A 230686-nucleotide genomic window follows, 5' to 3' on the forward strand; every position below is an offset into this window, starting at 1 on the left:
CAGGAGTTTGCGTACTTAGACCCTGCCCCATGGGCATTTCTGAACCAGGTGCTTGATCTACAGGAGTTTGCGTACTTAGACCCTGCCCCATGGGCATTTCTGAACCAGGTGCTTGATCTACAGGAGTTTGCGTACTTGCACCTTGCTCCATCGAAACCTCTGAGCCCTGTATCTTTTCTGGCTGTTTTCTTACGGAGATATCTTTGTTTGATAACTGCTCAGACACTGAAGAATCATCTCTACTTGATATTTCCGGTTCAATAACACGTCCTGAACCACCCATCATATTATAATTCAAATGAGAAATAGCCCACCAAGTTCCCCCAATAATAACAAAAACGCAAATAGCAGCAAACCACAACGCGCTTAAATTCCACTTGGCGTCTGGACCAGAATTCAAGTGCAAAAAGAAAACAATTTGTACTATAATCTGAATAATCGCCATCCCAATAAGATACGCAACCTTTGTACTAACTGCCCAACTTTCCATCATTCCATACATCACAGGAATAAAAGAACCCAAAGTGAAAAATACAGCTAGAATAAAACCAACCAAATAGGAACCAGTACTGGGACCATGTGTTTCATTTTGCACGCTCATCACAACGCTCCTAATAGATAAACCATGGTGAAAACACCAATCCATACAATATCAAGTAAATGCCAAAAAATGGAAAGACATGCTAAACGTGTTTTATTGTTCTGATCCAAGCCATTACGACGAAGATGAAAAAACATCACAACCATCCAAAGAAGGCCAACACTTACGTGAAGTCCATGGGTGCCAACCAAAGCAAAAAATGCTGACCAATAAGCAGAGAGAATTTCCCGTCCAAAAAGCTGTAAACCTGTTGCAGGATCAATACCCGCATAAGCATTTGGATCAAAATAAAAAACCTCACTCAAAAGTTCATGAAATTCGTAAAGTTCCATACCAATGAAGCAACACCCCAATACAAAGGTAATAGCCATCCATAAACGCACACCACTGATGTTATTTTTATGTGCTTGTACCATTGCAAAGCCATAAGTGACGGATGAAAACAACAAGAAAGCAGTCTCAACCAAAACAAACTTTAAATCTATAAACTCACTGCCCGCTTTACCACCACCATAAGAAGCAGAAAAAACAGCAAAACTTGAAAACAGTGTCGAAAACAGGATTAAGTCTGAAAGAATATAGACCCAAAAACCAAACGTCATTACCGAGCTACTATCGTGGTGAAGTTCATCTATAGTACTCGCGTTATTCATTGTTACAGCACTCATACTGTCACTCCTTGTTCTTTAAGAACAGCTGTAAAGGCATCTTCAGTTTTTTGCACTTCTTCAGCTGGAATATAGTAACCATGATGATCACCTGTTAATGAATGACACACAAGCGTTGCAATAAAACCAATCAGTCCAACAGCAGCAAGCCACCAAATATGCCAAACAAGTGCAAAACCAACAACTAATAAGAAGAATCCCGCAATAATTCCAGCCGATGTATTCGACGGCATATGAATTTTTGTGAATCCACTTGTCGGACGTTGATAACCACTTTTCTTCATATTCCAATAAGCATCATCAGACTGTATCTTTGGAAGGAGGGCAAAATTGTAGGCAGGAGGCGGTGAAGAGGTAAACCATTCAAGTGTACGTGCATCACCCCAAGAATCATTCAACGTTACCGGTAGGTGACCTTTATGCTTAATACCATACCAAATCGCCAAAACAACCTGTAACACAAAACAAAGGATACCAAGCAAGATAATAAAAGCACCTAGAGCAGCAATAATAAACATCGGCTGCCAACTAGGTTCCATGTAATGCTGGAGACGACGTGTTGCACCCATTAAACCAAGCGCATAAACAGGGAAAAACGCAAGGTAAAAACCAATAAACCAACACCAGAAAGATGCAATACCTAATATGCGATTTGGTTTATAACCAAAAACTTTTGGAAACCAAAAAGCAAGCCCTGCTAAATAAGCAAAAACCACACCTCCAATAATTGTATGATGGAAATGCGCTATCAAAAAGAGCGAATTATGAAACTGCCAATCTGCAGGAACAATAGATAATAAAACACCAGTTAACCCACCACCAACAAACGTAAAGATCATTCCCATGCACCAAAGCATTGGAGGCTCAAAGCGAATCCGACCTTTATACATCGTGAGCAGCCAATTAAAGACTTTTACACCTGTTGGAACTGCGATGATCATCGTAGCAATACTAAAGAAGGTATTTACAGCTTCACCACCACCCATTGTAAAGAAATGATGTCCCCAAACAAGAAGCGAAAGAATCAAAATAACCACCATGGCCCATATCATGGAAGTATAACCAAAGAGGCGTTTTGAAGAAAAAGTTGAGACAACTTCAGACACAATGCCAAAAGCAGGAACAACCAAAACATACACTTCAGGGTGACCAAAAACCCAAACATAATTAATCCACACCATTGGATTTCCACCACCAACGTTAGTAAAGAAATTCATGTTCAAATAACGATCACATGCCAAGAGCGCAAAAGCAACAGTTAAGACAGGATAAATAACTACAATAAGAACATTGCTGACAAAAGCGCTCCAACAAAAAATAGGCATTTTCATCATTGTCATTCCAGGAGCACGCATTTTAATCATCGTTGCAATAAAATTCACTGATCCCATTGTTGTTGCAATACCAGAAAGCTGAAGAGACCATAAATAATAATCTACCCCTGTATCTGGACTCGTTTGTAATTCTGTAAAAGGTGGATACATCAACCAACCACCCCGACCAAAATTACCAACACCTAGGGATATATTAATCAAAATCGCCCCAGCTGCCGTAATCCAAAAACCCAGATTATTTGCAAAGGGAAAAGCAACATCACGCGCACCAATTTGAAGCGGTATCAGATAATTAAAAAGACCAAATAAAATAGGCGTAGCCATGAAAAAAATCATGATCGTACCATGCGCCGAAAAAATTTGATCAAAATGCTCAGGAGGTAAATAACCTGCTGTTTCACTCCCAAGAGCTAAAGCTTGATGCGTTCGCATCATAAGTGCATCCGCAAAACCGCGAACAAGCATAATAATTCCAAGAACGATGTACATTATGCCTATGCGCTTATGGTCAACAGTTGTAATCCAATTTCGCCATAAAATTCCCCACCACCCAAGCGCTGTCAGAGCAACGACAGCAATTAAACCAACCAAAACAATCGCAATACATGTATACAAAACGATCGGTTCATGTGCAAGCGCATGAAAAGCACCTGCCGTAGGATCTGTAAGTCTTCCAAACATTTCTCAACCCATTTCAAATGAAATTTAAGTTTAAAAGAAACCTTATATTAAAAATATTAAAAGGGCTCTTTCTCTATTGACCCTTTAAATAACATCAGGATCAAATACTGAACACAGTGCACCCCATAGCGTCTGAGCAGCAGCACGTTTCATTAAATCTTCATTACACACCGTCTTTTCATCGACACATCGATTAACAACACGATAGTAAAGCCGCTTCTCAACAGGTGCAAAATAACGAACTTCAGCATCTTTTTCCTTCGCAGCAATATCACCCATACGAGGCGCAATAGAAAGTTGACGATAAGATGTACGATCAAGTAATCGACCATTAGCCCGAGCTTTTACAATCCAATCCTCAAAATCCCGCGAAGACACAGAATGCCACTTAAACCGCATACCCGAAAAACCATCACCACTGTAATTTGCTGAGGTCCCTTTGAATACTCCTTGCTCTTCAGCGACCAAATGCAACTTAGCATTCATCTGCGGCATAGCGTAAAGAACTGTACCCAATTTGGGAACCCAAAAAGCATTGACAGAATTCTCTGACGTCAATTGCAATAAAACTTGACGTCCTTCAGGCGCATAAATCTCATTAATCGATGCAACACCGTATTCAGGATAAATAAAAAGCCATTTCCAATCAAGAGCAATAGCATCAATCTGTAATGGCTTTCCTTCACCTACAACTTCCACTGGAAGAGGATTTGTAGGTTCAAGCTTATAGGTATAATAAGCTGTTAATGAACCTAAAACCATTACAATTACAACTGGAATACCCCACATCAATGCTTCAATTTTATTTGAATGTGCCCAATCAGGAGAATAGTCCGCTTTCATATTCGATGCACGATATTTTATAGCTAAAAATACCACACTTACCATAACTGGGATAACAATACAAAGCATCACCACCACACAAACAACGATCAAAATGAGCTGTTGACGTGCAACATAACCTGATGGCTGCATAACATCAATTTTACAACCAGACAAAAGCAGTGCTCCCCCTAAAATCACAAGCATTTCTAATTGTCTAACAAAGCTTTTCATCTCTATTTACCCCCGTCATACGCACTAAAAACTGTCATAAATATATACCTCACATTGTACAGATTTGAAAATAATTATCAAGAGAATTAAATGCCTATATTACTCTTATTAAACGCTTACTCTTTACCTATCACAATTTAATTGTTTTGCTTAATTGTTTTGCAATATACTCAAGTGCAAACCGATATCCATCACCTCCACACCCAGTTATGATAGCGTCTACACCTGCAGATGTATAAGAATGGTGACGAAAAGCTTCACGCTGATAAATATGAGATAAATGAACTTCTACTTTCGGCCCTGAAAACATTTTTAGGGCATCAAGAAGTGCAACAGATGTATGACTGTAAGCCGCTGGGTTAATGATCAATCCAGAACTTGCCTCTATTGCTTCTTGTATCCATGCCACTAATTGCCCTTCATAGTTACTTTGATAAAAATTTATTATAATATCATTTTTTTTTGCCCATTCTCTGCATCTTTTTTCAATATCTTCTAGAGTTTCAGTTCCATAAATTTCTGGCTCACGTTGACCTAGAAAATTTAAATTAGGACCATTTAAAATCGTTATTATCTCTGACATAGCAAGCCTTTTCTTTCAGACCTATCACTTATTAAAAAAATATTTAGCATGTTTTTACGGCAATAAAGCTCCATCCTTAATCTCAAAGAATTCTGCGCGTCCTTTTAAGGCATCAAATAAAAGACGATCTGTTCCTGTCATAAATGTTTGTACAGCTAAATCATCAAGAATATCAAATAGAGCAGCACGTCGATGCGAATCAAGATGGGCAGCCATTTCATCAAGAAGAAGAATGGGAGATCTTTCCGACATCATACCTGTTAGACGTGCATGACACAAAACTAAACCTGTTAGCAGCGCTTTTTGTTCACCTGTTGAACAAGATGTTGCTGCTCTATTTTTATCAGCATAAAAAACCTGCAAATCTGCACGATGTGGTCCTTCTAACGTCCGACCAGCAGCACGATCCATTGCGCGATTATGCCGCAATCGATCACAAAATTGTTCTTCAACTTCAGTTGCTGATATTTCACTAAGAGCTGTTTCTAAAAAACCATCAATTTGCAAAAAAGCTCGTGGAAAAGGTATCTGTGAAGGCATTTGTGTAAACATGTCATTTAAAAGACGAATAACATCAACACGCGCCGCAGAAATAGCTGTCGCCAATTCTGCCATTTGCTTTTCTAAAGCATCAAACCAAGCACAATCTTCATTTCCATCTAAAAACAAACGATTACGTGCGCGCATAGCTCTATCATAATCGGCTATGCGGCGCCTATGCAAGGGATCAATCGCCAAAACCATACGGTCCAAAAAACTACGGCGCTCAAGTGAAGGACCTGTAAAAAGACCATCCATAGACGGTGTTAGGACACTAATATGACAATAATCTGTTAGGCAATCACTCGACTCATTCACACCATTAATATGGACCTTTCGACTGTTATCGCTAACCTCAAAAGCTGTACCAATCTTTACTTCACCATAAAGAGCGCATTCAAGACGCGCAAATACAACAAATCCTCCACCACCACCATCTACAAAACTAACGTCAGAATAAACAGCACGCCGCAAACCACGACCAGGAGAAAGAAAAGATAACGCCTCTAAAAGATTCGTCTTACCAGCACCATTATGCCCAGTAAAAACCACATGCTGACCAGAAAAATGAATATTGAAAAAAGAATAATTGCGATAACGTAAAAGCTTCAGCTGTCTCACTGCCACTTTGTGCACATGACTGGCTATGCATTGCAAAACAACTGCCCCTAAACGCGAATAGGCATCAGTACATAGAGCACATCCGCATCATCATTATCACGAATCAGAGCTGGTGCTCCAGCCTCAGCCAACATAAAAACCATCTCATCACTTGAAAGCTGCCCAGCAATATCCAAAAGATAACGTGAATTAAATCCTATCTCAAGCGGTTCAGATGCATAAGTTACTGATAATTGATCTTCTGCACTGCCCGAATCTGGGCTATTAACAACAAGCCTTAACTGTCCATGCTCAATCGTTAATTTAACTGCACGCCCCCGATCACTTGAAATCGTTGAAACACGATCAACTGCAGAAGAAAAGTCCTGCCTATTAACAATTAATTCTTTATCATTTCCAAGAGGGATAACACGTTGATAATCTGGAAATGTTCCATCAATTAATTTTGATGTAAAAATCACAGAGCCTATAGAAAAACGAATTTTTGTCTCCGAAAGCTCTATACATACATCGCTATCATTTTCTTCTGAAAGAAGTTTTTGCAATTCTCCTACAGCTTTACGGGGAACAATAACACCAGGCATTCCCTCAACTCCCGAAGGAGCTTCCATCTCAACTTGTGCCAAACGATGACCATCAGTTGCAACCAAACGCAATTTCAAAACACCATCATTAATAATATGGAAATAAATACCATTAAGATAATAACGGGTTTCTTCAGTAGAAATAGCAAATTGTGTACAATCAAGTAAATGTTTTAAGCCTGATGCCGATAGAGAAAAACGATAACCAAATTGCCCAGGAAGAGACTCTGGAAAGTCTGCCCTCGGAAGACATTGAAGCTGAAAATGTGCACAACCCGAAACAATGGACATTGTACCTGCTTGATTCTCATCGAGGGATAATACAACTTCATTGCTATCAGGAAGTTTTCGAATGATATCATAGAGCAAATGTGCCGGAACAGTTGTTGCTCCAGCTTGTTTAACATTAACTGCAAAAGATTCCATAACCTCTAAATCAAGGTCTGTTGCTTTTAACTGTACACGGCCATTTTCTGCATCAATCAACACATTCGATAAAATAGGAACAGTATTACGGCGCTCTACCACACGGTGAACCCGACCAAGAGACTTGAGAAATTGACTGCGATCAACTGTAATACGCATAAAAGCCCCGTATGATTTACTAAAAACTATAAGAATTCCTTAGAATTAAAGAATAGATCCCTTTAGAGAATCGCCTGCTAGAGTTTATTAAACCTCTCTTAAAATGACAAGTCACTCCTGCATAAGAAAAAATAAATCTTTTCATTAAATTCTTTAAAGTCTCTCCAAAGAAAGAAACGATAAACACTATACCGCCTGTTCTCCAATCAACCGCTTAAGCAACTCAAGTTCCTTAGCCAAGGTCTGATCACCACAAACCAAATCTTCAATTTTACGCACAGCGTGTAAAACTGTTGTATGATCTCGCCCACCAAAACGGCGCCCAATTTCTGGTAATGAGCGAGGAGTTAATACTTTTGCTAAATACATTGCAACTTGCCGTGGCTTCACAACCGTACGTGTTCGACGATTAGATAACAAGTCCTGTTTAGAAACATTATAATGGCGTGCTACCGTACGCTGAATTTCTTCAATCCGAATACGCTTAGGTTCACCAGGACGTGTCAAATGACCTAATAATTCATCAATCCGCTCTAAAGATAAATCAGACTCAAAAGATTGACGAAACAAGAGCTGATTAAACGCACCTTCAATATCACGCCCCGACCCTAAAACCGTTTTCGCAATATATTCCAAGATATCATCAGAAATTGATACCATGCCATCATCTTGTTGTGCCACCTTCAACCGCTGGCGCAACATTTGCAAACGCATTTCATAATCTGGTGCTTCAATTTCAAGAGCTACCCCTCCCTGAAGACGAGAGCGAACGCGAAGATCAAGCGATTCTAATTCTGCTGGTGGACGATCTGCAGCGACAACAACCTGTTTTGCACTATCAAGTAACATATTAAGCAAATGGCAAAACTCATGTTGTATCGACTTACCCTGCAAAAACTGCATATCATCAATAATCAAAAGATCGATATCACGAAGCTGTTCTTTAAAAGAAAGAGCATCATTATCACGAATAGCTGTTGCAAAACGCCACATAAAATATTCAGCAGTTAAATAAATAACGCGCACAGACGTTAAACGCTTCAATGCAGAAGCAGCAATCGCTTGAAGCAAATGTGTTTTTCCTAAGCCAACAGATGCGTGAATAAAAAGAGGATTAAAACGTAAGGCACTTTTATGCCCCTCTGCAATGGAACGCGCAGCTGCTAAAGCAACACGATTAGAAGCCCCCTCAACAAAACTTTCAAAAGTATAGCGAGAATCAAGTGGAGATCCAAAAACTCCCGTTTGAGAATTCTTAACTGAATGCTCTGCGCAACTTTCAACAAACGATGAAGTCGCCTGCTCCTCTAGCACAACAGGAGGAACACTTCTTTTACAAACGACATCTCTTGAAACGCGTTCCATACCACGAACAATAACTTCAACACGAAGAATTGCTGAATTCTCTTGTTTCCATAAATGAGTCAAAAGAGAACCATAGTGATTATTAATCCATGAACGTAAAAAAGCAGTAGGAACAGAAAGCTTTACAAGAGTATGACTATATTCAGCAAGCTTCACACGTCCAAACCAACTGGTATAAGCCTCAACACCAACCTGCACCTTTAATTGCGCCATAACACGTATAAAAGCCGCCGCACTTTCCTCCTCTGAAACAATAGAATGCCCTATAGAAGCATTTCTACAAACGTTCTCATCACTTTCCGTCATCCTATTCTTTATTATGTTCTCTGCCGACAGGATATTTACCGAAACCCTTTTAAAGGAACTAGCTTTAGAGTTCAATTTATCCACCATCTTCCATCCTGATAAAAATAAAATTTTGTCCTGCCAAACAACTAAAATAAATCTAGCGAAGGCAAAACGCCCTACCCCAAATAAGATTACTCACCCTCCCCTAGGATAGCCTCATCACAACCCCACTAACAAAGATGACCAATAAGATTTATTTGCACTCATGATATGACCCACCCTTCTAAAATGGTAAACATATCCATTAAGAAAACTAAAAAACCGTCAGAAAACCTCTCCAACACAAAAGTTTCGAAAAGCCTAAATCAAAACATCTTGTATTCAACAAAATACAGAATAATGCGCTGATGTGACCCCTTCATGCTTCTTAGTCTTCATAAGAACCATACAAAACAGCAGAGGTAAAATGCAAGAGGTCAAAATAAAATCAAAAAACCCAAAAAAAATGCTTATATTAATGAGGACTGAAAAAAATATTGATTCAATTCATTTTTTTTCTCTAAATTTACCAATAATTAAAGAATCTCTTCAGATTTAAAAAAAAAAATAAAATGCTTGACAAAAAAGACTCTGTACAAATCCACAAAGCTTGTGGATAACCATACCTCCCCCTATAAACTTTCTCTCCTTTTTCAAGTGGAGAATCATTATCGATTCTTATTTTCAATAGAAACTTTTTGAAATAATAAACAAAAAGCCAGCATCCTCATGGATACTGGCTTTGTTCTCAATTAAAGGAGAAAAGCTTAAACGCTGAGAGCCTTCAAACGTTTAGCTAAACGTGATACTTTCCTCGCAGCAGCATTTTTATGAAAAATCCCTTTAGAAACTGCACGCATAATTTCAGGCTCAAAATTCTTAAATGCAATCTCTGCAGATGCCTTATCCCCACCCGCTAAAGCGTCATCAAACTTACGTATAAAAGTACGAACGCGTGAACGGCGGGCCTTATTAACCTGTGTGCGCGCCGCAACCTTGCGCACCGCTTTTCGAGCAGAAGGTGTATTCGCCATAAATATAATCTCTCTTTCAACACCTTGGTAAAATGAGTCTCAATAACAACTCTACCAATATAAATAAATCCAACCCAAGCAAAACTATAAAGCTGCCTATAACCGTGTGGATTATAGCGCAATCCTAAAGCTAACGTCAATTAGATTTTCAAAGATAGCCATAAAAAAACGAAGCTAAACTCTTTGATCCGCAACTTTATAGCTTAATAATAGATATTCCTTAACAAACAAAAGAATTTAAACGGCTAACTTACGCAAGACATATTGCAAAATTCCACCATGATGCAAATAATCTAGCTCATCTTCAGTATCAACACGGCATAATAATGGAACGGTTTTTACCGTACCATCAGAAAAAGTAATTTTCGCTACAGTCTTTTGACGAGGTTTCAAGTTATGAATCCCTTCAATTGTCACCTTTTCATCTCCCTTTAAGCCTAAAGATTTCCAACTTAGCCCCTCCTCAAAGACAAAAGGGACAATGCCCATACCAACAAGATTAGAGCGATGAATCCTTTCAAAAGACTGCACAATCACTGCTTTGACACCAAGAAGATTGGTTCCCTTGGCAGCCCAATCGCGGGATGATCCATTACCATATTCAATACCTGCAAAAACAACGAGTGGAATACCTTCTTGTTTATACGCCATTGCTGCATCGTAAATAGTTTGTTCTACCGCTGACGGATAATGAACCGTATAACCTCCTTCTCGACCATTTTCCCCTAACATGAAATTACGAATGCGAATATTGGCAAAGGTCCCACGCACCATAACTTCATGATTCCCACGACGCGTTCCATACTGATTAAAATCAGCCACTTTAACACCATGATCCATTAAATATTTTCCGGCAGGAGAAGCTGCTTTAATAGAACCAGCAGGAGAAATATGATCCGTCGTGATTTTATCACCAAATAAACCTAAAATCCGTGCATCTTTAATATCTGGTAAGATATCAGGTGTTTTCTGCATATCATCGAAATAAGGTGGATTGCGTACATAAGTGGATTGCTCATCCCAAGAATAGGTAGAACCCGTAGGAATCTGAACTTTTTGCCAATTTTTATCTCCCTTAAAAACATCTGCGTACTTTTCGGCAAAAACCTTCCGCGTGACATTTTTTTCGATAAACTCCTGTATTTCTTGAGAAGTTGGCCAAATATCTCTCAAATAAATGGGGTGGCCATTTGAATCTTCACCTAGAGGCTCCTTGGTTAAATCTTTACACACCGTCCCGATGAGCGCATGTGCAACAACTAACGGTGGTGAAGCTAAATAATTCGCTTGCACATCAGGGGAAACACGCCCTTCAAAATTACGATTTCCTGAAAGAACCGCAGATGCAATTATACCATTGTCATTAATCGTTTTGGAAATAGCTGGATGCAAAGGACCAGAATTCCCAATACATGTTGTGCACCCAAATCCTACTAAGTTAAATCCTAATGCATCTAAATCTTTTTGCAGACCCGAATTTTGAAGGTAAGCTTCAACGACTTGTGAACCAGGTGCAAGAGAAGTTTTTACCCATGGTTTACTCCTAAGACCCTTTGCCACAGCATTTCGTGCCAAAAGACCCGCAGCAATAAGAACACTTGGATTCGATGTATTCGTACACGACGTAATCGCAGCGATCACCACATCACCGTGACCAAGCGTATATTCTTCACCTTCAACCTGATAACGCTTATCTTGTCCAGAAGTCTTCTTATAGTCTTCGACCAATGCCTTCTCAAAACCCTGCCCAACATTTTCCAATGCAATACGTCCTTCAGGACGTTTAGGACCAGCCATAGAAGAGACAACGGTTCCCATATCTAATTCAATTGTATCACTAAAAATGGGATGAGCCACCATTTCATCATGCCACATCCCTTGTGCTTTGGTGTAAGCCTCCACTAAGGCAATCCGACTTTCATCACGCCCTGTCATATTGAGATAACGCACTGTCTCCTTATCAATTGGGAAAAAACCACACGTTGCTCCATATTCAGGTGCCATATTTCCAATCGTTGCCCGATCAGCAAGCGTCATATGCTCCAAACCAGGACCAAAAAACTCAACAAATTTACCGACAACACCCTTCCGACGTAGCATTTGGGTCACCGTTAATACGAGATCGGTGGCTGTTACACCTTCCTTAAGTTTACCTGTTAGACGAAAACCAATCACTTCAGGTAACAACATAGAAACAGGTTGGCCTAACATTGCTGCTTCTGCTTCAATACCACCAACACCCCAACCTAAAACCCCTAAACCATTTACCATAGTCGTATGCGAATCAGTTCCCACACAGGTGTCAGGATAAATCGTCTCACAGCCCTCTTCATTCTTCATCCATACACATTGTGCTAAATATTCTAAGTTAACCTGATGACAAATCCCTGTTCCTGGAGGAACAACGCGAAAATTTTGAAAGGCTTGTTGCCCCCATTTAAGGAAACGGTAGCGTTCACCATTGCGTTCATATTCATGCTCAACGTTTTCCTTAAAAGCCATGGAATTGCCAAAAGCATCAACAATAACTGAGTGATCAATGATGAGATCAACGGGAATGAGAGGATTGATTTTTTCAGCGTTACCACCAAGTTTAACCATAGCATCACGCATTGCAGAAAGATCAACAACTGCTGGAACACCTGTAAAATCCTGCATAAGAACACGTGCAGGACGGTAAGCAATTTCTGCCCCAGCGCTCCCTTTGTCGTTTAACCACTTAGCAACATTGAAGATATCCTCTTTTTTAACTGTGCGACCATCTTCGAATCGCAATAAATTTTCGAGAATAACTTTCATCGAAAACGGTAAACGAGAAACACCTTCAAGTCCGTTCTTCTCCGCTTCAATCAAGCTATAATAAGTATATTCTTTGCCACCAACATTTAATACTCTACGACAATTAAAGCTATCAATTTGAGTCATGACTGTCCACCCTCATACTATAACCACCCAATTTCCAGGAATGAACAACACAAACTACGAGTCAAGGTCGCAGCTTGAGCGCAGACGCAATTACCTCCGCCATCCATTTCCCCTCCACCCTCTAGGCATAATGCGGAAATCAGCGCCAGAAACCATTTTACACCAGATATTGATGCAAGGTATCCCTTATAGAACTATTTCTAGAACTATTCTAGGTACAATTGCATAAAAAATGTGTTTTTTATTCTATAATGCAATAAAGAATATGAAAATAAAAACAAAATAGGCAATCACATGGTGTTATCAGGCAAAGATTTAGCCGCTTACAGAAACGAGGAAATTCTGTTTCAAGGTCTTTCTTTTTGTTTATTTTCACAGCAACTTATGACAATCACCGGTCCTAATGGTATCGGAAAGTCTACATTACTCCGAATCATTGTCGGTCTTCTTGAAGCTGCTGAAGGTCATATAATACTTAAAGACCATGATCAAATATACCCTGTTGCAACTGCTTGTCATTATCTTGGTCCTCAAAATGCTATGAAACCTCTCTTATCTGTCATTGATAATTTGCAATTTTGGGCAGATTTTTACGGTCAACATTTACGTTTTGCGCATGAAGCTCTTGCCGATATTGGTCTTTCTAACCTTGAACATTTACCCTTTAACGCTCTGTCAACTGGACAACAAAGACGCGTAGCTATTGCTCGCCTTTTGCTCTCCTATCGTCCTCTTTGGATTTTAGATGAACCAATATCTGGGCTTGATAACCATGCTCAAAAACTCCTTGCTCGTATTTTCCAGCGTCATCTCAATCAAGGTGGTATGATTATCGCTGCAACTCATAATTCCATAGGCATTCCAGAAAACCATAAAATCGCTCTGGAAAAATTTTTACCTCTCTAGGAGAGAATAAAATGAAAGCACTGTTCTGGCGTGATCTTAAACTATTATTAGCGCTACAAGCCACTTCACTAACAGGATTATTGTTTTTTATCGCTGTTGTTGTCATAACCCCCTTTGCCATTGGACCAGATCCCAAAACTCTTGCACAAATAGGACCAGGTATATTGTGGTTTGGGGCCCTTCTTGCAGGACTCCTCAATCTGAACAAACTTTTCCAAATCGATCGCGATGATGGTAATCTCGACCAATTTATCCTTTCAGGAAAAAGACAAAGTTTTACACTAATTGTCTTTACAAAATGTCTTGCCCATTGGGTAGGAACAATGCTTCCTCTTATTTTTGCCACACCTATTTTAGCCCTCATGCTCCATTTAGATGTAGTAATAACTTTTACAACAATACTTACCCTTTTATGCGGAACACCAGCTATTATTTTTATTGGTGCTATAGGCGCTGCACTCGCAACCTCATTGTTGCACAGTACTTTGCTTATTTTTATCATTATCTTGCCGTGGATCATTCCAATTATGATTTTTGGTGTTTCCGCTGCTACAGCCCCAATAAACCCAAATACCTCTTTTCTCACTTCTCTAGCTCTTCTCAGCGCTTTTTCACTTCTTTTGAGTCTCTTTAGCTCTTTTGTTGCTGCGATAACGCTTAAACTTTTATCAGAATAATAAAAGATGATTGCCGCATAGCAAAACTCTGCCTATTATGAATTTTATGAATAAACTATCTCGTACATATAAAATCAGGTTACTCCCTGCAAGTTTCACCCTTTTCATGAAAATAAGCAGAGTCGTCTTACCTTGGTTGGCCGGCATAACATTGTGTTTCCTTATCTTAGGGCTTATTCTAGTGATGCATTCCCCTGATGACTATCAACAAGGCATTACTGTTAAGATTATGTACCTTCATGTACCCTTTGCGTGGTTGTCTACATTCTGCTATGTAACGATGAGTGCAGCGGCTTTAGGAAACCTGATTTGGAAATATCATCTTGCTGATGTAGCACTTAAATGTGGAGCGCCTATTGGGGCAATTTTTACCGCCTTGGCTCTCATGACAGGAGCGCTTTGGGGGCGACCTACATGGGGAACATGGTGGGTTTGGGATGCACGATTAACATCAGTTTTAATTCTGCTTTTTATCTATCTCTCCATTATCCTGCTTGGGCGTGCTTTTGACAACCAAGTAAAAGCCGCTCGTGCTACTGCAATTCTTACACTTGTTGGATTTGTTAATATCCCTGTTATTAAATTTTCCGTTAATTGGTGGAATACATTGCATCAACCAGCATCATTGTTACGTGCTGGAGGATCAACAATCGACAATGCTATGTTATGGCCCCTTATAACAATGCTCTTTTGTTTCATCTTTATGTTTATTGCTCTTTATTTGATGGCTATGCGAAATGAAATCAATCGTCATTATATCCGAATACTTCAGATTAAAAAATCCCGTCGTGCACAACAACAGGACGCTTCATCATGCTCGACCTAAATGGCATCCACGGCGGACTTTTAGGAAATCTATCTCAGAAAATTGATTTTTTCCTGAGCACCCTTAAACACGAGCAAATTGTTGTTTTAAGCTATGTGCTTTCTGCAATATCCCTCTTATGTCTTATTGGATATATTCTTTGCAAAGCCCTATACCAAAAAAAAATTCTCCAACAGCTAAACAAAAAAGAGCTGTCCCAAAAAGAAAAGTATAATGAAAAACATCCCTCTAAAACTTAAAAAAAATATATCTTTACCTGTTCTGCTTGTTTTTTTTGGACCATTTGTGCTTTTTCTTCTTCTCATGATGTTTTTTTTCAACTTTATGGATAAAAAACACCTTCAAGATTCTTCTCTTCTCCCAAACGCATTGGCTGAAAAACCTGCTCCCAATATTCATCTTCCTCTTCTTGATAAAGAAAGTTATCTCAATTCAAAACAGTTTAAAGGACGTGTTACATTGGTCAATTTTTGGGGCTCTTGGTGTTTGCCCTGTCGCGAAGAGCATCCTATTCTTATGCAAATTGCACAAGATAAACGTTTTGATCTGATTGGTATTAATTACAAAGACAATAAAACAAACGCCCTGCGCTTTTTAAACAGTTTTGGTAATCCTTTTAAATTTATTGGCTTTGATGTTTCAGGATATACAGCTATTGACTGGGGGGTGTATGGACCACCAGAAACCTTTCTCTTGAATAAAGAGAGTATTATTATTGCCAAACATGCTGGTCCCTTAACATGGCAAATTTATCAAAAAAAAATTCTACCAAAAATTGAACAAGCGATTATGACAGAAGACAAATAAAATATCGACATATTGATTTTAAATAATTTTTACCATTTTTATCTATTAAATGAAAACACCGAATACTATGAGATTTTTTCAAATTTCTTTATGTTGAATTAAAAAAATGTTTAAGAAAAGGCTAAAAATACTTTTTATGAATCATCTAAATATGAAAATAATTGGCAATATTTTAAGTTGAAAAATATAATAATGCAGACTTGTAAGTAAAAACATCCAGTTTTACCACGCTATGTATGCCGTTTTATAGAGCACCACCATTTTTACGCTTAATATAAATAGCAAGCTATTATCACCACACATTTTGCCAGCTCTTGGGTATTACGACATAGCCTTGGCACTTGAGACGATTCAGAAGGATTTTTACACCTTTTTTCGTGTTTTACCCCCACGCCAGCTCTGCTTGTAACGTGCAAGCAAGTGATTTTAATTGATGCAATATAAAAGAGATTTGCCATGAGAGAACTTTACAATATTCTGGACTCTCATTCAACATGCAAAACGATAAATTACTATTATAAATCAATATATTGAAGGTACTGTATGATATTAATACTGATTGCAAAAGAAAGATCATTGGCATACATCGAAAAAAGCTAAAGAAAGAAATATTCTAGAAGTTCATATGAGCTTATGCGTAAACTTTTATGACGCAAATAAAATAGGCTTTTGTTGCAATCATCATTTTTTAATGAAAAATGTTTGATTATGTTTTTTCTTCCAAAAATTCTTGCGCTGTAAAACGATACATTTTTGAGCAAAATTCACATGTAACTGAAATATATTTATTTTGAACCATTTTATTGCGTTCATCAATAGAAAAGCCTTCTAGGATTCCTTTAATTTTTTCGTGTGAACAAGAACATTGATCAACAAGAGAAAAAGGGTTAAAAACTCTAACACCTTGTTCATGAAAAAGACGGAACAAGAGCTGTTTACTACCGACCTGGGGATCTGTTAATTCTGAACTTTCAATCGTTTTCATGAGTATTTTAGCTTCTTGCCATTGGTTATCCAATTGGATATGAGTTTTCGTTTCTTCTCGCTTGTGATGAGACGATGATTGGGGCAAAAGTTGGGTCAAAATACCTCCAGCTCGCCAGCTTTTCTGCGGTTTTCCTTGTTGGTCACGATTAATTAATATAGCAACAGCCAAACGGATATCGGTAGGAATTTGTTCTGATTGATCAAAATAAATACGAGAAGCTTCTTGTAAATTTGATCCATCTAATGCAACTATCCCTTGATAGGGTTGCATATGGGGACCTTGATCAATTGTGAAAGCTAAAGTGCCTTTTCCTAAAAGTATTTCTGAAGAGATTTGATTATTGTCTATGGCTTGTTTAAGCTGTTCTTTATCAAAACGAGCGTATCCACGTAAACTGGAAGGAGGCGAAAAATCGCACACCAACATATTAACTGGTCCATCGGAATGAGTTTGTAAAATAAATTTTCCCGTAAGTTTTAGAGAAGTTCCAAGCAGAACCGTTAAAAGTAAAGCTTCTGCTAGAAGATAAGAAACCGGTTCAGGGTATTGATGTCTTGTGAGAATAGAATTTAAAGTTTCCCCAAGTTGTACGGCACGTCCACGGATATCAAGTTCTTCAACTTGAAAGGGAATAACACTATCATCTTCATGCAAGAAGTTGTTGTTGAGAGAGGCTTCATCTTTAGCTTGTTCACTCATAGCTTTGCCTTTTTTATATAATTTGTTGTAGGGAGGCTATTGTGGAGAGAAAAACGCATTTTGTAAACACCAAGAAAGAATTGCTTTTTGAGCATGAAGACGATTTTCAGCCTCATCGAAAACAACGGAGTGCGGTCCATCAATCACAGAATCAACCACTTCTTCACCACGATGAGCAGGAAGACAATGCATAAAAAGAGCATCAGGTTTTGCTAATTTCATGAGAGATTCATTGACTTGATAAGGCTGAAAAATAGAACGACTGCGAGCACGAAATTCTTGTCCCATGGAGACCCATGTGTCGGTCATAATACAATCAGCATCTTGAGCTGCTTTTTGGGGATCATGGGTTAGCATAAGATGTGCTCCTCGCTCACGTGCCCAATGTATAAATTTTTCCTGTGGTTCACTGCCCTTTGGAGTAGCAATACGCAAATGAAAACCAAAAAGAGCTGCGGCTTCAATTAAGGAATGGAGCACATTATTACCATCCCCCATCCACGCAAATATTTTACCAGAAATAGGCCCCCGATGCTCCTCATAGGTTAAGATATCTGCTAGAATTTGGCAAGGATGTGTATCATCTGTAAGGGCATTAATGACAGGAATTTGTGCATATTGTGCCAATTCAAGCATACGTTGGTGTTTCGTTGTTCGCAATATCACAATATCCACAAAACGGGATAAAACGCGCGCCGTATCAGCTATGGTTTCACTATGACCAAGTTGCATCTCTGAACCCGTGAGCATGATCGTATCTCCGCCAAGCTGGCGCATACTGATATCGAATGAAATACGGGTTCGTGTGGATGGTTTTTCAAAAATCATCGCGAGTGTTTTACCTATAAAAGGTTTTGAACCTTTTCCTGCCTTAAAAGATGCTTTAAGAATTTTTGCATAATCAATCAGTGCACGTGCCATTGCTGGCGTTAAAATGGATAAATCCGTGAAATGACGAAGAGCATTTGTCATATGTGTGATATTTGTCTTTCTTTATTTATTTGCGAAAGATAGGAAATTGCTTTTTCAATACGATGCAAACTTTCATCTATTTCTTCTTCCCTAATGATAAGAGGAGGCAATAAGCGCACAACATTGTTGTTGGCTGCAACGCTTAAGAGATATTCATTTTCCAAAGCATTAACGACAAGATTTGAAGGCACAACACATTGAAGACCCAACATAAGCCCCATCCCCTGAACTGCGCAGATAATATCAGGATAGATATTGAGAATGTGCAAAAGCCCATTTTTTAGTTTATCACCCATGCGCTGAACATGGATGAGAAAACTTGGCTCTAACAAAACATCAAGAACACTATTTCCTACAGCCATTCCAAGCAAATTTCCTCCAAAGGTTGATCCATGCGTTCCAAGTATCATACTTTTTGCAACTTTATCCGTTGCAAGGCAAGCGCCCAATGGAAATCCACCTCCTAGTCCTTTTGCGAGGGTAAGAATATCAGGCGTGACATCACTCCATTCATAAGCAAAAAGCTTTCCTGTTCGTCCCATGCCCGTTTGCACTTCATCCAAAATCAACAACAGACCATTATCATCGCATATTTTACGCAAAAATCTTAAATATTCATGAGAAACCGTTCGTATTCCTCCTTCTCCTTGAATAGGTTCAATAAGAATAGCGGCGGTATTTTTATTAATAGCGTTACGCAAAGCGATTTCATCACAAAAAGGTACTTGAATAAATCCACCAGCTTTAGGTCCAAAGCCTTCAAGATACTTTTCATGCCCAGTCGCAGCAAGTGCAGCAAGTGTACGTCCATGAAATGCCCCTTCAAAAGTAATTATTTCAATGCGTTCTGAATGACCAGCAGCATAGTAATAATGGCGTGCCGTTTTGAATGCGCACTCCAATGCTTCAGTGCCTGAATTGCAGAAAAAAACCTTATCCGCAAAACTATTTGCACAAAGCCGCGTGGCAAAAGATGCTTGTTCAGGAGATTGAAAAATATTAGAAACATGCCAAAGTTTTTCAGCTTGTATCTTGAGCGTATCAACCAATTTTGGATGTGAATATCCTAATGCATTAACAGCAATGCCAGATGTGAAATCAAGATAATGGTCTCCTTTATCGGAAATAAGCCATACACCATGCCCCTGTTCAAAATGCAAATTTCGTCTTGCGAAGCATTCATAAAGTGGTTGTATAGAGACGGCATCCATCATAATTCCCTTTATATTTTAGTCTTTTCAATATATATATAAAGCAACACTACAAATAAAACAGCATGGTATATTTCGTTACGGTGCTTTCAACATTTCATTACGATTAGTGATTACACCTATAGAATAGATCATTACACCAATTGAAAAAAAGTCAATGAAGGTTCTACAAATAAGCATTTTGGGAAAAAGCCTTAAACAAAAGTGAAAGTTTAACCTATGATTGATTTGCAAGTTGGGGAAAACATTCTAAATAAACTCTTCAAGAGGTAAAGACTCTTGTCATAGAGTGAGTGCATATTGTAATTTACAATATAATAAGCAAGATGATGTGTTTTGATTTGTAAATCCACAGGTTGGATGATTTTTTTATGCTCACGTAGAGTGTAAAGTTCTTTCATTCAGCGTAATGAAAACATTATTTAAACATTTGAAGATGCAACGGGGGAGAGCATCTTAGTGACGTAATCGGAATGGAGTGCTGGTATGGGTTGGACATGTGAACGCGTTGAGCTTCTTAAAAAGCTTTGGAGTGAAGGGTTAAGTGCAAGTCAAATTGCTGCTCAATTAGGTGGGGTCAGCAGAAATGCAGTCATCGGCAAAGTACATCGATTAAAGTTACCAGGACGTGGTAAGACAGCACAAGGAAGCACGCGTGCGCAAAAAACTCCCGTGGGAAGTAGCAGCCCATCATCTCCACGTGTGCGTCGCAACACATCCACGGTATCGCCAATAAACACATCATCTGTAAGTATTGAAGAAACCGCTTTAAAGACAGAATTTGTAGTGGAAGATGTAAAAGAAGTTGATATGTCCACAAAATCCAATGTAGTTGTGCCTATATCACGTCAACTTAATCTTCTACAATTGAGTGAAAATACATGTAGATGGCCGGTTGGCGATCCATTATCAGCAGATTTTCATTTTTGTGGTGCAGATTCTGATGAAAATAGCCCCTATTGTGCCTTTCATGCTAAGCTAGCATTTCAACCAATATCTGAAAGACGTCGGATAAGAGTGTAATATCCTCAATTGAATCTCGTATTCTACGCCTTCTGCGCTTCGCTATTAAATTTTAATTATCGAATTATTATGAGAAAGAAATTTAATGGAGCTTTTAATAAATGAAAAAATTTCTTCATGAAACTATTCAACGAAACTGTATCTTTTGGTGCTATTGCGCAGCTGTGTGTTGTAAAGTTATATTCCTGTTTATTTTCACAGTTTTCTTTAATTTAGTTGTACTGCTTTTAACACTATCCATAGTGACATCTTTTGAATAAGCTAGTTTCTCAATTTCTCATGTTTTTATTCTTCGTGTATTTATATAGAGTAATGCTGTGGTTTATAAAAATAATTTATCGCTTTGCAACCTGAATGAGATCCATTTATATCTCTCTCATTTTAAGTCCTCTTATATTGAATCAATCAAAATCTTTTGTTTGGGCGTCACGAGCGAGATGAGAACTGTGGAGAGTTAAAAACACTTAAAGAAAAGCATGCCTCTTATAAATGCTTTCAAGTGCCAAGGACTTAAAGGGTTGTTGCAACATTGGGAGATGGCAAAGTGTGTGATGATGCCAGATTGCCCTTTTATTAAGTATAAAGATAGGGTGTGCTTCATGGATTTATCATTATACTCTTCATGGATGCCGTCGCAAAATAGGCTTGGGAGCGTTGAGAGATGTTTCTTTAAAACAAGCCTGTGAATATATGCAATTCAATATCATTCTGTTTTGCGTGAGGGATGTGCCCCGTTAAAGAATGCGATAAACAAAAGCGTGAAGCAATACGTAGAATGTAAAATAATATCTTTATAATTTTTTATAAAAAATTATAAAGAAGGGAATATTGTATTCAAGGCTCTTACGAAATATACAAAAACAATAAATTATAAGTATAAATAAATATAAAATCTAGAGCGACCACAATAACATCACTTTCCTTCTCCCGACACAAAACGGCGCAACCAAACATAAAGCGCACCTTCTCCGCCATGCTGACGCGCTGCTTGCTCAAACGCGTGGACATAGTATCGAAAAGCTGGTGTTGATAACCAATACGGAACAAATCTATACAAAGCTCCATCGCTCCCAACGGATCGTCCTTTTCCTGTAATCACAAGGACATAACGCAATCCTCTCTGCTGAGAGGACTGTAGAAATTTTTTTAAGAAAAAATAAGCTTCTTCCTGCATATAACCATGGAGATCAAGACGCGCCTCAAGAGGACAACGACCTTGGGAAATTTTACGATATGCAACATGATCAAAGAAATGAATCTTTTGTGCTTGTGTAACTGACCTCTTTTCTCTTTTAATAATTGTCGAGGGTTGTTGATTTTCCTGAGACAATGAGGAGATTTGAGTTACAGGCTGTTTTTTATCATTAATATTTGCAATAGTTTCTGAAGCAGAAGAGAGCATCTTACCGTGAAGCGGTGTTATCGTACGACAAACCATCTCCCATAAAAGACGATCTTGTGAAGCCAATAAATCTCTTTTTTGTCTCCATTTACTTGAGGACATTTTAATTTCTCATAAATCATTGAATGCTTATGGAAGAAAAACAAAAAGTATTTTAATTTTCATTTTCTGTAGCAAAAAGCTTCCAGTTGGGATCTGACGATAAACTATTGCGAACAAAAGTCCAAATATCCCTGATTTCTATAATAGCATCAGGATCACCGTCTATACGCTCGCCCTGTTCATTATAAGTAACAGAAATCATCTCACTGACAATACGTATCGTTAAAAGTTCATCTTTTTCTTGTATTGCCGCCGCAACAAATTCGGCCTTATTAATTCCAACAAAAGTGAATTCTATTCTTTCTTTATTTTTTTCTCGTTGCTCAATAGCCATACAAAAGCTCTCAAAAACATCCTGACAAAGCAAGCTTTTAAGTTGATTGCGATCACCTTTGGCAAAAGCTGTTACAATCATTTCATACGCAATTTGTGCACCTTTTATAAAAAGTTGAGGAGAAAAATGAGGATCAATTCTATGCAATTCCCGCAAATTTTTATTCAAAACACTCCCCTCCGGTGAAATTTTATCAATTTCACTAAAGTCGTCTTTTTGTGAATTTTTCTGATGAGGGAACGAAACAATATTATCAGCCGTTTCTGCTTCAACTTGTTTTTTAGAACGTCGTGAATAAGGATCAAAGGGTGGCTTTTCAAACCCAATTCGTTTCCCTAATACATTACGGAGTTGCACAAAAATAACAACCATAACAACAAGAGCGATGACAAGTATAACGTCAAATTCCATAGGCGCTGTCAATCTCCAAAGCTTAAGTCTCTAATAAACATTGCAGTCAATACCATTTATCAATAAATATGTAAAATAAGGAATCTTATCATTCAAATATTTTTATAGATTTTGTATTTAAACGGAGTTCTCTTAAGAATTTCTCCCCCCTACTCATCTAGAAGGAAACTTTCATGTGATAAAACTTTATTCTATAAATCCTCGTTTTTTTGTTGTTATCTTTCTTTGCATTCTTTTAATCGAGATTGCTGGTTTTATCTTTGTTGGTCAAGAAATTGGTATTTTGGCAACCTTGAGCTTGGTTATTCTCACAACCATAGTTGGGGTTGTTTTATTGCGAATTCAAGGGATTAGCCTCTTAAAAAATATACAAAATGAACTTATCCAAGGACGCACATTAGAAAATAATATTATTAATGATGCTTTCATCATGTTTAGTGCAATTTTACTTATTCTTCCCGGCTTTGTAACTGACCTCTTGGGAATATTACTTCTTATTAAACCAATTCGCTCTGTTGCTTGGCATTTCTTTGCATCATTAAAAAACAAAATGAATCCCAATACTAAAAGAAAAAATGACTCTGAAAAAATAATTGATCTAAAAGCAGAAGATTACACAATTCATGATACGACAGAATCTCCATGGCGCAAAAATGATGATAACCATTGAAATGCCTAAAAAATCTGTAACAAACTAAAAAAATATTCAAGATAAAGAGCGCATTTCTTGCAACCTTTTGCAAGGCGTGATAACCAATCTGGTCTTTAGATCTAAAATAAATATACATATTATAATGGAAGAGGTTTGTCGTATGGCCGAAGATGAAATGAATAACAGTGGTGGAGAGCCGGTTTTTGCTGTATTAACTCAATATTTAAAAGATTTATCATTCGAAAACCCTGGTGCTCCTCGTTCATTACGTGCACGTGAAAAATCACCACAAATTGATATCAATATTAACGTCAATGCTAACCCAATTGGTGATGACAATTATGATGTCGTTTTGTCTCTCTCCGTCAAAGCCAATGATGAAACTGAAACCTTATTTCATGTAGAACTTATTTACGGTGGTGTTTTTCACCTTAAAAACATTCCACAAGAACATGTTATGCCACTGGTCTTTATTGAATGTCCCCGTCTTTTATTTCCATTTGCTCGCCAAATTATATCTGATGCTACTCAAAGTGGTGGTTTTCCACCTTTGTGGATTGATCCTATCGATTTTGCAGCACTCTTCCAAAAGCGTCTTTCTGAAGAGCAAAAAGACAATCAAATACAGCCCTCTTAAAAAATTTATTTTTTTTTGCTATCAAAAAGCCCCTTGATATATTATTGGTATATTAGGGGCTTTTTTCCTTTAGACGACTTTTGCGGCATGATAAGCCGCAAGCATTGCAATATTGACAACATCTGTATCGCTTCCACTAAACGGTACAATTTGGACAGATTTTTCCAATCCAATTAAAATAGGACCAATGATAGTTGCTTCACCGAGTTCTTGTAACATTTTGCTTGCAATGGAAGATGCGTGATATCCAGGCATAACCAAAATGTTAGCAGGCTCCGTTAATCCCATAAATGGATATTGCTGCATCAATTTGGAATTGAGTGCCACATCAGCACTCATTTCTCCATCAAACTCAAAATCAACTTTGCGTTCATGCAAAATATTAATCGCATCCTGAATTTGCTGCGTCGTCTTCCCTTTCATATAACTAAATGTAGAAAATGCTAAAAATGCTACCCGTGGTTGATATCCAAATCCTCGCACAAATGAAGCTGCTTGTTCAGCTATATCTGCAAGTTCTTCAGCATTAGGATTTTCATAAACGGCTGTATCCGTAATAAACACAATTCGTCCACGGCAAATAGCCATTGAAATACCAATCAATCGTTCTTTTGGTTTTTCATCAATTGCACGACGTATATCGATCAACGCTGTTTCATAATTGCGTGTCACCCCTGTAACCATTGCATCAGCATCTCCTAGTGCCACCATACACGCAGCAAAATAATTGCGATCATTATTGATACGACGATGACAATCACGCAACAGCCAACCTTGACGCTGCATTTTTTTATAAAGATAATTCGCATAAGCATCTGTACGGCAAGAAAGCTTAGCATTCATAATAGAAATACCTTCACGCTCCAGATCAATTCCAGCGATAACAGCCGCTTCTCTTACTTGCTCTTCACGACCAACCAAAATTGCTTGTCCCAATTTTTGATGAACATAGGAAACGGCTGCCCGCATAACTTGCTCTTCTTCACCTTCTGCAAATACAATTTGTTTTGGCGCTTGACGAACATGGTTATAAACCCTACGCATCATCGAGGAAGTAGGATCACGTCTCGCATTCAAATCGCGCTCATAGGCCTCTAAATCATCTATGTTCTTTTGCGCAACACCGCTTTCCATTGCTGCTTTTGCTACCGCTATTGAAACAACCGTAAATAAACGCGGATCAAAAGGAACAGGGATGATATAGTTAGGACCAAACTTTAATCGCTTTCCATAATAAGCTTCTGCAACGCTGTCAGGCACTTCTTCATGCGCTAAATTAGCAAGAGCCTTTGCCGCAGCAATCTTCATGGCTTCATTAATAACTCTTGCACGCACATCAAGCGCACCACGAAATATATAAGGAAAACAAAGAACATTATTAATCTGATTTGGATAATCGGAACGCCCTGTTGCGACAATGGCATCATGACGCACTTGCATAACCTCTTCCGGCGTAATTTCTGGATCGGGATTAGCCATAGCAAAAATGATCGGCTGGGGTGCCATGGATCTTACCATTTCAGGAGTAAGAGCACCTTTAGCAGAAACCCCAAAAAATATATCTGCACCTTCCATTGCTTCCATAAGCGTACGTTTATCTGTTTGAATAGCATGCGCAGATTTCCACTGATTCATTCCCTCTTTGCGGCCTTCATAGACCACACCCTTTGTGTCACATAATATGATATTTTCGGAACGAAAGCCCATCGCTTTAATCAGTTCAATACAAGCAATCCCTGCAGAACCAGCACCATTACAGACTAACCGCGTATTTTGCATATCGCGCCCTGTTAAAGTCAAAGCATTGAGAACACCCGCAGCAACAATAATCGCTGTACCGTGTTGATCATCGTGAAAAACAGGTATATTCATCACCTCGCGTAGGCGGCTTTCAATCATAAAGCACTCTGGCGCCTTAATGTCTTCAAGATTAATTCCACCAAAAGAAGGTTCTAAATGACGCACTAAATTGATAAAACTTTCTGTATCGTTTATATCAATTTCTAAATCAATGGAATCAATATCCGCAAAACGCTTAAACAGCACTGCTTTGCCTTCCATGACCGGCTTAGAGGCAAGTGCACCTAAATTGCCTAACCCTAAAATAGCTGTACCATTTGAAATAACAGCAACAAGATTGCCTTTTGCTGTATAATCATAAGCTAGCGCTGGATTTTGAGCAATTGCCTTAACTGGAACGGCAACACCTGGTGAATAAGCAAGTGCTAAATCATGCTGTGTTGCCATAGACTTTGTTGCAACAATCTCAAGCTTTCCTGGTCGACCACGACTATGAAAATCTAGAGCTTCTCTTTCGCTCGCACTGTAAACAGTTTGAGACATTTTCTGATCTTGCTCGCTCTTTTTCATCTCACTTTATTTTCTCCAAAAACAGTGTAAATTTTGCTTGATAATGCGTATAGTCATTAAATTTGATTCATATATTAGAAATCGCTATTCTTGCCTTAGCAAATCTGATGATGCGTTGCAATTTAGAGATAAATAGATATTGAAGTAAACAAAAAAGAGTAAAAACTTCACTTAAAGGAAACAGGCCTCGTACAAATGGATAAAAAAAACAATCATAAAAATAATTTAATTCCACAGCCTGCCTCCCCATCTGCTTCCTCTCAAGAACGTCTTACACCTATGATGGAGCAGTACATAGAAATCAAAGCCGTCCATCATGATTCCCTTCTCTTTTACCGAATGGGGGATTTTTATGAATTATTTTTTAATGATGCGATTGAAGCTGCTCAGGCCTTAGGAATTACACTCACAGCACGTGGAAAACATTTAGGACAAGATATTCCTATGTGTGGTGTTCCCGTTCATACTGCTGATGATTATTTACAAAAACTGATTGCTTGTGGTTACCGAGTTGCTGTTTGTGAACAAATAGAAGATCCTGCTGAAGCAAAAAAACGTGGCTCAAAATCTGTTGTTCGGCGTGATGTTGTTCGCCTTGTAACACCAGGAACAATAACAGAAGAAAAACTCCTTGATCCAACACGCGCAAATTATTTGATGACACTTTCCCGTATAAAAACTAGCGATGGAGAGGAATTTGCTCTTTCTTGGATTGATATCTCAACAGGCATATTTCGTGTAACAGAAAGCCGCCAAGAAAAACTTTTAGCAGATATTATGCGTGTTGATCCACAAGAAATCATTGTTGCTGATTCATTTTTTCATGATAAATTTCACAAGTCACTTTTTAGTGTTCTTGATCGTATCGTTTCACCTCAACCTGCTTGTCTCTTTGATGCACTCACCGCTGAACGCGATATTTGCAATTATTTTAAACTCTCAACTCTTGAAGGCGTTGCCGATTATTCACGCTGTGAACTCTCTGCAATTGTAGCTGCTATTCGTTATATCGAAAAAACACAAATCACACATCGCCCTCCCCTCATGCAGCCTGAGCGCCAAAATGAAAGTGCGACTCTTTTTATTGATGCCGCAACCAGATTAAGCCTTGAACTTATTCGTACGACATCAGGTCAACGGGATGGAAGTTTATTAAAAGCTATTGATCGCACTGTAACAGGAGGAGGATCACGCCTTCTTATTGACCGCCTTATTGCTCCCCTCACCACTCCTTCAGCTATTGATACGCGTTTGGATTCTATCGATTTTTTTCTACGTAATCCTTCTCTTGCAGAAGCGATAAAGCTTATTTTAAAGGGGGGACCAGATATGCCCCGCGCCGTTTCACGTTTGGCTCTTGGACGAGGAGGTCCCCGTGATATGGCGACAATCCAGCGTGGCTTTGAAATCATTCGTGAATTGCATCAACTTCTTGATAATGAGCTTCTGCCTCAAGAAATAAGTGATGTACAACAGGTGTTCTCAAAATTACCCACAGCGTTATACTTTCATTTAGAACAGGCATTAGCTGATGATCTCCCACTCCTTAAACGTGATGGTGGTTTTATTCGTTCTAATTATCATAAAGAGCTCGATGAAATGCGTGCTTTACGTGATGAATCTCGCCGTGTCATTGCTGAACTTCAAGCGCAATATGCCCAAGAAACAGATATTAAGACGCTTAAAATAAAGCATAATAATATTCTAGGTTATTTCATTGAAGTAACCAGCACACAAGCATCTTCCCTTACAAATAATCCACAAGCTAAAGCACGTTTTATTCATCGGCAAACAATGGCAAACGCTATGCGTTTTACGACAACAGAGCTCGCTGACCTTGAAAGCCGTATTGCCCATGCTGCCAATCACGCATTGACACTTGAACTAGAGATTTTTGATATTCTCGTTCATGAAATTACCGAACAAGTTGATTTTATTCGTAAAGCCTCTGAAGCACTTGCTATTTTAGATGTCTCTGTCGCTTTAGCATATCTTGCTGAAGAACAAGGATATTGCCGCCCTAAAATTGATCTTTCACTTACCTTTCGCATTACAGCAGGACGCCATCCTGTCGTCGAGCAAGCACTCCGCAAACAAGCAGCAGAACCTTTTATTGCCAATAATTGTGATCTCTCTGTGCAAGAAAATCAGCAATATGCAGCAATCTGGCTGTTGACAGGGCCTAATATGGGAGGAAAATCAACTTTTTTGCGGCAAAATGCTCTTATTGCTATTATGGCGCAAATGGGGTCCTTCGTTCCAGCAACTTCAGCACATATTGGTGTCGTAGATCGCCTATTTAGTCGCGTTGGAGCTTCCGATGATCTTGCACGAGGGCGCTCAACCTTTATGATGGAAATGGTTGAAACAGCAACGATTCTCAATCATGCTAGCCACCATTCCCTTGTTATTCTTGATGAAATAGGACGTGGAACATCAACCTTTGATGGACTTTCTATTGCTTGGGCTGCTGTTGAATATCTCCATGAAGTTAACCATTGTCGTGCTATTCTCGCTACCCATTTTCATGAAATGACCGCACTTACCGAAAAACTTGACAGACTGCATAATGTAACCATGAAAGTCAAAAACTGGGATGGTGATGTAGTTTTTCTTCATGAGGTCACACCAGGAGCGGCTGACCGCTCCTATGGTGTACAAGTCGCAAAGCTTGCTGGACTTCCCCCAGCCGTTATTACACGAGCAACAGATGTACTCCATCAATTAGAACAAGGCGAAATGGCTGGAAAAGGACATAAACTCATTGATGATTTACCACTCTTTTCTCTTAAAGCAACATCTCCCGTCAATGAAGCAAAAAACAAACATTGTATACTTCACGAAGCTTTAAAAAATATTCATCCCGATGAACTCTCTCCTAAACAAGCTTTAGAAGCAATTTACCACCTCAAACAGCTTGAAAAGAGTAACCCTTTATAGAAAACAGATGTTATTTTTTATTAAAAAACCTTCTTAATAGGAGATAACGTAACCATTTTTGATATACCACAGCATAAACAGTTATTTATCGTATTCCCATCGCTTTTCTACATAATATATTTTGATAAGTGTAATTGCCTATAGGCAAAACCCTATGCATTATATTTCATATTCCCTTAGATTAATATTGGCTCTTATACAAAAAATTGGTCAAGATCGACTATTTTTACAAGATAGTCGTTTTTTGTAAAGATTGTCATGAAATCTCCTCCACGTTGCAAATACGCCATATTTAATGAATTATGCTTTTTCACGATCAATATTATTGTTATCATAGCAATATTTTTAGTTTAAAACTGTCAGTGTTGGAATACCATCCCATTTTGCATAATAAATTCATGGATAATGGGTCTCGTATTTTCTTCACATTTTAAGTTATTATTCACATTTTAAGTTATAAAGAGCTCTTTTACTGTTTTCATATGAAACATATAATCAGATATATCACAGCTGTACTTTATTTTCATAAACATCCTTTAACTCCTTCCCACACCTTAATGGATAAGGATTTTCATTCGAATCAAGTCTGCAAATAGTCCAACTTCTAACGGATTTTCCTTGACTTCCTAATCATGCGCTTCTCTTAAACTCAAAGCTTTACAAACAAGTCTAAGAATATTCACCACACACTAAAAACACACTTAATATTTAAGGAAGATGCCGTATATCACAGTCCTAAATGACAGTGTTTTACGGTACAACAAGATAATGCCACCAGTACAATAAATATCTTTCATAAATATGAGTAATAAGAAATCATAATCTCATATAAGATTGGAATATGATATGAAAAGTAATTATACTGTATCTGTTTTACATAGCTGCTAAAATAAGCAATCTACCGCAGTTTTTAGTTGTATTGATAGCTTTTTAATCATACTCATCATGACTCGAAATATTCTGATAAGTTCATAAACTCATAAAATAATTAGCTTAGAATATCGTGCAAAAGATGCAAAAAATCAGAGCACTATCTCTATTCAACTCATCAAATATTACGTACTGCACCCTTTGCAGCAGATGTGGTCATCGCTGCATAGGCTTTGAGAGCCTTTGAAACTTTACGCTGACGCTTCTCAATCGGTTGCCAAGCGCCTTTTCCTTTTGCTTCCATCTTAGAACGGCGCTGCTTCATCTCAACGTCATCCACCAACATATGAATTCTACGATTTGGAATATCAATTTCTATGATATCCCCCTCTTCCACCAACGCAATTGCTCCTCCTTCAGCAGCTTCTGGTGAAATATGTCCTATTGAGAGCCCTGAACTTCCACCTGAAAAACGTCCATCTGTAACAAGTGCACAAACCTTGCCTAATCCTTTAGATTTGAGATAACTCGTTGGATAAAGCATTTCTTGCATTCCAGGTCCACCACGTGGGCCTTCATAACGGATTAAAACAATTTCACCTGTTTTAATCTTATCAGTTAATATAGCTGAAACAGCTGAATCTTGGCTTTCAAAAATTCTTGCCGGACCTTTAAAAGTTAAAATTGATTGATCAACGCCTGCTGTTTTTACAATGCAGCCATCTTTTGCAAGATTTCCATAAAGAACTGCCAATCCTCCATCTTGTGAATATGCGTGTTCCCTATCGCGAATCACACCTTTTTCACGATCAAGGTCAAGGGTCTCATAGCGACAAGATTGACTAAAAGCTGTCTGTGTTGGAATACCACCTGGAGCGGCACGATAAAATGCATGAACTGTTGGCTCATTAGTTTGCTTTACATCCCAGCGGTAAAGAGCTTCTTTCATTGTTTTTGCGTGAACCGTATAAGTTGATGTATCAATGAGTCCTGCCGCATCCAGTTCACCTAAAAGCCCCATAATACCACCAGCGCGATGAACATCTTCCATATGTACATTTGCAACAGCAGGAGCAACCTTACATAAAACAGGAACACAACGTGAAAGATGATCAATATCCGTCATGGTAAAATCCACCTCACCTTCTTGCGCTGCAGCTAAAAGATGCAGTACTGTATTGGTTGATCCCCCCATGGCAATATCAACGGTCATTGCATTTTCAAAAGCCTTGCGTGAAGCAATAGAGCGCGGCAAAACTGTTTCATCATCTTCTTCATAATAACGTTTAACCAATGCAACAATCTGTTTTCCAGCTTCTTCAAAAAGCATTCGTCGATCTGCATGTGTTGCTAACATTGATCCATTTCCGGGAAGAGAAAGCCCCAATGCTTCCGTTAAGCAATTCATAGAATTGGCCGTAAACATTCCTGAACAAGAACCACATGTAGGACAAGCAGCACGCTCCATTTCAGCAACTTCTTCTTCTGAATTTTGTTCTGAAGCTGCTGCAACCATGGCATCGACCAAATCAACCGTTAGATCTTGATCCTTCCATTTAATCTTACCTGCTTCCATAGGACCGCCTGAAACAAAGATTGTCGGAATATTCAACCGTAAAGCAGCCATTAACATACCAGGCGTAATTTTGTCACAATTAGAAATACAAACAAGTGCATCTGCACAATGTGCATTAACCATATACTCTACAGAATCAGCAATGATTTCACGTGAGGGCAACGAATAGAGCATTCCATCGTGCCCCATCGCAATTCCATCATCTACAGCAATGGTATTAAATTCTTTCGCAACACCACCGGCAACTGCTATCTGTTGTGCGACTAATTGCCCAAGATCTTTTAAATGGACATGCCCTGGTACAAATTGTGTAAAAGAATTCGCAATCGCAATAATGGGTTTACCAAAATCAGTATCTTTCATCCCTGTTGCACGCCAAAGTCCGCGGGCTCCTGCCATATTACGCCCGTGGGTCGATATCCTTGAACGGTAAGAAGGCATTATTTTTTTCCCCTCAAATAATTCCATTTTGCTTGTTGTGCTGTAACTTCATTATAAAAACAAGAGCTTTAATATTCAAAAGAGAAAAATACCTTGTACTGCGGCATTTGAAGCACAAAATTAAAAGCTCTGCATAAACTTTTTCATAAAGCCTTTGTTTTTTATTACCTGTTAATCAACATCTAATCCCTGTGCGAGTCCACGTTTGAGACAAATATCAAAACGCTTCAGTATGACACGAACTGTTCCAGATTTTTGTATGCCAGATTTGGTTAGTATATTGCATCTATCTGTTTGCGTAATTTCTGGAATTGGAAAGAATATAAAGAAATCGTGATAAAAATCTATCATCTCCTTATAATTCAGCTTTACACCTTTCAAACGCATTCATAAAAATATCTTTTAAATAATAATGACGCATTATCTCATGCTTTTGTTTTTACACTCTTCAATAGAGCTACTCCCCTCAGGAAGAACAAAACACACCAAACAAAATACACTTGTATAGCCTTTATACTCATTGCACTCGAGCCCATTTCACGATAGCGCCTATGAATGGTATAACAGCCCCCGTGAATAATATAAATCTATAAGGGACATCTTCACACTTATGAAGAAGAAAACTGACACCATCATACATTTTTTTATCCCCATATCGTGAACGTCCTTGGTAATTGAGACAATTAAAAAGAGATATTTTTATTCCTTTCTTCAAGTGTTTTTATCCACATGGCTCTCCCTGCTTATGACATCAAGCAAGTGACTTTAATTGTTTCAATATAAGAAGATCTCAAATGAGAGAACCTTATGATATTTGGGACTCTCATTCCAGTTGTAAAAAATTAATTATGAATATAAATCAATACTTAATCTAATTATAACTCACATTACACCCTTTACGAAAAAACAGATAGAATTTATAAAGAGTACAGCTTTTTCTCGTAAGGTAATCTAGTGCAGAGTTACAATTTGTAGTTCATGCTCATTGGCTCCAGCAAGGGCGATAGAACGCTCATCGGATAAAATGATAGGATAACCTGTTTCACCAAAGAGAGCCCATATGGTAATGCCTGGAGTCATAGGGGGAAGATCTGGAAAGTTTTTAGCCAGATCATCTGTACAAACTTTTTTTAAATAGGCAATCTGTCCCGCATCAGAGTAGGATGTGTTCTGAAACGACAAGTTTTGTTTGTGTTCTCCCATTTCACTGTTCCTTTACGCCTTAACTTTTATGACTCACCACTACTGACTTTAATTGGAATCTGTTTTATTTCTTTTTTTAATTTTGGTTGATACAGATTAATTGATAAAAGACCATTTTTCAACTCTGCATTTGTAACATGCATCCCTTCCGCGAGAACAAAGGTTCGCTGGAATTGTCGCGCAGCTATACCGCGATATAAATATTGATGATTTTGGTTGTCTGTTTGTTTACCATGAATAACCAATTGATTATCATCGAGTAAAATATTAAGATGGTTAATCTTAAATCCAGCAACAGCCAAAGTTATCCGGATATGATTTGCATCATCACTTTTATGCAAACGTTCAATATTATAGGCTGGGTAAGCCTCATCAGCTTTACCGATACGTTGCAATATTTTTTCTACGGTTTCAAACCCTAAAAGAAAAGGATTGGAGAAAGGCGTCACATGTGTCATTCATGAGTATCCTCTTTAAAACGGCTTTACTGGACCAAACTCTATAAAAGTGTTCGCTGCACTCCTCTCATATGGCGAGCATGAATGATAACTTCAAGAGAGAAGATTTAAGAGAGTTCAATGCCTCAAAGTAACATAAAATTATCAAAGGTGCGAAATTTATCTAGTATATTGTATAATAAAGATGAAATTGCGGAAATATTTCGCCGTTTTTCTGTGCAACGCCCAACACCTAAGAGTGATCTTAACTATATAAATACTTTTACACTTTTAGTTGCCGTTGTGCTTTCGGCTCAAGCGACAGATGTAAGCGTTAATAAAGCGACAAAAGAATTATTTTTCCTTGCTGATCAACCGGAAAAAATGGTTGCATTAGGGGAAGAAGAAATAGCAAATCATATCCGTTCAATTGGCCTTTGGCGTGCAAAAGCACGTAATGTTTATGCGCTTTGCAACTGTTTAATTAATCAATATGGTGGTCAAGTACCCGATACGCGTGAAGCACTCATGGCCCTTCCTGGAGTTGGGCGCAAAACGGCTAATGTGGTCTTGAATGTTGCTTTTGGTCAGCCTACATTGGCAGTAGATACACATATTTTTCGCTTAAGCAACCGTCTTGGTTTGGCGCCTGGAAAAACACCAGAAATTGTTGAGAAAAAATTATTAAAGATTATACCGGTTCATTATATTCGCCATGCGCATCATTGGCTGATTTTACATGGTCGCTATATTTGTCAAGCCCGTAAACCACAATGTACGCAATGCATTATTGCCGATTTATGTAAAGCAGCCATCAAAACAAATGCAATTCCAGCACCTTTGGTTGAGCTTCAAGACAATGGAGCGCCGATTTTTTTGTAATACGGTCTTGCTATTTTGTGTATATTAGCTTATGAAAACGTCTTTAAGAGCCGCCCGGCAGGGCATGCCGTGGCTGTTTAAATGCTTGTTCAAGCGTTGGTCCGCTTGAGTGAATAAAATGTTTGATTGAATAAATTAATGTACGGAGTAGCAAAATGCCCAAGATGAAGACCAAATCATCCGCTAAAAAGCGGTTTAAAATCACTGCGTCAGGCAAAATTAAAGTAGCAGCTGCCGGTAAGCGCCACGGCATGATTAAGCGTTCGAATAAATTTATTCGCGATGCACGTGGAACAATGGTTTTGTGTGAACAAGATGCTAAAAAAGTCATTCAGCATTATTTGCCGAATGGTATTTAAACCTTACGCTTTTGATTTTGAGGAGATTATAATATGGCTCGTGTGAAAAGAGGTGTGACAGCACACGCTAAGCACAAAAAAGTTCTTAAACAGGCTGAAGGTTTTTACGGTCGTCGTAAAAATACCATTCGTGCAGCTAAAGCAGCGGTTGATCGTTCAAAGCAATACGCTTATCGTGATCGCAAAAATAGGAAACGTACTTTCCGTGCTTTGTGGATTCAGAGAATTAATGCGGCTGTTCGCGCAGAAGGTTTAACTTATGGACGTTTTATTGATGGCTTATCAAAAGCCGGTATTGAGGTTGATCGTAAGGTTCTTTCAGATATAGCAATCCATGAGGCAGAAGCATTTTCTGCTTTAGTAGCTTCGGCAAAAAAAGCTTTAGAATATTTAAAAGATACGACACCTAATGCTTTCGAAGGCGCTGTCAAATAAGCCAGTCGTGTTCTCTTAAAGCATTCATTTATTCGAGGTCCCGTGCTGGCTATTGCGAGTGCGGGTTTTTCTTTATTAAAAAATAGGCAAAAATATGAATGATATTGAGCGTCTGGAACAAGAAATTTGTTTAGCCTTAGAGGCAGCAGGTGATGAACAAGCACTTGAAGAAGTGCGTATTGCAGCATTGGGTAAAAAAGGTAGTATCTCTGAAAAATTAAAAGAATTAGGAAAAATGGATGCTGGCGAGCGCCATAAAGTTGGACCAGTTCTTAATGGATTAAAAAATCGCATTTTAGAATTATGGGCACAAAAGCGTGATCTTCTGAAAAGACAGGCAATGGATGCCCGTCTTTCTCGTGAAAAAGTTGATGTTACCTTGCCTGTTCGCTCTTCACCTATAGAACGGGGACGCATTCATCCTATTTCACAAGTGATTGAGGAAATTATTGCCATTTATACAAAGTTGGGTTTTTCTCTTGCAGAGGGACCTGATATTGAAACAGATTATTATAATTTTACAGCATTGAATTTTCCTGAAGGGCATCCAGCGCGTGAAATGCATGATACCTTCTTTTTTGATGTTGATAAAATGGGAGAACGAAAATTATTGCGAACCCATACATCACCCGTACAAATTCGTACACTAGAAAAACAAAAAGCACCGATACGGATCATTATTCCTGGAAAAACTTACCGCATGGATTCGGATGCAACACATTCTCCCATGTTCCATCAGGTAGAAGGTCTTGTCATCGATAAAACCTCCACCATAGCCCATATGATGTGGCTACATGAAACCTTTTGTAAAGCATTTTTTGAAGTTCCCTCTGTAAAAATGCGTTTTCGTCCCTCTTTTTTTCCTTTTACCGAACCATCTATGGAGGTAGATATTCAATGTGATCGTTCTGGTTCAGAAGTAAAGTTCGGAGAAGGACAGGATTGGTTGGAAATTTTAGGATGCGGAATGGTGCATCCCCAGGTGTTGAAAAATGTTGGTTTAAATCCAGATGAATATCAAGGTTTTGCATGGGGCATGGGCATTGATCGTATTGCCATGTTGAAATACGGTATGCCTGATTTGCGGGCTTTTTTTGATGCTGACCTGCGTTGGTTAGACCATTATGGCTTTCGTTGCTTTGATATGCCTGCTTTTTTTCCTAATAGAAATGTGTGATCTTAGTCATCGCTTTCATGTGAGGTTTTAAAATGAAGTTTACATTGTCCTGGTTAAAAGATCACTTAGAAACAAATGCATCTTTGAATGAAATTTGTGAAAAATTAACCGCTATAGGTCTTGAAGTTGATTACGTTGATGATCGGTCTTCTTTAAAAGGTTTTGTGATTGCAAAAGTTTTAACAGCAATAAAGCATCCTGATGCAGATAAACTTCAAATTTTATCAGTCGATACAGGGACTTCCACACCTGTTCAAGTTGTCTGTGGAGCACCAAATGCACGCGCAGGTCTTGTTGGTGTTCTGGCACTACCAGGCACTTATATTCCAGGACTTGATGTAACATTATCTGTAGGAAAAATCCGAGGTGTTGAAAGTTTTGGGATGATGTGTTCACAAGCGGAGCTTGAATTATCAAATGAGCATGATGGGATTATTGAACTTCCAGAAGATAGTCCTATTGGAGGTTCATTTGCAGCTTATGCTGGTTTAGATGATCCGGTTATTGATATTGGTTTGACCCCTAATCGTTCCGATTGCACAGGTGTTCGTGGTATTGCACGTGATCTTGCTGCCGCTGGAATGGGAAAATTAAAAGAATTATCCCTGTCAAAATTTGATCCTTCCTTTGAAACACCTCTCGATGTTTCATTAGATTTTTTGCAAGATTCATCATTATGTTTAGGTTTTGCTTGGCGTGAAGTGCGCAATGTTCAAAATGGTGCATCACCACAGTGGATGCAACAGCGTTTGAATGCAATTGGTCTGAGACCGATTAATGCGCTTGTTGATATGACCAATTACATCAGTTTTGACCTTGGTCGTCCACTCCATGTTTTTGATGCAGATAAAATTAAAGGTAATTTGTGTGTACGTTGCGCGCGTGAAGGAGAGCAACTTCAAGCACTGAACGGAAAAATCTATCATCTGGGCCCTAAAAATTGTGTCATTGCAGATGACGAGGGGGTTGTTTCGATTGCCGGTATCATGGGCGGTGAAAGAACGAGTTGTGATGAAACAACACATCGCATTATTATTGAATCGGCGCTTTGGGATGCGCGAAGCATTGCACAAACAGGAAGAGCATTAGGTCTTATCAGTGATGCACGTTATCGATTTGAACGAGGTGTTGACCCGGCTTTTATAGAAACAGGACTTGAGATTGCAACAGAATTGGTCTTACGTCTTTGTGGTGGTGAAGTATCTAAAAAGAAGATCGTTGGCTATCAGCAACAAGAAATCAAACAGATCGCTTTTCCTTTTTCTGAAATTAAACGTTTAACAAATTTGGAAATAGAACCTGAAAAAGTCATCTCTATTTTAACAAAACTTGGATTTTTTGTTGAAGGAAAAGGAGAAGTCGTTACGGTAAAAGTACCATCATGGCGCCCTGATATTATGGGTAAAGCCGATTTGGTGGAAGAGGTTATGAGAATTTATGGGTTAGATAAAATTAAACCTATTCCTTTGGAAAACTTTGCAGAAGGAAAAGATCAAATTTTAACATGCGCACAAATTCGTTCACGTGCTACACGTTTGGCTCTAGTGCAACGTGGTATGAAAGAAGCGGTGACATGGTCTTTTATTTCTGAAAATCAAGCTCTTGCTTTTGGAGGAGGTCAAGAAGAGCTTAAATTAGTTAATCCTATTGCTGCTGATATGTCAATGATGCGTCCTTCCCTTTTACCTGGCTTGATTATGGCGGCACAAAGAAATGCTGATCGTGGTTTTTCCGATCTTGCTTTGTTTGAAGTTTCAAGTATTTATGAGGGCGACACCCCTGATAAACAACACCGTGTTGTTAGTGGAATTCGTCGCGGAACAGAGCAATTTAAAGGGGCTGGGCGTTTTTGGAATGGAAATGCAACCGTCGTTGATGTTTTTGATGCCAAAGCAGATGCTTTAGCTATTTTAGAAGCATGCGATATGGATGTTGGGAAAGTGCAGATTGAAGTTGGAGCACCGGATTGGTATCATCCTGGTCGTTCAGGTGTCATAAAACTTGGATCAAAGATTATTCTTGGTTTTTTTGGTGTTTTTCATCCTGCTACATTAGAAAAGTTAGATGTCAGTGGCCCTTTATGCGGCTTTGAAATTTTTCTAGATCGAATTCCAGAATCAAAGAAAAAAACGACCAAAAGCCGTCCTCCTTTGAAACTCTCACCTTTTCAAATGGTGCGGCGTGATTTTGCCTTTATAGCGGATAAAACTGTTGCCTCTTCTCTTATTATTCGGGCGGCAAGTGGAGCCGATAAAAAACTTATTCATTCAGTGCAGGTTTTTGATATTTTTGAAGATTTAAGCTTTGGTGAAGATAAAAAATCTGTTGCAATTGAAGTAACTATTCAGCCCATAGAACGGACTTTAACAGATGAAGATTTAGAAAAGCTTGCCTCAAAGATCGTGGATAATGTTACCAAAATGACAGGTGCATATTTACGCTACTGAGTATTCTCATTTTTTATGAGATATTTTACATGAAGTGGGAGCTTGTTTGAGTACTCCCTTTTTGTTTAGCACTCAAGAGCTATAGAACTTCTTGAAAGGGGACCTCCTTACCAAAACAAGCTGCTTAAATCATCAATTTTTTCAATATGAAAAAACTGTTTTTAAACATCTTGAAAAGTTATTTTTTCTCTTAATCCTTCATTGCAAATGTAAAAGATAACTGCTATTGCTAAATGATAATGCAAATTATTTGCAATAAAAAGAAGGCATATAAAGGAAAGAGAGAATCAATGAACGTAAGAACGTTTTTCACCATAGTTTTTGGAAGTGTTATTTTTTTTACACCCAATTTTGCTTTGTGTGCTGGTAAATTTAAAGCTGTTACGACATTCACTATCATTGCTGATATGGCACGCAATGTAGCAGGTGATGCCGCTGATGTTGAATCCATTACAAAACCAGGTGCGGAAATTCATGAATACCAACCCACCCCACGCGATCTTATGCGTGCTCAGGGAGCTAACCTTGTATTGTGGAATGGTTTAGAGTTAGAGCTTTGGTTTGAAAAGTTTTTTCAAAATATCAAGGATGTTCCAAGTGTTGTTGTTTCAAAAGGTATTGTACCCATTAAAATTGGTGAGGGCCCCTTTAGCGGTAAACCCAATCCTCATGCGTGGATGTCACCGACCTCTGCTTTGATTTACGTTGATAATATTCGCGATGCTTTTGTAAAATATGATCCTGAACATGCTGAAATTTATAAACAGAATGCTGAAATTTATAAACAGAAAATTCGTGCAACGATTGATCCAATTAGGGCTGAATTAGAAGCTGTACCGCAAGATAAACGTTGGCTTGTGACCAGTGAGGGGGCTTTTAGCTATTTGGCGCGTGATTTTGATCTAAAAGAACTTTATTTATGGCCCATCAATGCTGACCAACAAGGAACACCACAGCAGGTCAAGCATGTTATTGATATGGTTCGCAAATACAATATTCATGCAGTTTTTTCTGAAAGCACTATTTCCCCTGCGCCTGCTAAGCAGGTTGCCAGAGAAACAGGAGCTAAATACGGTGGTGTTCTTTATGTTGATTCTTTAAGTGAGAAAAATGGTGAGGTACCCACTTATATTGATTTATTACGTGTCACGAGTGGGCGTATTAGCAATGCTTTAGTAGAGGGAGTAAAAAACCAATGACGGAATGTGGAATTTTTGCCCAAGGAGTAACGGTAACATATCGTAATGGACATACAGCTTTACGCGAAGTGAATTTTGAAAGTCCAAAGGGTTCTATTACGGCATTGGTTGGTGTTAATGGATCCGGTAAGTCAACGTTATTTAAAGCGATTATGGGGTTTGTACGCCCCTCAAAGGGAAAAATTCGCATGTTTGATTTGCCCGTTGATGTAGCTTTGAAAAAAAATCTTATTGCTTATGTTCCTCAAAGTGAAGATGTTGATTGGAATTTTCCTGTCTTGGTTGAAGATGTTGTATTGATGGGGCGGTACGGTCATATGAATTTCTTTCGCTATGCCCGTACACAAGATTATGAAGCCGTTCGTATTGCCTTAGAACGTGTTGATATGCTGGCTTTTGCCAAGCGCCAAATTGGAGAACTTTCTGGTGGACAGAAAAAGCGTGTTTTTCTAGCGCGCGCTCTTGCACAGAAAGCAAAAGCTATTTTATTAGATGAGCCGTTTACAGGGGTTGACGTTACAACAGAAGATAAAATCATTGCTTTGCTACAAGATCTTCGTAAAGAAGGAGCAGTGATCTTGGTTTCAACTCACAATTTGGGTTCTGTTCGCGAATTTTGTGATCATACAGTTTTAATAAAAGGTACTGTTTTAGCTTCTGGGTTAACAGAAAAAATCTTTACAAAGGAAAATCTGGAGAAAACTTTTGGAGGGTCTTTGCATCACCATATTTTTGATCTTCAAACCACAAAAAAAAATGATGTTTTCATGGGAAGAAAGCAGTCTGCAGTTTGTGAAGATATTGAAAGAGTGGAGCACGTTGCATGATTTCTTGGTTGCTTGAGCCACTGAGCTATCAATATATGGTGAATGCAATGTGGGTTTCTGGGTTAGTTGGGTGTGTTTGTGCCTTTCTTTCAGCTTTTTTGATGTTAAAAGGTTGGTCATTGATTGGTGATGCACTTTCCCATTCGATTGTTCCTGGTGTAGCAGGAGCTTACCTTTTAGGGTTACCTTTTTCACTCGGCGCTTTTTTTTCTGGTGGTCTTGCAGCAGCAGCAATGCTCTTTTTTAACCACCGGACAAAGCTTAAAGAAGATACCATTATTGGGCTCATTTTTTCTTCCTTTTTTGCCTTTGGGTTGTTTCTCAAATCATTAAAACCAATGGCCGTTAATATTGATACGATTGTTTTGGGAAATATTTTAGCAGTGAGTTCAACAGATATTCTACAATTGGCTTTTATCGGCTTTGTTTCGTTGCTTATATTGCTTTTGAAATGGAAAGATCTTCTTGTTTCGTTATTTGATGAAACGCATGCGCATGCCATTGGATTAAACGTAAAATTTTTAAAGATTCTCTTTTTCACATTGCTTGCCGCTTGTACCGTTGCTGCGATGCAAACCGTTGGAGCGTTCTTAGTCATTTGTCTTGTTGTGACACCTGGGGCAACGGCCTATCTTTTAAGTGATCGTTTCGTAAACATCTTGGTTATTGCAGTTGTAATTGGAACCTTCACAAGTGTCTTGGGTGTTTATGTGAGTTATTTTTTGAATGCACAAACGGGGGGGGTTGTAGTGCTTTTTCAAGCATCTTTATTTGTTTTGGCTTTTATTTTTGCTCCTAAACATGGGTTTATTGCTGCGCGCTTACGCATAAATGCGGCAAAAAAGGGTGTAATATTATCATGATCGATCAATTACTGCTTCCGTTTCAGTTTTCTTTTATGCTTAAGGGTATGCTTATTGTCATGATTCTTTCTATTCCCATGGCGATGCTTTCCTGTTTTCTTATTTTGAAAGGATGGGCGCTGTTAGGCGATGCCATTTCTCATGCAGTTTTTCCAGGTGTTGTTGTTGGTTATATGACAACACCATGGGTAATCGCATTTTTAACTTCTTTGCCATTTGCTTGGTTTCAGCATATGCGTCCAGAGAATATTACAATGACTTTGATTACTTGCGGTGCTTTTGTTGCAGGAATGGTGTGTGCACTATTAACGGGTTTTTTAGGGAGCAATAGCCGTATCAAACAGGACACGGTGATGGGTGTGGTCTTTTCTTCAATGTTTGGTTTGGGGCTTGTTTTAGCCACGTCTATTTATAGTAGCTTAGATTTGAATCATATTCTATTTGGTAATCTCTTGGGTGTTAACTGGCTTGATATAACGCAGACGGCAATCATTTCCGCTGTTGTCACTTTTATTTTAGCAGCAAAATGGCGCGACTTTATGCTGTATATTTTTGACACAGTTCAAGGACGTGCAATGGGGTTACCAATATCTCTACTCCACTATACCCTGTTAACGATGATTTCTCTTACAATTGTTGCAGCTTTGAAAGCTGTAGGGATCGTACTCGTTATTTCTTTACTGATAGCACCAGGAGCAATTGCCTATCTTGTCACAAAGCGGTTTTCTTTTATGTTAATGATCGCGATACTTGTTGCAGCTTTTTCTGGTTTTTTAGGGATTTATCTCAGCTTATTTATCGGCTCTGATTCTGCTTCCACAATTGTGTTGATCTTGACGTTGATTTTTATGGCTATTTTCATGATGATTTTCTTTCGTCGAAACACAGTTCAAGAGACTTGAAAGTGTTAAAATTCATGCATATCAGCCATGCATTTTTATATATTGTTTCTCATTTTTATTTTAATTAGAGTCCCGAGTGCTAGATTATTTTTCCTCCTAATATCTAGCAGGTGAATGCAGTAAATTTTCTCCCCCCCCCCCAACACTGCATTCTTAATTAAGAGGCTGCATTGATTTCTTCTGCAGCCTTTTTATTTTTTTGTTTTTCTAAAATCTCTCCTCTTTTCTTGAAATCATTTAAAATGATTATAATATTGTGTAAGCTATTCGGTATTTTCAAGGAACTTATAACAGCAAAGACACTTACGCATGAAGGGGTAGAGCGTAATTGTGCACTCAGACATGTAAACAGAAAAAAACAGATACAATGTTTTTGTATAGGGTTTTGCGTAGAGGAAAATAGTACGAGAAAATGAAAAAAGATTTGAAGATATCGCACCCTTTACGTATCTGCTATTATATAGCAGGGTGGGCGATGGTTATATTAGGTATTATCGGTGTCGTATTACCTATTATGCCAACTGTGCCTTTTTTATTGGTTGCCTCATGGTGTTTTACGCGTTCTTCTCCACGTTTTCATCAATGGTTGAATAATCATCGTATTTTTGGTCCCCCTATTAAGCGATGGGAAGAAAAAAAAGCAATCTCTCCATTCGTTAAAGTTTTTGCAATGATGAGTATGACAGGAGGATTTTTATCCTTTTTTGTAATGCTACACCCTCCTTTGTGGATTTCTTTACTTGTTGCGGTTATATTATTGCTGATTGCCATTTATATTGTAACACGTCCATCTTCCTAATGATAAAAAAGGCTTTATGGGATACTCTTTTTAGCTTCAACTTATTTGTAAAAACTATGAGAACTTTTAAGTTTTGAATATAAGCTCTCCATTTCCAAAATGCATATGAAATAGCAAGCTTTTTGAACGCAATTAATTAATAATATGTTTGTGAAATAATTTTTATGAACACTCAAAATGTTCTCACTTGGTAAACAATGATAAATCACATTCATGGAAGAGAGTCATTATTTTTGTAAAGCATGTTTGTATGAATCTCTACATATACATCATTAAAAAGTCATTGATATGATAGTCATTTCTTTCTAAAAGACATTTCGTTTGTTTTCATATCTCTTAATGAGGATATAATACAAAGCTTACTAAACACCATCATTTTTATACTTATACAGTTAAGAAGCCGGTCTATTATATCAATCTTTAATGTTACATCTGTTATTAACTTAAGAATAATTCATAAGAAACAACAGAGTTTTTCAAATGGTTTTATATATACACGCATTCTTATTATAATATGCGAATAAATAATTTCTCTGTCTTTGTATAAAGCTTATTCGAAATAAAAATATTATTGCATTCTCTGTTTTTTAATAAAGTCATGCCCCTCACGTAAAACAAAAGGTCTCCCAAATCATGTTATTTACACATTTATTTTAATGAAACATCTCTCAACGCTTTACTCATTTCATAATAGCAGACCATACATGGATAAAGTAAAATCTCATTGTAACGTGTATAAAATCTATTTGAGCACCATCATCCTTGCCTTTCAAAATGCACACCAATAGTCACCATGCTATTTGTCATCCTCCAATGTTGCCTTAGTAATTCCTAATGCTACAATTATAGCTTGTCATCTGGTTTTGTATATTTTGACACTAGATTTTGTACCAATTTATTTTTTCAAAGAGTTTAAAGATGTTCTCAAAGGGTTTTGAAAGCCTTTTCTCATTTTTACTTATGGAAACGCACTTTTTTCTGATTTTCGGTAATTTTTGCAATTTTAGGTGTCAAAATCTATTTTGATAAAACGCGCATTGAATGGTCAAAATTGTACATAAAAACAACAAATTACCACGTATTCCTACTTAATCCAACCTCTTCCCACTTAGTATAAAACCTACTGTCAAACTACAACAATAACCCTTAGAACTTGAAAACCTTCATACATGCAAGGAGATGAGTGTGCTTGATTTAACAGGGTTAAAATGAGAAAATCTCCTTGGCTAAACTTCCTTGGCCCGTTAAGTATTTTTTAATGCGTCGTAAATATTTTTAAGTCTTATCTATCGCGCCTTATGTAAGTGAAGCGTATACGTGGTAGGCCAAGTAGAATCTGCTCAAAAACAGCCGAACTGTTTACAGACCAGCAAAGGTTAAGAATCCTCGTCCTTAGGGTAGGACAAAAATCAATCTTATAAACAATATGATGGATCAATATACTTGTTTTAAAGAACCGGAAACTATGTCTTTATAGGTCTAGCAATTCGCTTTTTATTACCAAAAAAATTGAGATAACGTTGTACTTCTTTTGAATCACCGATCGTTTTTTCAGGATTATCTGAAAGTTTTACGGCTGGTCGACCATTGGCATAGGTCACCTTACAAACAAGGGAAAGAGCATCAAGAGTTTCGATTTCCTGAGGTGCACAGCCTGTAAAATCATTGGTAAGATCCGTGCCCCATCCAAAACTCATGCGCACTTTACCATGGAAATGATGATAGGTTTTTTCAATTGTATTGACATCAAGAGCATCAGAAAAAATTAAAAGTTTTTTGCGTGGATCTTTTCCTTTTTCTTTCCACCATTGAATAATACGTTCACCACCTTCAATAGGAGGCGCACTATCGGGTCTGAAACCCGTCCAATCAGCGACCCAATCTGGTGCATTGCGTAAAAATTCTTCTGTACCAAAGGTATCAGGTAATACAATGAGAAGATTTCCACCATAATAACGATTCCAATCTTGCAAGACTTGATACGGAGCTCTGCGTAATTCATCATCATTGTTGCTGAGAGCCGCAATAACCATAGGCAATTCGTGTGCATTGGTTCCAAGAGCTTCTAAATCCGTATCCATGGCAAGAAGAACATTAGAAGTTCCAGTAAAAGAATGACCAATGCCTTCTTTTAATGCTTCCACACACCAGCGCTGCCATAAAAAAGAATGGCGACGCCTTGTCCCAAAGTCAGATATTTTAATATCAGGCAATTTTTTGAGACGTTCAACTTTACTCCACATTTTTGCTTTAGCACGCGCATAAAGTACATCAAGAGCAAAACGATCTAGTTTTTTGAGAGCAGCACGTGAACGTAATTCACTAATAATAGCAAGGGCAGGAATTTCCCACATGGAACTATGGGCCCAGGGTCCATGAAAATGAAGGATATATTGGCCATCTTTGCGGGTGAGTTCATATTCTGGAAGTTGAAAATTCTCAAGCCACTGAAGAAAATCCGGTTCAAAAATTTGTTTGCGTCCATAAAATGTATTACCAGCAAGCCAAATCATTTCTTTTTTTGTAAAGCGCAAACTAAGAGCATGATCAAGTTGGGCACGCAATTCACTCTCATCAATATCATCGGCAAGACGTATTGTTTTAGAGCGATTTATGAGGGAAAAAGTAACATTAACATTAGGATATAACCCCCAAATCATCTGCACCATAAGAAGCTTATAAAAATCCGTATCAAGAAGTGACCGAATAATGGGATCAAGTTTCCAAGTGTGATTGTAAACACGTCTAGCAATATCCGGATGATTCATAACCTTTTTCTTTCATTTTCATAAAATCTAAAATATTATGCACCAACACGGCTAATATAGGCGGTGCAATATAACAACTCTACAGTTTTGGACAAGAATAAAAAGTCTGCTCTCTTTTTTCATCTTTAATCTTTAAGATTTGACAATACGTATAATTTCATGCTGACCTGTTTTTTGTAACTTTATCCCTGTATGAACTTCGGTATATTCTTTGCTATTAATATAGAGCATATTTTTAGGTCCCCATTTTACTTTAATGCGATAAATGGCATCATAAAACTTCATTGTTGCTTCATATTTTGGCCAAATAGAGGGTAAATGTGGCTGCAAAAACAATAGGTCTCCCTGACGCTGTATTCCAAGAATAGCTTGTGTTGCGGCGCGATAAAACCAACCGGCTGAACCTGTATACCAAGTCCAACCGCCTTGACCACATCGTGGTTCAACAGCATAAATATCTGCGACCATTACATAAGGTTCAACACGATAAATTTCAGGATCTTGTCCATGGGTAATTGGGTTTATCATAGAAAATAAAGCATAAGCTTTATCGTTTTGTTCCATTTCAGCCAACGCAAAAATACTCCAAATGGCACCATGCGTGTATTGACCACCATTTTCTCGAATTCCTGGAGGATAACCTTTTATATAACCAGGCTCGAGCGTACTTTTATCAAAAGGCGGCCAAAAAAGGCGAATGAGTCCGCCTTTTTTATCATAGAGATGTTCCAACATTGATGTCATTGCTTGTTTTTGACGTTCAGGCGATGCCATTTGAGAAATGACAGCCCAAGATTGAGCAATGGTATCAATTTGACATTCATCATTGATTTTAGAGCCAAGAGGTGTTCCATCATCAAAATAACCACGTCGATACCAAGCACCATCCCAACCATTTTTCTCTAGGGATTTTGTTAAATGTTCAAGGTACGTACTCCATATTTGCATATGGCTATTGTCACCACGTTTTTTGGCTAAAGAGATAAATGCTTGTAATGTGTACCCAAGAAACCATCCTAACCAAATGCTTTCGCCTTTTCCTTCCACACCGACCAAATTCATGCCATCATTCCAATCCCCACCTAAAATAAGAGGGAGACCATGTGATCCGCAGCGTTTAATGGCAAGGTCTAAAGCTACAACACAATGTTCATAAACTGTTGCAACCTTTGGGGATTGGGTGGGTTGAAAATAAGCATCCTGTTGCCCACTTTTGAGAACATCACCTTCAATAAAAGGAATGAGCGTATCAAGAAAAGCGTCATCACCAGTGGTAGTGACATAAAGAGCTGTTGCATATGCAAGCCAAACGATATCATCAGAAATGTATGTACGAACACCAGCATTTGTGTCAGGCAACCACCAATGTTGCACATCACCTTCAAGAAATTGGTGCGCTGCTGCATTTAACAATTGTTCACGTGCTAATTGTGGTTCCAGCAATAACAAAGACAAGCTATCTTGTAACTGGTCACGAAAACCAAATGCACCACTCGCTTGGTAAAAGCCTGCGCGTGCCATGATGCGGCATGCGTAGATTTGATAAGGAAGCCAATGGTTGACCATAAGATTAAAAGAAGCATCAGGTGTTTTGACTTGGAAAGGAGAAACAAAATCACTCCATTGCTGTTTTTGTTTTGTGAGCTGAATTTCAAAATCACTTGCACGTACTTGATTGAGTAATTTTTCAGCTTCTTGCCTATTTTCAGCACTGCCAAGATAGAAGATGATTTCTTTTGTTTGCCCTGGTTGAAGATCAATATCATAGGCGAATGCTGAACAAGGATCACATCCTGCTTCAATGGTATTCGAAAGAGCAGCGGCTTTACGGATCGCATTTGGACGTGTTACGGTTCCCGTTGCACCAATAAATTCAGCGCGATTGGTCGTCGTGCTGGTTGGCATTTCGGACGCTGATAAAAATGTAACTTGTTGAGATTTTTCGATGTGATAGGGATTTTGAATAAAATGTGCACCCCATCTGGTCTCATAAGAGGAAACAATAAAGGGGGCATATTTTGTACGGACATTTCCTAAAACCCATTCAACATAATTATAAAGGCGTAAACTGCGTGGTTTTTTCCCTTCATTCGTAAGAATAAGACGTGAAAAGCGAATAGGCTTTTCGGGATCAAGTGTATGGGTCAGCTCCAATGCGATTTCTGAATGTGTCGATTTAAAAGTTGAGAATCCAAACCCATGACAAGCCTCATAGACAATATTTTCATCACATTCAACAGTAGAAACAGGTGAAAAACGTTTTAAAGACTGGCGATCAACCAGATAAAGTGCTTCTCCTGGTCGGTTAGACGTTGGATCATTCGCCCAAGGAGTTAGTTGATAATCGCGGCTATTGTTAGCCCAAGTAAAAATTGCACCTTCAGCAGAGACATGAAAACCAAATCTGTGATTAGCAATAACATTAATCCACGGATGCGGTGTGGTGGTACGTCCACGAAGACGTATTACATAATGATTATGCTGATTAAAACCACCATAACTATTCCAATATCTGAGATCTTCTCCATTTGGGAGAAAAGAGGAGGGTTTTTGTTGGCTAATAAGACCAATAGAAGAAAAAAGATTCTGTTCAGTTTGTGTTGTAAATTGCTTTCCTTCGTTATATCTCGGCAAGTCTAATTGATTATAAGATTCTTGATAATTTTTACGAATTGTGAGATTAAAATCATTCTCATCAAGTCGTTTAAGTTGTTCAGATAAAGAACCATTTTGGGCATCAAGAACGATACGCGCTGATGCAAGAAGCGTTTTAAAACTCTGTTCACTCATTTGATCGCGTCGAAGCATAAAAATATGTTGGCGTTCATCTGTTTTTTGCGTGTGGTGATAATAAGATTCACAGACCCACTCAAGAGCGCGTTGTGTACTTTGTATATAGGAAAATGTTTGTTCATTAAGAATGACCAAATCAACAATGAGTCCACGCATACGCCAATATTCGTGTGCTTTAAGGAGCTCGCGCAGTACAGCTATATTTCCCTCGTTATTTAACCTAAGAAGACAGAGTGGATTGTCTCCTGAGATAGACATGGGCCAAAGATTAGACTGTTTTCCTAGCGTTTTTGCTAATATTTCAGAAGGAAGACGCCACGTTCGTTCTGGATAGATAAGCGGTGTTGCATATTTTTGATAGATAATAGCTTCTTTAAGCTGGGTTCCACTCTGATACAGTGCGACTTGTGAGCGCATCCATGCCATTGAAAGTTCTTTTTGAAACATATCAGGTTGTCGATAATGTTTAATATGATTATTTAGCGCTTCTTTTGTATGAGCAGCAAAAGTCCAAAAAATAAGTTCTGCTTTTTCATGGGCTGAAATTTTTATACGGCATCGCAATGACATAACAGGGTCAAGAACACAACCTTGACTGTTACTGAAACGAGCATTTTGGTCAAATGCAGCGGGTCGATGAATGGATCGCCCCCGACCAATAAACAGAGAGCGATCTGTTTCAGCTTCTGTCTCTTGGAGAATATCTGTTGTACTAGAAACAAAATGGGTAACATAGATTTCAGGATCACTAGGCGAGCGTTTGCGCCTTTTGGCAAAAATTGTTTTACCTTCTTCAGTAATTTCTGTCTCTATAAACATACGGGAAAAAACAGGATGAACTTGGTCTGTATCCATCGTGGCAAGCGCTAATTCACCATAAGAAGTCACTTCAATGAGTCGGTCTTTATTTGTCGTATTCATCAGTTGAATACGTCTCCCTTCGCCACATCCTTCAGATGTAATAAGACATTCAAGTGTTGATTTAATACCATCAACCATTTTTGTATATTCAGCCTTTTCATCTGTAAAAATGCTGACAGCTTCTTCTTCAATAACACGTGTTGGCTCACCAGTAACAGACCACCACCGTCCACTATGCGTATCACGTAAGAAGAATAAAGTACCTTGTTGATCTTCTGTTGCATCAGGAATAAAGCGCGTAATCGCATAATCGTGCCAACGGCTGTAACCAGAACCGTTCGCTGTTAACATGGTAGAATAAAAGCCATTAGACAAAAGTAAAGTTGCTCGTGGTTTGAGTAACGGGTTTGTAATAATGCGCAAAGGGGCTGCGTCAAATGCTTGAGACTTATTGCGCATACGATTAACAGCTTTGGTATGAATAATAGGAATGAGATGAGGCGCTCTTTCCTGTAAGAGCAATTGTGTTGCTTCAATAACGGGATCACGGTGAAAACGATCACGCATTCGCCCTTGAAAAATAACATTGTTAAGAGCAAGGATAGACATGCCATGATGGTGCGCATAATAATTGCGTACAATGGCGTATTTTTCCCCTGTTTTCACGCGTGTTGGAGTAAAATCAACAGAGTCATAATAACCATATGTTCCTAAAGCTCCAAGATCACGGAGTCGTTTTAAATTAGCGACAGCGTAAGCAGGAACATATTGTGCCGCTAGAAGGCTGGCATAGGGAGCAATGACAGCATTGCGTGAAAGACCACGTTGGAGTCCGAGGTTTGGAACACCAAAATGAGCGTATTGGTAATTCATTAAATGATCGCGAGCATTAAATGCGGCTTCTGAAATACCCCATGGCAATTCCCGTTTATGGGCATATTGTATTTGACAACGAATAATCAATCGATTTGTTTGATCTAGGAGAGACCCTAAAGGTTCATGCATTACGAGAGATGGCATAAGATATTCGAACATTGATCCAGACCATGATAGGAGTGCACTTTTCCCACCTATGGGTACGAGAAGTCGACCAAGACGAAACCAATGTTTAAGTTTTATATCTCCTTTTGCGATGGCAAAAAAGCTTGCAAGACGTGCTTCTGAAGCAAGCAGGTCATAACAATTTTCATCGAGTTTGTTTTCTTGAACACGATATCCAATGGATAAGAGATGCCGTTTAGGCTGTTCTAAAAAGTCAAATTTCATATCAAAGGCTATTTGCCTTGCCGCTATAGCCAGCCTGTTTAGTTTTTTACGTAATTTTTCAGTATCACAATGAGCAGTCGCATCATTATGATGAGCGTTACAGGTGTCGATAAGGCATTTAGCCCAAGAAAGCGCACGAGCAGATTCTATCGTTTGAATTTTGTGGTCAAGTTCACCGACTAAGTGCACAATATCATGGGCTGCAAGTGAAAGATCTATGATGTGAGAAGGAATCGTATTTTCTTGTTCTATAAAAATGAAGATAGAATCATGAAAACGAGTGATGTTTTCTTCGATTTTTTGGCGTAAAGAGCGTAAACTGGGTTGATGATCTGGAATTTTTCTGACAGTTTCTTCAAGAATAGCAAGAACATCCGATAAGCCTTCTCGATCACTTTGAAAAAAAACATGAGGTTTTTCAGCCCATTCACTTAAGGCAGAAGAGAGTGTTACCAAATGACCGGCAAGATTTCCTGAATCAACGGTTGATACATAAGTAGGCAAAAGAGGACTGAGTGTATCCGTTTCATACCAATTATAGAGATGACCGCGGAACTTTTCCATTTTTGCAAGAGAGCGTAATGTACATTCAATACGGGTAATGGTCTCTTCAAAACCAATCCAACCAAAATCACGTGCAGCAATAATAGAAAGGAGATAAACCCCAATATTCGTAGGCGATGTACGTTGAGCAACAAGAGGTTCAGGATCTTCTTGAAAATTATCGGGAGGCAAATGGTTGTTTTGTGCATTGACAAAGGTTGCATAATAAAGCCATGTCCGCCGTGCAATAGAACGGAGTTTTTTTTCATCTTTTGAAGAAAGATAAAGGCTATCTTGAAAGGTTGAAGGTTGACTCACAATCCAAGCAATGAAGGGTGAAAAAAACCATGCTATCCCAAAAGGCAAAGCAACCAAGCTTGCAAAACTATCAGAAAAAAGAGGGAGTGCTATAGTAAGAATACCAATAAGCGATGCTGGTGCCATTGTAAAAACATAGAAACGCAAACTATTGGGTATTGATTTTGTTGCGGCAGAAGTTTTCCATTCAAGAAGATGCTGTTTTGAAATCGTCATACGATAGAGTGTACGAATAATCGCATCGGTCATAAAATACGCCGAATGAGCAAGAAACGTCGTTTTAAGAAATATATCAGCGCTTGTAAGAGCAATTTTGTTCCAAATTAATTGAAAATGTCCACGCAAAGAATGATCTATATTGGATGAGACAAGCGTTTTTAATACACATAGAATGGGTGAAATGAAGGAGCTAAACAACAAGAATAGTTGCCAGACGATTGCACTCTTTAAAGACAAAAAAGCCCATCCTGCAAATGCTGCGATTAACCACATAAGTGGAGTGAGAGAACGACGTAAATTATCCTGCATTTTCCAACGCGTCACGGAACTTATTTGACGGTGGGGAAAAAGATAAGGCAAAAGCTGCCAATCACCGCGGACCCAACGATGATAACGCATAACATCAATATTATAAGCAGTTGGATAGTCTTCAATGACTTCTATGCTACTTACCAGAGCAGTACGAGCATAACCTCCCTCTAAGAGATCATGGCTAAGAATAGTATTTTCTTTAATTTTGCCATCAAGCGCTTGTTCAAATGCATCAATATTATAAAGACCTTTACCGATAAAGGTGCCTTCTCCTAAAAGATCTTGATAAGTATCAGAAACAGCAAAAACATAAGGATCAATGCCACGGTTTATAGAAAAAACCCGTTGGAGAATTGATGTTTTTTTTCCTGTTGTAAGAGAAGGAATAATGCGTGGTTGTAAAATGCTATAGCCCTTTACAACCTTTCCACTTTGTGGATCAAAAACGGGATAATTGAGTGGATGGTTAAGCTTTCCAACAAGTTTCGCGACGCTCTCTGGAGTAAGACGTGTATCACAATCCAGCGTCATAACAAAACGGCAATCCATAGGAAGATGTGGATTGGGAGGATAAAAGCTTGTATTTTTATCGCCTCTTAAGAGCCGATTAAGTTCATGAAGTTTTCCTCGCTTTCGTTCCCATCCCATCCAACATTTTTCGCTTGTATTATAAAGGCGTCGGCGATGTAAAAGGAAAAAAAGCGGAAGTTCATCACGATGATAACGACTATTGAGTTTATCAATACTCTTTTGCGCATAGTGCAATAAATCAAGATCATCTTGCGTTTCTCTCAATGGAGCATCCACCCAATCTGTAATGAGTGCAAAATGAATGGCACCTTTAGGATTGGAAAGATAGTGCACTTCAAGATTGCACACTTGTTCATCAATATCATCGCGTGATGTCATCAAAGTAGGTACAATAACCATTGTCCGTGCATGTTTTGGAATACCTTCTTTATATTCATAACCAATGAGTTCTTTTGATGGGACAAACCACGAAACAACAGTGTTAAATAAAGCAAAAGCAGCATCCATAGCAGGAAAAAGCGCCAATACAGTAAAGCAAAAAGATATCCATTGTGTCATGCCAGATATTTGTAAAAGGGCGTAAATTACCAGCAAAAGAGCAAGCGTCAGAAAAGAGACAGGAACGGCGATGACTCTCAATTTTGAGCAACAGGAAGCGCGTGTCCATTTTATGAAAAAGGGCGGAATATACCCACAAGCCTTTTCAAATATGCCACGACCATCATCAACAAGGTACCACCCCACACAAGAATGATGAGGCATATCTTTAGAAGTGGAATTTGCCATTTCTACAACTTTATGTGCAACTTCCAGTTCACTAAGAGGCGAAAAGCGAGAAACTTTTTCAATGACTTGTCGATAAATATTGCGTGAGTGAGCATCAATTTCAGAAAAATCACTATTTTTACGCAAAATAGAATCAACACAACTCACTGTTTCAAACCATGCTGTCCAATCAACATCATCTATAGCTTTAAGAGCACGGATAATATTTCCCATGGTCACACCATCTGCTGCTTGTCGGGTATGTTCATCAGCTGTTGCAATCTCTAAGCTACTACCTTGGCTTTTCAATTGCTTTTCAAGCCAAGTTAATGCTACGGTTGAATCGACAGATGCACTGCGCAGGCGATAGAATAAATGTGCTGAAAAAGTTGGATCAACAGTAAATGGTTTATACTGCGTAAAAAGAGAGTGTGGATTTGTTTTATTTTCTACAAGAGAAATTTTATCAGCTACTTGACTAGCAAGATGGCGCATATGTCGCGCTTTTTCGATACGTACTGAAAGACGACGGACATTTTCAATGAGCAGCATTTGCATAACTGAAGGAAGAGCCCACAATTCACCAATTGTGAGCGCACAAACTTCTTGAAATCCGTTGGTCATAGCAGTGAGTGTTTCTTGTGAAAAGCTGCTATCGGTATGCGCAATATAAAGCCAAGTTAAAGCAAAAATTCGTGGTATGCCGGCTTTGTGTGTAGAAAGAGGAAGTTGCTTTATGAAGGACTTGGGTAGATTACGACGTAGCTTTTGTATGGTTTTATCAATGGTGTAATGATTATCAATGAGCCATTGAGCAGATGGTGCGATGGTTTCATCATTTCGGGCAGCAAAATCACTGGTATGAAAGGCATGAAGAATAAGTTTAGCATTTTCATTCAATCTCTTGCGAAAATCTCCTACTCCTTCATATTCAGGGAGTAAAATTTCTTTACCAGAAGCCATATCATGCCCTAAGTTATAAAGATCTTCCTGTACCTTATAGATTGCACGAAGAGGAAAATCCGTATTAATAAAATGATCTTTTTTCTCTTTTTGAGAAAAAAGTATTTTATGAAGGGTATTATGCACGCCATGTCCCATTGTTATTTAATTACATCGTTTTTTATTTAAATTGTAAGCATTTTATCTGAATAGTGAACCGTTGTTAGACAAAAAACAAACTTTTTGTTTTTATTTGCAAGCATTTATAATTTTTGTTTCAATAATTTAAAAATAAGCAGACAATTTTTTTTAGAAAATAAAAAGGTCACTCCTAATGAGTGACCTTAATAATAACACCAACTTTAATGATTGATGATTAATCTTGTTCTTGTTTTTTCAAAGCTGCACCCAGAATATCACCAAGAGAAGCACCTGAATCTGTAGAACCATATTGTGCAACAGCTTCTTTTTCCTCTGCAATTTCTAAAGCTTTAATCGATACTGAAATTTTACGTGTTTTTTTATCAAATGCTGTGATGCGAGCATCAACCTTTTGCCCAATTGCGAAACGCTCAGGACGTTGCTCATCACGATCACGCGCAAGATCAGCACGCCGAATGGTTGTCTCAAGGTTGTGGTCAATCAATTTCACACCAATGTCATTGTCGTTAACAGCAATCACTTCGCATGTTACAACTGCACCTTTTCGCAATTCGCCAGAAGCAGCTGCTTCTCCAACTTTATCACTGGAAAGCTGCTTAATTCCAAGAGAAATGCGCTCTTTTTCAATGTCAACATCAAGGACCACAGCTTTAACGATATCGCCTTTATTGTAAGTATCAATAACTTGTTCACCAGGACGGTTCCAATCAAGATCAGACAAATGAACCATACCGTCAACATCGCCTTCAAGCCCAATAAACAGACCAAATTCTGTTTTATTTTTAACCTCTCCTTCAATTTGCGAATTGACAGGAAATTTATTAGCAAAAGCTTCCCATGGATTTTCAAATGTTTGTTTTAAGCCAAGAGAAATACGCCGTTTAGAAGGATCAATCTCAAGAACAACCACTTCTACTTCTTGTGATGTAGACAGAATTTTTCCAGGATGAACATTTTTCTTTGTCCAGCTCATTTCAGAAACATGGATCAGCCCTTCGATTCCTGGTTCAATTTCAACAAAACCACCGTAATCAGTAATGTTGGTAACAGCACCCGTAATTTTTTTACCAATCGGATACCGGACACTGATGCTTTCCCAAGGATCACTTTCAAGCTGTTTCATTCCAAGAGAAATACGGTGCGTATCTTGATTAATGCGAATAATCTGCACTTTAATCGTTTGGCCAATTGTGAGCACTTCAGATGGGTGATTAACACGCCGCCATGCCATATCTGTAACGTGCAAGAGACCATCAATCCCACCAAGATCAACAAAGGCACCATAATCTGTAATATTTTTCACCACACCTTCAACGATTTGGTTTTCTTCAAGATTTTGTACGATTTCTGAACGTTGCTCAGCGCGACTTTCTTCTAAAACAGTGCGGCGTGAGACCACAATATTGCCACGACGACGATCCATCTTCAAAATTTCAAAGGACTGTGAATTATGCATGAGGGGTGAAACATCACGAATGGGACGAATATCAACTTGGCTGCGAGGCAAGAAAGCAACGGCACCATCAAGATCAACTGTAAAACCACCTTTTACTTGGCTAAAGATCACTCCATCAACGCGTGCACCAGCATTGAATTTTTCCTCCAAACGGACCCAACTTTCTTCGCGCCGTGCTTTTTCACGCGATAAAACAGCTTCACCCATCGCATTTTCAATGCGTTCAATGTAAACCTCAACTTCATCGCCAACTTGCAAAGAACCATCTTTTGCTTTAGCTCCAAATTCTTTGAGAGGAATACGTCCTTCGACTTTAAGACCAGCATCAATAATGGCCATGTCTTTTTCGATTGCAATAACACGACCTTTAACAACAGATCCTTCATTAAGATCATTAGTTTGAAAAGATTCTGTTAAAAGGGCTTCAAAATCCGCTGTTGTGGGATTGTATTGTGACATAAGAACTCCTAATATATACCTTGTATTATAAGGTATGAGCGCTAGGTTAGTGTTAACATAAGCAACTCCCTAGCCTTTTCCCTTGAATAAGGGAAAAAAGTTAGCGCTAGGCTGGAAGTTACCTTAACGAATTTATCCAATTATATGCATTTTTATGATTGGATCAACAAAACTGCATGCAATTTCAAATGTTGCTTCTATACTCAATTCTGACGTATCAAGCAAGTGGGCGTTTTTTGCTGGTTTTAGTGGACTTTGTTTGCGCGTTATATCGCGACTGTCGCGCTGTTCAAGTTGAGCTAGGATTTCATGATAATTTGCTTGAACACCTTTTTTTAAAATCTCTTGGTAGCGGCGTTTGGCGCGTGTTTGAACATTGGCTAGAATATAAAACTTGATATCGGCATCAGGACAAACAATCGTTCCGATATCACGCCCATCAAGCACACAGCCGGGTAAAACTTTAGCAAAGTTGCGTTGTTTTTCGACAAGAATTTTGCGTACAGCAGGGTTAATTGCTATTTTTGAAGCCGCTTCACCAAGTTCATGAGAAGAAAGAAGAGAAGGATTTAAGGTATTAAAATCAAGTTCTGTAGCATAAATAATAGCATTTTTTTCATCATTAAGAGCTAAATTTTGTTGTAAAAGCGTATGAGCAACACTACGATAAGTAAGACCAGTATCGAGATGACGAAGGCGATAATGTGCAGCAATTTTGCGTGCTAAGGTTCCTTTGCCTGAGGCTGCAGGTCCATCAATGGCAATAACAAAAGGCTTCAAGCGATTTTCCCCCCAAGTTTTTTTATAAAAGGAATAAACTCTGGAAAGCTCGTAGCGATCATTCGTTTATCATCAATGGTAACAGGTTTTTCTGACACAAGCCCAAAAATGAGAAAACACATAGCAATTCGATGATCAAGATGTGTGGCAACATACCCCCCCCCCAAACCTTTGGCAGAACCTTTTCCATAAACAATAAGAAAATCTTGACCTTCTTCACAGTCTACACAATTAATTTTTAATCCTTGAGCAACAGCAGACAATCGATCTGATTCTTTTACACGCAATTCTTCAATTCCTAGCATAACTGTTTTGCCTTCTGCAAAGGCTGCTGCTACTGCCAAAGCAGGATATTCATCTATCATCGATGGAGCACGTTCTTTGGGCACCGTAACGCCTCTAAGGACCGATGATTTTATCCGTAGATCAGCAACATTCTCTCCACCTGTTTGACGTCGGTTCAAAAATTCAATTTGAGCACCCATTTCCCACAATGTTTCGATAAGTCCTATTCGAGAGTTATTTATCAAAACATTTTCAATGGTGATATCAGAGTCTTCTACAAGAAGGGCTGCGATAATTGGAAAAGCAGCAGAAGAAGGATCACCCGGAATATGAATCGTTTGTCCAGTAAGATGGGGTTGACCATTAAGATGAATCAAACGCGCACCTTTGTTATCTTTTTCTATTTCAAGTTGCGCACCGAATGCTTTTAACATTTTTTCCGTATGATCTCGTGTCAGAACTGGTTCAATAACAGTTGTAGTGCCGGCGGTATTGAGTCCAGCAAGCAGGATTGCTGATTTAATTTGGGAGGAAGCTATTGGAACACGGTAACGAATCGGATTAGCCATTTTCGGACCATAAAGCGTTAAAGGAAGGTAATCGTCGCGCGTTGCCTCAATTTCAACCCCCATGAGACGCAGTGGATCAAGGATACGCCCCATTGGACGTTTAGAGAGAGAAGCATCACCAATAAAGGTTGTTTTCATATGATACGGACCAACCATTCCCATAACCAAACGAGCACCTGTTCCAGCGTTTCCAAAGTCTAAAGGTTTTTGTGCAGCTAAAAGGCAACCATTCCCTGTTCCTCGTATGATCCAGAAGTCTCCTTTTTTAATAATACAGGCACCCATAGCTTGCATAGCAGCAGCTGTATTGAGTACATCAGCGCTTTCAAGTAATCCATGAATATATGTCTCACCACTTGCTAATCCTCCCAATATAAGAGAGCGATGAGAGATTGATTTATCTCCTGGTATTTGAATTTTTCCAGAGAGACTACTCGATTTATAGGTGGTTATAGGGATTGCTTTTTGCATGGAAATTCTATTTAATTCTATCTAACTTTTATGAAATTGTGCATCCTTTAGCACATGCTTTAAAAGACGTCATGAAAAAATCACTGTGGAACAGTGTATTTATCTTTGACAAAGGTATTATTTTTCGATTAAGCACCATAAAATTTATCTTTTAATGGAATAATAGTTAATCAAAGAGGCACGGTTTATGGCAAAACAAGAACTTGGAACTAAACGTGTTGATCCAGAAACAGGAAAAAAATTTTACGATCTAAATCGCGATCCTATTGTGTCGCCCTATACAGGAATTTCTTATCCGCGTTCTTACTTTGAAGTTGCAGCAGCTGAAGCAAATAATGAAGAAGAAGTTGATACTGAGGAGCTTGATACAGCACTTGAAAAATCTGCTTTTATGCTTCTTGAAGATGATGATGTGGATTCTAAAGATGACGATCTTCCTGATTTAGAAGATAGTGATGTAGATCTTGGTGATGATGATGATACATTTTTGTCTCATGATGGTGACGATGAAGATGATGACGTTACTGATATTCTCGGAGGCGGTGTTTCTAATGATGACGATGCTTAAAAGAAGTAAAAGAGGACATCTTTTCTATTGAATGTAAATTCTTCTTGATCTTCAATTTTGATCGTTCTAGAAAAGTTGGAATTGTATACTGTCTTTTTGGGACAATTTGTTTTTATAGGGGCTATAGCTCAGCTGGGAGAGCGCTTGCATGGCATGCAAGAGGTCAGCGGTTCGATCCCGCTTAGCTCCACCAAAAGGACCAACTGTTCTATCAAGGGAATCAATCATAATAAAAGATGTGTGCATCAATTTAAAAGGTTTATGTGCTATTTAATTATCATTCCAATAGCGCCTGTTCCTTGCATTTTAATGATATTATAATACATTTTTAATCATTTGTTGGATTATAAAATTTACTGTCGCAACCATGAAAGTAGATAATTTTTTTATGCTTTGCACAGAAATAGAAAATGATCTGTTTAATCTGCGCCTTGTCTTAAAGGACAAAATCTGAATTTCCTTTACCACAATATTTCCACAAATATCATAATATGTTGGTTACTGGTATCTTTTTAAAAGATATGAAGTACTTAAACAAAGAGTAGAGAATAAAATATTAAAATATACTTCTCAATTATTGCGAATCAGAACTTTTTTCGAGTATTTTTAGCCTGATCAGATGTTCTGCCAATTAAAAAATACCTACCTTGAGTAGCGTATACCTGCTCAATACTAAGGTATATTAACGCTTAAATAATATATTGAATCAATTATTTTTTTTCCTTGCACGTCACAAACAAGGTCGAGGTGTGAGAGCAAAGTGGTGCCATCATTATATGTGCTAATTCCCAATGTTACCGATAATTCTTACATTTGAAAATGTATGTTCATAAAAAAATATTTTTAGTCTTTTCTTTCACAGTTTTTATCCACATACCCATTGTGCTTGTTATCTGCAAGCCAATGGTTTTATTGATTCAACCTCAAGAGATCTGAAACGATAAAACCCTACGCCATTCGAGATTCTTACTTTAATATAAATAACGATATATTATCTTTATAAATCAATATGCTTAAACCATTTAAGAAAAAGAATAAAAATGCTTCTCATAAATATTCTCAAATGCAAAAGCTATCACAACATTGGAGACTGACTTGTTACTTCATAGGCGTTACAAATCTTTCTCTGAATATTCCCTACCCTGAATATTCATTGTGTGTAAAGTTGCATATACCTTATCATCCTATAAACGGGAGTGTTTTTACAATACAATAAGATAACTTTTTTCAATTAAGATGGACTGGATGGACGAATATGTTTTATTTCATACAATACTAAATACACCTAGTTCTTTTGAAGACTGTAGCGCCCTCTTTATACAAAATAACGTTTTTTCGTTTAATGCATTTCTCGTTTTTTTATATTGAATATTTTACCCTTTTTATGATGCCCGAATTGCATTTGTTTTAATTGCTATTTTATACGCTTAACAAAGAAAATATTCATATAATAATCAGCCAGTAATACGCATAATGAAAATAAAAAATGATATTATATTTTAAAATTTTTCTTCAATAATCTCTGGCACTTAGCCCAATGCGAAATGCCAGCGCTAAATAGAAGATAGTTTCTATTATAAATTTTTTTAACAAAGGAGGTAAAAATGTCGAGAGTATCTTCAAATATATTGTGTATTGCAAAAACTTTCTGTTGCTTGAGTTTATTCTAAAAAAATAACAATTTATTTCATTGAACGATCGGAAAAACGACACTATTTTATCATATCATGCGGAATTTTGCTTTCGAATAATTTTATCCCATCAATTCCCTGATTGAGATTTTCAAAAATCTTCCCTAATGCCATCCACATCTTTTTAATTGCTGTTCATAGAGCCTCGATATCCTTGCCATGCGCTGTGCTGTCTGTGAAAGCGCAGCACTGACATGCCCACCACTACGTGCATAAGCACCATGCCCCATATGATAATTTAAATAAAGGCTATATGCATCATCAAACCTCACCCCATTGCGTTGAACACTTTGGCGATGATACCAAGCAACAAAATCAGCAGCATCTGCGAAATTCGTACGCCATGCAAAAGACTTTCCTGTAGAGCGAAGATACATTGCCCATGTACTATCAAGCGCTTGAGCATAACCATAAGCTGTCGACCGACGCTTCCATGGAATAAAACCAAGTAGTTTTTTGCGTGGAGGACGTGCATTGTGACGAAAGCTCGATTCCATCTTAATGGTTGCAAGAATAATAGGCATAGGAATCCCATAGCGCATTTCTGCTCTTTGAGACGCCTTTCTCCAATTATCAAAAAAACCATTTTTTTGTGCTAAAATAACGCAAGCATTGTTTGTGTGAATGGGAGTGGTTGTTGCGCATCCCTCTAGCAAAAACACCAGTGCCCCTAAAAACAAAAGGTGTCGCATATTCCTATTCCTCTCGTTTAAGAAATAAAACAAGATAGAGATACTAAAAAATGATTACCAATCAATAAAGAACATGATCTAACTTGTAATATTTAAGAAGCTTGCTTTGCTTTATTCCTCATCAGCAAAACGCAATGTTTGCGACTGAGCCAATGTTGTCATTTTTGTTGGTTCAGAGTAATTTTCTTTTAATTCGACAGTTTCAATGCGATTTGCCCGTTTCATGATTTTGGAAGACGATATCAAAATTCCCTCTATATCTTCACCTGCTTTATGAAAGTGCTTCTGTAGTGCGCGAACACGCGTATCCATTCGTCCAAAATCTTCCATCAATTTTGCTACTTCTGATTGAATTAAATGCGCTTGTTCACGCATCCGCGCATCTTTCATAATGGTTTGTACCACTTGGACAGAGAGCATCAACAAAGATGGTGAAACAATAATCACATGGGCTCTATTGGATTTTTGTACCAATGCCTCAAAATCCTCATAAATTGTTGCGAAAATCGATTCAGATGGCACAAAAAGGAAAGCAGTGTCATGGGTTTCTCCAGGAATCAAATATTTTTGTGCAATATCACGAATATGAACTTCCATATCGGTACGAAATTGGCGTTCTGCCTCTTGACGCTCTTGCGCTGATTCTGCCTTACGCATAGCATTCCAAGCTTCCAGAGGAAATTTAGCATCAACAACAAGAGAAGGAGCTTTATTGGGCATATGAATGAGACAATCTGGGCGCTTTCCATTGGAAAGAACAGCCTGAAAAGCATAAGCGTTTGTTGGTAAGGCATCGGCAATAATTGCTTCCATCCGCCCTTGACCGAAAGTACCACGCGTCTGCTTATTACTTAAAATGGACTGCAACTGAACAACTTGTCCCGTAAGCGATTGAATATTATTTTGTGCTGCATCAATCACTGCTAAACGCTCTTGCAAACGATTCAAATTTTCATAAGTGGATTTGGTTTGTACCTGAAGTGTTTGGCCTAAGCTTGTTGTCATCCCATTGAGTTGCTCACTGAGTGATTTATTCAATTCAGCCTGCCGTTGACCAAAAATTTCCGCCATCGTTTGCATTCGTCCTTGCATTTCAGCTTGTGTTTTCAACAAGGTAGCCATCTGCATTTGTGCCTCACGTGCGCGTTCAGCAATTTCATTTTCCAAAAATGCTTTTTTTCGATGAGAATGTATCAACATAAAAAATGCCAAACAGACAAGTATAAATAAAAGCAAAAGCATTAGTTTAGAAAAAAAATCACCAGCGAATATGGAAAAAAACGAATCAAACATAAATTGTAATATAACGCTCTTATTGTAAAAAAACGCAAGAATCCGTTATTCAATATTGACCAATAACAAACCATTGATTAATCTCTACTTATGCCAATGAGATCTTTAGTTACTTTACCTGATCCAATTTTACGGGAAGTGTCCAAACCTGTTGAGCAGGTCGATTCAGCTCTCCAAAAACTTGCGGATGACATGTTGGAAACCATGTATAATTCTAAGGGCGTTGGTCTTGCTGCTATTCAAATTGGTATACCGCTACGTATGTTGGTTATAGATGTCTCTGGAAATTCTGAAGATGAGCAAAAAAAACCACTTGTTATTATCAACCCTGAAATTTTATGGCTTTCAGATGAGCGTAATATTTACAAAGAAGGCTGTCTTTCTATTCCTGATTATTTTGCAGAGGTTGAACGTCCTAAACGCCTTCGTGTTCGCTATCAGAACCGTGAAGGAAAACGAACAGAAATTGAAGCAGACGATCTCTTAGCAACTTGCTTACAGCATGAAATTGATCATTTAGATGGGCGCCTTTTTATTGATTACATTTCAAAGATCAAACGCGATATGGTGATACGAAAATTTAAAAAACGTGCAAAAGAAAAAAACATGCAGGAAGCAGTTTTGTAATGGCTTTACGATTAAGTTTTATGGGAACACCAGATTTTTCTGTTCCTATTTTACATGCTTTATTGGATGCAGGTCATGATGTTGTTGCTGTTTATAGTCAACCCCCTCGTCCAGCAGGACGTCGAGGGCTGAAATTAATCCCCTCCGCTGTTCACACCGTAGCAAAAGAGAAATCTATTCCCATCTTTACGCCTCAAACACTCAAAACAATCGAACAACAGGAGCAATTTGCAGCACTTTCTGTTGATGCTGCTATTGTGGTGGCTTATGGACTCCTTTTACCTAAAGCTATTCTCGAAACGCCACGTTTTGGTTGTTTTAATGCCCACGCTTCACTCTTACCACGTTGGCGTGGTGCTGCGCCTATTCAACGAGCAATTATGGCTGGTGATAAAGAAACAGGTATCATGATCATGAAAATGGATGAAGGACTTGATACGGGGCCTATCGCTCTTTCTCGCTCCATCCCCATTACTGATAACACCACCACTGCTGAGCTTTCAAACAGACTTTCACATATTGGCGCAGAACTTATGGTAGAGACTTTATCAACTCTTGAAAAAGGACAACTTAAACTGACCCCACAATCAGAAGAAGGCATCACCTATGCCGCCAAAATTAGAAAAGAAGAGACCCGCATTGATTGGACAAAACCTGCAGAGTTTATTCATAGGCATATTCGCGCGCTCTCTCCCTCTCCTAGTTGCTGGTGCAATATGAATATCGGTGGACGAGAAGAACGTGTAAAAATTCTTGATAGTCGTTTAACAACAGGTCCTTCTCTTGAAATTGGACGGATAGAACCAGATTCTTTGATTATCCATTGTGGGCAAGGACGGATAGAAATAACCTCTCTCCAAAGATCTGGCGGTAAAATTCTTGAGTGCGCCACCTTTTTGCGAGGTGCTCATATTTCTGCTGTTTTTTAAGATGCCACGTTTTAAACTCACTCTTGAATATGATGGTTCAAATTATGCTGGTTGGCAGCGTCAAGCAAAACTTCACACGATACAAGGAGCTCTTGAACAAGCAATTTTTTGCTTTAGTGGACAACAATTGACCATAACAACAGCAGGAAGAACCGATGCGGGCGTACATGCTACGGGACAAGTTGCGCATGTTGATTTTGAAAAAAACTGGCTCTCCCATACTGTGCGTGACGCGCTCAATGCTCTTTTACGTAAACAGGGAGAGGCGATTTCAATCTTAAATGTAGAAAATGTCCCTGATGACTTTGATGCACGATTTTCCGCTGTAAAACGCCATTATCTTTTTAAAATACTTAATCGTCGCTCTCCACCAGCTTTAAATGCCAAACGCGTGTGGTGGATACCAAAACCTCTTCATGCTGAAGCCATGCATGAAGCTGCGCAAAAGCTTGTAGGACAACATGATTTTACAACTTTCCGTTCAGCACATTGCCAAGCCAAAAGCCCTATTCGCACCCTTGAACGCCTCGATATTCAAAGAGAAGGTGAAGAAATTTTCCTTTATGCACAAGCTCGTTCTTTTCTTCATCATCAAATCCGTTCATTCGCAGGAAGCCTCATGGAAGTGGGTATTGGACGTTGGACAGCTCAAGATATCGAAACAGCTCTTCATGCTAAAGATCGTAAACGTTGTGGTGTTGTTGCCCCCCCCTCAGGACTTTATTTAACCAAAGTAGAGTATTAATGATCCTTCAAGAGTGAGCATCTCAAAAGTCGTTAAGGCAGTTTATAAAAAGAACGAATTTCTTCAAAAGCTTCTGCTGCTGTATTAACAAATTTCACAAAATTAATATCAGTAGGAGAAATTGTACCTTGTGCAGACAGATACTCAAAATTGACAGTATTGCTCCAAAATTCTTTGCCAAACAATAAAATTGGTACCTGTTTCATACGCCCCGTCTGTACTAAAGTTAACGTCTCAAACAGTTCATCCAGAGTTCCAAATCCGCCAGGGAAAATGGCTAGGGCTTTCGCTCGTACTAAAAAATGCATTTTGCGCATCCCCAAATAATGAAAATTGAAACATAAATGCGGCGACACATACGAATTAGGCTCTTGCTCATGTGGTAAAATAATATTCAAGCCAATCGTTGGGGCACCAACATCACAAGCACCACGATTTCCCGCCTCCATGATTCCTGGTCCGCCCCCCGTAACAACCACAAATTCACGATATTGTGTCGTAGCAGAATAGAGTGAGCACAAACGCGCAAACTCTCTTGCTTCATCGTAATAATGTGACATAGCATGCAAATTTTTCTTTTGTATTTCATTTTTTGCAGCCCACGCTGCTTGCCCAGGTTCAGGAATACGCGCACCACCAAACAAAACAACTGTTGATTGAATATCATATTCTTTAAGGGTTATTTCCGGCTTTAAAAATTCAAGACTAATACGTTGTGAGCGCAGCTCTGGACGCATCATAAAATCTTGATCGATATAGGCTAAACGATAAGTAGACGAACGCATTTGTGCTGAATTAGAGATTTTATGGATCTGTTGTAGAGCATCCTTCGTATGGAGAAGTGGTGTCCAGTTTTCTTGCTCCCTTTTTCTTTTTTCTTTACAGCTTTTTTTCATGCACCTGTCCTACTTCCTCATCGTTTTATTGACTGAACACATTTCTTCGCGTAGTTCATAGAGAATAAATCTTGAAGCTTTCAACTTGTTTAACGGAACTCTCGTCATGACTCATATCACACAACTTGAAATTATTATCGAAAAAGCTTTTGACGACCGCGATTCTATCGATACTACCACAAAAGGCGAAATACGTGAGAGTGTTGAACATGCATTGAACCTTCTTGATAAAGGTGAAATCCGTGTTGCAGAACGACAAAAAAATGGACAATGGCATGTTCATCAATGGTTGAAAAAAGCGGTTTTACTCTCTTTTCGGCTTAATCCTATGCAAATTATTACTGGTGGAATCAATGGGACACATTGGTGGGATAAAGTTCCTTCAAAATTCTCTGGTTGGCAAGAGGCAGATTTTAAAAGTGCTGATTTCCGTTCCGTTCCTGGAGCCATTGTACGTCATTCTGCTTACATTGCACCCAATGTTATATTGATGCCATCCTTTGTCAATCTTGGTGCTTTTATCGATGAGGGCACAATGGTTGATACATGGACCACCGTTGGTTCTTGTGCACAAATTGGTAAACATGTCCATCTTTCTGGCGGTGTTGGTATTGGAGGTGTTTTAGAACCACTGCAAGCAAATCCAACAATCATTGAAGATCATTGCTTTATCGGTGCTCGCTCTGAAATTGTTGAAGGCTGTATTATCCGTGAAGGTGCTGTTTTGGGAATGGGAGTCTTTATTGGAAAATCAACAAAGATTATTGATCGTACAACAGGTGAAATTTTTATTGGTGAAGTACCAGCCTATTCAGTGGTTGTACCAGGTTCTCTCCCCGGAAAACCTTTACCAAATGGTGAAGCAGGCCCAAACCTTTATTGTGCTGTTATTGTAAAACGCGTTGATCAAAAAACACGAGAAAAAACATCTATTAATGATCTTTTACGTTCTTAGACACAAGATTAATTCATAAGAATATTTCATCGTTTTTTAACTTGAATAATAACCTCGAATACAAGGATTCTCTCATTTCAAATCCTTTCATAGTGAATCAATCACTATCATTTCCTTGCACGTTATAAACGCAGTTGGTGTGTGGGTAAGAAACACTTCAAGAAAAGAGTGAAATACCTTTAATGAATTCTCTCAAGTGATAAGGACTGTCATAATATTTTGAGCTGAAAAAAAGTATGATGGGTGCGCTTTGCACCTTTCTGACGCGTAAAAGCGGTAATGCCAAATGGATTTTATATCATTCACAGTGTATTTTACGTTATATTTTTCATAGCCCCCGTTGTGAAATGGAGTTTGATGTATTGAGTGATGATTTACGAAAACGAGCACGCCAATATGCAACATAAATGTATTTTGTTTAAAGCATTCTGTTTTACGTGAGGAAGTGATACCATTATGCAATACACAAGAACATGAAGCACGACGCAATTCTATTTAAAAGTGTTCTTTAAACACCTGAACCAATCGACAAAAGCAAAAGCGCAATCAATGAGAGAAAATACCCCTTTTTTCATTATTTGTTCATTTTGAGCGCTTGAATAAATGCCGATTGTGGAATTTCTACTTTTCCAAATTGACGCATCCGCTTTTTGCCTTCTTTTTGCTTTTCCAAAAGTTTGCGCTTACGCGTAACATCACCCCCGTAACATTTCGCTGTTACATCTTTACGCAAAGCACGAATCGTTTCGCGCGCTATAACTTTACCACCAATAGCCGCTTGAACTGGAATCTGAAACATATGCTGAGGAATAAGATCTTTCAGTTTTTCGCACATTGAACGCCCACGCTTTTCTGCAATCGTGCGGTGAACAAGCATCGATAATGCATCAATAGGCTCTCCATTCACCAAAATAGACATTTTAACTAAATCACCTTCTGCATAATCTGTCATTTGATAATCAAAAGAAGCATAACCCTTTGAAATCGATTTTAGCCGATCATAAAAATCAAAAACAACTTCATTCAGTGGTAAATCATACGTTACCATAGCACGGGTTCCAACATAGGATAAACCAACCTGTACCCCACGCCGCTCTTGGCATAGCTCTAAAATTGACCCAAGATAATTATCAGGAGTCATGATTGTTGCCCGAATCCATGGTTCTTCTATGGAAGAAATTTTAACCACATCAGGCATATCCGCTGGATTATGTAACTCTTTAACAGAACCATCATTCATATTCATGCGATAAACAACTGAAGGTGCTGTCGCAATTAAATCCAAATTAAACTCACGCTCTAATCGCTCTTGAATAATTTCAAGATGCAGAAGTCCCAAAAAGCCACAGCGAAAACCAAACCCCAAAGCCGCAGATGTTTCCATTTCAAAAGAAAAACTCGCATCATTTAAGCGTAATTTGCCCATGGCTGCACGCAAATCATCAAAATCAGCAGCATCAATTGGAAAAAGCCCACAAAAAACAACCGGTTGCGCCGGCTTAAAACCAGGCAAAGCATTTTCACAAGGACGACGCTCTTCAGTAATCGTATCCCCAACCCGTGTATCTGCTACCTCTTTGATAGAAGCAGTGATAAAACCAATCTCGCCTGGTCCTAATTCATCAACCTGTACCATTTTAGGTGTAAAAACCCCAACGCGCTCAACTGGATATTTTGCACCTGTACCCATCATACGAATGGTTTGGCCTTTTTTTAAAATACCGTCTATCACCCGTACCAAAACAATGACACCAAGATATGCGTCATACCAGCTATCAACCAACATTGCTTTCAAGGGATTTGCAACATCGCCTGTATGTGGAGGTGGTAATTGTGCAACAATTGCCTCCAAAACATCAGGAACACCCAAACCTGTTTTTGCTGATATTTCTACTGCTTGAGATGTATCAATGCCTATCACATCTTCAATTTGTTCTTTAACTCGCTCAGGTTCTGCTGCTGGAAGATCAACTTTATTGAGAACAACAACCAACTCATGGGAATTATCAATGGCTTGATAAACATTTGCTAACGTCTGCGCCTCTACGCCTTGGCTTGCATCCACCACCAACAGAGAACCCTCACAAGCTGCCAATGAACGCGAAACCTCATAAGCAAAATCCACATGACCTGGTGTATCCATAAGATTTAAAATATAGGTTTCACCATTCTTTGCCTTATAGTGTAAACGTACCGTCTGTGCTTTAATAGTAATTCCACGTTCACGCTCAATATCCATGGAATCGAGTACTTGTTCTTTCATCTCACGTGTATCAAGCCCACCTGTTATTTGAATCAAACGATCAGCTAAAGTGGATTTGCCGTGATCAATATGCGCCACTATGGAAAAATTACGAATATAATTACGATCTATTGTCATATAAGGCGATTTAGCAAAGAATAATACAAAACGCAAAGACCAATTATGCTCCAGCTCCTTACAAAAGAATATAAACCTAAAAAGCCTCTCAAAACACAACTTTTTATAGCCTAAAAAATGAGGCTTTTATTTGCTAAATTAAATCCAAGGCTGCTAAAATGATCTTTTCGCATCTTATTTGATAACTCATATGCTGTAGTAAGCTGGCACCATCACACACTTTGCCAATCTTCAATATTGCGACGATCCTTTACATTTGAAAAATTTTATAAGAGATATGCTTTTCTTTTACAGTTTTTACCCACATGGCCCCACCCACTCACTTGTGACGTGTAAGAAAGTGATTTGGATTGATTTAACATGAAAATGATTTGACGTGAGAAAATTTTACGGTATTCAGGGTCATAATTGAATGTGAATAATGCTATATTATAATTATAAATCAATGTATTATCATATTTATATGATGGGCGTGTATATCACTTAGGCTTGCAATAAAATTCGCAAGAAATGCTTTTTATTTGTACGCAATAATCTGCTTTTTTAGCAATCTTATATAAAATAACATGAATATCGAGAGAGTTTCTTCTCAATTTTTAAAACTTTAGAAATACGCTCTATTGAGTGATGTTTTTATATAACTCCTTCCTTCCTCCATTAAATATAAAACACACCAATCCTCTTCGATTCATTGGATAACGCATTGATTTATAATGATCGTTTATTGTTTTGCAATTTAAATTAAAGCTCTGAATATCGCGAGCTTCTCTCATTTTAAATCTTCTCATAATGAATCAATAAATTTTTTGCTCACCCATTATAAAACAGAGCTAGTGTATGGATAAAAACGTTTAAGAAATGAGTAAAAATACCTCTCTCTTTCAAATGCCAAAAGCTATCGTAATATTGAGAACAGATAAAGAAAATGCTCGTGCCTTTTATTTTAAGTAAAATGATGATGCTCTGTGGTTTTTCTATACTTCATGCAAACCGTCAATGAATATGATGTATATTGAGAAAATTATCTTTTAAAAAACGCTTTAATGTACAACGTTATGGGGATACTTTGGGCGTTCTATTTTGCGTGAGAAGCGTAACTCTATTAAGGGACAAAAGAAATAACGTGCGACAGTGCGTAATTTTCATTATTCAAAAACATTACCGTAGATGTTTTTGAAAGTTGTTAAAGCCGAATTTAAAGATGAGCGTTAATTTTTACCTTTATATCACCTCATGTTTTGGCTCAATGAAGGTTGTCTGCCCGGTTCAGAAATCTGACAAACAGAGAGAAGCATACTATTTCTCCAATTTGGTATGCAAAAACTGGAATAATTTATAGAACTTCTTAATCATCTGAATATTAAAAAAGCTCCAAAAATGAAAACTCTATAAGCAAAAAGCTCATGCAATAAAATCATAATAAAAAAATGTATAGCTAATCAATTTTTTTAATTGCTTTATTTTTTTTACGCCATTGTGAAGGTTGTAATTCAGCCACAATGATCCCAATCAGAATAAGCAAACCGCCCAATAAAGCTAAGGGAGATAAATGTTCTCCAGCCAAACGCCCAACAATACCAGCCCATACCGGTTCACCTGCGTAAATGAGTGTCGCACGCGTAGGGGAAATAGACTTTTGTGCCCAATTCATAGCTAATTGAATGATGGCACTCATTAATGCCAATCCTATACCAATATTAAACCAAACCCACGAAAATTCAGGAATGCTTTCTCCCATCAAAGGCATACAAGCAAATGAAAAAAAACCACTAAAAAATAACTGAATAATGGTTACACGCCGACTATCAACCTTGTTCGCAAAAATTCCGATGAGTATGACTTCTCCAGCAATCGCTAAAGCGCCTAACAAAGTTAAAATTTCGCCTTTTGAAAAATCAAAATTTCCCGGCTTTTGTCCTGAAATAAATACAAGCCCAATAAAAGCGAAAATAATGCCAATCCAACAAGCTAAACGGGGAGGTTTTTTAAAAACAATCCATTGCAAGATTGGAACCATCGGTACATAAAGCGCTGTGATAAAAGCTGACTGACTACTAATAATTGTTTGAAGTCCAGCTGCTTGAAAAGCATAACCAAAAAACATGGCTAAACCTATTGCCATCCCAGCGAAAACTTCATAAACAGTTATACCTTTTATAGAACGCCAAAAAATTACCCCACATATAAGAGATGCAACAATAAAACGAAATCCAACAAAAAACAGAGGACCACTATAGCGTACCGCAATGTGAATGACTAAAAATGTAATGCCCCACAATATTGTCGCAGTAAATATTGCCAATTCTGGCTTACTTAATAAAGGATATTTAAACTGTTTTAGATTCACCATGAAAAACTTTCTCTTCCAATTTTCCCCACAATTTATGAAACAATAAGCGTTCCAACTCCCTGTTCGGTAAACAGCTCTAGTAAAACAGAATGAGGAGTTTTACCATTTAAAATGACAACACCTTCCACACCATTTTGAAGGGCTTTTATGCAAGTCTCTACTTTTGGAATCATGCCTCCTGAAATTGTCCCATTTTTAATAAATTTCTCAGCTTCAGAAACTGTCAATTCTTTTAAAAGTTTACCTTGTTTATCCAAAACACCAGGAACATCAGTGAGAAATAAAAGGCGTTTAGCCTCTAATGCACCAGCAATAGCTCCAGCAAAAATATCAGCATTGATATTATAAGTTTTACCATCGCGTCCTGGAGCTACAGGAGCAAGAACTGGTATCATTTCAGAAGATGCTAAAAGATCTAGCAATGTGCGGTCAACTTCAACAGGCTCACCAACAAACCCCAAATCTAAAACACGTTCAATATGCGAATCAGGATCAATGACAGTTTTATAAGCCTTTTCGGCAAAAACCATATTGCCATCCTTGCCGCATAATCCTATTGCCCATTCACCCTCAGCATTGATGAGAGCAACAATTTCTTTATTTATGGAACCCGCTAAAACCATTTCAACCACTTCAACGATCCGCTCATCGGTTACCCGTAGTCCGTTTTCAAATCGTGATTCAATCCCCATTTTCATTAAAATTTCAGCAATTTGAGGCCCACCACCATGAACAACAACAGGATTGATCCCCGATTGCTTTAATAGAGCAATATCACGCGCAAATGCTCGCCCCAAAGCAGGATCACCCATAGCATGGCCGCCATATTTTACCACGACCGTTTCATTTTCATATTTTTGCATATAAGGTAAAGCAGACGATAAAAATGCTGCTTGTTTTTCCAAAACATCTACATCACCGTTTTTAGCATCATCCATCAATAGAGCCTCCTCATCACTTTTTACCATCTCTTAATGAAATTTAGGAAAAGTGAAAACAATAAAACCAAACTTTACTCTATCCACCCCCTCCCCTGAAAATCGTCAATTTTCCTCTAAATTACGAAAAAGGAATAGCAAAATGAAATACAAAAAACTTCCTTTAAAAATTGACAGCGAAAAATTAAACAAAATAGACGTAAAAAAATGTCATTATTTTATGACCTTATATATAAAATTGAAAAGCAAAATTTTGAAGCTAAGCCGTACATTCAACTCATTAGTTTATCCCTATGGATACTTAACAATGAATAGGAATATATACAACCATTGATTTTGTAAGATAAAAATAAAGTTTCTTATAATAATAAAATTAACATATTCCCAAGATAAGAAATCACTCAACTGCTTTATAGCTTATCCCAATAAACTATAACTTTGGTTTTAAAAATTTGACTTTTTCTCAATCATTAAACATGAGGAAATGTCAATTGAACGCTCCTCATGGAGAATCATAATAAGTTGATTTATAATCATAATTTATCTTTTTATATCGTAAAATCGAAAAAAGGCTTTGCAAAATTATCATATATTGTGACTTTATTTCGATAACTCTTCAGAAGCATCTTCGTAAAAGCATTTAATTGTTTAGATTACTCTCTTCGTAAGGTTTTATAAAACTTCTCATTTTTCATGATCGGTCATTAAGTTTTTCTTTCTGCATAGCGATACATGCTTGAATTATTCAATGTTTTGTAGAATTTTTAATTCTTTTAATTATGTTATTTTATGAAAAAAGATTCATTTCGTAAATTTCTCTTTCCATATCACCAATCAATTTCAACAATATATCGTGCTGTTTTCTAAGCATATTGTGCTATTTTTTATTGTATTTATTTTTTCTTTTTAAAGGTAACTTCCTCTATCTTCCCACCAACTTTTTATTATGCCAATAAATTCAATTAAGTGAATTCCATCGAATCTGTTTCCCCACAAGAGAGATATATCGAAAAGTGTTTTGTTATGTCTTCTTTAGCATTCAACACACATTATCTCATTCCACAATTTCTTTGGAACAAAATAAACTTGATTATAGCGTTTTTATTATCTGGAAAAACTATTTATGACATCAGAAATACAAAACTAAATCCGCATCTAAAAAGACATGATTACTGCTAAAAGCTAAGATGAGGCATGTAAAAGCTATTCCGAACAAAATAACCCTTATTTTAAAGGAAGCAGTGATTAAAACTATGAAAAATGCCAAAAATAAAATCGGTTATAAGAAGTTGATACTTTATTTGAAAAAGATGGATTGCCTAACAGCTTATTTAGCGTTTCTTGGCAAGCCGCTACCTATTTTATAGTTTTATTATAGAGCCTTTAAAAAGAAATTTTGAGTGAAAAAATAAACACCAAAAATACTGAATGCATAAAGGCAGTTATCATGACACTGGCAATATTTATTATCAATCACTCAATTGCGTTCTTATATGGATAAGCCCTTTTTAAAATGTCATAGACACTCAAAAATAAGACTTATCCATAAAACTCATGAAATATAAAAACTATCAGCAGCAGGAGTTTATCCTAAATTAGCTGTCTCTCTCTTTTCTTTTCAAGAAAAAATGCTTTTCAAAGATAATGAGACAATAGAAAGCTTAATGAAAATAACTTTCCCACAGTTCTCTCTAATTATTCTGAGAACATTCACATAATTTTAACCAGAAATATTTTCAAAAAATTCTTTCATACGTGAAAAAAAACCATGTGATTGCGGTGAATTTTCATGATTTGAGAGTTTCTCAAATTTTTGCAACAATTCACGTTGTTCTTGCGTTAATTTCTGCGGCGTCTCAATCGTGATATGGATGTAAAGATCACCCCTTGCTTGCTGACGGCGCAACATGGGCATACCTTTGCCTCTAAGGCGGAATTGACGTCCATTTTGTGTCCCTTCTGGAATCTTAACGCGTGCTTTAACACCATCAAGGTCGGAAACTTCAAACTCTCCTCCTAAAGCAGCTGTTACCATTGAAATAGGAACGCGACAGTGAAGATCTGCTCCTTCTCGCTGAAAAAACTCATGCGGTTTAATGGAAAGGAAAATATAAAGATCACCATTGGGGCCACCACGAATACCAGCATCACCCTCACCAGAAAGGCGAATACGCGTTCCATCTTCAATACCAGCTGGAACATCTACGCTTAATGAACGTTTTTTCTCTATACGCCGTGTCCCCTGACATTTGGGGCATGGATCCGTAATAGTTTCACCACGTCCATGACATGTAGGACATGTCCGCTCAATAGAAAAGAACCCCTGTGCAGCACGCACACGACCAGATCCATGACATGTTCCACAAACTTGCGGCTTAGAGCCTTTTCTTGCTCCTGATCCTTCACAAACATCACACGTAACGGAACTGGGAATATTAATTTCTGCAGTTTTTCCTGAAAATGCCTCTTCTAAAGTCACTTCCATATTATAACTCAAATCTGCGCCACGTTCGCGACTATCACCACGCTTACGGTGTGTCCCTCCCATAATCTCACCAAAAAAGTCTTCGAAAATATCCGCAAATCCACCACCAGCAGCAAAACCACCAAAGGGATTTGCTCCCCCTTGACCACCGCTATTTTCAAAGGCCGCATGGCCAAATCGATCATAAGCAGCACGCTTCTGGGGATCTTTAAGAACTTCATAGGCTTCGCCAATTTCTTTGAATTTTCGCTCTGCCTCTTTATCCCCCGCGTTGCGATCAGGATGATATTGCATTGCCAACTTACGAAAAGCAGATTTCAACTTTTTATCATCACATTCGCGAGTCACGCCAAGAATTTCATAATAGTCAACCTTCATCATGTATTCCTGATAATTTTTCTGTCATCCATCTTTATGGATAATATTGCTTTTAATTTATATTTTTAGCAACAAAGTTGCAACTTATCTCAAATAATAAAGCCCAGCCTTATATTTCAAAGGCCGGGTTTATCAATTAATCAACACATATGCTGACACTATTTCTTCTTATCATTAACTTCTTCAAAATCAGCATCAACAACATCATCATTCTTTGCCTCTGTTTCAGTGTCAGCGCTCGCTGCTTGTGAGGCTTCGTACATAGCCTGTCCAAGCTTCATACTGACTTCTGCTAATTTTTGCATCTTTGTTGTTACTTCTTCCGTATCACTGCCTTCAAGCGCAGATTTCAAATCAGATATTGCTGTTTCAATCTGTCCCTTTTCTTCAGCTGATACTTTATCGCCATATTCATTGAGCGACTTTTCAGTTGAATGAATAAGAGCCTCCGCTTGATTTCTAGCTTCAACACCTTCACGGCGTTTTTTATCCTCAGCCGCGTGCTCTTCTGCATCCTTTACCATTTTTTCAATATCAGCATCACTTAAACCACCTGATGCCTGAATACGAATTTGATGCTCTTTACCTGTTCCCTTATCTTTGGCCGAAACATTAACAATACCATTCGCATCGATATCAAAAGTAACTTCAATTTGAGGTATACCACGTGGAGCTGGAGGAATACCAACAAGATCAAATTGAGCCAATAACTTATTATCACTTGCCATTTCCCGTTCACCTTGAAAAACACGAATCGTCACAGCACTCTGGTTATCATCAGCTGTCGAAAAAACTTGCGATTTTTTCGTCGGGATAGTGGTATTGCGCTCAATAAGGCGTGTGAAAACCCCACCCAAGGTTTCAATACCCAAAGATAAAGGTGTTACATCTAGCAACAATACATCTTTGACATCGCCTTGCAATACACCTCCTTGGATGGCAGCACCCATTGCGACCACTTCATCAGGATTAACGCCTTTGTGTGGATCCTTACCAAAGAAGCTCTGCACAACTTGCTGAATCTTGGGCATACGCGTCATTCCACCCACTAAAACAACTTCGTCAATCTCACCGGCCTTTAATCCAGCATCTTTCAACGCAGCTTTACAAGGTTCAATGGTACGCTGCACTAAATCGTCAACGAGAGATTCAAATTTTGCCCGAGTCAATTTCATTGTTAAGTGCTTAGGACCTGATTGATCTGCTGTGATAAATGGTAAATTGATTTCTGTTTGCTGTGACGAAGAAAGCTCAATTTTTGCTTTTTCTGCCGCTTCTTTTAAGCGCTGTAAAGCGAGTTTATCATTTTTCAGATCAATTCCTTGTTCTTTTTTGAATTCATCGGCAAAATAACCGACCAAGCGCATGTCAAAGTCTTCACCCCCTAAAAACGTATCCCCATTGGTTGACTTAACTTCAAAAACGCCATCTCCAATTTCAAGGACTGAAATATCAAATGTACCACCACCAAGATCGTAAACTGCTATTGTTTTTCCGTCCTTTTTGTCCAAACCATAAGCTAAAGCAGCAGCAGTTGGCTCATTAATAATCCGTAAAACTTCAAGTCCAGCAATTTTACCTGCGTCTTTCGTGGCTTGACGTTGCGCATCATTAAAATAAGCAGGAACCGTAATAACGGCTTGTTCAACTTTTTCACCAAGATAAGATTCTGCTGTTTCCTTCATCTTTTGCAAAATCATAGCTGAAATTTGTGACGGAGAATATTTCTTTCCCGCCTCTTCAACCCATGCATCACCATTGTCACCTTTAACAATTTTATAAGGAACAAGCGCTTTATCTTTTTCAACCATAGGGTCATCAAAACGGCGCCCTATCAAACGTTTAACTGCAAAAACTGTCCCTTCAGGATTTGTCACCGCCTGCCGTTTAGCAGGCTGCCCAACAAGCCGCTCCCCCCCATCAGTAAAGGCAACAACGGAAGGTGTTGTTCGCGCTCCTTCTGAGTTTTCAATAACTTTTGCGTTTTTGCCATCCATAACAGCCACACAAGAGTTCGTTGTCCCCAAATCAATACCAATTACTTTTGCCATATTATAATCTCCATTCAGCAAGCTACCTCAACCTTCATAAAGCATCTTTTTAAGATAGCTCCTCATAACACCTAAAGCCCGTATATTGCTTCAAGCAATATAAATAATGATAAACTGCAAGTCGCAACAAGCCTTGCTGCCTCGTATATAAGAACAGGCTTTTATTGCTACAAGAGAATAATGAGAGAAACATCTCTAAAATAAAAAATTTATTTTAAAATAGGCACTCTAATGACCCATAAATACCATATTTATGAGAGACTTGAGAGGATAATATATTTTTCTTGCAATTCTCAAAAAATATATCTTTCTATAAAAACTAAAAAATAAAAGAATGATTGCACTCTCGCTCTTGATCTTCTCATCATTGATAAAATCATACTCACGTAAAAGCTTTTTAAAAGGCGAATAATTTATATCACAAATATTATAAATTTTCCTTGGACTAAAATAGTCATCATATCTAATGCTCATATCAGTAAAGGTATTATCTATCTATCTCCTTTCAAAAATTCTCCTTCTAACGGTCTCATTGTTTGCGGCTATTTGAAATCTGTGCTTTAAATTCACCTAAAGCGTTTTTTCTTAACTGTATAATTTTGAACTTTGAAAATATATAAAAATACCTCTGTATAAACGCTTTAAAATGCCAAGAGCTGTCATAATATTAAAAATTGGTAAAGTGGTTGATGATTGTTCTGTATTATATCTTCATTAAGTAAAACAGTAGTGCATCATAGATTTTATACCATTTGCAAATACTATTTATGAGATGAACACGGAAGCGTTAAGAGGTGTGTTGTCATTGTAAATCTTACTGTCTTCTTTTAAATTTCAAGAATTCTATGATTTTTATATTAAAATCAATTTCATTTTAGCATTTCTTTCTTTTATTTTAAATAAAAGCTCTGCTAAAATAAAAATATTCAAAGTGTGAATCTTATGAAGGAGGGTAAATCAATGATGACATCTATTATTAAGAAAATAACAAATCTCATCTTTAAGAATATAATACATACACAATATCCATACAAAAAGGTTATCATAAATATCGTGTGTGCTCTTCTCTTTGCTGGTATAACCCTGCCAGCAGGTGCTCAGCAATATAAACTTGGCGACATAGAAATTCTCAATCCTTGGACACGCGAAACACCTAGAGGTATAAGAGTTGGTAGCGGTTATCTCTACATTATCAATCACAGTAATACCCCAGACCGTTTGGTTTCTATTTCCACAAACGGAGTAAAAACAACGGAGATACACTCTATGGCTGTCGTTAATGATATTATGAAAATGGAAAAAATGCACAATGGCATTGAAATTCCGGGAAATGGCGAAATCACGCTTAAGCCTGGCGGTGATCATATTATGTTCATGGGGCTTTCACAACCATTTAAGTTAGGTGATAAAATTAGCGCAAAATTAACATTTGAGAAAGCAGGAACCATTGATGTTGATTTCTCTGTAAACGCTATGAAAGTACCATCACCTTCTAAATCCTCTCCTGTTCACTAAGCTCCTTTTATTATAAATACACACTTTATAAAATGAAGAAGCGTGAAATTTTTTACGCTTCTTTATTTTTTGTTTTATGCCATCAGTAAAAAATTATCCCCTTTGATGAATTAACTATGGTCAATTTCAGGAATACGTAAAACTTGTCCAAGATAAATTTTATCGGGAGATTTTAGCATTGGCTTATTGGCTTCAAAAATAAATGTGTTTTTATTACCTTGCCCTTTTCCATAAACCTCTTCAGCAATTTTCCAAAGATTATCACCAGATTTAACCTCATAAAAGCGAGAAGTTTTTCTAGGCGTTGTATCTATAACCTTTAATTGATCAACATCTACAGAAGAGATACCTTGTGAATTGCCAACAACCAGCAGTGCTTTTTCAAGTGTTTCCCTATCTGGAACTTCACCGCTTAAAATAGCTTTACCGTCTTCAACTTGAATATTGACTTTTTCTGTACCGAGTTGAAAATGATCAAATGCTCTCTTAAAATCCTTTTCTTTTGGTTCATGGTCCCCAATACCTAACTTTTCCCCTACAGTTTTAATAAAATTAAAAAATCCCATTACGACCTCCTTTCGTGTAGCAGAAACAAATTTTTGTGCATATATTGCCACATTCTTTTCTTTGCTCTTAAAACACATAGGCAGATTTTCTAAACTTCAACAATCAAAACTACATCTGTTCAATTATGAGACAAATACAATAATAAACTTTGTAATAAACCTTGATAAAAAAAGCCTTTATGAAAATTTTCTCTCAAATGAAGGGATCTTAATAGACGTAGAAACATTATAAATTATGAAAGCAAAACAAGATTTTACAGTAATGACAAAAGGTTTTTTACTTTGCTACAATTTGTATCATATTTGTTTTGCAAAAAAAATATGAACTCCCATATAAATAAGTGTGGGTAATTTGCTACCACAGCAATAGAAAGGTCTAAGAAACCATGAAAGATACACCAACAATCACACAAACGATTGTACTTGTTGATGATGATCGCAATATTTTGACATCTTTATCTTTTGCGCTTGAGACAGAAGGATATCGGGTTGAAAGCTATACAGATGGAGCATCTGCACTCAAGGGTCTCACACTTCACCCTCCACACTTAGCTATTTTTGATATTAAAATGCCCCGAATGGATGGGATGGAACTTTTGCGTCGTTTGCGTCAAAAATCTGATCTTCCAGTTATTTTTCTTACCTCTAAAGATGATGAAATTGATGAATTATTTGGTCTCAAAATGGGAGCTGATGATTTTATTACTAAACCTTTCTCCCAACGTCTTCTTATTGAACGCGTGAAAGCTATTTTACGCCGTTCTAATGCACGTAACCAACCGCTTTCTACAGGAACTTCTTCCACCTCTTCTCTCAAACGTGGAGATCTTGTGATGGATCAAGAACGCCACACCTGTACATGGAAAGATAAACCTGTTATTTTAACCGTTACGGAATTTTTGATTCTGCAAACCTTAGCACAAAGACCAGGAGTTGTAAAAAGTCGTGATGCTTTAATGGATGCTGCTTATAGTGATCAAGTCTACGTAGATGATCGCACCATTGATAGTCACATTAAACGTCTGCGTAAAAAGTTTAAACAAGTGGATGATGATTTTGCAATGATTGAAACACTTTATGGTGTAGGTTATCGTTTCCACGAGGTATAAAACTACTTTGTCGCAAAAATTTGAATGGCAATCAAATCGATGACAGACAATTCTCAACTGGAAACTTTACAAAAAACAACCGTTAATGGTACATCCTCAACGCCATTTCTTATGTTCGCTCGTTTGCATCTTCGAACACAACGTCTCTTTAGACAATTGCTTTTTTCCAGCCTCACACGTCGCATTGTTATATTAAACATTGCTGCTCTTGCCGTTTTAGTTACAGGCATTTTATACCTTAACCAATTTCGCGATGGTTTAATTGAAGCAAAAATCAAAAGTTTATGTACCCAAGGAAAAATTATTGCTGGGGCTATTGCTGCTTCTGCAACAGTAGATACAAATTCTATCCTCATTGACCCTCAAAAACTCTTAGAGTTACAGACTGGTGAAAGCGTTACACCCGCTCCTCAATCAACCGATTCTTGGGATTTTCCTATTAACCCTGAGCAAGTTGCCCCTCTTTTACGGCGTCTTATTACACCTAAAACGACAAGAGCACGTATCTATGATCGTGATGCTACTCTCCTTCTTGATTCGCGCGTTCTTTATTCTAGTGGAGAAGTTTTTAGTTATGATTTACCCCCACTTAAAACAGAACAAAACATGTGGGATCGCCTTACTTCATGGTATTCAAACGCATTTTATGGCAAAGGTATTGCTCTTGACAGAGAACAAACAAAAACCAGTGGTATTGCTTATCCAGAAGTGTACCGCGCATTAAACGGATCTCTTGCTACGGCTAAAAGACGCAACAGACAAGGGCAATTAATTGTTTCTGTTGCCGTTCCTGTTCAACGCTATCGCGCAGTGGTTGGAGCTCTTCTTCTTTCAACCACTGGTTCCGATATTGATAACATTGTAAAAGGCGAAAGACTGGTTATCTTTAAAGTTTTTGCCGTTGTAGGTAGCGTACTTTTGGTTCTTTCTCTCTTTTTGGCCCATACGATTGCCCATCCATTAAGTAAATTATCTGCCTCGGCTAATCGAGTGCGTAATGGCAATAATCAGCGTGTAGAAATTCCTGATTTTTCAATGCGTGAAGATGAAATTGGTCACCTTTCAACTTCTATTCGTGATATGACCAATGCCCTTTATATGCGTATTGAAGCCATTGAACGTTTTGCTGCTGATGTAAGCCACGAATTAAAAAATCCTCTCACCTCCCTACGCAGTGCTGTTGAAACGCTCCCTCTGGCTAAAAATGAAGAAGCACAAGAAAAATTGCTGGAAATTATTCAACATGATGTGCGCCGCCTTGATCGGTTGATTACAGATATTTCTGATGCATCGCGACTCGATGCAGAGCTTGCACGAGAAACCGCAGAGATTGTTGATATGACACCGCTTTTGGAAAGTCTTGTTCATGCTGTTCAGGAAGTGTATCGTAATACGCAAACTATTGATATAAGCCTTAATATTGTCCCACGTCCTCATGGAAAAGCTTATCTTGTATTGGGACATGAACTTCGTTTAGGACAAGTGATTTCAAATCTTCTTGAAAATGCGCGTTCTTTTATTCCTCGGAATCGTGGCAAAATTTGCATTACTATGAAAAGCCATGCTTCAACCCTTATTTTAACCATTGAAGATAATGGCCCAGGTATTCGTTCAGAAAATATTGAACGAATTTTTGAACGTTTTTACACAGATCGACCAAATGAAGATGCTTTTGGACAAAACTCTGGACTTGGCCTTTCTATTAGTCGGCAAATCATCGAGGCTCATAATGGGACAATTACAGCCGAAAATATTATTGATCCTACACTTGGGAAGTGTAAAACTGGTGCACGTTTTACTATCATGCTTCCGCTTGCTAAATAAATCTTTTATCCAAAGTAAAAGACATGAAAACAAAATGTGAAATACTCCACGCAAATTGCCTTCAACTAGGCGGCAAGGGGCTGTTAATTATAGGTCCATCCGGATCAGGAAAATCAACCATCACCCTTTCTTTGCTTGACCGCGCTGAGTGGTCAAAACGTGAAGCGAAGCTTATCAGTGATGATTATACAATGTTGCGTGCGGAAAATGGAAAGCTTCACGGATACACTCCTGATAATTTAGAGGGCGGCATCGAGATTCGTGGCGTTGGTCTTTATATGATAGAATTTGAAAAGCACACAACTATCGATTGTGTTATTTTTCTCGGTCCGGAATATGAACGTTTTTCCACAAATAAAACTTTTCAATTTGAAAATTTGCACATTCCTCTTTTAAAACTTCCCTCTCTTCGTGAAGCCGATTGTACAGCCATTTGTCAAGCTATTGAAGCATTTTTGTTTAGAAAAGTATGGCAAAAATCTGTCTAATTTTTTTCTAAAGATAAAAAAATCACAATTTTTGCCTTTTTTTTGCAAATTTTTCTTGGCAGCAAGATAAAGCCTTGTACAATGTCTTTCCTACCAACTATGGTTGGGTCTTATTAGTTAACAGGAGTTTGCGTAAATGATTGGACTCGTGCTTGTAACGCACGGTGAGCTGGCTGTCGAATTTTTACATGCCGTGGAACATGTTGTTGGAGTACAAGAAAAGTTCGCAACAATATGCGTTTATCCCGATGACGATATAGATCAGCGCCGAGGTGATATTATAGCCGCAGTAACCGATACAGATACGGATCATGGCGTCATCATATTAACAGATGTGTTCGGTGGAACACCATCAAATATAGCTATTCCTGCTATTGAAAAAGGACGCGTTGAAATGATTGCGGGTGTTAATTTGCCCATGCTTATTAAACTGATTTCTATTCGCAAATGTCCTGATATTTCATTATCAGACGCGTTAAGAATAGCACAAGAAGCAGGGCGTAAATATATTAATGTACCAAGTATGATTTTATAGCGGATAATAAAATACCAATGTTTTCCAAAGATACCCTCCCATGTATAAGTCGTCATTTCAATATCTGTAATAAACGTGGGTTACATGCACGTGCTTCTGCAAAATTTGTACAAACTGTTGACAATTTTAATGTTACTGTTGAAGTTGAAAAGGACGGGAAAATTGTTGGCGGATCATCAATTATGGGACTTATGATGCTAGCGGCTTCATCCGGTTGCAACCTCACCATTCGTGTTTCAGGACCAGAAGCAACAGATGCTCTTAATGCTCTTGAAAAGCTCATCAATAACAACTTTGGAGAGGAAAACTAGTGCTTTTTCATCATAAACAAAGATGATAATTCTTAGAAAATAGGAACTTTCCATCATTATTTTGAATTTTAATTTCTCTTCCCGCTTTTATACAAATATTCATATCCATTATAGATTGGCATAATTATCATAAATGTAAAAGCTTATAGTAATTTTGTTATGCTCGATTTTTTTCTTCCTTTCCTAACATTATTTGACCAATTTGAATAGTTTTGCGTATTATGGCTATTCCCCGACTTAATCATATAATTAAATTTTTACAGAAAAGAGAACTCTTTACCTTGTATTAAAGTATGCTTTATTTTAGGCTAAAGATAAATGTCAAAATAATTTCGCACATCAAAAATCTATCAACTTTTCTTATTTTCTGCTAACTTTGTAGCCTTTATAATACACAAGTAATCTTCCATTGCACATCATTGTGATACAGATCCTGAAAACGCAATTCTTATCAATATCATAACCATTTTCTTAAAACAAATAAGCTGTGTATATTCATAATTATGGTAAGCATTTTTTAAACATTATTTTTCTATACTATTGCCTTATGTTCTTTGGTAGACAACTCACTCTCGTTATCTATCATTGTGCTTGGAGTGGCATCTTTTCATTGTAAAGAGGTAATATTGTGGGTCGTCTATTTAGTGCCCTTCAAATTCCTCAACAAACAACACAACAACTTGTGTCGTTGCAAAGTGGCTTACCAAATACGCAGTGGATTAATTCGCAAAATTTTCATGTCTCCTTATCTTTTTTTGGCAAAGTTGAAAGTTCTACCGCAGATATACTTATGCACGCCTTTGACACAATAAAGCTCTCTCCTTTTATGCTACAAATAGATGGTTTTGATATTTTTGGTTCAGAAAATACTGCCCCCTCTCTTGTTATTCGCATTAAACCTTGTAAAGCTCTCAATCTTCTACACGAAAAGATGCAATCTATCCGTAGCCATTTAGGTCTAACACCTGATGAAAGAGAATTTACTCCACATATTACTATTGCGCGACTGCTTGATACTAAACCTGAAGACCTTGTTCCTTATCTGTTCTTTCGAAGGAATTTTTCATTTCCTCCTTTTGAGGTTGATCATTTTGTTTTATTTTCATCGCCATTTCCCTCAAGCGATGCCGTGTATGTTGTAAAAGGAAATTGGCCACTTCAAAAATAAAAGGGTGTTTGTCACACCCTTTAAAAACTCTTTGAGAAAAGACCCTATATATATGAAACTGCAGGGAATACTGCATTTTACGATAGAGGTTTGTTATTGATGTGTTTTAAGCCGAATCATCTTCAACAGAAGTTTCTTTTGCTCCTCCTTTGGCTACACCCACTATAGCTGGACGTAACACCCTTTCCCCGATAATATAACCTGCCTGAACCACTTGTTGAACAGTATTATCTGGAACATCAGCATTGGGAATTTCAAACATCGCTTGATGAAAGTGAGGATCAAATTTTTGCCCCTCTGGATGAATTTTTTGCACCCCATGACGTTCTAATGCTGCCATCATGGCACGTTCAGTCATTTCAACGCCTTCTGCCAATGATTTCAAACCAGCATCACTCTCCCGTGCACCTTCTGGAATAGCTTCCAAAGCACGATTGAGATTGTCAGAAACCGATAACATATCCCGTGCAAAATTAGCAATGGAATAAGCTCTTGCATCCGCCACATCTCGCATAGTACGGCGTCGAAGATTTTCCATATCTGCAACAAGACGTAAAAGCTGATCTTTCAGTTCTTTATTTTCATCCTGCAAAGACGCTAAAAGATCACTAACCTCATTGCTTTCTGTTTCAACGACTTCGTGTTCCTCTGTTTTATGTGTTTTTAAAAATTCATCGGCTGCCTGTTTAAGTGTATTACGATCAGCTGGATTTTTTAAATCACAATTTTCAAATGAAGCGTCAGTAAATTTGTTTTTTTCATCAGACATAAAAATTTTATTCCTTCATAAGATTCGTTATTCTCGATATCGAAATTCTACAGACAAAAATCAAGGGGTATCGATGTATATAATACAATGAGCTTTTATAGTACAAATACTTACTTGCATCGTTTTAACGCAATAACTGTGACACAAGTTGAGCTGTATAATCAACCATGGGCACGATCCTTGCATAATTAAGCCGTGTAGGACCAATAACACCTAAAGCACCAATGACTCTTTGTTGTGAATCACGATAAGGTGCTACAACTAAAGAAGAACCAGAAAGTGAAAATAACTTATTTTCTGAACCAATAAAAATTCTAACCCCAGAACCTTCATCCGTTAAATCGAGAAGTTGTGCCATACTTTCACGCGTTTCAAGATCATCAAACAAATGGCGTAATCGTTCTAAATCTTCTTCTGCTTTCACATCTTCAAGTAAATTGCTACGCCCGCGAACAATGAGGTGTATTTTATGATCAGCACCTTCTCCTCCCCAAAGAGCTAATCCCGTTTCAACAAGATGATGCGATAAATCATCAAGTGCAGCCCGTGTTTCTGCGCATAAGCGGGCAATTTCTCCTTTAGCTTCACTCAATGTACGCCCTTGGATATGGGCATTGAGAAAATTCGTTGCTTCCGTCAATTGTGCATGAGTAACCCCTTCCGGTAAATGAACAATACGATTTTCAACTTCACCTTGTTGAGTCACCAAAACGGCAAGAGCATGCTCCCTATCAAGGCGCACAAATTCAATATGTTTCAATGTTCCTTCTTGTTTTGTTGCTAAAACAAGCCCTGCCCCACGTGAAAGATCTGAAAGAACTCGGCTTGCTTGAACAAGAAAATGTTCAACCGATTGTGCATGACCAGCCTCTTTGACTTGCATTTCAATATTTTCTCGCTCTTCGTTTGGCAAATCACCCGCTTCCATAAATGCATCAACAAAAAAGCGTAAACCTGATTGTGTTGGCATTCGACCCGCAGAAACATGTGGTGCATAAATCAAACCGAGATGTTCAAGATCACTCATCACATTGCGAATCGTCGCAGGCGATAATGTCTGTTGTAAAAGCCGCGAAAGATTACGTGATCCTACAGGTTCACCATCATTAAGATAAGCTTCAACAATATGGCGAAAAATATCACGCGAACGTTCATCAAGATATTTTAGTTCATTATCAATAGTTTTGTGCTTCATCACAACTGTTTCACTACTTTTAAAATCCTCATCTCTTATATAAGTTTTGCCAAGGTTTGGTCAAATAGTCTAAAGTAGTATAAAAACATATTATCCTATTGAGCTGTAAAATGCTACCTTTCAGAGTGATGCTTGATAAATTACGCAGGAAATATTTTTGTTAGAGTGTGTGAGAAATATTTAAGATTAAGAATTGATCTGTAAAGTGGTCTGCTGTAGGGACTTGTCAAGAGAATCTAGATTGATTAAAAATCGCTGTAAATAGAAAATTTCACCCTTTAGAGCAAGCAGAAAATTGGAAGTTTACCATAAAATGCTATCATAAAAAAGACATGTCTTCCCTATCTTTGCAAGGTTATCTTCGTGCAAGATAAAAAATTTTATTGGAATAAAATATCATAAAACGTGTAAAATAATCATATTATGTGAAATCAAGCAGAATGTGTGTATACGAGCATTTAAACCGTTTTTTAGCACAAAAATAATTCCCCTTTCATTTTTGGAGAAATCTATATGAGAAGCATAGCAGATAAAAAACTTGTCATTGCTACACATAACACTGGAAAATTGCATGAAATCACTACTTTAATTACGCCTTTCGGTTTAATAATACAATCGGCAAAAGAACTAGGCTTGCCAGAACCAAAAGAAACGGGAAAAACATTTGAAGAAAATGCTTATATTAAAGCTTTTTCAGCAGCAAAAAAAACAGGACTTCCTGCCCTCTCTGATGATTCAGGCTTAGAGGTAGATGCATTGGAGGGTGCGCCAGGCGTTTATACCGCTGATTGGGCAATTCAAGCCGATGGTACACGTAATTTTCCAAAAGCTATGAAAAAAATAGAAAATGAACTCCAAAAAGTCGGAGCACGAGAAAAAAGTCAACGGAAATGCCGTTTTATATCCGTCATTTGCATTGCATGGCCTGATGCTCATGCAGATTACTTCCGTGGATGCGTTGAAGGAACGTTCATTTGGCCTCCACGGGGAGATAAAGGCTTTGGTTTTGATCCTATTTTTTTACCAGATGGATGTGAAAATACCTTTGGAGAAATGTCAACAGAACAAAAACACAACTGGAAACGCAATGATCTTCCCCCTCTTTCACATCGCGCACGTGCTTTCAAACTTTTAGCAGAAAACCTTTTAGCATTCTCATGAATGAACCTTTCGGCATTTACATTCATTGGCCCTTTTGTGCAGCTAAATGTCCTTATTGTGACTTTAATTCGCATGTTCGCATCCATGGTGTTGATCAACCACGTTTTGTCACCGCCTTTAAGCGCGAAATAGAAACGCAATACCACAAAATAGGACCACGCCATATTACAAGTATTTTTATTGGTGGAGGAACCCCCTCTCTTATGGAGCCACAAACTGTCGATGCCCTATTGCAAGCACTTGCAAAAAAATGGGTAGTCGATGATAAAGTTGAAATTACATTAGAAGCTAATCCATCCAGTGTGGAAGCAGAGCGCTTTCGTGGATACCGTGCGGCAGGTGTTAATCGCTTATCTCTAGGAATACAAGCGCTCAATGATAAAGCATTGCGCAAACTTGGCCGACTCCATAATGTGGAACAAGCTCTTTGTGCCATTGCTTTAGCACGACAAATTTTTCCACGTTTATCCTTTGATCTCATTTATGCCCGCCCCGAACAAACCCTCGAAGAATGGAAATCTGAAATTTCCCAAGCAATTGATTTGGCAGCAGACCATCTTTCTCTTTATCAATTGACGATCGAAGAAGGAACCGCCTTTAAACGCCTTCATGATGCAGGAAAACTTATCCTTCCCCCATCAGAGCTAGCAGCAGATCTGTATCATCTTACTCAAGAAATAACGGCACTACATGGACTTCCTGCCTATGAAATCTCAAACCATGCAATGCCCGGTGCCGAATCAGCACACAATCTTCTTTATTGGCGTTATCACCAATATGCAGGCTTTGGTCCAGGAGCACATGGACGTTTCATTGAGCATACACCGAATCATTCCTCTTTCTGTTCAAAAACATTGTCATCACACCTTGAAAACCGCGAACGTTATGTCACAATAAATGAAAAGCATCCCGAACAGTGGCTTAATTTGGTAGAAACAACAGGACATGGCTGTATTGAAACGGAACATTTAACCACTGAACAACAGGCAAATGAAATGCTCCTTATGGGATTACGCCTTTGCGAAGGCTTAGAACTTATACGCTATGAAACCTTAAGTCCCAAACGCATCCCTATGGAAAAACTGATCGAGTTACAACACCAAGAATTGATAGAAATGGTCGATAACCAACGCTTAAAAGCAACAGCCAAAGGACGTATTGTTCTTGATCACATCATCAGCCAACTCGCAAATTAAAGTTTTTATAACAACATACTTATTTTAATCATAATTATCATTTTTCATAGCAAGGTGAGACTAGAATATTGTGAGATTCTTTCATTTCAAAACTATTTATAGCAAGTTAGTTATCACCATTTGCTTACACCTTAAAAATAGGGAAGCATGTGGATAAAAACTATAAAAAAGGAGTAAAAAGGCCTCTTATGAACACTCTTAAGTGCTAAAAGCTATTGCAATATTTTGAGCTAGAAAGTGTATGGTGCTCTAACTTTATTTTTCATAAACATAAAGATGGGAAGGCATTATAGATTTTATATTACAACATTCATAAGCACCGTAGTAGCACAAATGTGACAAACATTAAGAAAATTTCTTTAAAACAAGTACGTGAATGCATAATACGATAATGTATTTTTTCTTTATGAAATCGTGGCACCATTAAAAGAACCAGAGAAATAAACATGAAACCATGCATCAATTTCTGATTATTTAAAAGATATTACTCTAGATAATTTTGAAAACCGTAAAGCTGAATAAAAGAGAAAGTAAAAAAGAACGCTGATTTTCACCTTTATACCTTTATATTTCCCCTCAATCAGGTTGTGGTTGTATGTCTGTTTCAGAGATTACAAAAAATAGATATACACAATGCTTTTATCCTATTCTGTCATATAAAAGCTGTTATCGCAAAAAATACTGAACCAATATTTATTTGAGATACGCGGCTGTATGATCGTATTAATTTATAGGTAACAGCAACATCATGAGCTTTACTAAACAAATAATGTGCTCAAATGGCAAATATACTAAATATGAATCGGTATTGCTTTGTTAGCGAGCGAAACGATGTTAATCTCATATGATCTTACTTGTATGCGTATATGCTTATAAGTGTCTGTACCCGTCCTTTAAGGTTATTTAATTAAAAAATTGAGAATAATACTAGGACAATCTTTGGTTAAAGAAATCAACGTGCTGCTACAAAAAAATTCTGTGTATCTTTATCATAACCAAGATTAAAGCTGATTAAATACGCTCACCTTCTATCTCGTAATGATTTGCAATGGAAGTTCTTGGGGACAAAAAAAGCAAGGTAAAATATATGAAATAAAACAAACTTAAAGCGCTTTTCCTATAGTCTTTATTCTAAGAAAGTCTATAGGAACAAGAAGTACCTTTTATGCGAGTGCAGAAAACATATCAAAACATGAGCTGTGAATGAGCGCATTTATGTTGTACGAACTTTTTACAATAGTAGCATGTTTTTGTGTGTCTTTATGGCATCAACCTGTCATCACACAATGATGATATAATATTCATTGTTTTCCATATATGATTGCGTGTGACTTCCTTTCTACACTTTAAAGAACGAATATTTTCAATCCAATATGGTCTAAACAGTTCTGCTTCTTCAAGCAGATCTCTTTTGGCTTTTCAATTATGTAATTCACTTAACTAAAGACTCTACAGGCAAGAATCCCAACTTAAGAATATTCATTACTTACTCTAAGACTACTTAATATATTAAGTTTTACGAGTCTCGTATCACCACACCATAAATGGCAATATCTTATGGCACAACAAGATAAAGGTATTTTTGAACCAGCAACCTTTTCTTTATGCAAAAAATTCAATAATAAAACGCTCATAAATAGTAGTAAGTGTTTCTATTGCATCAAGGGCTACACACTCATCTACCATATGCATCGTTTGCCCCGGTAAACCAAATTCGACCACTGGGCAATAATCCTTAATAAATCGTGCATCTGAAGTACCACCAGAAGTGGAACATTCTGGTATATTCCCTGTTACACTTTTAATAGCATTGGATAAAGTTTGAATGAGTTTATCATTTTTGGTCAAAAAAACATCTCCTAAACTTGGAATCCATTCAAGCTGATAAGAGGGATATTGGTCACCATTGTTTTTTGATTGTACCAAAGCAAGACGCTTTTCAATTTCCTTCATCAGTGTTTCTTTTGTCCAAAGATCATTGTAGCGTATATTAAAACGAATCGTTGTCTGCGCTGGAATAACATTGACCACTAAATTACCGGTATCGATGGTTGTTAGCTCTAAATTACTGGGTTGAAAATTTTCTGTCCCTTTATCTAAAACGGTTTGTGTCAATGCTTGAATAAGCTTACTTGCCAAAGGCAAAGGATTGGCAGCCCTTTCTGGAAAAGCAACATGACCTTGGCGACCCTTCACGGTAATGACACCAGAAATCGATCCGCGGCGACCAATTTTGATAATATCACCAACAGTCTTTACGCTTGTTGGTTCTCCCACAAGAGCCGCAGTCCATTTTTCGCCTTTTTTTTCTGCCCATTTGAGAAGTTTTACCGTACCATTAACAGCAGGCCCCTCTTCGTCACCAGTAATTAAAAGGCTTACCCTTCCTTTAATGGATCGTTTCTCAAGAACTCGCGCTAGAGCCGCAATAAAACAAGCGATACCACCCTTCATATCAACAGCACCCCGCCCATATAATTTCCCCTGATCTATAACAGCTTCAAAAGGTGGATAAGTCCAATCTTCCAATGCACCTGGCGGTACGACGTCCGTATGACCCGCAAACATAAGATGGGGTCCTTCACTTCCCATTTTTGCATAAAGATTTTCAACATTATCTGTATTTTTATCCGTAAAAACAGGGCGATCGACGTGAAATCCCATTTTTTTTAAAAATTGTTCCAAAGTTGATAAAGCCCCTGCTTCATGAGGTGTAACAGAAGGACAACGAATAAGTGCCTGTAATAGCTGAAGTGGATCTGTAAGAACAGACATAAAAAACCTTCCCATTTTTTTATAAGTCATCGGAACTTAGGGTTATTACGCTGAATTACAAAAAAGATAAAGCAAAACATTGAAGACACTCAGCAAACCAAGCAGGGGAGAACAATCGTGCTGAGAGCTTCAATGGCTTCCTCATTATGCATGAGCAAGCAAACACTCAACAAAACACTCAACAAAAAGTTCCGTTAAATATTGCCTTCATTTGAAAGTTTTTTACGCCTCTAAATTATATGAATCAAAATTAATTGCATGCAGTCTAGGAGCATTTTCTTTCAACCAAGCACGATATGTTTTACTATCAGGACATAGCTCTTCACAAAGAGCCCAAAATCTTGGCCCATGATTCATTTCAACAAGATGAGCAACTTCATGGGCAACAACATACTCAACAACTTCTTTTGGTGCCATAATAAGGCGCCAAGAAAAAGAAAGACGCTTATCGATTGAACAAGAGCCCCAACGACTTCTCGTATCTTTATAACAAATGGATTTGACTTTACGCTCTACCTGATGAGCATAATGTGCCACCAAAGGCGTTATAATAAGCGCCGCTTGTTTTTTCAAAACGTCAGCAATGCGTCTTGGGAGATATTCTAATTGACCATAAACAATAATTTCAGGCCCTTGCTCCGCATCTGCTGTAATGATTTCTGTTACCCCACGTCCCTCTCTATGCTTTATGGTATGAGAAACACCCAATAAGGGAATTGTCGCCCCTTCTTTGAGATAAGCATTTTTATGAGAGATTTGTACATGAGCAAGACGTGCCTCAATCCAAGATCGATGCTTTTCAATAAAATTTTCAACCGCATAGAGATTTATTGCTGGTGGTGTTGTTACACAAATCTCCTGACTTCTGGCATCAATACGTAAGGTAAGACGGCGCGCATACTTATTTTCCCGCACCCGTACAGGTACAAAACGCTCAGAAAAAATAAAATGCTGTTTAGAAATGCTCATATATTTTTATCTTCATCAATAAATGTACCCCTTACTTTGCATTAATCTGATTAATAAAAGATCTCAATACTGTTTCAAGGCAATCTAAATCTTGTGGACGAGAAAAGCGATGATCTGCATCACGAACAAGTGTCAATGTTACATCATGGAGCGGTAAATGATCAAGTAAAGTCAATGTATGCTGATAGGGAATATCTTCATCTTCCATCCCTTGTAGAATATGGACTGGACACCCAACATCAATGCATCCTTTCATAACACAATTTTCGCGCCCATCTTCAATCAATGTTTTTGTAAAGGGCATTGGCTCTGTATCATCAACTGCTGGTCGTTCAATATAGCCTTTTTCTTCCAAAACCTTCCATTCTTCTGGGCCTAATTTTGGTTCCACCAATGTTTGTGTAAAATCAGGTGCTGGAGCAATCAATATCATGCCAGCAAGCTTCTTATTTTTCTGTGCTAGCATCATTGCAAGCCTTAGCGCAATCCACCCCCCCATAGAGGAACCAATCAAAATTTGTGGACCCTCACAATAGGTTTCAAAAGTCGCTAAACTTTCCTTAACCCAACGCGAAATTGTTCCTTGAAAAAAATCACCTTCAGATTCTCCATGTCCAGAATAATCAAAACGTAAACAAGACAAATCATTCTTCTGAGCAAACTGATCAACTAACGCTGCCTTACTTCCTAACATATCGGATTGATAGCCAGGAAGCCAAACCAAACCTGGAGATTGGCGCCCCTTGCGATAGCGTACTGCAAGTGCGGTGTTCTCAAATGAAAAAAACTGACAAGGAATATTTTGATCCATGATTTTTTATCCTCTATAAAACAAATTCTTTAAATTAAGAGAAAAACTTTTATAATCTAAATCATTCCAAAAAGTAATAAATCAAATAATGAAAATAACACGAATTATAGTTGTTTTTAGGTACATAATTGTATATTAAATTAACTGTAGTTGAATCAAAATTTAAGGAGCATAAACCATTCGTAAACCGTTTAAAATGACACCTACCCAAAAAGACGGACCACGTTCAAATCAGGATATTCGGGTACCTCATGTTCAGCTTATCAATGATGAGGGACAACATCAGGGAGTTGTTGCGATACAAGAAGCTCTTGCTATGGCTGCAGATGCGGGACTTGATTTGGTTGAAATTGTACCAAATGCGGAGCCGCCTGTATGTAAAATCATCGATTTGGGAAAATTAAAATATCAAACCCAAAAAAAAGCTGCTGAAACACGTAAGAAGCAAAAAGTCATCGAAATCAAAGAGATTAAGATGCGCCCAAATGTTGATGTCCATGATTATGGAGTCAAACTCAAGGCTGTTCATCGCTTTATTGATCATGGTGATAAAGTAAAGATTACTTTGCGTTTTCGTGGTCGTGAGATGGCTCACCAAGATCTTGGATTAAAGCTTCTTCAGCGTGTGAAAGAAGATACAAGTGAAATTGCCAAAATCGAATTGGAGCCAAAGCTTGAAGGCCGGCAAATGATGATGGTGATAGCACCTAAATAGTTTTGCATTGGAATAATATTCGCATGCAACGCATCAAAATGATGTGTATAGTATTATTTAGAAGCACCACATAGAATTTTTGTGGTGCTTTTAAGGTTTTATAAATGTGTATAAATCCTTTTAAGAGTTTAATAATGCTTTATCAATTTATAAGAAGAATTCGTCATTTTGCATATTAATGAGAAAGCTCAAACATCGTAAGGTCTTCTTATTTCAAGCTCTTTTATCATGCAATGCGGCAAAATTGTTTGCTTACACATCACAAATGGAGATGATACATAAAAATTATTAAAAAAGCAGAAATGTTTTTTGTGAGCCATTTCAAGTGCCAAAGGCTATCACAATATGGAAATTGGTAAATACAATAGTGAAACTCACCGGTATCTTTTATTGAAAACTAAAAATAATGATGAACAACGAATTTTCGTTATACCTTTTACAGAAACTTTGAACTACATTCTTCACTCTCACCGTCGTGAAATTGATGTGATGAGCCTTGAAAGAAAAAGCTATTTTTGTAAAAAAGATTAAGGGGCTTTTTAATTAAGAGTGTTTCAATCTTGCATAAAATAATGAGAGAATATAGAAGCTCTTCATGGCTAAAAAACAAATTTCCTCTTTTGACAAACATCTTATTATCCGCCTTTTGCGAGAAAATTTTCGTAAACATATGCGTTGGTACAGTGCGGCTATCTTCTCAATGATCATCATTTCTTGTACCACAGCAACCAGTGCATGGATTATGCGGGATGTTGTTAATCAGATTATTGATGCACAAAATTTTCCTATGATTGTTTTGATTTCTAGCTTCATTGCTTTTATCTTTATTCTCAAAGGAGTTGCAACTTTTTTCCAAACTTACTTTCTAAACAAAGCAGGCAATAGTATCATTGCTGAACAACAGCGTAAAATTTTTGCACGACTTATGGAACAAGGTGTCTCTTTTTATCATAATAACACTTCATCTGATCTTCTTGTTCGTGTAACTCATAACGCGACAGCCGTACGTAATATAATTGATACTATTATCACAACTTTTGTACGTGATTTGCTTTCCGTTAGTGGTCTGTTGCTTGTCATGTTCATTCAAAACTTTGTGTTAATCTCCATTACTTTAATCGTAGGACCACTAGCTTTTTTAGGCGTTCGAATGGCTTTAAAACGCGTTCGCAGCTTGATGGAAAAAGAGCTCCTTTCACTTGGTGAAATTATCAAAATCGTACAGGAAACGGCTGTTGGTATTCGAATCATCAAGGCCTTTTCACTAGAAGAAGTCATGAAAAAACGGATGGACAAAGCCATTTGTGATGTTGAAAAACAAACAAACAGTATTGCAACACTCGAAGCTATTACCAATCCAATTATGGAAACACTCACGGGTGTTGCCATTGCAGGTATTATTTGTTTTTCCGGTTATCTTGCAACCCAACGCGCAGGTGTTCAAGGTGAATTTATGTCCTTTATTGTTGCTTTACTTTTAGCTTATGAACCCGCAAAAAGACTAGCAAATGTACGTGTTAAAATTGAATCTGGCTTGGTCAATATCCGTACGATGTTTGAAATACTCGATTGTCCCCTTACAGTTGTAGAACATAAAGAAGCTAAAGATCTGAATAAAACGCAAGGAACTATTCGTTTCGAACATGTTTCTTTTGCATACACTAATAACAAAATGATATTGAAAGACATCAACCTAGAAATAGAAGCCGGAAAAATGACAGCATTGGTGGGACCATCCGGTTCGGGAAAATCAACCCTTATCAACCTTATTATGCGCCTCTATGACCCCACAAAAGGACGCATATTGATTAATGATCAAGACATTCGCTACACAACATTTCGCTCTCTGAGAAACCTGATGGCCTATGTAGGACAGGATACTTTTCTCTTTCAAGGAACTGTTAAATATAATATCGGGCTTGGAAAAGAAGGGGCTAGTGATGACGAAATTATCGAAGCAGCAAAAGCAGCAAATGCTCATGACTTTATTATGAGTTTGCCAAATGGTTATGATACACAGATAGGTGATAATGGCTGTAATCTTTCAGGGGGGCAAAAACAACGACTCGCTATCGCTAGAGCAATGATTCACGATAGTGAAATTCTGATTCTTGATGAAGCAACAAGTGCGCTCGATTCACACACCGAAGCACAAATTAATGAAGCTATTCATCACCTTACTAAAGGACGCACAACGATCATTATTGCTCATCGCCTTTCAACGATTGCTCGTGCTCATAAAATTGTGGTCATACAAAATGGACAACTGATTGAACAAGGTACTCAAAAAGAATTGCTAGCAAAAGAACATGGGTTTTATAAAAAACTTCATAATATCCAGTTCAAAAAACATACCTCCTAATTTCTAGATCCTTAAATAAAATTTGAAATAAAAAATGGATAGAAGGTAATGCTCCATTTATAAAAAAGACTTGTTACCACGAAAAAGCATTACTTTAATCAAAGTTGGCAAGGAATTTATGGTTTATTGAAAATAAACTTCTTGGATTTAGATGAAAACTTTACTCGCTATTTTGTTGAATGCAATTGACTTTAACCATGAAATTTCAAAAACCCCTTCCCTTCCTCAAATAAGTGTTGAAACATTCATAAGTGTTGTGAATCCTGAAAGAGAAAGCATAAAAGTTTGAAAAAATTATCGCGGATGATGATGAATCTGGATTAATACAACCTTTATCCGTGTTTATCCCTGCACTGATAATTTTTTTCTCCACACAACTTTTAAAGGACAAAGACTCTACCCAATCTGATCTGTAAACAATCTAGATTTTTATTGAGCTCATTCCTCTTGATAACAACTTATGTGATTCACTTATACAAGGCTTACCCTAAATATTCACCACGTGCTTTCAGAATACTGTATCAAAAAGGCTTACATACCTTATATCACCACACCTCAAATGTCGGTCTTTTATGGTACAACAGAATAAGCTAACAATTATAAATTGTGTTGCAAATTATAGATACACTCCGTTTAAAAGAAAAACATTGAAAAAATAAGAGAGGTTTTATTATAAAACTTTTTTACTGTTGTAGCTTGCTTTAAAGCAAGCTTTGCTGCTTTTTCTACATTTAGAAACTAAAATGATATTCCTCCAATACCTTAACGGCTTGAAGAGTTTATAAATGCACAACGTTAGTGCCTATATAAGGCTATAATTTCAATATGTAAAAAAACAGATGAAAAGCAAAATGACATTCCTCTTTCTTTTAACCGCTAAAATAGAAAAATACGACATATAATTCTGATAAATATTTTTACAAAAATATCTTTTAATATACATTTTAATACTTTGATTTATAATCGTAATTTGTTATTTTATATCTTAAACAAAAGATAAGATGTAATTTGCTTATTGCAAATTTTCTTTATATTTATGATGGATCAATCAAAAGCGCTTGTTGTACGTCATAAGAGATATTGGTATATGCATAAAAACTCTTAAGATAAGCAATAAAAATACCTCTACACTTTCAAGTGAAAAGATTGTCAGCAACATGAGAAGTTGGAAAATAGAATGATAATGCCGGCTTATAGCTTTAGTAAATACTTATACCTTTATTAATAACGGTAGTGTAGATTTTATACCATTCATAAGAGATACTTTATACCATTTCACAAGCAATCTTATGAAATAGACTCAAGCGCACACTGAGAAATGTTCCTTTAAAACAAGTACATAAACTTGCAACACAATAATGTTATATTTTGGAGTATTCTGTTTGGGGAGCTATTCGTTATAAGAAAAGTGATCTTATTCCAGACACAATAAACAAAATCTAAAATAATAGGTAATTTTTATTATTAAAAAATATTGCTTTAAATGCGTTTGACAATAAAATCGATATCTTATGAATTCTCTGCTTGCCTCACGTTTTTGACGGTCTTTAATGGAATCATGTCCTTCACGTAAAAACAGAATGCCATTGTGTTGCAAATTCACGTACTTGTTTTAAAGAGACCTCTCTCAAAGTCTTCCCTAAGCCCATTCGCAATAACATTCGTGAATTGTATAACGATAAATCCATTAACCCCCTCTATCTTTACGCTTATGGAGTAACAAGCCGGCACCACTCACACTATTCTGCCAGTCCCTAATGTTGCGACAGCTCTTAGCTCTCGAGATGATTCATAAGAGGCATTTTTAGTTATTTCTTAATAGTTTTATCCACACAGGATTCTCCGCTTGTAGCATACAAGCCGAATGATTTTGATTGATTCAATACGAAAGAGATTCGTACGATATTCAAAGTTCTAATTCAAGTTGAATAACAATAAATTATCTTTATAAATCAATATATTGCACACATTACATTCTTTAGGCAACAGCACGATATGGGCTTGAAAACAAGGTAAGGTATTTCTCTAAAATAAATATATAGCAGCAAAATAACATACTATCTTTCGTGAAGATTTTGTCCCTTTAGAGAATAGCATAACAAAAATCAAATATTTCAGATACATCTCTTCACGCCTCAACAAAAAGCTTCTTCTTTTATAGGATTTCTAGTCTATGCCTCCTTCCTCAGATTTAGAAATGAGAGACAAAAAACGAAGAAATTGTTTTTTTAAATTCAATCTTTAATAATCTCTTTCATAAAAGAGACCTATACTAGAATTTTGTTCATTTCCTATGGCACCTTTAGCTTTGAGATGACGCGAAATATCTAAATTAATTGTCCCTTTCGTCGTTCCATCAGACCCTGCTTCAAAGCCCAAATAAATATTATTGTGTATGTAGCGTCCAATACGTAAGCCTGTATTCCCCTTCTCATTAACGATAACATCAAGATCATCAAGTCCAATTTTAGTTCGTAAAGTATTCAACAAAGATGTATTAGAACTACCTGCAAGATCAGCCGCTGCTGCTGCAAGTTGAGCAATCTGAAATGGTGATAATTCATTAAGAGAGCGTTTAAAAATCAAACGCGCCAAAATCTCATCCTGAGGCAAATTTGGTTGTGATGAAAAATTAATATCAAGATTATCAACCGTCCCACTTACAGTTACAGTGACACGAATATCACCACTGTTATTGTTGGTTACAAAATAAACCGTAGGATTAAGATTACCACTAAAACTCGCTTGTCCTTGATCAAAATTAAGACGTTGCGACAAGATATCAAAACGTCCACGAATCATTCTAAATTCACCAACTGGATGCACATCATTCAATGGACCTGCTAGATTAATGCGTCCTCCCAGTTCAGCATCTAAGCCTTTTCCGCGTACAAAAAATTGATTGCGTGCTGTAATACGCATATTTGATAGCACGACAGATGAAGATTCTTGTGTAACTATACGGCTTTTGCTTTTGTTCGTGTTCTTAACATCAGCACGTTCAAGTGTTGTTTGAATCGATTTAGTTAAATTCTTATTTCTAACATCAAGAAACTTGGCATTTTTAAAATGATCAGGAACAAAAACTTCAGCTTTTTCAACGATGATATCACCACCAAGAACAAGACTATTAAAAAAATGACCTGTCATTGTCATCTCACCTGATAATGTTGCCAGAATCATAGAACCATCATTATAATTGGCATTATCAAGATGAAATATCAAATCTGTCTCTAGATCATTAGAGATACGACCTGAAGCAGAAATTCCTCCCCCCTCAAACGAAGAAGCTGAAGCTTTTTCTATAAGGATATGATCACCTTTCAATTTGCCTTCAATTGTTATATTATTCAATCCTACATTTGTTTGTGAATCAAAAAAGCTACCGTCGCCTATAGAAATATTTCCTATCAATTGTGGTTTTGATAATGACCCATTAAGAGCTGTATCAATTCTTGCTGTACCCGTTATATGTGCACCACGCTTAGCTAATAAGAGATTAACAAAATCAAGAGGCATTATCCCTTTAACGTTTAATTTTGCCTCTGAACCATTAAGAGATACAGGCCCATGGATGGAAAGATCTAATCCTTTATCTCCAGTAGCTATCATATTTTCAATATGAAATGTCGATTTTTTATAAGAACCACGAGCATTTATATTGATTGACATCGGTCCTTTATGCGTCATAGCGGTTAAATTTTGACTAGAAAGCTCAAAATGAGCAGATGGATCCTTCATTGTTCCACCAATATCAACTTTACCTATCACTGTCCCATCAAGCGCTTGTCCTGCAATAAAACCATTCGCCAAACGTGCAGATAAATTTTGCAAATTAATACGAAGATCAAGCGCATTTTTCTCTAGAGATACACGCCCCTGAGCTTGTGCTTGTACTCCTTCTCCTGTTAAATTTGCATTCAAAGTAAGATTTTGATCTACAGTGTTTCCCGTGGCAGAAAGAGAAAAAGGCATAATTTTTTTATCTTGAAAAGCAACGGTTGTCAGTCCCTCACCTTTTATATCGTAAGTTATATCAGGTTTTTTTAAATGACCACGAATCATAACCTGCCCTGTTACACTCCCTGCTGCACCAAGATCGGATTTCCACAAATTGACTAAAGTAGCAGGAAGGGCATTCATTGTAAGTTGTAAATTCAGGGTATCTTGAATATTTCCTGCTAAGATGATGTTGCCCCCATTTATTGCAATTCCTAATTCATTGATTGTCATTCCATCTTTATCAAAAGAGATTATAGATGGCTTCGGCAATGTCGCATGAAAAGTATGTTGTTTTAAGTCCACAGCTTCAATTTGCACTTCTCGTTTTATACTTTCTGGAAGTTCCTCAACCATTAAACGACCAGAAAGCCGTGCATTGAGAGTATCATGCAACGTCGCCTGGACAGTAAAAACCGTTTGTCCATTATTCCTATCAGCGTGAGCATTTAAACGATTGACCATTACCAAAGGTGTTTGAATATGTTCTGCATTGATAACTCCTTCAAACTGAGTCATGCCAAAAGGATCGAATATGTCAGCATCTATTGCCAATTTTTTTATTTTATTCTTGGAAAAATTCAAATGGTTAACATGCGCCTTCACATTGGTTTTTTGTCTGCCATTTTGTTCATCAAAAATAAAATCTCCTTTTACTTTTCCACTACCATCCTGCAAAAATAACGCTGAAAGTACGGAAATATCATCGGCATCAATATGCAGCGCTCCTTTCAAAAAACCGCCAAGTTGTTGAGAAAGATCACCCGTTATTTTTGCACTTCCCCCTCTAATATCGATATTTTCAAGTTTTCGAATTTTATGAGAATCTTCAAAAGAGGCCGATAAATGCAAAGGTTTCTTAGCAAAAATTCCTTCACCCTTTACCACCCCTGTTAAAGAAGTAACTGGTGCTGTATTATCTACAAATGCATCTATGTTAAATGTTGTGTTTTGAAGTTTCTTCCCTACAATTAATGCTTCAGAAATATGGGCACGCGTATTTAGTTTTATATGGCTATTGCGCCCTCTCGCCGTACTTTGAATTGTAAGTGCACCACTTATCTTTGAGTCTAATTTGGACAAATCAGATATTTGAGCAGATAGATCCATTTTAGCGCTTTCATCTGAAAAATAACCATTAGCCTCTATATTTGTATATTGATTTTTCAAATTAAAATGACGTAAAGTGAAGCCCTTTGTATTTCGAGCAGTGCCACCTGAAAGAGTAGTATTTCCTTTGAATAAACGATCAAAAGACTGCACGCCTATTTTCATATCGTCAGCCATTCCTGATAATTGGAGATCAAAAATGCCACTCAATAAACTGATCGTTCCTTTGGCTTTAATATCTGCATTACCAGAAAGTGATTGTTTACTGAACACTTCCAAAGGAGTTAATGTTTGAGCTTTTAAACCGAGATCGCCTTTAAAAACAAAATTCTCCATTGTCCCTTTTAACCAAGAAGAAAAACCCTGAGCCGTAACACTCAGATCATGAATCAAAATTGGTTTGTTCGAAACAATATCCGTATCTAAATGCACATGAACCGCTTGGCTTAAATTTTCTACTAACGCTCCCTTAATCTTTTTAACCCCTTGAAGCGTCCCTTTAACCTGAACACCAACATGACGAGAAGCTGCATTATCAAGATTTTCGCTTACTCCTCCCATATCAAAAATTGCATCGCGAATATAAATATTTTTATTGCTTAAATGATTTACAACCAACCGCCCATTCCAAGATTGTTGACCTTCGCGACCATAGTCAATGTTCAAAGCAAGAGTATTCGCAGGTTTTGGCACTTCTGATATAGGTAAATGAATAGACTCCTTTTCGTTATCAAGAGCCATTTTGCCATCAACAAAAAGCCGTCGCAAGAATCCATCGGCGGTTATTTCAGCATTGGCTATAACATTCATTGCTTTGTTCTGAATAACCATCTGATCAAGGTGTGTCACACCTTCTTTTGTTCTTCTTGCCTTTGCTTTTAATGTTATATCAGATTCGAAGAGACTACGATATTGAACAGGTATTAAAGGGCTCAGTGTTCCCTCTAATTTCGTAGAAAAACTCTGTCCTTCTGGAACACTTGCAAGAATAACATTACCATCTAAAATAGAATGATGATCGGACTCTAAAGAAAGTTTGATAACCAAATCATCAAAAGTACCATCACCTTTCACGACGAGACTTAATGCTGGACGTTGTTCAATGTTAAAAATATTCGCCAAAATACCATTTTGTGGTTCGTTAGCAGAAATATCAATTTGAGCTGTACGATTACTATCAGATATCTTGGTGAGAACAGAAAAAGAACCCGGTGCATCTAAACGATGCGCCGCTATATCGACATCAAAATTACCACCAGCCAAGGTGAAATTGCCTTTTAAGGACATATCAGCAGAAAAACCAAAAAGATTCTGTTCAAATGTCACATGTTGAGCTGTAAGCGTATTGATAGAAAGAGTAAGCGGTAATTTTGGTAAAGAGAATTTACCAGTCTCAAGGGAAGAAACAAAAGAAGAATTGCCTTGCGGTTTGCGTAAAAATGTAACCTGTTCTGCCGAAAGCTGGTTAATATCCATCCGTCCTCTCAGCAACGCTAGACGATTCCAATCCATTTTAGCATTGGTAATTTTAAGCCAAACCCCTTTTTTATCACTGACAGTAATAGTATCAATTGATGTTTGAGAAGACAGTGTCCCTTGCATATTGTGTAAACGAACTTGACGATTAGGCGCTGAAAGCTTTCGTTCAATTAAAGAAACAAACCATGAGCGATCATCTGTTTTCATTTCGCTAGAGGGAAGAATGTCTCCTCTTTGCGCAAAAACAAAACCACCCACCCCAAAAAACAAAAATACAAAGAAGAAAGCTGATAAATGTACACCTTTTTTCATTAAAATGCTTGCCCTATACCCACATAAAAACCAATGCGAGGGTCACCCTTCTCTCTCTTTAAAGGAAAGGCTAAATCAACGCGTAAAGGACCAAGACCCGTCATATAACGACCTCCTATACCGGCTCCCCATTTAATTTTTTGAGAAAAATCAAAATTCGCCTTTTCCCCGACTAAACCTCCATCAAGAAAACTGACAAACCCTATTTTATCATTTAAAGAAACACGCAATTCTGCTGACCCCTCAATAAGCGCCCGTCCACCAACAACCCCATCATTTTCTGTTTTGATACCAATATTACGGTAAGCATAACCACGAACAGAGCCCCCACCACCAGCAAAAAAAAGCGTATTTGCGGGTACTTGTGCTGCATCATTCCCAAGAATTGCACCAAGCTTTGCCCGCGCAGCAACAACAAAACGATCCCCTTCATCCAACGCCCAATAAGAACGACCTTCTGCTGTTACTTTTGCAACAAAGTTGCTAAAACGCATCTCATAAAAAGGCTCAATGAAAACTTCACCATATAAACCTTTTGTTGCATTAAACTTATTATTACGACTATCGTAAATCAAACCGCTAGGGAAACCGATTGTTGTAAAATTACGGCTCCCAAAATAGATATCACGTGAATAACCATTTGAAACTTCTACAGCAGCCTGTCCCGATAGATTACCATTAAAAATATGCGTAATACCTAATTTTCCTTTGATGGCTTTTGTCGTATAATTTTCTAAAACATCTTGTTGTATTTTTAATTCTGACCTGAAATCTGTATCTGGCGTGAGTACACCGGGCTTTACAAATGTAGCACCGAAAAGATAATCAAAATTTTTAAAATTATATGATTGCTTTTTATTGCTACCAACACCACTTATTTTTGTTTCAATTTTAAGAGTCTCTGCATGACCCAAAAGATTGTTATGCATCCAATAAGTCTCAAAACCAGCACCGTCTAAAGTTGAATAGCTACCGCCTACACCAAAACGACGCGGTTTACGTTCTTGTACAACAAGTGCAAGCGGTAAACTACCATCTAGATTAATAGTATCAGCCTCACGTATATTGATAGCACGAAAAACACCAAGGCGCGCAAGACGTTCATTTGCCTTAGCTAACGCATCAGAATCGTATATCTGCCCTGGTTTCAATCCGGTCATCCACGCGATATAAGCTGAATCTACACGTGGTTTCTTACTTATATTACGCACACTTAAAGGACCATAATAAGCCTTTTGTCCAGGAGCAACAACAATCCGTCCTTCAACACGCAACGCAGCATGGTCAGCCACGACCTCACTCTTCATAATTTTAGCTTTAGCATAACCTTGTTGCCGCCATCCTTCTATCGCCCATTTTTCTGCTTTCAAAATGGTTTCAGATTTAGCAATAGCCCCAACTTTATAGCCCAATTCTTCAATTGTGGGCATTTTATGCGCTTTACGTTTTTCAAACGGAGCTACTTTATCAATATTGGCAATACTAAAAACATATTGTGGACCAGCATTAATTGTAATAACGATATTCGATTGTGCTGGAAGTTGAGTTACCGGACTTAAATCAGCGACTTCTAAGCCATTAATTTTAATACTAATAACACCACCATAGCGTCCATCAGCATAAAGAGCAGAAAGAATTGCTCGATAATCTGAACGCGCCTTGGCGAGCAAACCAGAAGAACTGGCGGATGCTTTCTCTTTATCAGCAACAAGAGAAGAAACAGATTTAACTATTTTTATACCTTCTAATGGTGCACCTGGCGGTGCAACAACATCAACTTTATAAAATTTCTCTGTACTTTTGGCATAATGTGAAGAAGAATTTGTTTTCTTTTGACCAAAAAGAGGGATGCCGAAAAAATCAAATGCAGCAAGTGGCTGTGGAAAAGAAAAAGTAAAACACAAGCCTATAAATACACAGCGCACAGTCCCTGATTTTAACAAAATTCTTGTCTGGTATACCATAAAATCAGATACCTTATAATACACTTTGCATCTACTACGCTTTGAAATAATATAAAAATAAGAAAGGTAAATATAATTACTTTGCACATTTTACACGTTTTATCACATCAAATAACACTCTGCGATACATAACGTTATCCTCCCCTTATATTTTCATAAAATTTTACACTGTTGTATAACACGAACAGCCTCATTCTTTTTTTCTTAACATATTTATTTAGCTTATTATAAATGTTTTATTGCGTCCCATATCATCATGGTTAAATTTGTACAAATGACTTTCCATGGGAATGCTAAAAAACTGCCCACGTATATAGTTCTCTCTATAAAAAAAGCTATAGAGATGCTTCTTGATTTTTATAAATAGATATGATTGTCTCTACCAAGTCTAAAGGGGGAAAATAAATAAATGATCGCACGTATTACAACTGTTGCTTTTCGCGGTCTAGAGGCAGTCCCTGTCGATGTACAGGTTATGATTTCGTCTGGTAAAATAGGAATGGCTATTGTTGGATTAGCTGATAAAGCAGTTGCAGAAAGCCGTGAACGTGTACAAGCAGCCCTCCACGCTTGTGGACTTTCTATGCCTACTAAACGAATTACGATTAATCTTGCACCAGCTGATTTGCCTAAAGAGGGATCGCATTATGATTTGCCAATCGCCGTAGGCTTAATGCTTGCTATGGGAATCCTCCCTCCCGAAGTAGCTCAAGACTATGTCATTTTAGGAGAATTATCACTGGATGGTTCACTTACCGCCGTTAATGGTGTTTTACCAGCTGCCATGACAGCTTTATCACTCGATAAAGGACTAATTTGTCCCTTCCAATGTGGACCTGAAGCAGCATGGGCAAATGCAGAAATAAATATTCTTGCCCCAGAGACTCTGCTCACTATAGTCAACCATTTCAAAGGAACCCAAATTCAAAAACGTCCACAACCGCGCCAATATACTATCGAAACTGAACTTCCAGATCTTTGCGAAATCAAAGGACAAAAAACAGCCAAACGTGCCTTAGAAGTTTGTGCTGCTGGACGCCATAACCTTTTGTTTGTAGGTCCCCCTGGTGCTGGAAAATCTATGCTAGCGCAACGCTTACCTTCCATTTTGCCACCTCTTGATAGCCGTGAGCTTTTAGATGTCTCTCTGATTGCTTCTATTACAGGAGAAACGGTTCATAATACCATTTCACTTCATTGTCCCTTTCGTTCCCCACATCATTCTGCTTCCATGGCCGCAATGATTGGTGGAGGGCTTAAAGGACGACCGGGAGAGGTCTCCCTTGCTCATAATGGTGTGTTATTCCTTGATGAATTGCCTGAATTTTCTCCACAGGTTCTTGATTCTCTTCGTCAACCTTTAGAAAGTGGGGAGTCAGTTATCGCCCGCGCTAATCACCATATTAGCTATCCTGCTCGCTTCCAACTTATTGCCGCAATGAATCCTTGCCGTTGTGGTATGGCAGGCGAAAAAGACCATGTTTGCCCTAAAGGGATACGCTGTCAAATCGATTATCAGTCCCGTATTTCTGGTCCTCTGCTTGACCGAATTGATTTACGGATTGATGTCCCTGCTTTGACGGCTATGGACCTTATGCAACCAGAACAATCAGAAAAAAGCTGCGACGTTGCCAAACGCGTCGCACGGTGCCGTACCATTCAAGCTAAACGTTTTTCAACAATGGGGTTTGATCATATTCGTACCAATGGCGATTGCCCTGCCAAAATTATAGAACAGATTGCCATTCCTGATAAAAGTGCGACCATACTCTTACGAGATGTGAGTGAAAAAATGCACCTCTCCGCACGCGCTTATCATCGCATTCTCAAAGTTGCACGCACAATTGCTGATCTTGACGGATCAGATACTCTTTCACGCTATCATCTCGCAGAAGCTATTTCCTATCGACTAGGCGCAGAAAGATTAACAGCCCTTAATTAAAAAACTACTCATCAAAAAAAACTTATTGGAAAATAACGCAAATAAAGTTCTGTAAGTTTACCATCCTCTTCTAGAGATTTCAGCGCATAATTGAGTATATCAACCAATTTTTCATTCTTTTTTGCAACAGCAAGCTGCATTCCTTGCCCCAATAACTGTGGCGCCATATATGCCCCCCCAACAAAATGGCAGCAATCAACAGATTTTTGTTTTTTGAACCATAATGATAAAGCAAATCCATCATCAAAAATAAGGTCAATTTTACGCTCTTGTAATGCTTTATAGAGCTCTTCTCTCTTTTTAAACCCTTGCCATTTGGCTTTAGGAAAATAATATTGAAAGAGTTTTTCGTGAACACTTTTAGACAAAACACCACTGGTTAAATGTATCAATTGATCGCTTATTGGCTCATCGAGATTTAAACGTCGAGAAGCAACAAATCGCGCTGGAAAGCGCAAATATGACTTTGTAAAAACAAGATCTTGCTGGGTTTTACTTGTTTCTTTTAAACCCGCAATAATGACTTCTGCACCACCATTTTTAACATGTTCTAAAAGCTCTTTCCAAGGAATCACTTCTATTTCACAAAGCTTCTCTAATTTTAATTTTGAGCAAATAGCGCGCAATAAATCGATATTATAACCTGCAAGATACCCCGATTGATCAATAAAATTAAAAGGAGGAAAATCAAAAGTTGTTACAAAACGCAAACGAAAGATATCCGTTGTATCAGGTTGTACCAAATGTTCATGCGAATCAAAAAAAGAAGGCAGCCTTTCAGCTTCTGCGTAAGAGGAAAATAGAACCCCCCCTGCTACAAATAAAATACGAATAAAAATATTGTATGGATTATTGAATAAAAAGTACTGTAAACGCAATTGAAGATGTTTCACATATATAGATTTTTTTATTTTCAAAATCTCTCCCCCATTTTTCAAAACTAAGATGCAACACTTCTTAATTATTATCTAACGCACTTCACCAAAATATCTGGCGTTTAATAAATAAAATTCTTGCTATTTTTGAAACCATTGAAAATGCTTAGATTTCTGATGTTAATTTTCCAAAATGAATATATAAAAAGTAATTTTAGAGAAAAGCGATTTAATTTTTTAATATAAGAAATAAGCTGTATATACTTTAGTGGTACACTTTATTTTATCAAAATATCCCGCGTACCTTAAAATATTAAGACCATTTCCTTGCGTATCACAACCTGGGAAGTATATAGATACTATTGAAGAAAAGAGTAAAAATACCCCTCAAATGCCGAGGGTTTTCTCAACATTAAGGTTGCACCAACATTTAAGAGCTGAAAAATAAAATGATGATTCTGATTTGCACTTTATTGTCACGATGGGAAAGATGGAGGACATAAATCTTGTAGTATTCACAGGGTATTTTGCGTTATACTATTCAAACATCGTTGTAAAATGAGTTTGGGAACATTGAGCGATGCAACCTCACGAGAATGCAAGAAACAAAAGCGTAAGATAATTCGTCATTACCCTCATTATTCAAAAACATCACCGTAGACGTTTTTTTAATTGTAAAGTTGAATATAAAAGATGATCGTAGAAACGTGTTTTTACATTTACGCATTTATATTTTCCTCAAATGAAGCTTTTTTCACACTTTAAAGATGACACAAACCAATATACAAAATATTTTCGCCTCAATCTAACATACAAAAGTTTGAACTGCTTAGAGAGCTCGCAACCTTTGTTTTAAATATATGGTAGAATTAGGATTGAAAAATTGATTTATGGATAAAACAAGTGAGACCTTTATTAGTGTAACACAAAAATGCATAACTAATTCTGAAACATTACGCATATGCAAAAATAAACAAAGTAAATAGCATCGTTTATGAAACAGTTTTTTGTATAAGTCATAAGTGTTTATTCGCCTTATATCACCGTCCTAGTGTTTTACAGCATAACAGTACACTATCATTTTATCATTCTCTCCATTATATATCGACAGATATTGAATCTAGATCTGATATACGGTAAATATTTAATGTGGTTATTCCATAAATAACTGATCAGAACATTGAGCTTTAAAAAAGCGGATAAAATATTGTAAATTGAACACAGGAATGGACTAACTTATGAGTGATGAAATAACCTCACCAGCACAAAGCAATAACTATGATGCCGCTTCTATCAAAGTTCTCAAAGGTCTTGATGCTGTACGCAAACGTCCTGGTATGTATATCGGTGATACTGATGATGGATCGGGGTTACATCATATGGTCTATGAAGTTGTAGACAATGCTATCGATGAAGCTTTAGCCGGTCATGCAACTCTTGTAAACGTCACACTCCATGCTGATGGTTCTTGTTCTGTTCGTGATAATGGACGTGGAATTCCGACAGATATCCATCCAACAGAAGGTATTTCTGCCGCTGAAGTTATTATGACACAGCTTCATGCCGGTGGAAAGTTTGATCAAAACTCTTATAAAGTTTCAGGCGGATTACACGGTGTTGGCGTTTCTGTTGTGAATGCATTATCCGTTTGGCTTAAATTGCAAATCAAACGCAATGGTAAAATTCATGAAATATCATTTACCCACGGGGTAGCTGATGCTCCATTAAAAGTTGTTGGCGATTGCGATCAAGAAAGTGGAACAGAAATTAGATTTTTACCAAGCTCTGAAACCTTTACTATGGTTGAGTTTGATTTTGAAACTTTAGAGCGTCGTTTACGGGAATTAGCTTTTCTAAATTCTGGGGTTTATATTCTTCTTGTTGACGAGCGTCATGCTGATATTAAATCCGTTGAATTGCATTATGAAGGTGGATTAATAGAGTTTGTGAAATATATTGACCAATCAAAAAAAGCTCTGCTTGATACTCCTATTTATATTGCAAGTGAAAAGGATGGTATGAGCGTTGATGTTGCCCTGTGGTGGAATGATTCCTATCATGAGAAGGTCTTGTGTTTTACCAATAATATCCCTCAGCGTGACGGTGGAACGCATTTGATAGGTTTCAGAAGTGCCCTTACACGCCAAATTAATGGCTATGCTGAATCTTCAGGTATTGCTAAAAAAGAAAAAGTGAACTTAACCGGTGATGACTGCCGTGAAGGATTAACAGCTATTCTTTCTGTCAAAGTTCCTGATCCAAAATTTTCTTCACAAACAAAGGATAAGTTAGTCTCTTCTGAAGTGCGCCCTATTGTTGAAAATTTGGTCAATGAAGGTCTTTCAATATGGCTGGAAGAACATCCTCATGAAGCAAAACTTCTCATTAGTAAAGTGGTAGAAGCTGCAACAGCACGTGAAGCAGCACGCAAAGCACGTGAACTCACAAGACGAAAAGGGGCACTTGATATCACTTCTCTACCAGGAAAGCTTGCCGATTGCCAAGAACGAGATCCCGCAAAATCAGAAATCTTTATTGTCGAGGGGGATTCGGCTGGCGGTTCAGCAAAAAGTGGGCGCTCACGTCAAAATCAAGCAATTTTACCCCTTCGTGGTAAAATCCTCAATGTTGAACGAGCACGTTTCGATCGCATGCTCTCATCTGATATGATTGGAACACTTATTACAGCTCTTGGAACGTCTATCGGTAAGGATGAATTTTCGCCGGATAAATTACGTTATCATAAGATTATTATCATGACGGATGCGGACGTTGATGGAGCCCATATTCGTACTCTGCTGCTCACTTTCTTTTTTAGACAAATGCCCGAGTTGATTGAACGTGGACATCTTTATATTGCTCAGCCTCCTCTTTATAAAGTATCGCGTGGAAAATCTTCCCAATATATTAAAAATGAAGCAGCGTTTGAAGAATTCTTGATCGATACTGGATTAGAAGAAACAACGCTTGAGCTTTCAACGGGAGAAGTTCGTGCAGGAGCTGATTTGTATCAACTCGCTAAAGATGCTCGTATATTACGTCAACTTTTAAATGGTCTTCATACCCGTTATGACCGTAATATTGTTGAACAAGCAGCAATTGCTGGCGCTTTTAATCTTGAAGTCTTTGCAACACAAGAAAAAGCGCAAAAAATAGCAGATACTACAGCACACCGCCTTAATCTGATTGCTGATGATATGGAACAAGGTTGGAGTGGACAATATACAGCAGATGGAAGTTTATGTTTTGAGCGTATTTTGCGTGGTGTTAAAGATGTTGTTACGCTTGATGTGGGACTTATAAATTCAACTGACGCACGCCAAATTGATCGCATTTCTCAAAATTTTATCGACATATATCATCCTCCTGTTCTTTTACGTCGCAAAGATAAAACAGAGCGTATTTTTGGTCCTATGAGCCTTTTAGAGAGCATTTTTACAAACGGTAAAAAAGGTGTTACTCTTCAACGTTATAAAGGTCTTGGGGAAATGAATGCTGAACAACTTTGGGAAACAACGCTTGATCCCAATGCACGTTCTCTTTTACAAGTAAAGATTAATGATGCAACCGATGCAGATTCACTCTTTTCTCGTCTCATGGGTGATGAAGTTGAACCTAGACGTATTTTTATTCAAGACAATGCCTTAAGCGTTGCCAATCTTGATATCTAAAGGTACTCTTCTGTTTTTGGCTGTGTAAACGTCGTAGTTTTATACGTTGTTTTTTCGTAGTTGAACATTCCCTCTCTATTTCATTTACGATAAAAGAAAAATAAGGAAGATCATATACATGGCAATTGAAACAGAACGTGTAGGAACCAAGGGTGGCATGGAGCACTCTTTTGGTTTTACAATAGTAGATGAAACACAAAAACAATCCATGGTGGATGGTGTGTTTCATTCTGTTGCTGAAAATTATGACAAGATGAATGATATCTTATCCTTAGGGCTACACCGTGTGTGGAAAAATTCCATGATTGCTTGGCTTTCCCCACCAGCACTTTCTCATTGGAAAGTTCTTGATGTCGCTGGCGGTACAGGTGATATTGCTTTTCGTATTCTTAATGCTTCACGCCAAAAAGCCCATGCTACAGTGCTTGATATTAATGGCTCAATGCTCAGCGTTGGCAAAAAACGCGCACAAAAAAATGGTCTTGCCCCTCTGATTGATTTTGTTGAAGCCAATGCAGAAAATCTACCTTTTGAAGATCAAAGCTTTGACGCTTACACGATTGCTTTTGGAATTCGCAATGTTCCTCATATTGATCAAGCTCTTAGAGAAGCTTTTCGTGTTTTAAAGCTCGGTGGACGTTTCTTATGTTTAGAATTTTCAAATGTCGAGATGCCTTGGCTCGATAAAATTTATGATCTTTGGTCTTTCCATGCTATCCCTAAGCTAGGTCAATTTATCGCAAATGATGGCGATGCTTATCGTTATTTGGTTGAATCTATCCGCAAATTTCCTAAGCAAGATGATTTTTCCCATATGATCAAGCATGCGGGGTTTTCGCGGGTATCGTACCGCAATCTCACCGGTGCGATTGCGGCGCTGCATTCAGGTTGGAAAATTTAAAAATGGTGCAAATTTCCCCTTACTTTCAATTGATGCGTGCAGGATGGGTTTTAACACGTGAAGGTGTTTTAAGTGCTCTTCCTCATGATGATCTTCAAGGATTTCCAGCGCTATGTCATCGTATAGCGAGTGCATTAGCACGACGCAAAACAAAAAAGAAACAGCGATCTGAAAATATTTCATATGCCATTAATAAGCTTGGACCCTCTTACATAAAACTTGGTCAATTTCTTGCCACAAGACCTGATATTGTTGGGCGTGATATTGCGGAAGATTTGTCACAGCTACAAGATCGTGTCCAAACATTTTCTTGCACTGCCGCTATTGCTCAAATTGAAAGTTCTCTTGGTCGCTCTATTGATGATTTATTCGTAAATTTTTATCCCCCCATTGCCGCCGCTTCTATTGCTCAAGTTCATCCAGCTGAATACAGTGATGAAACTGGCCATAAGAAAAAATGTGCTGTAAAAGTTATTCGTCCCAATATCAGAGCACGTTTTTCTAAAGATCTTAGAGGATTCTATCTCATTGCTCATTTACAAGAGCGCTATATCCCTGCCTCTCGAAGGCTTCGTCCTGTTTGTGTGGTGGATACTTTAGCACAAACAACACGACTTGAAATGGATTTACGCTTAGAAGCAGCAGCTATATCTGAAATGGCTGAAAATATTCAACATGATACAGGATTTCGGGTTCCACGTATTGACTGGGAACGGACAGGACGTAATGTTCTTACAATGGAATGGATTGATGGTATAAGAATATCCGAAACTTCCAAACTCAAAGAGGCAGGATTTGATTTGAAGGCGCTTGCTATTACGCTTATTCAATCTTTTCTTCGTCATACACTGCGTGATGGTTTTTTTCACGCCGATATGCATCCTGGTAATTTATTCGTAGATGAAAAAGGATGTATTGTCGCTGTTGATCTAGGCATTACAGGAAGGCTTGGCAAAAAAGAAAAGCATTTCCTTGCTGAAATTCTTTACGGCTTTATTACCCGCGATTACCATCGAGTTGCACGTGCCCATTTTGAGGCAGGCTATGTTCCTTCACACCATAATATCGAAAGCTTTGCACAAGCCAATCGCGCTATTGGCGAACCAATTCACGGACAATCAGCACAAAGCATTTCCATGGCTAAATTGCTCACTTTATTGTTTGAAGTCACTGAATTATTTGACATGCAAACGCGACCTGAACTTTTATTGCTGCAAAAAACGATGGTTGTCGTGGAAGGTGTTGCCCGCACATTAGACCCCACTTTTAATATGTGGAAAGCTTCTGAACCCATTGTCAAAGAATGGATTAGTAAAAATTTAGGACCCGTAGGCGTTGCAAAAGACTTTAGTGAAGGAGCACAAGCTCTCCTTTCGCTGGCACGCAAAACACCACAATTGGTTCAAAATTTCCAACGAATAGAAGAAGATTTCAATCAAATGAGAAAAACAGGTTTTAATCTTTCTCCTGCTACCCTCAAACAACTTGCTGTGGAACAAAGCCACAGAAACCGTTATGGTCGTTATAGTCTTTTCATCATTGCACTTTGTTGCGCTTGTCTTACTTTTTACTTTTTTCATCTTTTCTAATCTCCTTAATATGCTAAAAATATCAACAATGAAATCATTGAAATCATTTTTATTTCTTGGAGGTATTTTATGGCCAGTATTACTATTCGTAACCTGTCTCTTGAAACCAAAGAAGCTTTGCGCATACGCGCCGCGCAAAACGGTATTTCTATGGAAGAAGAAGCCCGCCGTCTTTTAAGCAATCCTCCTACTCACACCACACTCCCCTCTCATGCCAGTGCTGTTGAAGTGCAATCATTGAAATCAAAATCTCTCCTTCTTATTATTGGTGGAAGTATTGCATCTTATAAAGCCCTTGATTTGATTCGCCGTTTACAAGAACGTGGAGCACATTTAAAAGTTGTGATGACAAAAGCGGCGCAAAAATTTATTACGCCTTTAGCCGCTGAAGCTTTAAGCGGTGGTACTGTATATACTGATTTATTTTCACGCGAAGAAGAACATGATATCGGACATATCCGATTAGCACGTGATGCTGATCTGATTATTTTAGCTCCTGCTACAGCCAACCGCATTGCAAAAATAGCCAATGGAATAGGAGATGATCTGGCTGATTGTGTCCTTTTAGCAGCACGCTGTCCACTCTTGATTGCACCCGCCATGAATCCAGCCATGTGGGTGCATCCAGCAACTATTCGTAATGTTGCACAATTGCACGCAGATGGCGTTCATATCATCGGACCAGAAATCGGAAATATGGCTGAACGTGATGAGATTGGATATGGACGTATGAGCGAACCTTTAACTATTGTCGCTGCTATAGAGAATCTTTTGAATGTGCATGAAAAACCTCTTTTTGGCCGCCATTTCATCGTTACCTCTGGTCCTACCCATGAACCAATTGATCCAGTACGTTATCTTGCTAATCGGTCCTCAGGTAAACAAGGTCATGCCATCGCAACCGCTCTTGCACATTTGGGTGCAAAAGTAACACTTATTTGTGGACCTGTTCATCTTGCAAACCCACAAGAAGTAAAAACAATTCATGTTGAAACAGCACAACAGATGTTAAAAGCCGTTCAAACCGCATTGCCTGCTGATGGTGCCATCTTTGTTGCCGCTGTTTGTGACTGGCGCAGTCAAACGCAGTCTTTACACAAAATTAAAAAGAATGCTCATAAAATACCACCATCCCTTGATATAGTCGAAAATCCTGACATTTTAGCAACGATTGGACACGCTCCAAACCGCCCCTCATTGGTCATTGGTTTTGCTGCTGAAACATGTGATATCATTGCCAATGCGCAAAAAAAATGTGTTGAAAAAGGAGCTGATTTCATTCTTGCTAATGATATTTCTCTTCAAGTAGATGGTACAAGTGTCATGGGTGCTGATACAAATCAAGTTTATCTCGTAAGTAGAAAAAAAGTTGAACAATGGCCTCATATGAGTAAACAACACGTAGCGCAAAAATTAGCAAACGTGATTGTATCATTTTTTGCCCCCCAAACATCTACTCCTCATGAGAAAAATATACCCCTTTGCAAATAAGAACTCTTCAAACGCGTTGATATTAAAACACCTTATAAAATAGAACTGACAATAGGTGTCTATCCATCTCAATTAGTATATAATATTTTTGATTTATAATGATAACCTAGCATTGTTCATATTAAATTAGAATCCCAGACATCGTAAGATTCTCTTATTTCCAATCTCTCTCATATTGAATCAATAAAAATCATTTTCTTGCACGTTTTAAACAAGGATAACTGTATGAATACAAAACGTTTAAGAAAGAACTAAAAGCGCTTATAATGGACCGTCTCAAGAACCAAGGGCTTGTCTCGGACAACACTGAGGATGATGGTGCCAGCGTGCTCTTTTTATTAAGCGTAAAGTTAGTGATGCCCTATAAGTTTTATATTATTCACGAGAGCTTTACCCATATACCATTCACAAACGCTGTTGCGAAATGGGTATGATGAGCGTTGGGAAATGTTTTTTTAAAATCCTATCTCACCCTAGCCTTCATAAAAGTAGAATCTATTGCACCACTGTCTCGCCAGCTTATAAAAAACAAGCTATCATTCACTTTGGCTACCATCAATTTTGACAAAGCTCTTGTAATGGATAAAATTTATAAAAAGCATTTTCTTTCTTCAATGTTTTTATCCCATATTGGTCATATTTATGATATGCAAATAAATGATTTTGATTGTTTCATGATGAGAGCAGCTAATGAGAAAGTATGACAACTTTATTTTGAGCTCTTATTCGCTATGAAAAATAATGTATAAATCAATGATATTATAACATCTCAATGCAATTTGAAGCATATCTCACACTGACGCTTATAAAGAGTGTAGACAAAATTCACTGCACCACTGTCTATAAGTTTATGAAACTGAAGCCTTTATTATTTTCCTCAGTGATCGGTCTTTAAGATTAAATGTGTATGTCCTCTCTCCAGAATACTAAGACCACAAAAACTAGAATTTGATCCATGATATCCTCACATTGTGATGTTTCATGAGAAGCATTTTTATTCCTTTATCGAAAGCTTTGTATCCATACATTGGTCTCGCCTATAATGTGTACGTAAATAATTTTTTGATGTTGAATAGAGTCTTTGAAATTAAAGAATATTTCTATATTTGGGATTCTTATTCAAGTTGAAAATGATCAATTCTCTTCGATAAATTAGTGGTGTTATTATCTAAAAATTATTTGATACAGTGCACCACTTGTATGAAAAGTGCTTCAATGAATGCTTACTTCATTGCACTTATGGCTTTTAAAATTAAAAATTTCATCATTTTTAAGCATCCGTGGTTTCTCCCTTTCTTTGCTTCTTCTCAAAAAACTGCTCTTTTCTATGGGATCTGACGGTCAATCGCCTAAGCTTATTTTTTCCACTTCTATCATATTAATCATTCTGTTGCCCAAAATTAGAATATCTACGGAGCTACTACGTTACCCCTATTCCATTGAACTCAATATTTTTTTGAAAGCGAGAGGCAAAAGCATGCCGCCAAATAGTAGAAAAGTACAGAATTTTAGGAATTGTGCAAAACAATTAAACATTTAGATAAACGAAGTTAGATAACTCTACTGAATAAATAGAAATAAACAACTTTTCTACCAAATAGTTCTTATTCCTTAATTTTTTACATATATCATATAAACGCAATAATCTACACTATGTACAAAAATACTAAAAATTTCTTCTACAACAGCTACTTTGTTAAATTCTTCTTTGTTTTTAAAAATCAAAATTTCTATTTATTCAAACTTTATTTTTAACAAAGAAACCTTAACCGTTTTTTATAATGTTCTTGAAAAAAATCTTGTAATTCAAAGAAAGAAAAAATTACACTGTACATACTTTAAATATATTTCTTGTTTTTTTTGCTTCTTTCCTTAGTTTATTAATCTATGATTTTTACTGCTGCTTATCGTGCTTTACAACGTCTTCTGACCTCGCAATATCGTATTATGATACTGAAAGCATTGGGGGTTACTTTTTTCATTCTCACCATTTTATGGTTATGTGTGCACCAACTTTTTGTGTCTTACTTTTGGCCCTGGATTGCTCAATTTCTTCCTGGACTCCCTAGTTGGGCGGGATGGATTGGTTTTAGCATGCTTATCATTTTTAATCTTGGTTTGGCTCTTTTGTTGGCTTTTTTGATTGCACCGATCTCAGCTATGATTGGTGGTTTTTTCATTGACTCTGCTGCTGAAATCATTGAAAAAGAGGATTACCCAAACGAGCCTATTGGACAAGCTTTGCCGTTTCAGCGTTCTCTTATCATTTCCTTTAAATTTGTTATTTTAAGCCTTCTTGGTAATGGAATTGCTTTTATTTTATTCTTCATACCAGGTATTAATTTAATTGCTTTTTATCTTATTAATGGTTATTTGCTCGGTCATGAATATTTCTTGTTTGCGGCTTACCGTTTTCGAACAGAACAAGATGCCCGTGCTTTTTTACATACTCATTACACAACGGTTTTTGGCGCAGGATTATTGATAGCGCTTTTTGTTTCGATTCCTATTATTAATCTAGCAACACCGCTTTTTGCCGCCGCCTTTATGACACATTTACACAAAACGCTTTCCCAAAAGACATAGCACGCATCACACAAAAATAATGCTCCTTAACTTTAAATCAAACAAAACTTGTAAGCCCCCAAAAGCATAATATAAAATTTTATGCTTTTCTTTTTATTAAGGCAATATATTGATTTATAATGATAATTTATCGTTTTATGACATGAGTGAAAAACCTAAATATTATGAGGGTTTCTCATTTTAATCCTATTCATATTGGATCAATTGAAATCGTTTGTTAATATGTCATAAACGGAGGTGGTGTGCGGATAAAAGTACTTTCAAAAAAGCGTGAAATATCTTTATATGAATCCTCTTAATGCAAACATTATCGTCGTATTGAAAACTGAAAAAGAATATGATGGTGCCGCTTTGTACCCTCTATTTCAGTAAAAACGGATAGCATAATGTCTTTTATACCATTCATGGAGAGTGTATACTCTTCATAAGAGAGTTTTGGAAATTATTGAAAGATATCTGTGTAAAACAAGCACGTAAATGAGTAATATAATGATATTTTGAGCGTATTCTATTTTAATTGTAAAAAGCGTGTGCTTTAAAGAAACCTTTTGAAAAAAATCTTGCTCTGATGTTAGCGTTTCGCTAATATAGCGTTATTGTATTCATTATCTTTAATGGATTATTTTAGCCTTGTTAGCGCCTTATACTATAAGGTTTCTTTTCTTCAAAACTGTTGATACGAATGATTAATTGGATATTCATTTTTTATTAAAAATAAGGCGTTTGTTAACCATCGCAAGGAGTAAATTTTAACACCAAAGTAAAAAATACAAACATGTAAGTTCTTAAAACTTATGAGAAATTTATTATAGGGAATACTCTTCATGATGCGTATGATTGTTATGATATGGGAAAAATTAAAAATTAAAAAACAAGCTATACGTACGCTGATAAAAGTATTAAATAGACTCCTTTGTTCAACCGGTAAAGTAAATGTGACTGCTTAAGTTCTATATTCTTTCAAATCATGCAAAAGATGCACAATATTTAAAGGAAGGTTATAAAGATGAACTGGATTACAAATTATGTTCGTCCTAAAATTAACTCTATATTGGGGCGCCGTGAAATTCCAGAAAATCTATGGATTAAAGATCCTACCAGTGGTGAAATGGTCTTCCATAAAGATCTGGAAGCTAATCAATTTGTAGCTCCCAATTCTGGTCATCATATGCGTATCAGTGCTAAAAATCGTCTCATGCATTTTTTTGATGATGGTGTTTATACAGCTCTTGAAAATCCAAAAGTTGTAACAGATCCTTTAAAATTTCGTGACGAAAAACGCTATATTGACCGGTTAAAAGATTATCGTTCTAAACTTGGGGTTGATGACAATATTTTAAGTGCACGTGGTACGATTGAAGGCTTACCAATTATTGCAACTGTTCAAGATTTCGCCTTTATGGGTGGATCACTTGGTATGGCTTCAGGAGAAGCTATTATCAAAGCTTTTGATACTGCCATTGCTGAAAGGCGTCCGCTGGTTCTTTTTGCTGCTTCTGGTGGTGCACGAATGCAAGAAGGAACACTCTCGTTGATGCAAATGCCCCGTACAACTGTAGCGATTGAAATGTTGAAAGAAGCAAAGCTTCCCTATATTGTTGTGCTGACTAATCCAACCACCGGTGGTGTTACTGCTTCTTACGCCATGCTTGGTGATATTCACATTGCCGAGCCTGGCGCTATGATTGGTTTTGCTGGTCCACGTGTGATTCAACAAACTATACGCGAAACCCTACCAGAAGGTTTTCAAAGTAGTGAATATCTGCTTGAACATGGTATGATTGATATGGTTGTATCGCGTTTAGAAATGAAAACAACAATTGCGCGTATTTTACGCTTGATGATGAAACGCCCTGCTGTTTTTAACCCTTCCGATCCATCCCCAACAGACTCTCAAACATCGCTTTCTAGGACAAAAGCAGCTTAAGTTTATGCAACAAAGTCAAATACAAAGGGTGGTGGATGATTTACTAAGAAATTATCCGAAAAAATTTGATCTTTCTTTAGAGCGTATTGTTCACCTTTTAGAGCGTCTTGGTAACCCACATTTAAAACTTGCCCCTGTTATTCACATCGCTGGAACAAATGGCAAAGGATCTGCTTCAGCAATTTGCCGTGCTCTTTTGGAAAGTGCAGGATACCGCGTTCATGTTTATAGCTCACCTCATCTCGTCAACTGGAATGAACGCTGCCGGTTAGGTCAAAAAGGAGGTGGTCAACTTGTTACAGAAAACCAATTGGCTGAGACAATCCGTGAAATTATAAAAGTAAATCGTCAAGAGCCGATTACTATTTTTGAAATTTTTACAGCCGCTGCCTTTATGTTGTTTAGTATACATCCAGCTGATGTTGTCATTTTAGAAGTTGGATTGGGAGGACGTTTTGATGCTACCAATGTCGTTAACAAACCAGCTGTATCGCTTATTATGCCCATTGATTATGATCATGAGAGCTTTCTTGGAAATACAATTGCTCAAATCGCTTTTCAAAAAGGGGGAATTATAAAACCAAACGTTCCAGTGGTCATCGGAAAGCAGAATTATGAAGAAACTCTTGCTACTTTAATACCCCTTGCCGATAAAAATAAAGCATCTTATGCTCTCTTTGATCAAGATTATCAAAGCTATAAAGAACATGGACGTATGGTTTTTCAAAACCATCAAGGTCTCATGGATCTTCCTCTTCCTAACCTTATTGGAGACCACCAAATTGCTAATGCTGGTGCATCTCTTGAAGCAGTTTATCAAGCGGGTTTTCAACTTTCAGAACAAACCATAAATGACGCTTTGAAAAATATTTATTGGCCCGCACGAATGCAGCATCTTACCCAAGGACTTTTGGTTGATCAACTATCTCCTGATATTGATTTATGGTTAGATGGTGGTCACAATCCTGCTGCAGGAAAAGTTATTGCGGCAGAACTTACACAATGGAGAAAAAAAACAGATCGCCCCATTATTATGATTGCTGGCATGCTTAATACCAAAGATGCTGTCGGTTATTTTCGTCCTTTAGCTAACCTTGTCGATAAAGTATATACGATACCGCTGCTTAACAATATTGCCAGTATCTCTCCAACAGACTTAGCTAAATCAGCCCAAAAAGTAGGAATCCCTGCTGCCCCAAAAGCGCACCTACAAGATGCTTTACATAAAATTAAAATGGAATATAAAGAGGCTATTGTTCTTATTAGTGGTTCTCTTTATCTTGCGGGTGATATTTTGCGTGACAATAAAACACCACCGTGCTAGATAATTAGCTATTTTTAAAGCTTTGAAAGATAGACTTTTTAATCATGCAACTTGATTGTGCACTTTATCAACATCCTAAACTCATTACTGTTTTTGGCGGATCCGGTTTTGTAGGACGACATGTCGTTGAAACTTTGACTAAGCGGGGATATCGCGTTCGTATCGCTGTTCGTTGTCCACAAAAAGCTTATTATATGCTCCAAATAGGAGAAGTAGGACAAACCCAAATGCTTAAAACAGATATCAAGCATCGTGCCTCTGTTGCACGCGCGTTGCTTGGAGCTGATGCGGCAGTGTTTTTGCCTGGTAGCTTAAAACAAGCAAGTCAATCGAATTTTAAAAACACACAAATTGATGGTGTTTACAATGTTGCTGAATTAACAGCAGAAACTGGTATTCCGCTCATCTATATGTCAACACTTGTGGCTAACGAGAATGCTTCATGTCTTTATGCACGTGTTAAGTTTATGGGTGAACAAATCATTCACAACAAGCATCTTCAAGCAATTATTATCCGTCCATCCGTTATCTTTGGACCAGAGGATTGTTTCTTTAACACCTTAGCAGATTTGTCACGTTTTTTACCAATTATGCCTCTTTTTGGAGGTGGACAAAGCAAATTGCAACCCGTGTATGTTGGTGACGTTGCTGAGTTTATCGTGCGCGCTTTAGATGGACAGGTTGCTTGGGGAAAAAATTATGATCTTGGTGGTCCCCAGATTATCACCCTCCAAAATACTCTTGAAAATATACTCAAAATTATTCACCGTAAAAAAACAATCCTATCTATGCCTCTTTCTGTCGGTCTATTGATTGGAGGAATTTTGGGAACAATCGGTAAATTGCCTTTTGTACCAACACTCGTAACAGCCAATCAGATACGTTTTTTGCAAATGGATAACATTGTCTCTAAAGAAGCTATAGAAAATGGATATACTCTAGAAGGTGTGGGTATTACCCCCAGAGCAATGGCAGCATTCTTGCCAAGTTATCTCTGGCGATTTCGTCCACATGGTCAATTTTCCCAAAACCTACTCGTCTAGAATAAATTCTTCCAAAACTGAGTTAATTATTTGATTTATAATTCATAGCGCGTTGTTAGCGGTTTTAAAATCAGAGTGTTCAATAGAGTGATGTTTTTACATTTTAAATACTCTATTCAGTATCACAAAAAATGTTTAATCGTATATCTATAGTCTTTTGATAAAAATCGTTGAAAACAGGAGAAAAGCACTTCTTATAAACTGTCTTTATCCAAGAGCAGGTGCAACATTGGAATCCTAAAGAACCGATTCTGAACTGCCTATCCATAAACATGATAATCTATGGCTTTACATTTATATTATTTTGCTAAAAAGCTTAATAATGAGATTAAAGTAATTCTTCCTTTTTCAACAACCGCATAAGTGAGTAGAATACGAGTATACTACTTTCGATATTATCCCATAAAAATCAATATAAAAACTGTAAAGCAATGCACCATTTTTATTATTTAAAAGGTATTCCCTCTGGAGACTTTTAAAAGCTTTAAAGTTACGTGAAAAGGATAGAATTTTGTTTATATAATAAAACTTATCATGAAGATCTCCTACTCCGTCAGCAACATCACTACTCAGATCCATAAATGCATATTTGTTGCACAAATTTATGGAGATTTTAAAAGAGCTTTTTCACATAAAGAAGTCCTCTTCTTGTCTTGCATTTTTTTTTAATTTCTCCTACCGTCTTGGAAAAACTTATTTTAAAGGAATGAAGAATGGCAGCTCAAGATTTTGTTGTCAAAGATATTGCACTTGCTGCTTATGGTCGTAAAGAACTTGATATTGCTGAAACAGAAATGCCTGGTTTGATGGCTTGTCGTAAGGAGTTTTCTTCCAGTCAACCTTTGCGCGGAGCGCGTATTTCTGGCTCATTGCACATGACAATTCAGACAGCTGTTTTAATTGAAACATTAAAAGCGATTGGCGCCGATATACGATGGAGCTCTAGCAATATTTTTTCTACGCAAGACCATGCAGCAGCAGCTATCGCCGCAACTGGCATTCCTGTATTTGCCATTAAAGGTGAAACATTGGAAGAATATTGGACTTATATAGATGCAATCTTCCAATGGCCAGATGGTAATCCTTCCAATCTTATTTTAGATGATGGAGCTGACGCCACAAACTATATTTTAATGGGAAGTCGTGCAGAACAAAATAAAGATATTTTATCGCATCCCAAAACAGAAGAAGAAGAAATTTTTTTCAAACAAATACAAAAGCGTATGGATGCAACGCCAGGTTTTTTTACACGACAGCGCGCGGCAATTAAAGGTGTAAGCGAAGAAACCACAACAGGTGTAAACCGTCTTTATCAGTTACAAAAAGAAGGACTTCTACCTTTTCCTGCTATTAATGTTAATGATAGCGTCACTAAATCAAAGTTTGATAATAAATATGGATGTAAAGAATCATTGGTCGATGGTATTCGACGTGGAACAGATGTGATGATCGCTGGTAAAACTGCCATTGTCTGTGGTTATGGTGATGTAGGAAAAGGTTCAGCAGCATCTCTTTCTGGTGCTGGGGCTCGTGTTAAAGTAACAGAAATTGATCCTATCTGCGCTCTTCAAGCCGCTATGGATGGCTATGAAGTTGTTAATTTGGATGATGCTGCTTCCAGTGCTGATATTATCATCACGACAACAGGCAATAAAGATGTTGTTCGTTTAGATCATATGCGACAAGTAAAGGATATGTGTATTCTTGGAAATATTGGTCATTTTGATAACGAAATCCAAGTCGCTGCCCTTAGAAATTTGCCATGGACAAATATTAAACCACAAGTTGATATGATCACCTTTCCCGATGGAAAACGCATCATTTTGCTCTCTGAAGGGCGTTTGTTAAACCTCGGGAATGCGACTGGGCATCCTTCTTTTGTCATGTCGGCCTCGTTTACTAATCAAGTTTTAGCGCAAATTGAACTTTTTACCCGTTCAGAACACTATACAAATGAAGTCACTGTTTTGCCTAAACATCTTGATGAAAAGGTTGCACGTCTACATCTGGATCGGTTAGGAATAAAATTAAGTGTTTTATCAGAAGAACAAGCCGCTTATATTGGAGTCTCACCACAAGGACCTTATAAACCAAACCATTACCGTTACTAATACGTTTCCTTGGGTTAAAAAAGGGAAAGATGCCGTGCTCAGCTTTGGTGACTATAACCCCAAAGAAAAAACTCAAAAAGAGATCCGAATCTATACGTATATATTTTGCTTTTTTTTCTTTTTTTCTCCAACATGCGCTTTTGCTCAGTCATTGGAAGGTTATTTACCATTTTTCTTCACTTTGCCGAATGGTCCATGGCTGCTTTTAGCGCTGTGTGGAGGAATTTCTTGTGCTTCACTTCTCTCGTGTATAGCTGTTACCGTGCGTGCAAAAAAAACTGCACAGAAGCCTTTGAAGATAATTCAGGCAAATTTTTCTGAAAAACTTAAATATTATGAATGGCTTCTGGAAGAAACCGAGCAATTCCTTCTTATTTGGGAAAATCCAACAACCTTACCCCGTGTTGTTGGTGCTCTTTCTGCATTGCAAAAAATAGGAATCGATCAGAAAGATTTTCAGCGTTTTGAGCTCTGGGTTGAAGAAAATTCTCTGCGAGAACTTGATTATGCATTGACTCAACTACGTTGTAAATGTCACCCTTTTGATCTTTCTATCACCACCACAAACAATGTACCGCTACAAGTTACAGGAGTCATCGCAGGAACAGTCGCCATTGCTCGTTTTCAAGATATCTCAAAACAACAGAAAGAAAATTCTCGTTTACAGAAAGATATCGCCCGCCTTCTTACTGAACTGAGAATGCAGCGTAATCTTCTTGATCTTATTCAAGAGCCCGTATGGATAAAAGATTGTGAAGGAAAAGTTTGTTTTATCAATCGCGCCTTTAGAGAAATGACAGACTTTCGTGAAGACAGTGATGACGTGGGGGATCTTTTCAATGAAAATACACAACGCAAAACAGATGAAACAGAAACAATTTTTCAAGAACATGTTTATACGGTTATTGGTGGAGAACGGCACCGTTTTCATCTCACACGTATTACAACAGCTGAAGGGATGGCAGCTTTTGCACGTGATGACAGCGCATATGAAAATCTTGCTCATGAATTAAGATATGTTCTTCAAAGCCATTGTGAAACACTTGACCAAATTTCAACAGCTGTAGCCATTTTTGATACAAACCAAAAATTAAAATTCTGTAATCATGCTTTCAAAATTTTATGGCCGTTGGAGAGTTCTTTTTTAGAAAGTGAACCAAGCCATACATTGTTTCTTGAACGTTTACGTGAAAAGGGGCTCATTGCTGAACACCCTGATTGGCGCGCATGGAAAGAAGAACTTTTAAAAGCCTATTGGCAAACAGAATCGAACCAACAAATTTGGAATCTTCCAGATGGACGTACGGTGCGTGTTGTCTCGAACCCTCATCCACAAGGAGGTGTCACTTGGCTTTACGAAAACCTTACAGAAAAAATTGATCTTGAGCGCCGTTATAATACACTTATTAAAATACAAGGTGAAACACTTGATAAACTTTCTGAAGGTGTGGTCGTTTTTGGTACTGATGGACGCCTTCGCTTATCGAATCCTGCCTTGTCGAAATTGTGGTCTCTTCCTTATAATTTACTGGTAGAAGGAACCCATATTACGCAGTTACAAAGCCATTGTTCAGCCTTAACCTTGGGGCAAGAATGGGATCAATTTACCAAGTTCATTACCGGTTTTGCTGAAAAACGTGAAACATTTTCAGGTCGTATAGATCTTAAAAATGATATGATTATTGACTATACTCTGGTCCCTCTTCCTAATGGACAAACGATGCTTACTTTTGTGAATGTTACGGACACTGTCCATGTTGCGCGTGCTCTTCAAGAAAAAAATGAAGCATTAGAAAGTGCTGATCGTTTGCGTAATGAATTTGTCCAACATGTTTCTTATGAATTACGCACACCTCTCACCAATATTATTGGATTTTCCGATATTTTACGTGATCAAATTTTCGGCTCTATCAATGAACGTCAACAAGAATATCTTGAACACATTCATTCAGAATCAGGAACTCTTTTAAATATTGTTAACGATATTCTTGATCTTGCTACCCTTGATGCAGGCATTATGGAGTTGGACATAAAATCGGTTAACATTGCCGATGCTATGATACAAGCAGTAGCACGTGTAGAAGATCGCCTTAATGAACGTCATATTACGCTTTTACAACAAATTTCTCCTTCCTTAAATTCTATTTCTGCTGATGAAAAACGCTTGCATCAAATTTTTGTGAATGTACTGAGTAATGCTATTAATTTTGCAACGGAGGCGAGTACTATTGAATTTTGCGTCGATGAACAAGATGATAACATTGTCTTTAGCGTTCACAATCAGGGCTCTGACATCCCAGAAGACGTCCTTGATCGTATTTTTAAACGTTTTTCTTCCCATTCACACCATGGTGGGCGTGCGGGAGCGGGTCTTGGCCTTTCCCTTGTAAAAAGTTTCGTTGAACTACACGGTGGACATGTTGAAATTCTTACCGGTTCTGGAAAAGGAACAACAGTTAAATGTTTTTTCCCACTCTCCAAAGGAGATACGATTTTTTAATTTTAACCTTTATGATAACAAAAATTTTTCATCCATTTCATGGAACTTTTAATGAATTTTAGTTTTTTTCTTGAAAATGAAGAGGCAACAAAGCTTTTTGCACAAAATTTAGCTCTTTCTTTAAAGCCAGGAGATCTTGTAACGCTGCAAGGAGATCTTGGAACTGGAAAATCAACCATTGCACGTACAATCATTCAAACACTTGCGAACGATAACACTATGGATGTTCCAAGCCCTACTTTTACTCTTGTGCAAAGCTATCAACTTCCAAAGTTTGAAATTATTCATGCTGATCTTTATCGCCTTTCTATGGCAGAAGAAATTGATGAATTAGGGCTTCATGAAGCTCGTGAGAAAAATATTTTACTTGTTGAATGGCCAGAAAGAAATACAGCTCTTTTAGAGCTCGCCACTTTTGCACTCACCTTACACTATAAAGAACATGGGCGTCATGTAACAGTTAGATCAGCGCAACATTCCATTGAATGTTTGCAACAGTCTTTTACAATTCGTACATTTTAAAAAAACATGAACATCATCATTTTTTAATTTGATAATACCTCAGTACTACCTATGAAATCTGAGATGATGAACAACATAAAGAAGGCTTCATAGAGGCACCAACCATGGAAGATGAAACGAAATGCTGACTCTTTTATATCACAATGACATAAATTGCAAAGAACAGCCGTTAATTTATAGAAATTCATCAATTTATTTTAGAGAATAGTATAAGAGAATTTTAAATTGAAGTGATAACCCTTTAGAAGAGCATTATATAACCTGTAGTGAATTGCTTGTTTCTTTCTGCTTAAAAGTTGTGAGCTTTAGAAAAGTAATTTGCAAAGTTTTTGCTTAAAATCTCCCTTTATGTGTTGAAAGCACTATCTATCTCAATAGTCTTATCTAAGAAGAAATACCTTTATGAAATTATCATTCACCGAGTATTTTTAACACGCATATAAGGAAAGAATTGCCTATATTCTTCATACAAAGTAATTTTTTATAAAAATGGTCAATTGAATCATGCATAAAAGCACGAATTCTTAAATTCATTTAAAATTTTGATTTTTATTGTCTTTTCATTATAATATAATGCAAAAAAGAATATTTTAAAAAAGTCAAAAGGAGAGACAAAACTTCTCTCCTTTAGAGTGATTATATGTGGAATTAACTAAGCCCATCTTTTATCCATTCAGAAAGACGTCCTTTAGAGGTAGCGCCAACCATATTCGATGAAATATTTCCATTTTTAAACATTAATAATGTAGGGATAGAACGTACTCCGTATTGGGTAGCCAGTTCCGGATTTTCATCAATATTTACCTTAGCAATTTTAACTTGATTTTGCATTTCTATTGAAATTTCATCCAACATTGGAGCAATCACTTTGCAAGGGCCACACCATTCTGCCCAAAAATCAACCACAATAGGGGTGGAAGAAGTTAGAACTTCACTTTCGAAATTGTCCTTATCAACTTTTATACACGTCATTGATTTATCCTTTATATTCACCTTTTATAGATTGGTATAATAACAATTCATATCAAGTTATTGCAAAGATAAATTATTAAAGGACTTTTTTACACCAGAGATTGTGCGTTGTGTTTGTTTGAGCGATTTTATGAAAGTAAATAAAATGTAAAAATGCTTTGCAAGGAAAAGAGTAGCTTATAAGGCAACTTCACTAAGAAATGCCTCAAGTTTTTCTGGAGGAAGTTTAAAAATTTTGGCTTCTTTACTGTAGATAAGCAGAGCCTGTATATCTTTATCGGGATGAATAGCTTGCAATAATTTTCGATAAAGAGCCATTTGCAACCAATGATGGGAAGCAATAGCAGCTTCATTTTCTGGCGGGGTTCCTGTTTTAAAATCTGCAAAGATAACACTGTTTTGCGTGATGTAGAGACGGTCAATTTGACCAGAGATTGCTTGTTCTTTTCCACGAATTTTCACAATACCCATTAAGGAGACCTCAGCACGTGAATGCTCAGAGAAAAGGGGCTTGAGGTAAACATGATCTAATATTTTCCAAATATGGCAAAGAGCATCTTCTCTTTGGCTCTCATGCCAATGAGAGGCTTTGATATTGAGATAGTTTCGAGCATAATCTCGACGTTTTTGTGGGGGACAATCGGGCAAATACTGTAACAATCGGTGAACGAGATTACCATATTCAATGGAAAAAGCTCTGTTTGTGTTCATGGCTCCTAAAACAGGTGAAGTGGTAAGCTGTTTTGGACTTGAGGACAGCTCTGTATCAGCTTCAATGGAAAGGCTCGCCACTGACGGTTTTAACGGTTTTGGTAGCACTGGTTCTTCTGGTATTTTATGGGAGAAAAAAGCAGGCAAAGGTGGTAAGGTTTGGCATTCAGCGGAAGGAACTTTTGAGTTTATAGAAGCAGAAGAAGCAGGTGTAATGCAATAACGCCAAGCTGCAATATCTTCCGAAGAATCTTTTATAGCAAGGGCATGCGGTTCGAGGGCTTTTTTTACGAGTTGTAACCATGTATGAGATGGCGTTTTCGGACCTTTATACCCACAAATAAACAAGCGATCTTCAGCACGTGTCATTCCTACATAAAGAAGACGCCTATATTCTTCTTCTGCACGCTCTTTTAAATATGAAATTGCTTGTTTAGAGAGTTTTGTATTAAACTTTTCATTGGGATGCCAAATAAAGGCTTGTTTTCCGTTCCATTGTGCATTGTTTAAAGGAACTTTAAGCAAGTGAGGCGCATGCTGAGGATGCCAAATCGCACTGCCAGGATCGACTAAAAACACAACAGCAGCCTCTAGTCCTTTTGCAGCATGAACAGTCATAATGCGAATTTCTTCATTACTTTGTTCAAATTCACGTTTAATTTCTGGTTCGCTTGCACTTAATGTTTCTAAAAAAGCTTGTAATCCTGGTAATCCTGTTTTTTGAATAGTGAGCGTATAATCCATAAAAGCATCGAGCACATCATTTGCTTCAGATCCTAAACGGGATAGAATTTTTTGCCGTCCCTTATCATTATTCAAAATATGGCTATAAAACTCGAAAACTGGTATTTTATCCACTAAAGCGCGATAATGGTTTAGCTTTTCAAAAGCATCTTTAAAAGATACCTGCGATGATGTATGCGCACACAGACTTTGCCAAAGAGAGCCGGTGCGGTGTGCGGCAAGCTGATAGAGTTCCTCTTCACTAAGAGCAAAAAGTGGGCTTTTTAAAACACAAGCAAGAGAAAGATCATCTTGTGGCTGTAAAACAAAACGCGCAAGCGCCATTAAATCACGGATACTAATATGTTTGGTAAGCTGTAAACGATCAGCCCCTGCTACGGGAATATTACGGTGTTTAAGAGCACGAGAAAGAGCTGAGACAAATTGATCACGTTTACGGACCAAGATCATAATATCACTTGCACGTATTAAGCGTCCTTTTGCTGGAAGCATTTCGCCTTTTTGTAACCAGTCAGCAATCGTTTCAGCAATTTTTTCTGCTAAACGGACTTCAGGTGTATCTAAATGATTAACAGTTGCATGCCAATCTTGAGGAAACTCACTCGTTTCTTTTGAAATGGCATCCCATATAACAACTTCACCGGGACTGTGAACACGGATAGCTTCATGCACCGTTTTTGTATTTTCTGCCGAAAGTCCTTTATAGTTTTCTGGTGTTTCAAAAACAAGATCAACGCTTTTAAGAACATCTGCTGTAGAGCGAAAAGAATAATGCAGTTGTATTTTTTCAAATTGCTGATTTGTTTGCTGCACTTTTTTTTGAATAATTCGTCCATTTGCAGCAAAATTTTCTGGAGCAGCGCCTTGAAAAGAATAAATAGATTGCTTTTCATCTCCAACAGCAAAAAGAGTCCGTATGTTTGTTCGTTGGCTATACCCTGAAAAAAATTCCTGTGCCAACAGTTGAATAATTTGCCATTGCTCAGGGTTGGTGTCTTGTGCTTCATCAAGTAGAATATGATCAAGTCCCTGATCAAGTTTATAGTGCACCCATTGGCTTGCACCTTTGCGCTGTAACAAATGAAGTGTACGCTCAATAAGGTCATCAAAGTCTAAGAAGCCATTGGACTTTTTTAGATTCTTATAAATTTTGAGATAAATAGTACAGAGCTGAAAAGCAGCCATATTGAGGGTGGCAACCTTTGCGCATTGATATTTTTCTAAAAGAACAGAAAGCTTGTTTTGTTTATCTTCAAGCATTTGTTGAATAAAAGGCCAAATTTCATCTGATTTTTTATGAAATAAATGTGAAAAATTACGCGGCTCACCTTTTGTTGTAAAATAAATATCAGAAATAATATTGAGAATATTTGTCTGATCATGCACCTTTTCTAATTGGGAAAGTTTTGCCACCATATCCTTAAAGCTTTGATTACCATTGGTTTCACAATGCTTAAGAGCATAAAGAGGAAGGCGCGCTGTTTGTTTAATTTGTTCCAGAAGATATTGATTTGTTTCATTGGGCGCTAAGTTAAAAAGCGCGCGCAATTTTTCTTCTCCATTTTCAGATAAAAGAGAAGATAAAAAATCAGACAATTTATGTTGCTTTTCAACTGCCTCATAGAGCAATTGATTAAAAGTATGTTCGCTAATAACTTGAAGTAACTGTTGCAAAGCAGGTTGTACATCACGACGGGCTAAAAGTTCGCGACGGGATTCTTGTTGTAATTTTTTTCGACCGATATCATCGGGAAGTTCAAAATGCCCTGCAATATTGGCTTCTAACATAAATTGATGTAAGAGAGCTTCACAAAAAGCATGAATCGTTTGAATTTTTAAGCCACCAGGCGTTTCGAGGGCACGCGCAAAGAGTTGCCTTGCATAAGTTAGTTTTTGCGCATTAACAGGTTTTTTTTCAAACCGTGTTAAGGTTTCTTGCAGCTGTGCATCATCGAGCTCATTCCAACTAGAAAGCGTGCGAAAAATTCGTGATTGCATAACAGCAGCAGCAGCTCTTGTATAAGTAAGGCATAAAATACGTGCTGGAGGCGTACCGTTTAAAAGCAAACGGATAACACGTTCACTTAAAACGTGGGTTTTTCCAGATCCAGCATTTGCAGAAACCCACACGTTTTTTTGGGGATGTGTTGCTGTTGCTTGTGCATCAAGAGCGGCTTCAGGAATAGAAAAAAACGTCATGATTACTCTTCTTTATGAAAACCACTTGACCATTCCCACAACCGAGCCAAATGGTCGTAGTCACCTTCATATCGTTTTGACATGGGGACAGCATGTGAGAGATAGCCTTGTTGTGGATTTTGATAATAAGTTATGAGTGCGATAAGATTTTCCCATGCATTTTCAGCAAGATCAACAGCACTTAGATAAGTTTTTCCGTCTTTTTTCTTTAAAAGAATTGATTGGGATTTAATTTCACCTTTTTTGTTAAGGGGAATGTAAAATAAATTTGAGGGTGTAAAATCTTGAAAATCTGGGAAGCCCCCTTGTATGAGTAAAGCTGTTTCTAAAGCCAATTGCGGAAATAATAATTCACGAACTTGTTTTGATAAAGGAGGCGTTCCGGTTTTGAAATCTAGAATTTCAACCGTTTTATCTGGCAAAACATCAAGACGATCAGCACGTCCTGAAAGGGTTACCCCTGTTGTTCCTATAGGGATTTTTTGTGATACCACTTCCGAATATCGCTCTCGCAGTCCTAAACTTTGTTCCCATTGAATAAAGCGTGGAGCAAGATTTTCAAAACTATTCCACCAAATTACTTCAATATCGGGTGGAAAGTTGAATTTATCAAACTCTTTACGCCCAATAGCAAGCAGTACATTGAGTGCATTTGCAGCATTTAGATTTTTCATTTGTGTGCAAAAAGCTGCAAGAATAGCGTGATAAAGTGTTCCACGTTCTGAAGCGCTAGGATCATGAATAAGTTCTTTAAGTGGTTTGAGCCTTAAGATTTTTTTGGCATAAATAGCATAGGGATCATATCGCAATGTTTCTATTTCAGTGACTGAAAAATGGCGCGGGCGTATATCAAGAGGTGGAGAAGGGCAAGGACGTTCCACCTCAGAAGTTATGCTTGTATGATCAAGCATCTTTGCCCAATGGCGTAGTATTTCACCTCGTTCACGGATTTGTTCCCAAACCTGTTTTCCTACAACTGTTTCCATGCGTTGTAGCCAGCGTGATGGAATGGAAGGCGTATGATTAACGCGCAATGCGCGACTCATCACCACTTTATCCATTCCCATCGCCCATTGAAAATCATGCGCAGAAAGACCAATACGCTGCTCTGGTGGTTCCAGAGTTAACATCATTTTCATCGGTCGCGATAAAAAAGCATCATTTCGGGTTGATATTGGCCATGACCCTTCATTAAGACCGCCGATGACCACTGTATCAACCGTTTGCAAACGCGATTCCAAAGTACCCCAGATGAATAAACGTGGATGTCCTCCAGGCGAAGGTGCGACGGAACGAGTTGCTATTATGGCAGAAAACATAGCAGGCCATTCGCAAAGATGAAATGTTAATCCTGATTGATCACTGACCAATTCACGTAGAAACTTTGATAGGGCTTGTCCTGCTTCGTGTTGATAAAGATGTGCAAGAGAATTATCCTCATTGCGACCAAAATTTTCAAAAACCTCAACAGTTGCTATTGCAGCCTCATTGATGGTGCATTCTTTCTCTTGTTTCATAAGAGATGTTAAAGGTTCAACAGCTGTCCTCAAAAGATGACAAAGGAGACGTGCTTCTTCACATTTCTGCTGATCAAGGGTGTCGATTTCAGAACTATTATGAAAGGATGTATCAATCCATTTTTCAAGAAATTGATCACACTCGCAAAGATTGATGCGCCCTGTATTCCCTCGAAGAACAAAAAGTTCAAAATTTTCTGCCATTTCCCGTAAACGATGACGATTTTGTTGGAGTGTTGTAAGGGGATGTTTAAGAAGAGAAAGAAAAGCAATGGGATCATCAGGTTGCAATACATTTTCTAAGATAAGTCGTAAGAGAGTTACAGGCAATGTTTGTGCAAGTGGTATTCCGCCTGAATCATTTGCTTCAATTCCAAATCGCTGTAATTCCACGGCAACACGGCGTGCTAAATTACGGTCATTTGTAATAAGGGCTGCAGTTTTTTTGGGTTTTTCAATAGCTTTGCGTAAGGTAACAGCTATAGCGAGAGCTTCTTCACGTTCATTTATAGCTTCAATAAATGACCAATCTGCACAAAGATTTTCATAATCATCACGGACAATTTGTATCCATTTATCTGTTGTAGAAGCAGGTCGGAGTGCTTCTGATAAAAGAGCCATTCGTTTTTTCTTTGTTATACTTTGTTGGCCAATTTCGCAAACATGATGACGTTGACACTCCATGAGAGTTAGAAGTTTTTTTAAATGATATTGAGGATGGCTAAAAACATTTTCTGCAGGATCAAAAAAATCACAAGCTGTTTTTTCTTTATTGCTTGTGCTTAGTGCATTCCATTGTTCTTCATCCATATGAAGATCAAGGCCAGGAAGAACAACAGCCCCTTTGGGCAGAGAAGCTATAACCTTTAAAAGATGAGAAACTGCGGGCATAGAACCTGACACACCAGCAGCAATGATAGGTTTATCAGGCTGCGTGCATCGCAAAGTCTCTGCATGCATTGTGAGTGCTTGATTACGCCATTCCGCGGGATTGCTTCGTTGCCTCTCGGTCAAGATTTGTGGCCAATTTTGCGTAACAATAGTCAGAAAGTCGAGCGTTATTTGCCACCATTCAGCGACCATATCAGGTGCAATATCTTTAAGTTTCGACCAATCTGCTCCTTCTGTTTCAATTTCGTCCATCAAATGCGCTAAATCCTGAGCAAGCCAAATTGCATCAGCACTATGAGCCGGAATAAGTACACCTTCTGTACCAAACATGGCACGCAGATGCGCAGGTAAATTTTCACGCCATGGGCGAATAAGGCGCGCTAAAAGCAGTAAGCGTTCACTTTTTCCAATGGGTGGATTCAGAGTGCTGGTATGATTTTCAACAAAAAGGAAACTGTCTTCATCGACATCTCCTAGAGCACGAATGGTTGGTAAGAAAGTTGATTGTGTATCGCTTCTTTCAACAAAGGCTAAACGTAAAGCGCGAGCAGCACGACGTGTCGGAACATAAATAAGGCTATCGGCAAGAGCAGTTTGAATGTCTCCATTGGGAGCGAAATTATCAATAAGGGTACCGGAGAGCAGTGCCTCAACAAAGTGAGGCAAAAAAGCCATTCCAGAAGATATAGAAAAGACACGTGGTTTATAAGTCATATGATCTCATATTGGGAATAACAAATTTCATCTTATTGATTATTTGCTTTATTTTGACTGTATACAATTTTCATACAAGAAAAAACTGAAAAGCTCTATTTATACAGGAGATTTTTAGCTGACATTCAAAATACTGAAATATATGACCTTGTCTTAAGCTATTGTGAAAAAATATATCAAAATTTTAAAAGACGTTACAATTACAAATATATTATAACTTATTGAATATTATAAAATAAATTTACCGTATTCTTTATACAGTGCAATCTGAAAGTGTTCTTTACATACTCCTTTTGTTTTCAGAAAAAATAACAATATTCAGATCCCCAACTCAATATGAAAAATCATTATCAACCAAATTGTTACATAAAAAATTCTTCTTTACATTAAAAGCTTACTTGATAATCTTTAAAAGTAGAAAATTTTATCTTAGGAGCTCTTTCTGCTTCATAATTTAATGAAAAATGGTTCTCCGCTAAAAAAACTGGATCACCTTCTAAATCATACGCAATAGCAGAGCGGTGATTGCTGAGAAACTTTTGCAACTCATCTTTGCTCTGCGCTGAAATCCAACGGCATAAATTAAAGCGTGCAAACTCAAAATTCACTGGCAAAGAATATTCTATTTTTAATCGCTCTTTTAAAACATCAATTTGCAAAGCACCAATAACACCAATGAGAGAAGGCGACCCATCATCAGGAATAAACAATTGCACAACCCCTTCTTCAGCCATTTGTTGCAAAGCTTCTTTGAGCTTTTTTGCTTTCATTGGATCGCCCAAACAAACACGACGCAAAATCTCTGGTGCAAAATTTGGTACTCCCTTAAAGAGGATATCTTCTCCTTCAGTCAAAGTATCGCCGATACGCAATGTTCCATGATTAGGGATTCCTACGATATCACCAGCATAGGCTTGATCAGCAATTTGGCGCGAACGCGCAAAGAAAAATTGTGGAGCCGAAAGTGTCATCGGTTTTCCTGTTCGGACCAACTTTGTTTTCATACCACGTTCAAGTGTTCCCGAGCATACCCGAAAAAATGCAATACGATCACGATGATTAGGATCCATATTCGCTTGAATTTTAAAAACAAATCCCGTCATTTTAGGTTCAGTTGCTATGATATTGCGCTGATCTGCACTTTGATCACGAGGACTTTGACCAAAATCAATAAGTGCATTGATCAAATCACGAACACCAAAATTTCGTAAAGCTGAACCAAAATAAACCGGAGTCATATGACCTTCACGGAAAGCTTGAAGATCAAAATTCTTGCAAACACTTTGAGCAAGTTCTACCCCTTCAATAAAAGTGGAACGTTGATATTCAGGGAGTAAATGGACAACCTCACTGGGATTTGAAACGATCCGCTGTGTTATCTCATCATCTTTTTGGCGAAAACGGTTATGATGAAGGTCATAGGTCCCGACAAAATCTTTACCCGACCCAATGGGCCATGTTATGGGGGCGGTATCAAGAGCAAGCTTTTCTTCAATTTCATCTAAAAGCTCTATAGGATCACGTGCCTCACGATCCATTTTATTGATAAAAGTAACAATAGGAATATCCCGCATCCGACACACTTCAAACAATTTTAATGTTCTAGGCTCAATCCCGCGGGCCCCATCCAACACCATAACAGCACTATCAACAGCTGTGAGTGTGCGATAGGTATCGTCTGAAAAATCTTCATGGCCTGGGGTATCTAGGAGATTAAAAATATGATTTTCATATTCAAACGTCATCACCGAAGTCACAACGGAAATACCACGATCACGCTCAATATTCATCCAATCAGAACGGGTTTGAATACGATCTTTTTTGGCTTTTACTTCTCCTGCAAGTTGAATAGCACCACCAAACAATAAAAGCTTTTCTGTTAATGTTGTTTTCCCCGCATCTGGGTGAGCAATAATTGCAAATGTACGGCGTCGCTTTACTTCCTGCACTCTTCGTTCCATTATTCCTCCACAGGACGTGCAAGTGTTTCAGCAATCAGTGCACGCATTTCATTAATCCCATAAAGCGCTATAAATGATCCCCATCGTGGACCTCGCTCTTGTCCAAGAAGGACTTCATACAACATTTGAAAAAAAACATTAGAAACACCAGGCCCACCTTCAGGGCTTTTTTTGCTATGATCTTGATAGCGTTCCGTTAATCGTGCAACATCAAGAAGCATATTTTGTAATATGTTGCCATCAACAGTTTCAGGTAAATGAGCTAATTTTTCATCAATTTGTGCTAATGTTGCTCGTTCGCTATCATCTGGTATACGAAATTTCTTGTTTGGTTTAACAAAAACATCAAAATATTTAATGGCAAACTTCACCAATTGATCAAGTTCTGGATAAGTTTGTGCATTTGCTTCTTTAGCGTAACGAGAAATAAAACCCCAAAGAACTTCTGCATTCTCCGCATTTGAAGCACTTACCAAATTTAAAAGCATCGCAAAGGATACAGGCAAATCAACCTGCGGTGGACAACCATTATGAATATGCCATACAGGATTACTGAGCCGTTCTTGCCATTTTTGACGACCATAAGCAGAAAGATGAGCATAATATTCATCTACAGCTTTAGGAATAACATCAAAATAAAGCCTTTTTGCTGTTTTAGGTTTTGAAAACATATAAAGCCCTAAACTCTCTGTTGGGGCATAAGTAAGCCATTCATCAATGGTTAAGCCATTTCCCTTGGATTTGGAAATTTTCTGCCCTTTCTCATCTAAAAAGAGCTCATAGTTGAATCCTTCTGGGGGGGTTCCACCTAATACTTTACAAATTTTAGAAGAAAGATTTGTGGAATCGATAAGGTCTTTTCCGGCCATTTCATAATCAATGCTAAGTGCTGTCCAACGCATTGCCCAATCTACCTTCCACTGACACTTAACTTTGCCCCCCGTAACCTCTGTTTCTATGGTTTCTCCTGTTTCAGGTTCAATATAAGTGACAGTCCCTTTTTCAACATTACGCGCAATCATCGGTACCTGTAATACTTTTCCAGAAAAGGGAGAAATCGGTAGAAAGAGTGAATAGGTCGCTTGCCGTTCTTCACCTAATGTTGGTAAAATAATTGCCATAACCTTGTCATAACAGGCAAGGATTTTCAAAAGTGTTTCATCAAAACGACCGGAATTGTAATAATCCGTAGCACTTGCAAATTCATAATCAAAACCAAAACGATCAAGGAAAGCCCGTAACCGCGCATTATTTGCCGCTCCAAAAGAAGGATAATCATCTCCAAAAGGGTCGGGTACACGGCTCAACGGTTGACCAAGATAATGTTCCATCCTCTCGCGATCAGGCACATTCTCAGGAACCTTGCGCAAACCATCCATATCATCAGAAAAACAAAGTAATTTTGTTTTTACTTTATTCTCCGTGAGAATATGAAATGCATGACGCACCATGGTTGTACGTGCAACTTCCCCAAAAGTTCCAATATGCGGTAAACCAGAAGGGCCATAACCTGTTTCAAATATCACACTGTCTGGATAACCCGTTTTTTCATACCGTTTGATAATCTTACGTGCTTCTTCAAATGGCCAAGTTCTCGATTGAGAAGCTGCATCTTTTAATTCAGGCGTAAGGTTGAGGGTATCACACTGATCACGCATCATTATTTATCCTAAAAATTACACTCTTTTAAAATAGGGTGTATGGTTCTTGAATTTATTCGTCAATAATAGCAAGCAAAAAGATGAAAATTTCTTTATACTCTTAAGTCACTATACAAAAACCGCCCTCGTTATAAACATATTTTGTTCTGATAAAAATCAAAAACATTCAATATTATAAAGCAAAATTGACTTGTTTTGATTATCGAAGCCTCCATTGCTATTATTATCATGGGTTTTGCTTATTATATTTATTAGCGCAGAAGATAAGCTTCTAGTATTGAACGAAAGAACGGTAAAAACCAACAGAAAAATGCTTAAACTAGGCATTTCATACAAAAGCATTAATCCACATTACACTTGTCACCGTAACTTTCTATTTCTTTTCTTTATCAACTTGATGACGCCTTGCTAATGTACATAAACGTAGGGCATTTAATTTAATAAAACCAGTTGCATCTCTTTGATCATAAACACCTTGATCATCCTCGAAAGTTACCAACTCACTGGAATAAAGTGATTTTTTACTTTGGCGCCCTTCAATAATTACATTCCCCTTATAAAGCTTTAACGTGACTTCACCTTCAACATGTTCTTGAGATAAATCAATCGCTGCCTGCAACATCTTACGTTCCGGCGAAAACCAAAATCCATAATAAATGAGTTCTGCATAACGTGGCATCAATTCATCTTTCAAATGCGCTGCACCACGATCTAACGTTAAAGATTCTATTGCTCTGTGAGCCGTCAAAAGAATGGTTCCACCTGGTGTTTCATAAATACCCCGCGATTTCATACCCACAAAGCGATTTTCTACCAAATCTAACCGACCAATACCATTATCGCGCCCATAATGATTTAATTCTGCAAGTAAAGTTGCAGGAGATAAATTTTTTCCATTGATTGAAACAGCATCGCCTTTTTTAAAGCCAAGAGTAATTCTGGTTGCTTGATCTGGAGCATCTTCCGGCGAAAGAGTACGCATATGGACATATTCAGGAGCAGGAAGTGCTGGATCTTCCAAAATCTTTCCTTCTGATGAAGAATGCAATAAATTTGCATCCACTGAAAAAGGCGCTTCACCTTGCTTATCCTTTTCTACAGGAATTTGATGAATACGAGCAAATTCAAAGAGATCTGTCCGACTCTTAAAATCCCAATCACGCCATGGAGCAATAATCTTTATATCAGGATTAAGCGCATAAGCGGAAAGCTCAAAGCGTACCTGATCATTGCCTTTTCCTGTTGCTCCATGAGCAATGGCATCTGCCCCTGTTTCCTCAGCAATTTCAATAAGGCGTTTTGAAATAAGTGGACGTGCAATTGATGTTCCTAAAAGATAAGTCCCCTCATAAACGGTATTGGCTCGAAACATCGGAAACACAAAATCACGCACAAATTCTTCGCGCAAATCTTCAATGTAGATCTCTTTAACACCTAGCATTTCAGCTTTACGACGAGCAAGTTCTAGCTCTTCTCCCTGCCCCAAATCTGCTGTAAAAGTTACAACTTCAACACCTAGCGCACTTTGTAACCATTTGAGAATAATTGACGTATCCAATCCACCTGAATAAGCCAAAACAACTTTTCTAATATTTTGCCACTTTTTCATTTTAACGTTCTATATGAGCTACTTTTTTATTTCTACCCAAAAATCAAAACGATGCAAGAAATATAAAAATAAATTCTTTTTAAGCAACATTAAAAAGACGCAAAAAGCGTAAATAAAGGCGCCTCAAAGTATAAATAGTGAACACTGCTTAAAAATAAAAGGAGATTTACGTGTCATTTCTACCGGAGTGGTCTATTGTTGTACAATTTGCTTTAGCATCGTTGATTTTAGCAATTATTCCAGGACCAGATATGATGCTTTCTGTAGGACGAACCATTACACAAAGCAAAAAAGCTGGAATTATGTGCGCCTTGGGTAGTGCAACAGGATTTGCCATTCAGGTTACGGCTGTAGCACTTGGCTTATCAGCGCTTATTTTTGCTGCCCCACATACTTTTGTTCTTCTGAAAATTGTTGGTGCCTTTTATCTTTTATGGTTTTCCTTTCAAGCTTTACGGAGAAACCCCACTTTTTCCTTTGAACAGACATCTTCTAAATCTCAAAGCGCTAAACGTAACTATCTTGCTGGTATTGGAATTAATCTTCTCAATCCTAAAGTCATACTCTTTAACGCAACATTCTTACCACAATTTATCAATGCGAATGATCCTATGGCAACACAAAAGCTACTCTTTTTAGGACTCTCTTATATTCCTATTTCTTTCCCCATTACAATTGCAATCGTTTTTACAGCGCATAAACTTACCAAAACTCTCAAAAAGAACCCTCTTTATATTCGCTTTCTTGACTGGCTTATTGCAGGTATTTTTACCAGCTTTGCCCTCCATCTTCTTATCGTTACAAATTGATTTATAAGGTGTAATGTATCGCTTTTAATTTAAATAAAAAAACAAATATTATAAGATTTTTTCATTTCAAACCTGTTTATTTTGAATAAAACAATACCTTTCCTTTGTACATCACAAAAGAAGCTGGAGTTTTCGTATGGATAAAAACTATCTAAGAAAAGAATAAAAACACCTCTTATAAACCATCTCAAGTACTAAAAGCTGTTACAACATTGGGAGCTGAAAAATAGAATGGTGGTACCAATTTACACCTTTATTAAACATAAAGGTGGAGGAGTACAATACATTCACAGAAGCTTTTTGTTATACTCCTCACAAGCATTATCGTGATATGAAGAGTGCACTAAGAGATACTTAAAAAACATATCAATGGATAACTCAATGGTATTTATATTTTAGATCCTCTGTTTTGCTTGTGAAGCGTGATCTTATTAAAAAAAATAATAAACAAAAGCATGAAGCACTGCACAATCTCCACTTTTTAAAAGATATTACCGTAGATGCTTTTAAAAGACATAAAACCGAATTAACGAGTATGATAATAAGGTAGAAATTAGTTATAATCCTTAAGACCTCATATTCCCTCTAAATTAGGTTTCCTTCTTATTTCAGAGATTATGTAAACAGACTATAGACAATCTCTTACCCCATTTAGCATATAAACGCTGAAACTGTTCATCTAGCACTTATCCATCTTAATCTCTGTCTCACATATGCCATCGCATGAAGTTTGGATATTAAATTACAAACAAAAAAGTATAGGCCTCGATATCGCTGAAAATTGCGTTACCTAATGACCAATGGCATTTTCAAGTCGTAAACGTTCAGATTTACGTAAGCGCTCTGAAGCTGATTTAAGCTGTCCACATGCAGCTAAAATATCGCGTCCACGCGGTATCCGAATAGGAGAAGCATAGCCCGCTTGATTAACAACATCAGCAAAACGCTCGATTTTCTCCCAATCAGAACACTGATAATTACTCCCTGGCCACGGATTAAAAGGGATTAAATTAATCTTAGAAGGAATCCCTTTCAATAACTGAATCAATCGCTTAGCATCATCTAAACTATCATTGATATCTTTCAGCATAACATATTCAAATGTGATTCGCTTTGCATTAGAAAGACCAGGATAATTACGGCAAGCCTCCATTAGTAAAGCAAGCGGATATTTTTTATTAATGGGAACAAGCATATCCCTTAGTGTATCGTGTACTGCGTGGAGTGAAATTGCTAACATAACACCAATTTCTTCTCCAGTTCGGATAATTCCAGGAACAACTCCACTAGTTGAAAGCGTAATTCGACGTTTTGATAAAGAAAGTCCATCGCCATCAGAGGCAATCAATAAAGCTTTTTTAACAGCTTCAAAATTATAAAGAGGTTCTCCCATTCCCATCATAACAATATTGGTAATTTTTCGTCCTTCAATGGGAACAATTGCTCCATCAGGGGTATTCTTATCAGGAAAATCACCCAAACAATCACGTGCAACCAATAATTGTGCCAAAATTTCTTCTGCGGTCAGATTACGAACAAGTATCTGCGTTCCCGTATGACAAAAAGAGCAGGTTAACGTACACCCTACTTGCGATGAAAGACATAAAGTACCACGCCCTTCTTCAGGGATATAAACCGTTTCAATTTCAACAGGCCTTCCAGCTCCACGTGCAGGAAAACGTAAGAGCCATTTACGCGTACCATCTTTTGATATTTGTTCTCCAACAATTTCTGGGCGCGCAATGGAGAAATGACACTTAAGTGTTTCTTGCATTGCTTTAGAAATATTCAGCATATCATCAAAATTTGAAACACCACGCACATAAAGCCAATGCCAAAGCTGACGCACACGCATACGCGTTTGATGCTCTGGTACACCAACTGTCTTTAAAGCTTGCATCATTTCATCTTGCGACAAACCAATTAAAGAGAGCTTAGAACTCTCCTTCACGACCACATTATCTGTTTTTCGTGCAAAACATGAACCAACTGGTCTAAGGTCATAGGAAATGGCCATTGCTTTCCAATTCACATCACTATTTTAGAGTTATCGAAACCTTAATGGCACTTTTGAGCTGCATTTAATGCAGCAGTGACCCCTTTTAAGGAATAAGTATAAGTGGTATGCGTTCCTCGTTTTGATATCGCTTGCACTGTCATATTGCTTCCAGCACGCATAGCAGAAACAAGCTGCTTTTCTAGCTCTGATGACGCCAGCCAAGCTGAGGAATCTTTCGTGAAAAAATCAAAGTCCTTACCTCCAATGGTCACTGTCACTCTCGACCCTTCTTGAAGGGTATAACCAGCCATAAACTGCGGTTCAAACGAAATAGGTGAATGAGAACGCTTGGTAACCAAGAAAAAATTATCACCATGATTAACTGTCGTTGGAAGAGCCTTCAAAGGTACCGATAACACATAGCAAATCGTATTTTTGGGCGATTTATAAGAATAGGCTCCCCACGCTTCAAATTGATTTAAACGGCTTGGCGTTTGTGCATATGCCACTCCCGCTGTAACAAGAACCATTACAGATGCAGCAATAACAGTCTTTTCAAACATCTTCATTTAGCTCACTTCTTTAGTCTCTAACAAGATTTTCTTCATTGGAAAAATTCAACAAAAACTCCTCGATATTCATGTGTTATTGTCCTAATTCCTTCAATAAGCGAAATATTTTCACACTAATCAAAATAGATTTCTACGTTTCATTGTGACCTTTTAATCGTTACCAAAACATAAACTTCTTATTCAATAACCACATTAAAAAATAATATCTTCATTTTACGCTACTTATTTCATTTTTGTATAAAAAACGATTTCTTTAAGCTATAGAACTTCAAAACGAGATGAAAATATACCATCACTCTGTTAAGAAATAAACCATACTCTTTATATCACAAGCAATCTGATGCAAAATTTTGAAAATACACCCCAGACTCCCCGCAAAAAAGCTTAATCGCCTTACGAATATCACTTCTCGACTTTATGCATTCAATACATTTATGTTCGCAAAATACTCCATCTTTTATTCATTATAGTGCATTCATATTTCGTATTCAATATCGTCCCGATAACACTTTTTCTCAATCTTCAAAAGACCTTGTAAAAATAATAAAATATTATCAAGATATTAATAATAAAACATAAAGAGTTTAGATTCTATCTCAATAATCACATACAATTTTGTTTCTTTTTATCTTATTTCCCTATATATTTCATCTCCAATTATTAATTTCTAAAATGATTTTAGTAGCTTATAATAGCTTAATCGTATTATTTTAATGTATTAGACGATATTTTTCTTTCTGTTATAAAAAACTTCTTAAGAATTCTTTGGGAAAGTCTCCTTATCTTATTTCTAAGTAATTTATAAAAAGAAATATAAAACTTTTTTCTATAGCAGTTCTAACATTACCGTTTTTTAAACAATATTTTAATCAATTAAAGACACTTAAATAAATCTTCCTATGCATAAAAACTCTTTCACCTAACCTAAAGGTATAATTTTCATTCTTACCGTACAAAATTGTTCTTTAGCATGAGCTCTATACAACAGCAGACATCTAAATCATACCTATAAAATAGTTGATCTCTCCACTTGTGAAGAAGAAAGCTGGCACCATAACACTATTTTCCAGCTCCCAATGTTTTGCTACAACTCTCGATACTTGAGACGATTCATAGGAAGCATTTTTACCCCTTTCTTGTACAGTTTTTATCCACACGCTAATTTCGTTTACAACGTGCAAGGAAATGGTTTTGATTGATTCAACATAAACAAGTTTGGAATGAGAGAATTTTACAATATTCGGATCTCTCATCTAACATGCGAAATAGTGAATTATATTTAAAATCAATATCTTGCTATACTGAAGATACAATATATCTCTTATTTCTTCTTGAGCATTAAAATATTATCCCTAAACACTCAAACTCAACTTACAAAAAAATTCAATGCACAAATAAACTTTTCTGTTGATTTCTTTCCCGCTTTCAAAGGACGAAGATTCTTAATCCAATCTGGACTGAAAAAGTTTGGATTCTTGTCGAGCGATCTCCTCTTTTCTTCCCACTCATGTGATTCACTTAACTAAAGGCTCTACAGACAAGTCCTGTTTAAAAATATTTACCACGCACTCTAAAAGCACTTAATATATTAAGAAGACTTACAGAATTTATCTCACCATATCTCAAATGATAGTGTTTTTACAGTATAATAGGATAAAAGAATCCACGAACATAATAATTAGATGCTTTAATATACGAGAACAAGAAAGGAAAAGCCCTTCGTTTTTGTTGGTTGCTCTTTAAAAAGAAGGTTCAATTAGAAGTAATTTTCTTAAATCTCATGACATAACCTTTTGTTATTAGTCTTAAGATGCAAGTTATATTATTTCCTACGCTCTGTAGTGCATACCTCGCAATTTATACGCTCATAATAACTTTTAAGCTGCATTTGATTCTGAAGTTTGAATCAATAAAGCATAAAGCGCATTGGCATTATGCGTACTGCGCAACTTTTGTACAACATCAGTGTGACGCAAAACACGTGCGATCTGTGATAAAGCTTTTAAGTGATCTGCACCAGCATTTTCAGGTGCTAAAAGGAGAAAAACGAGATCTATAGGTTCATCGTCAAGAGCTTCAAAATCAACAGGACTTTCAAGACGTGCAAATATACCAATGATCCGATTAATATCAGGTAATTTTCCATGAGGAATCGCAATACCTCCACCCAAACCCGTTGAACCAAGCTTCTCGCGTTGTAAAACAACATCAAAAATTACATGCTCACTAAGACCTGTTAGCTTAGAAGCTTTTTCGGCTAAAATTTGCAGAACCTGTTTTTTCGAATTAGCCTTAAGAGCCGGAATGATCGCTTCCGGTGCTATTAACTCACTCAAATTCATACTTTAATTTTCCTCTTACACGCTAAAATGCTCATCAATAAACCTATAAACGCTATAGATACTTAATGTTCTTTCACTTTTCGCAACATCGCATGTGTTTTTACTTTTCAATTTATAATAGGTGATGGCTCAATACATCTCATATCACTTCTAAAACAATAATAAATAGTATTCGGATCATCATTAACGGCATGAGAAACCAAAGAAATGAAGTTGTTCATAAAGTTAATTTCCTTACGACTCTAGAAAAGGCCATTATTCATAAATTTATTAAACTTGTCATAAGAGTTTGATGTATAATCCGCCATCAAAGTTTTTCTTTCTTTAAAAATGAGCCCTTAAATTAAGATGAAAAGCATACTGAGCAAAATGGACCTTTACTTTGAAAATTACTGTATAGCTTGAACATCGACTTATAACAAGAATATAAAGATTTTTAGAAATTTAATGATTATTTTAAAAGATTTATAGATTTAGCCTGATATCTGTAGCCAAGCTCCTGTTTTCAAATAGGCGATATAAACCAATAAAATACGACAACTCCTATTGAATAACCGCAATATATAAACCGGTGCTCCCATCAAAATACCTAAAACAGCATCATCGATATATTATTTGATTCGACAGAGAAAAATATGATAAATATCTCTTACCTTTCAATAACACACGCATTTATTGAGAGCTTCGTTTATCACTCATTATCACGTTAATCTAGTGATATCTTTTCTATGATACAATTATGAGTAAGCTAAACTTATAAAACAACAAACTAACCTCTAATGATGAAGCCTTTTTCACCACTCAATAACAACATTAAGGTTATAGTCATAAAGAAGTTTTGGCATAAATAAGGAAATTTTCAGTAATAATGTTTGGTTAAACTTAAATGGAAACTCGTGAAAGCTGTAAAATCAAAGAGAAAACTGATTTCCCAAATAAATTCTGCGTACATCAACGTTGTTGATAATATCGTTAGGACAACCGTGAACTAACACCCGCCCTGTATGAATAATATAAGCGCGATCGACAAGCCCTAATGTCTCACGCACATTATGATCCGTTATTAAAACACCAATGCCACGCCTCGTTAAATGACGAATAAGTTGTTGAATATCGAAAATAGCGATAGGATCAATTCCTGCAAATGGTTCATCAAGTAACATAAAATGGGGACGAGAAGCTAAAGCGCGCGCAATTTCAAGTCTCCGACGTTCACCTCCAGATAACGAAAGTGCAGACATTTTACGTAAATGATCAATTTTAAATTCATGTAAAAGGCTATCTAACTCTTCACGTTGTTTAAGGCGATCTTTTTCAACGACCTCTAAAACAGCTTTAATGTTATTTTCTACTGAAAGACCACGAAAAATAGACGCTTCCTGTGGAAGATATCCAATACCTAAACGCGCACGTCGATACATCGGAAGATGCGTAATATCAAATCCATCAATTTTAATGGATCCTCCATCAGATTTTATAAGCCCTGTCACCATATAAAAACAAGTTGTTTTACCTGCCCCATTGGGCCCTAAAATGCCAACGGCTTCTCCTGTACGAATGCCAAAAGAAACACCATTAACAGTTCGTCTTCCTCGATAAACTTTAATCAAATTACTGGCAATCAAGGTCCCTTTTAAGGGATTTTTTGAAGCTTCACTTTCAAGATTATACCTATCAGTCTGTTTTTTTCTTTTGATTCCAAACATGAAATCTTAATGGCCATTCTTTTGATTTTGTTTTAAAATAATAGAAACACGACCTTTTTTCTTAGGCGTCTCACAACCTTCTAAAAAAGCCTTTCCGCTTTCCATATTTGCCGTTAGTTTGCACCCCGTTGCCACATTATCACCATCAGTTAACACAACATGATTCCCTGTCAAACTCATCATTTTTGACTTTCCATCAAAAACGCCTTTATCACCCGTAGCAACTTGCGTAGCAATTTTTATATAAACTTTTCCTAAAGCTTCCATTTTTTGTATACTCGACGAACCAAATAAAGAAACAGATGATGCCTTTGTATCTTCCTTGTTTTTATCAATTTCTTTATATGCTTTATCGTAGTAAACAACTAATTTTGCCGTTTTTAAAAGACGTTCACCTTGTACCACTGAAACATCACCCTTAAAAAGCGCTATCCCTTCTTTATCACGTATTTCCAAAGAATCTGCATGAAGTTCTACCGGTTCTTTGTCGCTTGATAGACTTATTCCAAAATGAGCCACTTCAGCATATCCTAAAACTGCTCCTTCTCCTAACATTCCCATGCTAAAAGCTAACATCACACCTATCCATCTTTTGTACGATTTCATTATTTCAATTCTTCTGTTTGTATATACACATACTTCTCTTTATAAATATCCTTTAAAGATTTGTATTGATATTGCGTTATTGCTTTTGAAGCACTAAATGCACACCACCATGGAAATATATGTTTTTTCCTTTTTCTCGAATTTGTAAGGCGTTTGCGGCAAGATTCAAACCGGCTTGCTGAATATTAACACGTTGATCTGTTTTTAACTGTCCCTCGGATAAGTTAATACTAGCTGACATAAATTGTACCATCATCCCATCATTCGTCGTAATCGTGAATGGCTTATCCAACTGTAAAAAACCATTAATGTTATCGTAAACCCCCCCTTGTGCGACGAGAAAAACCTGTCGTTGTTGGCCCATAAATGCTCTAGCTGTAATGTTTTGCAACCCAATCATTCCAGCGTGGGTATGATCTTGAAATGCCTTTTCTGCTTTAAGCCAATAAGGTTCATGAGCACGCGTATACCCTTCTAATTTTGGATTGAGCATCGTCAAATTCATCACGCCACTTTCTCCATTATTCAAAGGCATAGAATCAGAAGTAACGGGAACCAAGAAAAACGTAAACCAGCAAAAAACCAGCGCTGAAATCAACGCTAAGAGAGGTAAAAAAATTTTTAATATGCTAATGCGACGCGAATGACGGGATGCTTTTTTTAAAACATCTCCAAAAGATGATTGCGTTGAAAAGGCTTTATAATGATTGTGTACGGACATACTCTCCTGATCTCTTAAATCCTGCGCATTTTTAATCTGTATACCCTTTATAGAAGGTATTTTCAAATTTTGTTTCTTGCAATTTGTTTTTTCTTGATTTTATTTTGCTTTTATCCGTTTATATATTGTAATATGCATGGAGTGCACAATTACAAAATTTTTTTGTGTGAAAGTGAGGCTATTGTGGTAAAATCAGAGCTTGTACAAATTATCGCTCGTCATAACCCGCATCTTTTTCAACGGGATGTGGAGAATATTGTAAACGCTATTTTTGAGGAAATTGCAACAGCACTTGCAAATGGCAATCGCGTTGAACTTCGTGGATTTGGAGCTTTTTCTGTAAAAAGCCGTTCAGCCCGTAATGGACGTAACCCACGAACAGGTGAAGCCGTTTCTGTTGAAGAAAAGTGGATTCCTTTTTTTAAAACTGGCAAGGATTTACGCGACCGTCTTAATCAGTGAGAAACTTATGATAATTAAACGTATTCTTTTAACAAGTATCGGTGTGATTCTCGCAGCGGTTTTGATTGTTTTTATCGTGGCTAATCGTCAAATGGTTCCGTTAACCCTTGATCCTTTTCGAGCAAATCCTGAAAGTTTTACTTATCATGCTCCCCTCTTTATATGGCTCTTTATTTTCTTTGGTTTTGGTATTTTATTAGGAAATCTGATCAGTTGGTTTTCCTATCACAAATACAAAAAAGCTCTCAAAAAAAGTAAAGCCGAGATTGAAAAATTGAAAACATCTATCACAAATCTGGTGTAATGGTATTTAAATGAAATCTTTTCTCTCTGTATTCTATATTCAGTACAGAGTTAAAAGTGCTCTTTTTCTTTTTTATACATGTTTTAATTGACTTTAGCTTTTTTGCACTTTTACGAAACATTTAAGAGCTTTATAATATATTTTTATACCTCATATACCGTGATACAAAACATGCCCGCACAATGCTTTCAATTCTCCCATAACAATAGATATCCGCAGGAAAAGCTGCCCCTTATTTTAGAAACGGGTATAAGCGAAAACTATGCTCTCATTGATTCTGGTCATGGACAAAAATTAGAACGTTATGGAGCTTACCGCATTATTCGACCAGAAGGTCAAGCACTATGGAAACCGGCTTTACCACAAAAACAATGGGCTGATGTTGATGCTATTTTCACAGGAAACCTTGATGAAGAAGGGGTTGGGCGTTGGCATTTTCCTAAAAAGCCACTTGATGAAACATGGGCTCTTGCTTGGAATGGATTGTCTTTTCTAGGCCGTTTTACTTCCTTTCGTCATGTGGGGGTTTTTCCTGAACAAGATGCCCATTGGCGCTCTATGGAAGAACAAATTGTTAAAGCCGAACGCCCTATAAAATTGTTGAATCTTTTTGGCTATACAGGTATTGCCTCTTTGATTGGAGCACGAGCGGGTGCGAATGTTACCCATGTTGATGCTTCTAAAAAAGCCATTGCGTGGGCAAAAGCTAATCAAGAAAGAGCAGGATTACCAGATCATTCTATTCGCTGGATTTGCGATGATGCTATGAAATTTGTCGAGCGTGAACTGCGTCGTAAGAAAAGCTATGATATGATTCTTCTTGATCCCCCTGCTTATGGGCGTGGACCCCATGGTGAAATTTGGCAACTGTTTGATCATTTACCCGCCATGATCACAAATTGTCGTAAACTTCTCTCTGATAAACCGCTCTCTGTTGTCCTTACAGCTTATTCTATTCGTGCTTCCTTCTTTGCACTTCATGCTTTAATGCGTGATGCATTTGTAAATCTTGGTGGTACGGTCGAATCAGGAGAACTTATTTTGCGTGAAGAAGTTGCAGGACGTGCTCTTTCTACTTCTCTTTTTAGCCGTTGGATTGCTTGAATATGTGTAGACCCAAAACTGGTAGAGTGAAAGAAATTACCTCTCTTAGCAACCCCATCATAAAAAATCTTAAAGCACTTAGCCAAAAGAAAAACCGTAATAGAGAAGGTCTTTTCATGGCAGAAGGATTGAAATTGGTCATTGATGCTCTCAATCTTGGCTGGACAATACAGACGCTTATTTTTTCTAAAAGTGAAATCGGTAATGCTACTATCGAAAATACTGCCGCACGTGCTGTAGCCAACGGTGGTTTTGTTATTAAAGCCTCACAAAAGGTTATGGAATCACTTACCCGACGCGATAATCCACAAACAGTTATTGGTATTTTCAAGCAAAAATGGCACTCTTTTGAAATGATAAAAGGGCAGATTAAAGATGTTTACATCGCGCTTGATCGTGTACGTGATCCTGGAAACCTTGGTACCATTATTCGAACCGCTGATGCTGTAGGTGCTAAAGGTGTTATTTTAATTGGCGAGACAACAGACCCTTTCTCGCCTGAAACAGTCCGTGCAACCATGGGATCTATTTTTTCTGTACCACTTTATCGTTTTGATGAAAACGGCTTTTTAAACTGGTCTTCTCACTTTAAAGGTATGATTGTTGGAACACACCTCAAAGGTTCTATGGATTATCGCACACTTGACTTCAAAAATGGCCCTATTATTCTTTTAATGGGGAATGAAAAACAGGGATTATCAGATCTTCTTACGAATCGGTGTGATAAACTTACGCGTATTCCACAAAGCGGACGAGCAGACTCGCTTAATCTAGCTGTAGCAACAGCTGTTATGCTTTATGAAATCCGTCGCCCCTATTTAATACTGGAACCATGTGAGGAAAAACATGATTCGTAAATCACTCCCTTTTCTTCTCTTGGGCTTGGCTTTTACAGTAGTACTTGATCAAGCTGTCAAATACTGGGTTATGCACAATATGCCTTTAGGAACAGAAATTTCGCTTATTCCTTTTCTTTCCCTTTATCATGTGCGCAATTCTGGCATTGCATTTTCGTTTTTTTCTTCCTTTTCTCAGTGGGGAATCATCGCCATCACGATCATTGTGATTATCTTTCTTCTATGGTTATGGAAAAATACTGAATATAATAAGTCTTTAATGCGCTTTGGCCTTATTCTTATTATTGGGGGAGCCATCGGCAATCTCATTGATCGTATTCGCTTTCATCATGTCACTGATTATATACTTTTTCATATTGATGATATTTTTTATTTTGCTATTTTCAACCTTGCAGATAGTTTTATCACTCTCGGTGTTATTGCCATCCTTATTGAAGAATTGCGTACTTGGATGAAAGCAAGGCGTCATTCCAATAGTACATCTTCTCACTGATATGTTCAGTGCCTTAGAAAACAGAGATTATTGACCATCACAAGTCTGATTACGCATTGATTTCTCTTAATCAATTCTTGTTGCTCGTCATTTCACGTGTTTCTCTTCATAGGACTATAAGATCTTACTTTCTTTTCAACTTTACATTTCTACACTTAGTTAGTGCAAAAGAAATGAACTCAAATAGAATCAATATTTTTTATCCATGTGTCCTACATCACAATTTTTGAGGAGACATTTCACAGCATTTGAAGTTCTGTTTATTTGATTAGAACAATTGCTTTTCGTATGTTTTTTAGTTTTTACAGATATCGATTTTACAGAGCCTTTCTTAAGTGCTTCGTTTAAAAACTCTCCTTTTTTATTTTATATATTGTTTAATAAAAAACATTTTTTCAACTATTTTCAATAGTGTCTTGTTAAAGCAACATATTGATTATAAATATAAATTACCGTTTTTCATATTGAATAAAAGCCCTTACTATCCTAAATCTCTTTTATTTGGAATCTGTTCATGTTGAATCCATTAAAACCATGTCTCTTGCAAGACACAAGCAAGTCAATAATCTTGATTGATTTAATATGAACAGATTTTCAACCAGAGAATCTTGCGATATTCGGAGTATCATTTAGCATTCAAAAAGACAATTTATCATTATACATCGATATATTATATAAAAATCCAATTCAATAGCTCTTATAACCGTGCAAAACAGATGCAATATTAGAGGTTGAAAATAGTGTGATGATACTTGCCGCTCTTCTCATAAACGCAAAAATAGTGAATATTTTATAAGGGATTGTATTACATAGTTTTTGTGAAAATAGAAAAGTTTTTAAGTGTCGTCTTTTTATCTTGCAAAAATATGGCAAAAAATGGAAATATTTTTTATTAAAATGAACTATTTCCTTACCAATTTGTAAGGTTCCTTCTTCATATAAATCTCTTGTAATTTTTAAATAAATCTCCATAATAAGAGCATATATGCTGGAATTCTGTCAGTGATTCTTAAGGGTTTTTGTATTTGCCCAATTAAGGCTTATACCAAGCTTATCTGTGTAATGACAGAGACACCTTTAAAGCCCTATATCTGACAGAACATATGCTAAAGGATTTTATATTATGGCTAATTTTAAAGATTTACGTTCGGCACCTGCTTCTCATGCCGATGCATCAATTGATCAGGGATTACGCGACTATATGTTGGGTGTCTACAATGCAATGGCCATTGGTTTGCTTATTACAGCTGCTGCCGCTTATGCAATTGTATCATTAGCAACGACAACAGATATGAGCCAAGCAGCAGCTCAAATCAATAGCAGTGTTTATCTAACACCATTTGGAGTAACATTTTATACATCGCCATTCTCTTATATTGTTATGTTTGCACCACTCATAGCAGTCTTATTTCTCAGTTTTAAAATTAATACATTGAGCACAAATGCTGCTCGTAGTCTCTTTTTTGGTTATGCTGCTCTGGTTGGTCTTTCACTGTCTTCAATCGTTTTGCGCTATACGACAGAAAGTGTTGTGCAAACCTTTGTCATTTCCGCCGCAACTTTTGGAGCTCTTTCACTTTATGGATACACAACAAAGCGTGATCTCACAGCAATCGGTTCATTCTTATTCATTGGATTGATCGGCTTGTTGCTTTCCATGATTGTGAACATTTTTCTTGGATCAAGCGCTTTGCAGTTTGCTATCTCTGTGATTGGTGTTTTTATCTTTGCTGGTTTAACAGCCTACGATACCCAGAGCATTAAGTTGATGTATTATGAAGGAGATGAAAGCGATACCAGAGGACGTAAAGTTATTATGGGCGCGCTGAATCTTTATCTTGATTTCATCAATATGTTTGTCTTCTTGCTACAGTTTCTTGGCTCAAATCGTGATTGATTGCAAAAATCATTACTTAATTAAAGAACCTTGTTTCTAAAAGAAACAAGGTTCTTTTGTTTTTAGTGTAAATCTTTACCTTCTGCTTCTTAGAAACTATTCTTTTCGCAAAATGACAAAAATCCCTTATAAGCAAAAATTCCCTTGGTTTACCGGTTTTATCCAACAAAAACTCCATAGCTCCTTTTTAAATACAATTCACAGCCGCTCTCATCATCAATCAAACATCGTCAATCAAAATAGTAATTATGATCTGACCGTTGCTTCCTATAATGTGCATAAATGTGTAGGTGTTGATAAAGTTTTTAATCCTACAAGAATTGTCCGTGTTATTACTGAATTACAAGTTGATATCCTTGCTCTTCAAGAAGCAGATAAACGTTTTGGGGAACGCATCGGTTTGATTAATCTTCAGCTATTAAAAGCTGAAACCGGTTTGATTCCTGTACCTCTTAATACTATGTCACCTCATGGCCATGGTTGGCATGGGAATGCTCTTTTTTTGCGAAAGGGATATGTACGTGATACTTTACAAGTCACTCTTCCTAGTATTGAACCACGTGGGGCTGTAATTGTAGAGTTGGAAATGGCAGCAGGACCTATTCGTATTATTGCGGCTCATTTTGGCTTATTACGTTACTCTCGTAAACAACAAACAAAAATGCTCCTTGAAATTTTCCAAAAACGCCCCCTTATGCCTACACTCCTCATAGGAGATTTTAATGAATGGCGAATGGGAAAAGGCTCATCTTTAAATCATTTTTTTCCCTATTTTGATAGCACTTTTGAAGTTGTACCAAGCTTTCCCTCTCGTTTTCCTTTGTTAGCCCTTGATAGAGTTTTTTCTTTTCCCCACCAATTGGTAACAAGTATTGAAAATCATTATTCACCACTTGCACGCATTGCTTCAGATCATTTGCCTATCAAAGCCTATCTTAATCTTTCCAACGCAATCAATATTCTTAAAAATAAATAAAAAAATTAATGTGCCTCATCCCAATTTTGAGCCGTCATAACTTTTACTTCAAGCGGGACAGATAAAGATAGAACCGGTATTGTAGCATTTTCCATAACATTTTTAACAACAGTCATGGTTTTTTTACTTTCTTCTTCTGGTACTTCAAAAATCAGTTCATCATGAACTTGCAGCAACATTTTTGCTGATAGTTTTTCTGCTTTTAAAGCATCTTCCATATGTATCATAGCGCGGCGAATAATATCGGCTGCAGAACCTTGAATTGGAGCATTGATAGCTGCCCGCTCATTAAGAGAACGAATTTTTACATTCTTTGCTTTTATTTCTGGATAATGGATACGACGTCCAAAAATTGTTTCTACATAACCATTTTCACGTGCAAAGATTTTGGTCTTCTCCATATAATCTTTAATTCCTGGAAATCTTTCAAAATACAGTTGAATATAACGACCCGCTTCTTGGCGTGAAATTCCCAACTGATTGGCTAATCCAAAAGCTGAAATACCATAAATAATACCAAAATTAATCGCTTTTGCACGCCGTCGTATATCTGAATGCATTCCTTCTATCGCAACACCAAACATTTGTGATGCCGTTATAGCGTGAATATCATGCCCTTTAGCAAAAGCTTCTTTTAATGCTTTTATATCCGCAATATGTGCAAGAATGCGCAACTCAATCTGACTATAATCAGCAGAAAGTAACACATGTCCTTTGGGAGCAATAAAAGCTGTTCGAATTTTACGTCCTTCAGCAGTTCGCACTGGAATATTTTGCAAATTTGGCTCTGATGATGATAACCGACCTGTTGATGTTATTGCCAAAGAATAATTCGTGTGAACTCGCCCTGTTTTTGAAAAAATATAAGAAGGCAAGGCATCTGTATAGGTAGATTTTAGCTTTGAAAGTTGACGCCACTCAATAATTTTACGCGGTAAAATATGACCTTCAGCAGCCAACTCTTCTAAGGTCTGTGCAGAAGTTGACCATTGTCCACCCTTTGTTTTAGCGCCTCCAGGCAATCCCATTTTGCCAAAAAGGATATCCCCTAATTGCTTTGGCGAAGCAAGATTAAACTTTTCATCAGCTTGTTTGTAAATTTCCTCTTCTAGAATCAAAGCAGCTTGTGCCAACTCTCCTGAAAGACGCAATAAAATCTGCCTATCAATAAGAATCCCCCGTTCTTCCATTCTTGCAAGAACTTCTACAAGAGGTCGATCAAGACGCTCATAAATTTTTGTCATTCCACGAGCAACAAGTTGTGGTTTCAATACTTGCCAAAGACGTAGCTTTATATCAGCATCTTCCGCCGCATAAAGGGTTGCTTGTTTTAAATCTACTTGTGCAAAAGAAGTAATTTTTTTCCCGTTATGCGTTAAATCTTTATAGGCAATTGGTTTATGCTTAAGCCAACGTTCAGACAAATCATCCATATTATGGGTTAACATTCCAGCATCAAAAGCATATGATAAAAGCATGGTGTCGTCAAAAGAGCTTATCATAATGTCGTATTGCTTCATCACCAACCAATCATATTTTATATTATGACCAATTTTTAACACCGCTGAATCTTCTAATATCGGTTTTAAAAGTGCTAAAGCTTTTCGAGCCCCAATCTGTGAAGCAATGCGCCCGCCCCTCAAAAGGTCCTCTTCTCCTTCATCAAAATGTTCAAGAGGTATATAAGCTGCTTTTTCCGGCTGTAATGCGAGTGAAAAACCAACAAGCTTTGCTTGCATCGGATCAAGAGATGTTGTTTTAGTATCAAAAGCGAAAAAACCCCGCTCTTGTGCTTGTGATAACCAGTCTTTTAAAATTTCCTCATCAAGAATTGTTGTATAAGCATCTCTTGTAATTTTTTGAGTCAGCGCTTGATCTTTACGTTCTTGTGCAAAAACTTGTGGAGAATTTTCAGAAAAATTATGAAGGGATGCGCGCTCAGTATTCTTGATATCAGAATCATGCCTGATATCAGAATCATTCCTGGGGCTTAGTTTTTCCCATTCAACATCTATATCAAGTGCGTCAATAACAGCTGCATCGCATGTTGTTGCCTCTGCCACGCGACGCGTTAATGTTGAAAACTCCATTGCTTTCAAAAAAGCAATTAAACGTGGACCATCTTGTGGCTCCAAAATAAAATCATCTAAATCATTATCTATAGGAACATCTGTTTTAAGCCTGACAAGTTCACGAGATATTTTAACTTGTTCTCTATAAGCTTGAATGTTTTCACGCCGTTTTGTTTGTTTAATTTCTGTTACGCGTTGCAATAAAAGATCAAGAGAACCAAATTCATTTAACAACTGAGCTGCAGTTTTTGGACCAATGCCTGGAATACCCGGTACATTATCTGTTGAATCTCCAATTAATGCTTGTAAATCAATCATTTTTTCAGGCGCAACACCCCATTTTTCTATAACTTCTGAGATACCTATATGCTTATCTTTCATTCCATCATACAAAGATACATGCGTATTTACGAGTTGCATAAGATCCTTATCAGAAGAAATAATAGTTGTTTTTGCCCCAACCTTTGTTGCCAACTTTGCATAGGTAGCAATTAAATCATCCGCTTCAAAGCCTTCCTTTTCAATACAAGGCAAATTAAAAGCCTTCGTTGCTTGGCGTATTAGCGCGAATTGAGAAATTAGATCTTCAGGAGGTTCAACGCGATTCGCTTTATATTCAGGATAAATTTGTTTCCGAAAAGTATCAGATGAATAATCAAAAATAACAGCAAAATGTGTTGGAACAACACCCGTAGCTGTATTACGAGCATCACAAAGTAATTTCCATAACATATTGCAAAAACCAGCTACTGCTCCTACAGGAAGTCCATCCTTTTTACGTTTTAAAGGCGGCAAAGCATAATAAGCACGAAAAATATAGCCTGATCCGTCAACCAAAAAAAGATGATCTGTTGCTTTCATGACAATTTTTTCTCCATTTCAGCTAAAAAAACAAATTACCCTTATATATTTTTTCACTTTGCCTCTAAAAAGCCATTTTTTCTCTTCATAAGACGTGAAGTCGTTGCACTTTATATTAAGTACCTAGAGCTTTTCTTTGCTGTTACAGGATTAATAGCTTTCATTTTGCTCCTCCTATGATAGCTGAGGTACGATGTAGCGACAGGGTCGTTGTGGTGTTCCCCTCCCCACAACGACCGTTTTTTTTGACATCGATATTTTTTAATTTCAATCGTGACTCTTTTAGATAAAAAATGATGTTATTCATGAATTTTGAAATTTTTCCACAGAGCTTTTTCACCCATTTTGTAGATAAAATCAGCGTGTAACTTTTTTTCTTGCGTACTCAATCTTGAAAGTAAAGCCTGTGGGCGAATTTTAACGGCATAAGATGTATCTTTATCGTTTTGGATATGTTCATCAACATCCCTTCTGTTATCAAAACCCAATACACCTTGCTTTCCACCGATGAGCTCAATATAAACATCGGCTAGAATCTCTGCATCAAGCAAAGCACCATGAAGAACACGATGGCTGTTATCAATTCCAAAACGTTTGCATAAAATATCAAGAGAATTAGGACCCATAGGAAATTTACGCCGCGCCATAGCCAATGTATCAAGAATATTATCAACACTGATAAGCGGTTTGTTGACGCGTTTTAATTCTGCATTAATAAAACCAATATCAAAACTCGCATTATGCGCAATCATTGTCGCGTCTTTGATAAATTCCAAAAATTCATCAACAATATCACTAAAACTTTTCTCGTTTTTCAAGCGTTCATTGGTTAATCCGTGAATTGCTACAACTTCATCAGGAATAATAACGCCTTCAGGGTTTAAATAAACATGAAATTGGCGTCCTGTGAGATAACGATCAACCATTTCTACACAACCAATTTCGATTATGCGATCTTTCTCTTTATCTAAACCTGTTGTTTCTGTATCAAAAATAATTTCACGCATAATTTTAATTCTTTAGCAATTTTTTTATCACATCAAAAACCTGTTGACGTGTATTCTCTAAATCTTTCCCTGTATCAATAATAAAATCAGCACGTTCTCGTTTTTTTTCATCTGGCATTTGTTGAGCGTTGATAAAGGCAAATTTTTTCTCATTCATACCTTGGCGAATCATTACACGTTCTTTTTGTATTTCTGGTGGAGCAGAAACAACAATAACGCTATCCACACGACTTTCACTATTTTTTTCAAACAGAAGAGGAATATCAAGAATAACTAATTTTTTCCCTTGTTCACGCGCTATATCAATAAATTCCCTTTCTTTTTCTTGCACCAAAGGATGAATTATTTTTTCTAATGTTTGTAATTTTTCCTTATCATCAATCAAAATTTCAGAAAGTTTCAAACGGTTAACTTCTCCGTTTTCAACCACACCAGGAAAAATACGCTCTATGAATGACAAAGCTGGCTCACTTTTATAAAGCTGTTGTACTGCTTTATCAGCACTAAAAACAGAAATACCCGCTTGCTTGAAAAAATCAGCAACTGTTGATTTTCCCATAGCAATTGATCCTGTTAATCCTATGATCTTCATTCTTTTTTTTCACTCATATCCTCTAAAATAGCTGTCCGTAACGCTTTTGTCACCTGTGGTCTTATTCCAAACCACTGTTCAAACCCTATAACAGCCTGATGTAGAAGCATCCCAAGCCCATCAACCGTCTTGAGATGACAAGCCTTTGCCTGTTGTAAAAAAGGAGTTATCAATGGTGTATAAATAATATCTGTTACTAATGCCGTTTTTTTTACTTTATGAAAATCGCAAAAAAAAGAATCACTTTTTTCTTCTGGACTTTTTATGCCAATAGAGGTTGTATTAACAATCAAATCAGCTTGATGAAGTATTTCATGGATTTTATGCCAATCGTAAACTTTAATGATTTTTCCAAAATGCTGAGCTAAATTATCAGCACGTTGTTTTGTACGGTTAATTAAATAAATCTGTTCAAATCCACGTTTTTTTAAGGCATATATGATAGCGCGTGCGGCACCACCTGCTCCAAAAACAAGAGCTGTTTCCCCTCCCCAATCAGATGCAAAATCATCAAGATTAGCGCTAAAACCATAGGCATCACTATTCGTGGCACAAAGCTTATCTCCTTCATACCAAAGTGTATTAACAGCACCAATCATTGTTGCTCTCTCATCTTTATAATCTGCTAAACGAAAAGCTTCCTGTTTATAAGGCAAAGTAACATTTCCTCCACAAAAGCCTATTTTTTGTAAAGACGCAATAAAATGACTGAATTCTTCAGATGTTACTTCTTGTGCAATATATTCTCCTTGTAAACCATATTGTTTAAGCCAAAAATTGTGAATTTTTGGCGATTTTGAATGATGAATTGGAGAACCAACAACAAAAGCACGCGGATAATTTGTTTTTTTTATTGTTAAGTCAACCATCAATAATTCCTAAGTGGCGCAGTTTTATGAGTAGAGGCAGCAAAGGTAAACCAACAATGGTAAAAAAATCTCCTTCAATTTTTTCAAAGAGATGAATTCCTTCTCCTTCAATTTGATATACTCCCACGCTGTTTAAAACATCTTTTCCTACGCGTGCTAAATAACGTTCAATAAATTCTGATGAGAGTAAACGGACGGACATATGTGCACTAAAAGCTTCAACCCAAATTTTTTGACCATTTTTAAATAAAGCTACCGCACTATGAAGAGAATGGGTTTTTCCTGATAATTCACATAAACGTTGATGTGCTTCTTTAATATTTGTTGCTTTGTGAAAAACTTGACCTTCCAAATCAAGAACTTGATCACAACCAATAACGAAAGCATCAGGAAAACGATCTGAAACATTTTTTGCTTTTGCGCTCGCAAGAAAACAGCTGAGTTCTTTAGGTGTTTTTTCTTTTGCTTTTTTTTCTACTTCTCTTTCATCAAAAGAAGCTCCTTCAATGAAAAAATTTAAACCTGCTTTTTTTAATAATTTTGCACGATAAAAACTAAGAGATGCTAATATTAAAGTATCTGCGTTCATGAGAATTTTCTCTCATTTCCTTCACGAAATCGTGATAACAGTTCAAATATTGCAGCAGCAGTTTCTTCAATAGAACGTCTTGTGACATCAATAATAGGCCAACCAAAACGTTCGCAAATGCGTTTTGCATAGATTAATTCTTCAGCTATGTTGATACGATTTGTATAATTATCAAGAGCAAAACTTTCTCCCAAATCTCGATTTTGGCGGATATGTGAGATTCTTTCAGCTGAAGCAATTAAACCAATAATTAAAGAATTTTTTGCCTCTAAAAGGGATTCTGGCAAATCAATATTAGGAATAAGAGGAATATTAGCCGTCTTTATTCCGCGATTTGCTAAATAGATACTTGTTGGCGTTTTAGAGGTTCTTGAAATTCCCACAAGGATCACATCTGCTTCGGATAAGCTACTGGAAGACTGTCCATCATCATGCTCTATTGTAAAATCCAGTGCCTCAATACGGCGAAAATAATCTGCATTAAGATCATGTTGTGCGCTCGCACGTAAATGTGTTGGCATTCCAAGGTAAGACTGAAAAGCATTTAAAACAGGATGCAATATATCAATACAGGGAACTTTTATTTTTTTACACCTTTTTTGAAGGAGAAGTTTAAATTCTTCATCAATCATTGTGTAAAGAACAATACCTGGCTCTTGTTGTATTTCATCAAGAGCTTTCTGTAACTGTATTCTATTACGAATCATAGGATAGATATGCTCTGTTGCCTGAATCATTGCATATTGCGATGCTACAGCTCTTCCAACAGAAATTAATGTTTCTCCTGTTGCATCAGAAAGCATGTGTAAATGAAAGAATTTTTTTTCTTTTGTCACAAAAATTTTAACTCCTTGTTAAGACATGTGTATATATCCTCGTCGTTTTTTATAAAACTAAAATTTATGAAAAATTCTCCTTTTTTATGCACAAATTAAATGCTTGTGATAATTTAATCCCTCTTATAAAAAAAGAGGGGATAATATCTTTAATATAGTGATATTTTTATTCTTTTTTCAGTTCCTTTTGTGGATAAAATTGAGGATAAATAATAATCCACACTAAACACAGTTATAAATAAGAATAATCCTTTCTTTAATATAAATTTATTAATATAAATTTCTGTAAAAAATACTTTTGAATAGCATTTCATTAATGCTATAATACTAACTCACATTTTTGTTATTAAAATAATTAAATACTATTTGAATTTTATATTTTTTCAAGTTTTTCATATAATTACTTAATATTACAGGAACAAATTTCATATAAATGGTACTTGCAGATTAAAAAAATTGAGTGTAGAATATTTTTTCTTAGTAATATTTCACTCATAAATTTCCATAAATTATTTAGAACAATCTTCTCCTTAATCACAAAGAGCATATTTCATGCAAAAAATGAAACTACAAGAACTTAAAAGCAAAAATCCCGTTGAGCTTGTTTCTTTTGCTGAAACATTAGAAGTTGAAAATGCCTCCCTTATGCGCAAACAAGAATTAATGTTTGCTATCTTGAAAAAACTTGCTCTACAAGACGTTGAAATTATAGGAGAAGGTGTTGTTGAAGTTTTACAAGACGGATTTGGATTTTTGAGATCTGCTGATGCTAATTATCTTCCTGGTCCTGATGATATTTATCTTTCACCTGCACAAATACAGTCGTTTTCTTTAAAAACAGGCGATACAATTGAAGGCCCCATACGCAGTCCAAAAGAGGGAGAACGTTATTTTGCTCTCCTTAAAATTAATACAATTAATTTCGAAAAACCTGAAAAGATTCGTTATAAAATCCACTTTGATAATCTTACTCCTCTTTATTCAAATGAACGTTTCCAAATGGAAATACAAGATCCTACAGAGAAAGATATGTCATCACGTGTGATTGATTTGATATCTCCATTGGGAAAAGGACAAAGAGGATTAATTGTAGCTCCTCCTCGGACGGGAAAAACAGTTTTACTTCAAAATATTGCTCATTCTATTACCACTAATCATCCTGAATGTTATCTCATTGTTCTTTTAATTGATGAACGACCAGAAGAAGTTACTGATATGCAGCGTTCAGTAAAAGGAGAAGTGGTTTCTTCTACTTTTGATGAACCTGCAATACGTCACGTACAAGTGGCAGAAATGGTTATTGAAAAAGCCAAACGTCTCGTTGAATATGGGCGTGATGTTGTTATTCTTCTCGATTCTATTACACGTCTTGGGCGTGCATATAATACAGTTGTTCCTTCTTCGGGTAAAGTTTTAACAGGTGGTGTGGATGCAAATGCCCTCCAGCGTCCAAAGCGTTTTTTTGGTGCAGCACGTAATATTGAAGAAGGCGGATCTTTAACCATTATTGCAACGGCTTTGATTGATACAGGAAGTCGTATGGATGAGGTTATTTTTGAAGAATTTAAAGGAACAGGTAATTCGGAAATTGTTCTTGATCGAAAAGTTGCTGATAAACGTATTTTCCCTGCTATGGATATTTTAAAGTCAGGAACGCGTAAGGAAGAACTGCTGGTAGAACGACAAGATTTACACAAAATTTTTGTTCTTCGTCGTATTTTAGCATCTATGAATGTAACAGATGCAATTGAATTTTTGATTGATAAATTAAAGCAAACAAAAAATAATAGTGAATTTTTTGATTCAATGAATACGTAAAGTCATTAAAGTTTTTATTAGGATAAAACCTGTGGATACAATCTTTGCTGTTTCGAGTGGATTGTTACCTTCAGGGGTTGCAGTCATTCGGCTTTCTGGTCCTCATGTTGTGGATATAGTTAAAACGCTTTGTGGTCGTTTACCTAAAGCACGTTTTATGCATTATGGAAATCTTACTGCTCGTGATGGTAGTTTTTTAGATTCTGGTTTAACTGTTTTTTTTCCTGCTCCTCATAGTTTTACGGGGGAAGATTGTGCAGAATTCCATTTACATGGAGGAAAAGCAGTCGTTAATCGTTTTCTCGATGAATTGTCGACATTTTCTGGATGCCGTATTGCAGAAGCAGGTGAATTTTCACGTCGTGCTTTTATGGAAGGAAAATTAGATCTTGTTCAAGCAGAAGGTCTTGCTGATTTAATAGAAGCAGAAACGGAAAGCCAACGGCGTTTAGCTGTTATGGGTACAAGTGGACATTTAACGACGCTTTATCGTGATTGGCGTCATAAGCTTATGAAGGCGCGTGCTTTTATTGAGGCAGAACTTGATTTTGTTGATGAAGCAGATATTCCCAACGCAATATCTGATAAAGTTTGGAAAGATGTTCAGGATCTTTGTACTTCTATTCGGGAATATATTACTAAAGGAGAACGTGCGAGTATTTTACGTGATGGATTAAAAATTGTTATTGCTGGTGCTCCAAATTCTGGAAAATCAAGCATTATGAATCGTCTTTCAGGAAGATCTGTTGCTATTGTAACGGAAGAAGCAGGAACAACCCGTGATGCTTTAGAAATGAGAATTATTCTTGGTGGTTTACCTGTTTTTTTAACCGATACTGCTGGTTTTAGAAAAACAGAAAATAAAATAGAACAGATGGGAATAGAAATTGCTAAACAGCATGTTAGGGAAGCTGATTTGGTTATTTTGGTTTATGATATAGGAAATCCTAAGCAAGTTGATTTACCAGAAACATCGGCTGAAATATGGTGTGTTGGCAATAAGCTTGATCTTTATGAAAAAAATGATCAGCGTTGGTCTATACAATTTTCCGCATTAACTGGTTTAAATTTTGATTATTTTATAAAAGAACTTGAATTATTTTGTCATCATCGTGCTTCTGAAATTGGAAATATTGTTCCAGCACGTAAAAGGCAACTTCAATTATTAAAGGAGGCTGTTAAAGAGATTGAATTTTCTCTTAATTATCATTCCCTTGATCTCAGTTTACGTGCAGAACATCTCCGTTGTGCAAGTGATTTTCTTGGGAAAATTACAGGAGATATTGATGTTGAAGATTTGCTTGATATTATTTTTTCAGAATTTTGTGTTGGTAAATAATGATTCACGTGAAACATTGATTGTTTCATAGACAGATTATAAAGATTATGTAATTTATATCCTGTTTCACGTGAAACCTTAGAATATTTTCTACGGAATGAATTAAATGCAATCATATGATGTTGTTATTGTTGGTGGTGGTCATGCTGGCTGTGAAGCGGCTTCAGCTTCAGCACGTGTAGGAGCCAAAACAGCGCTTGTTACACATAAAATATCAGCACTGGGAACAATGTCGTGTAATCCTGCTATTGGTGGACTTGGAAAAGGGCATCTAGTTCGTGAAATAGATGCGTTAGATGGTCTTATGGGAAGAGCAGCGGATGCTGCTGGAATTCAGTTTAGACTACTTAATAGACGTAAAGGACCGGCAGTAAGAGGACCACGGACACAGGCAGATAGACAACTTTATAAAAAAGCAATTCAAAAATTATTAAAAGAACAAGAAAATCTTACTCTTATTGAGGATGAAGTTATTGATCTGGTTGTTAAAGATAATTGTGTATCAGGTGTTATTTTAAAAAAACAAGGAACAATTTTTTCTGGTGCTGTTGTTTTAACAACAGGTACGTTTTTAAATGGCTTTATTCATATTGGTAATAAAACATGGGCTGCTGGTCGTATGGGAGATCAGTCAAGTGTAAAACTTGCTGAACATTTGAAAAAATATCATATAAAACTTGGACGATTAAAAACAGGAACCCCTGCTCGTTTGAGTAAAAAAACAATTGCTTGGGAAGCTCTCCAAAAACAACAAGCAGATGAAAATCCCATACCCTTTTCTCTTTTAACAGAGAAAATTGAACAACCACAAATTGAATGTGCAATAACACGTACAAATGAGAAAACACATCAAATTATTCGCGAGAATATTTATCGCTCTGCTTTATATTCTGGAAATATTGAAGGGTTAGGACCACGTTATTGTCCTTCTGTTGAAGATAAAATTGTTAAATTTGGAGAACGTGATGGACATCAGATCTTTCTGGAACCAGAGGGATTAAATGATGATACTGTTTATCCAAATGGTCTTTCTACTTCTCTTCCTGAAGATGTACAAATTTCTCTATTGAAAACCATTGAAGGATTGGAAAATGCTATAGTTTTGCAACCTGGTTATGCTATTGAATATGATTTTGTTAATCCACAACAATTAACGAGAAACTTAGAATTACGTTCTTTACCGGGTTTGTTCTTAGCAGGCCAAATTAATGGTACAACAGGATATGAAGAAGCAGCAGCACAAGGACTTTTAGCTGGATTAAATGCTGCACGTAAAGTAGGTAAATTAGATGAAATACTTATAAGTCGTTCTACTGCTTATATTGGTGTTATGATTGATGATTTGGTTTCACGTGGTGTTTGTGAACCTTATAGGATGTTTACATCACGTGCTGAATTTCGTTTATCTTTACGATCTGATAATGCTGATACGCGTTTAACACCTTTGGCACAAAAATGGGGTATTGTGAGTAAAATACGTTGGGAATGTTATCAGAAAAAACAACAACGGCTTGATCAAGCACGATCAATATGTCAAAATCTTTTTTTAACACCCAATGAAGCTTCTGCTCATGGATTACATGTTAATCATGATGGAATTCGGCGTTCGGCTTATGATTTTCTTGCTTATCCTCATATGACCTTAGAGCGTCTTTCAGATTTTTGGCCACAATTAAAAACAATTGATTCTAAAACAGCAGAATCTTTAGAAATTGAAGCACAATATGCGGTTTATTTAGATAAACAAGCACAAGATATTGCCTCTCTTCAGAGAGATGAGCGTTTAGAAATTCCTTCTTCTCTCGATGTTCAGGCAATTTCAGGTCTTTCAAATGAACTTAAATCAAAAATTCAAGAAGTGTCGCCGCGTTCAATTGCTGATGCACAAAAAATTGATGGCATGACACCTGCCGCGTTATCGCTTATTATTACACATATTCAACGTCAACGACGTGAAAAGGCTAAAACAGCTTAATGAATTTTTCTACAGAAAAAAAATATCAACAATTATTAAATATTGTTCCTTCTGTTTCACGTGAAACGATGGAAAATTTAATTCAGTTTGAGTCTTTAATACTTCAGTGGAATGCACATATTAATTTGATATCTGCTACAACTATACCAGATCTATGGACACGACATATTCTAGATTCAGCACAAATTTTTCCTTTGTATGCTCATTCTTTACATTGGTGTGATTTAGGATCAGGAGGAGGTTTTCCTGCAATTGTGATTGCTATCTTTTTGAAAGAAAAAAAATCAGGACATATTAATCTTGTTGAAAGTAATGGGAAAAAAGTTGCTTTTTTGCGAACAGTTATTGCTCAACTTAATCTTCCAGCAACGGTTTATCACGCTAGAATTGAAGATATATATCAAAAAATTCCCATATCTGATATTATAACAGCACGGGGATTAGCGCCGCTTGATACTCTTTTACAACTCATTTTTCCTTTATTAACAGAAAAAACAATAGCTCTTTTGCAAAAAGGTCGGGATTACGCTACAGAAATAAAAAATGCCTCTGCCAATTGGCACTTTGATCTGTTAAAACATAAAAGTAAAGTTGATGAAAATTCTGTTATTTTGGAAATTTCTCATATTCGATCATATAGAGGGTAGAGCAAAATGAGCGAAACACGAATTATCGCTATTGCAAACCAAAAGGGTGGAGTCGGAAAAACAACCACAGCAATTAATCTTGCTACAGCTTTAGCGGCTATTGGTGAAAATGTCCTTATTATGGATGTTGATCCACAAGGTAATGCTAGTACAGGTTTAGGGATTGATCGTAATAGCCGTCCTTTATCTTCTTATGATGTTTTGGTTTCGGGCGTTTCAATTACACAGGCGGCTTTAAAAACAGCCGTACCCAATCTTTATATAGTTCCTTCTACACTTGATCTCTTAGGTGTGGAAATGGAAATTTCTTCATCAAAAGATCGCATACAACGCTTACGTAAAGCTCTCTATGATGATCCGGAAATGGAAAAAAAATTCAATTATATTTTAATTGATTGTCCTCCCTCCCTTAATCTTTTAACACTTAATGCTATGGGGGCTGCGGATTCTGTTTTAGTGCCTATGCAGTGTGAATTTTTAGCACTTGAAGGTTTAAGTCAATTACTTGAAACAGTAAAACAAGTGCGATCCGTACTTAATCCATCTTTAGAGATCCAAGGTATTGTTTTAACAATGTATGATGGACGTAATAACCTTTCAAATCAAGTTGTTGAAGATGTTCGTTCTTTTATGGGAGATAAAGTTTATCGTACTGTTATTCCACGAAATGTAAGAGTATCAGAAGCGCCTTCTTTTGGCAAACCTGTATTGCTTTATGATCTTAAATGTGCTGGGAGCCAAGCTTATTTGCGTCTAGCATCAGAAATGATTCAACGTGAAAAACAAGCACGTGCTGCTGCTTAAAAATGTAAAATTTTTTGTAAGAAAACTCAAAGAGCAAAATTATGAACGATGATCTATCAAAAAAAAGACTAGGACGTGGATTAGCGGCATTGATTGGAGATATCAATTTAAACAACAATATTGCACGTTCATCAAGCTTTGATAAATTAAATGAATCCGGTAGTCTTTCTGAGCAATTTATTTCTATTGAATCTATTTCATGTAATCCTCACAATCCTCGGCGTCATTTTACTGAAACAGAGCTTGATAATTTGACACAATCAATTCGTCAACACGGTGTGGTTCAACCGGTTATTGTGAGGCCTTTAAGAGATCATCCTCATCGGTTTGAATTGATTGCGGGTGAACGGCGCTGGCGTGCAGCACAACGTGCAAATTTAAGTCAATTACCCGTTATTATTCGTGATGTGGACGATAAAACGGCTTTGGAATTGGCAATTATTGAAAATGTTCAACGTGCAGATCTTAATCCTATCGAAGAAGCAAAGGGATATGAGATGCTTCTAAATGAACATGATTATACGCAAGTAGATTTAGCGCAAGTTATAGGAAAAAGTCGTAGTCATGTTGCAAATACGCTTCGTTTGTTAAAACTTCCAGAAAAAGTACAACAATTCTTAACTGATGGACAACTTTCTGCAGGTCATGCACGTTGTCTTATAACCGTTGATGATCCACAAAATTTAGCTGAGAAAATTATTCGTGAAGGGCTTTCAGTACGTCAAACAGAAATACTTGCATATGAGCAAGCTAATCCTAAAACTAAAAAGCGTACCAATACGGAGAAAGATGCTGAAACAAAATCTTTAGAAAAATTACTTGCAGATGTGATAGGAATGAAAGTTATTATTCGACATGGTAAAAAAGGTGGAGATTTAAAAATACATTACTCTTCATTAGAACAATTAGATGAAATTTGTCGGCGTTTACAAAGTTAATCAATTGTTCTAAAAAGATTTTTTTAACAGTTATCTTTTAAAATTTTTATTATTCTATACATATGCTCTTTAGCAAATTCTATATTGCTTGAAGGTAAAAAGTTTTTTTCATAAGTAGAATTTTCTTCATCAGTAAGTACATACAATGTCGCTTGAAGTGCTAGGTGAGCAATAACAAACTCTTTCGGTGTTATATTATTTTCTTTTAAAATATTCACAAGTTTTGGATTATTAGAAATATAGGCAGCGTATTTTTCAATATTATCATTATAAGTATTGAAGTCACTTTTTTTATTTATTTGTTCTGGTTCTGAAGATAAATTTTTACATTCTATTTTGATTTTTTCCAGCTTTAAAAGAAGATCTTCTGTTAAGGGATAATTTGCAATGAAAGGCGGTATAAAAGAAAGATCATCTATTTCTTGTTTTTTTTCTTGAGCGTATGATGCAAAAGGAAAAATGAAGAAAAAGCACAAAAGAAGTTTAAACATGACTAAAAATTATCCTTTCTTTTTTGAATTTCAATAAATATTTTTTCGTCTGTTATTCTTTATTTTTATAAAAACATTTGTTAAATATAGTCGAAATAAACACAATTATTAGGAATGATAAAAACACGGTGATTTTTAATGCACGGACTTTTTTATTAGATTAATGGGATGATATTTTTAATGTGTCATAGCTGATTAGTTGCTCAAAATGAGTTTTTCGCAGCTATCTAAAAGAATTGTCGCTTTAAAAAAATGTTTTTTAACAAATTCAAGATTGTTTAGAAATATAGTATTTTTCTCAGTAGAATATTCCTTTTCAGGTACAAATATGAGAAGCGTTGATATTTCTTTAAGAGCTAAGGTTCCTGAAGCAAAATCTTTCGGTGTTATATTATTTTCTTTTAAAATATTTACAAGTTTTGGTTTACTAGAAATATAGGTAGTGTAATTTTCAATACTAGAGTGGATACTAGAATCATAAGTTATAAGATTATTTTTTGTTTCTGGAAGTAAGTTTTTACATTCTTTTTCAATTTTTTCCAGCTTTAAAAGAAAATCTTCTGTTAAGGGATAATTTGCAATGAGAGATGATATAAGAGAAGAATTATCTGTTTCCTTTTCCTCTGCCCTTGTTAGTTGAATATGTATCACGAAAAGAAAAAGGAGGAACAAACGTAATACGAACTTAAGCATGGTTAAAAATTATCCTTTCTTCTTCGAATTTCAGCAAAAACTTCTTCATCTGTTTCTTCTTCCATTACAAGGTTTCTTCGCAATACACTATCATCCCAGCGGAGAAAGGGATTGGTGGCTTTTTCTTGCCCTAAGGTTACTGGTAAAGTCATAGCGTTTTTTGCACGTAGCAAAAAAACTTCCTCTATTCTTTGGTGGAGTTTTTTATTATGTGGGTCAATTGTTAGTGCGAAAAGAGCGTTATTTTTTGTATATTCGTGTCCACAATAGAGAAGTGTTTCATCAGGAAGTTTACGAAGTTTTTTTAAAGAATTCAGCATTTGTGCTGGTGTTCCTTCAAAAAGACGTCCACAGCCCAATGAAAAAAGTGTATCTCCAGCAAAGAGTAAATTATTTTCAGGAAAATAGTAAGATAATGCGCCTAGAGTATGACCAGGTGTTGAAAGAGCTAAAAGAAGGTGTGAGCCAAAAGAAAAACTTTCATCAGGTTGAAGTGTTTTATCAAGATGATCAATCTTTTCTTTTTCTGCTTCTGGTCCGATAACCGTAGTGTTGTAAACTTGTTTTAATTCTGATAGGGCTTCTACATGGTCGTGATGATGATGAGTTACAAAAATAGTGTTAAGTGTCCAATTGTGGCGCTTTAAGGCGTTGTGAATCGCTTTGCCTTCAGGAGCATCTATTGCAGCTGTCATACCACTTTTTTCATCATGAAGGAGTACACCGAAATTGTTTTCTCGACAAATAAACTGTTCAATCAACATATTTTTTCTCCCGAACAGTGTTTGGCGATGAATCTATAAAATAATCGGTAGTGATGATTTTTTTAAGAATCAGATTTGTCCTCTTCTGTAAAAAGTCCTTTTGAATGTTTTATAATTATAGGCATTTGGGTAAGCATGAAAAGGACTGTTATAGGCATGACGCCAAATACTTTGAAACTTGTCCAGAAATTATCGCTAAAATTACGCCAAATTATTTCATTCAAAATGGCAAGAAAAATGAAAAAAAACGCCCAACGATAGGTAAGTTTTTGCCAACCTAAATCATCAAGTTTTAAGGTAGAATCAAGAGCATAACGTAAAAGTGGTTTTTTAAAAAACATCCCACCAAAAAGTATAAAAGCAAATAAGCTATTAATGATTGTTGGTTTCATTTTTATGAAAGTTTCATTATGAAGCCAGAGAGTTAGAAAGCCAAAAACTAAAACAAATATTCCTGAAATAAGAGGCATAATAGGAATTTGTCTTGCAAGGATCCATGATAAGCTTAGGGAAATAATAATAGCCACCATAAAAATAGCTGTTGCAGGGAAAATAGGCTTACTAAAATTTTGAAAAAATCCAATGTTTTTTATCAGCCATTCTCCCTTATAATTGGCAAAAAAGAAGGCAACCAATGGACCCATTTCCAAAAGAAACTTAAGTGTTGGTGAGAGAGAATTTTTTTTATTGTTATTCATCTTTTTTTCAGAATTATTGTGTAAATTAAGATTAGATAAAGGCTGTTTCATGCGTGTTTTCCTGCAATAGTTTCGGCAAAGTCAGAAGCAGAAAAGGGTTGAAGGTCTTCAATATCTTCTCCTATACCGATAAAATAAACGGGTAATTTATATTTTGCTGCGATAGCGACAAGAATTCCTCCTCGTGCAGTCCCATCTAGCTTTGTCATAACTAAACCATTAACACCAGCAATATCACGGAAAATGTCCACTTGGTTGAGTGCATTTTGTCCGGTTGTTGCATCAAGAGTTTGAAGGATTGTGTGGGGTGCTTGGGGGGTGTGTTTTTTTAAAACACGAATAATTTTTGCCAACTCATCCATTAATTCAGATTTATTTTGTAAACGCCCTGCTGTATCAATAATTAATACATCACTGTTTGTTTTTTTTGCTTTTTCATAAGCATCAAATGCTAAGCTGGCGGCATCTGCACCCAATTTTGTCGAAATAACAGGAGAATTGGTACGTTCACCCCAAATGTGTAGTTGCTCAATAGCAGCGGCTCGGAAAGTATCACCTGCTGCCAGCATAACTTTTAATCCCCCTTCTGTTAATTTGGCTGAAAGTTTTCCAATAGTTGTCGTTTTTCCAGTGCCATTTACACCTACCAGCAAAATAACATGAGGTTTATGGCTGAGATCAAGTTCTAATGGTATTGCAACAGGTTCCAGAACTTTTTTGACCTCATCAGCTACAATAGTATGAATATCATCTGGGGAGAGGTTTTTTCCGTAACGACTGGAAGCTAAAGTATTTGTGATGCGTGTTGCCGTCTCTACACCTATGTCAGCTTGGATAAGAATATCTTCGAGCTCTTGCAATGTATCTTCATCAAGTTTTCTTTTAACAAAGAGATCGCCAATTGATCCGCTTAGGCGTTGTGAAGAAAGGGATAGGCCTTTTTTAAGGCGCCCAAACCACGCTGTTTTTTTTTGTTCAACAGAAGGTTCAGATAAAATTTCTTCATTCTTTTTTTCACGGATGTTGTCTGTGACAATAATTTTACCAGAAAAGGGAATTTTATCAGAATGGGATTCTAGAAATGGAGATTTTTCATCATATTTTGTAAGTATTGACTCTGGATTTTTTGTTTGTTCTTCTTTTTCTGTGTTTATAGAGATTTGATTATTTTTTGTCTTTTCATTTTTGTCTTTATTTTCTTCTATTATATCGCTTTTATCAGGAATAGAAATCTGTTGTTCAATTTCTTGCTCTTGAGATTTGTTAAAAGAGAATATTTTTTTTATAAAAGATTTAGTCATAAGAATTCTCCTGCTCAAGCAGCGTTTAATTTTGGAGGGACAGCAATCAATTTATCGCCATCATGATCAACGATAAGGGCTTGAACAATTGTTCCTGCTTTTGCACCTTTAACTTGTACAAGAGTATAATCTTCTGTTCGTCCGATTTCATCTTTTTCAACGAGAATTGTTTGTAGACTGTTTTGTAAATGAGCAAGATGCTTTTTGTAAGCCATATCACCTACTTTACGCAATTTTTCAGCACGCAGCTTAATTATTTTACGGTTGATTTGTGGCATACGTGCGGCAGGTGTTCCTTCTCTTGGACTAAAGGGAAAGACATGGAGATGGGTTAAATTACAATCTTTGATTAAGGAAAGACTATTTTGAAACATCTCTTCTGTTTCTGTAGGAAAACCAGCAATTAAGTCGGCACCATAAACCATTGTAGAACGTTTGGCACGCAACTCTTGGCAAAATTGAATGGCATGTTCGCGCAGATGACGCCGTTTCATCCGTTTTAAAATCATATTATCACCTGCTTGCAAAGATAAATGCAAATAGGGCATGATTCTTGTTTCATAAGCTAAAAGATTTATGAGTTCTTCGTCTGCTTCAATAGAGTCAATAGATGAGAGGCGTAATCGGGCTAAGTCAGGGACATGATGCAAAATAGCTGAAGTTAATTTTCCTAGAGTAGCTTTTCCAGGAAGATCGTGGCCATAACTTGTAAGGTCAACACCTGTAAGGACCACTTCTTGGATACCCCCACCTATCAGCTTTTTAATTTGTTCTATGACAGCACCCATGGGAACTGAACGAGATGGTCCTCGTCCATAAGGAATAATGCAAAATGTACAGCGGTGATCGCATCCGTTTTGTACCTGTACAAAAGCGCGGGTGCGCTCTTGCATTGCACTGACCATATGTGGAGCAATTTTTTGTACTTCCATAATGTCATTGATATGCACCTTTTCAGAATGATTAATACCAAAATCAGGAAGTTGACGATAAGAATGAGCGTGAAGTTTATCTTCGTTTCCTAAAACAAGATCTACCTCTGTCATTGAGGCAAAATTTTGTGCTTCTGTTTGGGCTGCACACCCTGTTACAATGATATGCGCATGAGGATTTTCACGCCTTGCTTTGCGGATAGCTTGTTTTGCTTGTCGTACGGCTTCGGCAGTGACAGCACAGGTATTAAAGATAATAGCACCATCTTTAAGTTGATCTAGCCCTGAAGAAGTACTTTCTTTGCGAATGATTTCCGATTCGTAGCTATTAAGTCGACAACCAAAAGTTACAATTTCTATTGCCATCAGGAGTGATCCTTTTTGTAGCACCCTGTTAAAGGGCTTAAAAAACCACTAAAGTGATATTTAATTGGTCCTGTCATGATAATATGATCGTCTTCTCGGTAAAAAATATTAAGTGTTCCCTTTGGTAAATTTACATCAACATGGCGCTCTGTAAGTCCACGACGATAAGCAGCCACTGCACTTGCACAAGCAGCACTCCCACATGCTTGTGTTAATCCTGCCCCTCGCTCCCATGTACGTAAATTTAGACTTTTCTTTGACGTTATGCAAGCAATGGAAATATTGCACCGTTCGGGAAACAGGGGATCATGTTCAAGTTTTGGCCCATATTTTTCTAATGGAATATGTTGAATATCATTTTCAACAAAAAAGATAGCATGGAGATTGCCAATGGATATGAGACAAGCGTCTTTTAGGGGACCAGCCATAATTTCTACGTGATTGGTATCAACTATTTCACGTGAAACAGGCATCTCTTTTGCATTGAAATTTGGGCATCCCATATCAACAGAAATGAGATCATCGGTTTGGTATTTTCCTTCAATAATTCCAGCGGGAGTTTCTAAATGAAATTTTTCACCAAAATTGTGATCTTTAAGCCATGCGATGACACAGCGGGTACCATTGCCACAAGCTTTAGCTATTGATCCGTCGGCATTCCATATTTCTATGCGGAAGTCGGTTTTTTTCTGAGTTGGTGTGTGGATAGCCATGATTTGATCAAAATGCATTTCAGGATCTGCCGACAAAGCAAGGATTGCTTGTGGTGTAAGAGCGTATGTGCTTTCACGCATATCAACAACAATAATTTGATTTCCAAGACCGTCCATTTTGCTAAATGGCGTTTTCATGAAACTTCTCTATTTCTAATGTTACTTGTAAAAAGATATATGGCTGAAAATATTATAAATTTCTAGTGTTTAATAAATATAAAATTGGGTACATAAATTATTTCTTTTAAAATAAGTGATTTTAACCTGTTTTTTTTAATTTGTTAATTTATCTTTGTAACTATAACAAATATTCGCTTAATTTTTTTGTGAACTTATTTATTGTCGTGGGAGAGAGTACAGACATGGCGTTTTCAAAAGTTTCGTTTTTCGTTGCACTATCAACTGTAATGTTTTTAGGGGGATGTTCAACAACACGGTTTGATGGTAATGACGATGGTAACGCATTAGAAGTTTTTTATCCATCTCAACAAATGACAATATTAGAAGCGTCTGATCTGTCGTCTACTTCTTCGTCGATATCTGAAGATGCAAACGCTCCGATGTATGAAAAAGGAGATTCTCAGAGCGATGGACGAATGGCTAGTCTCGAATTGCCAAGTAATGCCACTGATTTATTTCCTGCAAGTGTTGCTGGGGTATGGAATCTTTCTATGGGAGGAAAAGTTTGCCGGATTGCAACTCCACAAACAAAGTTTGGACAAGGGTACCGTGCTGGTCCTTTACACTGTCCAGGAATTGCTTCCCAAGTGAGATCGTGGGCTGTTAAAGGAAAAAGATTATATTTTTATAATAACTCTGGACGTGTTATCCTCGTTCTTTATTCTTCAAATGTTGATCGTTTTGAGGGACGTACACTTGATGATCATCCCGTTATTTTAAGTCGTTAAATCATTTTTGATCGTTTATGATAAACTAAACTAGACGGACAGATTCTTGAAAAGTATTTGTATTTTTCATTGAGATCGGTTTGAAAAAGGTTTTTTGGATGATTCTCGTTTCAACACGTTATAAGGAGCTCGTCGCTAAAGGAGAGGTTTGTTTTGATCCCGCTCAATTAGCTATAACAGAATATTTTGATCATTTATTAAAAAAAATTGCGGAACAAAATATCTCTCATCCTTTGCCTTGGATATTTTGCTCTTTCTTTAACAGAATATTTAAAAGGAAAAAACAAAATATTTCTTGCGTTGTAAAACAAGGAGATGAAACAGGTTTTTTTCAGGGACTGTATATTTATGGTGAAGTAGGACGGGGCAAAACCATGCTGATGGATTTGTTCTTTTCTTGTTTGCCTAAAGGTCATAAAAAGCGTGCCCATTTTAATGATTTTATGGCTGATGTGCATGAGCGTATTAATTCTTATCGTCAAGCATCTGGGTGTACAAAATTTAAACAAGATAATCCTATTTTAGCTGTTGCTGAAGATCTTGTACGAGAAGCAAAAGTACTTTGTTTTGATGAGTTTAGTGTAACGGATATTGCTGATGCTATGGTATTGGGGCGGCTTATTTCTGCTCTGTTTGATAAAGGAATTTTCTTTATTGCGACTTCAAATGTGGCGCCGGATAACCTTTATTGTAACGGTTTGAATCGTGAGCTCTTTTTGCCTTTTATTCAAGTTTTGAAAGCATATGTTCGTGTTGTTAATCTTGATGCAAAAACAGATTATCGCCTTGAAAAATCAAATCTACAACAGATGTATGTATCGCCGTTGGGGGTCCAAGCAAATGAATATATGGATCAAGCATGGGCACTTGTATTGCAAGGACATAAGGAGATGTCTGATGAGCTTTCTATAAAAGGGCGCTTTATTCCTATTCCGCGCTTTGGTGCAGGATGTGCTCGTTTTGATTATGGGGATTTATGTGCAAAGCCTTTGGCCGCGGCTGAATATTTGTTATTAGGAGAGCATTATCATACGATTTTTATTGATAATGTACCGGTCATGGATGATACATGTCGCAATGAAACAAAACGGTTTATTTTGCTTATTGATATTCTTTATGAGCGGCATATACGGTTGTTTATGTCGGCAGCCGCAGGGATAGGGGATTTGTATAAAGGGCATGCGCAGATTACGGAAACATTTGAATTTCAAAGAACACAATCACGTCTTTTCGAAATGCAAAGCTACGATTATTTAAAACTTTGGGAAGAACATTTTCTTTTGAAGAAGAAGCATTGATTATACTTTTACCTTTACGTAAACTGTCAAAACAATAACTTTTTGAAATTAAAGAAATATAATAATTCTGTTGTATTTTTTTTAAATTCACTTTATCGATACATCGTGATAATTTTCTAATAGTTGTTTCAGCGGAGGGTTGTTGTTTCTGTAAGGAGATAAATTTGTAAATTTCATTTCTTTACTCCTTTTTATGATATTGTTTGAATATGGTTGAAGTCAAAATATTCAGTATACGGACGTTGATTGGGTGTGCGCTGAATTATCTAAAAGTTAGGAAAAAATAAAATGGCACGGAAAAAAATAGCTCTCATTGGTTCAGGTATGATTGGTGGTACTTTAGCACATATTATTGGGCTTAAAGAGCTTGCTGATGTGGTCTTATTTGATATTACAGAAGGTGTGCCACAAGGTAAGGCTCTAGATATAGCCGAATCTTCTCCCGTTGATGGTTTTGATATCAGTCTAAAAGGTGCTAATGCTTATGAAGCAATTGAAGGTGCTGATGTTGTTATTGTAACAGCAGGCGTTGCGCGAAAACCTGGTATGAGCCGTGATGAACTTTTGGGCATTAATTTAAAGGTTATGGAACAAGTTGGAGCTGGAATTAAAAAATACGCTTCTTCAGCGTTTGTTATTTGTATTACCAATCCCCTTGATGCGATGGTGTGGGCATTGCAGAAATTTTCAGGTCTCCCTACACATAAAGTGGTTGGGATGGCTGGTGTTCTTGATTCAGCGCGTTTTCGTCATTTCTTATCTGAGGAATTTAAGGTCTCTATTAAAGATGTGACAGCGTTTGTTTTAGGGGGCCACGGTGATACAATGGTTCCTCTCGTGCGTTATTCAACGGTTGGTGGTATTTCTTTGCCTGATCTTGTAAAGATGGGCTGGACAACACAGGAAAGAATTGATCAAATTATCCAGCGTACCCGTGATGGCGGTGCAGAAATTGTTGGTTTGTTAAAAACAGGTTCTGCTTATTATGCACCAGCAGCTTCTGCTGTTTCTATGGCTGAGGCTTATCTAAAGGACACTAAGCGTGTTGTGCCTGTTGCAGCTTATCTTTCAGGAGAATATGGGGTTAATGATACCTACGTTGGTGTTCCTGTTGTACTTGGTGCAGGTGGTGTTGAACGAGTCATTGAAATTGATCTTGATAAGGAAGAAAGAGGTGCTTTTGATCATTCAGTAAATGCGGTTAAAAAGCTTTGTGAAGCTTGTATTGCTCTTGTACCTAGTCTCAAGTAAATTGAACAAGGTTTAATTCATTAAAATAAGTATAGAATATTAAAACTTTAGGATTAATAAGATCCATAAAAGAAAAGGACAAATGCATGAATATCCATGAGTATCAGGCCAAACGTCTGCTTCATGAATATGGAGCACCAATTGCAAATGGTGTTGCTGTTTATTCTGTAGAGCAAGCTGAAAAATGGGCGGAAAAATTGCCCGGACCTCTCTATGTGGTTAAAAGTCAGATACACGCTGGTGGTCGTGGTAAGGGTAAGTTTAAAGAACTTGGTCCTGATGCAAAGGGTGGTGTTCGGCTTGCACAATCTGTTGAAGAAGTTGTTGCAAATGTTCAAGAAATGCTTGGAAAAACTTTGGTAACCAAACAAACTGGTCCAGAGGGTAAGCAGGTCAACCGCCTTTATATTGAAGATGGTGCCGATATTGAACGGGAGCTTTATCTTTCACTTTTGGTTGATCGTAGCGTTGGTCGAATTGCTTTTGTTGTTTCAACAGAAGGTGGAATGGATATTGAAACGGTTGCTGAAGAGACACCAGAAAAAATATTCACGCTTCCCATTGATGCTGTAGAGGGTGTTACTTCTGCTGATTGTGCAAGACTTTGTGATGCGTTGAAACTACAAAGTAGTGCGCGAGAAGATGGTGAAAAGCTTTTTCCGATTTTCTATAAGGCATTTTGTGAAAAAGATATGAGCCTTTTAGAAATCAATCCGCTTATTGTGATGAAAGATGGTCACTTGCGTGTTCTTGATGCGAAAGTTTCTTTTGATAATAATGCTCTGTTTCGTCATCCAGATATTTTAGAATTGCGCGATCTTTCAGAGGAAGATCCAAAGGAAATAGAAGCATCAAAGCATGATCTTGCTTATGTTGCTCTTGAGGGTACGATTGGTTGCATGGTTAATGGTGCTGGGCTTGCTATGGCAACAATGGATATCATTAAGCTTTATGGAGCAGAGCCAGCGAATTTTTTGGATGTTGGTGGTGGAGCATCAAAAGAAAAGGTGACAGCTGCTTTTAAGATTATTACGGCCGATCCAAATGTTAAGGGCATTTTGGTTAACATTTTTGGTGGTATTATGCGTTGTGATGTCATTGCTGAAGGTGTGGTTGCTGCTGTTCGTGAGGTTGGTTTAAAGGTTCCCTTGGTTGTTCGTCTTGAAGGTACTAATGTTGAGCAAGGTAAAGCAATTATCAATGAGAGTGGTTTGAATGTTATTCCTGCTGATGATTTAGATGATGCTGCCCAAAAAATTGTTGCAGCCGTGAAGGGAGCTTAAGCTATGTCAATTCTTGTGAATAAAGAGACAAAAGTTCTAGTTCAAGGGCTTACAGGAAAAACAGGAACATTTCATACAGAACAGGCGCTTGCTTATCATGGTACGCAAATGGTTGGTGGCGTTAATCCTAAAAAGGGTGGAGAAACATGGGAAGGTTCAAAAGGCGAAACTCTTCCTATTTTCGCTAATGTTGCAGAAGCAAAAGAAAAAACAGGCGCGGATGCTTCCGTTATTTATGTTCCTCCTGCAGGGGCTGCGGCAGCTATTATAGAGGCTATTGAAGCTGAAATTTGTTTAATTATCTGTATTACGGAAGGTATTCCCGTTATGGATATGGTTAAAGTGAAGGCGCGATTAGAAAACTCAAAGTCTCGTCTTATTGGTCCTAATTGTCCCGGTATTCTTACACCAAATGAATGTAAAATTGGTATTATGCCTGGTTCTATTTTTAGAAAAGGTTCTGTTGGGGTTGTCTCGAGGTCGGGAACTTTAACTTATGAAGCCGTTTTTCAAACGAGTCAGGAAGGTCTCGGACAAACGACTGCTATAGGGATTGGTGGCGATCCTGTTAAGGGCACTGAATTTATTGATGTGTTGGAAATGTTTTTAGCGGATGATGAAACCGAGTCTATTGTTATGATTGGTGAGATTGGTGGTTCTGCTGAAGAAGAAGCAGCACAGTTTTTGCAAGATGAAGCAAGAAAAGGTCGTAAAAAGCCAGTTATTGGCTTTATTGCTGGCCGTACGGCTCCTCCAGGACGTACAATGGGACATGCTGGTGCTGTTATTTCTGGTGGTAAAGGTGGAGCAGAAGATAAAATTGCGGCAATGGAATCAGCTGGGATTCGTGTGTCTTCTTCGCCATCACAGATAGGTAAGACTTTGATGTCAGTTTTGAAAGGCTAAAAGAAAGTTTCACCTGAATAAGAAAAGGTTCTTAGATTCAGGTGAAAAAACTTGAGTATAAAAAGGTAAAACTTTTTTGAATGTTCAAATTACTGCTTGTTTGTAAGCATTTAAAGGTCAAAAGAGATATAAGGAGACGGAATAGATGTTCCGGAGAGGTATATGGCAAGGCAGGACGAAATAAATAGCCTTTTTGCACAGACATCATTTCTTTATGGTGGGAATGCGGATTATATAGATCAACTTTATGCTCAATATGAAAAAGATCCTACCAGTGTTGATTCACAGTGGCGTGCTTTTTTTGAAGGACTTCATGATAATAAAGAAGATGTTCTTAAAAATGCTGAAGGAGCAACATGGCAGCGTGATCATTGGCCATTAAAAGCAGAGGGTGAATTGGTTTCTGCTCTTGATGGTGATTGGTCTTCTCTTGAAAAATATCTTGGCGATAAATTAAAGGAAAAAGCAATAACAGGTGCTGCACAAAAGGGAAAAACTTCCAGTAAACAAGATATTATTCGTGCAACACGTGATTCCGTTCATGCAATTATGATGATTCGTGCGTTTCGAGAACGGGGACATCTTCATGCGCAGCTTGACCCTCTTCAATTGGCCGAAAAACAAGAAGATTATAAGGAACTTTCTCCAGAAGCTTATGGTTTTACTCCAGCTGATTACGAGCGTCCCATTTTTATTGATAATGTTTTAGGGTTGGAATATGCAACTATTCCGCAAATGCTTGAGATTCTCAATCGTACCTATTGTTCAACAATCGGTGTGGAATATATGCATGTTTCTGATCCGATTCAGAAAGTATGGCTTCAAGAACGTATTGAAGGGCGAGATAAAAAAAATTCTTTCACACAACAAGACAAGAAAGCTATTCTGAATAAGCTTATTCAGGCGGAGGGATTCGAACAGTTTTTAGACACTAAATATAAAGGTACAAAGCGTTTTGGACTCGATGGTGGTGAGGCGCTGATTCCCGCTCTTGAACAGATTATCAAATGTGGTAGTGCTTTGGGGGTGCAGGAAGTTATTTTAGGAATGGCACATCGTGGTCGTTTAAATGTTCTTTCACAAGTTCTTGCCAAACCGCATAGAGCTATTTTTCATGAATTCAAAGGGGGATCTTATAAGCCTGATGATGTGGAGGGATCCGGTGATGTTAAATATCATTTGGGAACTACCGCTGATCTGGACTTTGATGGTAAAAAAGTTCACTTATCGCTGTTGGCTAATCCATCTCATCTTGAGATTGTTGATCCGGTTGTTATGGGGAAAGCACGTGCTAAACAAGATCAACTTATGGGACCTGCGCATACTGATTTACTCCCATTAAGTGAGCGTTCAAAAGTGATGCCATTGCTTATTCATGGTGATGCCGCTTTTGCAGGACAAGGCGTTATCCAAGAAACTTTTGGTCTTTCAGGTCTTAAAGGTTATCGTGTTGCAGGTTCACTTCATGTTATTATCAATAATCAGATTGGGTTTACAACATCTCCACGTTTTTCACGTTCTTCGCCTTACCCATCAGATGTTGCAAAAATGATTGACGCACCAATTTTCCATGTGAATGGTGATGATCCTGAGGCTGTTGTTTTTGTTGCCAAAATAGCAACAGAGTTTCGTCAAATTTTCCATAAACCGGTGGTTATTGATATGTTTTGTTATCGCCGTTATGGACATAATGAAGGTGATGAACCTTCCTTTACACAGCCGCTTATGTATAAAGCAATTCGTAATCATAAAACAACTCTTCAACTCTATAGTGATCAATTGGTAGCAGAAGGAATGATTACTTCGGAAGAGATTGAGCAACAAAAAAAATTATGGCGCGATAAACTTGAAGGTGAACTTGAAGCAAGTGCTTCTTATAAACCTAATAAGGCTGATTGGCTTGATGGGAGCTGGACGGGACTCAAAGCTTTTAGTAGTTCTGATGAGCAGCATTCTAGAACAACCGGTGTTGAATTAAAAACTTTAAAGGAAATTGGTCAGAAAATTGTTGAAATTCCGGCGAATTTTCACGTTCACAAAACCATTCAACGTTTTTTAAATAATCGTGCTAAAATTTTTGAAACCGGTGAGGGGGTTGATTGGGCAACCGCTGAAGCTTTAGCTTTTGGTTCACTTTGTTTGGAAGGAGCGCCGGTTCGTCTTTCAGGTGAAGATGTTGAACGTGGAACTTTTTCACAACGTCATTCAGTTCTTTATGATCAAGAGAATGAAGCGCGTTATATTCCTTTGAATCATTTACAAAAAGGGCAAGCGCTTTATGACGTTGTTAATTCTATGCTTTCTGAAGAAGCTGTTCTTGGTTTTGAATATGGATATTCTCTTGCTGAACCACGAGGGTTAACACTTTGGGAAGCACAATTTGGTGATTTCTCTAATGGTGCACAGGTCATTTTTGATCAATTTATTTCATCCGCAGAGCGTAAGTGGCTTCGTATGTCTGGTCTTGTGTGTTTATTGCCTCATGGTTTTGAAGGGCAAGGGCCGGAGCATTCTTCTGCACGTTTAGAACGGTTTCTTCAACTTTGTGCGGAAGATAATATGCAGGTTGCTAATTGTACAACCCCTGCAAATTATTTTCATATTTTGCGTCGACAAATTAAGCGTGATTTCCGGAAGCCATTGATTTTGATGACACCGAAATCACTTTTACGTCATAAGCGAGCTGTTTCTCTTCTCAATGAAATGGGGACAGAAACAAGTTTCTGTCGTGTGTTGCTTGATGATGCAGAATGTCTCAAAGATTCTGTCATTAAGTTGCAAAAAGATAATAAGATTCGCCGTGTCGTTCTTTGTACTGGTAAGGTTTATTACGACCTTTATGAAGAACGTGAAAAAAAGGGTATCGATGATGTTTACCTCCTTCGTATTGAACAGCTTTATCCTTTCCCTGCAAAAGTTTTGGTGAATGTGTTGTCGCGCTTTTTGCAGGCGGAAGTTTTTTGGTGCCAAGAGGAACCAAAAAACATGGGGGCTTGGTCATTTATTGAGCCTTATTTGGAATGGGTTTTGACGCATATTAATGCGCAATATTCACGTGCTCGTTATGCAGGTCGTCCTGCGAGTGCGTCACCGGCCTCTGGGTTAATGGTGAAACACCTTGAACAACTGGCTGCGTTTCTTAAAGACGCGTTAGGTTCTTAATTTATTACTACTCTGATGTATGGAAAAATATTATGACTACTGAAATTCGTGTTCCTACTTTGGGCGAATCGGTTACCGAAGCAACGGTTGGTAAATGGTTTAAAAAACTTGGCGAAGCTGTCGCTATGGATGAGCCTTTGGTTGAATTAGAAACTGATAAGGTAACCGTTGAAGTTCCTTCTCCTGTTGCTGGAAAATTATCTGAAATCATTGCAAAAGAAGGCGATACGGTTGAAGTAAATGCTCTTTTAGGAGTGGTGAAAGCTGGAGAAGCTGGTGTCTCCCAATCATTTTCACCTTCTGCTACACTTGTTCCAGCGCCTTCATCTGAATCGGAGAAACCTGCTTTGAGTAGTGCAATGCCTCCTTCTCCTTCAGCAGCAAAATTGATGGCTGAAAATAATGTTGCAAAAAGCGATATTTCAGGTTCTGGAAAACGTGGACAAATTCTTAAAGAAGATGTTCTTGGTGGATTAAAACAAAGTACAAATGCCCCTACACCCTCTTCTTCTGCGACGAGTTCTTCGACAACTCCTGTCCAAGAAACACGTGAAGAGCGGGTTCGTATGACGAAATTGCGTCAAACAATTGCTCGCCGTCTTAAAGATGCACAAAATGTAGCAGCAATGTTAACCACATTTAATGAGGTTGATATGTCAGCGGTGATGGATTTGCGCAAGCGTTATAAGGATCTTTTTGAAAAGAAACATGGCGTTAAGCTTGGTTTTATGGGTTTTTTTACCAAGGCTGTTTGTCATGCATTAAAAGAACTTCCTGCTGTTAATGCCGAGATTGATGGGACAGATATTGTTTACAAAAACTATGTCAATGTTGGAATTGCTGTTGGAACGGATAAAGGGCTTGTTGTTCCAGTGGTGCGAGATGCAGATCAAATGTCATTGGCAGAGATTGAAAAAGAGATTGGTCGTTTGGGGCGTCTTGCGCGTGATGGAAAATTAGCCGTTTCTGATATGCAAGGTGGAACTTTTACCATTACCAATGGTGGTGTGTATGGATCGTTGATGTCAACACCGATTTTGAATGCACCACAATCTGGTATTTTGGGAATGCACGCGATTAAAGAGCGAGCAATGGTTGTTGAGGGCCAAGTTGTGATCCGCCCCATGATGTATTTAGCGCTTTCTTATGATCACCGTATTGTGGATGGGCAAGAGGCTGTAACTTTCCTTGTGCGTGTTAAGGAAAGCTTAGAAGATCCGGAACGCCTTGTTCTTGATTTGTAAAATACAGTTTTCAGGATGAAAGGAGAAACGGATGTCTTATGATGTGGCTGTGATCGGAGCGGGTCCAGGTGGTTATGTAGCAGCAATAAAGGCGGCGCAACTGGGACTTAAAGTAGCAATTATTGAAAAGCGTACAACATTAGGAGGAACATGTCTCAACGTTGGTTGTATTCCTTCTAAAGCGTTGTTGCATGCTTCAGAAGTGTTTGCTGAAACCCAGCATGGTTTTGAAACGCTTGGTATTTCTATTGGTAAATCTAAGCTTAATCTTGAACAAATGATGGTTCATAAGAAAGCTGTGGTGACAGCCAATACCAGTGGTGTTTCTTTTTTGATGAAAAAAAATAAAGTTGATACTTTTTTTGGGACAGCCAAAATTTTGAGTGCGGGTCATGTGGAAGTTGTTGCCAGAGATGGTAATAAACAAACAATTGAAACAAAAAATATTATTATTGCTACCGGTTCAGAGAATTCAGGAATTCCAGGGGTGAATGTTGAAATTGATGAAAAGACTATTGTTTCTTCTACGGGAGCCCTTTCACTTGAAAAAGTACCAGCGCATATGATTGTAGTGGGTGCTGGTGTCATTGGTTCAGAACTTGGATCAGTTTGGAGCCGTTTGGGTGCTAAAGTGACCATTATTGAGTATCTTAATAAAGTTTTGGGCTCAATGGATGGTGAAGTTTCACGGCAATTTCAGAAATTAATGGAAAAACAGGGGATTGAATATAAAACGGGTGCAAAGGTGACAGCTGTTACACAATCTGGCTTAACTGCTCAGGTGAGCTTTGAATCTGTCAAAGGTGGTGAGGCTGAAACTTTAGAGGCTGATGTTGTGCTTATTGCTACTGGACGTTCTCCTTATACAGAGGGGCTTGGCTTACAAGAGGCTGGTGTTCAGTTAGATGAACGCGGATTTATTGCAATTGATGCCCATTGGCAGACGAATGTTCCAGGAATTTATGCAATTGGTGATGTCGTAAAAGGGCCAATGTTAGCACATAAAGCAGAGGAAGAAGGCATTGCTGTGGCAGAGATTTTGGCAGGTCAAAAAGGGCATGTTAATTTTGATGTTATTCCTAGTGTTGTTTATACACAGCCGGAAATTGCGAGTGTAGGAAGAACAGAAGAAGAGCTAAAAACTGCTGGTATTGAATATAATGTTGGCAAATTTCCTTTTATGGCCAATGGTCGTGCACGTGCAATGCAAAAGAGTGATGGGTTCGTTAAAATCCTTTCTGATAAAAAAACAGATAGGGTATTAGGAGGACATATTCTTGGATTTGGTGCTGGTGAAATGATCCATGAAATTGCAGTTTTAATGGAATTTGGTGGTTCATCAGAAGATCTGGGACGTTGTTGCCATGCACATCCTACCTTATCAGAAGCCGTGCGTGAGGCAGCTTTGGCAACATTTGCTAAACCACTTCATATTTAAAAAGCTTTTAAAAAGTACATTTTAAAAGGCACGGGGGGGCAGAAAATATTAGTGAAGCATGCAACAAAAAAAGGAATATAACCAATAGTATTGGAATGTTCCATTTGTTGTATGCTTTTCGATAATTACTTTTTTAGATATCTGTTGTGCAGTTTTGATTGATTATCCTGTTGTGCACTATCGTTTAGAGCAGTGGTGTTTAGTCTATGTAAAGTTTTATATATGGGGTAGTTTTTATACTGTTATAAAATATTTAAGATAGGATTCCGAGCTTATCTGCGTGTTTTGTGTTAAGCAAACATCTCTCAAAATGCTCAAATCTACTTCGCGATGGTGGCTCGTGAATGGTATAACTGTAAAGTTCCTCTTGAAATATATGAAATTCATTCAAACTGTTACAAGACCTATTGTGCACCATCATCTTTATGTTTAGTAAAAGTACACACTGACATTATAATACACTTTTTCAGTTTTCAATATTGCTAAAGCTCTTTATTATTTGAGCGTTTTCATAAGAGAAATTTGTCATTTTTTACTCATACGCTTGCTTTGTTTGTGATGTGCAGACAAAAGATTTTAATTGCTTCAATGTGAGAGAGTTTGTGATTAAGATAATCTTATAGTATTCAGCGTAACGTTATATATGAAGAGGGAAGGGATTGAATATTCTAAAAAATACCGCTCTTCTTTAAAAGAGCAGTATTTTTATATCTTTTGTTTATGACACTATCTTTTTGATGATAAGACAAGTCATACAGTGTGATTAAATTAGTTTTTGCTTCTCTGTTTATCTTGATCATTGCTTGCTATGTCTTAAAAAGATGATATGTCTCTTCTTTAAGGTTGTTAAGAAATCGCAATGTTGCCAAAATATAACGAATAGCTAAAATTTTTTTGAAAACCATAATTACACGAGAATATTAAGTTTGTTTTCATTGAGCAGTTTTGTGATAACTTAAAAAATTAAGCATATGCTTTCTATAAGTATTAAAATTGTAATTTTTTATCCTCTTGTTGTTCTCTTATAAAAGTGGGAAGCCCCATATGATCAAGATATTTAAGGAAAGGGTGGGGTGGTAATTCCTCTACATTGACCATAGTTTTAACATCCCATTCGCCTGTGGCAATAAGAAGGGCTGTTGCGGCTGCTGGTACGCCAGCTGTATAGGAAATGCCTTGTGCTCCAGTTTCATGAAAAGCTTGTTTGTGATCGGCTATGTTATAGATAAAAATTTCTCTCGGGTTTCCATCTTTTTCGCCTTTAATAAGACCCCCAATACAGGTTTTTCCTGTGTAGTTTTGGGCAAGAGAGGAAGGGTCGGGTAAGACGGCCTTTACGACTTTCAAGGGCACAACTTCTTGACCTTCTGCCGTTTTAATTGGTTGTTCGGATAAGAGTCCGAGGTTTTTTAGAACCGTAAAAACAGTGATATAACGATCACTAAATCCCATCCAGAAACGGACATTCTCTACATCAAGATTTTTGGAAAGTGAATGAATTTCATCATGTCCTGTCATATAGGCTTTTTGTTTTCCCACAACGGGAAGATCCCATTCATGGCTGATTTCAAACATTTTATTGGAAGTCCATTTTTTATTTTGCCATGACCATACTTGTCCTGTAAATTCACGGAAGTTAATTTCTGGATCAAAATTTGTAGCAAACCAACGCCCATGATTTCCGGCATTAATATCAATAATATCAATATCTGTGATTTTATCAAAATAATCATCGCGCGCTAATGCAGCATAAGAATTCACTACACCTGGGTCAAAACCTGCTCCTAAAATAGCGGTTATACCAGCTTTTTCACATTCTTGACGTCGAGGCCATTCATAATTGCCATACCAAGGAGGTGTTTCACAAATTTTCAATGGGTCTTCATGAATTGCGGTATCGATATAAGCGCATTTGGTTTCAATACAAGCTGAAAGAACAGACATATTAAGAAAGGCAGAACCAACATTAATGACAATTTCGCATTTGGTCTTTTGGATGAGCTTTATAGTTTCTTCTACATTCATGGCATTGAGCGAATGGCTTTTGAAAACACCCTGTTCTTTCATTGTGTTTTTTTCTTTAATAGAAGCAATGATGGCCTCACATTTTTTGAGTGTTCGTGAAGCAATATGAATTTCACCAAGAATATCGTTGTTTTGAGCGCATTTATGCGCAACAACTTGTGCAACACCTCCGGCACCAATAATGAGAACATTTTTTTTCATTGTAGGTCCATCTCCTTTTTAATACTGTTGTATGACGTTTTTTATGGTTTATCTTTATGAAAGGCTTTCCTGATAGTCGTTATAGCTGAATTGGCGTTGAAGTGTTAATGTACCATCGCACTCTTTGAGAACAATAGCAGGCATTGTAACGCCATTAAACCAGTTTTTCTTGACCATTGTATAACCTGCTGCATCCTGAAAAGACAGTCTATCGCCTATTTTAAGAGGTTTTTGAAATTGAAATGTTCCAAAAATATCGCCGGCAAGACAAGACTTTCCACAAATCATAATTTCGTGTGGACCTTGATTGGGTTCTAATTTGGCATTCTCACGATAAATGAGAAGATCAAGCATATGTGCTTCAATTGAGCTATCAACGATGGCTAGATTCTTTTCATTATACAATGTGTCAAGAACACTGACTTCTAAAGTGGTGCTTTTGGTAATAGCAGCTTCTCCTGGTTCTAGAAAAAGAGTGACACCATGAGTTTTAGAAAATTGTTTTAAGCGTTTTGCGAAAGCTTCTAGAGGATAATTTTCAGCCGTAAAATGGATTCCGCCGCCAAGGCTTATCCAGTCAACAGCAGAAAAAAGTTCTGCAAATTTTTCTTCCATATACCCAAGCATTTGGTTAAAAAGATTAAAGTCAGCATTTTCACAATTGTTATGGATCATCAATCCGTTGATAAGAGGCAGAACTTCTTTGATAGCGCTTTGGTTTGTTTCTCCTAAGCGGCTAAAAGGGCGAGAGGGGTTGGCAAGATCAAAATTTGATGCGCTCATTCCTGGGTTTAACCTTAAACCTCTTTGAATGGTTTTTGTTGCATCAGAAAAGCGTTGAAGCTGTTGGATGGAATTAAAGATGATTTTATCTGCATAACTACAGGCTTCATCAATTTCATCATCTGCCCAAGCCACTGAATAAGCATGGGTTTCTTTGCCAAATTTTTCTCTTCCTAAACGCAGTTCATAAAGGGATGATGATGTGGTTCCATCCATGAACTCAGACATTAAATCAAAAACACTCCATGTGGCAAAACATTTCAAAGCAAGTAAAATTTTAGCTCCGGACATTTCCCGTAAACGAGAAATTGTTTGCATGTTTTTGATGAGTTTCGATTTGTCTATAAGATAGTAGGGGGTTTTTATCATCATTTATTCATTCTTTTTTGTAGGATCTTATTGCCAAGATCAACGTTTAGTACAAAGAGTAACAGAATGTCTCAAGAAAAAAGAATCTTAAGAAAAGAATCTGTTTCTGTCCAGCAAGAGAAAGGCTTTCTGTAATTACTGTTGTTTATTATGTTGAGTTTTTTGTTATGAGTATGAAAAAAAAATTATATTATGCTTTAGCTTTTGTATTTGTTAGCAGTTTTTTCATTATAACAACCACTCTTGTTAATTGGGGGCAAAATAGGAGTGATGCTAAAGCCAAACTGGTTACTCAGACTTCTCTCCAAGATATTTCGGTGCCTTTGATTTTTACGGGGCGTAGAGAACTTAATGGTTTTAAAGGTTATCGTCATTATCGGCGTGGTTATCGTAAATACAGTGATAATTGGTGGTATCCTGAAGTGGCATTTATTACATCACCGCACTTAAGCACAAAAGGCGCATCATTAAAAGTTGTACCAGATGCTAAAAAAGTGTTTTTAACGTCTTCTTCGGAAAAATTAGAAAAAAAAGAGCCATGGATGTTTAAACAACATATTGAATCTTGCCTTGCGCGTTATCGCTCTTATAATAAAAATGATAATAGTTTTCAGCCTTTTCATGGGGGGCGTAGGCAGTGTTTATCACGCTTTTTTAAAGGATAGAAATTAAATAAAATTTTAATTGCTTCTTGTCGTGAGCGTTATTGTTCTTACAATAAAGAGAAGACTTGTGTGGTGCGCAGTATTTTCATGCAAGCATTGTTTTTTTAAAAATTTTAAATGCTTTTAAGTTTTATTAAATCTTATTATCATTAAGTGTGGAATGGGGGTGAGAATATAAGTTTTTGTTTTGTCGATGACAAAATATTAAGGTAAAATGGAGTTTAAAGAATGACAACACGGGAAGCAATGTTGGTATTGCTCGTTTTGCTTCCCTTTGGTGGAAGTGCTGTCATTGGCTTTTTTCGTTCGACAGCAAAAAATAATGAAGCGTGGTTTGCTGGGGTTGTCGCACTTTTCTGTCTTATTTTTGCAATAATGCTTTATCCGGAAGTTCGCGGAAACCACATAGTGCGTTTAGATATTTCTTGGCTTCCAGAATGGGGAAGCGATTTGATTCTCCGCATAGATGGTTTGTCGTGGCTTTTTTGCTTGCTTATTACAGGGATTGGGCTGCTTGTTGTCATTTATTCACGTTATTACATAGATCCAGCGGATTCTGTACCGCGTTTTTTTTCCTTTTTTTTGGCCTTTATGGGATCAATGATAGGAATAGTTTTATCAGGTAATCTCGTCTTTTTGGTTGTTTTCTGGGAACTTACCAGTATTTTTTCTTTTTTGCTGATCGGCTATTGGTACCATAATGCAAGTGCGCGTGAGGGTGCGCGTATGGCTCTAACGATCACAGGTTTTGGCGGCTTTGCTCTTTTTATTGGAGTTTTATTGATTGGGTATACTGTTGGCAGTTTTGATTTGGATAAGGTGCTACAGTCTGGAGATATGATCCGGTCAAGTTCTCTTTATAGTCCTATCCTTATTTGTATTTTATTGGGAGGGTTAACAAAAAGCGCGCAATTTCCCTTTCATTTTTGGCTACCTAACGCGATGGCTGCTCCAACTCCCGTATCGGCTTATTTGCATTCGGCAACAATGGTAAAAGCGGGATTGTTTTTGCTTGTTCGTTTATGGCCTGTGCTCTCTGGAACAGAATCTTGGTTTTGGCTGGTTGGCTTTTCAGGACTCTCAACTCTTCTTCTAGGTGCCTATTTTTCCATGTTTCAGCAAGACTTGAAAGGACTGCTTGCTTACTCGACTATTAGTCATCTTGGATTAATTACAACACTTTTAAGTCTTGGTAGTCCACTTGCATGTGTTGCGGCGATCTTTCATATGGCCAATCATGCTACTTTTAAAGCTTCTTTATTTATGGCTGCTGGCATTATTGATCACGAGACGGGAACACGTGATATGCGTAAACTGTCAGGGCTTTATCGTTCTATGCCTATCACAGCAACTCTTGCTTTAGTTGCGAGTGCAGCGATGGCTGGGGTTCCTTTGTTGAATGGTTTTTTATCGAAAGAGATGTTTTTTGCTGAAGCTGTTGAAACGCATATGGAATCATGGCTCGATTGGATTGCGCCTTATGTGGCAACGCTAGCTAGTCTGTTTAGTGTGACCTATTCTATACGCTTTATTCATGGCGTTTTTTTAGGACCAAAGCCTGACAATTTACCCAAGACTCCCCATGAACCACCGCATTTCATGCGTTTACCAATGGAGCTTTTGGTGTTTATTTGTTTAGCGGTTGGTATTTTTCCTAATTTAACAATAGGACCTATTTTAGATAATGCGGTCGTGTCTGTTTTAGGACCAATGACAATTCCTTATAGTTTGGCTGTTTGGCATGGGTTTAACACTCCATTAGTGATGAGCTTTGTTGCATTATTAGGGGGCGGATTGCTCTATGCTGTTGGGCATCGTTATTTTTTATCCTGTGATGATGGGGCTCCTTTTTTCCGTCACTTAAAAGGACCGCGTATTTTTGAACGCATTCTCGTAATTATTTCTTGGAAATGGGCCCGTGCGGTGGAGTCTGCTTTGTCAACACGCCGTTTGCAGATCCAATTGCATTGGATTTTTTGGGTCTGTTTTGCCTTTGTTGGTCTTTTACTTTGGTGCGATGGTTTCATTCCAGTGGGGACATTACCGCTTTTTCCACTTGATATTCCTTTTCTCGCTCTTTGGCTGGTTGGCGGATTATGTGCGCTTTTAGTTGCTTGGCGAGCAAAGTTTCATCGTCTTGCTTCACTTATGCTTTTAGGGGGAGCTGGTTTGATGACTTGTGCAACCTTTTTATGGCTTTCTGCTCCTGATTTAGCAATAACACAATTGGTTGTTGAGGTTGTTACAGTCGTTTTATTATTGCTTGGTTTACGGTGGTTGCCTAAACGTTTGCATGACCCTGGGCCAGCTGCTGTTCATTTTTGGGTTCGCTTGCGTCGTTTCCGTGATTTCATCATATCCCTTGTAGGAGGTGCTGGTGTAGCATGGCTTTCTTTTGCAGTGATGACACGTCCCCAAGGTACAACGATTTCTGATTTTTTTCTAACGCATGCTTACTCAGATGCTGGTGGTCGCAATGTTGTGAATGTGTTATTGGTTGATTTCCGTGGTTTTGATACCATGGGAGAAATTGTGGTTTTGGGTGTTGTTTCCCTTACTGTTTTTGCACTCTTACGACGTTTTCGTCCTGCGCCTGAGAGTATTGATGCGCCTTTTCAACAACGTATCCAGAAAGCCTTTGATATAGCACAGCCTAATCGAAATGTGGGAGATACAGTATTGAATTATTTAGCTGTTCCTGCTGTTATTATGGGTTGGCTCTTTCCAATTATTATCGCTTTTGCTATTTATTTATTCATGCGAGGGCATGATCTGCCAGGAGGTGGATTTGTCGGTGGTATTACTTTGGCTATAGGATTTATTTTACAATATCTTGCACGCGATATTCGGTGGGTGGAAACGCATTTGAGAGTTTTACCTTTGCGTTGGATAGGCTTTGGTTTATTATTGTCAGTCGTAACGGGGATGGGCTCTTGGTTTTTTGGATATCCTTTTTTAACATCCTTTTTTCGATATATTCATCTTCCGTTAATTGGGAAAGTTCCCATGGCATCTGCTTTTTTGTTTGATTTTGGTGTGCTTTCTCTTGTGTTAGGAGCAACTGTTCTCATTTTAATTGCACTTGCACACCAGTCAATTAGGAGTTACCGAATCGGTAAGAAACCTATTTTAAAAGAGAAGGAAAATTAATGGAAATTGTTCTTTCTTTGGGTATCGGTGTTTTTGTCGGATCAGGTATTTGGCTTGTTTTGCGTCCACGTACTTTTCAAGTCATTCTTGGTTTGTCCTTGATCTCCTATGGTGTTAATCTTTTTATATTTTCAATGAGTAGACCGCGTAGTAATGCTGCTCCAATTGTTGATCCTACCACTGTTATTAATCCAGCTAATTATGTCGATCCTCTTCCACAAGCCTTGGTTTTAACTGCGATTGTGATTGGTTTTGCAACAACAGCTTTATTTTTAGTTATCTTGTTGGTTTCACGTGGTTTAACGGGTTCTGATCACGTTGATGGACGTGAGGTGCAATAATGGAAATAGGAGTGCATCATCTCCTTATTTTGCCTATTCTTTTGCCGTTAATCACTGGAGCACTTCTTCTTTTTTATGATGAACGTCGTGCAAGACTTAAATCATTCATCAGTCTTTCTTCTGCGGGACTGTTGGTCGTTACTGCCATTTTATTGATTATACGTACTCTTGAAATAGCACCGGCTTGCGATGTTTATCGACTTGGTAATTGGCCGTCTTCTTTTGGAATTGTTTTAGTCCTTGATCGCTTAAGCGCTATGATGCTTTTACTTTCCAGCTTGTTGGTGACTAGCGTGTTGGTTTTTGCGCGGGCTCATTGGTACAAAGCTGGTTCTCATTTTCAGTCACTAATGCAATTTTTTATGGTGGGGATAAATGGTGCTTTTTTGACTGGCGATTTATTTAATTTATTTGTGTTTTTTGAAGTTATGTTAACGGCTTCCTATGGGCTTGCTTTGCATGGTTCTGGTCAGACACGCGTGCGCGCAGGATTGCATTATGTTGTGGTTAATCTTGTTGCTTCATTATTTTTTTTAGTTGGTATAGCGCTCATTTATGGAGTCGTTGGTACTCTTAATATGGCCGATTTGGCTGTTAAAATAAAATATATATCTTCTACAGATATTGTTTTGTTCGAAATAGGTGTTGCACTTTTAGGTATTGCTTTTTTGCTTAAAGCGGGTATGTGGCCGCTTAATTTTTGGTTGGTGCCAACTTACAGTGCAGCAGCAGCGCCTGTTGGAGCTTCTTTTGCACTTTTGAGCAAGGTTGGTATTTATATTATTTTACGTTTAACGTTGCTATGGTTTGGTCCTGAAAGTGAATATTTTAACCATTTTGGTCATACGGTTTTGTTTTATGGTGGGCTTGCCACTATGATTGTTGGTTTTATTGGGGTATTGGCGAGCCAAGTTTTGGTGCGTTTGGCAGCTTATAGCGTTCTTGTCTCTTCTGGTACATTGTTGGCTGCGATCGGGATAGGCAATACAGCACTGACAGCAGGCGCACTTTTTTATATTGTTTCTTCAACTTTAGCACTGGGAGCTTTTTTTCTTTTGGTAGAGTTAGTTGAACGCTGTCAAGATGTGGCTGCTAATGTTCTTGCTGTCACAATGGAGGTGTATGGTGACGATGAAGAGGAGGAAGAAGATGAAGTTGGCATCTATTTTCCAGTAACCTTGGCAATTCTTGGAGCTTGTTTTGGTATCTGTGCCATTTTGATTATTGGATTGCCGCCTTTTTCTGGTTTTGTTGCTAAATTTATGATGTTCATGGCAATTTTAAACCACAGTAGAGAGGATTTTTCTGCTTCTCTTCCGGTTTACCAAGATTGGCTTTTTGTAATTTTTGTCACTCTCTCTGGTTTTGCGGCTTTGATTGCATTGACACGAACGGGTATCCGAACTTTTTGGGTTTCTCTTGAAGGGCGTATTCCTCGTGTGCAAGTGATAGAATTTGCGCCTATTGCCGTTCTCCTTGCTTTGTGTTTTCTTATAACAATTGTAGCCAGTCCTGTTAGTCATTATATGTCTGAAACTGCTAAGACTTTGTATGAACCTCAAAACTATATTGGGAGCGTTTTAACGGATTTTTCTCTCGAAAATAGGGAGATAAGTAAATGAATTGTTTTTGTCCTTCCCCTTTTTTCAGTGGTGTCATTGTCCTTATGTGGCTTATTTTAAATGGTTTTAGTTTAGGGCAATTGCTTTTAGGGATTTTAACCGCTTTGTTTTGTGGTTGGATGATACGGCTTCTGGAGCCGGAGAAGGTTGTTATTAAAAGCTGGAGTGCGGTTTTTCGTCTCGTTTTTCGAGTATTTATAGATTCTATATTCTCAAATGTTTCGGTGGCTTGGTTTGTTTTAACAAAAAGGTCTCGAGTGCAGAAATCTGGTTTTATTGTAGTACCTCTTCTGCTTCATAATCGCACTGCTTTGGCTATTTTAGCATGCATCCTTTCGGCAACCCCTGGAACTGCTTGGGTTGCCTATAATAGTAAAAAGGGTGAACTTTTGCTTCATGTCTTAAATTTAAAAAATGGATATGATTACAAACAGTTGATCAAACAACGGTATGAGCAATTGCTTTTGGAGATTTTTTTATGAGTATGGTGATTCTTTATTGGGGGCTTTTCTTTTCACAGTTTTTTTTAAGTTTAGCGGTGATTTTCGCGCTGTTTCGGTTGATTCGTGGTCCACGGGCGCAGGATAGAATTGTTGGTTTGGATGCCCTTTATATAACCACTATTCTTTTGTTTCTTACATTCGATATTCGTTCAGGAACAACCACTTATTTTGTCGCAGCTCTCATTATTGGATTGTTGGGATCTGTCTCAAGCATCGCTTTGGCGAAATTTCTTATGCGGGGGGAGATTATTGAATGAAAGATGATATATCGCTTGTGGTTGCTATTGCTATCACAGTTTTCTTAATATTAGGGTCTGGATTGACATTGATCGCAACGATAGGTTTGGTGCGTTTTTCCAATTTTTATAAGCGTTTGCATATGCTTTCAGTATGTACGAGTTGGGGCGTTGGTAGTATTCTTATTTCTTCATTTCTTTATTCAATATTTGTGGACCATTATTTTGTTTTTCATGAAGTGTTGCTGATGTTTTTTTTGTTTTTAACAGCACCGGTAGCTTCTATGTTGCTTTCACATACAGCAGCTTATCGACATCATTCAGAAAAACAATCAGAAAAACCGCTGGCTCTTTTATTACACCAAACGGAGGAAAAGCTACCCACATCAGAAGGAACATCACGAGATGAGAGCCAGCGCGGTTCTTGAAATGTAAGAATCTTCCTTATTTTGTGCTTTTTTCTTCTACACAGTGGATGGGCTTTTCTTCTTTTGGATCATTAATAAGATCGTAAAATATGGCTTCATTTTTAGTTATCCACCAAATGTATTGTCCACCCACATATTTTCCTCCAGAAGCGGCAATTACATTAGAACCAACGATGCGCTTACCGTTCCATTTTAAATCAACAAGCGCAATATTGCCAGCATTATAATAAGTTGCTTCAACATACTCTTTGCTTGTTCCCATATCGCATTGATAGGAGACGGTCTCTGTTGTTGGTTCTGGATCATCTGGTACTTCAATGACTAAAGAACTTGCTAATGCATTAATTGAACCGAGGAGGAGCACACTTAAAGTAATGAAAAATTGTTTAGTAAAAGAAATTTTTTTCATAATATTTCCCGTGTTATTTAAAATAATAATGTTGACTCATCTTTACAGAGGATAGGTTTTTTTTCTTCTGGATCCTGAGCAAGGTCATAAAGCGTGACTTCTTTGTTCTTCTCCCACCAGATATACTGAGCTCCTGCAAATTTTGCTCCTGTTGCCGCGATGACATTAGCAGCAATGACACGGTCACCATTCCATTTGAAATCAACCAACGAAATATTATCAGCATTAAGATAGACTGCCTCAATGCGCTCTTTACCTGCTCCAGTTTCACACTGATAGGTAATGGTCTCTGTTTTGGGCTCTGGATTGTCTGGTACTTCAATGATTAAAGAACCAGCTAAGCTATTGTTTGAGCTGAAGAGTGATAAACTTAAAGCGGTGAAAAATCCTAAAATGTGTAAAGTTTTTTTCATGATGCTTCCCTATATTCCTAATATTGTGCACAAAGAATAATTTGACTGATACGATGGTGTCTACGGCAGGATTCGAACCTGCGACCCCAGGATTCATACCACTTCGATTTTCACCGCCAGCCTTATCGGCTGTTTGTGGTCTGGACTGTCTCTTCACCTTGAAGCTTTTGCTCTTTAGGTGCTGCCCGTTCAGTCTCTACACCTTTCTCTCATTTGAAAAGAGACTTGGCTCGGGATTGGCATATAGTCGCCCATGAAGCTTTCCCCGAATTTGAGCAGATTCACTTTGAGGATTTCTTCTCAAAGTGCCCAATTTCTTTAGGAATCCTGTGCTCTATCCTACTGAGCTACGCAGACATCATCATGTTAATCTTTAATAGAAGTATAAAAACGAATCAATTATATTCAATATGAATTAACGAATTTCTGTTAATTTTTGTTCCAAAAAGGATAAAACGGCATCTGGTGAAACATTTTTTGCAATAAATGATTGGCCAAGTCCGCGTGTTAAGATGAAAGTCAAATTGTTTTGCGAAACTTTTTTATCTTGGGCAATGAGAGTCATTAAAGTTTCAGCATCTGGTAGACATCCTGGGATATCCTTTAATTGTGTAGGCAATCCTATAGATTTGAAGTGCGCTTCAATGCGTTGTGTAAGCGTGGTGCTTATTAAATTTAATTGAGCAGAGAATTGATGAGCTAGAATCATCCCAATTGCTACACTTTCGCCATGGATTAAACGGTTGGAGTCATAAGCGGTTGCTGTTTCAAGCATGTGTCCAAATGTATGGCCGAGATTTAAGAGTGCGCGCTCTCCTTTCTCATGTTCGTCACGTGCTACAATGGCAGCTTTAAATTGGCATGAGCGAACAATGGCCTCTGTTCGCATAGGGCCATTAGAGAAAATTTTCTGCCCATTTTTTTCAAGCCACTCAAAAAAGTCAGGTTGGTTAATGAGACCGTATTTTACTATTTCTGCGTAGCCAGCGCGAAATTCGCGCGGTGGCAGGGTATCAAGAAGACACGTGTCAGCAATAACGCATTGTGGTTGATAAAAGGCACCAATAAGATTTTTGCCATATTGGCTATTGATTCCCGTTTTTCCACCAACAGAAGAATCAATTTGTGCAAGAAGCGTTGTGGGCATTTGAATGAAGTTCATGCCACGGCGGATTATACTTGCCGCAAATCCTGCTAGATCACCAATGACACCACCGCCAAAAGCAATAACACAGTCGCCTCTTTCTAAACGCGCAGCAAGAATTTGATCGATGACAACTTGCAGGGTTGAAAATGATTTTGATTGTTCTCCTGCTTCTACAATAATAGGGACAGTATGAATTTTATTTTTTGTTAATTCTGCTTGCAATATCTCCAAATGAAGGGAAGCAACATTTGTATCTGTAACAAGTGCCAAGCGCGTTTGATGAGGATCTTTTTTATTAAGAGCATGTTTAATTTGTGAAGCAGCTTGTGTAATCAGACCCGGACCAATGATGATATCGTAACAGTGTTTGTCCAGTTTAACAGTGACGGTTTTGGTTTGCATGCTGGTTATCCCTATTGTTAATTTCTGTGTATAGGTAGTGCTGTACGGATCGTATAACATTTTGTGCTACGGTATGACGGCTTTCTTTATGACTGTTAATTGTTAAGTTTGCCTTTGCATAGATAGGATAACGCTGTTCCATGAGTTTTTGCATGGTTTCTTTAGGATTGGCTGTTTGAAGCAGGGGACGTGTTGGGTGCTTTGAGACACGTTGCATGAGGATATCAAGATCGACTTTTAGCCATATGGATATACCATTTTGGTGAATGGCTTTTCGGATATTTTCATTTATGTAGGCACCACCACCTGTTGCTAAAACAAGGGGACTTTTTTTCATGAGGTTTAGAATAACACGCTGTTCAAGAGCACGAAATTCGGATTCACCATAAATTTCAAAGAGTTCCGTGATTGTCATTTGTGCAGCTTTTTCAATTTCTTGGTCAGAATCATAAAAAGGTAAACGAAGCATGGTGGCGACGCGTTTTCCGATCACTGATTTGCCTGCCCCCATAAGACCAACAAGGACAAGTGCTCTTTTATCAAGGGACGATAAGAGCTGATTCTTTATTTGTGTTATGGGGACGCGTTTTTGTCGATTGCTTTTCATAACTTTATTTCGGCATTTATCCATCTTAAAGTCAATTCCTGTTAATCTTTGTGAGGCATAATACGAGATAGAATATTTTTGGGTAGGTTATTGTCTTATGCCAACATTGACTAGATTTTTGATGATTCTTTTCATTTTGCTTTCTGTTCTTTTCATTATAATGGGTGCTCTTGTGGTTTGGGTTGAACCAGTAACTGTGGATATGTACATTGATGTTCCCTTGGATTCATGGAATCTTTCTACGGAAGCGAATCAATGAAATGAAAAGTGGTGCTGTGATAGATCATTTTCTTGAGATGATGAGTGCGGAGAGAGGGGCTTCGTCTCATACGCTTGCGGCTTATCAGCATGATTTGCAGTGGGCACAAGACGAATTGTCTTCACACTCTGTTTCGCTTTTTTCAGCACAAAAAGAAGATTTAATTACTCTTTTGTCACTTATGCATACTTTTGGTTTTGCGGCATCGTCGCAAGCGCGCCGTTTATCAACTTTGCGTCAGTTTTATCAATTCCTTTATGCTGAAGGGTTGAGAGCAGATGATCCCTCTCATGATATTGATGCACCTCGTCAGAGGCGTCCTTTGCCCAAAATCATGAGTGAAGATGCAGTGATAAAATTGCTTGATTTTGCGGAGTTAGAAGTCAATCAAGCAGACTATGGGTCCAAAGGTTATTTCCGTGCACTGCGTCTTCAGCTATTGATTGAAATGCTTTATGCAACAGGGTTACGTATTAGTGAGTTGGTGAGTCTGCCGGTTCAGTCTGTTCGAAGGAATGAATACAGCGTTTTGGTTCGTGGTAAGGGCAAAAAAGAACGAATGGTGCTGTTATCAAAAAAAGCATGCCAAGTTCTTTCACAGTGGTTAAATTTGCGTGATCAGGGAAAGGACGCTACGAGTTCTTATCTTTTTCCTGCGCATTCCGAGACAGGATATATTGCTCGTCAAGTCGTTGCACGAGAGTTGAAAAATCTCGCTAGAAGAGCAGGGATAGGAAGTGATAGCTTTTCTCCCCATGTGTTGCGTCATGCTTTTGCTAGTCATCTTTTGCAAAATGGTGCTGATTTGCGTGCCGTTCAACATTTGTTAGGTCATTCTGATATTGCTACCACTCAGATTTATACCCATGTGTTGGAAGAGGGACTTTATCGTTTAGTCAATGAGCATCATCCACTTGCCGATGAGCAAAAGGCTCGTTAAAGAAAAGGTGATGTTTTTGAAAAAGACTTTATAAAGCAAATTATAAGTGTATAAGTGACACTGAATGAGTTGACACAAATGTATAATTATCTTGATTTTGAAAAACCAGTTGCTGATCTTGATGGGAAAATTCTTGAATTAAAAAAAATTTCTCAGGAAAAAGGCAGTCTTGATATGAGTGACGAGATTGCTCGTCTTGAAACGCGTTCCCAAACAGCGTTGCGCGATATTTATAAAAAATTATCGCCGTGGCAAAAAACACAAGTCGCTCGTCATCCGGATCGTCCCCATTTTATGGACTATTCTAAACGCCTATTGAGTGATGTTACGCCTTTGGCCGGAGATCGAAAGTTTGCTGAAGATGAGGCTATTCAAGCGGGGTTTGCACGCTTTAAAGGTGAGGCCGTTGCTTATATTGGTCAAGAGAAAGGTCACGATACGCAAACACGTTTGCGCTATAATTTTGGTTCTGCGCGTCCAGAAGGCTATCGTAAAGCTGTACGTATTATGGAAATGGCTGACCGCTTTGGTTTGCCACTCCTCACTTTTATTGATACAGCAGGTGCTTATCCTGGGGTAAGCGCTGAAGAACGTGGGCAAGCGGAAGCAATTGCTCAATCAACAGCTACAACTTTGCGTTTGAAAGTTCCTGTGGTTTCCGTTGTTATTGGAGAAGGCGGTTCTGGAGGGGCGATAGCAATCGCGGCTGCCAACAAAGTTTATATGTTGGAGCACGCAATTTACTCTGTTATTTCACCAGAAGGAGCAGCTTCTATCTTATGGCGTGATCCAGCTCGTGCAAAAGATGCTGCAATGAATATGCGTATTACCGCTCAAGATTTGTATCGCTTAAAGATTATTGATGGCATTATTTCGGAACCTTTAGGGGGAGCGCATCGTGGCAAAGAGATTGTCATTGATGCAACGGGTGATGTTATTTCAGAAGCTTTAAAAGCTATGGCTGGAAAAGATGGTCAAGTGCTTAAACAAGAGCGAAGGGAAAAATACCTTCAAATTGGTCGGTCTCTAACATAGGTTATTTTTTGTGAGGGGTGTTGGATTGGAGTTTTATTCGATGACATTTAGCAGATTCCTTGCTGTGTGTGTGTTGTTTGTAATGGGACTATTGGCAGCATGTGAAGGAAGATTACCAGCCTCTATTCGCGCTAAAGTTGAACAGCCGTTGCCGCAAGAAATCAAAAATAGAATGGTTCTGTATGATATAGATCCCTATGCACCGATTATGATGCGGTTTTTTAAGGAAGAAAATCTTGCTGAAGTTTGGAAGCAATCTCGTTCAGGACCTTTTATCTTGGTTGCTCGCTATGGCATTTGCAAATGGTCTGGTAAGCTTGGACCTAAATATAAAGAAGGGGATCTTCAGACACCAGAGGGTTTTTATACTATTAGCGCAAACCAAATGAATCCTTATTCAAAATATTATCTCTCTTTTAATATAGGATTTCCTAACCTTTATGATCAGGAAAATGGTCGCACAGGAAGCAATCTTATGGTGCATGGTTCTTGCTTTTCCGCAGGTTGTTATTCTATGAGTGATAAGAACATGGCTCAGATTTATGCGTTTGCACGGGATGCTTTTAAAGGAGGACAAAGAGAGTTTCAGTTGCAGGCTTTTCCTTTCCGCATGACCGAGGATAATATGTCACGTCATAGCAAGAATCCTCATTATCAATTCTGGGTTATGCTTAAGAAAGGTTATGATTTTTTTGAAAAAAATCGTCAACCTCCAACTGTTGAGGTTTATGAAAAACGTTACGTTTTTAATCGCGATATTGATAAAAATTCAGTTTCTCTAATGCAGTAAGTGTTATTGTATCTTACAGCACCGTAAACACTATCACTTAATAATGGCGATACAGGATATGCAAAAACTTTGCACACAAGGTGTTTAAGTGAGTGGTCAATAGTCTTAAAGTGCAGAGTTTTTTCATAGAGCCTTAATGTAAGTAAATCATATGAAGTGGGAAGCCAAGAGGAATTTTCTCAAAGAAGTTGGATTGTTTGCACATCGGCACTGGTGTCAATCTTCATTTTTAGTGAAGAGTAAGTTAACATAAAATGCACCTCTCTTTTTATTTCTTTCAAAGAGTTTTATTCTTTTATGCTGTAAAATATTGTCTTGTCGTGCTGTTATATAAGATACATTCACATATTTTAAAATGCGATATTGCCTCTGTCTGATTTTGGTTTTTTTCTTAACAGGGATTTTGATTTCAATTAGCTTGAATAAATATAGAGTTGAGCAGAATATTTTAGAACCAAGAATTTGGTCAATCTGTCTGTGAAATGAATCACATGAAGTGGTTTGCAGATGAAGCGCATTTAGAGAGAAAACAATCCGTTTGCAGATTGATGGATATTAAATTTTTTATCATAACAATTTTATTTATAATGATAATTTAGTGTTATTCAAGTTAAATTAGAACCCTGAATACCGTAAGATTCTCTCATTTCAAAGCTGTTCCATGTTGAATAAATAAAAACCATTTGCTTGCACGTTACAAGCGGGGATAACCGCGTGGGTGAAACTGTGCAAGAAAGACTAAAATGCTTTTTACAAACCGTCTAAAATACCAAGGGCTTGTTTCAACATTGGGAATTAGCAAAGTGTGTAATGGTGCCGGTTTGCTCCTTTAAAAGCATAAAGATGGTGGTGCTAATGAATTTAATGTTATATCATTGAAGGGGAGAAAAAATTAAAATTTTATTCCTGGAATGACTAGAGGATTTTCTAAGAGAGCTGTTTTGTCTGCAGTATCTATTGCTGGTTTATTAAAAAAAGCATTGAGAAGCTTTTGTATTGCGTCTTTTTCAACACCATCGGCAATGATGACGAAACGTGTTTGTTTTATTCCTTTTGGCCATGCTGGTAATCTTATGGGAGGATGAAAAAATGTTTGTACGCCATGTAATACAAGTGGGCGATAAGGGTCATCACGCAATGCGATAATTGCTTTAATACGTAATAATTTTGTACCATAACGCTCTTGTAGGAGATCTAAAAAAGCTTCAATTGTGGCGTAATCAACAGGACCCTCACAGTTTAGTGAAAAGGTACGAATGGTTTTATGGGGGGTATGATCATGTGGGGTAGTCGTAAGATTTTGTTTAAGTTTTGTATTTTCTACTTTTTCATCCCATAATGTGTTATTTATTAATAGATTTGAACAGAAATCTTTAGAATGGGCGTCAATGATTTGTGCTGTAGGATTCATTGTTTTAAGTGTGCTAAGGAGTGCATCTGAAAGCGTTTGTGGGTCTCTAAGATCTGTTTTGGTGAGAATGATTTTATCAGCAAATATTAATTGTTTATATATTTCAGGATAGCGCTTACATATGGAAAGTGGACTTAATGTATCAAATGTTGCAAGAACAGCATTTATGGACAATGTTTGAATAAACAATGGGTGGCTTAAAAGTATTTGTAAAATAGGGGCGGGATCAGCCATCCCTGTGGTTTCAATGATAATATGATGGAGTTGTTTGATCTGTCCTGCCTGAACGCGATTTATTAAATCAATTAATGTGTCGATGAGATCACTGCGTAAATTACAGCATAAGCAACCATTGGCAAGCTCAATAATTCCTTCTGTCGTTTTTTCAACCAGAAGGTGGTCAATACTGATTTCGCCGAATTCATTGATGATAACAGCACATTCTGTTAGAAGAGGGTCTTGTAGCATACGGTTGAGCAAAGTTGTTTTGCCAGAGCCTAAAAAACCCGTAATAAGCGTGAGAGGGATGCGCTTTATTTTCATGTTAATCATCAATCATAGTTTTGTTTTTAAAAAATATATCTCAGTATGTCTAACCAATTTATAATGATGTCCGTGAGGGATGTAATGGTTAATCCCTCATGAGATCCATTGTACCACTATCTTTACGCTTATAAAGGTAGGTGCACGTGGGTATATTATACACTTTTAGCGTCAATGTTATGATAATTTTTGGTTCTTGAAAGGACTTATAGGAAGGATTTTTATTCCTTGTTTTAATTATTTTATCTACATGTTCATCCACCTTGTGGCGCGCAAGAGACTGGTTTTATTGATTCAATAAATACAGATTTGAAATGAGAGAATCTTACAATACTTGTGGTTTTGACATAAGGTACAAAATAATTAATTATCATTATAAATCAAAGTATTATAATTAATGTAGATTATGATTTATGGCTTTTTATAGAATGGTTTGCGTGCCTTTTATACGGAATATAGGGTTTTCTTAGTGGTTTTACTGTCATTTTAGGTGTTTGTGGCGTACGAATGAGGTGTACTGATAAAGGATGAGAAAAAGAAGGTGGAGCAGTGATAAAAGGTGAGGTGAGAATAATATTTCCTTGATCATCATATGAATTTGCATGCATTTTTATGGCTTCAGGTGTGCATGTTTGTTGTCTCATATTGTTGGCTTGTGTTATGTTGCTCCCATAAGGTTTTAATGTTGCTAGTGTTAATTGGGGGCTTCCTTGGTGCAAAAATCCTATTTCAAGAAGTTGTGCAGCTTTTTCTTCTCTTTCACTTATGTTGTTAGCACCTAGAATGACAGCAATAATTGTACGTTTATTGCGGGTGGCTGAGGCAACAAGATTAAAACCAGAGGCACAAATAAAGCCTGTTTTCATACCGTCTATCCCATAAAAACGGCCAATGAGGTTGTTTGAGTTATGTTGGATTTTTCGATTATTACCAAAATCAATGGCTGGAATAGAAAAATAATGAGCATATTGTGGAAATTCTCGACGTATTTGAACGGCTAAAAGAGCAATATCGCGTGCCGTGGAGTAGTTTTGAGGATCTGGTAAACCACTTGCGTTCGCAAAATGGGTGCCAAACATGCCTAAACGTTTAGCTTCGCTATTCATTTTACGTACAAAATCTTTCTGTGAACCCGCAACAGCTTCACTCATGGCAATGGCTAAATCATTGGTAGATTTAACCATGGTGATACTTAAGGCTGTATCAAGTGTGAGTACAGAACCAGCTTTATAGCCTGAACGATATGAGGGAGCTTTTGCGGCGTATTCGCTGATGGTGATATGTTTGTTTGGTGAAACTTCCCCTCGGCTCATGGCACGAAAAATAACATAAGCGGTCATTAATTTTGTCAAGGAAGCAGGATACCAACGCTCAAAAGCTTGATTATGTTTTAAGATTCGCCTCGTTGTAACATCAACAGAAATAAAAGGCTGCGCTAGAGCAACAGCGCTGGATAAACTCAAAATCACAGAAAAAAATAAAGTATAGAAGAGACGTCGCATTAATTTAAATCTAGTTCCCTCTTATTCGTTATTTAGAATTATTTTAATGTAGCACACAAAGTATTTAAGTCTAGGATAGGAAGGAAAGATGGTTAATTGCTGTATCCGTTGTGTCTGTGGGATAAAAACCAATTCTCATTTTATTTTCCCCTTGAATTTGGTTTGATGACTTAAGTATCTCAAGAAATACTTTTTAAATAATGAAGATTGTACAAGATTTCAGGTTCTTGGAGGGATTGAATTTCTCAGAAAGGAATGAATCTGCATAATCATGCATTTTTCTTGCTCTCCTGTTAGGATAGCCCTTGGCACTTGAGACGGTTCGTAAAAAGCATTTTAATCTTTTCTTGTATCGTTTTATTCACACAGATATCCCCGCTTGTAATGTGTAAGAAAATGATTCTAATTGATTCAACCTAGAATAGATTTGAAATGAGAAAATCTTACGGTATTCAGGGTTCTCATTCAAGTTGAATAACGCTAAAACATCCTTATAAATCAATGAGATGTATGTTATTTAAATAATTTTAAAGAGAGGAAGAATTCTTTTTCAAAAAAATTTACACATTGATCATTTCTTATCATGTACAAGTGTTTTACAATTTTGAATTAGAAAGTTTGAAGTATCTTTCTTATATTTTTGTTCCCTATACTCCGCTCAATATACAAAGTTATGCATTATTCTTATCAATCAGTGCATTGTTTCATGATGATTTAGTTTTTGAAGTTTCTGAACAGCGTATGGTGGCATAGGAGGAGGGGTAGGATCTTGAGCTGCTAAGAGAAGCAGTTCATCACACGCTTTTTCAGTTTTTTGGACAAGTTGATCTAGAAAATCACGTTTGCTTAAACCCGCTTCTATCGGGGGAAGAATACGGACACGAATTGTTCCGGGATAGCGGCGAAAATTATTGCGTGGCCAATATAAACCCGCATTGTGTGCAATAGGGACAACTTGAAGTCCTAATTCATTATAGAGCGCGACAATTCCTGACTTATAATCTGGTTCTTGACCGGGTTGTCGGCGTGTTCCTTCGGGAAAAATCAAGATTTGGCGCCCTTGTTTTACTTTCTCTTTTGCTTTTTGTATAATCATTTTTAAGGCTTTGATGGGTGTTGTGCGGTTAATGGGGATAATTTGCGTTTTTGCCATATACCAGCCAAACAATGGAATCCACATCAATTCACGTTTTAAAATGAGAGTGGGATCATCAAAATAAGGAACAAGACTGAAAGTTTCCCAAGCCGATTGATGCTTTGGAGCAATGATATAGGGTCCTTTGGGAAGATTTTCTAAACCTTCAATCTCATAACTTGTGCCTGCGATGTATTTTTGCAAAAAGAGTGTAACGCGTGCCCATGTTTTAGGGACAATCCATGCCTTTTTGCGGGGCATTAAAAAATAAACGGGAGCGTAAAGAATCATTTGTATGAAAGTTGTTGTATAAAAAGCGAACGTAAAAAGAATAGAACGAAGGATAAGCACTACATTTTCCATTTTATATCTATAAGAAGACTTCATATATAATATAATTCACATGAGAAAACATCTTCTTTATGTTTTCTCAAGCATCTATTTTTTCGGTAACTCATTTTCCGATATTTAAAAACAGAAGGAAAGAGGTTAATGGAATTACAAAAAGATAAACTTTTTATTCCACGGATTTTATCTATTGCGGGAACAGATCCTTCTGGTGGCGCTGGAATGCAGGCGGATTTGAAGGTTTTTTCAGCTATGAAAACTTATGGTATGAGTGTGGTTACAGCTGTTGTTGCACAAAATACTCAGGGTGTGCGTTCTTTTCAGGCATTAGATGCTTCTTTTGTTGCAGATCAAATTGATTCTGTTTTTGAGGATATCCATGTTGATGCCGTTAAAATTGGTATGGTTGCAAATGCTCAGATTGCACAGGTTATTGCAGAACGTCTTGCTTATCATAAAGCGCGTTTCATTGTTTTTGATCCGGTTATGGTTGCAAAAAGTGGTGATGTTCTTTTAAAGTCTGATGCAATTGAAATTATGCGTGATGTTCTTGTGCCGATGTCAACTTTGATCACGCCAAATTTGCCTGAAGCTGCATTGTTATTGGGATGTGAAGTGCAATGGTCTTTAGAGACTATGTATCAATATGCTCCACGACTCTTGGCGCTAGGGTGTCATGCAGTTTTGTTAAAAGGGGGACATTTGAATACGCTTACCAAAAATAGTACAGAAAATTACGATTGTTCTAGTCCAGATCTTTATTGTGATTGTGAAAACCTTTTTATACTTGAAGCTTCTCGTCTTTCAACCACTCATGATCATGGGACAGGGTGTACCATTTCTGCTGCCATTGCAGCTCTGTTACCTACTCAACCTTTGGATTGCGCTGTTAAACAAGCAAAAGATTATTTGCATGGCGCTTTAACTGCCTCAGATGCTTTAAAAGTAGGGAAAGGGCGAGGGCCGCTTCATCATTTTTATGCATTATGGAAAGATTAATACAACGGTTGATAGTGAAAAATCTTCACTCTATGAATTTGTTTCGTCATTATATGATGTTTTGGACTTGTGACTGATAAGTGTTAGCGCATTGTAGCTTAACAGTTATTTTGTATTAAGAAAGATAAGAAAAAATGTTATAATTTGTTTCTTTTATATATTTTTTACGATTAATCTATCCTGTTTCAGAGGCAATTTTGAGTATAAAAAAGAGAGCAAGGAATTGTAAAATCAGGATTTGATAGCAAAAAGAGTAGAGGGAAAGACCTTTTACAAGGCGATATTAAAGCTGGCGGATCCACTATATTCGCTGTTTCTTATATTGGTGGTAAAACAGGATGAGCCAAAATCGTCATCAAAATTATTATATATCTAACATTTATATAGTTTTTGTCGGCATGGATAGGGTTTTCTAAATAGAAATTGATACTTCCTGATGAAATTATCAATGATCTTTCAGGTGATGTGGTAAATTTTTTTCGGATATTACAACGTCATTATCCTTTTTTATGGAACTGCTTTGTGAAATTATTGGCGTTTCAGATGAGTAGCCATGAGGAGTTTCAACATTTAATACAGCAAGATCTAGAAACTTTTACGAATTTAGAGCGGACTTTAAGGTTTTTATATTTATAGTGATTAAGTTTTAGCGAGAAGGTAGTCGATTGCACAATCGGAGTTTCAATAGACCTGTAGCATATGGTTTAATCTTTTCAAAATTGAATTTTCATTCTGTTGTTTAGCAGAGGTTACCATTAAACATTTAAAATGGTCTGATTTTATTGTGCGCTATGACGGTTTCAATACTTTATGTTACCTTATCTTGATTTGAAGTTATGCTCCTCATGTAAAATAGAATGCATTTATATTGTTAATTCACATGTCTATTTTAAAGAGATTTCTCTCAAAGTGTGTCATATCCATTTTATAATAACGTTCGTGAATGGTCTAAAGCCTCTATGAAGTGTATAAAGCTATTATGCTCCCCATTTTTACGTTTTCAAGGTGAAAGGGGTACTCCTCTATACTATTTTAGCTCCCAATTTTGCGATAATCTTTGGTATTTCAGAGTTTTCAGAAGAAGAGTTTTTATTCCTTTCTTCAAGTGAATTTTATTGATGCCTCAATTTTTCCTGTTATGCGTGAGCAGATGATTGTGAGTGATTTTAATGTATAGAGATTTGAAATGAGATAATCCTATGATATTTTAGACGCTTGCTCAATATGAATAATTATAAATTATCTTTATGAACCAAGTTATTAATTTATTTTTGTATTGAAGATTATTCTGGATAAGAATTTGTTCAAGAAAGAGGATTATCAAATGATGTCCACGCTGTTTGCACAAGTACAAGGGAACATTTCTTTTGTCTTTCAAATGATGTGCCAGAAATCCCAAAAACTTAATTTACTCTAAATAATAGGTGAAAACAGTTTATTTCGTTTGAAAATAATTACAATTAGCGTGAGAGATTTTTCATCATCGACTGCGATATAGAAAAAGTAACAATACACATAAAAGACCTTTAAATGATCTTTGAAAGGTCTTTGAAGACCCTTTGAGAACCCCTTAAAAACTCTTTGAAAAAAATAAATTGGTACAAAACCTAGTGGCAAAACATACAAAACCTGCTGGCAAGCTACAGTGGAAATATATATATAAAACCTGCTGGCAAGCTACATACATACAGCTACAACAACCGATGACAAGCTATAACTCCACACAAGAACGAATAAATACAAAATTCAATGGAGCGGGCGATGGGATTCGAACCCACGACCCCAACCTTGGCAAGGTTGTGCTCTACCCCTGAGCTACACCCGCTTACCGATTCGATATATGTCTTGTCTGTATGGCGTAGGCTTCTATGAATTGCAACAAAAAAATATCATTTTAGTTTGATTTATTTTGTCCATGTTTCGATAAAATGAAATAAAGATTGATTTTAGAAAATTCTTCAGTCATAAATTATTCCTTTTTTAATTTTTGCATGGAGAGGGGTGGAATATAATGTTGAAGAGAATAAATATATTAGGGATTATCATTGCAACTGTTTTTATGATGAACAGTGTTGCAAAGGCCGATGACCAAGTTAAACACGTTAAAGTTGCAATAACGCAAATTATGGTCCATCCTGCTGCGGATGCTGTTCGTAAAGGTGTGGAAGATGTGCTTGCAGCAAATGGTTATAAGCAAGGTGAAAATTTTCAACTTACCTTTTTATCAGCGCAGGGTAATATTTCAACAGCAACGCAAATTGCGCGTAAATTTGTTGGTGATAAACCCGATGTTATTGTAGCAATTACCACGCCTTCAGCACAAACGATGCTTGCGGCAACAAAAACAATTCCTATCGTCTTTGCAGCAATTTCTGATCCTATCGGAGCTAAAATAGTTTCTTCGCTTACCAAACCTGGCGGTAATATGACGGGGAGTTCTGATCGTATAGATGTTGCAGAAAGTGTTAGACTTTTACAAGAAGTAAAACCAGATTTGAAAAAAATTGGTTATCTTTATAATGCTTCTGAGGCAAATTCTGTTTCGACACTTAAAACGTTAAAGGATGTAGCAAAAAAAGCTGGAATTGAAATTATTCCCTCATCGGCACCAAAGCCTTCAGATGTTCAGGCAGCAACACGCGCTTTAATCGGTAAGGTCGATATTATTTTTGTTCCTGCTGATAATACGATTTTATCTGTTTTAGAAGGTGCAATAAAGGTCTCAGAGGAAGCCAATATGCCTGTATTTACTGTTGATGCTAATACTATCGGGCGTGGGCCTTTTATGACGCAAGGTGTGAATTTCTATGATGTAGGGGTTGATGCTGGGAAATTGGTTGTGCGTATTCTAAAGGGTGAAAAGCCTGGTGATATTGATGTTGTGCAGGCGGCTAATAATGACATTCGAATTGATTTGAAAGCAGCCCAAAAAGCAGGGATTGTTATTCCGCAGGCAGTTATTGACCGTGCAACAAAAGTGATTCAATAACTTTTATTGATAGAGTGTTGATACAATAAAAATACGTTAAGTTTTCATGGGGATTGTCTTTACATGAATATATTTGCGTTTTCTGGTGCTGTGGAATTAGGCCTTATTTATGCGTTTGTTGCTATAGGGGTTTATCTTTCATTTCGGGTTTTAGATTTTCCTGATTTAACAGTTGATGGATCGTTTCTTCTTGGTTCCTGTGTCTGTGGTGTTTTGATTCTCTTGGGTTTCAATGCATGGACAGCTATGGCATGCGCTTTTTGTGCAGGTATGGTGGCTGGTTTATTAACAGCTCTATTGAATTTGCGTTTTGGCATTTTGAATCTTTTAGCTTCTATTTTAACAATGTCAGCACTCTATACGGTTAATCTTCGTATTATGGGAATTATGGGAGGGTCTAATGTTAATTTAGCTCTTGCTGATACGGCGTTAACGCCCTTTTATAATCTGTTTGGTTTGTCTGATATTTTTGTGCGTCCTCTTTTCGTTGGTATTGTGTTGCTCGTTATGGCGTTTTTGATTTGGCGCTTTTTGGAAAGTGAAATTGGTCTTGCTATGCGTGCAATGGGCGCTAATCCACGCATGGCGACGGCGCAAGGTGTCCATACATCAGCATTGATATATTTTGGAATGGGGCTTTCCAATGCGTGTGTGGCACTTGGTGGTTCTCTTTATATTCAAACTGCGATTGCAACAGATATTACCGGTGGAATTGGAACAATTGTTTTTGGGTTGGCAGCCGTGATTATCGGTGAAACTCTCTTTCGTACGCGCAATATTTTTTGGATTATAATCAGCTGTATTGTAGGGTCTGTGCTTTATCGTGTGGCGGTGCAATTTGCATTTGAAGCAAATGGCATAGGCATTGATACGTCGACAGATCTTCAGTTGATTACTTCGCTGTTGGTTGTTTTAACCCTTATTGTGCCACGCTATTGGAGGAGGCATAAACGTGATTGAGTTTTTTCATGTTGGGGTCACATTTAAACCGCAAACACCTCTGGAAAAACAGGCTTTAATTGATATTAACCTGAAAATTGATCAGGGTAGTTTTGTTACGGTTATTGGTTCAAATGGTGCTGGTAAATCAACGTTGCTTAGTGTTTTAGCGGGTGCAACGCTTCCCTCAACGGGGAAAGTGGTTATCAATGGACAAAATGTTTCTAGGCAATCAGTCAGTGAACGCGCTGGAAAGATTGCTTGTGTTTTTCAAGATTCGTTAGAGGGAAGTTGTGGTTCTTTAACAATTGAAGAAAATTTGGCTCTTGCTGCTCTTCGAGGAAGTCGTCGTGGTTTGCGTGCGGCTTTAAATCATGAGAAACGGCAATTTTTTCGAGAGAAAATTGCTCAATTAGGCATTGGTCTTGAAACATATATTCATAATCCTATGGATAGTTTATCAGGTGGGCAACGCCAAGCAGTTTGTCTTGTGATGGCAACATTAGCACATGCGGATGTTTTATTGCTTGATGAACATACCTCAGCGCTTGATCCTGGAATGGCTGATTTTGTGATGCGGTTGACTGAAAAAATCGTTGAAGAGAAAAAATTAACAACTATCATGGTGACTCATTCTATGCGTCAAGCTCTTGATTATGGCGATCGTACCTTGATGTTGCATGGTGGAAAAGTGATTTTGGATGTCTGTCATGAAGAGCGGAAGGGCTTGGATGTCAATGATTTAATTGGCATGTTTCAGAAAGTTCGTGGGGAAGTTCTTGATGATGATGAACTATTAATGGATTAATAGTGTGGCTCAGAAAAAAGCACATGAAGTTGATCAGTTTCTAATGCGTTTTTCACGTGCTTTTCCTATTGTTCTCATTTATGGGCCAGATCGTGGTCTTATTTGTGAGCGTGCACAATGTTTTGCAAAACTTACACGGGTAGCAATAGAAGATCCATTTTCGACAATTCGTTTGGATGCTGCTGAAATTGATAAAGATCCTGCACGTTTAGAAAATGAAGCGCGTACGTTATCTCTTTTTGGGGGAGATCGTTTGATATGGATCTCTAATGCTGCTAACCAAAAAGGTTTTCTTGCTGCCTTAAAACTTTTAATTGAGAAACCACCAGAAGCTTGTTTTATTCTCATTGAGGCAGGGGATTTAAAAAAAGGAACAGGGTTGCGCAATGCTATTGAAACAGCATCAAAAGCGATGGCTTTGCCCTGTTTTGCCGATGATATGCGGTCTCTTGACGGTTTGATTGATGAGGTTTTAGGACAGTTTAAGAAGACTCTTTCTTTAGATGCACGTAGATGGTTGCATGAATGTTTAGGGGCGGATCGCCTTGTATCACGCAGTGAATTAGAAAAGCTTTGTCTTTACCCTGCAAATGTTCATATTACTCTTGAAGATGTGAAAGCTGTTGTAAGCGATGTCAGTGCTCTTTCTCAAGATGAAGTCATTGATGCTCTTTTATTGGGCGATATATCAGGCTTTGAAGCGCATTTTAACCGACATGCAGCAGTGCAGGGGGCACTTTTTTTAATTTTGAGTACAGCTCAAAGGCATTTTCAGCAATTACAGCTATTGCGTTATCAGGTAGAGGTTGAAGGAAATTCACCTTTTACGGTGGTTTCTCAGGCACGCCCTCCCATTTTTTTTCAACGGAAAAAGATCGTTGAACAAGCTTTAAAATATTGGAAGTTAGAACAAATTTCTTATGCAATGGAAAGAATTCAGAGTGCTGTTTTAGACAGTCGTAAAAATCCACTTTTGGGCGAAGCTATCATTCGTCAAGTTTTGTTAGGGCTTACAATTATTGCACGACGCCAGATGGCAGCTTAACAGCCTAGAAATATAATGATTTTTTATTTTTGGTATACCACAGAGGTATTTTCAGCAATTAAAACTGTTATGCTATCAAGTAGAGGTTGGTAGAACTTGTATTTTTGAGGATGCATTTTAGGAGCTTGAAAGCTTGATAGAAATTTTTCTTCAAAAGAAATAGTTTATTTTCAAAAGGCCATTTTGAAACAGTTTTATTATTTTGTTGTGTCGTAAAATACTGTTTTTTAGAGTAGTGATACGAGGCTCATATCAAATTTTATGTGTTCGATGTTTTTTTGTGTGGGTATTTGGTGAATATTAGGTTGGTTCATAGAGTCTTAATGGAGTAACATCCCCATGTAAAACAGAGTATCTCAAACAACAGAAGACACTTGTATGGTAGATTCATACGCTTTCTTAGAAATATTTTTCAATGCGCGTCATATCTATTTCGCGGCGGTGTTTATGAATGGTGTAGAAGTAAAGTTCCTTGTGAAGAATATAAAACCCATAGAGCCACTCTATCTTTACGCTTAATAAAAGTGAAAGTCGACACTCATTATATACTTTGCTAGCCTCTAATGTTGCTACAGTTTTTAGCATTAGAGAGCGTTTTTCATCATTTTTTCTCACGTGTCTTCTTGTGACGTGTAGACAAGAGATTTTAATTGATAAGAGGGTTTGTGATGGAAGAATTTTACAGTATTCGAAGTTATAATTCAAATTGAAAAAAATTGTTATTTTTATAAATCAATATATTATAGATTAATTGAATCACATAAAATAGTGAGCTAGAGGAATCTTTTAGACAAGAAAGTGAATGGTGTGCAGATCTGTATGAATTAAGAATCTTCGTGGGATGAGGAGAAGGTCAAAATAGATTATGATGAAAACGACAGCACTTATGGGGAAACTTTTATGTTTGATACAGAGATGATTATCTTAGCAATGAATGTGTCTCATAAACAGAGCTAGCCATTGTTTATTATTAATAATTTATTATTTTTCATATTAAATCAATCAGAACAATGTCTTTTGCACGTCATAAGTGGGGGGCGTGTGGATAAAAGCTGTACAAGAAAGCACTAAAAATGCCTCTTATGAATGCTCTCAAATTCCAAGGTTTTTTGCAACATTGGGGGTAGGAAAATATAATGATAGTGTTTTATTAAGTGTGAAGAGGGTCGTGCTTAATAGATTTATAGTTATAACATTTACGAACACTGTCGTGAGATAGGCTAGGGAGCGAGATGCCTTTTGAAACAAACCCATGAATTTGTAATCCAAATTTATTCTGTTGAGGGCGTTCTGTTTTACGTAAGGGGTGTGATTCCATTAAAGGGATATTCGGTGTTTTTGTTATCAAACTTTTTCTTTATTGAGAGGGCGTGTTTTTCTCATATTTATTTGATTTACGGTATCCGGAATCGGGAGAGGAAAATGTTTTTAATGGTATATTTTGGTATGCGTTGTTTTACGGTGTTTTCAATATTCGCGAAACTTATGTTGATGTTGTAGGTGGAGGCGTAATACGTTTTTATATAGGTCTAATGTACAAATTAATGAACGTATCGGGATAATTGGAGAAGAGTTAGTGTCTGCTTACGCTTTTGATGTGTTTTTTGTGAGTAAATTAGTAAGATAAAGTAAACTGATGGGATTTTATGTAGAGTCGTTGTTATCCTAATTGAGAGTGCATTTTATTTTGTTTCGGTGATGCGCTTTGATCAGTAATTAAGAGGGAGTTTTAGAGCGTGATTTTAGATTTCTCGTCATTTATTTTTTATGTGTTTTCTAGGTAAAGTGATCTGTTGTCAGCTTGCGCAGGTGATAATTGGTAAACTGCGTTATTCTTTATTCCCTAGTTGTCATTTTTTAATGTTTTACGCATAACTCTTGAACAAACAAACAAGAAAATTGTGATTTTACAATTGTCTTTATTGCCATTTGCAAAGAATCTTTGAAGGTGAAAGATGCTCCATATCCAGTTTGAAAAAATAGCACTCATTGGGATCGGTCTGATTGGGTCTTCTTTAGCAAGAGTGATTAAAAAGAAAAATCTTACGGCTCAGATTTCTATTGCAACACGTCGTCCAGAAACCCTGAAAAGAGCGCGTGAATTGGAGCTTGGGGACTTTTATACGACAGATAATGCAAAAGCTGTTGAAGGAGCAGATTTGGTTATTCTTTCTGTTCCTGTTGGGGCTAGTGCAGAAGTGGCAAAAACCATTCGTGATCATTTAAAACTTGGAGCGATTGTGAGTGATGTTGGTTCTACGAAAGCGTTGGTTATTGCGGAAATGGCACCTTTATTGCCAAAAACGGTTCATTTTATTCCAGGGCATCCAATTGCTGGAACGGAATATTCAGGACCGGATGCTGGTTTTGCTGATTTATTTATGAATCGTTGGTGTATTTTAACGCCTTTTGCGGATAGCGATGCTGCTGCTGTCGCACAATTAACAGCGTTTTGGGAAGCTTGTGGTGCGCGTGTCGAAAAGATGGAACCTAAGCATCATGATCTTGTTTTGGCTATTGTTTCACATTTACCCCATTTGATTGCGTATAATACTGTTGGGACAGCGAGTGATTTAGAAAAAGTAACAAATTCGGAAGTGATTGCTTATTCCGCTTCCGGTTTTCGTGATTTTACGCGTTTGGCCTCTTCTGATCCCGTTATGTGGCGGGATATTTGTTTGCATAATAAAGATGCTATTTTAGAAATGTTGGGTCGTTTTAGTGAAGGGCTTGCTTTTTTAGAACGGGCAATTCATTTAGGAGATGGTGAGACACTGTTTAACTTTTTTACACGTACGCGTGCTGTACGTCGCAATATTATTGATGCTGGACAGGAAATTGATGCTCCTGATTTTGGACGTCAGAGTGTTTCTAAAAAAGGGTAAATAAAAGCAAGGGGGGGGGTTGTTGAATTTCGTTGGTTTTTTCTAGAAATCGATAAGAAGTTTTTTCTTTATTCAGTCATAGATTGCAATAAAAAAGAGTGGTGATTGCTTCGATACAGATAACCATGACTTCAAAAGGTTTTATGTGTGCACGATCATCTTGCTTAGTTCTCTATAGGGCATATGATGCACAGAAGAGGTTACTGATCTGTAGAAGTAACAAAAAAATGAAGTCGTTGTAGAACTTCATAGAGTGGGTTATTGTTTTTGTTTTGGTATAAAGTCGGGCTTGACCGTATTGATTATTGACCGTTATATTGCAACATTGCAAAATGTTTATTTGCAGAGTTTTGATGATTTTTATAAAACTTGAAATAGACTGAGGAAGAGTTTTACCAGAAAGTATTGAGTTTTGTTAAAAAATATCTTTTGGTATAGCTATCGTATTTTTGGTGACGCAGTAAGTCATTATTGGCGTGATAGTGGGAGTGCTTTTGCAAGCCATGTTGCGCTATCGGGGCTTTTAGCATTTTTCCCTTTTTTTATTTTTGGAACATCGTTTGCTCGTTTTCTAGGTGCTTTTACCTATACACCGCAGAAAATTAAAGCACTGGTGCAGTTATTGCCTGATGTTATTGCAGAGCCGTTATCTCAGGAAATTGTCAATGTTTTAACCATTCATCGAGGAGGTGTGTTGACGCTTTCTGTCATTGGAACGGCTTATTTTGCTTCTAATGGGATAGAGGCTTTGCGTACGGCTTTAAATAAAGCTTACCGTGTTACTGATCGACGGAGTTTGTTATTTTGTCGTTTTCAAAGTCTGTTTTTTGTAATCCTTGGAGCTGTTGGTCTTGTTGTGATTAGTTTTTTATTGATTCTGGCGCCTTTGTTGATCAAAATTATGCAAAATCATTCTTTTTTTATGACTGAATATATTGCTGTTATTCGTGTATGGCGTTATACAGTTGCAATCGTTATTTTGTTTATCAGTCTTTTGATTGTTCATAAATGGCTTCCAGCAGGGCGGCGGAAAATTATAGATATTTTACCAGGAATAGTGGTGACAATGTTTATATGGTTTATGGCTTCTATCGCTTTTGCGCAATATTTAACGATGTTTGATTATATTTCTACCTATGCAGGGTTGGCATCTATTATGGTTGCTATTATTTTTCTCTACATATTGAGTGCAATTTTTATTTTGGGAGGAGAAATAAACGCGGCGATAATGTTTTATCGCAAGGATTTGCAACATTCAGATGAATGAAAGAGTTTATTATTGCTTGAAAGCCAAGGTATGAATATCCCAATAAAGCCTGCTATCACTTTGTTGATTGATGCGGATGCTTGTCCTGTAAAAGATGAAGTTTATCGTGTGATGAATCGTTATCAGCTTAAGACATTTGTTGTGGCAAATCGTTCTTTGTCTCTTCCAGATGAAGCACTCATTGAAAGAGTGGTCGTTGCTGGTGAATTCAATGGTGCTGATGATTGGATTGTAGAACATGTGCATGAGGCAAGTATCGTTATTACCAGTGATATTCCTTTAGCAGCACGGGTTGTGCAAGCTGGGGGTTTTTGTCTTTCGCCAACGGGGCGTATTTTTGATGTAAATTCAATTGGTCAGGCTTTGGCGATGCGCAATTTGATGGAAGATTTGCGTGGACAGGGCAGTATAATAGGTGGTCCCCGTCCTTTTTCTCGTAAAGACCGTTCTGCTTTTTTGTCAGCACTGGATCTTGTTATACAACGTTTAAAAAGACGCGGTTATTAAAGTTATAGGGCTTCTTTAATGACTGCTTTTATAAGTGCTTTGGCATCGTCATTGGCCCACGGAGCTGCACCATTGAAAGAAGCAATGAGATATCCATCTTTATCAATGAGTAATGTAATGGGGAGTCCTAAAGCGAGCCCCTGTTTTCTAACATTGTTGAAAATATCCATTGTTTCATCGCGATAGTAAAGCAAATTATCTGAATGAATATTCTGTAAAAATTGCTGAATTTTTTCAGGAGAAGCAGTTTTATCGATATTAATAGCTATGACATCAAAGTTTTCTCCACCTAATTCACGTTTTAATTGCGCAAGTTCAGGCATTTCTGTGCGGCAAGGTGCACACCAAATAGCCCATAGATTGACCAGCATTGGTTTTCCAGTAAATTCGCTGAGTGTGTGCTCTTTTCCTAGAATATCCTTGAAAGAGAGTTTATTCATATCTGAGGGCGTATCAGCAAATCGTATGTGGCTAAAAAAGCCTTTTGCTGCTTTTCGTATCGCCATCATTTTTTCTGCTCGTGCTTTATCAGTATTTATTTCTTGTGCTTGTGCTGCTGAAATGAAATTGAAAAGAAAAAACTCTCTTTTGGTATCGTAGTTTATGGTTGCGTATAAACTCAATGCAATGATAAAGAATGCAAGGGAGAGTTGCCTTTTTTTATTGTTTTTTTCGCTGATGAAAATTTGAAAAATCATAATTTTGTCCTTTGAATGGGTGTTTTCAGAATATGACAGATGAGAAGTTAAAGAACCAAATGTGGGGTGGTCGGTTTGCGGCAGCTCCTGCTGCAATTATGGAAGAAATTAATGCTTCTATTGATTTTGATCAAAAACTTTATCGACAAGATATTGAAGGTTCTCTTTCTCATGTGGCTATGTTAGCGCAAACGAAAATCATTTCACAATCAGATTATGAAAAAATTGTTCATGGTTTGAAACTTATTCGCCAAGAAATTGAAGACGGTAAATTTGTTTTTTCACGAAAGCTTGAAGATATTCATATGAATATTGAAGCGCGGCTGAGCGAATTGATAGGTCCTGTAGCTGGGCGTTTGCATACGGCGCGTTCACGCAATGATCAAGTTGCTGTTGATTTTCGCTTGTGGGTATGTGAAGCAACGCAAAAGATAGCACAAGCTTTAAAAGGATTGATAGAGCAATTACTTATTCGCGCAGAACAACATGTTGATACCTTTATGCCAGGCTTTACGCATTTACAATTGGCTCAACCTGTAACATTGGGTCATTATATGATGGCTTATGTTGAAATGTTTGGTCGAGATTTATCGCGGATGCGTGATGCTCTTGAGCGAATGAATGAATCGCCTTTAGGGGCGGCTGCTTTAGCGGGGACAGGCTTTCCAATTGACCGTTTTATGACAGCAAAAGCGCTAGGCTTTCGGGAACCTACACGCAATTCAATTGATAGTGTTTCAGATCGTGACTTTGCATTGGAATTTTTAAGCGCTGGCGCTCTTTGTGCAACACATCTTTCACGTTTAGCAGAAGAAATAATTCTTTGGTCAAGTGAACAGTTTTGTTTTATTCATTTATCAGATGCTTTTTCAACGGGTTCATCTATTATGCCACAAAAGAGAAATCCTGATGCGGCAGAGTTAGTACGAGCGAAAGCAGGTCGATTGAATGCTGCACTTATGGGATTGTTAACGGTGATGAAAGGATTACCGCTTGCTTATTCAAAGGATATGCAAGAAGATAAGGAATATGTGTTTGATGGGGCTTTGAGTTTGGAATTATCACTAGCAGCAATGACAGGGATGATTGCTGATTTGAAAGTGAATAAAAAAGCTATGAAACAAGCAGCGGATTTAGGGTATGCAACAGCTACAGATTTTGCGGATTGGCTTGTACGCAATTTAGGGATTCCTTTTCGCAAAGCACATCACATCACAGGGTGTGCTGTGGCATTGGCAGAAAAAAAACAGTGTCGCCTTCATGATTTATCATTAGATGAACTTCAAGCAATTTGTCCTGATATCAATGCGACACTTTTTGATGTTTTGACCGTTGAAAAATCTGTTGAAAGTCGTAAAAGCTTTGGGGGAACAGCGCCTTCAGAGGTTCTTCGACAAATTGCGTATTGGAAAAAGCGTCTCGTGAGCGCTTGAGTGATTGTATTTTAAAGGTAAAAAAGAAATCGAGATGAGGAAAGAGGACAGATGAAAATTATAATAAAGGGGTTGATGGTTGTCCTTTTTGGGGGCTTTGGTGTCGTTGGGTGTGGGCGTAAAGGGTCATTGGAGATGCCTCCTTCAACAGGAGTGAATTCTTCACAAGGAACTTTTGTTTCTCAAGGCAAAACAGATAAACCTTTTATTCTTGATCGGTTAATACAATAGGAATTTTTATGCGTTTTTTTTCTTATCATCAGGGTGTGCTTCACGCTGAAGGTCTTTCTCTTTTGGAACTTGCGCGGGAAGTTGGAACACCTTTTTATTGTTATTCAGCTAGCGCAATCGTTGCACATTTTAAAGATTATCAGAATGTATTTCATGATATGCCGAGTTTAATTGCTTATGCGGTTAAAGCGAATTCCAATCAAGCAGTTTTACAACTTTTAGCTAACAATGGGGCGGGAGCTGATGTGGTCTCAGAAGGGGAATTACGGCGTGCACTTGCTGTTGGTATTCCTGCGCAGAATATTGTTTATTCTGGTGTTGGTAAAACAGTGAGAGAAATAGATTTTGCTCTTGCACAAGATATTTATTGTTTTAACGTTGAATCAGAGCCAGAACTTGAACAATTATCGGCGCGGGCTGCTGCGCTTTCAAAAACAGCTCGTATTTCTTTACGCCTTAATCCTGATGTGGATGCTAAGACTCACAAGAAAATTACAACAGGTAAGTCTGAGAATAAATTTGGTATTCCACTGTCTTTGGCGGGTAATGCATATAAAAAAGCAGCTCAATTGCCCGGTCTTCATGTGTGTGGTGTTGATCTCCATATTGGCAGTCAAATTTGTGATTTAAAACCGTTTGAGGATGCATTTGTTATTGTTGCAGATTTTGTGCGTCAATTATGGAATAATGGTTATGCGATAACCCATATCGATATTGGGGGCGGGCTTGGTATTCCTTATGGTTATGAGCAGAATCCAGTACCTTCTCCTTTTGAGTATGCAGCACTGGTAAAGAAACATATTGCGCCTTTAGGGATCAATATTATCCTAGAACCTGGGCGTAGTATTGTTGGTGAAGCCGGTGTGTTGGTGACATCGGTTGTGTATTTAAAAAAGGGGGAAGGACGAAATTTTGTTATTGTTGATGCGGCGATGAATGATTTCATGCGTCCAACGCTTTATGATGCGTGGCAAAATGTAATGCCAGTGAAAAAAACACCAATAGATGCCCCTCTGATTAATGCTGATATTGTCGGTCCTATCTGTGAAACTGGTGATTATTTAGGCTTGGAACGTTCTTTGCCAGTGTTGAAAGCGGGTGATGTTTTGATGTTAACAGGAGCAGGGGCTTATGGCGCAGTGATGGCAAGCACTTATAATAGTCGACTTTTGGTGCCGGAAGTTCTGGTTCAGGATACGCGTTATGCAGTCATTCGTCCACGCCTTGATTATGCACAATTGATAGGCTGTGATCATATTCCAGATTGGATTGAGCCCAAATTAGATTGAGCATTATTAAATATTTTGGGTCTTATTTTTACTAAACTTTGATGAAACAATTTATTTTCTAGAAATTGTTTTGTATGGGGTTTATGATCTTAATGCACCACGATAAAAGGGGATAAATGCTTGTTTATGAAAAATAAAAACATCAAAGGTTTTGCAATGAAGCTTTTGTGTGTGCGCATTTTGATGTGGGGGATCCTTTCATTTGAACGGATGTGGGTACGGTTGTTACCATTTTTCCTCGTTCTTAGTCTCTTTTGTTCGTTTAGCTGGTTGGGACTTTTTGGTATTTTGGGCTATTGGTCACATTTGCTCTTACTTGGGGTTATACTTATTTGTGCTGGGGCGAGTTTATTTTTTCTTATTCGTTTTCGGTTTCCCACAATGCGGGAAGTAAATTGCCGCCTTGAACGCGTCAATGATCTTAGACATCAGCCTTTGAATATTCAGACAGATCGTTTATGTTCTGAAAATGATGAAGATTTTAGTGCTGTTATTTGGCGTGAACATCAACGCCGAATGGCAAAGCAATTATACCATTTAAAAACTGGATTTATCTCTCTTAATAGTGCGGATTATGATCCTTTAGCTTTGAGGGCTTTGTGTGCTCTTCTTTTTGTGTGCGCTTTTAGTTTTTCTTTTGGTTCACAAGGGGGGCGTTTGGCTGATGCCTTTGATTTTCGTCCTATCGTTGATGAAAAACTCATGCGGATTGATGCTTGGGTAACACCACCTGCTTATACCGGTGTGGCACCGATTTATTTGACAAAAGATGAGAAAACACAACTAGAAATCCCTGAAGGGAGTAATGTTGTTGTGCGTGTTGTCAATGGGGCTGGCATTACAGTAAAAGCAAAGTCTGTAGAAGATGGGAGGGAAGTTTCGTTTTCAGAGAAAACGGAACAAACAGCTTTGAATGATCCAATTGTTCATTTTGAAACACATTTAAAGCATCCAATAAATTTATTTGTATCATCACGTCGTAAAAAACAGCAATGGCATTTGCAGATAATTAAGGACACGCTTCCAACAATTCATTGGTTGGAAAAACCAGGGAGGATTTTAACGGGATCATTGGAGTTACGATATGTGGTGGATGATGATTATGGTGTGACAAAGGCTTTTGTTGAAATAGAGCCTTTTCTTCCTCAGAATAAAAGTGCTTCTTCTCTTTATAATGCTCCGGAAATAGAGCTTCTTCTTCCGCGTGGTGGAAAGGGGAAAATGCGAATGGTGCAGGATATATCAGCGCATCCATGGGCGGGTTCGCAAGTCAAAATTACTTTGGTGGCAGAAGATGGTGCGGGGCAGAAAGGGCGTAGCAAAACTTTTGTTATGATATTACCACAGCGTGTTTTTTCGAATCCTGTTGCACGCGCAGTGGTTGAACTGCGTCGTTTATTAGCTCTTAATCCTTTAGCGCGAGAGCGGGTACTTGATATGCTTTCTGCTTTGCTTGTACGTCCAGAAAAGGGGTTGCAAAATGCATCGCATTTTATTGTTCTACAAAGTGCGTGGACAAGACTTTCTTTAGCACAAACAGACGAGGATTTGCGCGATGTGGTGGATTATTTATGGCAAATTGCTTTGGGTATTGAAGGCAATCAACTTGAATCCGTGCAAAAAAAGTTAAAACAAGCACAAGCTGCTTTACATGATGCATTGCGTTACGGTGCTTCAGCGGCAGAAATTGAACGGCTTATGGCAGATTTACGTCAAGCTATGGATGAGTATATTCGTGCTTTGGCTGAAAAAGCACCGGATAGTCAAGTTTCTAAAAATTCTAAAAGCTCAAAAAGTCCTAATCTTTCTGAAGCTACATTACAAGAAAAGTTAAATTTAATTGAGGAAATGGCTAAAACAGGCTCTTCTTTAGCAGCTGAACAACTCTTGGCGGAAGTTGAACAGACGCTTGATCATTTGCATGTGCAAAAAGGTAATCAAAATGAGGGAGAAAAAAGCCAATCTGCACAAATGAAAGAAAAGATGGACCAGCTTGGAGATTTAATGCGTCGTCAGCAAGAAATTCTCAATGAAACACATCAGTTAGAGATGGAACAAAAACGCGGAGAAAATGTACCGGAAACACAAAAAAAATCTTTAAAAAAACGTCAAGCTGAATTGCAATCTGAATTATCAACATTAGAAAAAGAATTATCAGAACAAGGATTTGAAACAGGGGGCGCCTTGAAAAGGGCAGAAGAAAAAATGAATTCTGCGGAAAATGCTCTTGATAATGGAAATCATCAGGTATCTATACAAAATCAGTCTGATGCTTTGGAATCTTTGAGGCAAGGTGCACAAAATGTTTTGAAAAAAATGCGCGAAACACTTAAAGAAACGGGAAATGATCAAAATGCTGATTCTGGTCCTAAAGATCCGTTAGGACGTCCACTTTCTTCAAAAACAGATGAAGAACAAGAAGGCGAGGCACTACCACAAGAAAGTGATCAAATGCGTACGCGGCAGATTTTGGATGAAATTCGCAAACGTCTTGGTAAAGAGCATCTTTCAGAAGAAGAAAAAAACTATCTTGAAAGATTGCTTCATTTTAATTAACCAGTGTTGGCTTTTTTCTTAATTGATGTCAAAAACAGTATATGAAGAACCTCTATGGGGTTTATCTCCAAAAAAATGATTAAAGTGCTTGTAAGGTAATAATCATCCTATTGTACTGATTTTTTAATCATTTAAGTTTAAAATATGCAATATTGAAATGTTCGCTATTGCGGAAAAAAAGCAGAAGTCCATATAGGTTTGGTATATGAAAATCTGTAATGTTTGAAATTTGTTTCTACATGGTATGTTGAGTTGGATATCGTTACGCTGAAAGATTTTTATGCTTCTGCACTTGGACTGCGTGTGCAAAAAACGCTGTGTGACCAATTGAATTTATGGTGGCCTGATCTTACGGATAAACGGATTATGGGATTGGGTTATGCACTTCCTTATCTTTCTACATTGCGTGAACGTGCCCAACAATGTTTTGCTTTTATGCCAGCTTCTCAGGGTGTTTCGCCTTGGCCTTGTTCTGAGCAAGTTGCTACAGCGCTTGTTTTTGAAGAAGATTTGCCACTTCCTGATGCGTCAGTTGACTGTATTTTATTGGTACATGCATTAGAATATACAGAAAATTCATTTGAAACGTTGAATGAAATATGGCGTGTTTTAGCACCTAATGGCCACTTGATCGTTATTGTACCTAATCGCTCTGGTTTTTGGGCGCGCAATATTACTACGCCCTTTGGTTATGGCGAACCCTATAGTCGGCAACAAATTACTCGTTTGTTCGAAAAAACAAATTTTGTTTCTGGGCCAATACAAGAAATTGTACACTATATGCCCTCTACGGGGTATTTTTCGCGGTTGTTCTCATTTTTTTACGAGCCATTTGCTCGCTATCTTTTGCCTTATTTTGGTGGACTCTTAATGTGTCAGGCACAAAAACGTGTTTATCAGGGTTTGCTCGTACAGCGTCGTCAGTCGCGACGTATTTTTATTCCTGCTTTATCACCACAGACAAGAAATATTTTAATTTATAAAGATAATTAATCATTTTGTCATTGTCATAAGAACCGCAAGTATAGAAGAATTCTCTTATTTCAATTTTTTGCATTTACAATTAAAAAATATTCTTTTGTACATTAATATGTGGAATTGGTATGTGAATAAAAATCTCAAGTATCTATATACCGAACCATATTTCATGAATAGTGGAAACATTTTAAAAGAAAAAAATGCTGGTATCTTCGTAAACGTAAAAATAGCAGAGTCCAAGAGATCTTACATAATATGGTTTATGGTGGTTAAAAACTGTACAAGGAAGGATTACAATGCTTCTTATAAACCATCTCAAGTATCAAGGGCTCCTCTGCAACATCGAGATCTAACATAAGTGTGTGATGGTGCTGGCTTGTTCTTTTATAAGCGTAAAGATGGTGGTGCTCAGTGGCTTTATCGTTAGGATAAACATTTAGCGTTATATCATGAATTATATAACCTCTTAAGAGGAGATAAAGTCATAAAGAATAGAGGAAAACTATAAAGATAAAAAACATCTCTCAATTTAGGCTAGTGAATATGAGATAAAGCAGTGCGTGGAGCGGTTTTTCTGAAAAAAATAATCATAAATAGTACTCATCTAAAGATGATAGTTATGATCAAGAATGTTGCTAAAAGATATCACGATTATTTATATGCGAAACATATTAAAAACTTTAGAAAGAACAAAAGTATGTGAAACAGAAGTTACAAAGTATATCGTGAGGGTTGAAAGCATTTTTGTTTCTGGTTCTCATGTTGGAATATTTCGTTTTTTATTCATAATGTTATATATTTTGTCATAAAAGTAAGTTCTATGTAATAGCATTCGAATTATACGTGAAGTTTTTTCATCTCGTTTCTGTTTTCATTTAGGATATTAAAATTATTTTTGAAACAATAAATCTCGAATTAAAGATTTAAACGGTAACCATTTTGATCTGTTATGAGAATTTGTGCATTGGAGGGATCGTTTTCGATTTTTTGTCGCAAACGATAGATATGGGTTTCTAAAGTATGGGTGATAATATTTTCATTATATCCCCAAACTTGTTCTAACAATGTTTCACGGCTGACAATTTTATCATTGGCATGATAGAGACATTTAAGGATCGCTGCTTCTTTTTCTGTGAGACAGATTTTATTGTTGCATTGATCAAGAAGAAGTTTTTGTCTTAGTTTAAAAGTATAGGGACCAATATGAAAGGTTGCGTCTTCATTTTGTTCATATTGGCGCAACTGTGCTCGAATTCTCGCTAATAACACCGCAAAGCGAAAGGGTTTTGTTACATAATCATTGGCGCCTGTTTCAAGATCTAAAATATTATCACAGTCTGTATCATAATTTATTATCATGATAATGGGGGCACGAAATCCTTGGGTGCGTAATTGTTTAACGGCTTTGTAGCCATCAAGATCAGGAAGTTGAAATCCCAAAATAGTGAGATCAATATTTTTTTCTTGGATTATTCTCATTCCCGCTTCTGCTGTTTTTGCTTGGAAAATTTTAAACTCTTGATGCATTTGCAATTGTTCTACTAAAATAGGGCGTAGATCATCGTCTTCAACGATTAAAAGAGTATAGTGATTCATGTTTTTCCT

The 230686-nt window shown here is 37.4% G+C and carries 173 protein-coding genes, 2 tRNA genes and 1 pseudogene; 96 read left to right on the top strand and 80 right to left on the bottom strand.

Annotation, left to right across the window (positions count from 1 at the left end; genetic code table 11):
* From cyoD to acnA, 10 genes are all read right to left on the bottom strand, one after another.
* Positions 1-601 (bottom strand): cytochrome o ubiquinol oxidase subunit IV (cyoD, locus tag ACFINM_RS00835; RefSeq protein ID WP_375640007.1); only part of this gene is annotated, 601 nt, incomplete at its 3' end.
* Positions 601-1269 carry a cytochrome (ubi)quinol oxidase subunit III gene (locus tag ACFINM_RS00840; RefSeq protein ID WP_375617543.1) on the bottom strand — a complete coding sequence of 223 codons (669 nt, stop codon included), beginning with the start codon at positions 1267-1269 and terminating at the stop codon, positions 601-603. The genes cyoD and ACFINM_RS00840, both read right to left, overlap by 1 nt.
* Positions 1266-3284 (bottom strand): cytochrome o ubiquinol oxidase subunit I, encoded by a 2019-nt coding sequence (gene cyoB, locus ACFINM_RS00845; protein WP_375639690.1) that lies wholly within the window; start codon positions 3282-3284, stop codon positions 1266-1268. The genes ACFINM_RS00840 and cyoB overlap by 4 nt, the downstream gene beginning before the upstream one ends.
* A gap of 84 nt (positions 3285-3368) precedes the next feature.
* Positions 3369-4340, bottom strand: coding sequence for a ubiquinol oxidase subunit II (cyoA, locus tag ACFINM_RS00850; RefSeq protein WP_375639695.1), 972 nt, complete (start codon positions 4338-4340; stop codon positions 3369-3371).
* Positions 4341-4470: 130 nt separating this feature from the next.
* A complete protein-coding gene (gene aroQ / locus ACFINM_RS00855) occupies positions 4471-4923 on the bottom strand; it encodes a type II 3-dehydroquinate dehydratase (RefSeq protein WP_375611431.1) in 453 nt (150 codons plus the stop codon).
* Positions 4924-4977: 54 nt separating this feature from the next.
* A complete protein-coding gene (gene recF, locus ACFINM_RS00860) occupies positions 4978-6111 on the bottom strand; it encodes a DNA replication/repair protein RecF (RefSeq protein WP_375640011.1) in 1134 nt (377 codons plus the stop codon).
* A gap of 20 nt (positions 6112-6131) precedes the next feature.
* Positions 6132-7253 carry a DNA polymerase III subunit beta gene (dnaN, locus tag ACFINM_RS00865; RefSeq protein WP_375620838.1) on the bottom strand — a complete coding sequence of 374 codons (1122 nt, stop codon included), beginning with the start codon at positions 7251-7253 and terminating at the stop codon, positions 6132-6134.
* 186 nt (positions 7254-7439) lie between these two features.
* A complete protein-coding gene (dnaA, locus tag ACFINM_RS00870; RefSeq protein ID WP_375620839.1) occupies positions 7440-9011 on the bottom strand; it encodes a chromosomal replication initiator protein DnaA in 1572 nt (523 codons plus the stop codon).
* Positions 9012-9712: 701 nt separating this feature from the next.
* Positions 9713-9979 carry a 30S ribosomal protein S20 gene (gene rpsT / locus ACFINM_RS00875; protein ID WP_375620840.1) on the bottom strand — a complete coding sequence of 89 codons (267 nt, stop codon included), beginning with the start codon at positions 9977-9979 and terminating at the stop codon, positions 9713-9715.
* Between the two features lie 237 nt (positions 9980-10216).
* Entirely contained in the window at positions 10217-12904 is a 2688-nt protein-coding gene (acnA, locus tag ACFINM_RS00880; RefSeq protein WP_375639699.1) for an aconitate hydratase AcnA, read from the bottom strand.
* Positions 12905-13198: 294 nt separating this feature from the next.
* On the opposite strand from acnA, the gene ccmA reads away from it, so the two are divergent.
* The 5 genes from ccmA to ACFINM_RS00905 are packed head-to-tail and all read left to right on the top strand — an operon-like array spanning position 13199 to position 16120.
* Entirely contained in the window at positions 13199-13810 is a 612-nt protein-coding gene (gene ccmA, locus ACFINM_RS00885) for a heme ABC exporter ATP-binding protein CcmA (RefSeq protein WP_375611428.1), read from the top strand.
* Between the two features lie 11 nt (positions 13811-13821).
* Entirely contained in the window at positions 13822-14487 is a 666-nt protein-coding gene (gene ccmB / locus ACFINM_RS00890) for a heme exporter protein CcmB (protein WP_375611427.1), read from the top strand.
* 46 nt (positions 14488-14533) lie between these two features.
* Complete coding sequence (locus ACFINM_RS00895; protein WP_375611426.1) at positions 14534-15313, top strand: heme ABC transporter permease; 780 nt, start codon at positions 14534-14536, stop codon at positions 15311-15313.
* Complete coding sequence (locus tag ACFINM_RS00900; protein WP_375612828.1) at positions 15301-15552, top strand: hypothetical protein; 252 nt, start codon at positions 15301-15303, stop codon at positions 15550-15552. Before ACFINM_RS00895 ends, ACFINM_RS00900 begins: the two co-directional genes overlap by 13 nt.
* Positions 15527-16120, top strand: coding sequence for a DsbE family thiol:disulfide interchange protein (locus tag ACFINM_RS00905; RefSeq protein WP_375620841.1), 594 nt, complete (start codon positions 15527-15529; stop codon positions 16118-16120). Before ACFINM_RS00900 ends, ACFINM_RS00905 begins: the two co-directional genes overlap by 26 nt.
* A 706-nt stretch (positions 16121-16826) precedes the next feature.
* On the opposite strand, the gene ACFINM_RS00910 is transcribed toward ACFINM_RS00905, so the two are convergent.
* From ACFINM_RS00910 to ACFINM_RS00920, 3 genes are read right to left on the bottom strand one after another with little or no spacing between them, the layout of a single operon-like run.
* On the bottom strand, positions 16827-17807 hold the full coding sequence (locus ACFINM_RS00910) for an Hsp33 family molecular chaperone (RefSeq protein WP_375620842.1): 981 nt from the start codon (positions 17805-17807) through the stop codon (positions 16827-16829).
* A 36-nt stretch (positions 17808-17843) separates the two neighbouring features.
* Positions 17844-18779, bottom strand: a complete 936-nt coding sequence (argF, locus tag ACFINM_RS00915; RefSeq protein ID WP_375620843.1) for an ornithine carbamoyltransferase — start codon at positions 18777-18779, stop codon at positions 17844-17846.
* Positions 18776-19990: an aspartate aminotransferase family protein gene (locus ACFINM_RS00920; RefSeq protein ID WP_375640015.1), complete on the bottom strand. Its 1215-nt coding sequence runs from the start codon at positions 19988-19990 to the stop codon at positions 18776-18778. Before ACFINM_RS00920 ends, argF begins: the two co-directional genes overlap by 4 nt.
* 486 nt (positions 19991-20476) lie before the next feature.
* Between ACFINM_RS00920 and ACFINM_RS00925 the strand changes: the two genes are divergently transcribed.
* Together ACFINM_RS00925 and ACFINM_RS00930 are read left to right on the top strand one after the other, a co-directional pair.
* Positions 20477-21013: a GcrA family cell cycle regulator gene (locus ACFINM_RS00925; protein ID WP_375617530.1), complete on the top strand. Its 537-nt coding sequence runs from the start codon at positions 20477-20479 to the stop codon at positions 21011-21013.
* Positions 21014-21542: 529 nt separating this feature from the next.
* Positions 21543-21791: pseudogene (locus ACFINM_RS00930) on the top strand (Arm DNA-binding domain-containing protein); the annotation flags it as partial.
* Between the two features lie 135 nt (positions 21792-21926).
* Here the strand turns inward: ACFINM_RS00930 and ACFINM_RS00935 are convergent.
* Entirely contained in the window at positions 21927-22517 is a 591-nt protein-coding gene (locus ACFINM_RS00935; protein WP_375611420.1) for a Smr/MutS family protein, read from the bottom strand.
* A 52-nt stretch (positions 22518-22569) separates the two neighbouring features.
* A complete protein-coding gene (locus ACFINM_RS00940; protein ID WP_375639703.1) occupies positions 22570-23262 on the bottom strand; it encodes a Tim44/TimA family putative adaptor protein in 693 nt (230 codons plus the stop codon).
* A gap of 175 nt (positions 23263-23437) precedes the next feature.
* On the opposite strand from ACFINM_RS00940, the gene ACFINM_RS00945 reads away from it, so the two are divergent.
* Together ACFINM_RS00945 and secB are read left to right on the top strand one after the other, a co-directional pair.
* Positions 23438-23932, top strand: coding sequence for an FxsA family protein (locus tag ACFINM_RS00945; protein ID WP_375612822.1), 495 nt, complete (start codon positions 23438-23440; stop codon positions 23930-23932).
* Between the two features lie 142 nt (positions 23933-24074).
* Positions 24075-24551: a protein-export chaperone SecB gene (gene secB / locus ACFINM_RS00950; RefSeq protein WP_375611417.1), complete on the top strand. Its 477-nt coding sequence runs from the start codon at positions 24075-24077 to the stop codon at positions 24549-24551.
* A 69-nt stretch (positions 24552-24620) separates the two neighbouring features.
* Here secB and ACFINM_RS00955 read toward each other — a convergent pair whose 3' ends face one another.
* On the bottom strand, positions 24621-26921 hold the full coding sequence (locus tag ACFINM_RS00955; RefSeq protein ID WP_375639707.1) for an NADP-dependent malic enzyme: 2301 nt from the start codon (positions 26919-26921) through the stop codon (positions 24621-24623).
* A gap of 195 nt (positions 26922-27116) precedes the next feature.
* On the opposite strand from ACFINM_RS00955, the gene mutS reads away from it, so the two are divergent.
* Positions 27117-29861, top strand: a complete 2745-nt coding sequence (mutS, locus tag ACFINM_RS00960) for a DNA mismatch repair protein MutS (RefSeq protein ID WP_375639710.1) — start codon at positions 27117-27119, stop codon at positions 29859-29861.
* 1048 nt (positions 29862-30909) lie between these two features.
* Here mutS and ilvD read toward each other — a convergent pair.
* The 4 genes from ilvD to ACFINM_RS00980 all read right to left on the bottom strand — a co-directional run bounded on the left by ilvD (position 30910) and on the right by ACFINM_RS00980 (position 34409).
* Complete coding sequence (gene ilvD, locus ACFINM_RS00965) at positions 30910-32748, bottom strand: dihydroxy-acid dehydratase (RefSeq protein ID WP_375620847.1); 1839 nt, start codon at positions 32746-32748, stop codon at positions 30910-30912.
* 171 nt (positions 32749-32919) lie between these two features.
* The gene (locus tag ACFINM_RS00970) at positions 32920-33099 is read right to left on the bottom strand and encodes a hypothetical protein (RefSeq protein ID WP_375611413.1); all 180 of its coding nucleotides are present in this window, start codon (positions 33097-33099) and stop codon (positions 32920-32922) included.
* A gap of 600 nt (positions 33100-33699) precedes the next feature.
* Positions 33700-33951 carry a DUF1150 domain-containing protein gene (locus ACFINM_RS00975; RefSeq protein WP_012754519.1) on the bottom strand — a complete coding sequence of 84 codons (252 nt, stop codon included), beginning with the start codon at positions 33949-33951 and terminating at the stop codon, positions 33700-33702.
* A 26-nt stretch (positions 33952-33977) separates the two neighbouring features.
* Complete coding sequence (locus ACFINM_RS00980) at positions 33978-34409, bottom strand: Hsp20 family protein (RefSeq protein ID WP_375612819.1); 432 nt, start codon at positions 34407-34409, stop codon at positions 33978-33980.
* A 120-nt stretch (positions 34410-34529) separates the two neighbouring features.
* Between ACFINM_RS00980 and nth the strand changes: the two genes are divergently transcribed.
* The 10 genes from nth to ACFINM_RS01030 all read left to right on the top strand — a co-directional run bounded on the left by nth (position 34530) and on the right by ACFINM_RS01030 (position 44278).
* A complete protein-coding gene (nth, locus tag ACFINM_RS00985; RefSeq protein ID WP_375639713.1) occupies positions 34530-35270 on the top strand; it encodes an endonuclease III in 741 nt (246 codons plus the stop codon).
* A 155-nt stretch (positions 35271-35425) separates the two neighbouring features.
* On the top strand, positions 35426-35629 hold the full coding sequence (rpmI, locus tag ACFINM_RS00990) for a 50S ribosomal protein L35 (RefSeq protein ID WP_183193590.1): 204 nt from the start codon (positions 35426-35428) through the stop codon (positions 35627-35629).
* Positions 35630-35662: 33 nt separating this feature from the next.
* Positions 35663-36064 (top strand): 50S ribosomal protein L20, encoded by a 402-nt coding sequence (gene rplT / locus ACFINM_RS00995; protein WP_012754515.1) that lies wholly within the window; start codon positions 35663-35665, stop codon positions 36062-36064.
* Positions 36065-36158: 94 nt separating this feature from the next.
* Positions 36159-37241, top strand: a complete 1083-nt coding sequence (gene pheS, locus ACFINM_RS01000; RefSeq protein WP_375639716.1) for a phenylalanine--tRNA ligase subunit alpha — start codon at positions 36159-36161, stop codon at positions 37239-37241.
* Between the two features lie 32 nt (positions 37242-37273).
* Complete coding sequence (gene pheT, locus ACFINM_RS01005; RefSeq protein ID WP_375639721.1) at positions 37274-39688, top strand: phenylalanine--tRNA ligase subunit beta; 2415 nt, start codon at positions 37274-37276, stop codon at positions 39686-39688.
* Positions 39689-39978: 290 nt separating this feature from the next.
* Positions 39979-40887 (top strand): metal ABC transporter substrate-binding protein, encoded by a 909-nt coding sequence (locus ACFINM_RS01010; RefSeq protein ID WP_375611408.1) that lies wholly within the window; start codon positions 39979-39981, stop codon positions 40885-40887.
* Complete coding sequence (locus ACFINM_RS01015) at positions 40884-41714, top strand: manganese/iron ABC transporter ATP-binding protein (protein WP_375639725.1); 831 nt, start codon at positions 40884-40886, stop codon at positions 41712-41714. The genes ACFINM_RS01010 and ACFINM_RS01015 overlap by 4 nt, the downstream gene beginning before the upstream one ends.
* Positions 41711-42577: a metal ABC transporter permease gene (locus tag ACFINM_RS01020; RefSeq protein WP_375611406.1), complete on the top strand. Its 867-nt coding sequence runs from the start codon at positions 41711-41713 to the stop codon at positions 42575-42577. The genes ACFINM_RS01015 and ACFINM_RS01020 overlap by 4 nt, the downstream gene beginning before the upstream one ends.
* On the top strand, positions 42574-43479 hold the full coding sequence (locus ACFINM_RS01025; RefSeq protein ID WP_273790250.1) for a metal ABC transporter permease: 906 nt from the start codon (positions 42574-42576) through the stop codon (positions 43477-43479). The genes ACFINM_RS01020 and ACFINM_RS01025 overlap by 4 nt, the downstream gene beginning before the upstream one ends.
* Before the next feature lie 412 nt (positions 43480-43891).
* A complete protein-coding gene (locus ACFINM_RS01030) occupies positions 43892-44278 on the top strand; it encodes a YbaN family protein (protein ID WP_375611405.1) in 387 nt (128 codons plus the stop codon).
* A gap of 1463 nt (positions 44279-45741) precedes the next feature.
* On the opposite strand, the gene pncB is transcribed toward ACFINM_RS01030, so the two are convergent.
* From pncB to aroA, 5 genes are all read right to left on the bottom strand, one after another.
* Entirely contained in the window at positions 45742-47046 is a 1305-nt protein-coding gene (gene pncB, locus ACFINM_RS01035) for a nicotinate phosphoribosyltransferase (RefSeq protein ID WP_375611404.1), read from the bottom strand.
* Positions 47047-47178: 132 nt separating this feature from the next.
* A complete protein-coding gene (locus tag ACFINM_RS01040; RefSeq protein ID WP_375639728.1) occupies positions 47179-55743 on the bottom strand; it encodes a GH36-type glycosyl hydrolase domain-containing protein in 8565 nt (2854 codons plus the stop codon).
* Between the two features lie 229 nt (positions 55744-55972).
* On the bottom strand, positions 55973-57673 hold the full coding sequence (gene rpsA / locus ACFINM_RS01045) for a 30S ribosomal protein S1 (protein WP_026500132.1): 1701 nt from the start codon (positions 57671-57673) through the stop codon (positions 55973-55975).
* Between the two features lie 132 nt (positions 57674-57805).
* Entirely contained in the window at positions 57806-58453 is a 648-nt protein-coding gene (cmk, locus tag ACFINM_RS01050; protein WP_375629216.1) for a (d)CMP kinase, read from the bottom strand.
* The gene (gene aroA / locus ACFINM_RS01055) at positions 58450-59778 is read right to left on the bottom strand and encodes a 3-phosphoshikimate 1-carboxyvinyltransferase (protein ID WP_375639730.1); all 1329 of its coding nucleotides are present in this window, start codon (positions 59776-59778) and stop codon (positions 58450-58452) included. The genes cmk and aroA overlap by 4 nt, the downstream gene beginning before the upstream one ends.
* A gap of 187 nt (positions 59779-59965) precedes the next feature.
* Here aroA and ACFINM_RS01060 point away from each other — a divergent pair, with 187 nt between their 5' ends.
* Entirely contained in the window at positions 59966-60346 is a 381-nt protein-coding gene (locus ACFINM_RS01060) for a TIGR02300 family protein (RefSeq protein WP_375611400.1), read from the top strand.
* Between the two features lie 117 nt (positions 60347-60463).
* Positions 60464-60539 (top strand) — tRNA-Ala (locus tag ACFINM_RS01065).
* A 1602-nt stretch (positions 60540-62141) separates the two neighbouring features.
* On the opposite strand, the gene ACFINM_RS01070 is transcribed toward ACFINM_RS01065, so the two are convergent.
* Both ACFINM_RS01070 and ACFINM_RS01075 read right to left on the bottom strand, forming a co-directional pair.
* The gene (locus ACFINM_RS01070; RefSeq protein ID WP_375629210.1) at positions 62142-62729 is read right to left on the bottom strand and encodes a hypothetical protein; all 588 of its coding nucleotides are present in this window, start codon (positions 62727-62729) and stop codon (positions 62142-62144) included.
* Positions 62730-62840: 111 nt separating this feature from the next.
* Positions 62841-64022 carry a DNA recombination protein RmuC gene (locus ACFINM_RS01075; protein WP_375629208.1) on the bottom strand — a complete coding sequence of 394 codons (1182 nt, stop codon included), beginning with the start codon at positions 64020-64022 and terminating at the stop codon, positions 62841-62843.
* Positions 64023-64112: 90 nt separating this feature from the next.
* Here ACFINM_RS01075 and def point away from each other — a divergent pair, with 90 nt between their 5' ends.
* From def to truA, 3 genes are read left to right on the top strand one after another with little or no spacing between them, the layout of a single operon-like run.
* Positions 64113-64649 (top strand): peptide deformylase, encoded by a 537-nt coding sequence (gene def, locus ACFINM_RS01080; protein ID WP_375629206.1) that lies wholly within the window; start codon positions 64113-64115, stop codon positions 64647-64649.
* Positions 64649-65578 carry a methionyl-tRNA formyltransferase gene (fmt, locus tag ACFINM_RS01085; protein ID WP_375629203.1) on the top strand — a complete coding sequence of 310 codons (930 nt, stop codon included), beginning with the start codon at positions 64649-64651 and terminating at the stop codon, positions 65576-65578. Before def ends, fmt begins: the two co-directional genes overlap by 1 nt.
* A 1-nt stretch (position 65579) precedes the next feature.
* The gene (gene truA / locus ACFINM_RS01090) at positions 65580-66323 is read left to right on the top strand and encodes a tRNA pseudouridine(38-40) synthase TruA (protein WP_375639735.1); all 744 of its coding nucleotides are present in this window, start codon (positions 65580-65582) and stop codon (positions 66321-66323) included.
* A gap of 32 nt (positions 66324-66355) precedes the next feature.
* Here the strand turns inward: truA and ACFINM_RS01095 are convergent, their stop codons facing one another.
* On the bottom strand, positions 66356-67219 hold the full coding sequence (locus tag ACFINM_RS01095; protein WP_375639740.1) for an LOG family protein: 864 nt from the start codon (positions 67217-67219) through the stop codon (positions 66356-66358).
* Between the two features lie 106 nt (positions 67220-67325).
* On the opposite strand from ACFINM_RS01095, the gene dapD reads away from it, so the two are divergent.
* Complete coding sequence (gene dapD, locus ACFINM_RS01100) at positions 67326-68174, top strand: 2,3,4,5-tetrahydropyridine-2,6-dicarboxylate N-succinyltransferase (RefSeq protein WP_375620857.1); 849 nt, start codon at positions 67326-67328, stop codon at positions 68172-68174.
* Between the two features lie 574 nt (positions 68175-68748).
* On the opposite strand, the gene lepA is transcribed toward dapD, so the two are convergent.
* From lepA to dnaK, 5 genes are all read right to left on the bottom strand, one after another.
* On the bottom strand, positions 68749-70554 hold the full coding sequence (gene lepA, locus ACFINM_RS01105) for a translation elongation factor 4 (RefSeq protein ID WP_375611467.1): 1806 nt from the start codon (positions 70552-70554) through the stop codon (positions 68749-68751).
* Positions 70555-71989: 1435 nt separating this feature from the next.
* Positions 71990-72904 carry a DMT family transporter gene (locus ACFINM_RS01110; RefSeq protein WP_375611392.1) on the bottom strand — a complete coding sequence of 305 codons (915 nt, stop codon included), beginning with the start codon at positions 72902-72904 and terminating at the stop codon, positions 71990-71992.
* 32 nt (positions 72905-72936) lie between these two features.
* A complete protein-coding gene (argB, locus tag ACFINM_RS01115) occupies positions 72937-73842 on the bottom strand; it encodes an acetylglutamate kinase (protein ID WP_375611391.1) in 906 nt (301 codons plus the stop codon).
* A gap of 1720 nt (positions 73843-75562) precedes the next feature.
* A complete protein-coding gene (gene dnaJ / locus ACFINM_RS01120; protein ID WP_375639743.1) occupies positions 75563-76705 on the bottom strand; it encodes a molecular chaperone DnaJ in 1143 nt (380 codons plus the stop codon).
* Positions 76706-76863: 158 nt separating this feature from the next.
* Complete coding sequence (gene dnaK / locus ACFINM_RS01125; protein WP_273790233.1) at positions 76864-78756, bottom strand: molecular chaperone DnaK; 1893 nt, start codon at positions 78754-78756, stop codon at positions 76864-76866.
* A gap of 960 nt (positions 78757-79716) precedes the next feature.
* Here dnaK and ACFINM_RS01130 point away from each other — a divergent pair.
* On the top strand, positions 79717-80271 hold the full coding sequence (locus tag ACFINM_RS01130) for a copper chaperone PCu(A)C (RefSeq protein WP_375611390.1): 555 nt from the start codon (positions 79717-79719) through the stop codon (positions 80269-80271).
* Between the two features lie 110 nt (positions 80272-80381).
* Here the strand turns inward: ACFINM_RS01130 and lysM are convergent, their stop codons facing one another.
* Positions 80382-80837, bottom strand: coding sequence for a peptidoglycan-binding protein LysM (gene lysM / locus ACFINM_RS01135; protein ID WP_375639745.1), 456 nt, complete (start codon positions 80835-80837; stop codon positions 80382-80384).
* A gap of 386 nt (positions 80838-81223) precedes the next feature.
* On the opposite strand from lysM, the gene ACFINM_RS01140 reads away from it, so the two are divergent.
* The 6 genes from ACFINM_RS01140 (at position 81224) to thpR (ending at position 86272) form a co-directional block, all read left to right on the top strand.
* Complete coding sequence (locus ACFINM_RS01140; RefSeq protein WP_005774392.1) at positions 81224-81946, top strand: response regulator transcription factor; 723 nt, start codon at positions 81224-81226, stop codon at positions 81944-81946.
* A 39-nt stretch (positions 81947-81985) separates the two neighbouring features.
* Positions 81986-83770 (top strand): stimulus-sensing domain-containing protein, encoded by a 1785-nt coding sequence (locus tag ACFINM_RS01145; RefSeq protein WP_375629192.1) that lies wholly within the window; start codon positions 81986-81988, stop codon positions 83768-83770.
* 23 nt (positions 83771-83793) lie between these two features.
* A complete protein-coding gene (locus ACFINM_RS01150; RefSeq protein ID WP_375628486.1) occupies positions 83794-84258 on the top strand; it encodes an HPr kinase/phosphatase C-terminal domain-containing protein in 465 nt (154 codons plus the stop codon).
* A 136-nt stretch (positions 84259-84394) separates the two neighbouring features.
* A complete protein-coding gene (locus tag ACFINM_RS01155; protein WP_375611386.1) occupies positions 84395-84793 on the top strand; it encodes a PTS sugar transporter subunit IIA in 399 nt (132 codons plus the stop codon).
* A gap of 17 nt (positions 84794-84810) precedes the next feature.
* Positions 84811-85104 (top strand): HPr family phosphocarrier protein, encoded by a 294-nt coding sequence (locus tag ACFINM_RS01160; RefSeq protein WP_012754483.1) that lies wholly within the window; start codon positions 84811-84813, stop codon positions 85102-85104.
* A gap of 628 nt (positions 85105-85732) precedes the next feature.
* Complete coding sequence (gene thpR / locus ACFINM_RS01165) at positions 85733-86272, top strand: RNA 2',3'-cyclic phosphodiesterase (RefSeq protein ID WP_375639753.1); 540 nt, start codon at positions 85733-85735, stop codon at positions 86270-86272.
* Positions 86273-86378: 106 nt separating this feature from the next.
* On the opposite strand, the gene grpE is transcribed toward thpR, so the two are convergent.
* Together grpE and hrcA are read right to left on the bottom strand one after the other, a co-directional pair.
* Positions 86379-87041, bottom strand: a complete 663-nt coding sequence (gene grpE / locus ACFINM_RS01170) for a nucleotide exchange factor GrpE (protein ID WP_375620861.1) — start codon at positions 87039-87041, stop codon at positions 86379-86381.
* A gap of 124 nt (positions 87042-87165) precedes the next feature.
* The gene (hrcA, locus tag ACFINM_RS01175; protein ID WP_375629189.1) at positions 87166-88236 is read right to left on the bottom strand and encodes a heat-inducible transcriptional repressor HrcA; all 1071 of its coding nucleotides are present in this window, start codon (positions 88234-88236) and stop codon (positions 87166-87168) included.
* A 513-nt stretch (positions 88237-88749) separates the two neighbouring features.
* Here hrcA and rdgB point away from each other — a divergent pair.
* Positions 88750-89397 (top strand): RdgB/HAM1 family non-canonical purine NTP pyrophosphatase, encoded by a 648-nt coding sequence (rdgB, locus tag ACFINM_RS01180; protein ID WP_375629186.1) that lies wholly within the window; start codon positions 88750-88752, stop codon positions 89395-89397.
* Complete coding sequence (gene hemW / locus ACFINM_RS01185) at positions 89394-90593, top strand: radical SAM family heme chaperone HemW (protein WP_375629182.1); 1200 nt, start codon at positions 89394-89396, stop codon at positions 90591-90593. The genes rdgB and hemW overlap by 4 nt, the downstream gene beginning before the upstream one ends.
* A 1602-nt stretch (positions 90594-92195) precedes the next feature.
* On the opposite strand, the gene dapE is transcribed toward hemW, so the two are convergent.
* The 3 genes from dapE to ACFINM_RS01200 all read right to left on the bottom strand — a co-directional run bounded on the left by dapE (position 92196) and on the right by ACFINM_RS01200 (position 95148).
* The gene (gene dapE, locus ACFINM_RS01190; protein WP_375629179.1) at positions 92196-93368 is read right to left on the bottom strand and encodes a succinyl-diaminopimelate desuccinylase; all 1173 of its coding nucleotides are present in this window, start codon (positions 93366-93368) and stop codon (positions 92196-92198) included.
* Between the two features lie 222 nt (positions 93369-93590).
* Positions 93591-94337: a M48 family metallopeptidase gene (locus tag ACFINM_RS01195; protein WP_375620865.1), complete on the bottom strand. Its 747-nt coding sequence runs from the start codon at positions 94335-94337 to the stop codon at positions 93591-93593.
* A gap of 31 nt (positions 94338-94368) precedes the next feature.
* The gene (locus tag ACFINM_RS01200; RefSeq protein ID WP_375620866.1) at positions 94369-95148 is read right to left on the bottom strand and encodes an alpha/beta hydrolase; all 780 of its coding nucleotides are present in this window, start codon (positions 95146-95148) and stop codon (positions 94369-94371) included.
* A gap of 196 nt (positions 95149-95344) precedes the next feature.
* Between ACFINM_RS01200 and infC the strand changes: the two genes are divergently transcribed.
* The 3 genes from infC (at position 95345) to ACFINM_RS01215 (ending at position 98225) form a co-directional block, all read left to right on the top strand.
* Complete coding sequence (gene infC, locus ACFINM_RS01205; RefSeq protein ID WP_026500140.1) at positions 95345-95863, top strand: translation initiation factor IF-3; 519 nt, start codon at positions 95345-95347, stop codon at positions 95861-95863.
* A gap of 345 nt (positions 95864-96208) precedes the next feature.
* A complete protein-coding gene (locus ACFINM_RS01210) occupies positions 96209-96394 on the top strand; it encodes a hypothetical protein (protein ID WP_375639759.1) in 186 nt (61 codons plus the stop codon).
* A 64-nt stretch (positions 96395-96458) separates the two neighbouring features.
* Positions 96459-98225, top strand: coding sequence for an ABC transporter ATP-binding protein (locus ACFINM_RS01215; RefSeq protein WP_375620868.1), 1767 nt, complete (start codon positions 96459-96461; stop codon positions 98223-98225).
* Positions 98226-99790: 1565 nt separating this feature from the next.
* On the opposite strand, the gene ACFINM_RS01220 is transcribed toward ACFINM_RS01215, so the two are convergent.
* From ACFINM_RS01220 to ACFINM_RS01230, 3 genes are all read right to left on the bottom strand, one after another.
* The gene (locus ACFINM_RS01220; protein ID WP_375611376.1) at positions 99791-99913 is read right to left on the bottom strand and encodes a hypothetical protein; all 123 of its coding nucleotides are present in this window, start codon (positions 99911-99913) and stop codon (positions 99791-99793) included.
* Positions 99914-100466: 553 nt separating this feature from the next.
* Positions 100467-105125, bottom strand: a complete 4659-nt coding sequence (locus ACFINM_RS01225; RefSeq protein ID WP_375639762.1) for a translocation/assembly module TamB domain-containing protein — start codon at positions 105123-105125, stop codon at positions 100467-100469.
* Complete coding sequence (locus ACFINM_RS01230; protein ID WP_375629174.1) at positions 105125-107089, bottom strand: autotransporter assembly complex family protein; 1965 nt, start codon at positions 107087-107089, stop codon at positions 105125-105127. Before ACFINM_RS01230 ends, ACFINM_RS01225 begins: the two co-directional genes overlap by 1 nt.
* Before the next feature lie 409 nt (positions 107090-107498).
* Here ACFINM_RS01230 and ACFINM_RS01235 point away from each other — a divergent pair, with 409 nt between their 5' ends.
* A complete protein-coding gene (locus ACFINM_RS01235; protein WP_375611373.1) occupies positions 107499-109031 on the top strand; it encodes a YifB family Mg chelatase-like AAA ATPase in 1533 nt (510 codons plus the stop codon).
* An 11-nt stretch (positions 109032-109042) separates the two neighbouring features.
* Here the strand turns inward: ACFINM_RS01235 and ACFINM_RS01240 are convergent, their stop codons facing one another.
* A complete protein-coding gene (locus tag ACFINM_RS01240; protein WP_375611372.1) occupies positions 109043-109948 on the bottom strand; it encodes a transporter substrate-binding domain-containing protein in 906 nt (301 codons plus the stop codon).
* A gap of 1196 nt (positions 109949-111144) precedes the next feature.
* Between ACFINM_RS01240 and gyrB the strand changes: the two genes are divergently transcribed.
* From gyrB to tsaE, 12 genes are all read left to right on the top strand, one after another.
* Positions 111145-113577: a DNA topoisomerase (ATP-hydrolyzing) subunit B gene (gene gyrB / locus ACFINM_RS01245; protein WP_375629169.1), complete on the top strand. Its 2433-nt coding sequence runs from the start codon at positions 111145-111147 to the stop codon at positions 113575-113577.
* Positions 113578-113695: 118 nt separating this feature from the next.
* Entirely contained in the window at positions 113696-114478 is a 783-nt protein-coding gene (gene ubiE, locus ACFINM_RS01250; RefSeq protein ID WP_375612796.1) for a bifunctional demethylmenaquinone methyltransferase/2-methoxy-6-polyprenyl-1,4-benzoquinol methylase UbiE, read from the top strand.
* Between the two features lie 2 nt (positions 114479-114480).
* On the top strand, positions 114481-116067 hold the full coding sequence (ubiB, locus tag ACFINM_RS01255) for a 2-polyprenylphenol 6-hydroxylase (RefSeq protein WP_375639764.1): 1587 nt from the start codon (positions 114481-114483) through the stop codon (positions 116065-116067).
* 69 nt (positions 116068-116136) lie between these two features.
* Positions 116137-117558: a bifunctional phosphopantothenoylcysteine decarboxylase/phosphopantothenate--cysteine ligase CoaBC gene (coaBC, locus tag ACFINM_RS01260; RefSeq protein ID WP_375620873.1), complete on the top strand. Its 1422-nt coding sequence runs from the start codon at positions 116137-116139 to the stop codon at positions 117556-117558.
* Positions 117559-117998: 440 nt separating this feature from the next.
* Positions 117999-118262, top strand: coding sequence for a hypothetical protein (locus tag ACFINM_RS01265; protein WP_375639766.1), 264 nt, complete (start codon positions 117999-118001; stop codon positions 118260-118262).
* 1183 nt (positions 118263-119445) lie between these two features.
* Entirely contained in the window at positions 119446-120144 is a 699-nt protein-coding gene (locus tag ACFINM_RS01270; protein ID WP_375620874.1) for a sulfate transporter family protein, read from the top strand.
* A gap of 1006 nt (positions 120145-121150) precedes the next feature.
* Entirely contained in the window at positions 121151-122071 is a 921-nt protein-coding gene (gene accD, locus ACFINM_RS01275; protein ID WP_375611366.1) for an acetyl-CoA carboxylase, carboxyltransferase subunit beta, read from the top strand.
* A 4-nt stretch (positions 122072-122075) separates the two neighbouring features.
* On the top strand, positions 122076-123395 hold the full coding sequence (locus ACFINM_RS01280) for a bifunctional folylpolyglutamate synthase/dihydrofolate synthase (protein WP_375639772.1): 1320 nt from the start codon (positions 122076-122078) through the stop codon (positions 123393-123395).
* 44 nt (positions 123396-123439) lie between these two features.
* Positions 123440-124438, top strand: coding sequence for a complex I NDUFA9 subunit family protein (locus ACFINM_RS01285; RefSeq protein ID WP_375629158.1), 999 nt, complete (start codon positions 123440-123442; stop codon positions 124436-124438).
* Between the two features lie 713 nt (positions 124439-125151).
* Entirely contained in the window at positions 125152-126549 is a 1398-nt protein-coding gene (gene ahcY, locus ACFINM_RS01290) for an adenosylhomocysteinase (protein ID WP_375620877.1), read from the top strand.
* A 34-nt stretch (positions 126550-126583) separates the two neighbouring features.
* Positions 126584-129049 (top strand): ATP-binding protein, encoded by a 2466-nt coding sequence (locus ACFINM_RS01295; RefSeq protein WP_375639777.1) that lies wholly within the window; start codon positions 126584-126586, stop codon positions 129047-129049.
* Positions 129050-129100: 51 nt separating this feature from the next.
* Positions 129101-129571: a tRNA (adenosine(37)-N6)-threonylcarbamoyltransferase complex ATPase subunit type 1 TsaE gene (gene tsaE / locus ACFINM_RS01300; RefSeq protein ID WP_375612787.1), complete on the top strand. Its 471-nt coding sequence runs from the start codon at positions 129101-129103 to the stop codon at positions 129569-129571.
* A gap of 648 nt (positions 129572-130219) precedes the next feature.
* Here the strand turns inward: tsaE and trxA are convergent.
* The 6 genes from trxA to ACFINM_RS01330 form a co-directional block, all read right to left on the bottom strand.
* Positions 130220-130543, bottom strand: coding sequence for a thioredoxin (gene trxA / locus ACFINM_RS01305; RefSeq protein WP_375639781.1), 324 nt, complete (start codon positions 130541-130543; stop codon positions 130220-130222).
* Positions 130544-130720: 177 nt separating this feature from the next.
* Positions 130721-134197, bottom strand: a complete 3477-nt coding sequence (addA, locus tag ACFINM_RS01310) for a double-strand break repair helicase AddA (protein WP_375639785.1) — start codon at positions 134195-134197, stop codon at positions 130721-130723.
* A 2-nt stretch (positions 134198-134199) separates the two neighbouring features.
* Positions 134200-137319 (bottom strand): double-strand break repair protein AddB, encoded by a 3120-nt coding sequence (gene addB / locus ACFINM_RS01315; protein ID WP_375639790.1) that lies wholly within the window; start codon positions 137317-137319, stop codon positions 134200-134202.
* A gap of 386 nt (positions 137320-137705) precedes the next feature.
* Positions 137706-139280, bottom strand: a complete 1575-nt coding sequence (locus ACFINM_RS01320; RefSeq protein ID WP_375639794.1) for a peptide chain release factor 3 — start codon at positions 139278-139280, stop codon at positions 137706-137708.
* Positions 139280-140941, bottom strand: coding sequence for a lysine--tRNA ligase (locus tag ACFINM_RS01325; protein ID WP_375620882.1), 1662 nt, complete (start codon positions 140939-140941; stop codon positions 139280-139282). The genes ACFINM_RS01320 and ACFINM_RS01325 overlap by 1 nt, the downstream gene beginning before the upstream one ends.
* Before the next feature lie 373 nt (positions 140942-141314).
* A complete protein-coding gene (locus tag ACFINM_RS01330; RefSeq protein WP_375639799.1) occupies positions 141315-142550 on the bottom strand; it encodes an argininosuccinate synthase in 1236 nt (411 codons plus the stop codon).
* A 170-nt stretch (positions 142551-142720) separates the two neighbouring features.
* Between ACFINM_RS01330 and ACFINM_RS01335 the strand changes: the two genes are divergently transcribed.
* Positions 142721-143359: a LysE family translocator gene (locus ACFINM_RS01335; protein ID WP_375620884.1), complete on the top strand. Its 639-nt coding sequence runs from the start codon at positions 142721-142723 to the stop codon at positions 143357-143359.
* Between the two features lie 790 nt (positions 143360-144149).
* Here ACFINM_RS01335 and rlmN read toward each other — a convergent pair.
* From rlmN to lptC, 6 genes are all read right to left on the bottom strand, one after another.
* Positions 144150-145376, bottom strand: coding sequence for a 23S rRNA (adenine(2503)-C(2))-methyltransferase RlmN (gene rlmN / locus ACFINM_RS01340; protein WP_375639804.1), 1227 nt, complete (start codon positions 145374-145376; stop codon positions 144150-144152).
* Between the two features lie 41 nt (positions 145377-145417).
* On the bottom strand, positions 145418-145921 hold the full coding sequence (locus tag ACFINM_RS01345; RefSeq protein ID WP_375611465.1) for an invasion associated locus B family protein: 504 nt from the start codon (positions 145919-145921) through the stop codon (positions 145418-145420).
* Positions 145922-147807: 1886 nt separating this feature from the next.
* The gene (gene ptsN / locus ACFINM_RS01350) at positions 147808-148272 is read right to left on the bottom strand and encodes a PTS IIA-like nitrogen regulatory protein PtsN (RefSeq protein WP_375611353.1); all 465 of its coding nucleotides are present in this window, start codon (positions 148270-148272) and stop codon (positions 147808-147810) included.
* 911 nt (positions 148273-149183) lie between these two features.
* On the bottom strand, positions 149184-149978 hold the full coding sequence (gene lptB / locus ACFINM_RS01355) for an LPS export ABC transporter ATP-binding protein (RefSeq protein WP_012754448.1): 795 nt from the start codon (positions 149976-149978) through the stop codon (positions 149184-149186).
* Between the two features lie 6 nt (positions 149979-149984).
* Positions 149985-150584, bottom strand: coding sequence for an LptA/OstA family protein (locus ACFINM_RS01360; RefSeq protein WP_375639809.1), 600 nt, complete (start codon positions 150582-150584; stop codon positions 149985-149987).
* A 76-nt stretch (positions 150585-150660) separates the two neighbouring features.
* Positions 150661-151305, bottom strand: coding sequence for an LPS export ABC transporter periplasmic protein LptC (gene lptC / locus ACFINM_RS01365; RefSeq protein ID WP_375611351.1), 645 nt, complete (start codon positions 151303-151305; stop codon positions 150661-150663).
* A 183-nt stretch (positions 151306-151488) separates the two neighbouring features.
* Here lptC and ihfB point away from each other — a divergent pair, with 183 nt between their 5' ends.
* The 7 genes from ihfB (at position 151489) to ACFINM_RS01400 (ending at position 157398) form a co-directional block, all read left to right on the top strand.
* Complete coding sequence (ihfB, locus tag ACFINM_RS01370; RefSeq protein WP_273790186.1) at positions 151489-151767, top strand: integration host factor subunit beta; 279 nt, start codon at positions 151489-151491, stop codon at positions 151765-151767.
* Between the two features lie 7 nt (positions 151768-151774).
* Positions 151775-152071 (top strand): lipopolysaccharide assembly protein LapA domain-containing protein, encoded by a 297-nt coding sequence (locus tag ACFINM_RS01375; protein WP_273790185.1) that lies wholly within the window; start codon positions 151775-151777, stop codon positions 152069-152071.
* A gap of 171 nt (positions 152072-152242) precedes the next feature.
* Positions 152243-153175, top strand: a complete 933-nt coding sequence (locus tag ACFINM_RS01380) for a class I SAM-dependent methyltransferase (protein ID WP_375620886.1) — start codon at positions 152243-152245, stop codon at positions 153173-153175.
* Positions 153176-153177: 2 nt separating this feature from the next.
* The gene (locus tag ACFINM_RS01385) at positions 153178-154032 is read left to right on the top strand and encodes a TrmH family RNA methyltransferase (RefSeq protein WP_375639815.1); all 855 of its coding nucleotides are present in this window, start codon (positions 153178-153180) and stop codon (positions 154030-154032) included.
* The gene (gene lspA / locus ACFINM_RS01390) at positions 154022-154525 is read left to right on the top strand and encodes a signal peptidase II (RefSeq protein WP_375611348.1); all 504 of its coding nucleotides are present in this window, start codon (positions 154022-154024) and stop codon (positions 154523-154525) included. Before ACFINM_RS01385 ends, lspA begins: the two co-directional genes overlap by 11 nt.
* 1123 nt (positions 154526-155648) lie before the next feature.
* On the top strand, positions 155649-156422 hold the full coding sequence (locus ACFINM_RS01395) for a Bax inhibitor-1/YccA family protein (protein WP_375611347.1): 774 nt from the start codon (positions 155649-155651) through the stop codon (positions 156420-156422).
* A gap of 112 nt (positions 156423-156534) precedes the next feature.
* A complete protein-coding gene (locus ACFINM_RS01400) occupies positions 156535-157398 on the top strand; it encodes an endonuclease/exonuclease/phosphatase family protein (protein ID WP_375620887.1) in 864 nt (287 codons plus the stop codon).
* Between the two features lie 5 nt (positions 157399-157403).
* Here ACFINM_RS01400 and polA read toward each other — a convergent pair whose 3' ends face one another.
* The 6 genes from polA to ACFINM_RS01430 form a co-directional block, all read right to left on the bottom strand.
* Entirely contained in the window at positions 157404-160331 is a 2928-nt protein-coding gene (gene polA / locus ACFINM_RS01405) for a DNA polymerase I (protein WP_375639820.1), read from the bottom strand.
* Between the two features lie 299 nt (positions 160332-160630).
* Positions 160631-161338, bottom strand: coding sequence for a DNA polymerase III subunit epsilon (dnaQ, locus tag ACFINM_RS01410; RefSeq protein WP_375639824.1), 708 nt, complete (start codon positions 161336-161338; stop codon positions 160631-160633).
* 4 nt (positions 161339-161342) lie between these two features.
* Positions 161343-161930 (bottom strand): dephospho-CoA kinase, encoded by a 588-nt coding sequence (gene coaE, locus ACFINM_RS01415; RefSeq protein ID WP_375639828.1) that lies wholly within the window; start codon positions 161928-161930, stop codon positions 161343-161345.
* Positions 161927-162799 (bottom strand): shikimate dehydrogenase, encoded by an 873-nt coding sequence (locus tag ACFINM_RS01420; RefSeq protein WP_375639833.1) that lies wholly within the window; start codon positions 162797-162799, stop codon positions 161927-161929. Before ACFINM_RS01420 ends, coaE begins: the two co-directional genes overlap by 4 nt.
* Entirely contained in the window at positions 162792-163388 is a 597-nt protein-coding gene (locus ACFINM_RS01425) for a Maf family nucleotide pyrophosphatase (protein ID WP_375639837.1), read from the bottom strand. The genes ACFINM_RS01420 and ACFINM_RS01425 overlap by 8 nt, the downstream gene beginning before the upstream one ends.
* Positions 163385-164224: a pyruvate, water dikinase regulatory protein gene (locus tag ACFINM_RS01430; RefSeq protein WP_375639841.1), complete on the bottom strand. Its 840-nt coding sequence runs from the start codon at positions 164222-164224 to the stop codon at positions 163385-163387. Before ACFINM_RS01430 ends, ACFINM_RS01425 begins: the two co-directional genes overlap by 4 nt.
* A 552-nt stretch (positions 164225-164776) precedes the next feature.
* Here ACFINM_RS01430 and rho point away from each other — a divergent pair.
* From rho to ACFINM_RS01460, 6 genes are all read left to right on the top strand, one after another.
* Positions 164777-166042, top strand: coding sequence for a transcription termination factor Rho (gene rho / locus ACFINM_RS01435; RefSeq protein WP_015857121.1), 1266 nt, complete (start codon positions 164777-164779; stop codon positions 166040-166042).
* A 31-nt stretch (positions 166043-166073) separates the two neighbouring features.
* Complete coding sequence (mnmE, locus tag ACFINM_RS01440) at positions 166074-167381, top strand: tRNA uridine-5-carboxymethylaminomethyl(34) synthesis GTPase MnmE (protein WP_375611341.1); 1308 nt, start codon at positions 166074-166076, stop codon at positions 167379-167381.
* A gap of 106 nt (positions 167382-167487) precedes the next feature.
* Positions 167488-169356: a tRNA uridine-5-carboxymethylaminomethyl(34) synthesis enzyme MnmG gene (mnmG, locus tag ACFINM_RS01445; protein ID WP_375639846.1), complete on the top strand. Its 1869-nt coding sequence runs from the start codon at positions 167488-167490 to the stop codon at positions 169354-169356.
* Entirely contained in the window at positions 169356-170003 is a 648-nt protein-coding gene (gene rsmG, locus ACFINM_RS01450; RefSeq protein WP_375639849.1) for a 16S rRNA (guanine(527)-N(7))-methyltransferase RsmG, read from the top strand. The genes mnmG and rsmG overlap by 1 nt, the downstream gene beginning before the upstream one ends.
* A 6-nt stretch (positions 170004-170009) precedes the next feature.
* Positions 170010-170807 carry a ParA family protein gene (locus ACFINM_RS01455; protein ID WP_273790170.1) on the top strand — a complete coding sequence of 266 codons (798 nt, stop codon included), beginning with the start codon at positions 170010-170012 and terminating at the stop codon, positions 170805-170807.
* A 41-nt stretch (positions 170808-170848) separates the two neighbouring features.
* The gene (locus tag ACFINM_RS01460) at positions 170849-171745 is read left to right on the top strand and encodes a ParB/RepB/Spo0J family partition protein (protein WP_375639853.1); all 897 of its coding nucleotides are present in this window, start codon (positions 170849-170851) and stop codon (positions 171743-171745) included.
* A gap of 23 nt (positions 171746-171768) precedes the next feature.
* Here the strand turns inward: ACFINM_RS01460 and ACFINM_RS01465 are convergent, their stop codons facing one another.
* From ACFINM_RS01465 to dapF, 7 genes are all read right to left on the bottom strand, one after another.
* Complete coding sequence (locus ACFINM_RS01465; RefSeq protein ID WP_375639857.1) at positions 171769-172236, bottom strand: hypothetical protein; 468 nt, start codon at positions 172234-172236, stop codon at positions 171769-171771.
* A gap of 195 nt (positions 172237-172431) precedes the next feature.
* Positions 172432-172929, bottom strand: a complete 498-nt coding sequence (locus ACFINM_RS01470; RefSeq protein ID WP_375620898.1) for a hypothetical protein — start codon at positions 172927-172929, stop codon at positions 172432-172434.
* A 2-nt stretch (positions 172930-172931) separates the two neighbouring features.
* Complete coding sequence (gene gloB / locus ACFINM_RS01475) at positions 172932-173693, bottom strand: hydroxyacylglutathione hydrolase (protein ID WP_375629105.1); 762 nt, start codon at positions 173691-173693, stop codon at positions 172932-172934.
* A 62-nt stretch (positions 173694-173755) separates the two neighbouring features.
* Complete coding sequence (locus ACFINM_RS01480) at positions 173756-174442, bottom strand: septation protein A (RefSeq protein ID WP_375639861.1); 687 nt, start codon at positions 174440-174442, stop codon at positions 173756-173758.
* Entirely contained in the window at positions 174439-175692 is a 1254-nt protein-coding gene (gene ftsY / locus ACFINM_RS01485; protein WP_375611333.1) for a signal recognition particle-docking protein FtsY, read from the bottom strand. Before ftsY ends, ACFINM_RS01480 begins: the two co-directional genes overlap by 4 nt.
* A gap of 14 nt (positions 175693-175706) precedes the next feature.
* Complete coding sequence (gene mtaB, locus ACFINM_RS01490) at positions 175707-176990, bottom strand: tRNA (N(6)-L-threonylcarbamoyladenosine(37)-C(2))-methylthiotransferase MtaB (protein WP_375639865.1); 1284 nt, start codon at positions 176988-176990, stop codon at positions 175707-175709.
* On the bottom strand, positions 176990-177841 hold the full coding sequence (dapF, locus tag ACFINM_RS01495) for a diaminopimelate epimerase (protein WP_375639870.1): 852 nt from the start codon (positions 177839-177841) through the stop codon (positions 176990-176992). Before dapF ends, mtaB begins: the two co-directional genes overlap by 1 nt.
* A gap of 224 nt (positions 177842-178065) precedes the next feature.
* Here dapF and ACFINM_RS01500 point away from each other — a divergent pair, with 224 nt between their 5' ends.
* The 8 genes from ACFINM_RS01500 (at position 178066) to lpdA (ending at position 189193) form a co-directional block, all read left to right on the top strand.
* Complete coding sequence (locus tag ACFINM_RS01500; protein ID WP_375620904.1) at positions 178066-178611, top strand: AprI/Inh family metalloprotease inhibitor; 546 nt, start codon at positions 178066-178068, stop codon at positions 178609-178611.
* Between the two features lie 98 nt (positions 178612-178709).
* On the top strand, positions 178710-179909 hold the full coding sequence (zapE, locus tag ACFINM_RS01505; RefSeq protein WP_375620905.1) for a cell division protein ZapE: 1200 nt from the start codon (positions 178710-178712) through the stop codon (positions 179907-179909).
* Between the two features lie 288 nt (positions 179910-180197).
* The gene (gene mdh / locus ACFINM_RS01510; RefSeq protein WP_375611328.1) at positions 180198-181160 is read left to right on the top strand and encodes a malate dehydrogenase; all 963 of its coding nucleotides are present in this window, start codon (positions 180198-180200) and stop codon (positions 181158-181160) included.
* Between the two features lie 86 nt (positions 181161-181246).
* Complete coding sequence (gene sucC / locus ACFINM_RS01515; RefSeq protein WP_375639874.1) at positions 181247-182443, top strand: ADP-forming succinate--CoA ligase subunit beta; 1197 nt, start codon at positions 181247-181249, stop codon at positions 182441-182443.
* A gap of 3 nt (positions 182444-182446) precedes the next feature.
* Entirely contained in the window at positions 182447-183349 is a 903-nt protein-coding gene (sucD, locus tag ACFINM_RS01520; RefSeq protein ID WP_375639879.1) for a succinate--CoA ligase subunit alpha, read from the top strand.
* A 162-nt stretch (positions 183350-183511) separates the two neighbouring features.
* Positions 183512-186511 (top strand): 2-oxoglutarate dehydrogenase E1 component, encoded by a 3000-nt coding sequence (locus tag ACFINM_RS01525; RefSeq protein WP_375639884.1) that lies wholly within the window; start codon positions 183512-183514, stop codon positions 186509-186511.
* A gap of 32 nt (positions 186512-186543) precedes the next feature.
* Positions 186544-187755 carry a 2-oxoglutarate dehydrogenase complex dihydrolipoyllysine-residue succinyltransferase gene (gene odhB / locus ACFINM_RS01530; protein WP_375622075.1) on the top strand — a complete coding sequence of 404 codons (1212 nt, stop codon included), beginning with the start codon at positions 186544-186546 and terminating at the stop codon, positions 187753-187755.
* A 31-nt stretch (positions 187756-187786) separates the two neighbouring features.
* Positions 187787-189193: a dihydrolipoyl dehydrogenase gene (lpdA, locus tag ACFINM_RS01535; protein ID WP_375639888.1), complete on the top strand. Its 1407-nt coding sequence runs from the start codon at positions 187787-187789 to the stop codon at positions 189191-189193.
* 987 nt (positions 189194-190180) lie between these two features.
* Here lpdA and ACFINM_RS01540 read toward each other — a convergent pair.
* Together ACFINM_RS01540 and ACFINM_RS01545 are read right to left on the bottom strand one after the other, a co-directional pair.
* Positions 190181-191419 (bottom strand): saccharopine dehydrogenase NADP-binding domain-containing protein, encoded by a 1239-nt coding sequence (locus tag ACFINM_RS01540; RefSeq protein ID WP_375639892.1) that lies wholly within the window; start codon positions 191417-191419, stop codon positions 190181-190183.
* 54 nt (positions 191420-191473) lie between these two features.
* Positions 191474-192571 carry a carboxynorspermidine decarboxylase gene (locus tag ACFINM_RS01545; protein ID WP_375640018.1) on the bottom strand — a complete coding sequence of 366 codons (1098 nt, stop codon included), beginning with the start codon at positions 192569-192571 and terminating at the stop codon, positions 191474-191476.
* A gap of 167 nt (positions 192572-192738) precedes the next feature.
* On the opposite strand from ACFINM_RS01545, the gene ACFINM_RS01550 reads away from it, so the two are divergent.
* The 7 genes from ACFINM_RS01550 (at position 192739) to mnhG (ending at position 199516) form a co-directional block, all read left to right on the top strand.
* Positions 192739-193236 (top strand): BA14K family protein, encoded by a 498-nt coding sequence (locus ACFINM_RS01550; protein WP_375639897.1) that lies wholly within the window; start codon positions 192739-192741, stop codon positions 193234-193236.
* 228 nt (positions 193237-193464) lie between these two features.
* Positions 193465-196386 carry a monovalent cation/H+ antiporter subunit A gene (locus ACFINM_RS01555; RefSeq protein WP_375639901.1) on the top strand — a complete coding sequence of 974 codons (2922 nt, stop codon included), beginning with the start codon at positions 193465-193467 and terminating at the stop codon, positions 196384-196386.
* Positions 196386-196727, top strand: a complete 342-nt coding sequence (locus ACFINM_RS01560) for a Na+/H+ antiporter subunit C (RefSeq protein WP_273790150.1) — start codon at positions 196386-196388, stop codon at positions 196725-196727. The genes ACFINM_RS01555 and ACFINM_RS01560 overlap by 1 nt, the downstream gene beginning before the upstream one ends.
* Positions 196727-198349: a monovalent cation/H+ antiporter subunit D gene (locus ACFINM_RS01565; RefSeq protein ID WP_375620914.1), complete on the top strand. Its 1623-nt coding sequence runs from the start codon at positions 196727-196729 to the stop codon at positions 198347-198349. Before ACFINM_RS01560 ends, ACFINM_RS01565 begins: the two co-directional genes overlap by 1 nt.
* Positions 198346-198831, top strand: a complete 486-nt coding sequence (locus ACFINM_RS01570) for a Na+/H+ antiporter subunit E (protein ID WP_375611318.1) — start codon at positions 198346-198348, stop codon at positions 198829-198831. The genes ACFINM_RS01565 and ACFINM_RS01570 overlap by 4 nt, the downstream gene beginning before the upstream one ends.
* Complete coding sequence (locus ACFINM_RS01575) at positions 198828-199109, top strand: K+/H+ antiporter subunit F (protein WP_375606068.1); 282 nt, start codon at positions 198828-198830, stop codon at positions 199107-199109. Before ACFINM_RS01570 ends, ACFINM_RS01575 begins: the two co-directional genes overlap by 4 nt.
* A complete protein-coding gene (gene mnhG / locus ACFINM_RS01580) occupies positions 199106-199516 on the top strand; it encodes a monovalent cation/H(+) antiporter subunit G (protein ID WP_375611317.1) in 411 nt (136 codons plus the stop codon). Before ACFINM_RS01575 ends, mnhG begins: the two co-directional genes overlap by 4 nt.
* A gap of 16 nt (positions 199517-199532) precedes the next feature.
* Here mnhG and ACFINM_RS01585 read toward each other — a convergent pair whose 3' ends face one another.
* The 4 genes from ACFINM_RS01585 to ACFINM_RS01600 form a co-directional block, all read right to left on the bottom strand.
* Positions 199533-199925 carry an MliC family protein gene (locus tag ACFINM_RS01585; protein ID WP_375639905.1) on the bottom strand — a complete coding sequence of 131 codons (393 nt, stop codon included), beginning with the start codon at positions 199923-199925 and terminating at the stop codon, positions 199533-199535.
* A 17-nt stretch (positions 199926-199942) separates the two neighbouring features.
* Entirely contained in the window at positions 199943-200338 is a 396-nt protein-coding gene (locus ACFINM_RS01590; RefSeq protein WP_375611315.1) for an MliC family protein, read from the bottom strand.
* A gap of 415 nt (positions 200339-200753) precedes the next feature.
* A complete protein-coding gene (gene aroB, locus ACFINM_RS01595; RefSeq protein WP_375639908.1) occupies positions 200754-201887 on the bottom strand; it encodes a 3-dehydroquinate synthase in 1134 nt (377 codons plus the stop codon).
* Entirely contained in the window at positions 201862-202494 is a 633-nt protein-coding gene (locus ACFINM_RS01600) for a shikimate kinase (protein ID WP_375606223.1), read from the bottom strand. The genes aroB and ACFINM_RS01600 overlap by 26 nt, the downstream gene beginning before the upstream one ends.
* A gap of 260 nt (positions 202495-202754) precedes the next feature.
* Here ACFINM_RS01600 and ACFINM_RS01605 point away from each other — a divergent pair, with 260 nt between their 5' ends.
* From ACFINM_RS01605 to ACFINM_RS01615, 3 genes are all read left to right on the top strand, one after another.
* Positions 202755-203693, top strand: a complete 939-nt coding sequence (locus ACFINM_RS01605) for a site-specific tyrosine recombinase XerD (RefSeq protein WP_375611313.1) — start codon at positions 202755-202757, stop codon at positions 203691-203693.
* A 78-nt stretch (positions 203694-203771) separates the two neighbouring features.
* Positions 203772-204728, top strand: coding sequence for an acetyl-CoA carboxylase carboxyltransferase subunit alpha (locus ACFINM_RS01610; RefSeq protein ID WP_375611312.1), 957 nt, complete (start codon positions 203772-203774; stop codon positions 204726-204728).
* Between the two features lie 40 nt (positions 204729-204768).
* Positions 204769-205518 carry a L,D-transpeptidase family protein gene (locus tag ACFINM_RS01615; protein WP_375639912.1) on the top strand — a complete coding sequence of 250 codons (750 nt, stop codon included), beginning with the start codon at positions 204769-204771 and terminating at the stop codon, positions 205516-205518.
* Positions 205519-206410: 892 nt separating this feature from the next.
* Here the strand turns inward: ACFINM_RS01615 and ACFINM_RS01620 are convergent.
* The 3 genes from ACFINM_RS01620 to ACFINM_RS01630 all read right to left on the bottom strand — a co-directional run bounded on the left by ACFINM_RS01620 (position 206411) and on the right by ACFINM_RS01630 (position 210472).
* A complete protein-coding gene (locus ACFINM_RS01620) occupies positions 206411-207472 on the bottom strand; it encodes a CobW family GTP-binding protein (RefSeq protein WP_375639914.1) in 1062 nt (353 codons plus the stop codon).
* A 404-nt stretch (positions 207473-207876) separates the two neighbouring features.
* A complete protein-coding gene (locus ACFINM_RS01625; RefSeq protein ID WP_375639919.1) occupies positions 207877-208974 on the bottom strand; it encodes a D-alanyl-D-alanine carboxypeptidase family protein in 1098 nt (365 codons plus the stop codon).
* A 691-nt stretch (positions 208975-209665) separates the two neighbouring features.
* On the bottom strand, positions 209666-210472 hold the full coding sequence (locus tag ACFINM_RS01630) for a 1-acyl-sn-glycerol-3-phosphate acyltransferase (RefSeq protein WP_273790137.1): 807 nt from the start codon (positions 210470-210472) through the stop codon (positions 209666-209668).
* A gap of 129 nt (positions 210473-210601) precedes the next feature.
* Here ACFINM_RS01630 and thiD point away from each other — a divergent pair, with 129 nt between their 5' ends.
* Positions 210602-211456 carry a bifunctional hydroxymethylpyrimidine kinase/phosphomethylpyrimidine kinase gene (thiD, locus tag ACFINM_RS01635; protein ID WP_375620922.1) on the top strand — a complete coding sequence of 285 codons (855 nt, stop codon included), beginning with the start codon at positions 210602-210604 and terminating at the stop codon, positions 211454-211456.
* Positions 211457-213206: 1750 nt separating this feature from the next.
* Here thiD and ACFINM_RS01640 read toward each other — a convergent pair.
* A tRNA-Gly gene (locus ACFINM_RS01640) sits at positions 213207-213281 on the bottom strand.
* 186 nt (positions 213282-213467) lie between these two features.
* On the opposite strand from ACFINM_RS01640, the gene ACFINM_RS01645 reads away from it, so the two are divergent.
* From ACFINM_RS01645 to ACFINM_RS01675, 7 genes are all read left to right on the top strand, one after another.
* Positions 213468-214445, top strand: a complete 978-nt coding sequence (locus tag ACFINM_RS01645) for an ABC transporter substrate-binding protein (protein ID WP_273790096.1) — start codon at positions 213468-213470, stop codon at positions 214443-214445.
* 63 nt (positions 214446-214508) lie between these two features.
* Positions 214509-215405: an ABC transporter permease gene (locus tag ACFINM_RS01650; protein ID WP_375639923.1), complete on the top strand. Its 897-nt coding sequence runs from the start codon at positions 214509-214511 to the stop codon at positions 215403-215405.
* Positions 215398-216192, top strand: a complete 795-nt coding sequence (locus ACFINM_RS01655) for an ABC transporter ATP-binding protein (protein ID WP_375620925.1) — start codon at positions 215398-215400, stop codon at positions 216190-216192. Before ACFINM_RS01650 ends, ACFINM_RS01655 begins: the two co-directional genes overlap by 8 nt.
* 4 nt (positions 216193-216196) lie before the next feature.
* Entirely contained in the window at positions 216197-217237 is a 1041-nt protein-coding gene (gene holA / locus ACFINM_RS01660) for a DNA polymerase III subunit delta (RefSeq protein WP_375639927.1), read from the top strand.
* 1955 nt (positions 217238-219192) lie between these two features.
* A complete protein-coding gene (locus tag ACFINM_RS01665) occupies positions 219193-220122 on the top strand; it encodes a prephenate/arogenate dehydrogenase family protein (RefSeq protein WP_375620927.1) in 930 nt (309 codons plus the stop codon).
* A 412-nt stretch (positions 220123-220534) separates the two neighbouring features.
* Positions 220535-221389 (top strand): YihY/virulence factor BrkB family protein, encoded by an 855-nt coding sequence (locus ACFINM_RS01670; RefSeq protein ID WP_375612213.1) that lies wholly within the window; start codon positions 220535-220537, stop codon positions 221387-221389.
* 30 nt (positions 221390-221419) lie between these two features.
* Complete coding sequence (locus tag ACFINM_RS01675) at positions 221420-221896, top strand: YaiI/YqxD family protein (RefSeq protein WP_273790302.1); 477 nt, start codon at positions 221420-221422, stop codon at positions 221894-221896.
* 2 nt (positions 221897-221898) lie between these two features.
* Here the strand turns inward: ACFINM_RS01675 and ACFINM_RS01680 are convergent, their stop codons facing one another.
* The gene (locus ACFINM_RS01680; RefSeq protein WP_375620929.1) at positions 221899-222594 is read right to left on the bottom strand and encodes a TlpA disulfide reductase family protein; all 696 of its coding nucleotides are present in this window, start codon (positions 222592-222594) and stop codon (positions 221899-221901) included.
* 32 nt (positions 222595-222626) lie between these two features.
* On the opposite strand from ACFINM_RS01680, the gene argH reads away from it, so the two are divergent.
* The 5 genes from argH to ACFINM_RS01705 all read left to right on the top strand — a co-directional run bounded on the left by argH (position 222627) and on the right by ACFINM_RS01705 (position 229096).
* Positions 222627-224027 carry an argininosuccinate lyase gene (gene argH / locus ACFINM_RS01685; protein ID WP_375620930.1) on the top strand — a complete coding sequence of 467 codons (1401 nt, stop codon included), beginning with the start codon at positions 222627-222629 and terminating at the stop codon, positions 224025-224027.
* A gap of 51 nt (positions 224028-224078) precedes the next feature.
* Positions 224079-224258, top strand: coding sequence for an LPS translocon maturation chaperone LptM (locus ACFINM_RS01690; RefSeq protein ID WP_375620931.1), 180 nt, complete (start codon positions 224079-224081; stop codon positions 224256-224258).
* A gap of 8 nt (positions 224259-224266) precedes the next feature.
* Positions 224267-225547 (top strand): diaminopimelate decarboxylase, encoded by a 1281-nt coding sequence (gene lysA, locus ACFINM_RS01695; RefSeq protein ID WP_375639931.1) that lies wholly within the window; start codon positions 224267-224269, stop codon positions 225545-225547.
* Between the two features lie 126 nt (positions 225548-225673).
* Positions 225674-228103: a TIGR02302 family protein gene (locus ACFINM_RS01700; RefSeq protein ID WP_375639936.1), complete on the top strand. Its 2430-nt coding sequence runs from the start codon at positions 225674-225676 to the stop codon at positions 228101-228103.
* Positions 228104-228325: 222 nt separating this feature from the next.
* A complete protein-coding gene (locus ACFINM_RS01705) occupies positions 228326-229096 on the top strand; it encodes a class I SAM-dependent methyltransferase (RefSeq protein WP_375629065.1) in 771 nt (256 codons plus the stop codon).
* A gap of 900 nt (positions 229097-229996) precedes the next feature.
* On the opposite strand, the gene ACFINM_RS01710 is transcribed toward ACFINM_RS01705, so the two are convergent.
* Positions 229997-230677, bottom strand: a complete 681-nt coding sequence (locus ACFINM_RS01710; protein WP_375612729.1) for a response regulator transcription factor — start codon at positions 230675-230677, stop codon at positions 229997-229999.
* Between the last annotated feature and the right edge of the window lie 9 nt (positions 230678-230686).

The organism is Bartonella sp. AA168HLJHH (assembly GCF_042197365.1).
GTDB lineage: Bacteria > Pseudomonadota > Alphaproteobacteria > Rhizobiales > Rhizobiaceae > Bartonella.

Excerpts from the sequence above, each read along its gene's own strand:
- ACFINM_RS01220 (WP_375611376.1), bottom strand. The coding sequence starts at position 99,913 with ATGGATTTATCGTTATACAATTCACGAATGTTATTGCGAATGGGCTTA.
- aroA (WP_375639730.1), bottom strand. The coding sequence starts at position 59,778 with ATGCAAAAAGCAATCCCTATAACCACCTATAAATCGAGTAGTCTCTCT.
- ACFINM_RS01465 (WP_375639857.1), bottom strand. The coding sequence starts at position 172,236 with ATGTTTAAACTTCTTTTGTGCTTTTTCTTCATTTTTCCTTTTGCATCA.
- ACFINM_RS01710 (WP_375612729.1), bottom strand. The coding sequence starts at position 230,677 with ATGAATCACTATACTCTTTTAATCGTTGAAGACGATGATCTACGCCCT.
- polA (WP_375639820.1), bottom strand. The coding sequence starts at position 160,331 with ATGAAAGCAACAGATCATCTTTTTTTGGTTGACGGATCAGGCTATATT.
- mdh (WP_375611328.1), top strand. The coding sequence starts at position 180,198 with ATGGCACGGAAAAAAATAGCTCTCATTGGTTCAGGTATGATTGGTGGT.
- ubiB (WP_375639764.1), top strand. The coding sequence starts at position 114,481 with ATGGTGCAAATTTCCCCTTACTTTCAATTGATGCGTGCAGGATGGGTT.
- ACFINM_RS01425 (WP_375639837.1), bottom strand. The coding sequence starts at position 163,388 with ATGAACGCAGATACTTTAATATTAGCATCTCTTAGTTTTTATCGTGCA.
- ACFINM_RS01075 (WP_375629208.1), bottom strand. The coding sequence starts at position 64,022 with ATGTTTGATTCGTTTTTTTCCATATTCGCTGGTGATTTTTTTTCTAAA.
- thiD (WP_375620922.1), top strand. The coding sequence starts at position 210,602 with ATGGAATTACAAAAAGATAAACTTTTTATTCCACGGATTTTATCTATT.
- ACFINM_RS01095 (WP_375639740.1), bottom strand. The coding sequence starts at position 67,219 with ATGAAAAAAAGCTGTAAAGAAAAAAGAAAAAGGGAGCAAGAAAACTGG.
- zapE (WP_375620905.1), top strand. The coding sequence starts at position 178,710 with ATGATTCTCGTTTCAACACGTTATAAGGAGCTCGTCGCTAAAGGAGAG.
- ACFINM_RS01285 (WP_375629158.1), top strand. The coding sequence starts at position 123,440 with ATGCAACTTGATTGTGCACTTTATCAACATCCTAAACTCATTACTGTT.
- hrcA (WP_375629189.1), bottom strand. The coding sequence starts at position 88,236 with ATGAAGCACAAAACTATTGATAATGAACTAAAATATCTTGATGAACGT.
- ACFINM_RS01385 (WP_375639815.1), top strand. The coding sequence starts at position 153,178 with ATGTGTAGACCCAAAACTGGTAGAGTGAAAGAAATTACCTCTCTTAGC.
- grpE (WP_375620861.1), bottom strand. The coding sequence starts at position 87,041 with ATGTCTGATGAAAAAAACAAATTTACTGACGCTTCATTTGAAAATTGT.
- def (WP_375629206.1), top strand. The coding sequence starts at position 64,113 with ATGCCAATGAGATCTTTAGTTACTTTACCTGATCCAATTTTACGGGAA.
- ACFINM_RS01590 (WP_375611315.1), bottom strand. The coding sequence starts at position 200,338 with ATGAAAAAAACTTTACACATTTTAGGATTTTTCACCGCTTTAAGTTTA.
- dnaA (WP_375620839.1), bottom strand. The coding sequence starts at position 9,011 with ATGGTGGATAAATTGAACTCTAAAGCTAGTTCCTTTAAAAGGGTTTCG.
- lptC (WP_375611351.1), bottom strand. The coding sequence starts at position 151,305 with ATGTCCGTACACAATCATTATAAAGCCTTTTCAACGCAATCATCTTTT.
- cyoB (WP_375639690.1), bottom strand. The coding sequence starts at position 3,284 with ATGTTTGGAAGACTTACAGATCCTACGGCAGGTGCTTTTCATGCGCTT.
- ACFINM_RS01015 (WP_375639725.1), top strand. The coding sequence starts at position 40,884 with ATGACGGAATGTGGAATTTTTGCCCAAGGAGTAACGGTAACATATCGT.
- fmt (WP_375629203.1), top strand. The coding sequence starts at position 64,649 with ATGGCTTTACGATTAAGTTTTATGGGAACACCAGATTTTTCTGTTCCT.
- ACFINM_RS01395 (WP_375611347.1), top strand. The coding sequence starts at position 155,649 with ATGGCTAATTTTAAAGATTTACGTTCGGCACCTGCTTCTCATGCCGAT.
- ACFINM_RS01615 (WP_375639912.1), top strand. The coding sequence starts at position 204,769 with ATGACATTTAGCAGATTCCTTGCTGTGTGTGTGTTGTTTGTAATGGGA.
- ACFINM_RS01320 (WP_375639794.1), bottom strand. The coding sequence starts at position 139,280 with ATGGAACGAAGAGTGCAGGAAGTAAAGCGACGCCGTACATTTGCAATT.
- rplT (WP_012754515.1), top strand. The coding sequence starts at position 35,663 with ATGGCTCGTGTGAAAAGAGGTGTGACAGCACACGCTAAGCACAAAAAA.
- ACFINM_RS01225 (WP_375639762.1), bottom strand. The coding sequence starts at position 105,125 with ATGAAAAAAGGTGTACATTTATCAGCTTTCTTCTTTGTATTTTTGTTT.
- ACFINM_RS01665 (WP_375620927.1), top strand. The coding sequence starts at position 219,193 with ATGCTCCATATCCAGTTTGAAAAAATAGCACTCATTGGGATCGGTCTG.
- ACFINM_RS01545 (WP_375640018.1), bottom strand. The coding sequence starts at position 192,571 with ATGATAAAAACCCCCTACTATCTTATAGACAAATCGAAACTCATCAAA.
- ACFINM_RS01630 (WP_273790137.1), bottom strand. The coding sequence starts at position 210,472 with ATGGAAAATGTAGTGCTTATCCTTCGTTCTATTCTTTTTACGTTCGCT.
- ACFINM_RS01195 (WP_375620865.1), bottom strand. The coding sequence starts at position 94,337 with ATGAGCATTTCTAAACAGCATTTTATTTTTTCTGAGCGTTTTGTACCT.
- ACFINM_RS01645 (WP_273790096.1), top strand. The coding sequence starts at position 213,468 with ATGTTGAAGAGAATAAATATATTAGGGATTATCATTGCAACTGTTTTT.
- ACFINM_RS01360 (WP_375639809.1), bottom strand. The coding sequence starts at position 150,584 with ATGAAATCGTACAAAAGATGGATAGGTGTGATGTTAGCTTTTAGCATG.
- ACFINM_RS01680 (WP_375620929.1), bottom strand. The coding sequence starts at position 222,594 with ATGATTTTTCAAATTTTCATCAGCGAAAAAAACAATAAAAAAAGGCAA.
- dapF (WP_375639870.1), bottom strand. The coding sequence starts at position 177,841 with ATGAAAACGCCATTTAGCAAAATGGACGGTCTTGGAAATCAAATTATT.
- ACFINM_RS00980 (WP_375612819.1), bottom strand. The coding sequence starts at position 34,409 with ATGACACATGTGACGCCTTTCTCCAATCCTTTTCTTTTAGGGTTTGAA.
- sucC (WP_375639874.1), top strand. The coding sequence starts at position 181,247 with ATGAATATCCATGAGTATCAGGCCAAACGTCTGCTTCATGAATATGGA.
- rpmI (WP_183193590.1), top strand. The coding sequence starts at position 35,426 with ATGCCCAAGATGAAGACCAAATCATCCGCTAAAAAGCGGTTTAAAATC.
- acnA (WP_375639699.1), bottom strand. The coding sequence starts at position 12,904 with ATGACTCAAATTGATAGCTTTAATTGTCGTAGAGTATTAAATGTTGGT.
- ACFINM_RS00910 (WP_375620842.1), bottom strand. The coding sequence starts at position 17,807 with ATGAGTGAACAAGCTAAAGATGAAGCCTCTCTCAACAACAACTTCTTG.
- ACFINM_RS01480 (WP_375639861.1), bottom strand. The coding sequence starts at position 174,442 with ATGAAACAGCCTTTATCTAATCTTAATTTACACAATAATTCTGAAAAA.
- ACFINM_RS01160 (WP_012754483.1), top strand. The coding sequence starts at position 84,811 with ATGTTTTCCAAAGATACCCTCCCATGTATAAGTCGTCATTTCAATATC.
- dnaJ (WP_375639743.1), bottom strand. The coding sequence starts at position 76,705 with ATGAAGGTTGACTATTATGAAATTCTTGGCGTGACTCGCGAATGTGAT.
- argB (WP_375611391.1), bottom strand. The coding sequence starts at position 73,842 with ATGGATGATGCTAAAAACGGTGATGTAGATGTTTTGGAAAAACAAGCA.
- ACFINM_RS01010 (WP_375611408.1), top strand. The coding sequence starts at position 39,979 with ATGAACGTAAGAACGTTTTTCACCATAGTTTTTGGAAGTGTTATTTTT.
- ACFINM_RS01375 (WP_273790185.1), top strand. The coding sequence starts at position 151,775 with ATGATAATTAAACGTATTCTTTTAACAAGTATCGGTGTGATTCTCGCA.
- nth (WP_375639713.1), top strand. The coding sequence starts at position 34,530 with ATGCCTCAAAGTAACATAAAATTATCAAAGGTGCGAAATTTATCTAGT.
- rlmN (WP_375639804.1), bottom strand. The coding sequence starts at position 145,376 with ATGGCCATTTCCTATGACCTTAGACCAGTTGGTTCATGTTTTGCACGA.
- truA (WP_375639735.1), top strand. The coding sequence starts at position 65,580 with ATGCCACGTTTTAAACTCACTCTTGAATATGATGGTTCAAATTATGCT.
- ACFINM_RS01150 (WP_375628486.1), top strand. The coding sequence starts at position 83,794 with ATGAAAACAAAATGTGAAATACTCCACGCAAATTGCCTTCAACTAGGC.
- aroQ (WP_375611431.1), bottom strand. The coding sequence starts at position 4,923 with ATGTCAGAGATAATAACGATTTTAAATGGTCCTAATTTAAATTTTCTA.
- tsaE (WP_375612787.1), top strand. The coding sequence starts at position 129,101 with ATGAATTTTAGTTTTTTTCTTGAAAATGAAGAGGCAACAAAGCTTTTT.
- dapD (WP_375620857.1), top strand. The coding sequence starts at position 67,326 with ATGACTCATATCACACAACTTGAAATTATTATCGAAAAAGCTTTTGAC.
- dnaQ (WP_375639824.1), bottom strand. The coding sequence starts at position 161,338 with ATGCGTGAAATTATTTTTGATACAGAAACAACAGGTTTAGATAAAGAG.
- ACFINM_RS01130 (WP_375611390.1), top strand. The coding sequence starts at position 79,717 with ATGATGACATCTATTATTAAGAAAATAACAAATCTCATCTTTAAGAAT.
- lepA (WP_375611467.1), bottom strand. The coding sequence starts at position 70,554 with ATGACAATAGATCGTAATTATATTCGTAATTTTTCCATAGTGGCGCAT.
- ACFINM_RS01155 (WP_375611386.1), top strand. The coding sequence starts at position 84,395 with ATGATTGGACTCGTGCTTGTAACGCACGGTGAGCTGGCTGTCGAATTT.
- ACFINM_RS01555 (WP_375639901.1), top strand. The coding sequence starts at position 193,465 with ATGACAACACGGGAAGCAATGTTGGTATTGCTCGTTTTGCTTCCCTTT.
- rpsT (WP_375620840.1), bottom strand. The coding sequence starts at position 9,979 with ATGGCGAATACACCTTCTGCTCGAAAAGCGGTGCGCAAGGTTGCGGCG.
- ACFINM_RS00895 (WP_375611426.1), top strand. The coding sequence starts at position 14,534 with ATGAATAAACTATCTCGTACATATAAAATCAGGTTACTCCCTGCAAGT.
- ubiE (WP_375612796.1), top strand. The coding sequence starts at position 113,696 with ATGGCAATTGAAACAGAACGTGTAGGAACCAAGGGTGGCATGGAGCAC.
- ACFINM_RS01470 (WP_375620898.1), bottom strand. The coding sequence starts at position 172,929 with ATGCTTAAGTTCGTATTACGTTTGTTCCTCCTTTTTCTTTTCGTGATA.
- ACFINM_RS00955 (WP_375639707.1), bottom strand. The coding sequence starts at position 26,921 with ATGAAAAAGAGCGAGCAAGATCAGAAAATGTCTCAAACTGTTTACAGT.
- ACFINM_RS01200 (WP_375620866.1), bottom strand. The coding sequence starts at position 95,148 with ATGGATCAAAATATTCCTTGTCAGTTTTTTTCATTTGAGAACACCGCA.
- ACFINM_RS01060 (WP_375611400.1), top strand. The coding sequence starts at position 59,966 with ATGGCAAAACAAGAACTTGGAACTAAACGTGTTGATCCAGAAACAGGA.
- ACFINM_RS01140 (WP_005774392.1), top strand. The coding sequence starts at position 81,224 with ATGAAAGATACACCAACAATCACACAAACGATTGTACTTGTTGATGAT.
- ACFINM_RS01400 (WP_375620887.1), top strand. The coding sequence starts at position 156,535 with ATGACAAAAATCCCTTATAAGCAAAAATTCCCTTGGTTTACCGGTTTT.
- rpsA (WP_026500132.1), bottom strand. The coding sequence starts at position 57,673 with ATGTCACAATACAATCCCACAACAGCGGATTTTGAAGCCCTTTTAACA.
- gyrB (WP_375629169.1), top strand. The coding sequence starts at position 111,145 with ATGAGTGATGAAATAACCTCACCAGCACAAAGCAATAACTATGATGCC.
- ACFINM_RS01330 (WP_375639799.1), bottom strand. The coding sequence starts at position 142,550 with ATGAAAAAGTGGCAAAATATTAGAAAAGTTGTTTTGGCTTATTCAGGT.
- gloB (WP_375629105.1), bottom strand. The coding sequence starts at position 173,693 with ATGTTGATTGAACAGTTTATTTGTCGAGAAAACAATTTCGGTGTACTC.
- ACFINM_RS01145 (WP_375629192.1), top strand. The coding sequence starts at position 81,986 with ATGACAGACAATTCTCAACTGGAAACTTTACAAAAAACAACCGTTAAT.
- ACFINM_RS01070 (WP_375629210.1), bottom strand. The coding sequence starts at position 62,729 with ATGCGACACCTTTTGTTTTTAGGGGCACTGGTGTTTTTGCTAGAGGGA.
- ACFINM_RS01270 (WP_375620874.1), top strand. The coding sequence starts at position 119,446 with ATGATTTTTACTGCTGCTTATCGTGCTTTACAACGTCTTCTGACCTCG.
- argF (WP_375620843.1), bottom strand. The coding sequence starts at position 18,779 with ATGACAAATGCTCTTCGTCATTTCACGGATTTATCCATTTTAACGCCA.
- ACFINM_RS01690 (WP_375620931.1), top strand. The coding sequence starts at position 224,079 with ATGAAAATTATAATAAAGGGGTTGATGGTTGTCCTTTTTGGGGGCTTT.
- ACFINM_RS00935 (WP_375611420.1), bottom strand. The coding sequence starts at position 22,517 with ATGTCCTCAAGTAAATGGAGACAAAAAAGAGATTTATTGGCTTCACAA.
- dnaK (WP_273790233.1), bottom strand. The coding sequence starts at position 78,756 with ATGGCAAAAGTAATTGGTATTGATTTGGGGACAACGAACTCTTGTGTG.
- accD (WP_375611366.1), top strand. The coding sequence starts at position 121,151 with ATGAACTGGATTACAAATTATGTTCGTCCTAAAATTAACTCTATATTG.
- lysA (WP_375639931.1), top strand. The coding sequence starts at position 224,267 with ATGCGTTTTTTTTCTTATCATCAGGGTGTGCTTCACGCTGAAGGTCTT.
- hemW (WP_375629182.1), top strand. The coding sequence starts at position 89,394 with ATGAATGAACCTTTCGGCATTTACATTCATTGGCCCTTTTGTGCAGCT.
- sucD (WP_375639879.1), top strand. The coding sequence starts at position 182,447 with ATGTCAATTCTTGTGAATAAAGAGACAAAAGTTCTAGTTCAAGGGCTT.
- argH (WP_375620930.1), top strand. The coding sequence starts at position 222,627 with ATGACAGATGAGAAGTTAAAGAACCAAATGTGGGGTGGTCGGTTTGCG.
- ACFINM_RS01650 (WP_375639923.1), top strand. The coding sequence starts at position 214,509 with ATGAATATATTTGCGTTTTCTGGTGCTGTGGAATTAGGCCTTATTTAT.
- ACFINM_RS01675 (WP_273790302.1), top strand. The coding sequence starts at position 221,420 with ATGAATATCCCAATAAAGCCTGCTATCACTTTGTTGATTGATGCGGAT.
- ACFINM_RS00970 (WP_375611413.1), bottom strand. The coding sequence starts at position 33,099 with ATGATAGATTTTTATCACGATTTCTTTATATTCTTTCCAATTCCAGAA.
- ACFINM_RS01500 (WP_375620904.1), top strand. The coding sequence starts at position 178,066 with ATGGCGTTTTCAAAAGTTTCGTTTTTCGTTGCACTATCAACTGTAATG.
- ACFINM_RS01585 (WP_375639905.1), bottom strand. The coding sequence starts at position 199,925 with ATGAAAAAAATTTCTTTTACTAAACAATTTTTCATTACTTTAAGTGTG.
- pheT (WP_375639721.1), top strand. The coding sequence starts at position 37,274 with ATGAAGTTTACATTGTCCTGGTTAAAAGATCACTTAGAAACAAATGCA.
- ACFINM_RS01345 (WP_375611465.1), bottom strand. The coding sequence starts at position 145,921 with ATGTTTGAAAAGACTGTTATTGCTGCATCTGTAATGGTTCTTGTTACA.
- ilvD (WP_375620847.1), bottom strand. The coding sequence starts at position 32,748 with ATGCCTTCTTACCGTTCAAGGATATCGACCCACGGGCGTAATATGGCA.
- ACFINM_RS01215 (WP_375620868.1), top strand. The coding sequence starts at position 96,459 with ATGGCTAAAAAACAAATTTCCTCTTTTGACAAACATCTTATTATCCGC.
- pncB (WP_375611404.1), bottom strand. The coding sequence starts at position 47,046 with ATGAATCATCCGGATATTGCTAGACGTGTTTACAATCACACTTGGAAA.
- ACFINM_RS01110 (WP_375611392.1), bottom strand. The coding sequence starts at position 72,904 with ATGGTGAATCTAAAACAGTTTAAATATCCTTTATTAAGTAAGCCAGAA.
- lspA (WP_375611348.1), top strand. The coding sequence starts at position 154,022 with ATGATTCGTAAATCACTCCCTTTTCTTCTCTTGGGCTTGGCTTTTACA.
- ACFINM_RS01420 (WP_375639833.1), bottom strand. The coding sequence starts at position 162,799 with ATGGTTGACTTAACAATAAAAAAAACAAATTATCCGCGTGCTTTTGTT.
- mtaB (WP_375639865.1), bottom strand. The coding sequence starts at position 176,990 with ATGGCAATAGAAATTGTAACTTTTGGTTGTCGACTTAATAGCTACGAA.
- coaBC (WP_375620873.1), top strand. The coding sequence starts at position 116,137 with ATGGCCAGTATTACTATTCGTAACCTGTCTCTTGAAACCAAAGAAGCT.
- ACFINM_RS01560 (WP_273790150.1), top strand. The coding sequence starts at position 196,386 with ATGGAAATTGTTCTTTCTTTGGGTATCGGTGTTTTTGTCGGATCAGGT.
- mutS (WP_375639710.1), top strand. The coding sequence starts at position 27,117 with ATGGATAAAAAAAACAATCATAAAAATAATTTAATTCCACAGCCTGCC.
- ACFINM_RS01280 (WP_375639772.1), top strand. The coding sequence starts at position 122,076 with ATGCAACAAAGTCAAATACAAAGGGTGGTGGATGATTTACTAAGAAAT.
- ACFINM_RS01460 (WP_375639853.1), top strand. The coding sequence starts at position 170,849 with ATGAACGATGATCTATCAAAAAAAAGACTAGGACGTGGATTAGCGGCA.
- ACFINM_RS01625 (WP_375639919.1), bottom strand. The coding sequence starts at position 208,974 with ATGCGACGTCTCTTCTATACTTTATTTTTTTCTGTGATTTTGAGTTTA.
- coaE (WP_375639828.1), bottom strand. The coding sequence starts at position 161,930 with ATGAAGATCATAGGATTAACAGGATCAATTGCTATGGGAAAATCAACA.
- rho (WP_015857121.1), top strand. The coding sequence starts at position 164,777 with ATGCAAAAAATGAAACTACAAGAACTTAAAAGCAAAAATCCCGTTGAG.
- ACFINM_RS01600 (WP_375606223.1), bottom strand. The coding sequence starts at position 202,494 with ATGAAAAGCAATCGACAAAAACGCGTCCCCATAACACAAATAAAGAAT.
- ACFINM_RS01380 (WP_375620886.1), top strand. The coding sequence starts at position 152,243 with ATGCCCGCACAATGCTTTCAATTCTCCCATAACAATAGATATCCGCAG.
- ACFINM_RS01325 (WP_375620882.1), bottom strand. The coding sequence starts at position 140,941 with ATGATGCGTGATCAGTGTGATACCCTCAACCTTACGCCTGAATTAAAA.
- odhB (WP_375622075.1), top strand. The coding sequence starts at position 186,544 with ATGACTACTGAAATTCGTGTTCCTACTTTGGGCGAATCGGTTACCGAA.
- lpdA (WP_375639888.1), top strand. The coding sequence starts at position 187,787 with ATGTCTTATGATGTGGCTGTGATCGGAGCGGGTCCAGGTGGTTATGTA.
- ACFINM_RS01030 (WP_375611405.1), top strand. The coding sequence starts at position 43,892 with ATGAAAAAAGATTTGAAGATATCGCACCCTTTACGTATCTGCTATTAT.
- rdgB (WP_375629186.1), top strand. The coding sequence starts at position 88,750 with ATGAGAAGCATAGCAGATAAAAAACTTGTCATTGCTACACATAACACT.
- trxA (WP_375639781.1), bottom strand. The coding sequence starts at position 130,543 with ATGACGTGTATAAAAGTTGATAAGGACAATTTCGAAAGTGAAGTTCTA.
- ACFINM_RS01525 (WP_375639884.1), top strand. The coding sequence starts at position 183,512 with ATGGCAAGGCAGGACGAAATAAATAGCCTTTTTGCACAGACATCATTT.
- ACFINM_RS01020 (WP_375611406.1), top strand. The coding sequence starts at position 41,711 with ATGATTTCTTGGTTGCTTGAGCCACTGAGCTATCAATATATGGTGAAT.
- aroB (WP_375639908.1), bottom strand. The coding sequence starts at position 201,887 with ATGCAAACCAAAACCGTCACTGTTAAACTGGACAAACACTGTTACGAT.
- ACFINM_RS01455 (WP_273790170.1), top strand. The coding sequence starts at position 170,010 with ATGAGCGAAACACGAATTATCGCTATTGCAAACCAAAAGGGTGGAGTC.
- dnaN (WP_375620838.1), bottom strand. The coding sequence starts at position 7,253 with ATGCGTATTACAGTTGATCGCAGTCAATTTCTCAAGTCTCTTGGTCGG.
- dapE (WP_375629179.1), bottom strand. The coding sequence starts at position 93,368 with ATGTCTGTTCTTACAGATCCACTTCAGCTATTACAGGCACTTATTCGT.
- ACFINM_RS00940 (WP_375639703.1), bottom strand. The coding sequence starts at position 23,262 with ATGGAATTTGACGTTATACTTGTCATCGCTCTTGTTGTTATGGTTGTT.
- ACFINM_RS00975 (WP_012754519.1), bottom strand. The coding sequence starts at position 33,951 with ATGGGAGAACACAAACAAAACTTGTCGTTTCAGAACACATCCTACTCT.
- rsmG (WP_375639849.1), top strand. The coding sequence starts at position 169,356 with ATGAATTTTTCTACAGAAAAAAAATATCAACAATTATTAAATATTGTT.
- mnmG (WP_375639846.1), top strand. The coding sequence starts at position 167,488 with ATGCAATCATATGATGTTGTTATTGTTGGTGGTGGTCATGCTGGCTGT.
- ACFINM_RS01575 (WP_375606068.1), top strand. The coding sequence starts at position 198,828 with ATGAGTATGGTGATTCTTTATTGGGGGCTTTTCTTTTCACAGTTTTTT.
- ccmA (WP_375611428.1), top strand. The coding sequence starts at position 13,199 with ATGGTGTTATCAGGCAAAGATTTAGCCGCTTACAGAAACGAGGAAATT.
- ACFINM_RS01025 (WP_273790250.1), top strand. The coding sequence starts at position 42,574 with ATGATCGATCAATTACTGCTTCCGTTTCAGTTTTCTTTTATGCTTAAG.
- addA (WP_375639785.1), bottom strand. The coding sequence starts at position 134,197 with ATGACGTTTTTTTCTATTCCTGAAGCCGCTCTTGATGCACAAGCAACA.
- cyoA (WP_375639695.1), bottom strand. The coding sequence starts at position 4,340 with ATGAAAAGCTTTGTTAGACAATTAGAAATGCTTGTGATTTTAGGGGGA.
- ACFINM_RS01230 (WP_375629174.1), bottom strand. The coding sequence starts at position 107,089 with ATGGTATACCAGACAAGAATTTTGTTAAAATCAGGGACTGTGCGCTGT.
- ACFINM_RS01700 (WP_375639936.1), top strand. The coding sequence starts at position 225,674 with ATGAAAAATAAAAACATCAAAGGTTTTGCAATGAAGCTTTTGTGTGTG.
- ACFINM_RS01605 (WP_375611313.1), top strand. The coding sequence starts at position 202,755 with ATGAAAAGTGGTGCTGTGATAGATCATTTTCTTGAGATGATGAGTGCG.
- infC (WP_026500140.1), top strand. The coding sequence starts at position 95,345 with ATGACACCTACCCAAAAAGACGGACCACGTTCAAATCAGGATATTCGG.
- ACFINM_RS01565 (WP_375620914.1), top strand. The coding sequence starts at position 196,727 with ATGGAAATAGGAGTGCATCATCTCCTTATTTTGCCTATTCTTTTGCCG.
- ACFINM_RS00900 (WP_375612828.1), top strand. The coding sequence starts at position 15,301 with ATGCTCGACCTAAATGGCATCCACGGCGGACTTTTAGGAAATCTATCT.
- ACFINM_RS00925 (WP_375617530.1), top strand. The coding sequence starts at position 20,477 with ATGGGTTGGACATGTGAACGCGTTGAGCTTCTTAAAAAGCTTTGGAGT.
- ACFINM_RS00920 (WP_375640015.1), bottom strand. The coding sequence starts at position 19,990 with ATGGATGCCGTCTCTATACAACCACTTTATGAATGCTTCGCAAGACGA.
- ftsY (WP_375611333.1), bottom strand. The coding sequence starts at position 175,692 with ATGACTAAATCTTTTATAAAAAAAATATTCTCTTTTAACAAATCTCAA.
- ACFINM_RS01210 (WP_375639759.1), top strand. The coding sequence starts at position 96,209 with ATGGAAATTGGTAAATACAATAGTGAAACTCACCGGTATCTTTTATTG.
- ptsN (WP_375611353.1), bottom strand. The coding sequence starts at position 148,272 with ATGAATTTGAGTGAGTTAATAGCACCGGAAGCGATCATTCCGGCTCTT.
- ACFINM_RS00840 (WP_375617543.1), bottom strand. The coding sequence starts at position 1,269 with ATGAGTGCTGTAACAATGAATAACGCGAGTACTATAGATGAACTTCAC.
- ACFINM_RS01235 (WP_375611373.1), top strand. The coding sequence starts at position 107,499 with ATGATCGCACGTATTACAACTGTTGCTTTTCGCGGTCTAGAGGCAGTC.
- ACFINM_RS00905 (WP_375620841.1), top strand. The coding sequence starts at position 15,527 with ATGAAAAACATCCCTCTAAAACTTAAAAAAAATATATCTTTACCTGTT.
- mnhG (WP_375611317.1), top strand. The coding sequence starts at position 199,106 with ATGAAAGATGATATATCGCTTGTGGTTGCTATTGCTATCACAGTTTTC.
- pheS (WP_375639716.1), top strand. The coding sequence starts at position 36,159 with ATGAATGATATTGAGCGTCTGGAACAAGAAATTTGTTTAGCCTTAGAG.
- ACFINM_RS01550 (WP_375639897.1), top strand. The coding sequence starts at position 192,739 with ATGAGTATGAAAAAAAAATTATATTATGCTTTAGCTTTTGTATTTGTT.
- lptB (WP_012754448.1), bottom strand. The coding sequence starts at position 149,978 with ATGTTTGGAATCAAAAGAAAAAAACAGACTGATAGGTATAATCTTGAA.
- ccmB (WP_375611427.1), top strand. The coding sequence starts at position 13,822 with ATGAAAGCACTGTTCTGGCGTGATCTTAAACTATTATTAGCGCTACAA.
- secB (WP_375611417.1), top strand. The coding sequence starts at position 24,075 with ATGGCCGAAGATGAAATGAATAACAGTGGTGGAGAGCCGGTTTTTGCT.
- ACFINM_RS01610 (WP_375611312.1), top strand. The coding sequence starts at position 203,772 with ATGTATAATTATCTTGATTTTGAAAAACCAGTTGCTGATCTTGATGGG.
- ACFINM_RS01620 (WP_375639914.1), bottom strand. The coding sequence starts at position 207,472 with ATGAAAATAAAGCGCATCCCTCTCACGCTTATTACGGGTTTTTTAGGC.
- ahcY (WP_375620877.1), top strand. The coding sequence starts at position 125,152 with ATGGCAGCTCAAGATTTTGTTGTCAAAGATATTGCACTTGCTGCTTAT.
- addB (WP_375639790.1), bottom strand. The coding sequence starts at position 137,319 with ATGACTTATAAACCACGTGTCTTTTCTATATCTTCTGGAATGGCTTTT.
- lysM (WP_375639745.1), bottom strand. The coding sequence starts at position 80,837 with ATGGGATTTTTTAATTTTATTAAAACTGTAGGGGAAAAGTTAGGTATT.
- ACFINM_RS01540 (WP_375639892.1), bottom strand. The coding sequence starts at position 191,419 with ATGAAAAAAAATGTTCTCATTATTGGTGCCGGAGGTGTTGCACAAGTT.
- ACFINM_RS01570 (WP_375611318.1), top strand. The coding sequence starts at position 198,346 with ATGAATTGTTTTTGTCCTTCCCCTTTTTTCAGTGGTGTCATTGTCCTT.